A 221992-nucleotide genomic window follows, 5' to 3' on the forward strand; every position below is an offset into this window, starting at 1 on the left:
AGCGAGCCGGCCGTGGTCTTCATGCGGTCCGCGGTGTCGAGGTTGTCCTTGATCAGCACGGGAATACCGTGGAGCGGCCCGCGCACGTTCCCCGCCTTCCGCTCCGCATCCAGCGCCTTGGCGATGGCCAGGGCGTCGGGGTTCAGCTCGATCACGGCGTTCAGCTTCGGCCCGGTCTTGTCCAGGGCCCGGATGCGCGCCTGGTACCGCTTCACCAGCTCCACGGCCGTCCAGCGGCCCGCCGCCATGCCGGCCTGGAGGCCATCCACCGTGGCCTCCTCCAGCACCAGGCCCTTCTGGGTGGAAGCCGCCTTCAGGTCGCCCCCCACCAGCGCCGCCGCGCCCGCAGCCAGCCCCGCGCCCAGGAAGGCACGGCGGTCGAAGGTCATGGAATCGTCTCGATGCGGCATGGGTCATTCCCCGGAGGTATGTGGAGGATCTTAACCCCGGTCGGCCGCCGGTCCCCGCGGCGCGTTCGCCGATCCGCGTCCGCGCCGGGGATCAGGCCGGCCGATCCTGGGATTGTCGGAGGCTTCCATGACCGCGTTCCTGCTCTGGCTCATCCTGCTGGTGGTCTGCTGGCCGCTGGCGCTCCTGGCGCTGGTCCTCTACCCGCTGATCTGGCTGCTGCTCCTGCCCTTCCGGCTCCTGGGCTTCGCCGTGGAGGGGGCCTTCGGGCTGGTGAAGGGGCTGTTCCTGCTGCCGGCCCGGCTCCTGGGTGGCAACAGGCTGGCGTAAGGGCCGACGGGAGCGGATATTGGGCTACGAACGCGGCCCACCGGGGCGCGGCCACGCGAACGGGAGGGACCCATGGAACTCTACCTGGACCCCAAGGAAACCGAACTCCTCATACGGCTCCTGGATCGCAGCCTCGAAGAGATCCAGCGGGAGATCAACCACACCGACCACGCCGCCTTCAAGGCCGGCCTGAAGGTGGACCAGACTCTGATGCACGGCATCCTGGCCAAGCTGAAGGCCCCGGCAGCCATGGGGATCTGAGTCTTCGGACGAGCGTTACTTGGGTACGTTTTCAGGCTCTGGTTTCGGGGCCGGTTCGGGCTTGGGGACAGGCTCGGCCTTGGCTTTCGGTGCCGGTTCGACCTTGGCTTTGGGTGTCGGCTCGGCCTTCGGGGCGGGTTCAGTCTTGGCTGCGGGTGCGGCTTCGGGCTTGGTGGCGGGCTTGGCCGGCTTCGCCTTGGCCCCCTTGAGGCTGGCCACCCGCTGCTGGGCCTCCCGGGCCTTCACGCGGGCCTCGGAGGCCTTTTCGGCGGCCGCCTTCGCTTCGGCCTCTGCGGCCTTGGCCCGGGCCTCCGAAGCCCGGATCTGAAGGTCCGCCGCGCGGGTCTCCGCCTCCTTGGCCTTGGCCGCAGCCGCCTTGGACTGCGCTTCCGCCTTGGCAGCGCCGCTCTTCAGGCGCTCTGCCGAAGCCTTGGCGCGCTTGGCTTCCGCCTCCAGACGGGCGGCCTCGGCCCCCGCGGCCGAGGGCCGTGCCTTCACGGCTTTCGGCGGCACGCCGGTGGCGATGAGCGATGAGGCCAGGAGCAGCAGGATGGGCAGGCGCATGGAACCCTCGGGGGAAGGTCCTCAGAATTTCCGGGCAAATCCCGCCTGTCAACCCAGCGCGCGCTCCAGGGCCCCGGCGTGCAGCTCCTTCACCTCGGCGGCGTCCGCATCCAGCAGGGGCTGGCCATCCACGGCGAGGGTGATCCGGGAACCGCCTGTGGCGCCGATCTTGGCGCAGGGGACGCGGTGGGTGGCGCAGAGGGTGGCCAGGCTGCCTTCGGCCTCGGGGCTCACGCTCACCACGATGCGACCCGCCGTTTCGCCGAAGAGCAGGCTGTCCAGGCGCAGCGCGCCCCGGGTCAGCATGAGCTGGCAGCCCATGCCCTCACCGTCGTTCGCGCCAAACGCACTCTCCAGCGCCGTGACGAGCAGGCCGCCCTCGCTGGTGTCGTGGGCGCTGCGGATGAGGCCCAGGCGGATGCCTTCGCGCACGCAGGCCTGGAGCCGAAGCTCCTCGTCCAGGCGCAGCTCCGGACAGGCGCCCTGGATCTTGCCCGTGCGCAGCTTCAGATACTCGCTGCCACCCAGCTCGTCGCGGGTCTCGCCCAGCAGGAAGATGCCGTCATGCGCGGCCCGGAAGGCCGAGCCGCAGATGCGATTGCCCACCTTGGACAACGCGGTGGCATCCGGCGCGTCCACGGCCACCGGGCCCGCGCAGTCCTCGATGAGGCCCACGGCCGCGATCATGGGCGTGGGGAAGATGCTCTGGCCTTCGGTGTCGTTGTAGAGGCTGACGTTGCCGCTGACGATGGGCACGTCGAGCGCCAGGCAGGCCTGGCGGATGCCCAGGCAGCCCTGCTCGAAGGTCCACATGTTCTCGGGCTTCTCGGGGTTGCCGTAGTTCAGGCAGTCCGTGAGGCCGATGGGCTCGGCGCCCACGCAGGCGAGGTTGCGGCAGGCTTCGGCCACGGCGTGGGCCGCGCCCCAGAAGGGATCCAGGTAGCAGAAGCGGCTGTTGCAGTCGCTGCTCATGGCCACGGCCTTGCCCGTGTCCTGGCCCGCCTCATCCTTCACGCGGATGATCCCCGCATCGCCACGGCCCATGCCCAGCAGCGTGTTGCTGCGCACGGTGCCGTCGTACTGCTCGAAGATCCACCGCTTGCTGGCCACCGTGGGCTGCTGGACGAGCTGGCGCAGGGTGCGCTCCACTTCGGTGGGCTTGAGGTCCGCGGGCAGCGGCGCGGCGTTCACTGCGTCGAGGTAGCCCGGGCGCTGGCGGGGCCGGTCGTACTTCGGCGCCGCGTCCACCAGGGGCTGGATGGGCAGGTTGATGACGGGCTCGCCGTGCCAGCTGCCGATGAAGCGGCCGCTGTCGGTCACCTCGCCCACCACGCAGGCGTCGAGGCCCCACTTGTGCAGCACGGCGATGATCTTGTCCTCGCAACCGGGGCGGGCCACCAGCAGCATGCGCTCCTGGCTCTCGCTGAGCATGAGCTCGAAGGGCGTCATGCCCTCCTCGCGCATGGGCACCTGGTCCAGGCGGATCTCCAGGCCCGTGCCCGCGCGGCTGGCCATCTCGAAGCTGCTGGACGTGAGGCCCGCGGCGCCCATGTCCTGGATGCCGATGACCCAGTCGGTCTGGAAGATCTCGAGGCAGGCCTCGAGCAGCAGCTTCTCCGTGAAGGGATCGCCCACCTGCACCGTGGGGCGCTTCTCCTCGCTGCCCTCGCCGAACTCCGCCGAGGCCATGCTGGCGCCGTGGATGCCGTCGCGCCCGGTCTTCGAGCCGATGTACATCATCTTGTTGCCGATGCCGGAGGCGAAGCCCTTGAAGATCTTGTCGCTGCGCAGCACGCCCAGCGTGAACGCGTTCACGAGGATGTTGCCGTTGTAGCTGGCGTCGAAGGCGCAGTCGCCGCCCAGCATGGGGATGCCCATGCAGTTGCCGTATCCGGCGATGCCCGCCGCCACGCCCTTCACCAGGCCCTTCATGCGGGGAGCGTCGATCTCCCCGAAGCGAAGCGAGTTCAGGTTGGCCAGGGGCCGGGCGCCCATGGTGAACACGTCGCGCAGGATGCCGCCCACGCCGGTGGCCGCGCCCTGGTAGGGCTCGATGAAGCTGGGGTGGTTGTGGCTCTCCATCTTGAAGGCCACGGCCCAGCCGTCGCCGATGTCGACCACGCCCGCGTTCTCGCCTGGGCCCTGGATGACGCGGGGGCCTTCCGTGGGCAGGTTCTTCAGGTGGACGCGGCTGGACTTGTACGAGCAGTGCTCGCTCCACATGGCGCTGAACACGCCCAGCTCGGGATAGGTGGGCATCCGCCCGTCCAGCAGGCGCAGGAGCACCTGCCACTCATCCTTCGAGAGGCCCAGCTCCAGAGCCAGGGATTCAGTGACGGCCGGTTCGTGGGCAACGGACATGGAGGCTCCGGAAGCCTTGATTCTAGCGGTTCCGGGGGCTCCAGACGAGGCTTGACATCCGTACCCGGAATGTCCGCTTCCCTCGGGAATCCCTTTCCGTACACTGGAAAGTCACGCCTTCGGAGCCCATGACCCCTCCCCGCACCCTGCTCACCTACAGCGCCCCCCGCAGCGGCTTCGGGGACGAGTGGATGACCTTCCTGCCCATCGGGCTGGGCTACCTGCAGGCCATGCTCAAGGCCCGGGAGCTGCCCTGCCGGGTGGCGAACCTGAGCGGCAAGGGTCGGAAAGAGGCCCTGGCCTACTTCAAAGCCCAGAACCCGCAGGTGGTGGGCGTGTCCATGTTCACCTTCAACCGGAAGCGCTCCTACGAGCTGCTGGCCTGGGCCCGGGAGGCCTGCCCCGGCGCCGTCCTGCTGGCCGGGGGCCCGCACCCCACGCACCTGGCCGAGGAAGTCTTCGAGGACTGCCCGGCCCTGGATGCCATCGTGCAGGGCGAGGGTGAGGCCGTCCTGCTGGGCATCGCGGAGCGCCTCCAGACCGCTCCCGGTTCGGATCTTTGGAAGCGCACGCCGGGCCTCATCCTCCGCGACGGCCGCACCCTGCCCCAAGCACCGCTGGAGGATCTGGACGCCATCGGCATCCCCGCCGAGCACCTGGAGGCGGACTTCCTGAACGACGTGGGCCAGCTGGCCTACCTCAGCACCAGCCGCGGCTGCCCCGCCACCTGCAACTTCTGCAACACGCCGGAGTTCTGGGGCACGTCCATCCGCTTCCGCAGCGCGCCCTCCGTGCTGCGCGAGATGCGACTGCTGCGCGAGCAGCACGGCCTCACCTACTTCAGCTTCCGGGACGACACCTTCACCGCCAACCGCGACCGGGTGCTGACGCTGATGAAGGGCATCCAGGAGAGCTGCCTCCATCCCCTGTGGAACTGCCAGAGCCGCGTGAACCTCGTGGACGAGGACCGCCTGGTGGCCATGAAGCGCGCCGGCTGCGAGTTCATGCAGTTCGGCGTGGAGCACGGCAGCGAGCGCGTGCTGCAGCTGCTGGACAAGGGCACCAACCTGCGACATGCGCGAAGGGCGCTGGGCCTGGTGCGCAAGGTCGGCATGAACCTGGGCATCTACCTCATCACGGGCATCCCCGGCGAGACCTGGGCCGACGTGGAGGAGACCGCCGCCTTCATCCGCGACACGCGGCCCCAGGACTGCCAGATCAGCCCCCTGGCCCTCTACCCCGGCACCCGCATGTTCGACCAGTACCGCGCCGAGGGCCGCATCCAGAAGGACTTCTACCGGGCCAGCGGCGACGCCGAGATCTTCGCGCGGGTGGACGCCCACACGGAAAAGGCCCTGCGCCACATCGACCACGTCGCCCAGCAGGCCCGCGCGAAGTCGCGGTTCACGCCCGCCGAGTTCGCCGAGCAGAAGGCCTGGCTGGGCTTCTGCGCCGTCACCAACCTGCTCTGCGGCGAGGCCGCCGAGGAGGAGGGCCGCTTCACCGAGGCCGAGGCGGAGTACGCCGAGATCATCGCGAAGGAACCCGCCAACCCCTGGGGCTTCATGAAGCGGGCCCTGCTGCGGGAGAAGCTCGGCCGGGTCGATCAGGCCCGCGCCGACCTCGCCGAGGTGCTGGCCCTCGCCCCCGGCAACCCCGAGGCCACGGAGCTGGCCGCCCTCTGGGGCCTGAAGCAGCACAAGACGCGGGCGAAGAAGCCCGCCCACGGCCCCACGGCCGAGATGAAGGGCGCCGAGGCCTACCTCAGCCGGCCAAAGATGTAGTGGGAAGCCTCCCCAAGAGCTAAACGGAGTCCGGCTGAGCCGGACTCCGTGCGGGGGTCCGGGGGTTCCCCTTGCAACGCATGCGTTGCGAGGGGAACCCCCGGAGAGTATCAATCATCGTGCTTCAGGTTCGGGCTGCGCTCGAGGACGATGAGCACCAGCCGCTCCAGCTGGTCCACCATGAGGAAGCGGAGGGTCGGATCCTTGGGGCCCGTGTGGCCCGGTTCGCCGCCGCCCCGCAGGACGAAGAAGGGGCCCGAGTGTTCGAGGCGCGAGATCCGCTTCCAGAGCAGGCGTCCGGCGCCCAGCTTGCGGGCCAGGGGCGCCGGCAGGGCGTTGTGCTCCACGGCCAGGCCCAGTTCATCCACCAGCACCTGGGAGCCCTCCACCAGCAGCAGGCCGAAGAGCGTGCCCAGGAGGAGCAGGCTCCCGGCCACCACGGCGCCGATGGCGGCGATCACCGCGACCCAGAAGGACCAGGTGGGTTCGCTGGCGGCCTCGGCCACCTTCAGGGAGGCGCGCAGGACGGGCAGGTGCTCCAGGATCTGTGCCAGGGCCCGGACCCCCACCAGCCAGGATCCGGCAAAGAGCAGGACGGCCATGGCCCGCTGGGCGAAGGAGGGGCGGAAGACCAGGGGCGAGCCAACGGACATCAGGCTTCCATTTCCGCGACGATGGCTTCCGCGGCAGCGGCGGGATCCGCCGCGTGGGTGATGGGCCGTCCCACCACCAGCCAGGTGGAGCCCTGCTTCAGGGCCTGGGCGGGCGTCATCACCCGGGCCTGATCCTGGGTGGCGGCGCCGGCAGGGCGGATGCCCGGGGTGAGGCGGTGGAAGGCCCCGCCACAGGCCTCGCGGATGCTGGCGGCCTCCCAGGCCGAGCACACCACGCCATCGCAGCCCGCCTGGTGGGCCAGCTTCGCGTAGGCCAGGGCCAGATCCTCGGCGCGCCCCGCATGGCCCAGGGCCGCCAGGGCCTCCCGGTCCAGGCTGGTGAGCACGGTCACGGCCAGCAGCTCGGTCCGGCCGCCGGCGGCCCGGTGGGCGCGCACGGCCTCCACGGCCGCCTCCAGCATGGCGGGGCCGCCCTGAACATGGACATTGATGAGGCGCGGATCCAGCTTCAGCAGCGATTCCAGGGCCCGGCGCACGGTGGTGGGGATGTCGTGGAGCTTCAGATCCAGGAAGACCGGCGCCTGCTGCTGGAGCTCCCGGACGAACGCGGGCCCCTCGGCGCAGAACAACTCCAAGCCCACCTTCAACATGCCCACCCGGCCCGCCAGGCGCCCGGCCATGGCCAGGGCCTCCTGGGCCGTGGGCAGGTCCAGGGCCACGACAAGGCGCTCCCGGGGCGTGAGGGTTGCTGGAGCTGGGTTCAAGGACGACTCCCGTATGATGCGGAGAATCATTCTGCCACCAAGGGAGTCTCGTGCCGCCACTGACCGCCCCGCCGCCCACACCGCCCGCCGAGATCCGTCCCGCCCCGCCCATGGCCGCCGAGCTGCAGGACCGGCTGCTGGAAGCCTACGACTGGGGCCGGGCCCTGCCGGACGCGCCGAAGGGCCCGGGGGCCACCGCCCACCGGTGGCTCCAGGCAGCGGCCACCTTCGATCCCCGGCAGGGCCCGCCGTCCAATCCCTTTCCGCCCGGAGCCGCCCATCGGGAGGCGGAGACCCTGCGGGCCCTGCTGAAGGCCCCCCGGGTGCGCCCGGCCGCCCGCCTCGCGGCGCTGCCCCTCCGCCAGACGGGCACGGCCCTGGCCTTGTGGCGGTGGGGCCAGACCCAGGTCCGTGACGGCCACTTCACCCCCGCGGTCCGGCGGGCCTGGGAGGACCGCCTGCTGACGGGCGGTCCCGGCCTCACCCGCGGCTACGCCCTCCGCCACGCCCTCTGCTGGGCCCTGGCCGAGCAGGACGAGGCGCGGTTCGCCGCGCTCAAGGGCCGGGCGGACGAGGCGGCCGAACCTGTCGTGGCCCGGTTCCAGCGGCTCTTCGGCCTGCTGGGCGGGCCTTCGCCGGTCCTGCGCCTCTGGACGCTGCCGGGCCTGGACTACCGCGACCTGCGGCTGGATCAGCTGGGCGCGGCCCGGGTCTGGATCCTGCCCGCGGAGGAGGGCCCCCTGCCGGACCTCCCGGCCGATGTGGCCTGGATCATCCCCAGCCTCGACGCGGGCCTGGATGACCGCAGCGCCAGCATCCCGGGGAGCCTGCAGGCCGAGGCGAAGGCCCTGGAGAGCCGCTTCCGGGAGGCCGGGCGGACCGCCCACTTCGTCCCGAGCCGCGCCGCGTTCCAGGACCTGGGCCTGGCCTGGTTCCCCGTCCTTGTCGACCTGGATGCGCAGGGTCGCATCAAGGCCCTGCGCATGGGGGATGCGGCCCCGCTGAAGCCCTAGCCGATCCCGCAGCCCTGCAGCCAGCCGGCCACGGCGCCCCAGACCACCTGGGACCAGTAGTAGAAGCCGCGCTTCACGGGCTTCGGCGTGTAGCTGGCATGGAGCCGGTCCTTGAGCATGGGGTAGTTGCCGTCGGGATCCAGCACCGCCGCGGCGACGGGGGAATCGAACTCGTAGGTGACCCAGCGGTCCTGCCCATCCCAGACGAGGCGCTGCTCCTCCCGGTTCTCCAGGCGCACCCAGAGCGTGATGGGCACCTTCAGGCCGCCCTTCCGCTCCAGGGTGATGGAGCCCACCCGGCCCGGCGCTGCGGGCTGCGGCGCCGCGAAGACCGGCGCCTTCTCCGAGAAGAGCCAGCCGCCCTGGGTGACCTCCCGGGTCTTCACGCCCCGGATGGCGTAGTCGAGGACTTCCGTCCCCTCCACGAAGTCCCGCCAGAAGGCTGACAGATCGTGCCCCGACACCCGTTCGGCAATACGCCTGAAATCGTTCCGGGTCGGGTGGTGGAAGGCCATCTCCTGCGCGTAGGCCCGCACCACCTGCTCCATCACGGGCCGGCCCAGCATGGCCTCGAGCTGGTTCAGGACCAGGGTGGCCTTCCCGTAGTTTGTCGCGAAGTAGCTCTGCATGTTCAGGGTCCTGAACCCGAAGCGCGTGAGGGGATCGGCGGAGGGCAGGGACCAGTAGCCCGCCCACTCCGGGAAGTCCGTAGGCACCTGGAAGCGCCGCCCGCCCAGCAGGCTGTGGTAGCTGCGCTCCATGGCCTTGTGGGTGAACCAGCTGTTGAAGCCCTCGTCCAGCCACGGTTCCTCGAACTCGTTGCTGGCCAGCATCCCGTAGAAGAACTGGTGGCCGTACTCATGGGTGGCCACCACCTCGGGCTCGAAGCGCTGCTGCAGGGGATCGAAGGTGACGGAACTGGCGGTGATCAGCGTCGGATATTCCATGCCGTCGGCCCCCTCGGCCTCCTTCGGCGTATCGATGACCGTGAGCGTGGGGTAGGGATACCGGAAGTACCACTCCTCGCTCCAGCGCAGGGCGTTCTCCACCGCCCGGCGCTGGCGCTGGAAGTTCCCCCGGTTGCGGTCGTTGATGTAGTAGAAGACCTGCACGCCGCGGTACTCGATCATGGCGGGATTGCGCCAGCTCTCCCGGGGCATCACGGCCCAGGCGAAGTCGTGGACGTCCTCCGCGTGCAGGCGCCAGATCACGTTCAGCGGGCGCTTGGGATCCTGTTCCACCTCGGTGATGAAGTTGGTCTGCGTCCCCGTGTGGGCCAGGCCCAGGGCGTTCGGCAGGGACAGGGACACGTCGTAGACGCCGAAATCCGCGAAATACTCCGTGTTCGCGTGGTAGGCGTGGCAGTTCCAGCGATCGCCCTGGTAGACCCCCACCTTGGGGAACCACTGGCCCGACAGGAGGAAGTCATCCGCCCACCCGCTGCGGGCGAAAACTTTCGGGTAGCGGTTCTCCCAGGCGATCTCCACCTGGATGGTCTCGCCCGGCGCCACCGGCCGCGGCAGCTTCAGCCAGTGAACGGTCTCATCCTCGCCCGTGTGGCCCTGCAGGTCCCGGCCCTCCATGCGGGCGCTGACCAGCCGGCAGTAGCCCCAGGAGGCGGCCTCCGAAGGCCGGTCCTGGTGGTCGCTCCGCAGGCGCCCGCCGCTCTCCTTCACGAAGAGGCTCTGGGGGCCCTTGAAGGCATTGAGGTAGAGGTGCAGGGGCAGCTCCTGCGTGGGCGCCGTGCCCGTGTTCCGCCAGGACAGAGTCTCGGTCGCTTCCAGCGTCTTGTGCTCGAAGTCCAGCACCGCATCGATCCGGTAGTTGGCGATCCGTGGCGACTTCGGCTTCTCGAACCACTTCTCCGGCGTCCAGGTCCGCGGCGCCGCGCCCAGTCCCATGGCCGCGAACACCACCAGCGCAGCCACCATGCGGCGTCCCATCAGATCCTCCCAGAGCGTCCGTCGAGTCTACCAACACTCGTCCAGCCTGCGTCCTTGCTACTCCCCAGAACCCTGCTACACTCAAGTTCTACCGCGGGGTGGAGCAGTCCGGTAGCTCGTTGGGCTCATAACCCAAAGGTCGCAGGTTCAAATCCTGCCCCCGCTACCATCGAAACGATGACCGGAGCCAAGTGCTCCGGTTTTCGCGTACGTCCCTAACGGACGGGCAGGATTTGGACCTGCGAGTGGGATCGCGGAGGCCCTCCGGGGGAGGGCCGGGAGCGAGACCGGGGACCGCGCAGCGGGACCAGTTCAAATCGTGACCGCATGGGTCGGCGCGGGAATGGGGAGGATGGGAGGGATTTGGACCTGCGAGTGGCCGGCGCCCGATGAGCGTCCTGCGAAGACAGCCCGGGGGGCTGTCTTCGCAGCGGATACAAGCGCGAATCGCTGGTGGCAACGGTCCAAATCCTGCCCCGCTACCAACCGAATAGGGCCGACTACATGTCGGCCCTATTGAATTAGTTTCGGCGACCCTTATCAGCCAGCCTTACCGGAACCACAGGTTTAAAACGCAGGTCAGGTTGGGCCCGATTAGAACCCGGGCTTGTGGTGAATATGAGTGTCTCCGCCTCCGCGGCACGCAGCCCTTCGTCGTCGAGCACTCCGGTGGCGTGGAGCTTCGCGAGCAGGTCGCCCACCCGCGCTTCCCAGGCGGGCGTGAGTGCACCTCGCCTGCGGTACATTTCATACCGCACTGGGTTCGGGATCACGGTGGCGAGCAGGGCGGCCTCCTTGGTGCTCAGGGTGCGCGCGTCCTTGCCGAACCAGTGCTGGGCGGCCTCGCCGATCCCGTTCACACCGTCGCCCCACTCCGCCAGGTTGAGATAGACCTCGAGGATCCTGCGCTTCCCCACCGCCACCTCGAGCGCGACGGTCGCGAGCGCCTCGCGAACCTTGCGCGAGAGCGTGCGGTCGCGTGACAGGAAGAGGTTCTTCGCGAGCTGCTGGGTGAGGGTGGAAGCGCCGCGCAGTCGGCCTCCATTGGACAGGGCCTCCTGGACCTCAGACAGGTCGAAGCCCTTGTGCCCGTAGAAGCCGGCATCCTCGCTTTCGAGCACCGCGCGCACGAGGTGGTTCGGAAGCTCGCCCAGCGGCACAAACGCCGGGTTCTCCGGGCCGATAGTCACCCGCCGCGTACCGCCACGCGTGAGGTGTGCCTCGTAGACGAAGGGGCGCGCCAGATCAGGTCCGTTGTTGGCCGGTGCTGGCTTGAGGTGGCTCGGGTCCACCTCTCCCTCGAGCCGCCATTCGGCCGGCTGGCCAAGCGGACCGGCAACTGTGAGTGCGCCGGCGAGGATGCCCGTGAGCCCCGGGGCTCCGCGCGGGGGCGCGAGCGTCGGGGGGAGTGCTGCGGTGAGGACCGTCCAGTCCACTGCGGTCGCGCGAAGGGCGAGCTCGAAGTGAGGCTCGGGGCGCGCCGCGACGGAGAGCGCGACCTTCAGCGCGGCCCGGCCCGCGTCGTCCAGGGCCGCCGTTGCCTCCACCAGGGCCACGGTCCGGGCCCCAGCATCCCAGCGCACGAGGCCCGCGACCTTCAGCGAGAGCGAGCCCACCGGCTCGGGAGCGAGCCGCTCGGCGAACACCGCGAGGTTGCGCGTGACGAACGTGAGCTGGCCCTCGCCCTGGGAGAGCGTCTCAAGGTGCGGCGCCTCGAATGAGAGATCGACGGTGCCGGCTCGGATCTCGAGGGGAAGAGTCGCACGCAGGCTTTCCGGGAGCGCCTCGGCGCCCAGCCCGTGGAGCCGGATCTGCAGTGCGCCAGGGCCACCACCCCAGGTGGCCTCGATCGCACCCTCCGCGCGCCCTGGCCCCACGGTCGCGATCGAGGCATGGGTGCGCTCCCCCAGACGATCGAGGTGAATGCGTCCGCCCAGCGGACCGAATACGAGGGGGGGGACAACGCGCGGTTGCCGGGACGACGAGCCCTCGAAGCGCACCTCCAGCCCGGAGAAGGCGACCACCGGCGGGGCAGGCACGTTGCGTCCCGGCCCCGGTCTGGTCATGTGCAGCTTGTCTGGGCGGAGGGTGCGCGCAAGGTCCGCGAAACGCTCCCCCTGCCGACCCGCATGGACGTGCACGCCTTGCAGGGTGACCGCCCCGGCCTCCAGGTGACCGCGGACCAGGCGCCACAGACGCGGTTGAACGGCGATCCGGTCGACCACGAGAAGGGGAGGCCGATCACCGGGTGGGTCGAGCACGACCGGTCCCATCACGAGTCGGAACGCGGCATCGACGGTTACCGTTCCCTCCAGGCGAGCGCCTGGGAGCCGGGCGGCGAGCTCGGCGACGGTGCGTTCGCGGAGAGCGCGCCGAACCGGTGCCGAGCGGAGCAGCGTCAGGACGCCAAGATACAGGAAGGCTCCCAGAGCGAGCCCCGCGCCGAGGGCGATCCACCGTCTCTGGGCGCGGGGCCGGGCGCTCGCCGGTTGCAGCGGCCTCTGAGGTTCAGGCTGAGGCCGGGGCGACTGGAAAGGAGGGGCTTGAGACACGGGGTTTCTGCGGGTGAGAGACCAGGAAAGTTGACAGGCCGGGGCGCGGGAGGGTCTCTTGTGATGATGGCGCCGAAGACTAGGATGCCCCTCCAAGGCCCGATTTCCACATATTCTCCGGCCCCCTTTTCAGGTGACATCAGCCGCACGGAGCATGCCCCAGCGGCGCGGTGTCGGCCACAACCTCAGTGGTTGTCACCAATCTGTGAACCGGACGGCTCCCTGACGGGTGGGGTGGGGAGGACACGACTTGATGTCGCGCCCGGATAGGGCCAGGGACCACTCAGCGGGAGGCAGAGCAGGCCCCGTGTTGGCGCTGGCCCGGCCCGATGGGGGAGAATGCCCTCATGCGCTACGCCGAACCCCTCTTCCGCCCACCCAGCGAGGCGGAGTCCTTCATCCTCCAGGCCACCCTCGGGTGCTCGTGGAATGCCTGCACCTAGTGGGCATATGTTTACCGAACCGGCGTGTTGTGTGTGTGAGTGGCTGTTTTCAATAGAGTTATGAATGTAATAATTGACACATATGCAATCTTTTACTAGTTTCTCCCCACTTCAGAGCCATGAAACTTTACATTTCCTGGTTCTAGCTTGACCAGAGTGGCCGTTACGATCCTCGGGCAACCCTGTGCCTTTGAGCGATGGCCGCCATCGACGCCGCGCTCGGGGGCCGAACCCCGCTGCGGCCCGAGTGGGCGCGGGGGCTCTGAACCCCGCTCGCGCCTCCGGGGTGGCTCTTTCAGCGCCGCTTGGCCGCCGGGCAGCCCCCGGAGCTGCAGTGGGAGCAGGCGCTCCCCGCCTTCAGGTCCTGGTAGGCGCAGCGCAGGAAGTAGAAGGCCGACCAGCTGACGGCGGAGGCGACGAGGAGGACCTGGAGGTTCATGGCCACCTCACGCGAAGCCGAGGGCGCGACCGGCCGCCACGGTGACCCAGGCCAGGCCCCAGCCCAGGACCAGCCCGTAGAGGATGGTGAAGCCCGCCCAGCCCCAGCTGCCCGCCTCGCGGCGGATCATGGCGATGGTGCCCAGGCAGGGCGTGTAGATGAGGGTGAAGACCATGAAGGCCAGGGCCGTGAGGGGGCTCAGGCCCGAACCGTCCCGCAGGGCCACCTGGAGCGGGCTGAGCCGCTCGCCCTCCTTGGGTTCATCGCTGGCCTGATGGATGACCGCCATGGTGGAGACGACGATCTCCTTGGCCACGAAACCGGCGGTGAGGGCGATGACATCCTTCCAGGCCTCGGCGCGCTTGTGGTCCGGATCCAGGATGGGCCGGAGCACGGGCTCGACCTTCTGCCCGAGGCGGGCCGCCAGGCTCGTGTTCACGATGCGGCTCTCGTGGGCCAGCTGGAGGGCCTTCAGGCGGTCCTCCGTCTCCGCCGCGGGCAGCTTCAGGGCCTGCACAGCCTGGCGCTGGTCCTGGTACTGGGCCGTCCATTCGCGGTTGGCGATGCCGGGATAGCGCGAGAGGAACCAGATCAGCGTGGCGCCCGCAAAGATGGTCGTGCCGGCGCGGGTGAGGAAGACCGAGCCCTTCTCCCACATGTGGATGGCCGTGGCCTTCAGGACCGGCAGCCGATAGGGCGGCAGCTCCATCACGAAGGGCGAGCTGGGCCCGCTGAACAGGGCGCTGCGCAGCATGCGGCCCATGAGCACCGCCAGGCCCAGGCCCAGGAAGTGCATGCCGATGATGACCAGGGCCGCCTTGAACGGCGTGAAGAAGGTCCCGGCGATGACGATGAAGACCTGGAGGCGCGCCGAGCAGCTCACGAGGGGCGTCACCAGGATCGTGATGAGGCGGTCCTGCCGGCTCTCGATGGTGCGGGCGGCCTGGATGGCCGGCACGTTGCAGCCGCTGCCCATGATGAGGGGGATGAAGCTCTTCCCGTGGAGGCCCATGACATGCATGAGCCGGTCCATGATGAAGGCCGCCCGGGCCATGTAGCCCGTGTCCTCCAGGAAGGCGATGCAGCCCATGAGGATCATGATCACGGGCACGAAGACGATCACGGCGCTCACGCCGGGGATCACCCCATCCACCAGCAGGCTGGTCAGCTCGCCCGCCGGCAGGCGGGCCTCGGCAAAGCCCGACAGGGCCTTGAAGCCCTCCGCGATCCAGTCCTGGGGGATCTTCCCGAGGACGAAGGACAGCGAATAGACCAGGGCCAGGATGCCCAGGAAGATGGGGATGCCGAGCCACCGGTGGGTGAGAACCGCGTCCAGGCGGGAGGTCGGCGTCTGCCCCTCGTCCGGGGCCGTGGCCACTTCCTTCACCAGCCCGTGGGCGAAGCCGTAGCGGCGCTCGGCGATGAGGGTCGCGCCATCGGCGCCCAGGTGGGGTTCCAGGAAGGCGAAGCTCTTCGCCAACTGCTGCCCGATGGCCTCGCTGGCGTGGCTCTCCGCCACCCGGCGCTTGGCGTCGGCGTTGTTCTCCAGCAGCTGGAGGGCCAGCCAGCGGGGGGGCATGGAGGCCTCGAGCCGCTCGTCCCGGCAGATCTCCGTTTCGAGCTTGGCCAGCTCGCCCTCGATGTCGTGGCCGTAGTCCACGGTGATGCGCCGGCAGCGGTTGGATTCGCCGCGGGCCATGGCCGCCAGGAGGGTCTTGAGCTCGGGAATGCCCTGCTCGCGGTTGCCCACGGTGGGGATCACCGGGCCGCCCAGCAGGGTCTCCAGCGCCGCCACGTCGATGTGGACGCCGCGGTTCCCGGCGTCATCCACCATGTTGAGGACGAAGGCGACGGGCTTGCCCAGCTCCAGCAGCTGGGTGCTGAGGTAGAGGTTGCGCTCCAGGTTCGAGGCGTCGAGGACGTTCAGGACCAGGTCCACGTCGGGCGAGGCCAGGAACCGGGAAGCGACACGCTCATCCTCGCTGCGGGCCGCCAGCGAGTAGGTGCCGGGGAGGTCCACCACCTCCAGGACCGAGCCGTCCTGCTCGAAGGTCCCACTGCGCCGCTCCACCGTGACGCCGGGCCAGTTGCCCACATGGTGGCGGGCCCCGGTGAGGGCGTTGAACAGCGTGGTCTTACCGCAGTTGGGATTGCCTGCCAGGGCGATGGTGAGGGACATCAGGCCACCCGGTGGACGAGGATGCAGGCGCTCTCGTCCCGCCGCAGCGACAGGTGGTAGCCCTTGATCACGAGTTCCATGGGATCGCCCAGGGGCGCCAACTTCTCGACCCGCAGACGCACCCCGCGGATGAAGCCCATCTCCAGCAGGCGCTGCCGGATGGGACCCTGGGCCTGGACCTGGACCACCTCTCCCTGGTCCCCCGGCTGGAGGTCGCTCAGGGGGATTGATAGATTTTGAGTCATAATCTCAACTCCGTGATCCAGTCTAGCCCAACCCCAGGGTGCTACAAGGTCCAAGTCAAAGGATGTGATCTCCGTCTAAACTGGACCAAATGAACGCCACCAGCCCCCTGACCCTGCCCAACGCGCTGACCCTGCTGCGGATCCTGGCGATTCCCTTTTTCGCCATCGCGGTCTGGTACGGGCACCACTGGCAGGCCTTCATCCTGTTCGCCGCGGCGGGGATCACCGACCTGCTGGACGGACTCATCGCCCGGGCCTTCAACCAGGGTTCGGACTTGGGCGCCGTCCTGGATCCTGCGGCGGACAAGTTGCTGATGACCACGGCCTTCATCCTCCTGGCCTGGCGCACCCAGGGCATGACCGCCCCCATCCCCGTCTGGGTGGCCATTCTGGCCATCTCGCGGGATCTGCTGATCTCCTTCTATGCCTTCGCTTCCGTGGACCGCCTCAGCGACAACAAGTTCCACCCGAGCTTCCTGGGCAAGCTGAGCACCGCCGCGCAGCTGGTCGTCGTCGCTCTGTGCCTGATGTTCAACGCCCTCGGGTACCGGTCCTGGATGGACCCGTTCCTGCCGGAGATGTTCTGGGTGGTGGGCGCGCTGGTGCTGGCCTCGGGCATCCACTACTTCGTGCGGGCCACCCGGGCGACCGTGGCCTGATGGAGGGCCGGGGCCGGATCCCCCTGCGCTTCGCCCTGGCCGCGGCGACGGCCCTGCTGGCCCTCTGGCTGCTGCGGCGGGCCCTGGCCCCCTTCTTCCTGGCCATGGTCCTGGCCTACCTGCTGGGTCCCCTCGTGGACGGCCTGGAACGGCGCCTGGGCCGACCCTGGAGCGTGGTGGCGGTGCTGAGCGCCTTCGTGGCCTCGGCCGTGGGCCTCCTGATGGTCCTGGTGCCCTGGCTGGTGGATCAGGGCGAGCGTCTGGCGGCCTCCCTGCCCCGCTGGAGGCAGGCCCTCGAGGCGAAGCTCTTGCCCTGGTTCCAGGCCCACCCGGCCTGGCAGGTCCGCCTGGACCGCGGCCTGGAGGGCCTGGACCCGGGCCTGCTGCTGCGCGGCCTGCGCGCCACCGGCGGCGGGCTGCTGGGCTGCTTCCTGGACCTGCTCGCCCTCATCCTCGTGCCCCTGATCCTCTACTACCTGCTGCTGGAGGGCCCCCGGCTCGTCGCCACCCTCCGGGGCCTGGCGCCCCCGCGCCACCGGGAGCGCCTGGACCGCATGGCCGGGGCCATCCACCAGCGTCTGGGCGGCTACATCCGCGGCCAGGCCGCCGTGGCCGCCGCCATGGCGCTGCTCCAGGGTCTCGCCCTGACGATCCTCGGGGTGCCCTACGCATGGCTGGTGGGTCTGGTGGCCGGTGTGTCGAATGCCGTGCCCTATTCCCCCTACCTGACCGCCCTGCCGCCGGCCCTGGTGCTGGCCTACCTGGACGGCGGACGCACCGCGCACCTCGTGACCATCGCCGTGGTGTTCCTCGCCGTGCAGAAGGCCGAGGCCTTCTATTTCACGCCGGTCTGGGTGGGCCGCGCCAGCCGCCTGCATCCCCTGGAGGTGCTGCTGGCCCTCACGGCGTTCGGCTTCTGGTTCGGGGTGCTGGGGCTCGTCTTCGCCGTGCCCCTGGCCGTGGTCCTGAAGGTGGTGGCCGAGGAGCTGCTGGCGGACTACCGGGCCCATCCCTGGTTCGGCGAGGAAGCCTGATAGACTGGTGCTTCCGCGTCGGGAGACGCCGAAGGAGACGCCATGAGAAAGCCCGCCCCGAAGGGGCCGCGCACCGCGCCCGCCACCCGCAAGCCCGCCACCGGCCGCCCGGCGACCGGAGCGCCCCGGCCCTCGGCTTCAGCCCGTCCGGCCGCAGGCCCGGCCCGGCCAGCCACGGCCTCCCGCCCGTCCTCGGGTGCCGGCGCCCGGTCCACGTTCGGCGCCCCCACCCGGCGGCCGGCCATCGACAAGACCCGGCCCGCGGCCAAGCTGGCCCCGCGCAAGCCAGCCGCGCCCCGCCCCGGTGGCGCCCCGCCCCGGCCTCCCCAGGCCGGCCAGGAGCGCCTCCAGAAGATCCTCGCCGCCGCGGGCATCGACAGCCGCCGGGCCTGCGAGCAGATCATCCTGGACGGCCGCGTGCAGGTGAACGGGAAGACCGTCAGCGAGCTGGGCACCCGCGCGGATCCGCGCCGGGACGAAATCACCGTGGACCTGATCCCCATCCACCGGGAGGCGCCGGTCTACATCCTCATGAACAAGCCCAAGGGCTACGTCACCACGGTGAAGGATGACCAGGGCCGGCCCACCGTCATGGCCCTGCTCAAGGGCGTGCCCGGCCGCCTCTACCCGGTGGGCCGCCTCGACTTCAACTCCGAGGGCCTGCTGCTCATGACCAACGACGGCGCCCTGGCCCAGGTGCTCATGGGCCCCGAGCACGAGATCCCGAAGGTCTACCTGGTGAAGGTGCACCGCAACCTCCGGCCCGAGCTGATGAAGGAGCTGCAGGAGGGCTTCCTCCTCAGCGGACGGCGCCTCAAGCCCTGCCACATCGAGGTCGCCGAGAAGGGCGACAACCCCTGGCTGAAGGTGACGCTCACGGAGGGCAAGAACCAGCAGATCCGACGCATGTTCGCGGCCGTGGGGCACCCGGTCAGCAAGCTGCGCCGTGTGCAGTTCGGCCCCCTGTCGGACCCCATGCTGAAGCCCGGGGCCTGGCGGTTCCTGCACCCCCAGGAGATCGCGGCGATCAAGAGTCTGTAGGTCTCCGCTACAGGAGGGAGGAGATCGCCCCGCCATCCACCGCCAGGGTGGTGCCGGTGATGTAGGAGGCGCCGGGGCCGGCGAGGAAGGCCACGGCCTCGCCGAACTCCCGCGGCTCGCCATAGCGGCCGACCGGGATGCGGGCGCCCTGCTCCGCCTGGATGTCCTCCATGGAGCGGCCGCTGGCCTTGGCGGCTTCGCCGTCCAGGAACCGCACCCGGTCCGTGTAGATGCGCCCCGGCGCCACGCAGTTCACGGTGATGCCGTCCTTCGCCACCTGCCCGGCGAGGGTCTTGGCCATGGCCGTCACGGCGGCCCGCAGCGAGTTGGACAGGACCAGCGCGGGGATGGGCTGCTTGACCGCGCTGGAGGTGATGAAGAGGATCCGACCCCAGTTCCGCTCCGCCATGCCGGGCACCACGGCCCGCGCCAGGCGCACCGCGGGCATCAGCAGGGCGTCGAAGGCCCCCTGCCAGGCGGCGTCATCGAAGGCCATGAAGGGCCCGGGCTGCGGCCCGCCCGTATTGGAAACCAGCACATCCACGCGGCCATAGGCCGTCTTGGCGGCCTCGACCACCCGCTGGACATCCTCGGCGCGGGCCAGGTCCGCGGCCACGGGCAGCACGGCGCGGCCGGTGGCCCGGCGGATCTCCTCCGCCGCCTTCTCCACGGCCGCCTGGTCCCGGCTGCAGATGGCCAGGTCGCAGCCGGCCCGTGCCAGGGCCTCGGCCGAGGCCCGGCCCAGCCCCTTGCTGGCCGCCGTCACGAGCGCCACTTTGCCATCCAGTTCCGGATTCATGGGCAACCTCCTGCTGGGAATTGTGGCACTCCTGGCCCCCATTCGAGTCCCGGATCAGGCCAGGTGGAGGCTCCGCACCGCCAGGAGGATCTCCCGCAGGAAGAACACCAGCGCCGCCACGAAGGCCGCCATGGCCAGGATGAAGAGCAGGGCCACGGGCACGGCCACGCTGGCCTTCAGCACGGCCCCCAGGAACACGGTGGCGATGCTGACGCAGACCAGCAGCGCCGCGGTGGTGCCGGCGGTGATGGCGAAGTTGATGAAGCGCCGCCGCCGGGCCAGCGTCTGCATCTCGTCATGGATGGCCTGATGCCGGCGCTCGGGCGCCATCTCCAGGAGGTCCTTCAGCGCCCGGGCCCGGTCCACGATGCGCGCCAGCCGTGTGGACAGCACCCCGAGGATCGTCCCGATGGACGTAAGGAGGAAGACAGGCGCCACCGACAGCTGGATGACGTGGGAGATGTCGGTGATGGTCTGGGCGGAGACGGGAGGCACGGGGACGGGCATGGCTCTATAGCTATCAGCTGTCGGCTGTCAGCTGTCAGCAAAAAAATGCCGCGCCCCTCTTGAGCTGAGAGCTGACAGCCGACAGCTGACAGCTTCTACAACGCCTCTTCCTCGAAATCCAGCATGTGGCCGCTCTTGCGGGCCTTGGTTTTGAGGTAGCGCAGGTTGTGGGGGTTGGAGGCCAGCTGGTGGCGCTCCCGCTCGACCTCGATGCCGGCGTTCTCGAGGGCCCCGATCTTGCGGGGGTTGTTGGTGAGCAGCTTGACCTTGGTGATGCCGAAGAACTTGAGCATCTCCACGGCGCAGTCGTAGGTGCGCAGGTCGTCGGGGAAGCCCAGCGAGTGGTTGGCCTCGACGGTGTCGAGCCCCTGCTCCTGGAGGGCGTAGGCCTTGAGCTTGTTCAGGAGGCCGATGCCGCGGCCCTCCTGGCGCAGATAGAGGACCATGCCCCCGTGCTCGGCGATGTGGCGCAGCCCTTCCTCCAGCTGCTGGCGGCAGTCGCACCGGAGGCTGCCCAGCACGTCGCCCGTCCAGCACTCGGAGTGGATGCGCACCGGGATGCGGCGCCGGGCGTCGATCTCGCCGGCCACGATGGCCAGGTGCTCCTTGCCCGTGGCATGCTCCAGGAAGCCGTAGACCATGAACTTCCCGAAGATGGACGGCACGTTGGCCTTGGCGATGAAGGGGACCTTCTCCGCCTGGAGCTTGCAGAACAGTTCGAGTTTCGGGGCGCTGCTGGGTTCTTTGGGGGACATGGGGTTCCGGGGAAAGGTGCGGGTCCGTCCTTTGGATGCCGCCCGAGGGGAAAATGAAGTCTGGGACCAGAGCCTTTTCTGGGCAACCCGGCCGGTCCCGCCCTTGACCTAGACCATATCGCGTTCCAGCTGGGCGGCCACGGCCGCCTCCACCTGGGCGATGAAAGCCGCCAGGGGCATGGCGGCCTTCGCCCCCGAGGCCAGACGGTGGCCGCCGCCGCCGAACAGGCGGCAGACCGCGTTCACGTCCACCCGCTCCCGGGACCGGAGGCTCACCTTGGCCCGGCCGTCCGCAGCCTCGGAGAAGAGGGCGGCGACTTCCACGCCCTTCAGCTTGCGGGGCTCCTCCACCAGCTCGTCCAGGTCCTCATGGGTGGCGCCGCAGGCGGCGAGGTCGGCTAGGGTCACGGCCACATAGGCGAAACGGCCGCCGTCCCGCATCTGGAGCCCACCCATGGCCCGGCCGAAGAGCTTGAGCTTGGCCGGCGTGGCGGTCTGGTAGAGGGCATTGAAAGTGCGCGAGGGGTGGACGCCCTGGGCGATGAGGTCGGCCGCGGCGTGGTGGATCTTGGGCGTGCTGTTGGAATGCCTGAAGTTGCCGGTGTCGCTCACCATGCCTGCATAGAGGGCCTGGGCCATCACCGGCGGCAGGTCCCCGCCGACCCGGGGCCGGACGAGGTCGTAGACCAGTTCGGCGCTGGCGCTGGCGGTGGAATCCGTGAACTCGTCGTCGAAGCCCTTCGGCTCGTCCTTCATGTGGTGGTCGAGGCAGGCCCGCTCGGCCGTCGTCGTCTCGAAGGCCGCGTAGAGGAGGCCCATGCGATGGGGTTCCGAGGCGTCGATGAGCAGCCAGGCGTCCGGCCAGGCGGCCAGGTCCCGGTGGACTCCCCCGGGCTCGTAGGCCTCAATCCAGCCATCGGGGTCCAGGAAGCGCAGGTTCTCAGGCAGGGCGGGCGTCACGACGATGCGCGCCTCCTTCCCCAGCCCCTTCAGGTGGGCGGCCAAGGCCACGGCCGCGCCCACGCCATCCCCATCCGGGTTCTCGTGGGTGGTGAGAAGGAGCTTGGCGTGGCCATCCAGAAAATCAGCGAAGCGATCCAACATGAATCTTGACCTCAACAGTCAGGATACCAAAAACACACGCGGAGGGACGCGGAGAAGGCAGAGGAGCGCGGAGAAAAGACCTGTGCAGGCCGTTCCACCATGCCTCTGCGTAACTCAGCTTCCTCCGCGATCTCTGCGTGTGTGGTTTTCTTTCAACAGCCAGCAGCAATGGCAGCAGCTAGAGCTGCTCCCGTTTGCTCTCCAGACTGCCCGGCTTGAAGGCCTTCAATTCGTGGACGACCTCCGCCAGGAGGGCCCGCTTCAGGGCGTAGGGCAGGAAGGCGCTCTTGAAGCCCATGATGATGAGCTCCTTGATCTCTTCGAGGTTGAAGTTCAGCTCATCGTGGATGACCTGGAACTCCTGGCTCACCGTGGTGTTCGTGACCATGCGGTTGTCCGTGTTCACCGTGACCCGCAGGCCCAGGTCGTAGAACAGGCGGATGGGGTGGTCGGCCATCTTCTTCACGGCCTTGGTCTGCACGTTGCTCGACGGGCAGCACTCCAGCGGGATGCGGTGGTCGTTCACGTAGTTCAGCAGGTCGCCGTCCTCGATGAGCCGCACACCGTGGCCGATGCGGTGCGCCCCGCAGAGGTGGATGGCCTGGTGGATGCTCTCGGGGCCGTAGGCCTCGCCGGCGTGCAGCGTGCAGTTGATGTTGTTCTGGAGCACGCGGCCGAAGGCATCCTTGTGGCGCTTGGCGGGGAAGTTCTCCTCGGCCCCCGCCAGGTCGAAGCCCACCACGCCCTTGTTCTTGAAGGCCACGGTGAGATCGGCCAGCCGCAGCGAGATGTCCGGCGAGATGTGGCGCATGCCGCAGAGGATGACGCCGGTCTTGATGTTGTACTTCCGCTCGGCCTGGGCCAGCCCTTCGAGCACCGCCTGCACGATGGCGTGCAGCGTGAGGCCCTTCTGCTGATGCAGGATGGGGCTGTAGCGCACTTCCATGTAGCGGACGTTCTCTTTCGCCGCGTCCTCCGCCAGCTCGAAGGAGGTCCGCACCAGGCTCTCGTAGGTCTGCATCACGGACAGCGTGACGTCGAAGGCCCGGAGGTACTCCACGAGGGACTTGCAGTCCTCGCCCACTTCCACGAAGGGTCGCAGGCCCTCCGGGGTGTCCGCCGGCAGCTTCACCTTCTGCTGTTCGGCCAGATCGAGGATGGTGGGGATGCGGAGGCTGCCATCCAGGTGGACGTGCAGATCCGTCTTCGGAAGGCGCTGGAGGTCCTGAAGCGAGAGTTTCGGCATGGCCTAGCCTAGCGCTTCGCGCGGCTCTCAGCTATCAGCTATCGGCTGTCGGCCAAAGCAGGCCTCGGCCATCTTGAGCTGATAGCTGATGGCTGACAGCTACACATTCAGCTGACTCATGCGGTGCGCCAGCGTGGGCGCATCCGTCTCCCGAGTCTGACACTCCTTGCACAGCCCGAAGATCTGGTGGCTGTGGTGCATGGGCCGGAAGCCGTATTCGTGGCAGATGGCTTCCTGGAGGGCTTCCAGATCCGGGCGGAAGAACTCGATGATGGCGTCGCAGTTGAGGCAGATCAGGTGGTCGTGGTGCTCGTTGCTCCGCACGGCCTCGTAGTGCGCGTGCTGGTCGCCGAAGCTGCTCTTCCGCACCAGGCCGCACTGCACCAGCAGGTCGAGGGTGCGGTACACCGTGGCCCGGCTGATGGCCTTGCCCTTCTGCTTCAGGGCCATGTGCAGCTGGTCCGCGTCGAAGTGGTGGACCTGCCCGAAGACCTCCTCCACCAGCTCAAGGCGCTCCCCCGTCAGTTTCAGCTGACGCGATCGCAGAAAGGTTTCGAAGCGCTGCTGTTCTTCTGGACGTTCGATCTTCGGTTTGCGCATGGCGTCCTCGGTGGGAAGTCTATCCGGTCCACTCGGCAGATCGTATTTTACAGATGAAAAACAAAAGCGTATTATGAATTCACCGTATACATAGTGGAGTCGTCATGGCCATTGTCATTATTCAATCGTCCAATTTCTCAGCGGAGCAAAAGTCCCGCATCGGGGAGCGGGTCATCACGGCCCTCCAGCAGGAAGGCCTCAACCCCGGCTCCGTGGTGGTCCTGTTCCGCCCCGAGCGCGGCGACATCTACCTCGACGGGATGCTCGTGCAGGCCCAGGCCCCCGTGGCGGCCCAGCCGCCGGCGCCGCCTGCGCCCAAGGCCGCCGCCCCCATCCCCGCGGCGGTGGTTCCCGCCTTCAAGACCAAGGCCCGCCGCTCCAAGCCGGAGCTGGAGGACCTGAAGAAAGACCTGATGTTCGCCCTCCAGGACAAGGGCTCCCTCAGCAGCTTCGAAGCCCAGGTCGCCCTGGACCTCAAGGACTGCGACTGGGCCCCGGCCACGCTCCGCCGACTCTTCACCGAGCTGGAGGAGGCCAAGCTGATCTCCAAGAGCGGCCAGAAGCGCGGCACCCGGTACGTCTGGAAGGGCATCGTCAACACGCCCCAGTCCACGCCGATCGTGAAGCTGGTGAAGGCCGACTCGGAGACGGACCAGGCCTGATCCGGCATGGACTGGTTCGCCTGGGATTTTGACCACCCCGCCTATTTCCAGATCTACGCCGACAAGGCCGCGGACGCCGCTTCGGAAGGACCGGCGCTCGCGGCCCTGCTGGGCCTGCCGCCGGGCAGCCGGGTGCTCGACCTGCCCTGCGGCTGGGGGCGCCTCCATCCTCACCTGAAGGCCCGGGGCCTGGAGATCATCGGGGGCGACCTGAGCCGCCTGAACCTGCGACGACATGCCGTAGAACACCCTGCACCCATGGCCCGCCTGGATTTCCGCGACCTGCCCTTCCGCACGGCCTGCGCTGATGGCGTCTTCTGCGCTTACACGAGTTGGGGCTACTTCACCCAGGACGCCGACAACCTCCGGCAGTTGCGGGAATTCGCCCGCGTGCTGCGGCCCGGCGGGGTCCTCCTCCTGGATCTGGCGGGCCGGAACTTCCTCAAGGAGGCCATGACGGGCGTCGCAGGCCAATGGCTGGTGTTCTCCGAGGAGGGCTACGAAGAGCGCGCCACCTGGAGTCGAGACGGCCGGCGCATCCGCACCGAACGCCACTGCCAGGGCGAGACCTTCCGCCACGACATCTGGATCCCCACGAACGCGGAAACCCGGGCCGCCCTCGCGGAGGCGGGATTCGGCGCCGTGGCGGCCTACGGCGGGCTGGACGGACGCCCCTGGACCGCGGAAGCCGAACGGTGGATCTACCGGGCGATCAGGAACGGATGCCCCGGGTAGCCAGCAGGTAGACACCGAAGCCCAACCCCGAAAGCCCCATGGCCACCGGCAGGCCCAGGCCCTGCACCAGGGCGCCGCCCACCAGGGGACCCACCATCAGGCCCACGGAGTAGGCCAGGTTCAGGATGGAGAAGGCCGAGGCGAAGCTCTGGCTGCCCTGGCGCTCCACCTGGTCGGCGACCGCCGGGCTGCAGGGGCTCATGATGAAGCTGGCCGTGGCTCCCAGGCCCATCATGGCCACCACCACCATCCAGGGCCTGGGGAGCAGGACCGGGAGCGGGAGCAGGAAGACCGCCAGCACGAGCCCCATGCGCAGCACCCGCACCCGGCCGATGCGATCCGAGAGGGCCCCCATCAATGGCGAGGTGAAGGTGTGGGCCAGCGCCGCCGCCGCGAAGCAGAGGCCGATCTGGGTCGCCGACTGGCCCAGGCGCCGGTCCAGATCCAGCGGCAGGGTGGATTCCAGCAGGGCCCACAGGCAGGAACCCAGGGCCATGGCACCGGCGAAGGCCCGGATGGTCGCGTTGGACAGCAGCTGTCGGAAAGGCAGCTTCAGGCCCTGGCCGGACCCGGTCTCCGGCAGGAGGAAGGCACGGCCCGCCGCATCCAGGGCCACCAGGCCCGCTCCCAGCACGAAGGGCGCGGTGGGGCCCGCGTGCTGATCGAGGAAGCCGGAGAGCGGCGGTCCGATCAGCACGCCGAGGTTCGCGGCGGCGAAGGCGGTGCCCATGGCCTTGCCCCGGGATTCGCTGGGAAAGGTGTCCGCCAGCAGGGCCATGCCTGGAAGCCAAGTGGCCGCCCCCGCCACGCCCTGGAGGAAGCGGGCCAGCACCAGCAGCCAGTACTGTCTCGACATGGCGAAGACCAGGGTGGTGATCCCCAGTCCCGCCAAGCCCCAGAGCATGGGCGCCCGGCGGCCGAACCGGTCCGTCAGGACGGCCACCGGGAACGTGGCCAGCAGCAGGGCCACGGCATAGCTGCCGAAGAGGATCCCCACCTCCATCTGGTTCAGGTGCAGGTCCCGCGCGTACCGCGGCAGCAGCGGCACCAGCAGGTAGTAGAGGAGCATGTCCACGTGGAAGGCCAGGGCCGTCACGAGGAGCGCGGCGGTGGGGGGAGCGGGGCGGCGCATCCCCCCACTATCGCGTCAGTCCCGCGCCATCTCCACCTTCGGATAGGCCACGTGGAAGCCGCAGCCTTCATAGGACTTCTGGCTGGCGGTGCCCGGAGCAGTGGACGCGCAGGCGAGGGCGCAGCCCCGTTCCCACGCAAAGGCCAGGCGTGCGTGGATGAGCGCCTTCTGCAGGCCCCGGCCCCGGTAGCGGGGGAGCACGCCATCGCCTGACAGCAGCGCCACGCCCTCCACGATCCCCAGCATGCCGCCGCCGGCAGGTTCCCCGTCCACGAAGGCGAGGAAGCCCCAGGCATCCGAGGTATCCAGCGGCACCTCGAACGGCGGCTCCAGCTTGCGCCAGTCGTCACGCCCCAGAAAACCCGCGCAGACGACCCGGTTGTAGAGCAGGGCCTCCGCGGGTTCGGCCCGGCGGACGGCGGCGGAGGGTGGCGCCTCCCCGCCGGCCAGGGCCCGCACCCACAGCTGCTGGAACTGGTGGAGGCGATACCCCCGGCGCGCCAGCAGCGGCCAGAGCGACGGGTCCGCGGCGGGGCTCAGCTCCAGGATGATGGGCGAACCAAGGAAGGCCTCGACGGCCTCCAGCTCCGGTCCGGTGATCGGGTCGATCAGGCCCAGGGCCTGGTTGAGGGGATGGGCCTCGCCGCGGAAGTGCGCGAAGCCGCCGCCCACGGGGAGGCTGCGACCGCCGGCGGCCTGGTTGAAGCGCTCGTTCTGGAGGGCCTGGGCGCGCTCGAGGCGGCGGGCCAGGCAGGTCAAGTCATGGAACATGGGAAGCTCCGAAAAGGGATGGTTCGCCCGCCCGGAGGCGCAGCGGCGATGGGCTCGCGGCACGCCCTTGTCTCAGCCCAGGCGCAGGGCCCCGACGCCAAGTCCAGGCGCGGAACCTACGGAATGACAGAAGCGGGTCAGAGGCCTATCCAGAGAAGCCACCAGCATAGCTGAATCTTCGACGGAGCCCTGGAGGACGTAAACACGGCCCCCTCGCGGGGGCCGTGGTGGATCGGTAAGCCGGGTTCTGTCGTGGGACGTCATTCCTCTGGGATGGATGTCGCCATCCAACTCAAGCGACCTACCCGCCGGCTCGGTCGGGTCAACCCTCGCCGCTTGCGCGGTGCGCCGGCCTATTTGGTCTTGCTCCCTGGGGGGTTTACCGTGCCCGTCCTGTTGCCAGTCCGGCGGTGGGCTCTTACCCCACCGTTTCACCCTTGCCTGTGATCCGAGGATCCATCGGCGGTCTGCTCTCTGTTGCACTTTCCGTCGGGTCGCCCCGCCCTGGTGTTACCAGGCCCAGCACCCTGTGGAGCCCGGACTTTCCTCTGCCCTTGCGAGCAGCGACGCCCTGATCCACAAGGGTCGAGGCTAGCACGATCTAGGAGCTTTCCGGCGTGGCGATCAGGGCGGGCAGCACGTCCGGCCGGCCCGCCTTGACGGCGTCGAGGACGCCCGTGGCCCGGTGGAGCGGGAGCGAGGGGTGGACCCGGAGGACCACCTTCCCGGTCGTCGCGTGGATCCGCGCGGGCAGCTCAGCCAGGGTGATCGTCACGCCGTCCAGGTCGAGGGAGCCGTCCGCCGCGAGGGTGAGGCGGAGGAGCGGTCCCGGAACCCCTGCCCCGACGCCCCCGGGGAGAGAGGCGTCGAGGGCCCGGGGCAGCACCGGCACCAGGACGATGAAGACGATCAGGAGGACGAGCACGATGTCCACCAGGGGCGTGATGTTGATGTCGCTGCGGATCTTCGTAGCCATGCCGTCCTCACTTCAACCGGAAGTTCAGGATGAGCCGGAAGCTTGCGGCCACGGGCCGCCCATCCAGGTGCGCCGGCTCGAAGCGCCACTGCCGGGCGGCCTGCATGGCGGCCTCCTGGAGGGCCGGGTGGCCATCAAGGGCGCGCACCTGCATGGGCACGCCCCGGTCGTCCACGGTCATCATCAGCACCACCGTGCCCTGGATCCGGGCCCGCCGCGCCGGCTCCGGATAGAGAGGATCCACGCGGCTGAGGATGGCCGGTGCGGTCGCGGAGAAGTCGTGGATCACCGGGCCGGTGGCGGGGCCCGAGGCAAACCCGGAGGCTGGAACCACCGGACCCGGAAGCACCGGTCCAGACCCGGGAACCTCGAAACGACGATCCGTGGTGGGCAGGCCGGCGGCGGGTTCCTGAGGATCCGCGCGGCTGGGCGTGGTCGCGGCTGTGGCGACCAGGCTCCCGCCGCCTGAACCGGCGACGGCGGGTGCCGTGCGCTCAATGGGACGCGGCCGTGGCGGCCCGTCGAGCTCCACCGGCCGCCAGGGAGGCGTGGGCTGGAGTACGGGCGGCAGGACCGCCTTGGGCGCGAAGGAAGCGATGGCCATCGCCCCGCCGACGAGGAGGAGGTAGGCCAATCCGGACAGCGAGGCCGCGCGGAGGGTGTCGGAAGGTGGCGCCGAAGCCAGGACGGCGTGCGGCTGGAGGGTGGGTGGGAGGTCCGGGAACGCAGGCCCCCGGCCGCGCCGGAGCGCGAAGTTGGACATGGGATCTCCTGTGGGTGGCGCCTGTGGCCTCCCGCAGATCCCACAGCCGCCATGGGTGGCGGACATCGGTTGGCGGCAATCCCGGGCCCTGGATCACGCACCGTCTGGAGGAGGTCCAAAGATCGCTTGAATCAGGTATCGGCGGCGCGCAACGGCTGTCAAGGCACCTACCTGGATTAAGGACACCTCAGCGGGCTCGACGCTGCCGCGCGAGGATGGCGCGACGTCCTGCCGGGCCTTTCAACAACCCCGCTTCCCTCCATCCATCACGCCGACGGCAGCGGCAGGGCCCAGCCTTTCCGCTGGAGCTCCTCCAGCAGGTTCCAGGCCGCGCGGTAGGGATCTCCAGCGCGCGCCTCCAGCACGTCGTGCTGGAGGCGCGCACGGAGCGGCGCCAAGTCGGGATGGTGAGCATCCGCCAGGCCGGCACCGGCCTGGAAGAGCCGCAGGAGCAGGGCCTCGGGGTGGGCATGGCCCAAGCCGACGGCACAGAGGATGGCGCCGCCGTCCCCCTCCACCGCCCCGGCCCCGAGGAGGCGATCACGGAGCGGCTGGAGGTCCGCGGGATCGGCCCCGAGGCCCACGGAACGCACGGCCGGTCGGCCGTCGAGGCCGTCACCCGCCCCGCCATCGGCCAGCCAGGGACAGGGCGGACGGTACCCCTCGTAGGGAAGCCACGGCAGGAAGCTCTCATGCTGCGGATCGTTGCGGACCCAGGTGTGGACCAGGCGCGTGAGGTCGAGCCTGTGGGCCGGATCCATGTCCGGTCCGCACCAGAGGAGGCGTTGCACCTGAGCTGCCCTGGCCTCCGCTTCCCGGAAGGGGCCGTCCCAGTCCGCGGCATCCACGGGCATCTCGAGCCCGAGCCCAGCCAGGAAGACGGGAAGCCCGGGATAGGGGAAGGGCAGCCGGAGCTCGACGCCTTCGGCCGAGACCCGCACATCGGTGCCTGGCAGGCAGGCCCGCAGGAGGCTCTCCCGGAGAACCTCCTGGAGGGAGAGCCGATGGCCCTCGGTCCTCAGCTTCTCGATCAGCTCCAGCTGCCACACCCGCCCATCCCGGTCGCAGGACCAGTGCTCCACGGCGGAGGGTTCGGGGCGGCCGAGGGGATCCAGGCCCAGCAGAAGCATCCAGACCCCTCCGGCCGGATGGGGGCGGCCGACCGGCAGCTGCCGACCCCCGCCTTCCAGCAGGCGCGCGTGCCGCTGCGCCCGGGCCCAGGCGGCGCGGTTCCACATGGGATCGGCGGCCTGGTCCGGACTGAGCAGGCGGGCCAGGTCCCCGGAGGTGAGCTGGCGGTAGGCTTCGCTCTGGCGCAGCAGCTGGTGGCCCTGGAGGATCTTCCAGATCTCCTCGACGCTCTTCCGGCTGATCTGGGAGAGCCCACGGCCCACTTCAGCCGTGTGCCTTCCGATCCGGAACAGCTGCTCCACCTCCACCGCAGCCCGGGCCTCCAGGCCCCACTGGCTGCCCAGGGCCGACTGGAGGGCCGACGAGCACTCACCCACTTGATAGAGGGACTGCCCGGCCCGCTCCGAGGCTTCCCGCACCTGGCCCACGAGGCCGGCATGGGCTTCCAGCAACCGCTCCATGTCCTGCCCCTGCCGATCCAGGTGGCCCGCCACGTGGAGGAGTTCCTGGATGCCCGCCTTCAGGTTCTGGGTCACCTCCTGGAGTTCCCACAGCCCCGAGCTCTCCCGCTCCATGCCCAGCTGGTGCTCATCCAGGGCGCGGCCCAGTTCCGCCGCCCCCTCGGAGGTCTGGTCGGCCAGGCCCCGGAGGCGCCCCCCGATGGCCTGCATGCCCACCCCGCCGCCGACCTGCTGCGCCAGGATCGCCGCGTTCACCGCCAGCAGCCCGGTCTGCTGGGCCGCCTGGTCGATGGTGTGGATGGCCCCCTGCGCCCCTCCGAAGGAGGCGATGCGGCGCTGCGATTCGACCCGGAAGGCCTCGATGCGCCGGGCCAGGGCCTCGGCCCGGTCCCTCACCCCGTCGGCCGAGGTCCGGAAGCGCCGGAGCTGCTCCGCGCGGGCCTTCGTCTCTTCCAGGAGTCTCGGCGTATGGGCCGCCAGGCCCTTGACCGCCAGGTCCAGGCGCGCGCCCTGGCGGACCCCGGCATCCGCCAGGCGGCCCAGTGCCTCCTCCTCCTTCCGCAGCCGCGGGAAGGTGTCCTGGAACTCCCGCATCAGCGCCTCGACCTGGCGCAGCCGGGCCTGGGCCTGCTCCAGGGCGGCACCGAAGGCCTGGCCCTGGAGGCGATGCTGATCGGCCCTGAGCCGCTGCTCCAGCTCGATCTGGCCGAATTTCAGGGAGCCCTCCATCGCCTCCCGGAGATCCTGGCCGTAGGTTGCCAGCCGTTCCCCAGCCGTGGTCCGCGCGGAGCGGTCCTCGATCGCCTGCTGCTGGACCTGCCCCAGGACGCCATCCAGCTCGGCCCATTCCCGGACCACCGCCTGGTGGAGGGAAGCCAGGTGCCCGCCGATCTGCCGGCTCTCTCCGAGCAGGCTGTTCAGGGCCGCCGCCACCTGGCGGCCCTCCTCCCTCAGGCCCGCCGGGGACGCAAGCGGGGTGCGATCCCCCTGGAGGATCCGACCGGCCCAGTCGGACAGGAACCGCTCCGGGGCCAGGTCCCGCTGCCAGGCGAACCACCGCCGGCCCAGCTGCACCAGCCCCGCGGCCACCATCATCAGGACCGCAGCCTCGCCGGGCCGCAACAGGGCCGAGGCCTGGAACAGGAAGTAGGCCGCGACCCCCAGGAAGGGCAGGATCACCAGATCCCCCATCCAGCGGCGGATCCCACGGTGTTTCATGAAGGAGCCGCCCAGATCCATGCCCAACCTCAAGTCATGGCATAGCATCGGCCTGAAGACCGCTCAGGCCAAATTTAGAGCGTCCGCCACAGGACCTCGTAGCTCCGCAGGCTGCCCCCCAGCTCCTGGAGGAGCCGGGCCCGGAGCAGGGCCGTGAGGACGGCCTGCGCCTCGTCGGCAGGATCCAGGCGGGGAGCCGTCTCGGCGCCGCCGGTCCTGAGCCGGCGCAGATACTCCCGGGCCCCGGGCGGCAGGGCCTCCACGGGGTCCACGGGCGTGCAGGCGGTACAGCACCAGCCGTGGTCGGGGCTGAGCAGGGCCAGGGGCGCACTTTCGTTCCCGCAGCGCCCGCAGACCCGCGGATGGGGCAGCAGGCCCAGGCAGTGCAGCAGCCAGTGCTCGGCATAGGCCAGGATGCCCAGGGCATTGTCCGGATCGGCCTTGAGGGCCCGCCCGCAGGCGCTGAGCAGGCGGTAGAGACGGTCGTCCTCCACGCCCTCCCTGGCCACGCGGTCGAAGAGGTCCGCCAGGCAGGCCATCACCAGGCTGGCTTCGAGGTGCCCCAGCGTGAGGGGGCTGAAGGCCAGCTCGCAGCGCGTGACCCGCTTCAGTTCGGTCTGTTCCTTCCCGAAGAAGCTCACCCGCACCATGCCCAGGGGCTCGAAGGCCGCCACCCACTTCGCCGTGGGCTTCTTCACGCCCTTGGCCAGGCCCGACAGCCGCTCGCCATGCTCGGAGAGGAAGGACACCACGGCCCCGCCCTCCGCGAAGGGCACGGCCTTGAGGACGATGGCGGAGCAGGTGCGGATCACCTTTCCAGTCTGCCCGGAATCAACCGAAGTCCCGGATCCGTGTCTCACATGACGAGGCTCGTGAATGGGCCCGTCAAGGAGGTGGTCATGACACACCTGTTCCGATCCTTCGCCATCCTCGCCCTCGCCGCCCTGCCCAGCCTGGCCCAGCCCGGACCGGGCCCCCGGGAGGGGCGCCACCTGGCCCGGGCCCTGAACCTCACCGAGGCCCAGCAGACCGGCATCCAGGCCATCCACGAAAAGCACCGGCCGGACATGGTCCTCCGCCGGGAGGCCGCGCGCCGGGCCCAGTCCGACCTTCGCCAGGCGCTCCAGGATCCCGCCACGCCCGAAGCCCAGCTCCGCACCCTGCATGACAAGGCCTCCTCGGCCCGCTTCGACCTGCTGCTGGCGGGCCGGGCCATCCACCAGGAAGTGCAGGCCCTGCTCACGCCGGAGCAGCGGGCGAAGGCCGCCGAGCTGCGGGCCACCCGCCGGGCCCATCGCCAGGAGCGCGTCCGCCACTTCCGCATGGCCATGGGGATGGCCGGCTGATCCACCCTCCGCTGGCCGGTAGACTGGGGGGATGCGCGCATCCCCCCTTTTCGTGGCGGCCCTCAGCGGGATCATCCTCCTCGCCCAGGAGGCCCCGACCCGGACCTACCGGCAGTGGGTGGGCGGCCAGGAAGTGGGCGGCGCCTCGCAGGAGACGAAGACCCTGGGCGGGGCCCGGGTGGTGCGGAACCGCGAGTGGATGTCCCTTTCGCGCCTCGGCCAGGAGATCCGCCAGGAGGTGGATCAGACCGCCCGGCGCGCCGCGGACGGCTCCCTGGCCTTCACCTGGCGGCTGCAGCTTTCCAAGGAGCCCTTCGAAGGCAAAGCAGAGTGGTCGCCCGCGGACCCGGGTTCGCTGACCATCCAGCCCCTGAACGGCGCCGCGCTGCGCACCCCGGTGCCCGCCGGGGCCGTGCTCTGGCCCGAGGACCTCGACGCCCGTCTCATCGAGGCCGCCCGGCTGCGCCGCCCCGTGCAGGCCATCACCTTCTCCTTCCCCGTCCAGCAGTGGAGCACCCTCACCCTCGAGCCCGCGGGGCCGGACCCGCTGCCGGGCTTCCCGGACGCGGTGCGCTTCACCGGGCAGGAGACCCAGGGCGCCTCCTCCGCGCCCGTGGAAGCCTGGATCTCCCCGAGCGCGGGCGAGCTGCGCCAGCGGACCGAGCTCGGCGGCCTCGCCATCCTGATGCAGCGCGCCGAGCTCCCGCCGCCCACCGCCCGCGCCGGCGAAGCCGAAGGCTTCTTCGAGCGCACCCTCCAGACGCTGCCGCCCCATCCCTTCCAGGCCTGGCTGCGGGACCTGACGCTGAGGGCCGAGGGGTCCGTCCCCGCGCTGCCCGAGGATGCCCAGCAGATACGGCTCCCCGAGGGCCGGTGGCGCCTGGTGCGCGCGACGGATCCCAGCGCCGCCGAGGCCGCCCAGCTTCCAGTGACGGGAACCCCCAAGGGAGACGAGGTCCGCTACCTGGCCCCCAGCCCCCTGGTGCCCTTCCGCGATCCCGCCTTCGACGGCCTCCTCCGGCGCCTGGCCCTGCCCCCGGGGTTGCCGCGCTGGGAGGTGGCGAAGCGCGTGACCGCCTTCGTCTTCGACTGGATCACCGACAAGGACTTCACCGTGGGCTTCGCCTCGGCCCTGGAGGTCTGCCGCACGCCCCGCGGCGACTGCACCGAGCACGGCGTGCTGGCCGTGGCGCTGCTGCGGCGCCTGGGCGTGCCCGCCCGCGGCGTCACCGGCTGGGTGGGCCTGGGTGACACGCTGGGGCTGCACTTCTGGGTGGAGGTGAAGCTGAGGGACCGCTGGGTGCCCGTGGACCCCACCTTCGACCAGGCGCCCGCCTCCGCCTTCCGCATCAAGCTCGGCGACACGGACCTGGCCGACCTCGGGAGCGTCGGCTGGGAGAGCGCGGCCCTGGCCTTCTCGGGCCTCCGCTGGATCCCCGAGCGCGAAGGCACCGCGCCCTGGGGTGCGGGCACCCGCATCGAAGGCGACCAGGTGACGGTTTCAGGCGGAAGTCGGCTGCGCCTGCCGGGAGGGCGCTGGCAGCTGGAGCGCGGCAGGCTCACCCTGAACCGGACCTGGACCGTGGAGGCGGTCCCCCGTCCCGGGCAGGCCCAGCTGAAGGGGAACCGGCGCCTGGCGGGCCCGCGCACCTTCCGCGAGGGCTGGTGGGATCCAGAGGACCGCCGTCTGTGGATGGACCTGGGCCAGGGACGCTGGCTGCGCCTGGAGGGTGTGTCCGAGGTCGCGGCCTATCAGCTGCTGGATCAGTTGATGGCGCCCACCAGCTCCTCCTGAAGCCCCTCCTGCTGGGCACAGTGCTCCCGCAGGCGCTCCAGCCAGTTCGAGATGTGCAGGCACTCCTGCTCGTCGCAGCAGCTGGTGAGCTGCGTGGCCATGGCCTTCACGGGCTCATCGAGGCGGTCCATGAGGCGGCGCCCCTTGGGGGTGATGACCACGCGACTCACGCGACGGTCCTTGGGGTCTGCCACGCGCTTCAGCAGCCCCTGCGTTTCCAGGCGGTCCACCAGGCGCGTCACGTTGGCGAAGCGGTAGATCATCCGCCGCTCGATCTCGTAGATGGGATGGCCCTTGGCCGGCCCACCGCGGGCGATGCGCAGGACGTTGTACTGCTGGATCGTCAGCCCGTGGGCTTCGAAGAGGCGCTCCTGGACACGGACGACGGCTTCCCGCGTCAGCATCAGCTGGAGCATCAGCTGGACTCCCGGAGCGGGGAGTTTCGACATCTGAAGTTCTTCCTGTAGGGACATGGTGACCTCGCAGATTCTTTGCGGGCAAGCATCGCCCTATCCGTGGGATTCTGGAAGGTCGTAGGAGCCCTTCTTGCCCGCCATCGCCCTGAGTTTGATCAATGTCACGAAACGCTATGGCGCGACAGCCATTCTGGACGGACTGAGCCTCGGTCTCTTTCAGGGCGAGAAGGTCGGTCTCATCGGCCGCAATGGCGCGGGTAAGAGCACACTGTTCCGCCTGCTGACCGGCGACGAGACCCCCGACTCCGGGGAGGTGGTCATCACCCAGGGCCTCCGCGTCGCCCGCCTCAGCCAGGAGCCGCATTTCGCACCGGGCGCCAGCATCCGGCAGGCCCTGGAGGCCGCGCTGGCGGATCATGCCCTCCTCCTGGCCCGGCACCAGGCGATCCACGAAACCCTCCATGGCGCCACGGGCCAGGAGGAGGCCCGGTTGCTTGACGAACTGCAAAGTGTGGAGCATCAGGTCGAGCGGTGGGGCTGGGATCTCGAGCCGCGCCTCAAGGCCGCCGCCACCACCTGGGGCCTGAAGGACCTCGAGGCCGAGGTGGAGTCCCTCTCCGGCGGCTGGCGCAAGCGCGTGGCCCTGGCCCAGGCCTGGCTCAAGGAGCCGGATGTCCTCGTGCTGGACGAGCCCACCAACCACCTGGACCCCGACCAGGTGGAGAAGCTCGAGGCCTGGCTCCAGGCCTATGGCGGCGCCCTCCTGCTCATAACCCACGACCGCCACCTGCTGGACGCGGTGGTGACGCGGATGCTGGAGCTGGATGAGGGCGCGCTCCGCAGCTACGAAGGCGGCTACAGCGACTACCTGCTGGAGAAGTCGGACCGCGAGTTCCGCGAGTCCCGGCTCACGGAGCACATGCAGAACCGCCTGCGCCGGGAGATGGCCTGGCTGCGCCGGGGCGCCAAGGCCCGCACCCGCAAGTCCAAGCTCCGCATCCAGGAGGTGCTGGACCTCAAGGACGACGTGGAGGACCGCACTCGCCTCGAGATCCGGCAGGGCCTGACCTTCGCTGCCGGCGGCAACCGCAGCGACGCCCTGATCCGCGCCGAGGGCCTGCGCTTCGCCTACCCCGGCGGCGAGGAGTTGCTGGGCGGCCTCGACCTCAGCCTCCAGCGCGGCATGCGCATCGCCCTGCTGGGACCCAACGGCTGCGGGAAGTCCACCCTGCTCAAGGTGCTGCTGGGAGAGCTGGAACCCACCGCCGGCGAGGCGGCCCGCCACCCCAAGCTCGCCACCACCACCATCTCGCAGGGTCGCGGTGAGCTCGATGGAGGTCGCAGCATCCTCGACAACCTCGCCGAGCGGGCCTCGGTGGTGGACACCGGGAACGGCACCCTGCTGGCCCACGTCTACCTCACCCGCTTCGGCTTCCCGGTGGACCAGCAGGCGCGCCCGGCCGCCACCCTCAGCGGCGGCGAGCGGAACCGGCTCCTCCTGGCCAAGGCGATGCTGAGCCCCGCGGATCTCCTGGTGCTGGACGAGCCCACCAACGACCTGGACATCCCCACCCTGCAGAACCTGGAGGAGGCGCTGCTGGGCTTCCAGGGCACCCTCCTGCTGGTGAGCCACGACCGCTTCTTCCTCGACCAGGTGGCCACCCACACCCTGGCCTGGAACGCCGCCGGCACTCCGCGCTGGGAGCTTTACGAGGGAGCCCCCTCCACCGTGCGCAGCCTGCGGGAGGCCCGAGCGGCCGCCCAGGAGCCGCCCAGGGCCGAGGCACTCCGTTCCGGCCCGAAGGCCGCCGCGCCCCGCTTGCGCAAGCCGGGGCTCTCCCAGAAGGAGCAGCGTCGGCTCGCCGAAGTGGAACAGGCGATGGAGGCGCTCCACTTGCAGCTGACGGCGCTGGACGCGCGCCTGGCGGACCCCACGGCCTTCCTGCGCTCCGACAGTCCTGGGCACCAGGCCCTGCGGGAGCGGGAGGCAGCCAGGGCCGAGTTGGAGGTCCTTGAGCTGGCCTGGCTCGAGCTCGAAGAGAAGCGCCAGGAAAGCTGAACCCCATCACAACTTGCCCTGGAAGGGGACAGGCCCGGGGCCTTTTCGCTACCCTGGACCCTGGACTTTTGTGGAGTGCCCATGCGCCCGATGCCCTTCCTCCTCTTTCCCGCGGTGGCGTTGGTGGCCCAGAGCCCTGCACCCGCCAACCTGACCCAGCGGTTCAACACGGAACTACCTGGGATCAACCAGATGCTCAAGGCCTTCCAGGCCCAGGAGGCCATGGCGAAGGTGGAGGGGCTTATCCCGGCCGAGCGGCCCGCCTTCAACGGCACCAACCTCCAGACCATCGGCCAGAGCATGGACAACGCCCAGGGCCTCCTGTCCTTATACCGCCTCTGGGCCAACACCGCAGCCGAGGCCGGCCAGTGGGAGAAGGCCGTCGAGATCCAGCAGAAGCGGCTCAAGACTGCCCAGGCCATCAAGGCGGATCTCGAGAAGGCCCAGGCCCCCATCGCCGCCCAGTGGGAGAAGGCCGCCAAGGATTCCCAGGATTTCCTTGCCAAGAACACCGGCCGCCAGCAGGAGCTCCAAACAACGCTGAATGACCTCAAGGAAGAGATCGCGGCGGTGAATGCGAAGACGAAGAAGCCCGATGCCAAAGGCCTGGAAGACCTCAAGGCCCGGGCCGCGAAAGCCCCCGAACAGCAGCAGGAACTCGATCAGATCAATGCCGCCCTTCCGGTCCACAAGCAGAACCTCATCAACGCCCCCAAGGTGACCAAGGTTCTCGCCGACAACCGCAAGGAAGCCGAGGAAATGGTGAAGGCAGCCGAGGCCTCCGTTACCAAAGCGAAGGAAGTCCTGGGCAGCCAAAGCGACGAGATCACCAAGTTCAACACCGACCAGGTGATCAAGAAGGTGAAGATCGTCGGGAAGAAGAACTGGGTGGACGCGGTCCTCCGCAACCACGAGAACGTCACCAAGCTGAGCGGCGCGCAGGCCCAGGCGGCCTTCATCAACCGCCTGCTGGTCCTCGATCCCGGCAACGCGGGTGCCGCGAAGGCCCTGGAGAACCTGAAGCAGGGCAAGGAGCCCTTCGCCAAGGAAGCCAGGCCCGCGAAGAAGGCCGGCAAGAAGAAGTGACCAAGACGCATACGTCCCGGAAGGAGCGACCATGAGCCGCCTCGGATTCCTGCTTGCCTGCGCCCTGGCCACCAGCCTGGGCGCCCAGAGCCTCACGGACCGCTTCAAGGAAGTCCGAGGGCCCTGGGAGCTCCAGCTGGACCGGGGCGACGCCGCCACGGTCCGCCGTGGAGTGGAGGCCCTCCTCGGCCGGGAGGGCCTCACGGTCAATCCCTCCGACTACAACGACATGCATGCCCTGGCCGCCCTCCGGAGCCTGGCGGCCCGCGCCTGCGTGGCCGAAGGCAGCTGGGAGGACGCGGTGGTCCACCTGCAGAAGGCCCAGGCGGCCGCCGAGGAGAACCTGGCCACCGCCGAGCCCCTGCTGGCCAAGACCCGCACCGAGCACGAGGCCAAGCTCCGCGAGTTCCGGGATGCCATGGACAAGCAGGCTCCCCGCCTCCGGGAGCTGGACGAGGCCCCCGGCCTGAACCAGGACCAGATGAAGCTCCGCCAGCAGCTCCGGATCTTCATGGACGAGCAGAAGGCCGCCACCGCCCACAGCGAGCGGGCCCTCAAGGACATTGACAGCATCCTCGAGCGCCTCCGCCAGACCAAGGCCAGCACCACCAAGGCCGCCGCCGACTGGAAGGCCTTCCTCGACCACGAGAAGGCGGAGATCGCCGAAGCCGGTGGCACCACCCGCTTCGTGGCCGGAAAGGTGGAGCAGGTGAAGGCCGACGACGCCCGGCCCCAGCAGGAGCGCCTGGCCTACGCCCGCCGCCTCCAGAAGCTCGACCCCGCCAACAAGGACGTCACCCGGCTGGTGAACGGCCTCCTGGGCAAGGAAGAAGAGGCCGCCCCGACCAAGCCCAAGGCCAGGAAGAAGAAGGCCGCCAAGAAATAGCGCTTCCCGCCCTACGGAAAAGCGGCCCGACCGGGCCGCTTTTCCGTAGGTGGGGAAACCCTAGAACACGAATCCGAACCCCACCTTCACGAAGTCCGTGGCAGGGGGATCGCCCGCATCCACATCGTGGCTGGTGAGGGTCTTGTGGAAGGTGGCCTCCAGGGTGAACCGCGCCCCGGCGTCGTAGCCGAAGCTGTGGCCGAAGCCCAGCGAACCACCCATCCGGCTCTTGCGGGTGGTGTCGGTGTAGTCGTACTGGGGATCGCCGAAGCTGCGGTCGAACTGCTCGAAGTCGGCGGAGAGCCCCGCCACGAAGTAGAACCCCCGGTGGCGGAAGGCTGTGCCCTCGGGGAAGATCTGCAGGTCGCCGCCCAGGTTGAACTGCGAGTGGCGCAGGTTGATGGTGGTCTCGCCGGGGGCCCGGTTGGTGCCGTTCTCCGCCGACCCGCTGAGGTTCAGGCGGATGGCCAGGGTGCGGTCCACGGGGAAGCTGACCGTGAAGCTGCCGCCGAGGCCCACATCGTAGGTCTCCTTCTGGGGCGGGATGGTGTACCCCGCGCTGGGGCTGTAGTAGGCCGGGTAGGTTTTGCTGGAGAACTCGCCGGTGGGGATCAGCAGGTTCAGGCTGAAGCCCACGTGCGGGGTCTGGGCCTGGAGCGCGGCTCCCGAGGCGAGCAGCAGGGGCAGCAGGAGCATCGTGGTTCGTCGCATGGGGCCTCCATTGGGCGGGGTGTGAGAGCTACGGGGCGAAGGGCGTGCCAGCTTATGACAAGTGGCGCCAATCCTCGGACCCAGCGCAGCATACTCCGGTTGAAGCCCCCCCGGCGCCGCGGCGTTTTGCCTCGGCGGGGTGCAGGATTGCAACAGCAGGCTTTGGGCCGGGGCCGCGATGGCCTACTCTGGACAGGACGAGGATGGTTCATGGCGTGGAAGCAGGATCTGGCGAAGTTGAAGCAGCAGCTGGGACCGGAGGAGCCGGCCTCTCCTGCTCCGAAGCCCCCGCCCAAACCCGCACCCAAGCCCCAGGGGCCCACCAGCCTGGCTGACGAGGATGCGGTCTTCCTCTCGGCCATGGGACAGAAGCCCACGGCCCCCCGACCGGCAAAAGCAGAGGCCACGGCGGCCCCAGCCCCCTCCGGGGCAGCGGCCCAGCCGCCCCAGCCTCCGGCTCCGCCCCCCCCGCCCGAGACCTTCGAGGAAGCCCTCAAGGATCTGAAGGGCCTGAAACCCCTGGCCCGGGGACTCGAGGCCCAGACCAGACCAGCGCCGGCTCCCCCCGCGGCCCCGCCACCCCCGGTACCCCCCGCCCCCATCCCGGTCGAGGTGCCCTCCCTTCCACCCGAGAACCCCCCCCTTCCGCCCGAGCCCCCGGCGCCTGAGACCACCTCCGGACCTGCCCCGGGGACGTCCTTGCCCGCCCCGGCGCCCGTCCGGTTCCAGCTGGCGGCCGGCATGGCCCTCGAAGTGGACGGCGTGCTGGACCTGCGGGGACACACACTGCAGGACGCCCTGGACCGCCTGAAGGATCGCCTGGGCGACGGCCTGGTGCTGGGCTGGCGCAGCCTCCAGGTCATCCTGGGGCCGGATCCCCTGCTCCACGAGGGACTCATGGCCCTGCTGGCTTCCGGCGAGACGCCCATGGTGGCGCGCTACGCCCAGGCGCCGGTGCCCATGGGCGGCAGCCAGGCCTGGCTGCTCTATTTCACCCCTTCCCAGCCCCAGTCCTGACCTGAGTGCCTGATCCGAGCGATAGGGAGTACCCCCGATGAGTCTGTTGGTGGTTGGCAGTGTGGCCTTCGATGACCTGGAGACGCCCTTCGGCCGCCGCGAGCGCGCCCTGGGCGGCTCCGCGACCTACTTCTCCCTGAGCGCCAGCCGCTTCCATCCGGTGCGCATCGTCGCCGTGGTGGGCGAGGACTTCGGCCCCGACCAGATGCGCGTCTTCGAGGGCCGGCCCATCGACCTGGCGGGCCTGTCGAAGGTCAAGGGCCTCAGCTTCCACTGGAAGGGCGCCTACGGCTACGACCTGAACGAGGCCAAGACCCTGGCCACGGACCTGAACGTCTTCGCCGACTTCAAGCCGGACCTCCCCGCCAACTACCGCGAGTGCGACTACCTGTTCCTCGGGAACATCGATCCGGTGCTGCAGCTGGACGTGGTGCGCCAGATGGCCCGGCGGCCCAAGTGGATCGCCCTGGACACCATGAACTACTGGATCCGGGGGTCGCGCCCGGCCCTGGACGCGGTGCTCAAGGAGGTGGACATCCTCCTGGTGAATGACGCCGAAGTCCGGGAGCTTACCCAGGAATACAGCCTCATCAAGGCTTACAAGAAGGTCCGGGCCCTGGGCCCCAGCACCCTTGTGGTCAAGCGCGGGGAGTACGGCGTGGCCCTCTTCACGCCCGACGGGATCTTCGCCGCCCCGGCCTACCCGCTGGAGAACGTCTTCGACCCCACCGGGGCCGGGGACACCTTCGCCGGTGGGTTCCTGGGCTACCTGGCCTGGATCGAGCGGACCGATGTCACGGCCCTCAAGCACGCCACCCTGGTCGGATCGGTCATGGCCAGTTTCACCGTGGAACAGTTCTCCACGGAACGACTCGAGCAGATATCCCAGGATGAAGTTCGCAACCGCCTGGCATTATTTTCAGATATGATCCGCGTCGAAGACCTATAATCAGCACCACCTAATCCCCTGGGGGTCCCTGATGCACCAGCCCAATCGTCTGACTGTCGGCCGGCGGCGCGCCCTCGCGATGGCGCCCGGCCTCCTCGTGGCCCTGGCGCTCGCGGTTCCGGCCCTGGACGCCCAGGAGCCCGCTGGGACGATCAAGGTCGAAACCCACAGCTCGAAATGGGATTATCCCAAGGAACTCAAGGTACCCGAAGGCTCCCGCACCCACATCGTCGAGAAGGGCGACACGCTCTGGGATCTGGCCGGGAAGTACCTCGGCAATCCCTACGCCTGGCCCCAGATCTGGGAGCTGAACCAGTGGATCAAGGATCCGCACTGGATCTACCCTGGGGACCCCCTGATCATCGACCTCACCCGGGCCGTGGCCACCGCCGGCTCCGTGCCGGACTCCGTCTCCGGCCTCCAGCCGGATCGGCGCCGGGCCGATCCCGGCGCCCTCCGGCGGCCGGAACTGGGCTTCAGCTTCCAGGACTTCATCCAGCTCCCCTTCTTCGCCGCCGATGGCGCCGAGGCCCACTACAAGAACCAGGGCGCCTTCACCCTGACCTCCAACCGCAACGAGGACCGCCGTTTCCTCGCCGAGGGCGAGACCGTCTACATGAATGGCGGCAGCGAGCAGGGCGTCAAGGTCGGCGACCGGTTCCTCATCCTGAAGACGGTGGCCCGCAAGGTCCACCACCCCACCACCAAGCACAAGATGGGCGATGTGGTGCAGCAGGTGGGCGTGCTCCGCGTCATCACCGCCCAGGCCAAGGGCTCCGTGGCCACCATCGAGCGCTGCCTGGATGGCGTGGAAGTGGGCGATCACCTGGTGCGGTTCACCGAACCCGCCAACCTGCCCCTCCAGCTCCGGACCGACATCACCGACCCGGTGAAGGTGGCTCCGAACTCCGCCGTGGTGGTCTTCGCCCGCGATGAGCACCAGCACACCGCCAACGGCGACATGGTGATCGTGGACAAGGGCGCCAACGACGGGCTGAAGGTGGGCGACGTCCTGCTCGCAGTCCGCATCAAGGTCTTCCCCGTGGGGCCCGACGGCGACCGGAAGGGCGGCACGGAGACCACCACCCACTACATCGGCCAGGCCCTGGTGGTCCGCGCGGACAGTCAGACGGCCACCTGCCGCCTGCTCCGCACCACGGAGGAGATCCGCCTCGGCGATACCCTGACCCACTGAACGGAGTCCTCTCGGCAACTGGGGTCCCGCTGGGGCCTCAGTTTTTTGGGCGCCCCAGCTCCACCACCACGCGCTGCCCCCGGGTGGGCAGGGTGTAGGGATGCGGGGTGGCCTCCCAGCCGGACGGGAGCGGCTCCCTGGACCAGTCCGGCCCCTTGAGGGCAAGGAACGGGGCATCGGCTTTCCCATGGCGGGACCACCATCCCATCAGCTGCTCCAGGGATCCCAGGGCCTTGGCGGTCCCCAGGTCCGCCCCCAGCGGGGCCAGGTCCTCGAGGCGGCCCTGCACGGCTTTCAGATTGGGCACCGGAAGCTCCAGGGCGGCCTGGCGGACGAAGGCCAGCTTCTTGGCGGAAGCGTCCACCGCGAGCACCTCCAGATCCGGGCGGGCCAGGGCCAGGACGACGGCCGGGCAACCCATGCCGGTTCCCAGATCGGCCACCCGGCTCCCCGGGGCCAGGGGCTCCAGGAAGGGCAGGAGCGCGGCCGCATCCAGGATCAACTCCTCCCAGCGCTCGGCTTGAGGCAGGGAGGTCAGGGCGTGGGTGCGGTTCCAGCGGTCCAGCAGCACCAGATAGCGGCGCAGGGGGGCAGACAGGGGGGAAGGCAGGCGGGGCTCCATGCCTCCAGGATGCCAGGGATCTTCCTCGCACATTGAAACCTCTTCACCTCACCCATTTCTTCTTTATATTCAACATTTTTGTGACATTTTGATCTGGATTGTTCAGTGGCCCGGTCTATCATCTGAACCGTGAACAAACGATGTAATTCGTGCACCTAGAATGAAGAGATTGACGAATGGGTCAATAGCACTCATGATGAATCCCCTTTGACTGATCTTCCACAGGAGCCGGCCATGACTGAGACCAAGCTGCCTTTCCAGATCGATTGGTCGAGCCGCAGCAAAATGCGCGGGCCGGGTGAGCAGTCGCTCGGGAAGCTGCTTCACAGCCTTCGCGATCGTCTCGCGCCGGAAGCTCAGGGTGTATCGCTGACTTATGTCGATGATCGAGGCATGAGAAAACTCAATCGCGAGCATCGCGGGAAAAACATGACGACCGACGTCCTGAGTTTCCCCTCAAGTGTGGAGAAGGGTGCTTTTCCGCACCTCGGCGACATCGTGATCAGCCTTCCCACCGCCGAGAAAATGGCGAAGAAGTTTGGCGTCAGCCGTCGGCGTGAAGTGGAGACGCTGGTGATCCATGGCTTCCTGCATCTCTGCGGCCACGACCACGAAAAGGATCATGGCGAGATGATGGCGCTCCAGGCTCAGCTTGAACGCGAGCTGCTCGAGACGGAACCTCTGTCCATGAGCCTCAAGCGGGGGCGCAAGCCCGGCAGCAAGGTCAAGAAGCTCAAGGACGGCTCCCGGGTCGTGGTGACCGGCCGGGCCGCGGCCGCCCTCGTCCGGCGGGAACGCGTGAAAAAGGAGAAGAAGGTCAAGGTGCGCAAGGTGGTCAAGCCCAAGGATGCCGCCGTGAAGCGCGGCCCGGGGCGGCCCCGCAAAGAGGCTGCCGCCGCTCCCGCCAAGCGCGTGCTGCGCCGCCGCCGGCCGGGCCCCTCCCGCAGCGGCGTCATCGCCTAGCCGGGTTCACAACCTCCGCATGGAAAAAGGAGCCGAAGGCCGATAAAATGGCCCTTTGGCCCGGCCCCGGGCCCCATCGGAGCCTCCGTGATCAACCTCCTGCTAGGCCTGGGCACGGCCTTCGCCGTGATCCTGCTGTCCACCCTGCTCAGCATCAAGCTGTGGATCAGCGTGCCCATCGGCCTCCTCGCCGGGGCGGGCCTCTTCATCTGGCAGGGCCGCAAGGTCCAGCAGGAACTCGAGAAGATCTTCACCCGCGCGGGGGAGCTGCTGAAGAAGCAGCAGTTCGAGAAGGCCATCGAGGTGATGAAGGAGGGCTACCGCTTCGCCCCCAAGCAGTTCCTCGTGAAGGGCAGCATCGACGGCCAGATCGGCGTGGTGCAGTACCTCCGCAAGAAGAACGAGGAGGCTGAGCCCCTGCTGGCCTCTGCCTCCATGCAGCACTACATCGCCAAGGCCATGCTGGGCATCCTCCAGTGGAAGCGTGGCGAGAAGAAGAAGGCCAAGGAGACCTTCGCCCTGGCCCTGAAGGCCGGCAAGAAGGAGAGTCTGCTCTACGCCGTCTACGCCTATGTGCTGGTGGAGATGGGCGAGCGTGACAAGGCCATTGAGACGCTCAACCAGGGCCTCGGGATCTGCAAGGGCGACGAGCGCCTCATCACCAACCGCAACCTGCTGCAGAACGGCAAGGCCCTCAAGATGAAGGTCTACGGCGAGCAGTGGTACCAGTTCCTCCTGGAACGCCCCATGATCCGCCAGGAGGCTCCGGCCTTCGCCCGGGTTTCGCGGCGCGCCCTTCGCGGGTGATCTCCCTGCGTTGAAAAGATTCTTTTAACTTTAGGCAGCCGCGAATCGGTTGCCGCGCGGAACGAACGATTGAAGGAGCAACCTCTATGTCCGGCCACAGCAAATGGTCCACCATCAAGCACAAGAAGGGCGCCGCTGACGCCAAGCGCGGCAAGGTCTTCACGAAGATCCTGAAGGAGATCACCGTGGCCGCCCGCCTGGGCGGTGGCGACGTGAACGCCAACCCCCGCCTGCGCCTGGCCGTGGACCAGGCCAAGGGCAGCAACATGCCCAAGGACAACTGGGAGCGCGCCATCAAGAAGGGCACCGGCGAGCTCGAAGGGGTGACCTACGAGGAAGTGGTCTACGAGGCCTATGGCCCGGGCGGCGTGGCCATCATGGTCGAGGCCATGACCGACAACAAGAACCGCACCACCCCCGAGATCCGCAGCTACTTCACCAAGTTCGGCGGCGAGCTGGGCGCCCAGGGCTCCGTGGCCTACCTCTTCGCCAAGCAGGGCCAGATCGTGGTCGAGCCTGAAGTCTCCGAAGACAAGGTCATGGAAGTGGCCCTGGAAGCCGGCGCCGATGATGTGGTCAACGAAGGCGAGGCCTGGGTCATCAAGACCAGCCCCGAGGCCTACCAGGCCGTGAAGGATGCCGTGGACGCCGCCAAGCTCCCCGTCATCGAAGCCAAGATCATCATGGCCCCCAGCACCAGCACCGCCCTCGAGGGCTCCAAGCTCGCCAGCTTCCTCAAGCTCGTGGACCTGCTGGAGGACAACGACGACGTGCAGAACGTGTGGCACAACGGCGACTACGAGGAACCCGAAGATTAGGGTTCCCTTCAAGACTCCGATAGGCTCAGGGCGCCTCTCGGCGCCCTGAGTTATTCCTGCGCCTTGGGCGCAGGCATTGTCGTAATGGCGACGGCATCCGAATCACCACGCCCCACCGCCAGGATGGGGAACCGCGGCGGTTCGCCCCACATGCCGTCGCCGCGGATGAGGGCGCTGTGGAAGACGCCCCAGTAGGCCAGGCTGTCGGTGCTGCGGGGGTCCAGGAGGTAGAAGGCCAGGCGGCCCAGGGGCTGGTCGAGTGGGATGTAGAGGGCGCGGTCCAGGTCTTCCGGCGCCCAGGCCAGCTGCAGCTTCTTCGCAGCGGGATCGGCCCTCCAGGCCCCTTGGAGTTCGAGGGTGAACACGCCCTGGTAGGCGGAAGCGGACAGCTTGCGGCTGGTCTCATGGAAATGCAGGACGGCCAGGCCCCGCTGCCTCGCGCTCCCCTTCAGCACCTTCAGGCCATGGGCCTGGAGCAGCGGCAGCACCGTGGGGGCATAGGCCGGGTCCACCAGGTAGCCCGCCGGAACCGTCACGAAGTCCTGGCCCTCGAAGCCCACGAAGCTGGGCAGTTCCAGGTGCGTGCGGCTCTTCTCGCCCACCAGGCGGCCCTTCTCGTCGCGGATGGGGTCCACCCAGTCGAACGCTGCACGTTCGACCTGTTTCAGCTTCGCTGAAAGCGGAAGGGACACGGGCCCCTTCTTCCAGGCCTCCAGCCATCGGGCCTGGGCCCCCTGGATCTGGCCCCGGATTTCGCCGCGGTGCTCCGCCATCCAGGTCAGGCAGGCCAGCACGAAGCGGCGGGTGTCGGCGATGCGGTCGGGCCAGCTGCGGTAGACGTAGCTCTCGGAGAGCACCGCCAGGCGGTTGCGCAGGGCGGGATAGTTCGTCAGCAGCCGGGGGTGGGCATCGTAAGTCTCCCAGGCCGTGGGCGGCTTCTCCGGTGTGGGCCGGTAGGGCACGAAGTTGCCGTAGTCGTAGGTGGGCATGCCTTCGGCCTTCAGCTGCTCCCGCACCGCCACGAGCATCGCCCGGTTGAAGGCCAGCAGGTCTCCGTCCGCCCCCAGGGTGCAGGCCGGCCCATGGGTGAGGTGGAAACCGTGGGTGCTGCCGTTGGTGGTGTGCAGGTCCAGCACCGCCGCGGGATCGAAGTCGCCCAGCATGGCCAGGAGCCAGCGGGTGTTGGGCGCGGCAGCCTTCATGAGGTCGCGGTTGAGGTCCAGGCCCAGGGCGTTCTCGCGCCGGCCCACGCCGCTTTCCGTCGGGTTGGGCTGCCAGGGCCGGATGGCGGGATCCAGGGCGTCCGTGCCGTCGGCGTTGTAGGCGGGCATTACCACCAGGTCGAGGTCGCGCCGCAGACCCGGGTGCTTCCCCTGGAGCAGCTCGCGGAGGATCTGCTGGATGGCCTCCTTGCCTTCCACCTCCCCGGCATGGATGTTGGCGTTCACGAAGACCCGCAGCGGATCCCGCCCGTTTCCCCGCAGGCGCCAGGCCAGGAGGGGCTTGCCGGTCTCCGTGGTGCGGGGGGCGCCCTTGGGCTGGTAGGGCTCCAGCCCCGGCGCCTGCTTCCGCAGAGCCTCCATGAAGGCCCGGACCTCAGCCACCGTGGAGGTCCGCTTCAGCTGCGTGCGTTCAGGAACGGTCTGGGGCCACCCGGCGAGAAGGCTTGTCCCCGCCAGGGCCCACAGCAGGCGCCGCATGGGATCAGCGCCCGGTGAAGGAACTGTCCGCCGCGGAGGGCATCTCGGGCCCCGCCTTCGCGGGACCGCCGAAGAGGCCCTTGTTGTAGACCGTGAAGCTGGAGGCCAGGAACAGCACCAGGGCCAGCAGGGCGGAGCCGCGCTTCCCCACCGCCAGGGCCTTGGGCGTCATCTCGGACAGGCCCACCAGCACCAGGACCAGCAGCAGCTTGATGTGCATGTAGTGGCCCTGCTTCAGGGGGTTCTGACCGCCCTGGATCATCATCAGCAGCAGGCCGATGCCGGCGAGGAGGGCCAGCCGGAAGGACCAGGCCACCACCTTGGCCCAGACAGTGGCGGCGAGACCGCGGATCTCCTCGCGCCCCTCCTCGAATCCAGACAGGAGCAGGGCCACCACGGCCGCGCCGCCACCTACGGTGAGGGTCACGAAGTGCAGCCAGCGGAGGAGGTTCACAGCTTCGAGCTTGAGGTTCATGGTTGCCTCTGGAGTAGGAATCCCAGGTTAGCAGCCCTGGTAGGCTCATTGGATCTGGAGGATGTCATGGCCAAGCTGCGCGTCGCCGTCGTGGGTGTGGGTCATCTGGGACAGCACCACGCGAGGATCGCGGCCTCGGCTCCTGGGGCCACCCTGGTGGCCGTGGTGGATCCGGATCCCGCCCGGGGCCCGGAGATCGCCTCGAAGTTCGGTGCCCCCTGGGCCGCCTCCCTGGACCAGGTGCTGGCCGAAGTGGATGCAGTGCAGATTGCCGCTCCCACCGGCTTCCACCATGCCCTCGGCCTCCAGGCCCTGAAGGCCGGCAAGCACGTGCTGATGGAGAAGCCCCTGGCCGCCTCGCTCGACGAGGGCGTGGCCCTGCTGAAGGCCCTGGCCGCGGCCCGCGCCACGAATCCGGGAATCGTGGCCCAGGTGGGCCATCTGGAGCGCTTCAATCCGGCCGTGACGGCCCTCCGCGACCGCGGCTTCAAGCCCCGCTTCCTCGAGGCTGTGCGCGTCTCCCCCTTCCCGGCCCGCAGCCTCGAGGTGGACGTGGTGATGGACGTGATGATCCACGACCTGGACCTGCTCCGTGCCCTGGTGGGCCGGCCCGTGCTGGATGTGGAGGCTGTGGGCGTGCCCGTGCTGACGCCCTACGCGGATCTCGTGAATGCCCGCCTGAAGTTCGAGGGCGGCGCCTTCGCCACCGTCACCGCCAGCCGGGTGGCCCGCAAGAAGGAGCGCACTCTCCGCGCCTTCGGAGACAAGGAGTACGCCAGCCTCGACTTTGCCGCCCAGAAGCTGGAGATCCTCCGGCTGGTCATGGGCCCCGACGGCCCGCAGGTCCACCCCGAGACGGCCGACATCGAAGAGGGCGAACCCCTGCGCCTGGAGATCGAGGCCTTCCACGCCGCCTGCCTGGGCCAGGGCACCGAGGGCGTCACCTGGGAGGAGGGCCAGGAGGCCATGCGCGTGGCCGACCAGGTACAGAAGGCCGTGGCGAAGAGCCTGGCAGAGATCCAGAAAGGTTGAATTTCCTTGTAGTCATAGAACCAACCCAAAACACACGCAGAGGGTCGCCGAGATGGCCGAGAACGCGGAGAAAGAGAAAAAGAACAGGACCATCCCTCTGTGCCCTCCGCTTCCTCTGCGACCCTCTGCGTGAGTGGTTTCCCGCCGTGCATCGGTCATCGAGCGTACCTGGTATGAGCCGCTTCTACGACCTCGCCTCCCTGGCCAAGCCCCTGGTGACGGCACCGCTGGCGCTGGCCTACCTGGACCTGGATGCAGACCGGCGCTGGGCCCTGGGGTTCCATGATCGGGAGACCCCTCTCACAGTGCGGCAGCTGCTGTCCCACAGCTCGGGCCTGCCACCCTGGCGGCCCTTCACCGGTGAACCTCTGGCCGCGCAGCTCCGTCGCCCGGTCCCGGACCACCCCCTGCTCCGTCCCGCCACGCCCGGGCTGGCCACCTATTCGGACCTGAACTACCGCCTGCTGGCGGAGCTGCTGGTTGCCGAGACTGGTGTGCCCTTCGCGCGGCTGGGCGCGGCTTCGGGCCTGAGTCCCGCGCCCTGGCGGGAGGTCCCGGAGGTGCTTCCGGATGCGCCGGATGCGGAGGCCTGGCGGCTGGCCACGGAACGGCCCCTGCCGCCGCGCGGCGCGCATCTGCCCCAGGATGCCAACGCGCGCGCCGGCATGCCCGGCCACGCCGGCTACGGCACCACAGCCCCCCAGCTGGAAGCGGCCCTCACGTGCTGGGTGGCCGCCGGCTGGCCGGACCGCATGGCGGTGGAGGCCGCGGCCGGCGAGAATGCCGCCCGCTGGGGCCTGGGCCTCCAGGTGCTCTTGGGGGGCAGCGGACATTTTGGACAGCTGCTGTCGCGACTCCCTCAGGGCCCCGGCATCCATGTCCTCGAAGACCCCACGCAGGCGGTGCCCACTGTGATACCCGCTCCCGACCCCGATGCCGGCGTGCCCTCCGGCTGGTGGTTCCACCTGGGCTACACCGGTCCCGCCCTCTTCTACCGGCCTGGGGATCGCAGCTGCGTCGCCCTGCTCCTCCACCGGGGAGGGCCGGGTGGCCTGATGCTCGACGCCGAGGCGCTGCGGGCCCGGCGCTGGGAGGCCCTCGCCCGATTCGTGGGACAATGGGGCGGATGAAGCCCCTCCTCGTTCCCGCCCTGATCCTGTCGGTCGCTTCCGCCCCTGCCGCCCAGCCCCCGCTGAGGATCGGCCTCGACACCCAGGCCACGGAATGGATCGTGTCACTGGAAGGCGGCGGCCAGGTCTGCGACCGCGCCGGGAAACCCCTGCTGAAGCTGGCCCCGGACGAAAAGCTGCGCATCTGGTGGGACAGCCGCGGCGCCTCGGATCCCACCAGCGAGTACCGCATCCAGGTGGGCCGCCCCCTGGCCGCCGGCGAGGCGGAGGCCCTGATGAAGCGCCTGAAGACGCTCGGTGAGCCGGCGGACCGCGTGAGGGTGCCCGATGCGGATACCTGGCGCGTGCTGACCGGCCACTTCCCCGAGGCGCCCAAGGCCGAGCCCCTGCTCCAGAAGCTCCAGGACCTGGGGTACGACGAGCTGTGGGTGGCCACCGAGCCCCGCGACAGCCAGCCCCGCAAGGGCCGCGCCCTCTACGCCGTCAGCGATCGCTATGAGCGGCGCGCCCTGCCCCTCGGCGGCGTGTGGCTGAGACCCGCGGGCGAGCTGACCAGCCTCCAGGGCAAGGGCCGCTACCGGGGCAAGGTGGAGATCTTCCCCAACGCCCAGGGCCGCCTGACGGTGGTGAACACCCTGGATCTGGAGACCTACCTCCGTGGCGTGGTGCCCAAGGAGATGGGCGCCTGGGAGTTCCCCTCCCTCGAGGCGCTGAAGGCCCAGGCCGTGGCGGCCCGCACCTACGCCGTGGCCAACCGCGGCAAGCGTGCGGCCGACGGTTTCGACATGGGCGACACCGTGGCCGACCAGGTCTACGGCGGGCGCGACGGCGAGCAGCTCCTCACCGACCGGGCCATCCAGGAGACGGAAGGCCTGTTCGCCACCTACGGCGGCAAGCCCATCCTGGCCCTCTTCATGGCGAACTGCGGCGGCCACACGGTGGACGTGTCCCAGGTCTTCGGCGGCGATGCCCCCTACCTGAAGGCCGCCCCATGCTATCCCGCCAAGCCCCTCACCCTGCCCTTCACGTCCGGCGCGCCCATCACGGCGGAGGCCCAGCAGTCCTGGCTCAGCTGGGAGCTGCTGAGGCTGGCGGCCGGCATCGTGCCCGTGGAGTGGCTCAGCGGCGACCGCCTGGCCCGCCCCGCCACGACGGAGGACCTGGCCGCCCCGGTGCTGGCCCTCCAGCAGCGCCTCGGCCTCGATCCGGCGCCCCTGTCCCGGAACGGCCATCTGGTGCTCGCCCTGGCCCGGGCCCTGGGCCTCCACACTGTGGTGGAAGGCCAGGAGCGCCCCCAGGACGCCGCGTACTTCCTGCCGCCCGAGGTGCCTGCCGGCGATCGCCTGCTGGCCGCCTTCCTCACCCGGAGGGGCATCGTCCCCGCGGCCCTCTGGACCGCCAAGGAGCCCCCCGCCCTTCGCCAGGCCCTCCTGGCCCTGGGCCGGATGTGGCAGGACCTGGATCCCCTGACCCCCGGGGAAGGCGCCCTGCTGATGGACCGGCAGGTGCGCCGGAAGCGGGGCGGCCCTGAGCCCCTGGCCCTCTCCCCGAGGCTGATTCTCGCGGAGGAGGCGCCGGATGGCAGCCTGCGCCTGCTGCCGAAGGCCGACATCCAGGTGGGCGACCGCCTGAAGTGGATCTCCGCCGAGGACGGCTCCGCCGCGGTGCTGGTGCGGCGGCTCGATCCCGATGGCGCCGCCTGGGACCGCTACAACCCCACCGCCCACTGGCGCGTGGAATATACCGAGGCCGACCTACTGGCCCTGGTGAGGAAGCGCATCAAGGTCTCCGGCATCCGCGAGCTCAGGGCCCAGCACAACGAGGAGGGCCGGGTGCTGGACCTGGCGCTGATCGACAGCCAGGGGGCCGCCCACCGGGTGCGCGGCATGCACATCCGCGGCCTCCTGGGTCTCAAGGACAACGTGTTCCGCTTCCTCACCCTGGGCCAGGGCGCCCGGCGCCGCTGGGTGTTCTACGGGCGGGGCTGGGGCCATGGGGTGGGCATGTGCCAGACCGGCGCCTATGGCATGGCGCTGGAGGGGGCCACCTTCCAGCAGATCCTTTCGCACTACTACCCCGGGACCGATCTGCGTAAGGTCGATTGATTTTCAACCTCAGGGTCTGTTTTCAAAGTGGATGCGAGCCGCGACGCCGTCCAGCCGCGCACATGGCAAGGCGGAGACCGAAGGGCGATGCGGGACATCGTTCGAGGTCGCCAACGCAGCCAGGGGTGCGGCTGGGCGACGTCCCGGAGGGCAAGGGGCGGCGCCCGGCGCGATGCTGCGTCAAGCTCCTCGTCGATAGTGCCGCTATCGCCTTCGTCGCTTTCCTGGCCTCGCTTGGGCGGCGCCCCTTGCGCGGCCACACCCCACTTTGAAAACAGACCCTAAAATCTCTTTCAGGGATTGACGAACCCCCGGCATCGCCCCAGGTTTGCCTTCCTGGGGGAGGTATGTCTCTGGATGCCTGGATTCTCGGCGCGCCGCTGAAGGTGCTGCGGCAGGAGGACCATCCGTACCGCGAGACCACCCTGGCCACCCTGGGGCGGCATGAGCTGGGCATGAGCCGGCGGCAGACCCCGGCGGCCCAGCCGGGCTGCGAGATCTTCCTGGATGGCCGGTCCATCTACCTACCCGGGGATCCCGCGCCGGACCGGGCCTGGTTCGACCTCTGCCGCGAGCTGGGCTACGAGCCCGCCCACCACTGGGACTGGGACCCGGCCCTGATCCTCTTCCAGCAGGTGCTGCCGGCCCTGGCGGCGGACTGGCACGAACCGCCCCTCCCCCTGGACGCCCAGGGCCTCCCGGAGGGTGTCCTGAGCCTGGCCAGCCTCCGGCAGACCTTCGCGGAGGCCGTCTCCGAGCTGCGCCAGGACAGCCTCGGTCCCGTGGGCGCCAAGGTGGCCGAGACCTTCGAGTGGCTCCCCCTCCGTGCCGTGGTCTTCCACGACGATGCCCAGCTGCCTCTCGATTTCGAGGGCGCCGGCTCCTGCGGGCGGGTGTCCCTCTGGCTCGGCATCCACCGGGACCGGGCCGTGGCGCTGGATGGACCGGCCCCCTTCGGGTCCGGGCTGCGGCGCTGGGTGGCCGGAGGTTCCGGAGACCTCACACCCGCAGAATCCTTCCTCCGGGCCGCCGGGCTGGACCCGGAGCCCCCCAAGGGCTTCGACACCGCCTTCGAGGCCGCCCTCCACCGCCTCTGCTCTCGGCTGGAAGGCCCCTTGGACGCCTACCGCCGCACCTACCCTGTGGGCATCCCCTGGCACCGGGACCGCCGCGAGCGCCTCCTGGGCCGCACGATCGTGGATGTCCGGCCTGGGACGCCCCCCATGCTCGTGCTGGATGACGGCACCGAGGTGGCCTTGGAAAACACGCCCGTGCCCACCTGGGAGCACGGCGGCATCTGAGGTCAGGACCCGGGCTCGGTCTCCCCCTCGGGCATCCGGTTCATCCGCCGCACCAGGGCCACCATGAACATGGTGAGGGCGGCTCCGACCGCCGCGGCGGTCATGTCCTTCTGCGCGTCCCAGATGTCCCCCTGGGTGCCGAGGAAGGCATCGCCCAGCTCCGGCGCGCTGAGGCGGGCCGTGATGCTCTCGATGATCTCGTAGACGGCGGAGGCCGCCAGCACCACGTCCAGGGGCAGGTAGTAGTTCCAGAACCCGCGGGTGCGCGCCACCCGCATGAACACCTCGCGCACGGGGTAGGCCAGCAGGAGGCCGAAGCTGAAGTGGACGATGCGGTCGAAGGGGTTTCGCGCCAGTCCCCAGTGCGCCTTCATCCAGAAGCCGAGCGGCACGTTGGCATAGGTGTAGTGGGCGCCCACCGCATGCAGCGCCAGAAAGATGGTGATCAGCAGATAGCTGAGGTCGGAGAGCGGGAAGCGGCGGTAGGTCCCGGCCAGACCGGCCACGGCCAGCACCACCAGCAGGTTCTCCATCCGCCAGTCCCCGGGATAGAGGGGCCGGATGGCCGTCACGATCCAGACGAGGGCGTAGGCGACGCAGAGGACCTGGAGGAACCGGTTCTCGCGGAAGGGGCGCGGGTTCGGGTGGGCGGCGTGGCTGAGCATGCCCCAGATTACATGACCTTCGCATCCCCGGTGGCGCGCAGGTTCACGGCCGTGACCTTGTATTCGGGCGTGCCCGTGACCGTGTCCCGGCCGGGGCCCGTGGCCAGGTTCACGTAGGCGGCCACGGCGTGGAACGTGGCGAAGGGCTCGCCCCGCCGGACCCGGTCCGTGGGGCGGGTGCGGAGGGTGAAGGCCCCGTGGCGGCTCTGCACATGGACCGGATCTCCGGCGGAGAGGCCCAGCTCCGCCGCGTCGTCGGGGTGGAGCTCCAGCTCGTCATCCGCCCGCAGCTCGCGGTTGCGGGTCCGGCCCGTCATCGTCGCAGCATTGAAATGGAAGAGGCTGCGCCCCGTGTTCAGCAGGAAGGGGAACTCGCCATTCGTCACCTCCAGGCTGGGCGTCCAACCGAGCGGGCGGAAGGCCGCCCGGCCCCCCGGGAAACCGCCGGCGTGGAGCACCGGGGTGCCCGGGTGGTCCTCGGCCGGGCAGGGCCACTGGAGGCCCCCCTCCTGGTCCAGCCGCCCGTGGCTGATGCCGGCGATGGCCGGCCAGACCTGGCGCGCCTCGTCCCACACGGCGGCGGCGTCCGGGTGCCGGAAGGGCTGCCCGGCGCCCAGCCGCTCCGCCAGGGCTGCGAGGATCGCCATGTCCGTGCGGCTGCCCCCCTTTGGCGGCACCACCTGGCGCACACGCTGGACGCGACGCTCGCCGTTCATGTAGGTGCCCTCCTTCTCGAAGGGGCTGGCGGCGGGCAGGAAGACCGTGCCGAACGCTTTCGCCGTCTCCGTGAGGAACAGATCCACCACGATCAGGGCCTCCAGCCCGTTCAGGTTCTCCGCGGTCTCCCGCGCCCCAGGATGGCTGAGGAGGGGGTCGTAGCCGATCACCAGCAGCGCCTTCAGCCGCCCTTCGCCGGCGGCGTCAATCATCTCCAGGGCGTTGAGGCCAGGCTCCTCCGGCAGCTCGGCGCCCCACACCTGCGCGTGGATCTCCCGGGACTGCGCCAGCTTCTGGTAGCCCGTGAGCCGCGACGGTTCGCAGCCCATCTGGGCGCTGCCCTGGACGTTGTTCTGGCCCCGCAGGGGATTCACGCCGGCGCCGGGAATGCCCACGTTCCCCGTGAGCAGCGCGAGGTGGGCCAGGGCCGCCACGCCATCCGTGCCCTGGCGTTGCTCCGTGACGCCGAGGCCATGGAAGATCATGGCCGGGCCCGTGGTGGCGTAGAGCCGGGCCGCGCGCCGGATGGCCTCCGGCTCGATCCCGCAGAGAGCGCCCACCCGCTCGGGGGTCCACTCGCGCAGGGAGGCCGCGTAGGCCTCCAGACCCTCCGTGCGGGCCGCGAGGAAGGCCGGGTCCGTGAGCCCCTCACCGAGGATCAGGCTCGCCATGGCCTGCAGGAGAGGAAGGTTCGTGCCGGGCCGGGGGGCGAGGTGGATCGTGGCCAGGTCCGCCAGTTCCGTGCGCCGGGGATCGATCACGATGAGCGGGACGCCGGCCCGGGCCCGCTGGCGGATGCGGGCCCCCACGATGGGATGGTTCTCGGTGGGGTTCGCGCCCACGACCATGAGCAGTCCGGCCCGCTCGATATCGGCGTAGCTGTTGGTGGCCGCCCCGGTGCCGAAGGTCTGGCCCAGGCCCGCGGCGCTGGGCGCATGGCAGACCCGGGCGCAGCAGTCCACGTTGTTCGTGCCCAGGGCCAGGCGCGCGAACTTCTGCGTCAGGTAGTTCTCTTCGTTGGTGGAACGGCTGGAGGCCAGCACGCCCACAGCACTGGGGCCTCCAGCCCGGCGGGCCTGCTGGAGGGCGGAGGCCGCGGCCGCCAGCGCCTCATCCCAGGTCGCGGGCTCCCACACCCCGTTCCGCCGGATCAGGGGCTCCGTGATCCGGTCCGGCGCATCGCTGAAGCCCCACCCATAGCGGCCCTTCACGCAGAGGTGGCCGCGGCTCACAGGCGAAGCGAACACGGGGCGCGCTTCGGTGATGCGCCCACCCTTCACGCCCACCTCCATCTCGCAGCCCGTGCCGCAGTAGGGGCAGGTGGTGCGCACCCAGCGCTCCGGCAGTCCCGCCGCCAGGCGGGAGACGTCCTCGATGGCGCCCGTGGGACAGGTGTCGGCGCAGGCGCCGCAGCTCACGCAGGCGCTCTCGCGCAGACCCGGCGACAGGCCCGGCGCCAGGGCCAGGTCCGCTCCGCGGCCCGTGAAGGTCCAGATGTTCTGCCCCTGCACCTCGTCGCAGATGCGCACGCAGCGGCCGCAGGCCACGCACCAGGAGAGGTCCACATCCAGGTACGGATGCTCGGGCTGCTTCGCCTCCGGCTTCCTCGTGCCTGACGGTTCCACGCCATAGGCGTCCAGCAGCTTCCGGAAGGGCTTCCCCGCCAGCCGCGCCGGGTCCTCCCCGGGGATGCGCTCCGCCAGGTGGGTCAGCATGGCCCGGCGGAAGTCCTCCAGGGCCGGCGTGTGGGTCGCCACCTCCATGCCCTCCTCCACGGGCGTGGCGCAGGCGCAGGGGGAGCGCTCGCGGCCCGCCACCTCGACCTCGCACAACCGGCAGCTGGAGGCCGGCTTCAGCCGCGGATCCGAGCAGAGGGTGGGGATGTCGATGCCGTTCTCCCGGCAGGCCTGCAGCAGCATGGTTCCCGGCCGCGCCGCGACGTCGCGGCCATTCACCCGCAGGCGGATGAGGGTTCCGATCACCAGTTTGTCTCCTGAAGGAAGGGGCGCTCAGCAGTATGCGCCGCATGCCCTGGAGTTCAAGGCTGGCCGTGCTGCTCCCACTTCACCCCGAAGTGATCCAGGATGTGCTGGCGCTCCACGCGCTCCTGCTCCGCGATGCTCGCGTAGGGATGGCGGAACACCACGCGCCGGACCCCCCGGCGCACCAGGGCGCGGCAGCAGGTGAGGCAGGGCTCGTGGGTGACGTAGGCGATGGCCACGGGGCCGTCACAGAAGCCCAGGGCGTTCTCCTCCGCGTGGCTCGTGTGCAGGCAGCGCTGGCCGGGCTTGCAGGTCTCCGGCGTGCAGTGCGGCATGCCCGGCAGCGCCCCGTTGAATCCCGCCGCCGCGATGCCGCCGTCGCCCCGCAGCAGCACAGCGCCCACCTGGAGGCGGCAGCAGGTCCCCAGGCGGCTCAGCTCCAGCGCCATGTTCATGAAGACTTCGTCCTTCAGCTGGGATCGCGTCACGGTGGGCCCCTCGGGAAACCTCCATCATCGCAAGATGCGCTCCGCCGCGGACCCACCCTCCACCACTCAATGGATCTGGGTGTCCTTGGAAGAAATCGTGCGTTTCGTCACAGCCTCAGGGGTTCAACCAAAGTCGCTCATAGGCATAATAAAATATAGGCAGGTAATATATGAGACCCAGTCTTCTGACCCCCCTCCTTGCCATCCTGGCCCTCTGCGGGCCGGTTTCCCTGCACGCCCAGGCCCGCGCCCAGGCCCGCCTCCAGGACTGGGACCCCGCGCGCGCGACCGGGGGCTGGGCCTTCCAGGAAGTGGACGGCTCGCTGGTGTTCTTCGATCCGGGCACGCGGTCACTCCGCGCCTGGATGAAGGGCAGCGGCCTCCTGTCCACCCTGCCGGTGTTCCTGCCCGAGGTCCGGAAGCCCGCCCCGGCTTCGAAGCCGGCCGCCGCACCGCCCCGGGCCACCACCACGGACTACGACGCCGCCGGTGCCCTTCTGTACGGCATCCCGCGCCACCAGCGGCCTCAGCCAGCGGCGCCCAGACCCGCATCCCAGCAAGCCCCCGAGGCCCCCGCCAGCGAGGCGGTCCCCGAGCGCTGGGTGGTCGACTCCTACAGCCGGACCTGGATGGTCTGCGACGGGCGGCTGGTCATCCTCACCAAGGACGGGCAGCTCGAGACCGCATCGGCGCTTCCCGCCCCCGTCCAGGACATGGCCGTGGGCCGTGAGGGCATCCTCATCCTCTATCGCACCCTGAAGCCCTGCCTGGAGAAGCGCGACCTCCGGACCGGCGCGGTGCTCTGGTCCTACGGCGACCGCTCCCAGCTGAAGGACGCCGCGGCCCAGCCCCTGCTCGTCCCCCTCAACCGCATGGCTCTGGGCGCGGACGGGACGGTGTACCTGGCCGAAGGCCCCAGCCTGGCCTTCACGGTGCTCGATCCCGTCAAGGGGCCCAAGGAGCCCGGCCAGACCTTCTTCACCTGCCATGATGCCCTCCCGGGCCGCGCGGCCCTGGGCCGGGTGGGGCGCGGTCCCATGCTCTCCTGGGCGGGCCGGGACGTCATCTTCTGCGTCTTCCAGTCCAGTCAGGTCCGATCCTGCGGCGCGCCGGAATCCACGGGCCTGATGCTCGCCCGCTTCGACCTCCTCAACGGCGCCCTGGAGTGGATCCCCACCACGCTCGCCGAAGGGCATCAGCTGGTGGGTCTCCTCGACCACGAAGCCGTCTTCCTCGCGCCCAGCGGCGGCCTGGCCTACGCGCCCATCCGCTGAGGCGGGCGGCCGGTCCGCCGGGCCCTCAGATCCTCCGACATCCCGGCCATCCGATCATCCGAACTGGTGGCCCCGATGCGATTCGAACGCACGACCTGCTCCTTAGGAGGGAGCTGCTCTATCCAGCTGAGCTACGGGACCCACGCGGGTTTGCGCGGTTTCAGTCTAGCAGTTGTGCCTGTGTTGTGGCGCCCCGCTCCTCATGAGGCCCCGGGCCCGCGGCTTCCGGGAAGGCGCAGCGCGCGTGCAGGAGGCCGAGCGCCCGGAGTCCGGGAAACAGGAACCCACGCATCGATGACCGAGCAATTTTGACCCGTTTTTGACAATCGATATTCAACCTGGACGCATGGATGCGGTGATATCCTTCCGTTCATGATGCACGAACCCGGCCTATCATTGGAGCGGGAGCGGGGGTCGCCCGATCCCCTCCATCGCGTGAGTTCCATGCCCCCTCTCTTTGACGCCCACAGCCACCTGCCGAGGGTCGGTGCGCTGGAGGATCCGGTGCTCCGCAGGGACCACCGCCGGGTCGTCTGCGGGACCTGTGAGGCGGACTGGATGGCCGTCGTGGCCCATGCGGCTTCCCACGACCAGGTCATCCCCATGCTGGGCCTCCATCCCTGGTTCATGGAGGGGGCCGCCCTGGGCTGGGCTTCGCGGCTGGAGGCCCTGCTCCGCTCCAACCGCGCCGGCCTGGGGGAGTGCGGCCTGGACTTCGCCCGGAAGGAAGCGGACCGGGGCACCCAGGAATCGGCCCTGCGCGTCCAGCTTCGCCTGGCCCACGCCCTGGGCCGGCCCATCGCGCTGCATGTGGTCCACGCCTGGGGCCGTTTACTGGATCTCCTCCGCGAAGAGGGCGTTCCACCCGCAGGCGCCCTCGTCCACGCCTACTCCGGCAGCCCGGAGACGGCCCGGCAGCTTCAGGCCATGGGCGTCTTCCTGTCCTTCTCCGGGGACCTCCTGAAGCCGGACCGGGCGGGAGCGCGGGAAGCCCTGAGGGCCGTGGCCCCTGGGCACCTGCTCCTGGAGACCGACGGCGCCGGGGAACTGGAGCGCCTGTTCGAGGCGGTGGCGGGCCTCCGTGGCATCCCCGTGGCGGAATTGGAACTCCTGACCTGGGAGAATGGCAGCCGGTGTTTCCGGGAGCTGATGGCATGAGGTGGTATTCCCGCAGTGAGCTGCTGCTTGGAGAAGCGGCACTGGAGCGGTTGCGCGCCTCCCGCGTCACCATTTTCGGCCTGGGCGGCGTGGGCTCCTTCGCCGTGGAGGCCCTGGCCCGCGCCGGCGTGGGGCACCTGCGCCTGGTGGATCACGATGTCGTCGGCCCCAGCAACCTCAACCGCCAGCTCTTCGCCCTGCGCTCCACCATCGGCCTGCCCAAGGCCGAGGTGGCCGCCGCCCGGGTGCGGGACATCAACCCCGACTGCGACGTGGAGCCCCACATCACCTTCATCCACACCGACACGCTGCCGGAGCTGCTCACGCCGCGGCCTGATGTGATGATCGACGCCATCGACTCCATGACCTGCAAGGTGGCCCTCATGCGCACGGCGCACGAGCAGGGCCTGCCGATCATCTCGGCCATGGGCGCCGGGGGCCGCACGGACAGCAGCCAGCTCCGCGTCGGTGATCTGAGCGACACGCGCCTGTGCCCCCTGGCCGCCCGCGTCCGGAAGGAGCTGCGCAAGGCGGGCATCACCCGGGGCATCCGTTGCGTCTATTCGCTGGAGCCCGCCGACAACAAGCGCCCCGCGAACCCCGTCGACATCGAACCCCATCGCGGCCCCGGGCGCCAGCGCCGGCCCGTGGGCACCATCTCGTACATGCCCGCCATCGTGGGACTGAAGGTGGCCGAAGAAGTCCTCCGCCTGCTGCTGGAGCCTCCCGCCTAGGCCCCTTCCACGGCCTGCCGCAGCACGGCCTGGAACTGCCCGCTCTGGTAGGGCTTCGCGAGGAACCCGGCCAGGCCCCGGCCCAGGAAGTCCGCGAGGACATCCTGTTCGCTGTAGCCGCTGGTGAGGATCACCGGCACGTTCGGATTCACCGCGTGCATGCGGAGGAAGGCCTGGCGCCCGTCCAGGTGGGGCATGGTCAGGTCCATCAGCACCGCAGTGATCTCTCCGTGGCGGAGCTCGAACAGCCCCACCGCCTCCTGCCCGTCTGCCGCTTCCAGCACCTGGAAACCCAGGTTCTCGGCCAGGGTCCGGGCCACGGCCCGCGCCCCGGGTTCATCGTCCACCACCAGGAGCACACCGCGCCCCTGCCAGCCGGCCTCCCGGGGGGGTGGAGCGGCCGATTCGGGCGTGCGGACCAGGGCCGGGAGGAACAGCTTGAAGACCGAACCGCGGCCCGGCTCGCTGTAGACCTTGAGGCTGCCGTGGTGGCTGCGGAGGATGCCCAGCATGGCGGAGAGCCCCAGCCCGCGCCCCGTGAACTTGGTGGTGAAGAAGGGATCGAAGATCCGCTCCCGCACCTCCGGCGCCATGCCGCAGCCGGTGTCGCTCACCTCCAGCGTCACGTAGCTCCCCGCGGCCAGGGGCAGCGCGGGCAGCAGTCCGCCGTTGTAGGCCTCGTCCACCGCCTGGAGGCCGGTCCGGATGGTGATGAGCCCGCTGGTCTCCTCCCCGATGGCCTCGGAGGCGTTGGTGACGAGGTTCATGACGAGCTGCTGCATCTGGGAGGGGTCGGCGGAAATGCGCGGCAGCCCGGGGGAGAGGTCATATCGCACCATCGCCTTCTTGGAGATGGACACGGTGAGGAGCTGGGTCATCTCCACCACCAGGCGGTTCAGGTCCACCTCGATGACCTGCAGGCGGCCCTTCCCGGCGTAGGCCAGCAGCTGCCGGGTCAGGTCCGCGGCCCGCAGCGTGGCCTGCTCAATCTGGTGGAGGTAGGGCAGGGCCGGGCTCTCCGGCGAGAGCTTCATCGCCCCCAGGTTCGCGTTGCCCAGGATGGTGGTGAGCAGGTTGTTGAAGTCGTGGGCGATGCCGCCGGACAGGACGCCGAGGCTCTCCAGCTTCTGGGACTGCCGCAGGGCCTCCTCGGCTTCCTTGCGCTGGGTGATGTCGGCCCGGATGGCCACGAACTGCACGGGTCGTCCGTTCTCGTCCAGGAAGGGCACGATGGTGGTGTCCACCCAGTAGTGGGTGCCGTCCTTCGCGCGGTTCTTGATCTCGCCCTTCCAGACCTTCCCCACCAGGATCGTCGCCCACAGCCGCGTCATGAAGGCCTTGGGGTGGTGGCCCGAGTTGATGATCCGGTGGTCCTGGCCCAGCAGCTCCTCGCGGGAGTACTTGGAGATGGCGCAGAACTTCTCGTTCACGTAGGTGATCCGCCCCCGGGCGTCCGTGACCGCCACGATGGCGTGTTCGTCGAGGGCCCGCTTGAAGTCCTCCAGCTCGCGGAGCAGCCGGGCCAGGCGCGTGCCCGGCCTCCCCGGCCCGCCGGATCCACTGCTGTCCTCGGGGGACGAACCCTTGGTTCCCTGCCGAAGCGTCACGAATGGTCCTTTTCCGGTTGCGAGGGCGCACAGAACAAGACTCAGTATAGGTAGCTCTCATCACTAGGCAAGTTAGGCCCAAAGCACTAGTGGGTAGACCTCTGGAGGGCCCCGGCGGGCCCCTCCAGGTCCGGATCAGGCCTGGCTCAGTGCCCGATCGGGGCGTTGTATTCCGCGTAGGTTCCCTGGAAATCCTCGATGCCGTCATCGGTAAGATGCCAGATGCGGGTGGCCACCTCGTCGATGATGTCCTCGTCGTGGGTCACGAAGAGGAGGGTGCCCTCGTAGCGCTGGAGCGCGTCGTTCAATGCGATGACCGCTTCCAGGTCCAGGTGGTTGGTGGGCTCGTCCATGACCAGGATGTTGGGCTTCTGCAGCATGAGCTTGCAGAAGAGCAGGCGGCAGGACTCGCCGCCGCTCAGCACATCCGTCATCTTGTTGCCTTCCTCGCCCCGGAAGAGCATCTGGCCCATGACGCCGCGGATCTGCTCCTTGGTGGCGTCCGGGTCGAACTGGTGCAGCCAGGTGACGAGCTCGTAGCCCTTGGGGATGCTCTCGGCGAAGTCCTGGGAGAAGTAGCCCACATTGGCCTCGTGGCCCCACTTCACCTCGCCCCCGTCGAGCTTCAGGCCCAGTTCAGTTACCTGCGGCGCGTTGGCCAGCAGGGCGTTCAGCAGGGTGGTCTTGCCGATGCCGTTGCGGCCCATGAGGGCGATCTTCTCGCCCCGCTGCACCATGGCCGTGAAGCCCTTGATGACCTCGTGGCGGCCCCCCGTCCCGTCCTTGTCGGTGTCGTAGCCCTTCTTCACGCCCTCGAACTCCAGGGCGTAGCGGCCGCCGGGCTTGCCGATGTTGAACTTGATGAAGGGGCGCTGGATGTTGCTGCGGGCCAGGTCGCTGGGCTGGAGGCGCTCCACTTCCTTGCGCCGGCTGTTCACCTGGCTGCTGCGGGTGCCCGCCGCGAAGCGCTGGATGAACTCGTTGAGCTGGGCGATCTTCTTCTCGCGCTGGGCGTTCTCGGACTCGATGCGGCTGCGCACCTGCATCTTGGCCATGACCATGTCGTCGTAGCCGCCGGTGTACTGGATGATCGTCTGGTAGTCGATGTCGGCGATGTGGGTGCAGACGTTGTTCAGGAAGTGGCGGTCGTGGGAGATCACCACCACCGTGCCCTTGTAGCGGTCCAGGAACTCCTCCAACCAGTGGATGGAGTCCAGGTCCAGGTGGTTGGTCGGCTCGTCCAGCAGCAGGGCCTGGGGGTTGCCGAAGAGGGCCTGGGACAGCAGCACGCGCACCTTCTGGCCGCCCTGCAGCTCACCCATCCTGCGCTCATGCAGGGCCTCCGGGATGCCCAGGCCGTCCAGCAGGACGGCGGCGTCGCTCTCGGCGGTGTAGCCGTCCTCGTCGGCCACGATGCCCTCGAGCTCGGCCACGCGCATGCCGTCCTCGTCGGTCATCTCCGCCTTCTCGTAGATGGCGTCCCGCTCCTGCAGCGCCTTCCAGAGCCCGGCATTGCCCATGATCACCGTGTCGATGACCCGGTACTGGTCGAAGGCGAACTGGTCCTGGCGCAGGATGCCCATCTTGCGGGGCCGGATCACATTCCCCATCTGCTGTTCCAGCTCGCCCGACAGGATCTTCATGAACGTGGACTTCCCCGCCCCGTTCGGCCCCGTCAGGCCGTAGCGCCGCCCGGGGTTGAAGGTCGTGGTGACGTCCTCGAAGAGGATCTTCGCGCCGTAGCGCATGGTGACGTTCTGCACTGCAAGCATGGAAACTCCCGAACCGACCATTGTACGGGAGAAACCTTCATTATCCGAGAGCCCTGCTCCAAACGGTGCCCTGCGGGCCCCGTTTGGAGATTCGGCGGCTTCGCCGCCGGACCATTTTCTCTATCTGAAAAACGGCGCCCGCATGGGCGCCGTTTTTCAATCTGCCGGGATCTCCGGCGAGGCACCACCCCTCAGAACGGGATGTCGTCATCCGGGAAGCTGCCGCCACCGGCCGGGCTGGGGGCGCCGTGGTCCTCGAAGTCCTGGGAGCCGGTGCCGGAGGCGCGGCCGCCGTAGCCGCCGCTGTCACGGCTGCCGCCGCCGTCCTCCATGCGGCCCAGCATGACGAAGTTGTCGCAGCGGATGTCGCAGGCGGTCTTCTTCACGCCGGCCTGGTCGGTGTATTCCCGATACTGGATGCGGCCCTCGATCATCACCTGCTTGCCCTTGCGCAGGTACTTCTCGGCGATCTCGGCCTGCTTGCCCCACACCACGATGTTGTGCCATTCGGTCTTGCTCTGCTTCTCGCCGGCCTGGTTCTTCCAAGTCTCGGTGGTGGCCACGGAGAAGCGGGCGACACTCTGGCCCGAGGGCGTGGACTTCAGCTCGGGGTCGCGCCCGAGGTTGCCGATGAGCAGAACTTTGTTCAATGAACCGGACATGATGTCCTCCTTATGTACCGGCGGAGCTCTCCGCCTCACCGTCGACTCAGACCATCTGAGGGGGTGGTAGGGTGAGAGGATTTCCTCGGGGAAGGACCATGTCAAGCGGCAACTCAAGTCTCCTTGTGAGCTGTAAAAACAAGTCCGGCGCCGAGAAGCATTACCTCCCCGCCCTCAGGGCCGCCGGCTGGGCCGGACTCATCCAGCTGGTGGCCCCCGGCGACCCCCTTCCCGACCTGGCCGGCGTCACCGGCTTCCTGCTCACGGGCGGGGACGACATCCACCCCCGCCACTGGGACGAGGCCGAGGCCGTCCACCCGAAGGCCGAGGTGGACGCCGACCGCGATGCCTTCGAGATCCCCCTCATCCGCGCGGCCTGGGACCGGAAGCTGCCCATCCTCGGCATCTGCCGCGGCGAGCAGATCCTCAACGTGGCCCTGGGCGGCAGCATGGTCCAGGACGTGCCCGACCACTACGGCTGCGAGCCCACTCGCCACCAGCACGGCACGCCGGACATCCCGGACATGCGGCACCGCGTGCAGCTCGCCCCGGGCTCGCGCCTGCGGGCCCTGCTGGGCGAGGACGTCTTCCTCGTGAACAGCCGCCACCACCAGGCCGTGAAGCGCGTGGCCCCGCCGCTGGCCGCCGTGGGCTGGCATCTGGACACGATCCATGCCGGCACCGGCCCCCTCGTCGAGGCCGTGGAGGCCGTGGATCCCTCGCGCTGGGTCTTCGGTGTCCAGTGGCACCCCGAGAACCTCGTCGGCCTCAAGGGCCCCGCCGGCGACGCCGCCCGCGACCTGTTCGCGGCGTTCGTGCAGGCCCTCGGCTCGCGCGCCCGGACTCCTTCGAATTGACCTCCGGGCACATCATTTTGATCAGCCTCCACCCTTCCCGCCCAGCACAAGCGGATCATAAGCATTCGTTGTGTTGCGCTTAACAATTGGACTGCGACTTGCACTGATAGATCTGTCCTAAGGAGACAGATCATGAAGACACAAGGGTTTCCCATTCGTCCCATCCTTCTTCTGACCGCCGTCACGGCCCTGGTGGGCGCGCAGCTAGCCTGCGAGAAGGTCATGTTCTGGCGTTCCAAACCCCAGGAAATGCACTCGACTGAAGCGGGTCTCGCCAGCGAGGGGACGGTTCGCGTCTCGGAGGGGGACAACGGAAACACGAAGGTCTCCATCCGGGTCAAACACCTGGCCCCCCCATCCAAAGTCGCGGTGGATTCGACGGTCTATGTCGTCTGGATCCAGCCACGGGAAGGCGACCGGCAGAACGTCGGAGCCCTGACCCTGAACAAGGACCTCGAAGGCAGCCTCGAGACCCTGACCCCGCACCGCCGCTTCATGGTCTCGGTCACGCCGGAACCCAACGGGCAGGTCACGGAACCTTCCCATGAGCCAGTCTTCACCTACAACGTGGAGAGCAACAAATAGGCTCATCGCCCATCCCGGCCCTGGAGCCATCCGGGGCACCCAAAGGGTCCACAGCGCCTTCCCGGAAGGACGTTGTGCCTCCGATTCCTGGAACCACTCGAAAGAGCCGATGGCCACTGATCCGATGACGCCGACACCCAGAAGCACCAGGCTCGCAAAGCCTCTGGATCATGCGCTCGGACAGAACGAGCACGTGGAGGGATTGATGGCAGCCAGTGCCGAGGACCTGGCCTCGGTCAACCTGGCCCTCAAGCAGGAACTCGCCGACGGCAACCCCGGCCCTGGGATCGGGTCCGCCCTCGGGAAAAGCGAAGCCGTCGAAGAGAAAGTGCAGGAGGCCTCCGAGAAATTGTCGGATGTGAACCAGGCCCTGAAAGATGAAGTCAAGGAGCGGAGCGACCTCGAAGAGGAATTGGCGGCCGTCAAGGAACAGGGGGAGGCGGATCGCCAGGCATCCCTCCACGACCTGCTGACGGGCCTGCCCAACCGTGCCTTGTTCAACGATCGGCTGGAGCATGGCCTGGCCCAGGCCCACCGGCATGGCTGGACCCTGGCGGTGATGTTCATGGACCTGGACGACTTCAAGACCATCAACGATTCGTATGGGCACGATGCCGGCGATGCCGTGTTGCGGACCATCGCGGACCGCCTGCTGCGAAGCACGCGCAACGACGACACCGTCAGCCGGCATGGCGGCGATGAATTCCTGTACCTGCTGATGGAGCTCAAGGACGAGGGGGATGTCACCGTCATCGCGGACAAGCTGATCGAGGCGATCCGCGCGCCATGCCAATTGGTGGTGGGCGGACGCAGCATCAGCCAGAGCATCCATGCCAGCATCGGGATCTCACTGTTCCCGAAACATGGCGTCACTGCCGAGGCCTTGATCAACCAGGCCGACAGCGCCATGTATGAAGCGAAACGGACCAGGTCCGGGTATGCCTTCGCGAAATAGGCTGTGCAGGGCCCGGGCTTTCCGGGTTCCCGAAAGCCCCGTAGAGCTGGCCGCCGACCCTGGGCACTATGGATGATCCCCGTGTTGCCACCCGGAGCGTTCATGCCCACCCCCATCCTCTTCGACGTGCACGACCGGATCGCGACCTTGACCCTGAACCGGCCGGACAAGCTCAACGCGCTGATTCCCGAAATGAAGGAGGGCTTCGAGGAGGCCCTGGCGAAGGCGGCGGAACCCGGTGTGAAGGCGCTGTTCCTGCGCGGCGCGGGACGGGCCTTCTGTGCCGGCGGCGACCTCGGCTGGATCTCGGCGGCAATTGCCGAGGACCGCTGGCCGGAGCTGGAATCCCTGCTCGACCTGGGCGCCGCCGTGGCCCAGGGGCTCGCCACCCTGCCCAAGCCCGTGGTGGCTGTGGTGCAGGGACCCGCCGCCGGCGCGGGCATGAGCCTGGCCCTGTGCGCGGACCTGCGCCTCGCCACGCCAGAGGCCGCCTTCGGCATGGCCTTCGTGAAGATCGGCCTGCATCCGGACTGGGGCGGCAGCGTCATGCTCGCCCGGCTGGTGAATCCCTCCGTGGCGGCGGAGCTGATGCTGACCGGCGACACCCTGAACGCGGACCGGGCCCTGGCCCTGGGCCTCGTGAACCGCGTCGTGCCCGCAGACCAGCTCGAAGATGCCGCTGCGGCCCTGGCCCTGCGCCTGGCCGCGGGTCCGGGCGAGACCTTCGCCCGCATCAAGGCCAGCCTCCTGCGCAACCAGGGCCTCGAGGCCGAGACGCTGCGGGCCCGCCTCCAGGCCGAGGGCGCCCAGATGAAGGCCGCCATGCGCCACCCGGACGCCAGGGAGGGCCTGGCCGCCTTCCTGGCGAAGCGGGCACCGAAATTCGCCTGACCGGCTTAGCGGCCCTCTGCCAGGAAGGACGCCCGCACGGCGTCGAGTTCCGCCCGGATCTCCGGGGCCTGGCGGCTGGGGTCCTGGGCGGCGCGAACCAGCTCCGCCAGGGCCGCCTCGCGCTGGCCCGACCGGAAGGCCAGCCACGCCCGGGCCCGGTGGACGTAGGGGGAATCGGCGGTCCCGGCGGGGATCGCCTGGAGCTTCTGTTCGGCCTCCTTCAGCTCGGGCCTGGATCTGCGGAGCAGGCACTCCGCGGCGGCAGCCTGGGCGTTGGCGCGGACCTCGGGCGTCACCCCCTCCGGCAGGAGCTCGAGGACCTTCTGGTAGCCCGCCAGGGCCTGGGGGAACCGCTGCTGGAGCCGGTCCAGCTCGGCCCCGTAGAACCGGCACTCGGCTTCGATGGTCCGCAGCCCTGAGGCCTCCGCGAGCTCCAGGGCCCGGCTGTGGTAGGAGGTGGAGGCGGCCACGTCTCCCTTCATCAGGGCCAGGATGCCGAGGTTCCTCAGGCAGGTGATCCGCCCGCCCCGATCCCCCACGGATTCCCGGATGGCCAGGGCCGCGGTGATCCGTCCTTCCGCGGCCGGCAGATCGCGGGCCATGAGGGCGACCACCCCCAGGTTGTTCAGGGCGAGGGCCTCGCCCCACCGGTTCCCCAGGCCCTGCTGCAGGCTCAGGTTGTTCCGGTAGAAGGCCTCGGCCATGCCGAGGTCCCCACGCTTCAGGGCGAGGTTGGCCAGGTTGTTCTGGGCCAGGGACAGGTACACCTTGTCCCCGGTCTGCTGGCTGAGCCGGAGCGAGCGCTCATAGAACTCGCCGGCCTCCTGGTACTTTCCCCGCTCGGCGGCGATGAGGCCCAGGTGGTTGTAGGCGATGGTCTCCCCGTCCCGGTCGCCGATGGTCTGGGCCAGGGCCAGGGTGGCCTCCCGCAGGTGCTGGGACTCGTCGAGGTGCCCCAGATCCTTGGCCAGATAGGCCTTGAGGGCCAGGGCGCGCCCTTCCGCCCAGCGGTCCCCCGTGGCCTTGGCGGACATGAGCGCCCAGTTGGCAACCGCCGGCGCCTGGTCCCGGCCAAGGCGGCGGAGGCACGCGGCATAGGCCGATACGGCGCTGGAGAAGGCGGGGGCCTTCATGGCCGCCTCCCGGAGCTGGGCCTCGCTGCCCTTGAAGTCTCCCTTCAGGAACAGGGCCTTGCCTTCGGCGTAGGCCGCGAAGACCTCCGGCGGGACCGCTGCGTTCTGGGGGGCGCTCGACCGCAGGGGATCCACCTTGTGGAGCAGGTCGTGGGCCGCCGGATCCACCAGCTCGTAGGGGGCGAAGGATCCCTGGCGGGACGCCTTCGTGGTCCCCGAGAAGCGGGTCCGGCCGGAGGCGTCCACCAGCTCATAGCGGAGCACATTCGCCTGTCCGGCCGGATCCCGGCTCAGGGCTCCCCGCAGGAGCAGCCGGGCGCCGAGGGCGTTCGCGATCCGGAGCTGGCTGGCGGGTTCCATCGCTTCCGCCGGGGAAATCCTCAGGTTGGAGAGCACCCGGCTGACGGACTCGGGCTCCACCACATCCATGTGGGGCGAACCCTGCAGGGCCGTGGAGAAGAGCTCGGCCATGCCCACGCCCACCTGCGCGTCCAGGGCCGGCTCCCCCGTGTCGTTGCGGATGGGCATGACCGCCATCCGGGGCGGGTGTTCCCTGCCGAGATCCGCGATGATGCTCCGGCCGAACAGGTAGTAGCCCCCGCCGGACACCACGCCGAGGACCACCAGGGCCGCCCCGGCCCACCGGGCCCCCGGGTTCCCCGCCAGGTGGCGGCCGATGGCGTCGGCCACCTGGCGGCTCGTGGGCCGCTTCGCGGCGTCCCGGTGGAGCATCGCCCGCAGCAGGACCCCCAGCCGCCGGGGAAGCCCGCGGCCCCGCAGGGGCTTGAGCTCGCCCTTGATGGTGGCCGCCATCCGCTCGCGGCCCTCACCCGGAAACGGGTAGTCCCCCAGCAGCAGCTCCCAGCCGACCACCCCCAGGGAGAACACGTCGCTCGGCGGGCCGACGCGCTTGCCGCGCATCTGCTCAGGGGAAGCGTAGGTGGGGCTGCCCATGAAGACGCCCGCCTCCGTCATTTCCCCCCAGCTGGAGGGCCCCGGGGAGGGCGATCCCGAGCCCACGCTGGTGCGCTCCTCCGCGACCGGCGGAACGGACTCCGCCACGGTCAGCCCGGCCCCGGCCGGTTCAGGCATGCCCGCCAGGTTGGGCGCGTTCCCGGTGGGATCATCCCCCGCGGCCATGGTCGCATCCACCAGCCTGGCGAGACCGAAGTCCAGGACCTTGATCTGTCCGGAGGCGTCCACCATCACGTTGCTGGGTTTCAGGTCCCGGTGGACGATGCCCTTGGCGTGGGCCGCCTCCAGGGCGTGGGCGATGGACCGGAGGACCTGGAGCTTCCGGCGCAGGTCCAACGTCTTCGCCACCTCGGACAGGGTCGCCCCTTCGATGAATTCCATGGCGATGTAGGCGCTCCCCTCCGCCTCCACCCAGTCGTGCACCTGGCAGACATTCCGGTGGTTGAGCTGGGCCAGCGCCTTGGCCTCCCGGCGGAACCGCACCTTGGCGGCCGCCTTCCCATCCTCGCCCAGGTGGATCGCCTTGAGGGCGACCTGCCGCTCCAGTACCGGGTCCCAGGCCAGGTACACCGCCCCCATGCCCCCCTGCCCGAGGAGCGCCTGCACCTGGAAGCGGCCGATCCGGGTGCCGGCCGCGAGCACACCCGCCCCGGAAGGCCCTGGAGATCCCGGATCCGGGGACGCTGGCGCGGCTGGCTGCATGGTCGTCCCCGCCTAGCGCATGCCCCGGCTCTGGGCGGCCTCGATGAGTTCCTTGATGCGGCGGGCATCGGCCTTGGTGTGGCCGTGGCTGGTCAGCGGATCACTGCCGCCGGTGCTCTCGACGGTGAGATCGGACCAGAGCAGGCCGGTCTCGATGCGGACACTGGCCACCTTCGACAGGTGGATGCTGATCTCGTTCACCGTGAACCAGGACCGCTTGCGGCGGATCACGGCGGTGTCCGTCACCTCGACCACGGTGACGAACAGGTGATTGCCCTTGGTCCAGCGGCTGGCGTGGAAGGTCTCGGTGGCCATCAGAGGGCCTCCTTCGCGGCGGCGGCCACAGCCTGGGGTGTGACGCCGTAGGCCTCCAGCAGCTTCTCCGGCTTGCCGCTCTGGCCGAACTGGTCCTGCACGCCCACCCGGCGCAGGGGCATGGGATGGGCCTCGGAGAGGATCTCCGCCACCACGCCGCCCAGGCCGCCGTGGGCCTGGTGCTCCTCACAGGTGACGACCGCCCGGTGGGCCCTCGCCAGCTTCAGCAGCGTCTCGCGGTCGAAGGGCTTAATCGTGGGGCTGTGCAGCACCGTGGCCTCGATGCCCTCGGCGGCCAGCAGCTCCGCCGCCGCGAGGCAGATGGAGGTACCCAGGCCGCAGCCCACCAGCAGCACGTCCGTGCCCGGGCGCATCATCACGGCCTTGCCGATCTGGAACCGGTAGTCCTCGGCGTGGATGCGGGGGAACTTGTCGCGGGTGAGGCGGACATAAACAGGGCCTTTATAGGCATAGGCAGCACGGATCACCTGCTTCGTCTCGATGGCATCGGCGGGCGAGATCACCGTCATGCCCGGGATCATGCGCATGAGGGCCAGGTCCTCCAGGCACTGGTGGGTGCCGCCGTCCTCGCCCACGGTGAGGCCCGCGTGAGTGGCCACGATCTTCACGTTCTGGTGGCCCACGCCCACGGCCTGCCGCACGAACTCGTAGGCCCGGCCCGTGGCGAACATGGCGAAGGTGCTCACGAAGGGCACCACGCCGGTGGTGCTGGCTCCGGCGGCGGCGGCCACCATGCCCTGCTCGGCGGCACCCATGTTGAAGAAGCGGTCCGGAAACGCCTTGGCGAACTTGCTGGTGCGGGTGGACCCCGCCAGATCCGCGTCGAAGACGACGATGTTGGCGCCTTCGTTGCCCAGCTCCACCAGGGTGTCCCCGTAGGCGTCCCGCAGGCTGTCCATCACGACACCCGCCTTGCCGCCCACACCCGCCGTTTCCATGCCTGCCATGCCCGCTCCCGTCGAAGGTTCCATTCTACGCGAGGCGGCGCGGAGGCCGTAGGCTGGAGGGGTGCGCCCGCCCTTCCGACCCTCCGCCCTGCTCTGGGGCCTCCTTGCCGTCCTGGGCGGATGGGGCCTGGTGCTGCGCCTGCGGGCCCCAGGGCACCGGGCCCTGCCCTGGATCACGGCTGCGTTCCTGATCCTGGTGGCGCTGCGGGTGATCGCCCTGATCCAGGACTGGCGGCGGGGGCGGATCCCCGGCACCCGGATCCTGCTGCCGGCCCTGATCCTCGTGGAGGGCCTGGGCCTGGCCCTGGCCGGCGCCTCGCCCTTGGTGCCCGGTCTGCGCCTGGGAATCGCCTTGGCCCTGGAGGGACTGCTCCTCGTCCTCGCGGTGCGCGCCTGGCGGAGTGTGGGCGGCCGGCCTGGGAAGTGGCCGGAGCAGCGCATCGCGGCGGCCTTCGAGGCCTTCGTGCCCCCCCGGGCCGCCCGGCTCATGGCCCTGGAGCTGGTGATGCTGGGGGGCGCCTTGCGCTTTCTCTCCGGCGGCTTCCGGGAGCCCGCCCCCGGGGGCCACAGCCTGCACCGGGAGGCCGCCCTGGGCAGCTTCCTGCCCGCCCTGCCCCTGCTCATCCCAGGCGACCTGCTGCTGATCCGCGTCCTGTTTGCAGGAGCGCCGGCCTGGCTGCGCTGGGGCCTGCATCTGTCCACGGTCTATGCGGTGCTTTGGCTGTTCGGCCTCTACGCGGGCCTGAAGGGGCGCCCCCATCAGGTGATGGGGGACGAGGTGGCCCTGAACCTCGGGCCCACGAAATCCATCCACCTTCGGCGCGAGCAGATCCTGGAGGCGGCGCCCCTGCCGGACTTCGAGGATGACTGGGCCCGGCACCGCCACATGAAGGGCCTCCACAAGCTCATCACGCCGGGGCCGGCCATCCTGGAGCTGCGCCTGCGGGAGCCGGTCCCGGCCCTGAGTCTCGTCGGCCCCACGGCCCCACGGGACCGCGTGGCGGTCTCGGTGGACGATCCCGCCGCCTTCCTGGCCGCCCTGGGGGCGCCGTGCGCCTGAGCCTCCCCATCGATCCCCTGCTGCCGCAGCTCGTGGAGAGCCTGCGGGGGAATCCGAACCTGGTGCTGCAGGCCGACCCGGGCGCCGGCAAGACCACCCGCGTGCCCCCGGCCCTGCTGGACGCGGGACTCCTTGGAGATGGCGAGTGCTGGATCCTGGAGCCCCGCCGCCTCGCCGCGCGCCTCGCCGCCACCCGCGTGGCGGACGAACTGGGCGAGGCCCTGGGTCAGCGGGCGGGCTACGCCGTGCGCTTCGAGCAGAAGGTGTCGAAGGCCACGCGCCTGCGCTTCGTCACCGAGGGCCTGCTGCTGCGGCGCCTGCACGGCGATCCGCACCTCCGCGGCATCGCCGCCGTGGTGCTGGACGAGTTCCATGAGCGGCACCTGCACACGGACCTGGGCATCACCCTGCTGCGGCGCCTCCAGCGCAGTTCCCGGTCCGATCTGAAGCTGCTGGTCATGTCGGCCACCCTGGATCCCGGCCCCGTGGCGGCCTACCTCGACGCCCCAGTCATCCGGAGCGAGGGCCGCGCCTTCCCCGTGGACACCACATTCCTGCCTCGCCCCGACGACCGACCCATCGACCAGCAGGTGGCCGATGCCCTGGACCGCCTCTATGGCGAGGGCCTGAAGAACCACACGCTCGTCTTCCTGCCCGGCGCGGCCGAGATCCGCGCCTGCCTCAAGGGTTGCGAGGCCGTGGCGGCGCGGCGCGGCCTGAGCCTGCGTCCCCTGCACGGCGAGCTGTCGCCGGACGCCCAGGCCCATGCCCTGGAAGCCAGCGACATCCCCAAGGTGATCCTCAGCACCAACGTGGCGGAAAGCTCCGTGACGCTGGATGGCATCGGCGCCGTGGTGGACTCTGGCCTGGGCCGCGAGGCCTCGCACTCGCCCTGGTCGGGCCTGTCGGGCCTGCGCACGGTGCGCATCAGCCAGGCCCGCTGCACCCAGCGCACGGGCCGCGCGGGCCGCACCGGGCCAGGCCGCTGCCTGCGCCTCTACACCGAAGCCGACTTCGGCGCCCGCCCCGCCTTCGACACGCCCGAGCTGCAGCGCTCGGACCTGGCGGAGCCGATGCTCTCGCTGCACGGCATGGGCATCGCGGAGCCCTCCGCCCTGGACTGGTTCGAGGCGCCGCCCGCAGCCGCCACGACAGCCGCGGAAACCCTGCTCACGCGCCTGGGCGCGCTGGCGGACGGCGCCCTCACGCCCGTGGGCCGGCGCATGGCCGACCTGCCCCTGCACCCGCGCCTGGCCCGCCTGGCCATCGCGGGCCAGGACCTCGGCATCCCGCAGCTATCGCTGCGAGCCGCCGCCCTGCTGGAGACCGGCAGCCTCACCGCCCGCCAGGGCCTGGACCGGACGCCGGTGAAGACGGGCCACGGCGCGGACTCGGACCTGCTGCTGCGCCTGGACCAGTTCGAGGAGGCCGAGGCCGCGGGCTTCAGCGCCGGGGCCTGCCGGGCCGCGGGCCTGGATGCCGCCGCCATTCATCGCGCCAGGCGCGCCGTGCAGTCCCTGTCACGCCTCCTGCCCTCGCCTGCCGAACCGGCGGATGCTGAAACGCGCCTGCTGAAAGCTCTGCTCCAGGCCTACCCGGATCGCGTGGGGCAGCTCTCGGCCAACGGCACCTGCGCCTTCGCAGGCGGCGGGGGCGCCAAGCTGGATCCCGCCAGCCGGGTGCGGCGGCCGGGCCTGATCCTGGCCCTGGAAGCGGAGGCCGTGAAACAGGGCACGGGCGGTCAGACACTCATCCGCCTCGCCTCCCGCTGTGAGGCCGACTGGCTGCTGGAGGCCTTCGCCCAGCGTCTGGAAGACGTGGACGAAGTGCTGTTCAACGCCTCGGCGGGGCGCGTGGAGCGGCGCTCCGAGATCCGTTACGAGGGGTTGAGCCTCGATGTCAGTCGTGGGCCCGCGGATCCTGCGGATCCGCGCGTGGCGGGCCTGCTGGCGCAGGCCCTGAAGGAAAGGCCTTTGGACGAAGTGCCCGCTCGGACCTTGGCCCGCCTGGCCTTCCTGCGGAAGCACCGGCCGGACCTGGGCCTGCCGGAAGATCTGCTGGGTCCGCTGCTCGCGGGCGCCTGCACGGGCCGCACGACCCTGCGCGAGGTGCAGGATGTGGATTGGCCCGGCGCCCTCCGCCAGGCCTTCCCCGCCGAGACCTTGCGCCTGCTGGACGCCTGGGCGCCGGAATCCATCCAGCTCCCCAAGGGCCGGCCCACCAAGGTCCACTACGAGGACGACCCGCCCTGGATCGCCTCGCGGCTCCAAGATTTCTGGGGTCTGAAGAAAACCCCCGCCGTAGCCGGCGGCGCCGTGCCGCTGGTGCTCCACCTGCTGGCCCCCAACATGCGGGCCCTCCAGGTCACCACCGACCTCGCCGGCTTCTGGCAGCGGGTCTACAAAGAGTTGCGGCCGGGCCTGTCGCGGCGGTATCCGAAGCACCACTGGCCGGAGTAGTCGGGGATTCAGTCCGGACCTCTGCCCGCTTTTCAGCTCCGCAGTCCCCCCAGCAGCGCCCGCGCCCCGGCTTCCAGCAGGGTGCCATCCAGCCCGGTGGCCAGCAGGGTGAAGCCGTCCTCCTCGTGGGTCCGGATCTCCTCGGCGGTCATGCGGAAGATGCCGAGGGGCATCGAAGCCTCGCGACAGGTCCGGGCGATGGCGGCCACGGCATCCAGGAGGGCCGGGTGGCTGAACTGCTCAGAGATCCCCAGGCTGGCACTCAGGTCGTAGGGGCCCACAAAGACGGCGTCCACGCCAGGCACCCGGGCGATGGCCGCGATGTTCCGGGCGGCCTCGGCGGATTCCGCCTGCACCACAACCAGGCCCCGGCCCCGGACCGCGCGCACGGCCGCCTCCGCCTGGGCCGCCGTGTCCACGTGGGGCACGATGAGGCCCGCCGCGCCGCAGGCGGCTGCATCATCAAGGACCGCGGGATCCTGGAAGGGCACCCGCAATAGGCAGGGCACGGCCCCCTTCAGCGCAGCCAGGGTCCGCGACGTTTCCGCCGGGCCGAAGCCGCCGTGCTCGCCGTCCAGGAAGAGCCAGTCGAAGCCCTGGCCCGCCAGGCGGACGGCCACCTCGGGCCGGGGGATCTGCACCAGGGTGCCCAACAGGCGCTCCCCGGCGCGGAGACGGTCGCGGAAGGGAGTCTGGGACATGGGCACCTCCACCCCAAGCTTGGACCAGATCGGATCCGGAAGGCCCGGTTTGGGTAACCTGGAATCCATGCTGACCTTCCGCCCCATCCAGCCCGAGGACGACGCCGCCGTGGCCGCCATCATCCGCGCGGTCATGCCGGAATTCGGGGCGGACGGCCCGGGCTTCGCCCTCCACGATGCCGAGGTGGACCACATGAGCCGGGCCTATGCCGCACCGGGCGCAGCCTATTTCGTGGTGGTGGACGAGGCCGGGCGCCTCGTCGGCGGCGGCGGTGTCGCGGCCCTGGAGGGCGGCGAGCCCGGCGTCTGCGAGCTGCGGAAGATGTACTTCCTCCCCGAGGCCCGGGGCCGGGGCATGGGCGAGGCCCTGCTGCGCCACTGCCTCGCGGTGGCGAAGGACCTGGGCTACCGCACCTGCTACCTGGAGACCCTCACCGGCATGGACCAGGCCCTGAAGCTCTACGGCAAGCTGGGCTTCCAGCCCCTCTGCGCGCCCCTGGGCCGCACGGGGCATGGCGGCTGCGACCACTGGTTCGCGCGGGAGCTGGCGTGACAGTCCTCAGCCTCCAGTCTTCAGTCCTCAGGCGGCAGCCCAGCCGGACCTTCCCGGCTGACAGCCGACAGCTGACAGCTGACAGCCTGGACATGCCATGATCCTCGGCCTCGGCACCGACCTCTGTCCCCCCAGCCGCTGGCGGCACCTGGTCGCGCGCTTCGGGGCCGGGAAGTGCGCGGGGCGCATCCTGCATCCGGACGAGGCGGCCTACCTGCTGGCGGGCAACCGGGAGCGGCTGCCGGAGCGGCTGGCGGGGCGCTGGGCCCTGCGGGAAGCCTTCGGCAAGGCCCTGGGCACAGGCCTGGACGGCTGGTCCTGGAAGGAGCTGCGCTACGTGAACGGGCGCCTGTGGCCCGTGGGCGCCCTGGCGGACCTGCTCGCGGCCCGGGGCGTCCGCAAGCTCCACGGCAGCGTGAGCCATGACGGAGATCTGGCCATGGCCGTGGTCATCCTGGAGGATTGAGGGGCGGAAGCGGGCGAGGGCACCCCTGGCGGGTCGATCCTCGGAACTGGACCAGAGCGGCGGAGCGGACCATGTCCATCACCCCCCAGGAGCTCACCACGAACCTCGGCGACCTCCCGCCCCTTCCGCAGGTCGCGGCCCAGGTGCTGCGGCTGGCCCTGGACCCGGAGACCACCGCCGGGGATTTCCAGCGGGTGATCTCCCTGGATCCGGCCCTGGCCGGCCAGGTCCTCAGGATCTCCAACTCCACGTCCTTCGGCATGATGCGCGAGGTGACCACCCTGACCCAGGCAGTCACGACCCTGGGCGTGTCCGCCCTCAAGAGCGTGGTGATCGCCAGCTCGGCCAGGAACCTCTACCACCGCGGCTCCGTGGGCCCCGAGGAGCAGCTGCTGTGGGAGCACGCCCGGGTGGCGGCCATGGCGAGCCGCGCCTTCGCGGCGAGGCTCGGCCTTCCGCAGACGGAGGAGGCCTTCGTGGGCGGCCTGCTGCATGACATCGGGAAATCGGTCCTGGCGATGAAGTTCCCGGAGCGCTACGGACTCCTGCTGCGCGCGGTCCACGGACAGAAGGGCGCCTGCCTCGACCTGGAGCGGGAGGCCTTCGGCTTCGATCACGCCATGGTCGGCGAGGCCCTGGCCGGCCAGTGGAACCTGGCGCACAGCCTCCAGGCCGCCGTGCGCTGGCATCACGACCCCCTCCGCGCGGCCGAGGACCACCGCCCGCTGACCGCCGTGGTGGCCCTGGGCAACCACCTGGCCCTGGACCAGAGGGCCGGCCTCGGAGACCCCGCGCGCCTGGAGGAGGCCTCCCGGCAGGCCCGGGAGATCCTTGGCCTCGAGCCCGGAGCCCTGGCCCGCCTCAGGGCGGAGGTCCGCGCCGCTGTCGAGCGGGAGCAGGCGGCGCTCACCGAGTTCTGAAGGTCAGCCCTTCCGCAGCTGCCGCATGAGCCGGGGCAGGCGGTTCAGGGCGGCCTGGGCTTCGGTCCATTCGCGATGGGGACGGGCGGGAAACCCCGTGACGAAGCTGCCTTCGGGCAGGCTCTTGGCCACCACGCTGTTGCCGCCCACCACGCTGCGGCTGCCGATCTCGATGTGGCCCACCACGCCGACCTTGCCAGCCAGGGTCACATAGTCGCCCAGCTTCGTGGAGCCGCTGATGCCCGTCTGGCTCACCAGCAGGCAGTGGTTCCCCACGTGCACGTTGTGGCCCACCTGCACCTGGTTGTCGATCTTGGTGCCCAGGCCGATGCGGGTCGCCCCCAGCACGCCCCGGTCGATGCAGACGCAGGCGCCGATCTCGACATCATCACCCACCTCCACCCAGCCCACCTGGGGGATCTTGGCGTGGCGGCCCTCCACCAGCACATAGCCGTAGCCGTCACTGCCCACCACGGAGTTGGCGTGGATGGCCACCCGGTTTCCCAGCCGCGTGCGGCGATAGAGCACGGCCCCGGAGAAGAGCTCACAGCCCTCGCCCAGGACGCAGTCATCCCCCACGTGGACGCCTGGATGCAGGACGCACCCCTTCCCCAGCACGGTCCGGGCCCCCACGGTGGCGCCCGGGGCGATGCGGCAGCCCGCGCCGATCACCGCCGAGGGATGCACGGGGACGTCGCCCCACTCGGGCGCGGGCTCGGGGTGGAGCCAGCCGATGGCCTGGGCGAAGGCCCAGTAGGGATGCTTCACCCGCAGCACTGGCCTGTCGCCCAGATCCACCGTCGCATCCGCGAAGATCAGGCCCGCGGCACTGTCCTTCGCCTTGGCGGCATATTTCGGGTTGGCCAGGAAGGATACGGAGCCCGCTCCCGCCTCTTCCAGGGGCCTCACTTCGGAAATCAGACGATCCGGGGGACAATGGTCGAGCGTGCCCTCCAGCCGCGTCGCCAGTTCCTGGGCCGTCAGGGTCATCGTGGTCCGCGTCATGGGGTCTCCTCGCCAGTCTTCAGTCTTCAGTCTTCAGTCTTCAGTTTCCAGTCATCCGTGCGGAATCCACCATGCACCCAGTTCTTTTCGAGATCGGCTCCTTCCCCCTCGGCACCTACGGGCTGCTGCTGGCCATCGCCTTCTTTGCGGGCACGGCCCTGGCCAAGCGGCAGGCGAAGCTGGACGGCCTGAACCCGGCCGGCATCACGGACCTGGCCATCGCCGTGCTGATCGCCGCCATCGTAGGGGCCAAGCTCCTGATGATCCTGGTGGGCCTCTTCACGCCCGCTGGCCAGGAAGGCGCCATGGCCCTCCGGGACGTCTTCACCCTCTCGACCTTGCGGGCCGGCGGTGCCATCCACGGGGGCATCATCGCCGCCACGGCGGTGTTCTTCTGGAAGCTCCGCAAGGGTCAGGGCCTGCCGCTGCGCCTCACGGGTGACGCCCTGGTGCCCGGCGTGGCCCTGGGCCAGGCCATCGGCCGCCTGGGCTGCTTCTCCGCCGGCTGCTGCTATGGCACCGAGACCCATGTCTCCTGGGCCGCCACGTTCACCAACCCGCTGGCCCAGGCCTTCAGCGGCACGCCCCTGGGGATCCCCCTGCACCCCGTGCAGCTCTACAATTCCCTCGCCAACCTCACCGTGATGGCCATCCTGCTGCTGGCCCGCGGCAAGCGCTCCTTCCAGGGGCAGATCTTCGCCCTCTATTTCCTGGTGGAGGGCCTGGGCCGCGTCATCACCGAGACCTGGCGGGGCGATGTGGACCGCGGCACCGGCTGGCTGGGCTGGGCCTGGCTCAGTACGGGTCGCCTCACCGGCCTCGCCTTCATGATGCTGGGCCTGGGTCTGTGGCTGTTCTGGAACCGTCAGAAGGAGTCGAAGTGATACAGCTTCTCGCCGAGGACGGCGCCCCCCGCCTGGACCGCTTCCTGGCCGACCGGTTCCCCGACATCCCCCGGGCCCGCTGGGATGCCCACGTCCGCACGGGCGAGGTGAAGGTGAACGGCGAGCCGGTGACCAAGGGCGGCGTGAAGCTGCGTCCCGGCGACCAGGTGGAGACCGAGCTCCCGGTGATCGCGGCCCCGGCCGCCCACCTGGAGGCCGAGGCCATCGACCTGCCGACGCTGTTCGAGGACACCCAGCTGTGGATCGTGGACAAGCCCGCGGGCATGGTGGTGCATCCGGGCCCCGGCCACGCCAGCGGCACCGTCGTGAACGCCCTGCTGCACCGCCTCAAGGCGCCCGTGATCCTCGAGCCCAATGACGAGGAAGCGGAGGATGCCGAGGAGCTGGCTTCCGGCTGGCCGGGCCTGGTGCATCGCCTGGACCGCTACACCACCGGCTGCCTCTGCCTCGCCAAGACCGCCGAGGCCCAGCGGGCCATCCAGGACCAGTTCAAGGCCCGCACCGTGGAGAAGCGCTACCTGGCCCTGGTGCGCCATTCCCCCAAGCTGCCCCAGCTGGGCAGCCTGCTCATCGACGAGCCCATCGCCCGCCACAAGCGGGACCGCCTGCGCATGGTGGTCGCCGATGGCGGACGCCCCGCCCAGACGCGCATCCGCGTGCTGGCCCGCACCACGAGCGTGGCCCTGGTGGAGTGCGAGCTGCTCACGGGCCGCACCCACCAGATCCGCGTGCATCTGGCCCACCTCCGCGCCCCGCTCATGGGCGATCCGCTCTATGGTGGACCGGGCCGCTGGAAGGATGTGGATGGCGGCGCCCTGCTGCTGCCGCACCCGGCTCTCCACGCGTGGAAGCTGTCCGTGGACCACCCGGTGACGGGCGCCCGGATCGATGCGGTGGCCCCCATCCCCGAGACCTTCCTGGCCCTGGCCCGAGCCCTGGGCTTGCCCGAGGCCTGAGGCGGGCGCATCATCCCCGTACCGGGGGAACCATGTCCGCTTTCGCCCAGGACCTGACGACGCTGAAAGGCTGGATGGAAGCCTATCCCTTCCTGCCCGGCCTGGTTTTCGCGACGCTCTGCCTCGTGCTGCTGTTCGCGGTGGCCCTGCCGCGGCTCCGATCCTGGTTCCGCGGGAAGGGGCGGCCCGTGCTGGATCCCCTCCAGGTCGAGGAGCTGCTGCAGGGCCCCGGCGTGCTGCTGGTGGACCTGCGGGACGAGGAGGCCTTCCGCCGGGGCCACATCCGGGGCTGCCTCCACGTTCCCTTCGGGGAACTCACCCGGCGCTTCGCGGCCCCGGATCCCCAGGCCAAGCGCGCCCTGGTGCTGGTGGACGAGACCGACGCCCTCTCCCACCGCGCCCTGCGCCTGCTCGTGGCCCGGGGCTTCGAGTGGGTCTATGTCCTCCAGGGCGGCATGCGGGCCTGGCGCGGCGAGAGCCGCCCGGTGGTGAAGTAGGTCAGGCCCCCTCCTCCGGCAGCCCCCAGCGGTCCCAGAGCAGCAGCAGCAGCAGGCCCGGAATGGCTGCCGCGGCGCAGACGGGGAAGTAGAGCTTCCAGCCGTACCAGTCGGCCATGAAGCCCGTGAGCCCGGCGAACACCGTGCGCGGGAGGGCCATGAGGGCGCTGAAGAGGGCGTACTGGGTGCCGGTGTAGCTGCGGTTGCAGGCGCCCATGAGCAGCGCGGCGAAGGCGCTGCCGCCCATGCCGTAGGCCAGGTTCTCCAGCGTGTTCGCCGCCACCAGCAGGGGCAGGTGCCGGCCCAGCAGCGAGATGGCCCAGAAACCCAGGATGCTGCCCGCCTGCACGAAGCCACAGATCCACAGCGCCTTGCGCAGGTTCATGCGCGTGAGCATCCAGCCACCGATCAGGCCGCCCAGGATGATGGCCACCATGGCGGTGGTCTTCTGCACGGTGCCGATCTCCATCTTCGTGAAGCCCATGCCCCGCAGCAGGAACGGGATGGTCATGGATTCCGCCAGCCAATCACCGAGTTTGTAGAACACGGCGAAGGCCAGCAGGTAGCCGATGCCCTTGCGCTGGAGCAGGTCCTTCAGTGGCCCCGAGATGGCCTCCTGCATGGACCGCGGCGCCCGGGCCACGCTGTCCGTGTCCATGGCCAGCCAGGTGCCGGCCAGGCCGAGCAGGGTGAGAACCGCCATGCCCAGGTAGGTGGCCCGCCAGCCGAAGGCCTGGGCCAGGATGAGCGCCAGCCCGCCGCTCACCAGCATGGCCACGCGGTAGGTGGCGATGTGGAGGCTGTTGCCAAGGCCCAGGTGCTTCTGATCCAGGGCCTCGGCCCGCCAGGCGTCCACGGCGATGTCGAAGGTGGCGCTGGTGACGGCCACCGCCAGGGCCAGGACCACCACCCGGGTGAGATCCAGGTGCGGCTGGGTGAAGGCCAGCAGCCCCAGGGCCAACGCCATGCCCAGCTGCATGAGCGCCATCCAGCCCCGGCGGCGCCCCAGCCCCGGCAGCGCGAAGCGGTCCAGGAAGGGCGCCCAGAACACCTTCAGGCTGTAGGGCAGCGTCACGAAGCTGAAGAGCCCGATGGTGGCCAGGCTCAGCTTCTCGTCCACCAGCCAGGCCTTCAGCGTGGAGCCTGTGAGGAAGAGCGGCAGCCCCGAAGCGAAGCCGAGGAGCAGGAGGACGGTGTACTGGCGGGGCTTCATCCCACCAGCCTAACCGGAGTCACCTGCAGCTCAGGGCTCGCCCCCGTGGGTGTGCAGGTCATGGACCATGTGGCCGCCCAGGTGCCCCGTGCGGAGCAGCGCGGCGACGCCCAGGCCGCTCCCCAGCAGCCAGAGGAGGAAGAGGGCCCGGGCCAGGCGCGGCGGGAGCTCCCGATGTAGGAAGCGGGACACGCCCAACCGGACGAACCACGCCACCGTCAAGAGGCCGAAGATGGCCATGGTCCACTGGGCGGACAGCTCATGGGCGTTCAAGGCGAGCCTCAACTCCGGCGTCCGGTGGGCGAGGTTCTCCGCGGCATCCCCCGTGGCCAGGGCCAGCAGCCCGCCCAGGAGCCCCAGGACCAGCAGGAGCAGCGCCACGGCATGGATTCCCCGGCGCTGGGAGGGCCAGAGGGCCCCCAGCAGGAAGAGGAGGGGCGCGGTCGCCAGCAGGGCGATGGGGAAGTGCACGATGGCCGGGTGGAGGTGGTTGAAGGGGGGCACGGCGGGCTCCGGGAAGGGGTGCGGACGGGTTCTGCCCACGAGGATGCGCCTGCCGACGGGGAGAGCGCCAGACCGGAGGGGTCGGTTTCTGGTATCCGGATCTGGGGCCTTCCCGGGGAGGACCGCATCCTCACCCCCAAGCCACTCCGCCATCGCTGCGGCCCAACCCGGGCCCCAAGCCCGGCCCAACCAAGGGAGGTCCCATGTCCCAGCCCGAACCATCCGTGCCGACCTGTGCCCCGGGCGGCCTCGACCGCCGGGAATTCTGCGCCTGCGCTCTCGCCGTGGCCGCAGCCGCCGCGGCCGTCTCCTGCGGCGGAGGCGGGGGCGGGGGTTACTCCAGTGCGCCGCCACCGCCGCCCCCGCCTCCCCCCAGCCCGATCACCACCTCCGAGACGAAGACCAGCCTGCTGGGCCAGCCCTCGGGCACCGTGCGCGACTACACGACCACCGCCTCCGGCGCCTGCCCGCTGATCCTGGGGGCCGCGCAGGGCTACTACCTCGTCCGCGACAGCGCCGGGATCTATGCCTTCAACGCCAGCTGCCTGCACCAGGGCGGGCGCCTCAACACCACCCAGACGGGCTTCGGCTGCCCCTGCCACGGCAGCCAGTACGACCTCAACGGCACGGTGACCGTGGGACCGGCCCCGGTGGGGGCCGTCCTGCAGCACTACCAGGTCAGCGAATCCACCCCGGGCGGGGTGCTCCTGATCGATCCCTCCAAGCCCGTCGCCGCCACCACGCGGCTCACCTGACCCGGCCCGGACCACCCATGCCCCGCCGATCCCCCGCCCCGTCCCTCCTCCTGCCCCTCCTCCTGTCCGCCCCCCTGCTGGGCCAGGACTCGGAACTGCCCCTGGGGCTCAACCTGCCCACGGCGGATCACCTCCAGGGCTGGCAGCCCGCCATCCGCTTCACCCACCGCTTCGCCGAGCCGGCCCGCGGGAACTCGAAGGACTTCTACGGCCTGGACGGCGGCAACTTCGCCGGCCTGGGCTTCGACCTCGGCATCGCCGCGGTGCCGGGACTCAACGCCCAGGTCTACCGCACCTCGGATGGCAAGACCGTGGTCCTCGCCCTCCAGGAGCAGCTCCTGGACCGGCCGCATGTTCGCCTGGCGATCCGCGGCGAGCGCTTCGACGAGACGATCAAGCGCGCCACCTACACCTTCGGGACCGTGGGCGTGACCGGGGCAGCCTTGCAGCTCCCGGCGGAGTTCGTGGCGGGGCCGGTCACCTTCAGCCTCGTGCCCACCTGGCTCTCCCGCACCACCACCCAGGATCGGGCCCTCTTCACGGCCGGCGCCGGCCTCCGGTGGCGCATCGTCGAAGGCCAATCCATCCTCGCCGAGTACTACCCCCGCCCCGCCCGCCTGGACAGCACGGCCTACGAGCAGGGCTTCGCCCTGGGCTACCGCTTCCAGACCAAGGGCCACCGCTTCACCCTCCTGGCCACCAACGTCCAGGGCACCACCGCCCACCAGGTGCTGGGCGGCGACTCCGCCGGCGGGCCCAGGTCCCCCGGGCAGTGGGCCCTGGGCTTCAACCTGGTGCGGATCTTCTGATGGCTAATCGGCCAAGGTGCTCAAGTCTCCCGGATCCTGCCCGAGGGCCTGGGCCTTGAGGGCGCGGCGGACGATCTTGCCGGAGCGGGTCTTGGGGAGGCTGGGCCGGATCTCGATCTCGCTGGGCATCGCGATGCCGCCCAGGTCCTCTCGGACATGGTCCTTGAGGCTGGCGATGAGCCCCGGGCCCGTGGAGATGCCGGCCTTGACCACCACGAAGGCCATGATGCGCTCGCCCTTGATGGGATCCGGCAGACCCACCACGGCGCTTTCGGCCACGGCCGGGTGGCGGATGAGCGAGCCCTCCACATCGGAGGTCCCGATACGGTGGCCCGCCACATTCAGCACGTCGTCCGAGCGCCCCAGCACGGCGAAGTAGCCATCGGCGTCCTTCACGGCCACGTCGCCCACCGTGTAGTAGCCCGGGATCTCCTTCCAGTAGTCCTCGTAGCGCTTGTGGTCGTTCCACACGGTCCGCAGCATGTAGGGCAGCGGGAACTTGATGACGAGCAGGCCGCCCTGGCCGTCGGGAACCGGCGAGCCATCGTGGTTCACCACGGCCAGCCGGGCCCCGGGCATGGCCTTGCCGGCCTTGCCGGGCCGGACCTCGAAGGTGGGCAGCGTGCCGATCACCGGTCCGGCGATCTCGGTCTGCCACCAGTTGTCCACCACCTGGCCGTTGCCCTGGCCCACCAGGTGCTGCTGGGCCCAGCGGTGGGCCTCGGGGTTCAGGGGCTCGCCCGCGCAGGCCATGAGGCGCAGCTTGCTGAGGTCGAACTTGCCCGGGGCCTCAGCGCCGTGGCTCATCCACATGCGGACGGCGGTGGGGGCCGTGAACATCACGTTCACGCCGAAGCGCTCGCAGATCTCCCAGGTGACCTCCGGGCTCGGGTAGTCCGGCGCGCCCTCGCGGCAGAGCACCGTGGCGCCGATGCTGAGGGGGCCGTAGACGATGAAGCTGTGCCCCACGATCCAGCCGATGTCGGAGGTGCTCCAGTAGATGTCCCGCTCCTGGATCTGGTAGAAGGCCTTGCTCAGGTAGTTCACGCCCACCAGGTAGCCGCCCGTGGCGTGCACCACGCCCTTCGGCTTTCCGGTCGTTCCGCTGGTGTAGAGGATGAACAGCGGGTGCTCGGCATCCACCATCTCCGGCTCGCAGTGGATCTCCCGGCCCTGCTGGATGTCGTAGAAGTCCTTCTCGCGCTCGCTGGCGAAGGTCACTGGCGCGTCGCCAGGGCGGGAGCCCCGCCGGTGGACGATGACATGGTCCACGGAGGCCAGGTCGCGCACGGCCTCGTCCACGATGGGCTTCAGGGGGATGGCCTTCCCGCGCCGGTAGGTGAAGTCGGAACACACCACCACCTTGGCCCCGGCGTCCTCGATGCGGGTGCGCAGCGCGGCCTGGCCCATGCCCGCGTAGACCACGCTGTGGATGGCGCCGATGCGGGCGCAGGCCAGCATCGAGATGATGCCCTCTGGCGTGAGCGGCATGTAGAGGATGACGCGGTCGCCCTTCTTCACCCCCAGGCGCTTGAGGGTGTTGGCGAAGCGGTTCATCTCGCGGTAGAGCCGGTTGTAGGTGTAGGAGCGCTCGTCGCCGTCCTCACCCACCCACAGCAGGGCGGCCTTGTTGCGGCGGTCGCTGTGCACGTGGCGGTCGATGCAGTTCACGGTGGCGTTCAGTTTGCCGCCCACGAACCAGGCATGGTCGGTGGCGTTGAACTCGAAGACCTTGGTCCAGGGCTCCGCCCAGTCCAGGGCCCTGGCCTTGTCACCCCAGAAGGCGGCAGGGTCATCCTCGGCCAGGGAACGCTCTACCTCGTAGTTGATGGCCGCCTGCTTGGCCAGCCACCCGCGCATGGGAATGGGGGCCTCCCCCTTCTGCAGCGCCTCGATGGTCTTCTGCTGGGTAATGCTGATTTCCACGTCGCTCATGGAAGACTCCGAGAACGGGGTGAGGTGGATCGGGTTGGATGGGTTGGGAGGGAAGGTAGCACGGGACCACCGCCCGCGGCCGGGAAAGGATGACGGGGGTCACAGCTACACTTTCCCGGGAGCAGCCCATGTCCAAGCCCCTCAGCCCCTCCAGTTCCTACGACCTCCACCCCAGCGTCGCCTATGTCCAGAGCATCCTGGCCAACCTCGAGGCCCGGACCGGTCGCACGCTGGAAGCATGGGTGGCTCTGGCGAGAGCGGAAGGCCCCTCTGACGGCAAGGCGCGCGTGGTCTGGCTGAAGGCCCAGGGGCTGGGTGCCAGCCAGGCCGGGCTCGTGGCCCAGCGGGCCGCGGCCGGGCCCGGCCATGCCTTCGACGACACGCCGGCAGGCTACCTGGCGGCGGCGCCCGGCTATGTGGAGGCGCAGTACGGCGGGAAGAAGGCCGCCCTGCACCCCCTCTTCGAACGCATCGTCGAGCTGGCCCGGAGCCTGGGTCCCGAGGTGAAGATCTGTCCCTGCGAGACCATCGTCCCCTTCTACCGGAACCATGTCTTCGCCGAGGTGAAGCCCTTCGCCTCGCGGCTCGACCTGGGCTTGGCCCTGGGCGATCCCGCCGCCGTCGCGGACCTCTCCGGCCGCCTGAAGGACACCGGCGGCTTCCGGAAGAAGGACCGGATCACCCACAAGCTCGAACTCACCGGCGTGGCGGACCTGGACCTCGCCCTGGCCTGGCTCCGGCGGGCCTACGGGCGGGACTTGAAGGCCTGAAGAGAAGGGGCGGCCCTCAGTTCCGGCTGGCGTCTTCCAGGGCGGCCATGTCCTCGGCGGCCAGGGTCAGGGAGGCCGCCCGGAGCAGGCTTCCGAGCTGATTCAGCGAAGTCGCGCTGGCGATGGGCGCGGTGACGCCGGGCCGGGCCATCAGCCAGGCCAGGGCGACCTCGGCGGGCTTCGCCCCGTGCCGGGCGGCTACGTCGTCGAGCGCCCGGAGGATGCGGAAGCCGCGTTCGTTGAGGTAGCCCTTGACCCCGCCGCCGCGCGGGCTCTGCCTCAGGTCGGCCTCGCTGCGGTACTTGCCGCTGAGGAAGCCCTTGGCCAGGCTGAAGTAGGTAATGACGCCGAGGCCCTCGGCCATGGCCAGGTCGCGCAGAGCGCCATCGTAGCTTTTGCGGTCGTACAGGTTGTACTCGGGCTGCAGCACCTCGTAGCGCGGGAGGCCCTTGGCTCCGGCCGCATCCAGGGCCGCGCGCAGCTGGCCCGCGTCGAAGTTCGAAGCCCCGATGGCCCGCACCTTCCCGGCGGCGATCAGCTTCTGGTAGGCGCCGAGGGTCTCCTCGTTCGAGGCGTCGGGGTCGTACTTGTGGGACAGGTAGACATCGATGCGATCGGTCTGCAGGCGCCGCAGCGAGTCCTCCACCGCACGCTCGATCCAGGCCGCGGACAGGCCCTTCCCGTCCGGCGTCATCGGCATGCCGACCTTGGTGATCAGGGTGATCCGGTCGCGGCAACCGCGGGCATGCATCCACTCGCCGAGGATGGTCTCCGACTCGCCGCCCACGTTGCCGGGCTTCCAGGTCGAGTACACATCGGCCGTGTCCACCGTCTCGAAGCCGGCCCCAGTGAAGCGGTCGAGGATATCGAACGAGGTCTGCTTGTCGATGGTCCAGCCGAATACGTTGCCACCGAAGACCAGTGGCGAGATCGCGAGGCCGGTGCCGCCCAGCGGGCGCTTGGGGATCATGGGAGCCTCCTCCTTCAGTCGGTCGGAATCAGGGAATCGCCACGTTCACGCGCTGGATCTTCAGCACCCGGTCCAGGTCCTTCGGATCCAACCCCACGAGGAAGCCGCGGCTGCCGCCGTTGAGGTAGATGCGGCCCAGGTCGAAGAGGCTGGCCTCGGCATGCACGGGCATGGCCTTCCGGGTGCCCAGGGGGCTGGTGCCCCCCACCAGGTAGCCGCTGTGGCGGTTGGCCACCTCGGGCTTGCAGGGCTGCACGGCCTTCGCGCCGATCTGGCGCGCCAGCTCCTTGGTGCTCACCTCGCGGTCCCCGTGCATGAGGATGATCAGGGGCGCGCCCTTCTCGTCCTCCATCACCAGGGTCTTGATGACGGCGTGCTCATCCACGCCCAGCTCCCGGGCGCTCACGGCCGTGCCGCCGTGCTCCTCGTAGCGGTAGGGGTGTTCGGTGTAGGGCACGCCCGCCTGCCTCAACAGCCGGGTGGCATTCGTTGACGGGGACTTGGCCATGGCACCATGATTCCACGACTCGGCAGGAGGCCCCGTGTCCATGTCGCCACCCGACCCCCTCCTTGCGATCGCCCTCGCCTTCGTGGCCCTGGGGCTGCTGGACCGGCTGGGGCTGTGGATGGAGAGCCGCGGGTGGATCTATTGGCGGAGGCGGAGGGCTCGGGGGTCCGTCCTGGGAACCACCTTCCTGGAGCTGCAGAAGATCTTCGAATCGGGCAAGACCGAGCACGTCATCGAGGCGAAGCAGGACGGGGGGAAGGAATCGCCCGGTCCCTCCGCGGGCCGCCTGGCGGCGGATCACGCCGAGATCGACCTCCTCTTCCGGGAAGCCCGGGCGGCGGTGGCAGCCCGGCGCCAGGCCGAGGCCCATCGGGCCGTGGACCGCCTCTGGATGCGCCTGGCCGTCCACATCCGCGCCGAGCACACCGTGCTCTTCCCCGCGCTGGCCGAGACCCGGCCCGAGCTGAAGGCCACCCTCCAGACCCTCAGGGAGGACCACGATGTCTTCATGGCCACCCTGGCCACGGCCGTGAACACCTTGAAGGGTCCCGAGGTGGACTGGGCGGCGGCGCAAGCCGCCCTGGTGGCGGTCAGCAGCCGCCTGGGCCCCCACAACGCCCTCGAGGAGGAAAGCGTCTATCCCCTGGCCGACCAGTTTCCCGACGCGCAGCGGCGACGGCTGGTGGGGGACCTGTCCCGGGAGCTGGCCGCCCTCCCCAGGCGCTACGAAGAGGGCTAGCCCTCGAAGGCGCGGAACCGCGCCCCTGCGGGCACCTCGAGACCGAAGACGTCGCGCAGGATCGGGATCACCTCCTCCGGCGCCAGCTCGCGGCCGGCCACCTCGGCCCCGCGGAGTTCGGCGTAGGCGCGGTTCCGCAGGATGCGGCGCACCTCGGGGCCGGGCAGCTGGGCCGTGAGCGTCCGGATGAACCGCGACTCCGGATGGGTGCTCGTGTAGTGGTTGGCCATCTCGAAATCGACAGGGAAGCGCGCTTCAGGCTGGAAGGCGTAGAGGTCCTCCCAGCCCTCCTCGCGGCGGGATTGCAGCACGCACAGGCCGCCTTCCCCGCTGACCCGGTAGAGGTTCTGGAACTGGGCGTGGGCCTGGCCGTCCAGCGGGACTGGATGGAGCAGCCCCTCGCCGCCGAAGCCCACGTCGCACAGCCAGGAGCCGCCTGCCAGCCGCGCGATCAGCAGCATGTGGGTGCGGGGCAGGACCTCCGGCGCCCCGAGCCGGACCCGGGCCTCGCAGGGGATGGCCTCGAAGCCGGCCGCCCTCAGCACGGCCAGGAACAGGGTGTTCTGCTCAAAGCAATAGCCCCCGCGCCGCCGCCGCACCAGCTTGTCCTGGAGCGAGGCCAGGTCCAGCCGGATGGGCAGGCCCAGCTGGATGTCCAGGTTCTCGAAGGGGATCGTCGTGGCATGGGCGAAGTGGAGGGCGCGGAGGGTCTCCAGGCCCGGTTCCAGCGCGCCCGCGAAGCCGATGCGCCGCAGGTACGCGGCCAGGTCCAGGTCAGCGGACATGCAGGCCCATCCAGGCTTCCCGGTTCCGGCGGATCTGGGCTGCGTGGATCTCCAGGTGGGCGGCGTAGCTGCGCAGCCAGTCGTCCGTGCCGTAGGGGCCGCTGTGGGTGTGGCGCCCCAGGCGCCCCCAGGCCGGCTCCGGAAGCCGGGAGAGCGTGGCCACCGTGTGGGCGCGCAGGGCCACGATCAGCTCCAGGGCCAGGTCCGGATCCGAGGCGTGGTAGTCGAAGCGCCGGGCCCACTCGTTCTCGTCGTAGCCCACGATAAGCGGCTCGGGATCGGCCAGCAGCAGGCGGATGCGGGTGGCCGCATAGGTCTCCGAATCCGCGCAGTGGATCACCACCTCATGGGCGCTCCACCGGCCCTCGCCGGGGCGCCAGGCGCGGGCCTCCGCGGGAACGTCCTCCCAGGCCCGGCGCAGCAGGTCGGGGCCCTGGCGGTAGCGGAGGAGGTGGGCCTCCCGGATGGCGGCATCGAAGGACATGGGCACCTCGGGGCCAGTGTCCCATTCTTCCTGGCCCCTCAGGAATGGTGCAGCGGGCGGCTCGATCATAAGCCTCGAATTGCGATGCAAGGCTGTCTATCATGGGCCAGATCCCCCCTTCGGAGTCCCCATGTCCTCCCGATGCCTGACCAGCCTCGCCTTGGCCCTCGCGGCCAGCCTGCTCCACGCCCAGCGCCCCACGATCCAGGCCCCGCCCGCCAACGGCGGCACTTCCGCGCCGCGGCCCGTGGCCGCGCCAGATGCGGCCGAGCCCAAGCCCTACGACAAGGTGATCACGGCCGAGGCGAAGTCCCAGGACGGCCTGATCAAGGTGCATCAGCTGAAGGGCAAGCTCTACTTCGAGATCCCCAAGGCGCGACTGGACCGGGAGCTGCTGCTGGTGGTGTCCGCCAACCGCACCCCGGCCAACATCGACCATGCGGGGAGGGTGCTGGATTCGGACACCGTGCGCTGGGTGCTGAAGGAGCACCGGGTGCTGCTGCAGCAGGTCTCCCATTCGGTGGTGGCCGATCCGTCCAAGCCCATCGCCAAGGCCGTGGAGGCTTCCACCAGCGCCACCATCCTCATGAGCTTCCCTGTGGAAGCCTTCGCCAGGGATGGTTCCCCCGTCATCGAGGCGAGCCGCCTGTTCACCACGGAGATCCCCGAGTACAGCGCCCGCCAGTTGCTGGGCGCCCAGCTGTTCGACCCCTCCCGCAGCTTCGTGGACAAGGTGAAGGCCTTCCCGGCCAACCTCAACATCGAGGCCCTGCAGACCTACAGCGTGCCCTTCAGCCCCGCGGGCGCCGCAGCCCTTCCCGCGCCCTCGCCCTTCGGCACGCCCACGCTGCGTCCCGGCACCAGCGGCACCGTGGCGATGTTCTACTCCTTCGTCGAGCTGCCCGAGAAGCCCATGCTGCCCCGGGTCTCCGACGAGCGCCTGGGCTTCTTCAGCGTGCGGAACACGGACTACGGACGGCCCGAGCATGAGGCCGCCCGCCGCACCTACATCACTCGCTGGCGCCTGGAGAAGAAGGATCCCGCCGCCGCCGTGAGCGAGCCCGTCAAGCCCATCACGTTCTACATCGACCGTGCCACGCCGGCCCAGTGGGTGCCCTTCGTGAAGAAGGGCGTGGAGGCCTGGCAGCCCGCTTTCGAGGGCGCGGGCTTCAAGGGGGCCATCGTCGCGAAGCTGGCGCCCACCAAGGAGGAGGATCCGGACTTCGACGCCGGGGATGCCCGCTACTCCGTGATCCGCTGGGTGCCCTCCCCGGTCGCCAACGCCTACGGGCCGCACATCAGCGACCCGCGCACCGGTGAGATCCTGGAAGCCGACATCGTCATCTACCACAACATCCTCCAGCTCCAGCGCGACTGGTACTTCACCCAGGTGGCGCCCCTGGACAAGCGGGCCCAGACCCTGCCCCTGCCCGATGACCTCATGGGCGAGCTGCTGGCCTACGTGGTGACCCACGAGGTGGGCCACTCCCTGGGCTTCCCCCACAACTTCAAAGCCAGCTCCCAGTACCCCTTCGAGAAGATCCGCGACAAGGCCTGGGTCAGGCAGATGGGCCATGTGTCCACCCTCATGGACTACAGCCGCTTCAACTACGTGGCCCAGCCCGAGGATGGCTTCGATCCCGCGGACCTCATCCCGAAGCTCGGTCCCTACGACAAGTTCGCGGTGAAGTGGGGCTACACGCCGATTCCCGCGGCAAAGACCGCCGATGACGAGAAGGCCACCCTCAACGAGTGGCTGAAGGTCCAGGAGACAGAGCCCTGGTTGCGCTTCTCCACCGCCGGCGGCGCGGGCGTGGACCCGGGCGAGCAGACCGAGGCCGTGGGCGATGCGGACGCCGTGAGGGCCACGACACTCGGCACGAAGAACCTCCAGAGGATCATGGGGTTCCTGCCGAAGGCGGCCCTGAAGCCCGGTGAGGACTTCAAGGACTTCGCCCACCTCTACGAGGCCATCTGGGGCCAGTGGCGACGGGAGCTTGGCCACGTGGCCGTACTCGTGGGCGGCTTCGACACCGAGAACAAGCATGCCGGGCAGGACGGCGGCCGGTTCACGCCCGTGCCGCGGGCCCGCCAGGCCGAGGCCGTGAAGTACCTCAACGGGGCCGTCTTCAAGACGCCCACCTGGCTGATGGACCCCGCCCTGCTGGCCAAGCTGGAGCCTGACGCAGGGCAGGTCCGGCTGCTGGCCGCACAGCGCGGCGTGCTGACCGCCCTGCTGGACCGCGCCCGCCTCACCCGCCTGGAAGAGCAGGAGGCCCTGCTGGGGGACAAGGCCTACACCACCGCCCAACTGCTGACCGACCTGCGCGGGGGCGTCTTCACGGAGCTGCAGGCCCCCGGGGCCAAGGTCGCCCCCGCCCGGCGGAACCTCCAGCGCGCCTACCTGGAGCTCCTGGGCAACCTGCTGAACCAGGCCCCGGCCCCCAGCCTGGCCATGGGCGGGCTCGGCATGTCCCAGCTGCCCGTGAACACCAGCGACGACACCCGCGGCGTGGTCCGCGCCGAGCTGAAGGCCCTCCAGACCCTGGTGGCCCGGCCCGGCGGCGACAAGTCCCTCCGAGCCCACCTGGATGACCTGAAGGACCAGATCGCCCGGATCCTCGATCCCAAGTTCGCGGCGCCCTCCGCGTCCACCGGTGTCACGATCACCACCCGCCGCGTCAGCGAGACCTGCTGGCCCGGCCTGGAAGACCTTCAGGATTGAAAGAAGGAGATTCCATGCGCCCCACGCCGCTCCGCTCCCTGGCTCCCTTCGCTGTCGGCCTGATGATCCTGTCTCCTCTGCGTGGCGGAGATCGGGTCACGGGCCGGGCCTTCGCCACCCGCTCCGAGGTGGCGGCCCAGCACGGCATGGCCTGCACCAGCCAGGCCCTGGTGACCCAGATCGCCCTGGATGTGCTTAAGCAGGGTGGCTCCGCCGTGGACGCGGCCATCGCCGCGGACGCGGCCCTGGGCTTGATGGAGCCCACGGGCAGCGGCATGGGCGGCGACCTCTACGCCATCGTGTGGGACGCGAAGACGAAGAAGCTCCACGGCCTCAACGGCAGCGGCCGCTCGCCGAAGTCGCTCACCCTCGATCACTTCAAGAAACTGGGCCTCAAGCACATCCCGCCCCAGGGGCCGCTCCCTGTGAGCGTGCCGGGCTGCGTGGACGGCTGGTTCGAGCTGCACAGGAAGTTCGGCAAGCTGCCCATGGCCCAGGTGCTGGCCCCGGCCATCCGCTACGCCAAGGAGGGCTTTCCCGTCAGCGAGCTCATCGCCTACTACTGGGGGCGGAGCGTGCCGGTGCTGGGCAAGTACCCGGGCTTCCTGGAGACCTTCACAGTGGACGGCAAGCGGGGCCCCGTGAGCGGCGAAGTCTTCCGCAACCCGCGCCTGGCGAAGACGCTGGAGCTCCTGGCCAGGGACGGCCGCGATGCCTTCTACAAGGGCGAGATCGCCCGGAAGATCGACGCCTACATGAAGGCCAACGGCGGCTTCCTCAGCTACGAGGACCTGGCGGCCCACCACTCGGACTGGGTGGAACCCGTCAGCGTCAACTACCGCGGCTACGACGTGTGGGAGCTGCCCCCCAACGGCCAGGGCATCGCGGCGCTCCAGATGCTGAACATCCTCGAGGGCTACGACTTCTCGAAGATCCCCTTCGGCAGCCCGCAGCACGTGCACCTGTTCACGGAGGCCAAGAAGCTGGCCTTCGAGGATCGGGCCAAGTTCTACGCTGACGCCGCCTTCATGAAGGTGCCGTTGTCCTGGCTGCTCTCGAAGGACTACGCCGCCCAGCGCCGGGCCCTCATCGGCGATCGCGCCTCGCGCCGCCTGGAGGCGGGCCACCCGCCCCTGAAGGAAGGCGACACCGTCTACCTGACCACCGCCGACGGCGAGGGCAACATGGTGAGCCTCATCCAGAGCAACTACCGCGGCATGGGCAGCGGCATGACGCCCGGCGACCTGGGCTTCTGCCTCCAGGATCGCGGCGAACTGTTCAACCTCGAAGAAGGCAACGCCAACACCTACGCCCCCGGCAAGCGCCCCTTCCACACCATCATCCCGGGCTTCATCACCAGGGACGGCCAGCCCTTCCTCAGCTACGGCGTCATGGGCGGCGAGTTCCAGCCCATCGGCCACGTCCAGATCGTCATGGACCTCATCGACTTCGGCATGAATGCCCAGGAGGCCGGGGACGCCCCCCGCATGAGCCACGACGGCTCCCCCGAGCCCACGGGCGAGAAGGGGAAGCTACCGGGTACCATTCAACTGGAGAGTGGCTTCCCCTACGAGACCGTCCGCGAGCTGATGAACCGCGGCCATGGCGTGGGCTGGATGTTCGGCGGCTACGGTGGCTACCAGGCCATCCGCTGGGATCCCAGGCAGAAGGTCTACTTCGGGGCCAGCGAGTCGCGGAAGGACGGCCAGGCGGCAGGCTACTAGGAATTAGCCCCGAAGACGGCGCCGGTGGGCGACCCTTCCGAATCGCCCATGTAGAATGGACGCGGCGGGAGTCTATGCCTGCCCTCTGCGGGGGATGGTGCCCCGCCAAAGTCATATCGTTCGCGCCCAGCGGCGTTCTCAGGGGAGTTGACCGTGCTGCAAGCCTATCGCCAACATGTTGCCGAGCGTGCCGCCCTCGGAATTCCGCCCCTGCCGCTCACCGAGGCCCAGACCGACGAGCTCACCCGCCTGCTGGCCCAGCCCCCCGCGGGCGAAGAGGCCTTCCTCCTCGACCTGCTGACCCACCGCGTCCCCGCCGGCGTGGATGACGCCGCGCGCGTGAAGGCGGCCTTCCTGGCGGCCGTGGCCAGCGGCAAAGAGAAGGTGGCCCTGGTCTCCCGTGAGAAGGCCACCGAGCTGCTGGGCACCATGCTGGGCGGCTTCAACGTGAAGCCCCTCATCGACCTGCTGGACGACGCCACCGTGGGCGGCCTCGCCGCCGAGGGCCTCAAGAAGACCCTGCTGGTCTTCGACGCCTTCGCGGACGTGAAGGCCAAGGCCGACCAGGGCAATGCGAATGCGAAGGCCGTGCTGAAGAGCTGGGCCGAGGCCGAGTGGTTCACCAGCCGCCCCGAAGTGCCCCAGAGCCTCACCCTGACCGTGTTCAAGGTGACCGGCGAGACCAACACCGATGACCTCTCCCCCGCCCCCGACGCGTGGAGCCGGCCCGACATCCCGCTCCACGCCCTGGCCATGCTGAAGAACGCCCGCCCGGGCATCAACCCGGATGATCCGGGCAAGGTGGGCCCCCTCAAGCAGCTGGAGGCCCTCCAGGCCAAGGGCAACCTCATCGCCTACGTGGGTGACGTGGTGGGCACGGGCTCCTCCCGCAAGTCCGCCACCAACTCCGTGCTGTGGTTCACCGGCGAAGACATCCCCTTCGTGCCCAACAAGCGCTTCGGCGGCGTCTGCCTCGGCTCCAAGATCGCCCCCATCTTCTACAACACCATGGAGGATGCCGGCGCCCTGCCCATCGAACTGGACGTCAACAGCATGGACATGGGCGACGTCATCGAGCTGCGCCCCTACGAGGGCAAGGCCCTGAAGAACGGGAAGGTCATCGCCGAATTCAAGGTGAAGTCGGACGTCATCTTCGATGAAGTCCGCGCCGGGGGCCGCATTCCCCTCATCGTGGGCCGGGGCCTCACGGCCAAGGCCCGCGCGGCCCTGGGCCTGCCCGCCTCCACCGCCTTCCGCCTGCCCGCGATCCCCAAGGACACCGGCAAGGGCTTCTCCCTGGCCCAGAAGATGGTCGGCAAGGCCTGCGGCGTGGCCGGCATCCGCCCCGGGACCTACTGCGAGCCCCGGATGACCACCGTGGGCTCCCAGGACACCACGGGCCCCATGACCCGCGACGAGCTGAAGGATCTGGCCTGCCTCCAGTTCTCCGCCGACATGGTGATGCAGTCCTTCTGCCACACCGCGCCCTACCCCAAGCCCGTGGACGTGAAGACCCACCGCGAGCTGCCGCCCTTCATCACCAACCGCGGCGGCGTGTCGCTGAAGCCCGGCGACGGCGTCATCCACTCCTGGCTGAACCGCCTGCTGCTGCCCGATACCGTGGGCACCGGCGGCGACTCCCACACCCGCTTCCCCATCGGCATCTCCTTCCCCGCGGGCTCGGGCCTGGTGGCCTTCGCGGCCGCCACGGGCGTCATGCCCCTGGACATGCCGGAATCCGTGCTGGTGCGCTTCAAGGGTGAGCTGCAGCCCGGCGTCACCCTGCGCGATCTCGTCAACGCCATCCCCTACTACGCCATCCAGCAGGGGCTGCTCACCGTGGAGAAGAAGGGCAAGAAGAACATCTTCAGCGGCCGCATCCTCGAGATCGAGGGCCTGCCCAAGCTCAAGGTGGAACAGGCCTTCGAGCTGTCCGACGCCTCCGCCGAGCGCTCCGCCGCGGGCTGCACTGTGCGCCTGGACCAGGAACCGATCATCGAGTACATGACCTCGAACATCACGCTCATGAAGTGGATGATCGCCAACGGCTACGAGCACCGCGAAACCCTGGAGAACCGCATCAAGGCGATGCAGGCCTGGATCGCCAAGCCCGAGTTGATGGCCCCCGATGCGGACGCGGAATACGCCGCCGTCATCGAGATCAACCTCGCGGACGTGAAGGAACCCATCGTGGCCTGTCCCAACGATCCGGACGACGTGAAGCTGCTGTCCACCGTGGCCGGGGACACCATCGACGAGGTGTTCATCGGCTCCTGCATGACCAACATCGGCCACTTCCGCGCCGCCGGGAAGCTGCTGGACGGCAAGACCGACCTCTCCACGCGGCTCTGGATCGCCCCGCCCACCAAGATGGACGCCTACATCCTCACCCAGGAGGGCTACTACGGCATCCTCGGCCGCACCGGCGCCCGCATGGAGATGCCCGGCTGCTCCCTGTGCATGGGCAACCAGGCCCAGGTCCGCAAGGGCAGCACGGCCATGTCCACCTCCACCCGCAACTTCCCGAACCGCCTGGGCCTCGACACGCGGGTGTACCTCGGCTCCGCCGAGCTGGCCGCCATCTGCGCCCTGCTCGGGAAGATCCCCACGGTGGCGGAGTACCAGGCCCAGATCGGCGTGGTGGACGCCAAGGCGAAGGACATCTACCGCTACATGAACTTCGACCAGATCGCCGATTTCCGCGAGGTGGCGGACACCATCCAGGTCTAGCTTTTCCCGACTCGGAAAATGGCCCGGGGGCACCGCCCCTGGGCCATTTTCCGAGATGGCGATCCGGCCATGTGTGCTAACCTCATCGTTCTTGACCACCTTTCGGGGGGTTCCCATGGGGATCTTTGAGGGCCACATCCGCGTCCACGACGGCGATCGCTTCGCGCTGGTGGCCTCGCGCTGGAACGATTTCATCGTCGACCGCCTCATCGAGGGCGCGAAGGACTGCATCCTCCGCCACGGCGGTCACGAGGAACAGATGGACCTCATCCGCGTCCCGGGGAGCTTCGAGCTGCCCCAGGCGGCCAAGCTGGCGGCTCAGAGCGGCCGCTATGCCGGCGTCATCGTGCTGGGCTCGGTGATCCGGGGGGGCACACCCCACTTCGACATGATCGCCGCCGAGGTCACCAAGGGCGCGGCCCAGGTGGCCCTGGATACCGGTCTGCCGCTCTCCTTCGGCGTGCTGACCACGGACAGCGTGGAACAGGCCATCGACCGGGCCGGCGCCAAGATGGGCAACAAGGGCTGGGAGGCCGCCCAGAGCGTCCTCGAGATGGCCGATCTCGCCCACACCCTCAAGGCCGGGACGAAGGGACGCAAGTAGATGGGAGTTCGCCGCCGGGGGCGCGAGTACGCCCTTCAAATGTTGTACGCCATGGACCTTACCGGCTACACGCCGGACCAGGTCTTTGCGGGGTTCTATGCCATCCAGGACCTGAACCGGGATGCCTTCTACTACGCCCGCCGGCTGGTGGACGGCGTGCACGGCCACATGGAAGAGATCGACGAGGTGCTGACGAAGTACGCCGAGCACTGGAAGATCCACCGCATGGCCGCCGTGGACCGCAACCTGCTGCGGCTGGGGCTCTTCGAGCTGATGTACGTGAAGGAGGTACCCTTTCCCATCGTCATCAACGAGGCCCTGGAGATCGTGAAGGAATTCAGCGACCAGGAAGGCACGCAATTCCTCAACGGCATCCTCGACGCGGCCCGCAAAGAGTTCCGCCCCGAAGAAACCGGCCCCCGGCTCCGCAAGAAGGCCGTGGCCGCAGACCCCCCGGAAGAATCGTGACCTGACCCTCTCTGGCTGGTTTGGTATGCTCGTTCCCTTCCCCAGCCCGATCCGACCGTTGGAGCCTTGATGAGCACCTCCCGCAAGAAGTCCGCTGCCCCAAAGAAACCCGCCCCGGCCCCCAAGGGCGCCGCCGCACCCAAGGCCGCCACCAAGACCGCGGCCCCCCGCGCCACGCCGGGCACCTCCCTGGGCCTGGACGAGATCAAGGCCCTCATCGCCCTGGTGGGCCGCGAGCCCTTCCAGGAGTTCGAGTTCGAGGCCGGCGACATGCGCTTCCGCATCCGCAAGGATGGCCCGGCCCCCGTGGTGCATGCCGCCCCCGTGATGGTGGCCGCCCCCGCCATCCAGCCATCCTTCGCTGCCGCCGCGATCCCCGCCGCCGCAGCCGCCGTTCCCGCGGACGAGCCGGGCATCCACTATGTCACCAGCCCCATCGTCGGGACCTTCTACCGGGCCTCCAATCCCACGGCGGCCCCCTACGCCTCCCCCGGCGACTTCGTTAAGCCCGGCCAGACCCTCTGCATCGTCGAGGCCATGAAGCTCATGAACGAGATCGAGTGCGACGTGGCCGGCGAGATCGTGAAGGTCCTGGTGGAGAACGGCACCCCCGTCGAATACGGCGAGCGCCTCTTCGCGGTCCGGATCGGCTAGCCATGGCCGCAGCCATCAAGCGCAAAGCCTCCCCCGCCGCGGTCGCCTCCGACGCCCCGCCCTTCAAGAAGGTGCTCATCGCCAATCGCGGTGAGATCGCGCTCCGCGTGATCCTGGCCTGCAAGGAGATGGGGATCCAGACCGTGGCCGTCTATTCCGAGGCCGACCGCAACGCCCTCCACGTGCGCTTCGCCGACGAAGAGGTGTGCATCGGCCCCGCGCCGTCATCCAAGTCGTACCTCAACATCCCCCAGGTCATCGCCGCTGCGGAAGTCACGGGAGCGGAGGCCATCCACCCCGGCTACGGCTTCCTCAGCGAGAACGCGCACTTCGTGGAAGTCTGCCAGGCCTGCGGCATCACCTTCATCGGGCCCAGCCCCGAGATCATCCGCAAGATGGGCAACAAGGCCCAGGCCAAGGCCACCATGCTGGAAGCGGGCGTGCCGCTCATGCCCGGCAGCGACGGCATCATCGAAACGGTCGAAGAGGCCCTGGTGGTGGCGGAGCAGATCGGCTATCCCGTCATCGTCAAGGCCAGCGCCGGCGGCGGTGGGCGCGGGATGCGCATCTGCAACAACGCCGAGGAGCTGCCAGATCTCTACAACACGGCCCGCAGCGAGGCCAAGGGCGCCTTTGGCGACGACAGCGTCTACATGGAGAAGTACCTCCTCGAGCCGCGCCACATCGAAGTCCAGATCATGGGCGACCTCTTCGGCAACGTGGTGCACCTGGGCGAGCGCGAGTGCTCCATCCAGCGCCGCCACCAGAAGCTCATCGAGGAGAGCCCCAGCGCCGTCCTCGACCCCGCCCTGCGCCAGCGCATCTGCGACACCGCCGTGAAGGCCGCCCGGGCCGTGGGCTACTACAACGCCGGCACCATCGAGTTCCTCCTCGACAAGCGCGGCGACTTCTTCTTCATGGAGATGAACACCCGCGTCCAGGTGGAGCACCCCGTCACCGAGCTGGTCACGGGCATCGACATCGTGAAGGAACAGCTCCGCATCGCGGCCGGCCAGAAGCTGAGCTTCCGCCAGGAGGACGTGGTCCAGAAGGGCCATGCCATCGAGTGCCGCATCAACGCCGAGGATCCCTTCAAGTTCACGCCCTGCCCCGGCCGCATCACGGCCCTGCACTTCCCCGGCGGCCCCGGCATCCGCGTGGACACCGCCATGCACCAGGACGCGGTCATCCCGCCCCACTACGACTCCATGGTGGCGAAGCTCATCGCCTACGGCGCCAACCGCACGGAAGCCATCGCCCGCATGCGCCGCGCCCTGGACACCCTGGTGATCGAAGGCATCAAGACCACGGCCCCGCTCCACCGCCGCATCATGGACCACCCCGACTTCATCGCCGGCACCTTCTCCACCAAGTGGATGGAGGGCTTCCTCGAAGAGCTGAAGCGGGATCCGTCCGGGGATCCGCGTTGACGGGTCGCTCATCAGGCGACTGAATGTCGCCTGATGAGCGGGGACCCGCCCGCGGATCCAGAGCAACCAGATCGGCCTCCCCCTTCCCCGGCATCATTCAGGAATGCCGCAGAATCCGATAGACTGAATCTCGTGCCGCTATAGCTCAGTTGGTAGAGCGCCCGCCTTGTAAGCGGATGGTCGTTGGTTCAATTCCGACTAGCGGCTCCAATCCCGGGAGCCTCATGGACCACTCAGCCCAGCGCCGACCGTGAGCGACCCCACCCCCGCCCGCCCCAGCCTGCTCCGCTCCGCGGGGGTCGTGGGCTTCATGACCCTGCTGAGCCGGCTCACGGGCCTGCTCCAGACCTTCTTCCTCAGCCACGTGCTGGGCGCGGGGGCGGCGGCCGACGCCTATGCCGTCGCTTTCCGGCTGCCCAACATGCTGCGCCGGTTCACCGCCGAAGGCACCATGACCGCCGCCTTCCTGCCGACCCTGGCGGAGGCGGAGGCCACCGAGGGCCAGACCGCCGTGAAGGCCGTGGCGGCACGCTTCCTCGGCACCCTGCTGGCCCTGCTGTTGGCGGGGGTCGTCCTGGTGCTGCTGTTCATGGGGCCCCTGGCGGGACTGCTGATGATGGGGCGCCCGGAATCCCAGGGCGAGCTCACGACCCTGCTGGGCCGCATCATGTTCCCCTACCTGGCCCTGGTGAGCCTCACGGCGGGCTTCACCGGCCTGCTCAACCTGCGCCACCGCTTCGCCCTGGCCGCCTCCGTCTCCGTGTTCTGGAACCTGGCCTTCATCGCCTTCGGGTGGACCGCGCTGCGGGTGCTGGAGCAGAAGGGGCGCCTCCCCCTCGAGACCGTGGCCGTGATCTGTGCCATCGCCGTCCTGGCGGGCGGCGTCCTCCAGCTCCTGGTGGTGCTGCCTGCGGTGCGGCAGGAGGGTTTCAGCCTCTCCTTCGGCCTGCACTTCCGGGATCCCTGGGTGGCGAAGGCCCTCAAGCGCATGGGTCCGGGCCTGCTGGCGGCGGGCATCTACCCCATCAACGCCCTCATCAGCGCCATGCTGGCCTCCCTGCTGCCCAACGGCGCCCAGATGGTGCTCTACAACAGCGGAATGATGGGCGAGATGGTGCTCGGGCTCTTCGCCATGAGCCTCGCCACCGCCAGCCTGCCCACGCTCTCGCGTCAGGCGGGCGCCCAGGACTGGCCGGGGATGAACCGCAGCCTCACCCAGTCCATCTCCGCCTCGGCCCTGCTGGTGCTGCCGGCCTCCGTGGGGCTGGCCGTGCTGGCGCGGCCCATCTGCGCCCTGCTCTTCCGCACCGGCGCCTATACGCCCGCCGCCTCGGACTGGACGGCCCTCACCCTGGTGTTCCAGTCCGTGGGGCTGGTCTTCGTGGCGGCCCAGCGGCTGGGCAACCAGGCCCTCTACGCCCTCAAGGACTACCGCGGCCCTGCGGCCTTGGCCGGCGGCACCCTGCTGCTGAATGTGGCCCTCAGCCTCGCCCTGCTCAAGCCCCTGGGCACCGGCGGCCTGGCCCTGGCCAACGGCCTCGCCAGCCTCGCGGGCCTCATGGGCCTGCTGCTGCGCCTGCGCCCCCGCCTGCCGGGCCTGGACCTGCGCCCGCTCCTGAGCGCCACCGCCCGCGTCCTGGGGGCCTGCGCCCTCATGGGCGTGCTGGCCTGGGGCGGCGCCCGGTTCCTCGCCCTGGACGCACCCCACGCCTTCACCCGGGCCCTGCTCGCCTTCCGCCTGCTCCCCCTGGTGGCCCTGTGCGCGCTGGTCTACGGCGGGACCGCCGCGGGGCTCGGACATCCCGAAGCGAAGGCATTGGCCAAGAAGATCCAGCAGAAACTGCGGCTATAAACGGAAGGGCCGGGCAAAGCCCGGCCCTTCCTCCCTGCGTCCAGTCTTCAGTTCTGCAGCTCCACCGTAACCACGGCGCCGCCCATCTGGGGGCCCGTCGCCACGGTCTTGAGCACCTTGCGGGAAGCCGTGTCCACCCACAGAGTCGTGGTCCCGGGATCGCCCTCGGCGGAAGTGAGCTCCACCTTCCAGGCCTTGAAGGTGCCTGCGGGGACTTTCAGCTCCTCCTGGCCCAGCACCTTGGCCTGCTTGAGCTGCACCTTCTGGCGCTGCAGGTCCACGTTGCGGAAGGTGACCGCATAGCCCTCCGCCAGGGGCAGGCAGGCCAGGGCATCCTCGGCACCGGAACCATCGGCGTAGATCCCACCGCCCAGGTCAATGCTGAAGGGCTTGGCGTTGCCGCCCATGGCCATGGTCCCGGTGGCCTTGCCGCCATCGAAGGCCATCTCGATGACCACGGGACCCTGCTTCACCTGGCGCTTCAGGGGCGCCAGCGTGTCCTTGGCCATGGTGGTGGTGTCCACCGCTTCGCCGCCAGGCAGCTTGGCGGTATCCGTCACCACCCAGGTGCCACCCTCCTCTTTCACCGTCCGGACCATGGAGATGGCCATGGAGCGGGGGCCCATGGCCATGGTTCCCGCGTAGGTGAAGGTGCCGGCCGTGGGCTTGGCCACGGGCTTGGGGACGCTCACGGACGCCGCGTCGGCCTTCTTCGCCAGCACCACGGTCTTGGGATCGACGGTGATCTCGGGCAGCCGCTTCATGACGTCGGGCTTGCCGCCCTCCTGATGGCGGGCCTTGAGGTACTTGGCCAGGAACGTCTCCGCGGCCGCGAACATGGCCTGGTTGTTGACGGGACGGGCGAAGCCGTGGCCCTCGTCCGGCGCGCAGAGGTACTCCACCGGGAAGCCGCGATCGCGCAGGGCGATGACGATCTGGTCGCTCTCAGCCTTCTTCACACGGGGATCGTTGGCGCCCTGGATCACCATGAGCGGCGTGTGGATCTTCGCCGCGGAGTTCAGGGGCGACTGGCGCTCCAGCTGCTTCTTGCCCTCGGGCGTGTTGGGGTTGCCCATGCGCTCGTGGAAGATGATGCGGCCGGCTTCCCAGTAGGGGGGAATGGTCTCGAGCAGCGTCAGCAGGTTGGACGGTCCCACGATGGACACGGCGGCCGCGTAGAGGTCGGGCGTGAAGGTCACGCCTGCGAGGGTGGCGTAGCCGCCATAGGAGCCGCCCATGATGCCCACCCGCTTCGGGTCCACGATGCCCTTCGCCACCAGGTGCTTCACGCCCCAGGTGATGTCGTCCTGCATGAGGTCGCCCCACTGCTTGTTGCCCGCATTGAGGAACTTCTTCCCGTAGCCGGTGGAGCCGCGGAAATTGGGCTGCAGCACGGCGTAGCCACGGTTGGCCAGGAACTGGGCCAGGCTGTTGAAGCCCCAGCCGTCCCGGGCCCAGGGACCGCCGTGGGGCACCACCACCAGGGGCAGGCTCTTGGCGGGCACGCCCTTGGGCAGGCTCAGGTAGGCGGGGATCTCCAGGCCATCGCTGGACTTGTACCGGATGGGCTGCATGGCGACCATGTGCTGCCGGGGCAGATCCTCCCGGGACACGTATTCCAGGCTCAGCTTCTTGGTGCGGCGGTCGAAGAGGTAGCGGCTGCCCGGGTCGCGGTCGCTGTAGCTCGTGACCATCACCAGCTGCTCGTCGGCGGTCATGGAGGCCAGGCCGATCTCCCCGCCCGGCAGCTTCTTCTGGATCAGCTTGTAGTCCGCCTCCCAGGCCTTGTCCTTCCAGTAGATCCTCGTGCGGTCGTCCTGATAGACGGTGGCGATGAGGTCATCGGTGAGGTCGGAGAAGATGGCGGAACCGAAGTCCACCCGGCCCTTGGGGTCGGATTCCAGCTTCGCCTCCTGGCCGGTGGCGGGGTCGAAGAGCACCAGCTCCGTGAGGTCCCGGGCGCCCTTGTTCGTCTCCAGGTAGACCCGCTTGCCATCCTTGTGGAAATTCACCGGCGCGGCGGACTCGAAGACCGAGCACTCGTAGACCTTGGTGAAGCCTTCGGGATCCACGCGGAGGATCTCGGTGTCGCCCTTTTCCGTGGTGCGGAGGGCGAGGCGCAGGTTCGCCTGCTTGTCGAACATCCAGCCGGCGATGCGCTCGGTGTTCTTCCGCAGCAGCGTCCGCTCGCCCGTGGAGATCTTCACCTTGTACACGTCATGCCAGGCGGCGTCCCGGTCGTTGAGGCCCACGTAGATCGTGTCGGGATCCGCCTTGGGCACGGCGTAGATCATGGCCCGGGCGCCCTTGGCGGCCGTCAGGTTGCGGGCCTCGGGCACGTCCTTGCCGGGCGCGGCGGGGGCCGCCGGATCCACGGCATAGACATTGAAGTTCTCGTCGCCGTCCTTGTCCTGCACGAAGAGGATCTGCTTGCCGTCCCGGCTCCAGAAGAAGGCGGGGATGGGGCGCTTGGGATCCGCGGTGATCAGGTGCCCCTTGGCGTAGGGCTCGCCCACCTTCTTCACCCAGATGTTGCGAGTCTCCTTGTAGGGCTTGAGGAAGGCGATCCACTTCCCATCGGGGGAAAGCTGGGCCGCGGCGATCTCGGGATTGCCGAAGAACTTGTCCCGGTCGATGAGGGGCGGGAGCTGGCTCTTCTTCGCCTGGGCGGCCGGGGCCTTGGTTTCCGCGGCCGCCAGAGGCAGTGCCAGGGCCAAGGCCAAGCCAGACCACAGGAGGCTGGACATGGTCAGATGACGTTTCATGGTCTGGGGCTCCTTGGAAAGAATGGATGAGGATCCCAGGTTACGCCGAAAGGGACATAGAGGTTGAGCATGAACCTCTGGAAGGTGCTCCCTTATGGCACAGTTCGGAGGGGGGCCTCCGATGAAGGCAGTCATCCAGCGCGTGAAGCGGGCCTCGGTGCGGTGCGGGGAGCTGGAAGCCGCCATCGGGCCCGGCCTGCTCGTGCTGGCGGGCCTGGAGGTCGGGGATACGGAGGAGACCTGCGCCTGGGCCGCCGCCAAGATCGCCTCGCTGCGGGTCTTCGAGGATGGCGACGGAAAGCTGAACCTCGGCCTCCAGGAGGTGGGCGGGGAAATCCTGGCCATCAGCCAGTTCACCCTGGCCGGCAGCATCGCCCGGGGCCGGCGGCCCTCCTTCGATCAGGCCATGGCCCCCGACGCGGCCCGGGTCCTGTTCCGCCGGTTCCTCGACCTGCTGAAGGCCCAGTACCCCCGCGTGAAATCCGGTTTCTTCCAGGAGCACATGGAGGTCGAGTTGATCAACGACGGCCCGGTGACCTTCATCCTCGAGCGCTGAGCCAGCGGGACAGCGGCGGTGCCAGCGCCATCCCCAGCCCCGCCAGCAGGAGGCCCGCGGCCACATCCGCCACGTAGTGGACGCCGATGTAGACGGTGGCGAACACGACGGCGGCGGCCCAGGCCCAGAGCAGCGGCGCCAGGCGGGGAAAGGGCCGCGTGGCCAGTATCGCGGGCAGCACGGACAGGGCGGTGTGCCCACTGGGGAAGGCATCCAGCGTGGTGGTTTCGGCGCCGTGGAGGAAGGCCCGGACCGCCTGGGAGACCGCGCCGCCGCCCAGCTGCGCAGCGGCCAGGGCCTCGGGCACCCGGGGCCCTTCCGCGGGCCACAGGAAGTAGCCCAGGAAGGACAGGTAGAACCCGAGGAGGATGGCGAACACCACCCGCTCGAAGAGCTCCGGCCCCCGCCGGACCCGCGCCAGCACGCCCACGGCGATGGGCAGCAGGTAGAAGCTCGCGTAGGCGAGGTAGACCAGATCCGTGACGGCCGCGGGCCGCCCGAAGGCGCCGTGCCAGGCCCGGGCGAGCGGGCCGAACCAGCGCCCATCGAAGGCGATCAGCGCCGCATCGCACCGGTGGGGGTTCACCGCCACCACCAGCGGCTGCAGGAGCAGGAACACGAGGAGCACCACCCCCACCGGGAGGAAGTCCCGCAGGAGCAGGAGCCCCTTCCCCCGGACCCGGCCCAGCCAAAGGACCGCCAGGAGCAGCCCCGCGAAGACGGCGGCGCGCAGCGCCCAGCCTTCGGGCCGCGCCAGGAAGACGAGCGCCAGAAGCCCCGCCAGGACCAGCGCCGTCAGCCGCTCGGAGGGCCGCAGAGCCGCGATCGTCCCCCTGATCATGATTCCCGCACGTCCGCCTCCACGCCCCGCCAGGCGGGCGTCCCCTCCGGCGGCCCCAGCCAGCGGCCCGGATTCTCCAGAATCTTCTGCACGAGCACCAGGGAGCGGGCGCAGGAGAAGGCATCGTCGATGCGCTCGTCGAAGGTCCAGCGCACGGACAGGGCCTCCTCCACGGTCACGCCGTCCCGGGACGCGAAGGCGGCGCGCCGGGGGGAGGAGACCGCCCCGAAGATCGAGACCGTGCCGTATTCGTAGAGGTGGTGGTAGACATCGGACACGCCCACGGAACCGAGGTTGGCGAGGAAGATGCTCGCGTACATGGGATCGTCGCGGATCATGAAGCCCGGATAGAGGTTCCAGTGGTCCAGGCCTCGCGCCAGGGCCATCAGCAGGCGCACCAGGGGGCCGGGCAGCCGCATGACCAGGGCCACCTCCCGGTCCACAGCCCGCTCCGTCTCCCGCGCCTCGTCCACCTGGGTCGAGAGGCGCCGGGAGAAATCCTGGAAGCTCTCGCCCCCGACGGCCGCGAGCTTCACGGTGGCGTCCTCGCCCTCCTCCGTGAACTCCTTCTTGGCGACGAAGGAGAAGGACACACCGCGCCGCTGGTAGATCCGCCCCCCGGACACGAAGCGGTTCAGCCGCGGCCGGGCATCGAGGGTCACGGCCACGGCGTAGGCCACCAGGTGGAAGAGCGTGGCCCTGGGGTGGTGGGCGCGGTTGTAGGCCTTGAGCCACACCCGCGCAGCGGCCATGCGGTAGACGGATTCCTGGTAGACGCAGCTCTCGTTCCGGCCCCGCATGAGGTACGGCATGATGCGCCGCACCGGCGTCTCATCGCGGACCAGGTCGCCATCAGGACGGGAGAAGAGGGGCATGGACCAGGGTTGTCAGCTGGACCGGCGCTGTCAAGAACACCCGGATATCACCTTTTCGCATTGACACCCCTGGCCCGCAGGACTATCCCTGTGGCAATCCTTCCGGTGATGCCATGACGACGCGCTCGGTCCGTCTCCAGCCATTCGCCTCCGGCCTGCTGGCCGCAGGCCTCCTCCTGGGGGGTGCCGCCGCCCGGGCCCAGGAGGTACCGAATCCCTGGACCATGACGGTCTATCTCCAGCAGAGCTGGCCCAAGCAGACGGAGACGAACCGCCAGATCAAGGACATCAATGCCGCCCTGGGTTCGTCCTTCAAGACCTGGGACGACGTGGCGAACCTGAACCTCGGCCTCCAGGCCTACCGGGACCTGGACCCGCGCTGGAAGGTGGGCCTCGAGCTGGACTACTCCCGGGGGAAGATCGATGGCAAGGCCACGGTGGACACCCCCGCCGGCCCCGCCACCCTCGCCTTCGAGCAGAAGTACACGATCTACGCCGACCTCCTGGCCCTGGTCCAGTTCCGGCCCCTGGGGACGAGCCACCGCTGGACCCCCTTCCTCCAGGCGGGGCTCGGCCTGGCCTACGAGAAGGACCGGACCCTCCTGACCCTCCGCAACGACCTCCTCGACGAGACCCTGGTCCACGTGGACAACGACGGCTGGTTCCCCATGGCCACCGTCGGCGCTGGGGTGGATGTTTACTTCTCCGACCAGCGCACCTGGTACGCCGAGGCCGGCGTCAGCTACTCCTGGGCCCGCCTCAAGCACGATGTGCCGGCCAGCGGTTCCCTGGTCCCGCCCACGGTCACCGCCGACACCGATTCCACAGGACCCAACGTGTGGCTGGGCATCGGACGGCGGTTCTAGCTCGAGGAGGTGGCTGATGGCCCGGCTCTCCCGCCTGCAGCCGGTGATGCTGCTCCTAGGGTCCGCCCTCCTCCAGGCGCAGGACTTCAGGGTGGGAGCGGGGGTGTTCCTCCTGGCCGATCAGGGCCAGGACTTCCAGGTCAGCTTCCGTCCAGCTTCGAGCCACTGGCAGTTCAGCTACCGCCACGTCCAGTGGCGGGACCACTTCAATGATCCGTTCACCGGCCGCAGGCTGACGGAGACGACGGAGACGCGAACCGGCCCCCTCGTGGACTACCTCTTCAGCCCCCAGTCGCCGGGCAGCTGGTACCTCGGGGGCGCGGTGTTCCGCTGGTCCAAGCGGGAGGAATCCCTGCTGACCGGCGAGGTGGACCGGGTCACCACCACCGCGCCCTTCATCGGTGGGGGCTATACCCGGACCCTGGGCCGGCACGTCTACTTCAACCTCGGCCTCTACCTCAGCCCCGGCACCCGGCTCTCCACCCGGACCAGCGTCAGCTCCGAGGACGACAGCGGCGCCTTCGACATCCAGATCCAGCTCGGGGCCCGGTTCTAGCAGACTGATCCGATCGCGACGCCGCGATCACGCCGCCCCGGAGAGCCCCCCGATCCAGGCCAGGACATCGGCCCGCATCTCGGGATTCAGGGTGTGGCCGGCGGGATAGACGCGGGTGACGTGGGGGATGCCCAGGTCATCCAGCAGACTGTCGGCCCGCTGGGCCCAGGCCAGGGGCAGGGTGCGATCCTGCTCGCCATGGCCGATGAAGCCGCGCAGGTGGGCGAGCCACTCGCGGCCGGCGACGCGGGGTTCGAGTTCCGGCAGGATGCGGCCCGAGAGGATGGCGAAGCCGCCCACGCGTTCGGGCGCGGTCAGGGCCACGCTGGCGCTCAGGATGCCGCCCTGGCTGAACCCGGCAAGGACCGTCCGCCGGGCTTCGATGCTGTACTGGGACTGCAGGTGGTCGACGAGGCGGATGAGCGCGTGGCGGCTGGCCTCGGCCTCATTTTCCTCGATCTTCGGCCCCTCCGCCGTGAACGCCACGCGGAACCAGCCGAACTGCTGGGGACCGAGCTCAAGCCGGCTGCGGACGAGCACCACCAGGACACCCGGAGCCACGCCGGCCGCCAGCTCGGCCAGGTCTGTCTCCTGCCCGCCAACGCCGTGGAGAAGGACCACCAGCGCCCTGGGCTGGGTTGGGGGTGGCTGCATCACGCGGTAGGACAGGCCCGATGACGCGTCCTGCTGCAGGACGCCAGGGAATGGGGCCGGGGATGCCATGGCAAGCCTCCAGGAAAGAAGGGCAGAAAGACCCACCTCCAGCCGCTCCAGGGGAACGGCCGGAGGCGGATGGGTATGGCGTGATCGGAAGCGGCTTAATTCTTCGCGGCGGGGGCGACCTTGCCGGCCTCGGCGTTCAGGCTGACGGCCACGGTCTCGCCGATGACGCCGGGGAAGGTCTTGATGCCGAATTCGTTGCGGTTGAGGGTGAGGACGCCGTCGATGAAGCCCGCGATCACGGTGCCGGGCGCCATGCCGGGCTGGGTCCCCGCGTTGGTGATGGGGAAGGTGATGCGCTTGGTCACGCCGTGCAGGGTGAAGTCGCCGGTGATCTCCAGCTTGCCCTTGGCCACTTCCTTCACGGCCGTGCTCTTGAAGGTGATGACGGGGAACTTGGCCACGTCGAAGAAGTCGGGGGACTTCAGGTGCTTGTCCCGGGCCTCGTTGTCGGTGGTGAGGCTGGTGGCGTCGATGGTGACGTCCACGCTGGACTTGCTCATGTCGGCGGTGTCCACCTTGATGAGCCCCTCGAACTTCGTGAAGCGGCCGCTGACCTTGGCCAGCAGGTGGCTGACCTTGAAGCTCACTTCGCTGTGGACGGGGTCGATCTTGTAGGTGTCCTCGCCGGCCAGGGCGGGCAGGGCCGCCAGGGCGAGGGACGCGAGCAGAGCACGGAAGGGGTGGCGCATGGGACCTCCAGGGAATAGGTGTTTCACCATGTAATTCAGTCTAGGCTCTTCTTAGTGTGTTGCAACACCTTTTTGGACTATTTTTGGCCGTTTCCATCTAACGCTGTTTATTCAGAACACATAAAAAATCAAGCACCGAACGCCGGGATCAGCCTTCCCCCTTCACGCACAGGCAGGAGGTCTCCGCCTTCACCTCGGCGCGGGCCTGGGCCCGCTTGAGGGCGCCGGCGGCCCGGGCGGCTTCGGTCTTGCGGCCCTGGGCCTCCAGCGCCTTCTGCAGGCCGAGCAGGGACCAGTAGTTGGCGGGATAGGCCCTGAGATCCGCGCGATAGACGGCTTCGGCCTCCCTGGCCCGCTGGGCGGACAGCAGCACGGCCCCCAGCGCATGCCGCGCGGGGATGATGCAGGCGGGGGGCTCGTCGTACTTGAGGGCATCCTCCAGGCGGACGGCCTCCGTCAGCTGCTGGATCGCCTCATCCACCCGCCCCTGGCCGAAGGCGATCTCGCCGGCAAGGAAGGCCCTGGAGACCTGCAGCACCTGGCGGGCGTTGTTGGAACCCCAGGTGTGGCTGTCGGGCACCTTGGGCAGTGCGGCCTCGAAGGCCGCCTGCTCCTTCAGGGCCTCCTCCCCCTTGCCGGTGGCGGCGAAGGCCGTGCCCCGCAGGGCATGCCAGCAGGCCTTGGCCAGCGGCAGCCGGGTGTCCGGCGCGGGCTCCGCCAGCAGCTCCTCCCACATCCCGAACCGCTTCAGCACGTCCCAGCGCCGGGTGGAGAAGGCCTCGGCAAAGGGCGCGTTCTCCACCACCCAGGCCAGGGGGAAGGCGCTCACCACGGCCTGGCTCTGGGCGAGGGCGACCTCCTTCCGGCCTTCCATGACCGCGGTGTAGGCCAGGAAATCCGCGTTGTGCACCATGTAGATCCCGTAGAAGCCGATCTCGGGCTGGCGGGCCCGGTAGCGGCCATCGGCCTCCATGGCCCGCTCGTTGGCCCGGGCCGCGCCGCTCCAGTCCCCGATGCGGGCATAGATGTGGCCCGGCATGTGGACCAGGTGGCCCGCATCGGGAGCCAGGCCGCGCAACCGGTCCGCCGCCGCCCTGCCCCGCTCGGGATGGGGAGAGCCTTCATAGGCGTGGGTGGTGAGGTGGAGGGCCAGCGGGTGGTTCGGGGCCAGGGCCAGGGCCCGGCGGAGGGAGGCGAGAATCTCCTTCGTGCCGGGCTGGGGCTCGCCGGCCCGGGTCCACTGGTCCCAGGGCCGGACATCCATCAGGGCCTCGGCGTAGAGCGCGGCCACGTCCGCATCCTTGGGGAAGCGGCCCGCCACCTCGCCCATGGCCTGGGCGTAGGCCGCGTCCAGGGCCTTCCGATCCGCGGGGTTGGGCAGCGCGTAGCGTGCACCGAGAGCGGCGATGAGGGCCTGCTCCACCGGGCTGGCGGAAGCGGCACGTTGCTGCGCGGCCCCGAGCGCCTCCCAGGCGGCCTTGGCCTGGGCCTCGTCCATGACGGGGTTGTTGATGTGGGGACCATTCACCAGGGCCAGGCCCCACCAGGCCATGGCGGAGGAGGGGTCCAGGCGGATCGCCTCATGGAAGGCCCGCGCGGCAGCCTCATGGTTGAAGGCGTAGGCCCAGATGAGCCCCTGGTCGAAGGCCGCCTGGGCCGCGGGAACCCGGGTGGAGATGCGCCGGTGGTGGGTGCCGAGGTCGAACGGCCTCCAGGGGGCCGCCTCCGCCGGGCCCGCGGGGGGTGCTCCCGCGAGCAGCGTGCAGGCGACAGCGAGCAGCGGGGAAAGGAGGCCCATGGGTCACCTCTTGGAGATGTCGGATCCGACTCTACTCCTCTGAGTCGATAAAATGAATTGGAGTCTCAAATGCATTAAATTGCATGACCCCTGATGGAGCGCGGGTTCTCACGGGAGCTACATTGGAGGCCATGGATCCGGGCCGCCTGGCGCCTCCGCCCCCCCTCCGGCCCCTGGACGGGACCGCCACCGAGCTGTTCCTCCGGGCCGAATACTTCCTGGGCCAGATCGACTTCCGGGCCTTCTGCGCCCGTCATCCCCACTACCGGGTGCTGTCCACCAATCCCCTGGTGCTCGAACCCGAGGCCGGGGCCTGGGTCTACCTTTCGCGGTTCGGGGCCGTGGTGTTCTGGAATGCCCCTCCGGCGGTCGTGGAAGCGGTGCTCCACGATCTGGAGGACCTCCCGGGAACGGGCGCCCGGGCCGAGGGCGCCCGGGACGACCTGCGGGTCCACCTGCGCGCCGAGACGGATCGCGTGGACTTCTCCGAAGTCTGGCTGCGCGACCTCACCCTGGACAAGCTGAAGATCATCTCCCTGGCTCTGGCGCAGAGCGTCGCGCTGGATGAGGTGGAGGGGGAGGTGAGCCTGGCCATGGCCCGCTTCGGCCCCGTGGTGACGGCGCTGCGCGATGAGGGGCGGCTGTTGTTCGGGCAGAAGGATCTGCTGCGGACGGTGGGTTTCGCCATGGCGGTGCGGGCGGCGGTGCTGGACACCCTCACCCTCTTCGACGATCCGCCGGAGACCTGGGAGAGCGAGGCCCTGGCCCACCTCGACGGCGCCCTCTTCGATCAGTTCGACCTGGAGGAGCGGCTGTCCGCCGTGAACCAGAAGGTGGCCTACCTCCAGGATGCCGGCGCCACGGTGCTGGACGTGCTGGCCCACCGCAAGGACCAGCGGCTGGAGTGGATCATCATCATCCTCATCCTGGTGGAGGTGGTCCTGTTCATCTGGAAGGAGTTCCCTCTGAAGTGAACGGACTCAGACCTTCGGCGCCTCCAGCCCGAACGCCGCCCAGCCTTCCTTGGTGGGGCCATAGAGGCTGGGGACATGCAGGCCCGCCTGCCGCATGAGGACGGTCATCTGGCCGCGGTGGTGGGTCTGGTGGTTCACGAGGACATAGAGCGCGAAGGCGCCGGTCCAGGTCTCGCCGTAGAGGGTGAAGTTCCGCCCCAGCTCGGTGTTGCTCCAGCTGCTGATGTGGTCCAGCAGGGACTCGCTGACCGCACGGTAGGCGGCGGCGGTCTCGGCCATGGTGGGCGGCGGCGGGGTGGCGATGAAGCCGTCGGGCCCCAGGCCCACAGGTCCCTTCACCCTCAGCCCCAGGTTCTGGGGCAGCTCCAGGATGGTCTCCACCAGGTGCCAGGCCATGCGCCGCAGGTCCCGGTGGTGCTCATCCACGGCCTGGTGGGCCGCCGCGTCGGGGATGGCCGCGAGGACCGCCAGGGTCTTCTCCGCCTCCTGCTGCCAGATGGTCTTGAAGTCATCCACGCGACGGAACATGCCAGCCTCCGGAAAGGTCCCCGGAAGCATAGCGCAACGACCTATGGGAGGGAGGGAAGAGCGTCTGGATCGGAGCGGAGCCCGAACCGAACTCAACCTTGCCGGCTGCAGACCGATAGCGAGTCGGTATCACACCTGGATTGCCATCCTACACTTCCCCGTTTAGCCCAAGCATGTCCTCAAAGCAGAGCGTGTGATCATGCTTGCTCCTGGCACGCCCCTCTTGGATCTCCATACGCAGATGGAACAAGCCAACCCCAGAGCCTCGAAGTTCTACCGGCAAGGTCTCCTCGCCCTGGCCTACTTTGCAACGGGGTGGCTGGGCCTGAAGACACCTTATGCGGGAACGCACATCACCCTCATCTGGCTTCCCACGGGCATCGCGGTGGCCGCGCTCCTCCAATGGGGCCGTGGGGTCTGGCCCGGCATCGCCATGGGTGCCTTTCTGGTCAACCTCGCCATCGGTTCGACCTGGCACCTCGCCGCTGCCATCGCAGTGGGCAACACCTTCGCACCGATCCTCTGCCTGGCCTACCTCACCCGGTTCCAATTCGACACCGCCTTCTCCAGGCAGAAGGATGTCGGCCTATTCATTGTCGGGGCCGCCCTCGGCATGACCGTATCGGCCACGTTCGGCGTCGCAAGCCTCTCCCTGGCGGGGGCGATGCCGCTGAAAGCCGCCGGGCCCGCCTGGCTCTCCTGGTGGATGGGAGATACCGTGGGCGTGTTCCTGGCCGCCCCGCTCTTCCTGTCCCTCAACCGGAAAAACCTCGATCAGCTGAGGCAAGCCCAGAAGGAATACGCCCTCTGGCTCATGATCGCCGGCACAGTCGTGTGGCTGGCCTTCATCCATCCGCCTTCGCAGGCAGGCCGATCTCTGCCCATCGCCTTGCTGACCCTTCCCTTGCTCACCTGGGCTGGCCTGCGCTTTGGGAGAACCGGTACGGCCCTGGCCGGGCTGGCATTCTCCCTCGCCGCGGCGTGGGCCGTGCTCATGGGCCATGGGCTTTCCCGCTTCCTCAATCCCCAGCTCAGCCAATTGATCCTGTGGAGCTACATGACCGCCCTGGTCCTGACGGGTCTCCTGATCACGGCCCTGCAGGCCGAACGGGTGCGGATGGAGGACCGCCTCCGCGACCGGGAGGCGAAGCTCCGGGGGCTGTACGAGATGTCACCGCTGGGCATCGTGCTGACGGACATGCAGGGTCGCTACATCGAGTTCAACGACGCCTTCCAGGCCATGAGCGGCTACTCCGCGGAGGAACTCACCCGCCTCGACTACTGGGCCTTGACCCCTAAATCCTATGAAGCGGAGGAGGCCCGCCAGCTGGAATCCCTGAAGCGCACCGGGCGCTACGGGCCTTACGAAAAGGAATACGTGCGCAAGGATGGCAGCCACATCTCCATCCAGCTCAACGGCATGCTGATGAAGCTGCCGGATGGCCAGCCGTCCATCTGGTCCATCATCGAAGACATCACCGCCCGCAAACGGATCGAGACGGACCTAAGGGTGGCGGCAACCGCCTTCGATTCCAGGGAGGCCATGATCGTCACAGACGCCCAGGAGACCATCCTGCGGGTCAACCGGGCCTTCACCGAGATCACCGGCTACACCGCAGAGGAGGTCGTGGGACGAACGCCGCGCATGTTCAAGTCGGGCCGCCACAATCAGGACTTCTACAAAGCGATGTGGGAGGCCATCGGGCAGGCCGGTGGTTGGCAGGGTGAGGTGTGGGACCAGCGCAAGAACGGTGAAGAGTACCCCAAATGGCTCACCATCTCCGCCGTCGCGGGGGAGGATGGGGTGGTCACCCACTACATCGGCACCCACTTCGATATCACGGCACAGAAAAGGACCGAAGAGAAGATCCAGGCACTGGCCTTCTTCGATCAGCTAACGGGACTGCCCAACCGGACCCTCCTCCTGGATCGGCTGAAACAGACCATGACCGCCACTGCGCGGAATGAGGGCCACGGCGCCCTGCTCTTCATCGACCTCGATCACTTCAAGAGGCTCAACGACACCTTGGGCCACGACCAGGGTGACCTCCTCCTGAAGCAGGTCGCTCAGCGGCTGACGGCTTGCATCCGGGAAGGCGACACCGTCGCGCGGATCGGAGGCGACGAATTCGTGGTGGTCCTGCCAGGACTGAGTCCGGTCCTGGGGGAAGCCGCCCGGGCGACAGAGTTGGTAGGGGAGAAGATCATCCAAGCACTCAACGCCGACTACCAGCTGGGCGGACATCCCTACAGGAACACGGCGAGCGTGGGGGCCACCCTGTTCATGGGCAAGGACACCACCATTGACGACCTGATGAAACAGGCCGACCTGGCCATGTACCGCGCGAAGGAATCCGGGCGCAATGCCTTGCGGTTCTTCGACCCGGACATGGAAAGCGCCGTAATCAGTCGCGTTGCCCAGGAAAGGAGCCTGCGCGAGGCCATCGAGCAGCAGCAATTTTGTATCCATTACCAGGCTCAGGTCCAGGAGGATGGGGCCCTGACAGGTGCAGAAGCCCTGGTGCGTTGGCAGCATCCCGAACGGGGAACAGTGCTCCCTGCCGAGTTCATCCATCTGGCCGAGGAGACCGGCCTGATCCTGCCCTTGGGTCTGTGGGTCCTGAGGGCAGCCTGCGTTCAGCTGGCAGCGTGGAGCCAAGATCCCGGCATGGCCCATGTGACGATCGCCGTGAACGTCAGTCCCCGCCAATTCCGGCAGGCAGGCTTCGTGGACCAGTTGATCGAGGTGATCGGAAGCACGGGTGTGAACCCGGAACGGCTGAAGCTGGAACTGACCGAAGGCCTGCTGGTCGAGAATCCCGAAGAAGTCGCCGGCAAGATGACTCTCCTGAGGGCCAGGGGCGTGGGCTTCGCCCTGGATGATTTCGGAACGGGCTACTCCTCCCTGTCCTACTTGAAACGGATGCCATTCGACCTGCTGAAGATCGACCAGTCTTTCGTCCAGGATGTGTTGACCGATCCCAATGATGCCGAAATCGCCCGCACCATCGTGGCGCTGGCCGAGAGCCTCAGCCTGGGTGTCATCGCCGAGGGCGTAGAGACCGTCGAGCAGCGGGACTTCCTGGCCAGCATCGGGTGCCATGCCTTCCAGGGGTACCTTTTCAGCCGGCCTCTTCCTGTCAACGAGTTCGAGGCGCTCGTCAGACGGGGGTGACAGCCCGCCGCTTGGCGGGCCAGACCTCGCGGCGGCGGGCGCGGGCGAGGCGGGTGATGAGCTCGCGGCGGAGATCGGCGGGGTCCACGATGGCGTCCACGTGGAGGTCGGCGCCGAGCTTCTTGAGGTTGATGTCCTCGTTGTACTCGTCGCGGAGCTGCTGGACGAAGGCCGCGCGCTCCGCTTCCGGCTTCTCGGCGATCTTGTTGGCGAAGACGGCGTTCACCGCGGCCTCGGCCCCCATGACGGCGATGCTGGCCGTGGGCAGGGCCAGGGTGGCGTCGGGATCGAACCCCGGCCCGCTCATGGCATAGAGCCCCGCACCATAAGCCTTGCGCACCACCACGCAGATGCGGGGCGTGCTGCAGCTGGCCATGGCGCTGATCATCTTCGCGCCGTGGCGGATGATGCCCTGCTTCTCCACGGCGCTGCCGATCATGAAGCCCGGCACGTCGCTGAGGAACACCAGGGGGATGCCGAAGGCATCGCAGAGCGTCATGAACCGCGTGGCCTTGTCGGCGCTGTCCACGAACAGCACGCCGCCCTTCACCCGAGGCTGGTTGGCCAGGATGCCCACGGGCTTGCCGTCGAGGCGCGCCAGGCCCGTGATGATCTCGCCCGCGAAGAGCTTCTTCACCTCCAGGAAGCTGCCCTCGTCGACCAGGCCCTCGATGAAGTCCTTCATCTGGAAGGGGCTGTTGATGTCCTTGGGGACGAGGCCTCCCAGAGCCTTCGCCTTGGGAGAGACCGCCTTCGGCGGAACGGCGGGAAGTGTGTCTTCGCAGTGCTGGGGGAAGTAGGAGAGATACTGGCGGCAGAGGGCGATGGCCTCCGGCTCGGTCTTGCAGAGGAAGTCGCCGCAGCCGCTCACGGAGCAGTGCATGCGCGCACCGCCGAGATCCTCGAGGCTGATCTTCTCTCCGATGACCATCTCGGCCATGCGGGGCGAGCCCAGATACATGCTGGCGTTGCCCTCCACCATCATCACCACGTCGCAGAAGGCGGGGATGTAGGCGCCGCCGGCCGCCGAGGGTCCGAAGAGCAGGCAGACCTGGGGCACCAGGCCCGAGAGTGCCACCTCCATGTGGAAGATGGTACCGGCGTGGCGCCGGCCCGGGAACATGTCGAGCTGGTCCGTGATGCGCGCCCCGGCGCTGTCCACCAGATAGAGCATGGGCACCTTCAGGCGCATCGCCACCTCCTGGATGCGGATGATCTTCTCCACCGTGCGGGCGCCCCAGCTGCCGGCCTTGATGGTGCTGTCGTTGGCCATGAGCGCCACCGGGCGGCCGTCCACCGTGGCCGTGCCCGTGATCACGCCATCGGCGGGCAGGTCCTTGTGCAGCGCGTTGGCGAAGAGGCCGTCCTCCACGAAGCTGCCCTCGTCCACCAGCAGGTGGATGCGCTCACGGGCGAAGAGCTTGCCCACTTCCGTGTTCTTCTCGTGGGCCTTGGACGAGCCGCCCTTCTTGATGCGCTCAACTTCCGAATGGAACTGATCCAGCTGCATGGGTACCTCGGGATGGATCCTTCAGCATAGCGGCCCGGCATGCCATTCTGGAGGGATGCTGGACGCAGACGGATCGAGGCGGACCGGGTTCCTGACGGTGCCTTTCTTCGTGGTCTGCGTTTTCTACTTCCTGGTGTTCGCGGCCGGATACCAGCTGTTCCCCGTGGTGCCGCTGCGCCTGCGGGAGCTGGGTGCGAACCTGGCGGAGAGTGGCCGCTTCCAGACGGCCTTCATGCTCGGATCAGGATTCGGCGCGCTGTTCACGGGGCCCCTGGGCGACCGCCTGGGGCCGCGCCGCGTGCTGCGCGTGGCCTCCCTGGCGGTGGTGGGGATCCTCGTGGTCTACGCGCTGCTGAAGGTGCGCTGGGTGTTCTACCTGCTGGCGCCGCTGCACGGCCTGCTGTGGTCCGCCCTGCGCACGGCCTCTGTGGCCAAGGTCGGCGGCATCCTGCCCCTGGAGCACCGGGCCCAGGGGCTGTCCATCTTCGGCCTCACGGGCCCCGGCGGCGTGGCGGTGGGCCCCCTGGTGGGCCTCTGGTTGATGCCCCACCTGGGCTTCACCTGGATGCTGGTGCTGCTGGCGGGCGTGTTCGCGCTGCTGTATGCCCTCATCGGCGCTCTGCCCCGGGAGGCCACCCGCGAGATCGAGGGCCCGGTCTTCCAGTGGCCGGACCGCTCCGTCTGGGGAGGCGTGGCCGTGATGGGCCTGGTGGGCCTCAGCTTCCGCCCCATGACGCCTTACAGTGCCCAAGAAGCCAAGGCCCTGGGCATGGCCTGGCCAGCGGCGTTCCTGACCTGCTTCGCCCTGGGCATGATGGCCATGCGCGGCCTGCTGGCGCTGACCGGCATGGGCCGGCGGCCCGTGGCGCTGATGCCGGGCATGGCCGCCCTGACTGCCGTGGGCTACGCCATGCTGGCCTTCCTGCCCGGGGGCCTGGCCCGGCACCTGTCCTCAGGCCTCGTCTACGGCGCCGGCTACGGCATGGTGCACACCCTGATGCTCACCCACCTCATGGAGACCACGCCGCCCCAGCGCCGGGGCGCGGCCACGGGGGCCTTCTTCTTCGCCTTCGATGCCGCCACGGCCCTGGGCTCCCTGGGCCTCGGCTGGGTCATGCAGCACGGCGGTTTCCGCTGGGGCTGGGCCATCGGCGCGGGCCTGATGACCCTCTCCATCCCCGTGGCCCACCGCGTCGTCGGCAGGCGCCCGACCCTGGCCAGCGGTCCGGATCCCTCTGTCATCCTTGAGGCATGAAGGATCTTTCAAGCTCCCGGCCCCGCCTGATGACCCGGCAGTTCGCCCTGGTCTGGGCCATCACCTTCGTGACCTTCTTTGCGGCCTTCCAGCTCTTCCCCACGGTGCCGCTGCGCCTGCGGGAATTGGGGGCGAGCCTGGCGGAGAGCGGCCGGTTCATGAGCCTCTTCACGGCCGGCAGCGCCCTGGGCGCCCTGTTCACGGGGCCCCTGGGTGACCGCGTGGGGCACCGCCGCCTGGTGGTCCTCTCCGCCTCGCTCTACGCATTCTTCCTGGCCGCCTATGCCCTGATGCCCGTGCGCTGGGGCTTCTACCTGCTGGCCTTCCCCCACGGCATCGTGTGGTCGGGCCTGCTGACGGCCACCATGGCCTCGCTCTCCCATGTGCTGCCGGAAGACCGCCGGGCCGACGGGCTCAGCCTCTACGGGCTGGCCAGTCCGGGCGGCGTCATCGTGGGCCCTCTCCTCGGATTGTGGATCCAGCAGCACTGGGGCTTTGCACCCATCGGCTGGTACTTGGCCGTCCTGTTCCTCGCCCTCGGGGCCCTGGGCACCACCCTGCCCAAGGACCACCCGCACGGCCGGGCCGAGGGCTTCCAGTGGCCCGATCCCTCGGCGCTGGGCCCCAGCCTCGTGCTCTTCTGCGTGGCGCTCGGCTACGGCGCCCTGGGCAGCTACACAGCCCAGGAGGCGCTGGCCCTGGGGATGCCGCTGCCCTCGGCCTTCCTCTCCTTCATGGCCGTGGGCATGGTGCTCATGCGGATCGTCATGCTGCGACGGGGCTTCGGGAAGCGTCCCATCCGCAAGCTGCCGGGCATGCTTGCCGGCGCCCTGGTGGGCATGGTCCTGCTGGCCGCGCTGCCCGGCGGCACCGCGCGCCACGTGGCCTCCGCCATCATCTACGGCGCGGGGTACAGCATGGTGCACACGCTGCTCAACGCGAAGCTCCTGGAGACCGCGGATCCCAAGCGGCGGGGATCGGCCTTCGGCGCCCTGCTCTTCGCCTTCGACTCGGGCATCGGCCTCGGCAGCTTCGGCCTGGGCTGGGTCATCGGCAGCTACGGCTACCGCCTGGGCTGGGCGCTGGGCGCCCTGGCCATCCTGGCCGCCCTGCCCATCGCCTCGCGGCTCGCCCGGGACTGAGCCCTCAGAGCGTCTGCTTGAAGGCCTCCTGGAGCTTCGCCCGCACCGCCTCGGCATGGTGTTTGAGGCCTGGGTTGTCGATGGCCGCCATGGAGGCAACCGGATCCACAAACGAGAGCTCGATGCCACCCTCGACACCCCGCAGGATCACGTTGCAGGGCAGCATAACGCCCACGCGCGGTTCCAGTTCCAGGGCCCCCTTGGCAAAGGCGGGGTTGCAGGCCCCCAGGATCCGGTAGAGGCCCACTTCCGCGCCGAGCTTGGCGCGCAGGGTCGCCTCCACGTCGATCTCGGAGAGGATGCCGAAGCCCTGGTCCGCCAGGGCCTTCCTCACCTTCGCGTCCACCTCCGCCGGATCGCCCTTCAGGATCTTGGTCATGCAGTAGCTCATCGCCCCTCCTCCCCGGTCAAGGCCCAGCCCCGTGGCATGCACGCTACCGCCCGCCGGCCTCGCCCGCAAGCAGGTTCCAATCCAGGGTTGGGGTGGGCCTACGCTCGCCGGTGCAGCTTGTGGACGGCGGCCTGGTCGACGCACTTCACGAGGATCTCGTCGATGTTCACATGATCCGGGAGCATGAGGCACCAGCGCACGCACTCGGCCACATCCATGGCGGTGAGGGGCTTCACGCCCTGGTAGACGGCCTTGGCCTTGTCGCCGTCCTTGAGACGCACGTTGGAGAACTCGGTCTCGGCCATGCCCGGGTCCACAGAGGTGACGCGGATCTGCTCGCCGTTCACTTCCAGGCGCAGGCTCTGCGCCATGGCCTTCACGCCGAACTTCGATGCGCAGTAGACGCTGCCGCCCTCGTAGGGCTGGTGGCCGGCCGTGGAGCCGATGAAGAACACATGGCCCCAGCCCGCCTGGCGAATGTGCGGCAGGCCCGCACGGATCGTCTTCACCACGCCCTCGACGTTGGTCCGCATCATGGCTTCCAGGTCCTCGTCCGGCGTCTCCCACAGCTTGTAGGTGCCGCTGGCCAGGCCTGCATTGGCGACCAGCACATGCAGCCCACCCAGCGCCGCCGCGGCCTCGGCCACGAAGGTGTCCACGCTGGCGGTGTGGCGGGTATCCACGGCCCCGGCGAAGACCTTCACGCCGTGGGCCTTGCTGAGCTCGCTCGCCAGGGCCTGCACGCGCTCCACGCGGCGGGCGCCCAGGGCCAGGTGGCAGCCCTGGGCGGCCAGCAGCCGCGCCATGGCTTCGCCGAAGCCGCTGGAGGCGCCGGTGATGAGGACGATGGGATGCTCGGGACGCATGGGGACTCCTGGATGGGCTAGCGGAAGGTGCGGTGGAACTCGCCGAGAGCCTGCACCACCTTCTGGAGTTTGTCCGTGGGCGGCAGGATGGTGGTGCGGAAGTGCGCGGTGCCCTCGGCCTGGCCGAAGCCGGAGCCCGGCACCACGCAGATGCCCGTCTGTTCCAGCAGGGCCATGGCGTAGTCGAAGTCCGTGCGGCCGGGGGGCAGGGAGATGCTGGGGAAGGCGTACATGGCCCCCGCGATCACGTTGCAGGTGATCCCCTCGATGCGGTTCAGGCCCTCGGCCAGCAGGATGGCGCGCTGCTTCAGCGTGTCCAGGATGGCCGTCTTCTCCGCCGCGTACTGGCCGTGGGAGGGCATGCCGGGCTTCGGGGGGCGCACCATGGCGTAGGTGGCCGCCTGGCCGGCGAGGTTGGCGCAGAGGCTCACGCTCTGCAGCTTCAGGATCTGCGCGGCCACGTCCTCGGGCACATTCCGGAACTCGAAGTAGCCGCCCCGCACCCCGCACTCGCCCAGGAAGCCCTTGGAGCAGGAGTGGAAGCTGAAGAGGGAGACGTCCCTCGCCTCCAGCTGGTGGAGCACCTTGGCGAAGGACACGAACTCGTCGCCCGGGAGGTAGATGTTCTCCTGGTAGACCTCGTCGGCCAGGATCGTCAGCCCGTGGTCCCTGGCGAAGCCGATGACCATCTCGATGTTGGCCTCGTCCAGCACCGCGCCCGTGGGGTTGCCGGGATTGATGACGCAGATGGCCTTCACGTGGGTGCCCTCGGCCTTCGCCTGGGCCAGGGAGGCTTCCAGCATGGTGCGGCTCAGCTTCCAGCCGTTGGCCTCATCCAGGAAGTAGGGCACCATGCGCCCCTCGTAGAGCGTAATGGTGGCCGAATAGAGCGGGTACTGGGGGATGGGGACCATGATGCCGTCCTGCGGACCGCTGATGAGCAGGCGCAGGGCGGTCTGCACGCCCTTGCTGGCGCCATCCGTGAGGAAGATGGCATCGGGGTCCACGCCGATATGGTCGCGCTCCAGGATGAACTCGGCCACGGCCTCGCGGATGAAGCGCACGCCCCGGCTTTCGCTGTAGGCCCCGAGGCCATGCTTCGTGCCGGCCAGGATGGCCCGGGCGGCTTCGATCACGTCCGCCGGGAAGGCGGTGGGCGCCAGCTCCATGAGCGCCGGGTACTCGCAGAGGGCCAGGATCTGCCGGTTCCAGGTGAGGGGCTTCTGGCCCAGGGACTGGGGGTTGCCGATGTTGCAGTAGATGACCTCGCGGCCCTGCTTCTCCAGCTCCGCCGCCCGGGCCACGATGGGCCCCCGCACAGCGTATTCGGTCTCGAGGACGGCCTTGCCCAAGTCGGTCAATCGGATGGTCATGGGTACTCCAACCCTCGAGTTTAACCCGGGCCCATGGTGTGACCGCCGTCATCCTACTTCGCGTCAGGACCTCCAGCCTTGGGGAGCCGGGGACGGGCAGATAGACTGGGGCTTCCGGATCCTTCCAGCCACGCCACCCTCCCTTCATCACCCATAGAGGTCTTCATGCTCGGTTTCTCCCTTTCCCCTGAACAGCTGGCCGAAAAAGAGCGGGCCCACACCTTCGCCGAGAAGATCATGCGGCCCGTGGCGCGCAAGTACGACGAGACCGGCGAGTGGGCCGTGGATGTCTACAAGGCGGCCTGGGACCAGGGCTACCTCCAGGCCCTGGTGCCTGAGGACTGCGGCGGCCCCGGCGCCAAGCAGGTCGAGGAGGCCATCGTCTGCGAGGAGCTGGCGTGGGGTTGCGCCGGCCTCTACACCTCCATCATGGCCAACGGCCTCGCCATGACGCCCCTGCTCGTCGCGGCTTCCCCCGAGCAGAAGAAGAAGTGGCTGGGCATGCTCGCGGAAGAGCCCAAGTTTGCGGCCTTCTCTCTGTCCGAGCCCAATGCCGGTTCTGACGCCGGCGGCATGAGCTGCCGCGCCGAGAAGAAGGGCGACAAGTACATCATCAACGGCACCAAGTGCTACTGCACCAATGGCGGCTACGCCGACTGGTACGCCCTCTTCTGCAGCACCGATCCCAGCAAGGGCGCCCGCGGCACCAGCTGCATCGTGGTGCCCCGGGACACGCCGGGCCTGGTGGTGGGCCGGGCCATGGACAAGATGGGCCAGCGCGCCTCCAACCAGGTGGAGCTCTACTTCAACGATGCCGAAGTGCCCGTGGAGAACCTCCTGGGCAAGGAGGGCATGGGCTTCGTCATCGCCATGAAGACCCTGGACCAGACCCGCGCCGCCGTGGCCGCCGGGGGCGTGGGCGTGGCCCGGGCCGCCTTCGAGATCGCGCTGGACTACGCCAAGACCCGCATCCAGTTCGGCCAGCCCATCTTCGCCAACCAGGCCATCAGCTTCATGCTGGCGGACATGGCCAAGAAGATCGAGGCCAGCCGCCTGCTCACCTGGCAGGCCGCCTGGATGACCGACCACGGCATCAAGAACTCCAAGCAGAGCGCCATCGCCAAGACCTTCGCCACCGACACCGCCATGGAGGTCAGCACCGACGCCGTGCAGATCCTCGGCGGCAACGGCTACAGCCGCGACTACCTGGTGGAGAAGTGCATGCGCGACGCCAAGCTGCTCCAGATCTATGAAGGGACGAACCAGATCCAGCGGCTGGTTATCGCCAAGGAAATCCAGCAGGGCAACTAGGCCGCTGGATCGTCCGGGTCGCGAGCGGACAGCGCACCAGCGCTGTTCCGAGCGGGGCCCCGGCGTTCGTCCATAACCAGATCCAGCGGCTGGTTATCGCCAAGGAAATCCAGCAGGGCAATTAGGCCGCTGGATCGTCCGGGTCGCGAGCGGACAGCGCACCAGCGCTGTTCCGAGCGGGGCCCCGGCGTTCGTCCATAACCAGATCTAGCGGCTCGTCATCGCCAAGGAAATCCAGCAGGGCAACTAAAGGGGCGGAGCCCCCGTACACAGAAGGCGGCCCTTGGCCGCCTTCTGTGTTTTTGGGTCTTGAAGACCGCAACACCCGACCCTAGAATCCCTCTCAACCATCCATCTTTACCAGCTCAACAGCCGTGAAAGTGGGGAGGGACTCCCGCCGGGGATCCCGGTTTCACTCGGGCGCAAGCCCCCGCGATCCGCACGCCTGGTGCGTATCGCGCGATCAACCTCCAGGCGTGAGGGGCCTGGTCCCCGGGAAGAAAGTCATGTCCGAAGGCACCGTCAAGTGGTTCAACGCCGAGAAGGGATTCGGCTTCATCACCCCGGATGAGGGTGGCGCCGACATTTTCGTCCACTACTCCGCGCTCCAGTCCAAGGGCTTCCGCACCCTGGATGAGAAACAGCGCGTCAGTTTCGATGTGGTGCAGGGCCCCAAGGGTCCCCAGGCCGCGAACGTCATCAAGATCTGACCACCCCGTTTTCCCCGAGCCCCGGTCCCGGCCGGGGCTCGTCGCGTACCCTGGAACCATGAAGAAGGTCTCCCTGCGCCCCACGGCGGACATCCTGCTGATCGTGCTGATGGTCCTCCTGTCCCTGGAAGGATTCCGCCGCGACCCGGCCTTCGGCTGGATCCTGCCCCTCACCGCGGCGGCCGGGACCTGGCTGGGCTGGGCGATCCGGCAGGCCTGGGTCTACCCTGCGCGGCTGGCCCGGGCCGAGACCCTGTGGGCTGCGGGCGGGCCCGCCTCCGCCGTGGCGGAGCGCCTGTCCCGCACGCCCCTCGCCACCGGGGAGCTGGGCTACCGGATCGGCCTGTTGCGGAGCGCCGCCAACCAGGCCCTGGGCTATCGGGACCGGGCCTGGCTGGATGCCCTGGATGCGCAGCTCTCCCGCCTGCCCCTCTGGAAGCGCCTGGTGGTGTCCCGGGCCTTCCGCCGGCTCCCGGACCTGCCCTCGGCCCGCCGCCTGGCCTGGGGGGAGCGCCTGATTCGCCTGGCCCCTCGCCTGGCCCGGCTGCGCCACCTCCAGGGCCTCCTCCTGCTGCGCTCCGGCCGCGGGGACGCCCTGCACGAAGCCTGGGGCCACTTCGAGGCGGCCCTGCCCCTGGCCTGGGATGACCCGCTGGTGCTCGAGGACCTGATGCTGGCCGGACTCCAGCACGGACGGGAGGACATGGCGGAACGCGCCCTGGCCGTGCTGGTCTCCCGGCATGGCGATCCCCGCCTGCCCTGGGACCGGGGGGCCGCCGCCATGCACCTGCTGCGCAACGGCCGGCCGGCAGAGGCCCTGGCCCTCATCGCGGGTCTTCCCCACGACCATCGCCGCGACCAGCCTCTGCTCTGGCTCGCGGAAAGCGTGTCCCGCCGGCGCCTGGGGGATCTCGAGGGCGCCTGGCAGGTGGCGGAAGCGGCGGTCGAGCACCTCCCGGAGGCCTTCCGGCTCTGGATGGAGCGGTACCAGATCGCCCTGGAGCTGCGGCGGGACGCGGAGGCCCTCGGCAGCCTGGAACGGGCCCGGGGCGCCTTGCCGGCCGATGCGGAAGGCGCGGCCCTCCGTGACGAGTGGCTGCTCCGCCGGGCTGAGTTCGCCTTCTGGTGGGAGGACGATCCCGCGGCCGCCAGGGCGCTGCTGGAACAGGTCCCTCCCGAAGGCCAGGGCGACCACCACCCGCCCCTCCTCCTGCAGGTCCGGGTGGCCCTGGGGGAGTACGAGGCCGCCTACGGGGAAGTCGCCGCCCTGCTCCGGGAGGGCCCCCGCGACCCGGACCTCCTCATGCTCCAGGCCGACTGCCTCGCCGGCATGGAGGCCTGGGAGGCCCTGCTGCCCTACCTGGACAGCCTGGGCGAGGCCTGCCGGGAACAGGGGGATTTCTGGCACCTGCGGGGCCTGGCCCGCGCCAACCTGGGTGAACACGTGCCCGCGCGCCTGGATCTGGAGCGCGCCGTGCGCATGGACCCCCGGAACCTCCGCTACCTGCTGGACGCGGGCCATGGCTGCGCCGAAGTGGGCGACTGGGACCGGGCCGAGAGCTACTGGCGGCAGGCCCTCCAGGTCGATGGCGAGGCTGAGGAGGCCCTGATCCACCTCGCCGAGGCCCGGCGGGAACTGGACGATCTCGAAGGAGCCCGCCGCTACCTCCGCGAATGTCTCCTGCACCATCCCGACAGCGCGGAGGCCCAGGCCCGGCTCGCGGAACTGGAGGCCAACTGACCGGCGGCCCGCGGGCGATCAGTCCGGCCGGATGTTCCTCAGCAGCGTGAGCTTGCTGTCGAAGCGGGCCTGCGCTTCCGGCTGGGCCCACTTCCGGGCCTTCTCCAGGGACTTGATGGCATCCTTCGTCCGTCCCTGGGCCAGGGCCACCCGGGCCTGGATCCAGTAGAACTCGGGTTCCATGGGAAGGAGCTTGATGGCCTGCTTGACGCGCCGGGCCGCCTCGTCCCACTGCTGGTCGCCAAGAGCCTCCTCGGCCAGGAAGGCGTTGAAGAACGGATCGCGCTTCCGGATCTCCAGTCCGCGCTCCCGATAGCCCTGCGCCTCCTCCACCCGGCCCTGGGCCCGCAGGAGGTTCTCCAGGTTCCCGCAGGGGGCGCCGTCCTTGGGATCCACCGCCAGGGCCTTCCGGAAGGAGGCTTCGGCCTCGACATCCAGCCCCTGGGCCCGCTGGACCACCCCTAGGATGTTCCAACCCACGCCCAGGCCCGGATCCACCTGGATGGACTGGTGGGCCGAGGCCAGGGCATCCTCGATGCGGTTTTCCGCCATCAGCTCGACGGCCCGGTTGCTGTGGAAGAGGGCGAGCACCCGCGTGGGTTCCAGCGGCGCGATGAGGAGGCTGACCCGCCGCACCTCCGGCAGGAAGTCGGCCACCAGCTCCTGGCCCGGGGTTCCACACTGCACCACGGCCACCACGTGCCGTTCGAACCGGACCGTCGCCCCCACCCGCCGCCAGCGGCTGATCCGCAGAGGTTCGCCGTACCGCACCGGGAGACCGATGGATTTGCAGGCACCAACACAGAGCGCGGTGAGACTGAGGCAGTTGGCTTTGCGATCCCGCCACACTTCCTTGGGGGTTCTGGTGTAGGCGTTGTCATAGGCGATCCCCAGCCCGCCCTCCTCGGGGGGCGAGAAGAAGGCCTTGAGCAGAGCCGAGACCTTGGCTGGAACGCCTTCTTTGGCCATGGTCTGCTGTCGAGCAAAGGCCTGGAGTTCGGGCGGGGCCTCAAAAGGGTCCTCCCCGGCCAGCAACAGCGCAGCGCCAAACAACAGGGGCAGGACGCGCACACGCATGGATCGGCTCCGGGCACAACATAGGGCTACGGTGGGGAAGGTCAACGGGTTATGAGATGCTGGATCTGGAGGGATTATGCCGAGCCCAAGCGCCGTCGTGTGCGCCTATTCCAGCGTGGGGACCGCGGCCCTGGAGGGGCTGCTGGAGGCCGGAGTCGCGGTGAAGGCCCTGTACACCTACGCCCAGGGGGCCGACGAGCGGTGGTTCACGCCTCCCGCCGCCGTGGCCGAGGCCCATGGCATCCCGGTCCGCCTGGCGCCCAGCTTCAATACCGATGAGGTCTTCGAGGCCATCCGCGCCCACCAGCCGGACTTCCTCTTCAGCTTCTACTTCCGGGAGATGATCCAGGCGCGATTCCTGGAGCTCCCGCGGCTCGGCGCCTACAACCTGCACGGCAGCCTGCTGCCGAAGTACCGGGGACGGGCCCCCCTCAACTGGGTGCTGGTGAAGGGCGAGACCGAGACAGGCGTCACCCTCCACGCCATGACCCCCAAGCCGGATGATGGCCACATCGTGGCCCAGGCCCGCCTGCCCATCGACTGGGACGAGACGGCGCTGAGCCTCACCCTCAAGGCGGCGGACGCCGGCCGGGGGCTGGTGCGCGAAGCGGCTCCCGGCCTGGCGGACGGCAGCCTGCCCCGCATCGACCAGAAGACCCTCGGTCCCTCCACCTACTTCGGCGGCCGGAAGCCCGCCGACTCCCGCCTCGACTTCGCCATGACCGCCGGAGAGGCCTTCAACCAGATCCGCGCCGTGGCCGACCCCTGGCCCAACGCCTTCCTTGAGACCGCCGAAGGATCCGTGAAGGTGGCCTGGGCGCTGCCCACGGAGCTGCCCTGCCCCGCAGGCTGTTTCCGAAGTTCGCGGGAGGGCGTGCTGCTGGGGTTCGCCGATGGCGCCCTGCGGATCCACACCTTGAAAGTGGATGGCGCCCGCCTGGAGCGCCCCAGCGAGCAGGCCATGGCCCTCCGGCTTCTGGGTGTGCCCCAGAGTTGAATCCGGATATGCTGACGCGCTCCCCTTGAAAGGACTGCCATGCGAAGCGTCATCACCGGAACCGGCATCGGCGTGCCTCCGCATATCGTGACCAACGAGGCCCTGTCCCGGCTCATGGACACGTCGGATGAATGGATCCGGGTCCGCAGCGGCATCCAGGAGCGGCGCTATGCGGAAACGGGCCAGGGTTCCACGGATCTCGGCGTCATCGCGGCCCGGGCCGCCATCGCCAAGGCGGGCCTCGGCATGGGCGACATCGACGCGGTGGTCTTCGCCACCATGACGCCGGACCATGTGCTGCCAGGCAACGGGCCGCTGCTCCAGGCCGCCCTGGGGCTCCGCACCGATCTCCCGACGTTCGACCTCCGCCAGCAGTGCAGCGGCTTCCTCTACGGATTGGAGCTGGCCGACCTCCTCATCCAGAGCGGCCGCTACCGGCGGGTCCTGCTCGTCGGCGCCGAGGTGCACACGGCCTTCATGCCCTGGCACCTGGGCTGGAATACCCTCATCGGCCAGTCCACCCGGGAGATCACCGAGGCCGAACGCGCGGAGAACACCCTCAGCCGCGACCGGACGGTGCTCTTCGGGGACGGCGCCGGCGCCGTGGTGATCGAGGCGCGGGACGGCGAGGCGGGCATCCTGAAGACCCGGCTCTTCACGGACGGCACCGGCGCCGGCGTACTGACGATGACCGGCGCCAGCTTCAAGCGGCGGCCCTTCGTGACCGCTGAGCAGATCCAGGCCGGCGAGACCATCCCCGTCATGTCCGGCAAGGAAGTCTTCAAGTCCGCCGTGACCCTCATGCCCCAGGCGGTGCGCGAGGTCTGCGCCGAGGCCGGCGTAGCCGTGGAGGACCTGGACCTGGTGCTGATCCACCAGGCCAACCTGCGCATCATCGAGGGCGTGCAGAAGGCCCTGGGGCTGACGCCGGAGAAGGTCCCCCACAACATCGAACGCTACGGCAACACCACCGCCGCCACGCTGCCCATCCTCCTCCATGAATGCCTGGAGGACGGGCGGATCCAGCCCGGCATGCTCGTGGCCTTCACCGCGCTCGGCTCCGGCCTGCACTGGGGCGCCGCCCTCTACCGGGCCTGATTGCAGACCGGCCCCGCGCGGGGCTAGAATCCAGCCAAACCCCGGAGTCCCCATGCGTTCCATGATCCTCGGCGCCACCCTGGCGCTGATCCCGGCCCTGGTCCTGTCCGCCGGCACCCCGAAATCCCGCAGGCATTCCAGGCATTCGGGCGGCCCCGTGAAGACCGCCGGGGAAGCCAAGGCCATCGCCGAGCGCGAGACCGGCGGCCGGGCCGTCAGCGCCCGGCGCATCCCCCTGAACGGCGCCTCCGGCGGCTGGGAAGTGGATCTGCGGGTACCGAACGAGGACCGCGGCTGGCGCTGCATCATCGACTCGGACACTCACATGGTCCACAGCAAGGCGCGCATCGACCAGCCGGGCGCCAAGGGCAAGGCCGACGGTCCGGTGCGCGTGGTCAAGGGAAGCCGCTGAAGGGGACTCCCCGGCATGTGCCGACCGTTCGCCGGTTTTTCCCACCGCGCAGCCTGCCCGGCTTGACAGCCCGGCCTAGAATCGTACCTGCGGCCAGTGCCGCAAGGAGAACGACACATGGGTCTGATGGACTGGGGCAAAGCCCAATTCCTCGACATCCTCGAATGGCTGGATGATTCCAACGACACCCTGGCCTGGCGCTTCCCCATGCGGGGCCAGGAGATCCAGAACGGCGGCAAGCTGGTCGTGCGGGAAAGCCAGGAGGCCGTCTTCGTCAACGAGGGCCAGCTGGCGGACGTGTTCAAGCCCGGCACGCACAACCTGACCACCCAGAACCTGCCCATCCTCGCCACGCTGAAGGGCTGGAAATACGGCTTCGAGAGCCCCTTCAAGAGCGATGTCTACTTCATCTCCACCAAGCTCTACAACGACCTGAAGTGGGGCACCTCGAACCCCATCATGATGCGCGACGCCGACTTCGGCATGCTGCGCATCCGGGCCTTCGGCATCTATACCATCAAGGTCGTGGACAGCGGCACCTTCCTCAAGCAGCTGGTGGGCACCAACGGCGTCTACACCGTGCCCGACATCAGTGAGCAGCTCCGCAAGACCATCATGAGCCGCTTCACCGACACTCTGGGCGAGGCCAAGATCCCCGCCCTCGACTTGGCCGCGAAGTACGACGAGATCTCCGACCTGGTGAAGCAGAAGCTCCAGGACGAGTTCAAGACCATGGGCCTGGAGCTGTCCAAGTTCTTCGTGGAGAACATCAGCCTCCCCGAGGAAGTGGAGGCCATGATGGACAAGCGCACCGGCGTGGGCATGATGGCCCCGGTCATGGGCGCCTACACGCAGATGCAGGTGGCCGACAGCATCCCCCTGGCCGCCCAGAACCCCGGCGGCGTGGCCGGCATGGGCATGGGCGTGGGCCTGGGCTTCGGCATGGGCAACATGATGGGCCAGCAGATGACCGGCGCCGCCCAGCAGATGGGCCAGCAGGGCTTCCCCGCCGGCAACGCCCCCGCCCCCGCGGCGCCTGCGGCCCCCGCGAAATCCCTCAAGGATGAGCTCACGGACCTCAAGGAGCTCTTCGACGGCCAGCTCATCACCCAGGCCGAGTTCGACGCCCAGCGCGCCGCCATCCTGAAGAAGCACGGAATGGGCAGCTGAGTTCCATTCTTCCCACCTGCAAAATCAAGGGCGGCGCTGGCCGCCCTTGATTTTGCAGTGGGTGAGAAGCGGCCTAGTGGTGATGGTCTGCCTCCGCCTCGTGCCGATGATCGAACCGGTGGTGGTGGCGGTCCGCCATCTCCCGGGTCTCGAAGTGCACCGTGAGGTGGCGGACGCCGTGGCGCTCCCAGAGCAGGTGCTCGATCCGCTCCAGGTGGGCCTCGGTGTCCCCCAGCCGGTCGCCCTCCACGATGATGTGGGCCGTGGCGATGGTGAGGTGGCTGCACATCTTCCAGCTGCGGAAGTCCTCCACGCCCAGCACACCCGGCAGGCCCATCAGCTCCGCCTTCACGGCCTCGTGCTCGAAGGCGGCGCGGTGCATGAGGATGCCCACGGCATCCCGCAGCAGCAGCACGGCCCCACGCAGGATGACCAGCAGGATCACGAGCGCGATGGCCGGATCCACCCAGCGCCAGCCCGTGAGCCGGATGAGGACCATGCTCCCCACCAGGGAGATGCTGGTGAGGCTGTCTGCGAAGGCATGCAGGTAGGCGGCCTTCAGGTTGGCATCCCGCTCCAGCAGGCTGCGGTCCCGGGGCACCAGCACCACCGTGGCCAGGATGTTCAGGAGCAGGCCGAGGCTGGAGAACACCAGCACCCAGCCCGTCTGGATGGGCACGGGATGGCGGAACCGGGCCAGGGCCTCCCAGCCCACGGCCCCGGCGAGGAACAGCAGGAACCCCACGCCCACCAGGCTGTTGAACACCTCCAGGCGGTGCCAGCCGAAGGTCCAACGGTCGTCGGGGTCGCGCCGGTTGGCCAGCCAGAGGCTCAGGATGCCCAGGCTGTTCACCAGGACATCGTTCAGGTTCTCCAGGCTGTCACTGACCAGGCCGATGGAACCCGTCCACCAGCCACCGAGCCCCTGGAGGACGAAGCTGACGAAGAAGATCCCGGCGCTCCAGGCGAGGCGCCCGGTGGTGCTGGGCCCGTGATGGTGAGGATGGTCGGCCATCACTCGCCCCGGTACCGGGGCTTCCGCTTCTCCCGGAAGGCAGCCAGTCCCTCCAGGCGATCCTTCGTGGGGATCACCTGGGCGTAGCAGGCCCGTTCGAAGGCGAGGCCGGAGGCCTGGTCCATCTCGAGGCCCCGGTTCACCGCCTGCTTGGCCATCCGCAGGGCCAGCGGCCCGTTGGGGAGGATCTCCCGGGCCAGGTTCAGGGCCGCGTCCAGGGCCCCGCCCGCGGGGGCCACGCGGTCCACCAGGCCCAGGCGCTCCGCCTCGGAGGCGCCGATGCGCCGGGCCGTGAAGATCAGCTCCTTGGCCCGGGCGGCCCCGATGAGCCGCGGCAGGCGCTGGGTGCCCCCGGCGCCCGGAATGATGGCGAGGGCCGTCTCCACCAGGCCCATCTTCGCGTCCGCCCCCGCCACGCGGAGGTCCGCGGCCAGGGCCAGCTCCAGGCCCCCACCGAAGGCCGCGCCCTCGAGCACGGCGAGCACGGGCTGGGGCAGGTCCTCCAGCTCGGTGAAGGCGCTCCGCAAGCCGTGGACGAAGACGGCGGTGTCGGCCTGGGACATGCCAGCCCGCTCCTTCAGGTCGGCCCCGGCGCAGAAGACGCCGGGCACCAGACTATGCACCACCACCACCCGGACGGCCGGATCGGAGCGCAGCTCCGCCAGGGCCTGCCGGAATTCGGCCAGGAGCTGGCGACCCAGGGCGTTCTTGGCGGCAGGCCGGTCCAGCCCGAGCAGGGCGATGCCGGCATCGTCCCCCGCGAGGCGTTCGAGCCGGACCTCCATCAACCCAGCTCGACGATGGCATCCCCTTCGTTGAGGAACTGGTCGGGGGTCACAAAGACCTTCTTGACCGTCCCCTCCTCAGGGCTGCCCACGGGAATCTGCATCTTCATGGACTCGATGATCACCAGATCCTGGTCCTCGCCCACAGCATCGCCTTCGGCCACGCAGACTTCCAGAACCTTCCCCGCCATCTCGGCTCGCACCAGGGCCATCCCTCACCTCGTAGAAGATGGCTTCAGTCTAGCTCGCTATTCGTCCTTGTCGGAGTCGCCGATCACCACCAGGTCATCGTCCTCGTAGGCGAAGTCGCCCTCCTCCATGAGGACCTCGCGGACCTTCCCGCATTCGGGGGCGTTGATGTAGAAGGCCGTGCGGGAGGAATCCGTGCCCTCGAGGATCATCAGGGGCTCGTCCTCTTCCACCTCCTGGCCGGGGCGGACGAGGACGTCCACCACATAGCCCGGCCATTCCGCCCGCACGATCATGCTGCCTCCCCTGGCCCATCTGTGACCTTGGCCGGGAGAGTATGGCGCCCGGGGCCCCCGCGCAAGTCCTGGAAGCCGTTCTTTTCGTCACATGTCCAGTAGGCGATACTGGAGGGCTTGGAGGATGGAATGGCTGTCGCCTGTGGCATCGTGGGTCTCCCCAACGTGGGAAAGTCCACCCTTTTCAACGCCCTCACCCGTGCGGGCGCGGCTTCGGCCAACTATCCCTTCTGCACCATCGAGCCCAATACGGGCGTGGTGGACGTGCCGGACCCCCGCCTGGCGCTCCTGGCGGAGATCGTGAAGCCCCAGCGCATCCTGCCGGCGGCCCAGGAGTTCGTGGACATCGCGGGCCTGGTCCGCGGGGCCAGCAAGGGCGAGGGCCTGGGCAACGCCTTCCTGGGCCACATCCGGGAGACGGATGCCATCGTGCAGGTGGTCCGCTGCTTCGAGGATACGAACGTCACCCATGTGGAGGGCGGGGTGAACCCAGAGCGTGACCTCAGCATCATCGAGACCGAGCTGGTCATCAAGGACCTGGACGCCGTGGAGAAGGGCCTGGAGCGCCACCGCAAGGTCGCCAAGACCGGCAACAAGGAGTCCCTGGCCCTGGTGGCCGTGCTGGAGCGGGTCTTCGCGGCCCTGGACGCCGGCCAGTGGGCCCGCACCGCCGGCCTTTCGCCTGAGGACAAGGCCCTCATCAAGTCCTACGGCCTGCTCACCCTCAAGCCCACTCTCTTCGTGGGCAACATCGGGGAGGAGGACATCCGCAACCCCGAGGGCAACGTCCACTACCGGAAGCTGCAGGAGCTGGCCGCGGCGCGCCAGGCCCCCTGCATCCCCATCTGCTCCAAGCTGGAGGCCGAAATCCAGGACCTGCCAGAAGAGGACCGCCCCCTGTTCCTGGAGGAGGCGGGCCTGACCGAGCCGGGCCTGAACGTGCTCATCCACGCCAGCTACGACCTGCTGGGCCTCCAGACCTACTTCACCGCCGGGGTGAAGGAGGTCCGCGCCTGGACCATCCACAAGGGCGACACGGCCCCCCAGGCCGCGGGCGTCATCCACACGGACTTCGAGAAGGGCTTCATCCGGGCCCAGGTCATCGCGTATGAGGACTTCATCCAGTTCAAGGGCGAGCAGGGCGCCAAGGATGCGGGGAAGATGCGCACGGAAGGCAAGGACTACGTCGTCAAGGACGGCGACCTGATGAACTTCCTCTTCAACGTCTAGGGCCTAGCGGGCCTCGATGGGCATGCGCCGCAGCCGCTCCACCCGCGCCTCCATGGGGGGGTGGGTGGAGAAGAGGTTCATGAGGCCGCCCGCGCTCAGGGGGTTCACGATCATCATGTGGGCCGTGGCGGGCTGGGCGGACTGCATGGGCGCCTGCTGGTTGTAGTTCTGCAGGCGCTCCAGGGCGGAGGCCAGCATGTCCGGACGGCCCGTGAGGTGGGCGCTGTAGTCGTCGGCCAGATACTCCCGGGAGCGGCTCACGGCCATCTGGAGCATGATCGCGGCCAGAGGGCCCAGGATCATGATGGCGATGCCCGCCAGGGGGTTGGAGCGGCCCTCCTCGTCCCGGGGACTGACCCACATGGCCATGCGGGAGAGGAACATGATGGCCTGGGCCAGCACCGCCGCCATGCTGCCGATGAGGATGTCCCGGTGCTTCACGTGGCCCAGCTCGTGGCCGATGACAGCCTCCAGTTCAGGCCGACTGAGGATCCGCATGATGCCCTCGGTGACCGCCACCACGGCGTGCTCGGGGTTCCGGCCCGTGGCGAAGGCGTTGGGCGTGTCCTCGGGGATGATGGCGATGCGGGCCATGGGCAGGCCGGCCCGCTGAGTCAGGTTCGCCACGATGGCGTAGAGCTCGGGGGCCTCGGCCTGCGTCACCACCCGGGCGCCGTAGCTGGCCAGCACGATCTTGTCGGAAAAGAAGTAGCTGACCCCGTTCATCACGAGGCCGATGGCGAGGGCCATCACCATACCGGACTGGCCCCCGAAGTAATCGCCGATCCACACCAGCAGCCCGGTCATGGCCACGATGATGAGAAGGGTTTTCGCCTGGTTCATGAAGTTGCCTCCAGGTACCAGGATACGGAGGGGATCAAGCGCCCATCCGCTTGACCACCACCAGGGTCACGTCATCCCGGAAGCGGCCCCCCTCCAGGTGCTGGAAGGCCTCCACCAGCAGGGCCTCGAACAGCTCGTCCGCCCCGGCCCGGGGGCGGCGGCGGATGACCTCGGCCAGGCGGCCGTCCCCCAGCTCCTCGCCCGCGGCGTTCTCCGCCTCCACCAGGCCGTCGGTGAAGATCACCAGGACGTCCCCGGGTTCCATGGCGGCATGCCCCTCGGCGAAGACGACTCCGGGCAGCAGGCCCACCATGGGCCCCGTGGGCGCGAGCCGGACGACCTCGCCGCCGGACCGCACGAGCAGGGGCGGGTTGTGGCCGCCGTTCACGAACCGGAGATCGCCGTTGAGGGGATGCAGGCTCGCGGCGAACAGGGTGGTGTAGCGGTTGCCATCGCGCACGTCGTTCATGCGGCGGTTCAGGCGCTCCGCCAGCTTCCCCCAGTCCTGCACGCGGCGGCCGCCCAGGGCCCGGAGGAAGGCGGAGAGCTGCGTCATCATCAGAGAGGCGGGCAGGCCCTTGCCGGAGATGTCGCCCACGGCGATGTGGAGCCGGTCGCCCAGCTCCTCGTCGCGGGCCATCCACACGTCGTAGAGATCACCGCCCACGGCCTGGTAGGGCAGGTTCGCCGCGGCGCACTGCCAGCCGCTGGGCTCCGGCAGCGTCTTGGGGAGCAGGCTGCGCTGGATGTCCCGGGCCAGGTCCAGGTCCTTCTCCATGCGCTCGGCCTGAAGGCGGGCCTCGCGGAACTCCAGACTCGACAGCTGGGAGGACGTGAGGTTCAGCAGGGTGTGCAGGAAGACTTCGTCATCGTCAGACAGCTTCCCCACGGCCGGGTCGGCCGCGTAGGCGAAGCCGTGGCTGTGGTTCTGGTCCAGCAGCTCCACGGCGTGGACCAGCCCCTTCGCCTCGACCAGCTCGTGCAGGGCATCGCCCTCCAGGAGCTCCGGGACCTGCCCGAGGCCCTTGGCGTGCAGCACGGCCCCCTGGGCGTCCACCACCAGGAGGCGCATGATCCGGAACTCGCCCATGAGCGTGTTGGCCATGAGCCGGACCAGATCCTGCCGGGTCTCCACCAGGCCCAGGTTGCGGGTGAGCTCGAAGACTGTGTTCAGGCGGGACAGCTGCAGGGCCAGGGCCTGGTTCTGGGTGCTGCGCACCGCCTCGGCCCGGCGCCAGGCCAGCAGGGGCGCGCTGATGGACAGCAGCAGCGGCACCGCGCCCGGCATTTCCTCCGTCCGGAGGACCAGGTGGCCGTAGACCTCCTCGCCGTAGGCCCAGGGCAGCACCTGCCAGCCCTCGCCGGGGTGGGTGGGGAAGGCCGGGGCCGCCCCCCGGAGGAAGAGCCACTTGCCGCCATCCCAGAGCCCGCCCTGGCCCGTCCGGGCGATGCCCATGACCGTGACGCCCACCAGATGGACGAGGTCCTCCTCGGTGCCCTGGTCCGGGAAGGTCTCCAGGAAGTCAATGAGCGGAAGCAGCTCCTGGGCCCCTTCCGGGATCTTCAGCGCCAGCTGGCGGAGGCGGTCGAAGGGATTGGTCGGCATGGTGGGCGGACCTGGGGCTTCAATCCAGCTTCTTGATCAGGCAGCACTCGTTCCGGCCCGAGGCCTCGTCCGCCTTGAACCGCACCTCGTCCATGAACCGGCTCATGAGCAGCAGGCCCAGCCCCCCCTTCCGGGGATGCTTGATGTATTCCTTCGGATCGGGCAGCACGATCTGGTCGCCGCGGAGCCCCTGGCCGGAGTGGAGGATGTGGATCTCCAGGGCCTGCTCGGTGAAGCGCAGCTCCAGCTCGACGCTGTGCTCGCCCTCGCCGTGGTAGGCATGGAGGATCACGTTGGTCACCGCCTCGTCCACCGCGATGCTCACCTTGGCGGCGGTGGCATCATCGAGACCGGCGACCAGGGAGGCCCGCTTGGCCAGCCCCGTCACCAGGTTCAGGTAGCGGGTCTGGCTCGGGATCACGAGTCGGAACTCGGCTGGTTCCATGGTGGCCGCCACGCTCACCCCTTCCGTTCCGGCGTGACCGCGGCCAGGGCCTGGTCCTCCGCGCCGAAGACCCGGTAGAGCTGGGTGAAGCCCAGGGTATCGAAGATGGCGAAGACGTTCGGTTGGAGGTCGGACAGCAGGATGTCGCCCTGGTGTTCCCGGACCGTCTCGATAAGGCCCATGATGGCCCCCAGGCCGGCCGAGCTGATGTAGTTGAGGTTCTTGCAGTTGAGGAGGATGGTGTAGCGTCCGTCGCGGACCAGCCCTTCCAGGGCCTCCTCGAACTCGCGCACGGTGTGGGCGTTGATGAAACCAGCGGGCAGGAGCACCGCCACGTCGCCAGCCTGCCTCACCGCAATGGAAAGATCCGCCATCCGCCATCTCCAAGGAACCTGGGCCATCCTATCGGTTCCACGGGGCAATTGCCAGTGAGCGCCCCGAACTGGGATACCCTGGATCCGAACCTTTCACTCGAGTCCCCCCATGAGCGCCGCCCGCCCTGAGGACCAGCCCACCCACGACGCCCTCCGCGGGCCCCTGGAATCGTGGCTGAATCAGAAGAACCAGAGCCTGCTCGAGGAGGTGATCGCCACCTGGCAGCTGGCCATGGAGCGCTTCCAGCCCGACGAGGCCCTGCTGGAGCGCCTCCGCCAGGCGCTTCCGGCCCAGGCACCCGCTGAGCCGGAAACAGGCGGCGCCATGGCGGCCTTCGCGGGAGCCCTCGATCTCGTGGAGGGGGCCCCCTCCCAGGGCGACCTCCTCAAGCGCCTCCTGGACGGCCTGGAGCCCCTCGTCGAGCGCAGCGCCCTCTTCATCCTCAAGCAGGGGCTGGCCTCCCTGTATGCCCACCGCGGCTTCGAGGCGCATGCCCCCCTGAAGCCCGGCGCCGTCGTGCCCCCCCCCGACCTGGAGGCCGTGATCCAGGGCCTGGGGCGCTCCCTGCGGAAGAAGGGGGCCGGCTACTCGGCCCTGCTCGCGGTGCTGAGCCCCTACGAGGCCGCCGACCTGGTCATCCTCCCCATCCGCCACAAGCGCAAGGCCGTGGCCCTGCTGCTGGTGGACAGCGGGCTGCGCCAGAAGCTGGACCACCCCGAGCTGGTGCGTGCGCTGGTGCTGGCGGCTTCCGCCTCGCTGGGCAGCCTGGCCGCCGGGAAGGACGAGCCCGCCCACCCTCTGCCCCAACCCATGGCGCACGCCCTGCCCGTTCCCAGCGCCGCCAGCCAGTCCAGCGCCCCCACGCAGATGGTGCCCGATACCATCGAGGCCCCTCCATCGATGGACCTGGACCCCAAGACCCGCGCCGCCGCCGAACGGCTGGCCCGCGTCCTGGTAGGCGACGTGGAGCTGTACTTCCCGGGGAAGGTCGCCCAGGCCCGCAGCCAGGGCAACCTCTACGGCCTGCTCCGGGACGAGCTCGAGCGGAGCCGCGCCACCTTCGTGGAGCGCTTCGGGGAGGACGTGGAAGTGCAGCACCGGATTTTCACCAGCACAGTCATTCACCAGCTGTGCGATGACGACGCTTCCAAGCTGAGCGGAGCCCCCTGGGCCTGAGATCCCCATCCAGAAGGGGTGACAACCGGAGCCGACTCTGGTAGAACCTTGTTCCTTTGGGCATGGGCGAGGAACAAGTCAATGGCGGATCTCGGCAAGAAGTTTTCGTGTTTCCAGTGCGCGACGAAGTTCTATGACTTCGGCAAGCCGGAGGCGGTGTGTCCCAAGTGCGGTGCCAACCAGAAGGCGGCCCCCGCCAAGCCTCGCGCCGTGAAGAAGGAGAAGAGCGTCCACGTCATCGAGGACGACTTCACGCCTGAGCCCGAGGCCGAGAACCTCGAGGAGGCCTTCAGCGAAAGCGGCGTTCCCATCGAGCGCGGCCGCGGCGAGGGCTTCGATCCCGGCGACCTCCGCATGGACGACTACGACGAGTAGCGAATGAGCTGCGCTCATTCGCTGTGAGGAAGAAAAGCCTTTCCGGGAGGGGCCGGGGATGAACGACCCGTCGATCCACCCTCTCGTTGACCGGCACACCCACCTCGAGGGCTCCCTTGATCCGGCCTGGGTCCGGAGCGAGGCCGAGCGCCGCGGGCTGACGCTGCCCGGCCCGCTGGAAGCCCTGTGGTCTGGCGCCGCCGTGCCCTTCGAGGGCTTCATCGAGGCCTTCCTCTTCGGGGCGGCCCTGCTGGACAGCCGCGAGGCCGTGCGCGAGGCGGTCCGGGCCGTGACCCGGCGCACGCAGCTGGCGGGGGGCGTGGGCTTCGACCTCTGGGCCTCTCCCCACTTCCTGGTGGTCCATCGCGGCCAGATCACCCTCGACGCCTTCTGGCGGGGCCTGGAGGAGGGCCTCACTGAGGCGCGGGCCCAGGGGCTCCGGGGCTGCGTCGTGGTGGATGCCGTGAACCACTTCGGCCCCAAGCATGGCCACGCGGTCCTCGACTTGGTGCTGCCGGACCTGTCCCCCTTCGTGAGGGGCTTTTCCACCGGCGGGCTGGAGGGCCGCCCCTTCCGGGACTGGGCCCCGGTCTTCGACCGCGCCCGGGCCGCGGGCCTGCGCATCGCCGCCCACGCGGGCGAGAACGGACCGGGTTCGAACGTCCGCGAGGCCGTGCTGGAGGGTGGCGTGGCCCGCATCGTCCACGGCATCCGGGCCGATGACGCCACCCTGGAGCTGCTGGCCGGGCGCCGCATCCCGGTCGACATCTGCCCCACCTCCAACGGGGCCCTGGCCGCCGACATGACCCCCCACCCGCTGCCCCGCATGCTCCGCGCCGGGGTGCGCTGCGCCCTGGGCACGGACGATCCGGGCGTCATCCCCTGCGACCTGGCCACCGAAGCGGCCGGAGCCCGGTCCATGGGCCTGGACGATACCGCCCTGGCCGCCCTGAGGCGGCACGGAGCCGAAGATGCCTGGTGTCTCCTGCCCTGACGCTTCCGGGGTCGAAGCCAGGGGGTCTTCCCGGTAGACTAGGGGATTCGGTGCGCGCCCATAGCTCAGCTGGATAGAGCATCAGGCTTCGAACCTGAGGGTCGGGCGTTCGAGTCGCTCTGGGCGCACCACCGGACAGACAATTTGGCATCCCTGCGAGCGTGGCGGAACTGGTAGACGCACTGGATTTAGGTTCCAGCGGTTCACACCATGTCGGTTCGAGTCCGACCGTTCGCACCATTTCGCACGTCCCTCGCATCACACGGAGCATCCATGTCCGCCACCCTGCATCACCAGTCCCCCACCCGCAAGGCCGTCGAAGTGACGGTGCCCGCCGCCGAGGTGAGCGCCACCTTCAACGAGGTGGTGGCGAAGATCGCGCCGAAGGTCCGCATCCCCGGCTTCCGCCCCGGCAAGGCCCCCCGGCCGGTCCTGATGCAGCGCTACGCCCGGGAGATCCAGTCCGACGTGGCCCAGCAGCTGGTGGAGAAGCACTTCTGGAAGGCGGCCCAGGAGGCGGGCGCCATGCCCATCTCCCACCCCTCCCTCGAGAAGCTGGACCTGAAGGAGGGCGCCGATGCCGTCTTCCGCGCCCAGTTCGACGTGGCCCCCGAGGTGGTGCTGCCGGACTACAAGACCATGGTCCTCACCAAGAAGAAGCGGGCCATCGACGAGGCCACCGTGGCCGAGCACCTCGAGGGCCTCCGCCAGCGCGCCACCAAGCTCCTCCCCATCGAGGACGGCGCTGTGGCCCAGGACCTGGTGGTCACCTGCGACATCCGCGTGAAGCCCCAGGGCCTCAAGGCCCAGACCTACCAGGACCAGGTGCTGAAGATCGACGGGACGCGCCCCTTCGACGCCCAGCTCCTCGGGATGAAGATCGACGAGAAGAAGGCCTTCAACCTCACCCACCCCGCGGACGACACCAACCAGGTGCTCGCCGGCAAGACGCTGGCCTACGAGGTGCAGGTCAAGGACATCCGCCGCCAGGAAGTGCCTGTCCTGGGCGACGACTTCGCCAAGGACATGGGCACCTTCGAGAATCTCGAGGCCCTGAAGACCGCCGTGCAGAAGGATCTGGAGGAGGCCGCCGACCGCGACGCCGTGGCCCGCCTCCACGCCACCATGCTCGACACCCTGCTGGATGCCGCCCCCTTCGAGGTGCCCCGCTCCATGGTGGCCCTGCAGCTCGATGACTACTGCCAGGAGTTCGCCCAGCACGTGGCCCGCCAGGGCATGGATCCCAAGAAGGTGAACTGGCAGGCCTACCGCCAGTACCGCATGAACGATGCCGAGCGCGCCGTCCGCAGCGGCTACCTGCTCCAGGCCATCGGCAACACCGAGGCCATCGAGGTGCCCGAGGCCGACATCGACGCCGAGATCCGGACCTTCATGGCCGAGAACCAGGTCCAGCAGCCCTTCGAGGCCTTCAAGGCCGAACTGGAGCGCCGCGGCAACACCACCGAGATCAAGGGCCGCCTCCGCACGGACCGCATCTTCACCCACCTGCTCGCCACCGCCACCGTCACCGAGGAGCTGCTGGACAAGGCCGCCTTCGAGGCCCTGGTGGAGCTGGAGCGCAAGCGCGAGGCCGGCATCCCGGTGAACCGCTTCGACGCGGGCGGCCTGGAGGGTGGCGACCTGGAGGGCCAGGAGGGCGGCGAGCCCGCCGCCGTGGCCCCCGCCGGCCACGTCCACGGCCCCGACTGCGACCACGACCATGATCACGAGGCCGAGGCCAAGCCCGCGAAGAAGGCCCCGAAGGCCAAGCCGGAGGCGGAACCCGCCAAGGACGCCGTGAAGAAGGCCGAGCCGGTGGCCGAGGAAAAGCCAAAGAAGGCCGCCGCCAAGAAGGAAGAGCCGGCCGCGGAGAAGCCGAAGAAGGCCCCGGCGAAGAAGGAAGAACCCGCCGCCGAGGAAAAGCCCAAGGCGAAAAAGCCCGCTGCCAAGAAGTAGTGGTCTGTCCTGGCCCCGCGAAGAAGGCGCCCCAAGGCGCCTTCTTGCTATTCTGATCGACCAGCCGGAGGGCCCATGCCCAGCAGCTACTATCCCCCCATCGTCATCGAGCAGACGCCCCGCGGCGAGCGCAGCTACGACATCTACTCGCGCCTGCTCAAGGACAACATCATCTTCCTGGGCACGGCCATCGACGACAACGTGGCCAACGCCATCGTGGCCCAGATGCTCTTCCTCGAGAGCGAGGACCCGGACAAGGACATCCAGATCTACATCAACAGCCCCGGCGGCAGCGTCACCGCGGGCCTGGCCATCTACGACACCATGCAGTTCGTGAAGAACGACATCGTCACCTACTGCATCGGCCAGTGCGCCTCCATGGGCGCCCACCTCCTGGCGGCCGGTACCCGGGGCAAGCGCTTCGCCCTGCCCAATGCGCGGATCATGATCCACCAGCCCTCGGGCGGCGCCCAGGGCCAGGCCACGGAGATCGAGATCACCTTCAAGGAGATCCAGCGCCTGAAGGACAACCTGGCCGCCACCTTCGCCAAGCACACGGGCCAGCCCTTGAAGAAGGTCGTCAAGGACATGGACCGCGACTTCTTCATGAGCGCCGAGGAAGCCCTGGAATACGGCATCGTCGACAAGGTCCTCTCGGAGCGCCCGGCCTGATGAACGCGAGCCTTTCTGCCGTCCCCGCCTTCGAGCACCTGTCGCACATCCCGCTCTACGTGCCGGGCAAGCCCATCCAGGAGGTCCAGCGGGAGCTGGGTCTCAGCTCCATCGTCAAGCTGGCCTCCAACGAGAACCCCTGGGGGCCCACCGAAGCCGTGAAGGCCCGCGTGGCCTCGGTCATCTCGGGCTCGGAGTTCGAGGGTCTGGGTCTCTACCCGGTCAGCGACGGCTACTACCTCCGCCAGCGCATCGCCGAGCGCAAGGGGATCACCCCCGACCGCGTGGTGCTGGGCAACGGCAGCAGCGAGATCCTCGAGATGGTGGCCAAGGCCGCCCTCCTGGACGGGGGCAGCGCCGTCATCCCGAAGCACAGCTTCGCCATCTACGGCATCGCCACCCAGACGGCGGGCGGGCGGGTCATCGAGTCCCGGGCCACGGCCACGGAGCTCGACGCCGATGACATCCTCCGCTCCGTCGCGGCCGACACGCGCCTCGTCTACCTCGGCCATCCCAACAACCCCACGGGCATCCACCTCGAGAAGGCCGCCCTCGAGCGCCTGGTGCGCACCCTCCGCGACGACATCATCCTCGTGGTGGACCAGGCCTATGCCGAGTACGAGGACCCCGCGAGCTATCCGGACGCCGCCGCCTACCTGGACGAGCGCCCGAACCTGCTGGTGCTCCACACCTTCTCGAAGATCCACGCCCTGGCTGCCCTGCGCATCGGCTACGGCCTGGGCTCGAAGGAGCTGATGGGCTTCCTGGAGCGGGTCCGCAGCCCCTTCAACACCAACCACCTGGCCCAGGCCGCGGCGGAAGTCTCGGTGCAGGACCTGGCCTTCGAGGCCTTCTCCCGCCAGAAGAACACCGAGGCGCGGGCGGCCTTCGTGATGGAAGCCGCCCGGCACCGCTGCCGGCTCTCGGGCACCTCCGGCAACTTCATCCTCATGGAGACCGCCTTCCCGGCCGCCGATCTGTTCAAGGAGCTGCTCAAGCGCGGCGTGATCGTACGGCCCATGCAGGGCTACGGCCTGCCCAACCACATCCGCGTGACCTTCGGGAAGCCCGAGGAGATGCAGGCCTTCTGGGCCGCCGCCGGCCCCCTGCTCGACGGCGGCTGCTGATTGGGCCAGGTTCCCGACGAGATCGAGCGGCTGCGCGCCTTGCTGGCGCAAGGTGCGCGTGTGGAATGCCGGGATGGCCTGGCCCGCCTGCGTGATCGCTACAGAACCGAGCCCCAGGCCTTCGATGCGGCCGGCATCGCGGCCCTGAAGGCCCTGGCCGTCGGGCTGGAGGCTCCGCCGGACCTGGAATCAGCCCTCAAGGCCACCTTCGGCTACGGGACCTTCCGCCCTGGCCAGCGGGCCATCATCGAGGCCGTCATGGCGGGCCGCGACGTGGTGGGCATCATGCCCACGGGCGCCGGGAAGTCCCTCACGTACCAGCTGCCGGCGCGGCTGCTGGGCGGGGTGACGCTGGTGGTCTCGCCCCTCATCGCCCTCATGAAGGATCAGGTGGATGCCCTGACGGAGGCCGGCCTCCGGGCCACCTTCCTCAATTCCAGCCTCAGCGCGGAGGCCCGCCGGGAGCGCATCCGCGCCCTCAAGAGCGGCGAGCTGGAGCTGGTCTACGCCGCCCCGGAGGGCCTCGAGCTCTACCTGGCCGACCTGCTGCGCGAGGTGGACCTGCGCCTCATCGCCGTGGACGAGGCCCACTGCATCAGCCACTGGGGCCATGATTTCCGGCCCGCCTACCGCACCCTGGCGGGCCTGAAGCAGCGCTTCCCCGGCGTGCCCGTCCTGGCTCTCACCGCCACGGCCACACCCGAGGTCCGCCGGGACATCGCCGGCCAGCTGGAGATGCGGAGCCCCCTCGAGGTGCAGGGATCCTTCTTCCGCTCCAACCTGCGCATCAGCGCCTACCGGAAGGGCGTCGAAGGCCTGCCGCCCGTGCGCGAGGCCCTGCTGCGCCTGGTGCTGGCCCGGCGCGGGGAGAGCGGCATCATCTACTGCCTCTCGCGCAAGGCCGTGGAGGCCACGGCGGCCTTCCTGGCGGGCGAGGGGGTGCGCGCGGCGGCCTACCATGCGGGCATGGACGCGGCCGCCCGCTCGGCCGCCCAGGAGGCCTTCCAGCGGGACGATGTGGACGTGATCGTGGCCACGGTGGCCTTCGGCATGGGCATCGACAAGAGCAATATCCGCTACGTCATCCACCGCGACATGCCCAAGAGCGTGGAGGGTTGGTACCAGGAGATCGGCCGCGCGGGCCGCGACGGCGCGGATGCCGACTGCGTGATGTTCTACAGCTGGGGCGACGTGCTCAGCTACGACCGCTTCACCGATGGCCTCGATGCCGGCTTGGCCCAGGCGCAACAGCGGCAGACCCGCGACCTCTTCCGCCTCGCCGACTCCCTCCGCTGCCGCCACCAGGCCCTGCTGGCCCACTTCGGCGAGCGCATGGAACCCTGCGGCGCCTCCTGCGACATCTGCTCCGGCGCCGATCCGCTGGAAGCCGCCCCGAAGCCCGGCAAGGCCAAGAAGGGCTCGCCCCGCGGCACCCGCCCCGCCCTGCCTGAGGGGCCGGTGGATGGGGAGGAGGCGCTCTACCGCGACCTGAAGACCCTCCGGAAACGGCTGGCCGACGCCAAGGGCGTGCCCGCCTACGTGATCTTCAGCGATGCCACCCTCCAGCAGATGGCCCGTTTCCAGCCGGCCACCGAAGCCGAATTCTTAGCCTTGAGCGGCGTGGGGCCGAAAAAGCTCCAGCAGTACGGCGAGGCCTTCCTCCAGCTCCTGCGCGGAGTCTCGAGCTAGGGCCCCCGCCACGCCCGGGACCTCTGTCACAACCTGGAACGGCCCCTATTGATACCAAAGGAGATAGGCCCTCGCCATCCCCAGGACCGTCTTGCCTCGGCACGCTGGGGAATTTAGGGTGGAAAGGGACATTACACACTCGGTTGTCATTTGTCTTTTGCCCCACGTCGCGGAGGTGGATACATGAGCTTCAAAGAACGCATCAGGGATCTCGTGAGGCTCGCCTTCCAGATGGGCAACAACTGGATGACCCTGCTGGGCGTGGCCCTGACCACCAGCTCGGCGTTCACGCTCGTCTGGTTCTGGTTCATGGAGCTGACCAGCCCGAGGGCCGTCCACCCCTACTTCGGGATCGTCCTGTTCCTGGCCCTGCCCGCCCTCTTCCTGGTGGGCCTGGTGCTCATCCCCGTCGGCATCCTCCGCACGCGCCGCAAGCGCCGGCTGGCGGGCGAGCCCATCACGCCGCTCCAGAAAGTGGACTTCACCCAGCCCGGCATCCGCCGCCTGCTGCTGGTGGTGGGGGCGCTCACCTTCATCAACGTCGGCATCCTGGGCACCGCGGGCCTCAAGGGCGTGGAGTACATGGACTCCAACCGCTTCTGCGGCCTCACCTGCCACACCGTGATGGCCCCCGAGTACACGGCCTTCCTGAACTCCCCCCACTCCCGCGTGGGCTGCGCCCAGTGCCACATCGGCCACGGCGCCCCCGCCCTGGTGCGGGCCAAGATCTCCGGCACCCGGCAGCTCTTCGCCGTGGCCTTCGGCACCTACTCCCGCCCCATCCCCAGCCCCGTCGAGCACCTGCGCCCGGCCCGCGAGACCTGCGAACAGTGCCACTGGCCCCAGAAGTTCACCGACGACAAGCTGCTCATCCGGACCAAGTACGCCGATGACGAGGGCAACACCCCCTCCACCAGCATCCTCCTGCTGAAGATCGGCGGACACACCGCCAACGGCACCACGGGCATCCACGGCCGGCACCTCGATGCCATGGAGCGCATCAGCTACATCACCACCGACCACCGCCGCCAGGAGATCCCCAAGGTCACCTACCGTGACGACAATGGCCAGCTCGTGGAGTACGTCACCGACGACTACAAGAAGCTGAAGCCCGAGCAGATCGCCAAGGCCACCGAGCGCAAGATGGACTGCGTGGACTGCCACAACCGGCCCACCCACGCCTTCGAGCTGCCCGACCGCGCCGTCGACAAGGCCCTGAACCAGAAGCGCATGAGCGCCGAGCTGCCCTACATCAAGAAGAAGGCGGTGGAGCTCCTGAAGGTCGAGTACGCCAGCCAGCAGGAGGCGGCCTCGAAGATCGTCCTGGGCATCAACGAGTTCTACCGGACGAGCTACCCCGAGGTGTTCAAGCACAAGCGGGCCCAGGTGGATGCCGCCGCGGAAGCGGTGAAGGCCATCTACCTGCGCAACGTGTTCCCCGAGATGAAGCTGCTCTGGGGCACGCACCCCAACAACATCGGGCACGAGGAGGCCGTGGGCTGCTTCCGCTGCCACGACGGCAGCCACACCGCCGCCGACGGCCGGACCATCAAGGGCGACTGCGACACCTGCCACACGATCCTGGCCCAGGATGAGAAGGATCCCAAGGTCCTCAAGGACCTCGGCATGAAGTAATGGCAAGGGTGGGAGCGGTCCCCCAGAATGAAGGCATGACCGCTTCCGCCCTTTCCCTGATCGCGATCGACGGCCCGTCGGGGGTGGGGAAGTCCACCACAGCCCGGCGGGTCGCTTCGCGTCTGGGCTGGCAGTACCTCGATACCGGCGCCATGTACCGCACCGCAGCCCTGGCGGTGCATCGCGCGGGACTGGACCTCGCGGATCGCGCCGGGCTGGAGCGCCTGCTGGCCGGTCTGGACCTCGCCCAGGAGGGCACCCGCATCTTCCTCGCCGGTGAGGACGTCAGCGAGGCCATCCGCAGCCAGGATGTCACCCGCGGCGTGACGCCCGTGAGCGCCGATGCCCGGGTGCGCGAGGTGCTGGTGGAGCAGCAGCGCCGCATCGGCGCCAGCGGGCGCTGGGTGGTGGACGGCCGCGACATCGGCACGGTGGTCTTCCCCACCGCCTGCTGCAAGATCTTCCTCACGGCCAGCCCCGAGGCGCGGGCCCGGCGCCGCCTGCTCGAGCTGGAAGCCAAGGGCCAGTCCCCGGTGTTCGCAGAGGTGCTCGCCGACCAGCGGCGTCGCGACGAGGCCGACAGCACCCGCGCGGTGGCCCCCCTCCGGCCCGCCGAGGACGCCACCACCCTGGATTCCAGCGACCTCACCCTCGACGAGGTGGTGGACTGGATCGTGGCCCGGCACCAGGCCCATCCGTGATGCCCCTTCTGGAACCGCTGGCTGAAGCCTGGGAGGCCGGGTGGCAACCGGTGGGGACTGCGGCCCTGGTCGGCGTGAGTGTCGCCCTGGTCCTGCTGGGCGGCGCGGCCCTGGCCTCGGAGTCCGGATGGATCCCACTGCTGGACGGCGTGAACCTGGTGTTCCACGAAGCCGGGCACCCGCTCTTCGGCCTCCTCGGCTGGGAGCCCCTCACCATCCTCGGGGGCACCCTCATGCAGCTGCTGGTCCCCATGCTGGCCGCGGGCTCCTTCTGGCTCCGCCGGGAGGCCCCGGGCACCGCCTTCGCGGGGATCTGGTGCTTCGAGAACCTGCTGAACATCGCCCGCTATGTGGGCGATGCCCGCTCCCAGGTGCTGCCGCTGGTGGGTGGCGGCGAACACGACTGGGCCAACCTCCTCGGGCGCTGGGGGCTGCTGGCCCAGGACACCTCGCTGGCCCAGGGGCTCCGGGTCCTGGGTTGGCTGGGCATGGCCGCCTGCTGGGCCTGGCTGGCCTGGCGGTGGCGCAGGAGCTCTTCGCAGGCATGAATACGGCCCGGCAGACCCGGGCCGTATCGCAGGATCCGACCGGCCTCAGTAGCCCTCGCCCTCCGCCGCCGCCGTCACCTTCCCCCGGTTGAAGCGGAAGAGGAACGCCAGGTAGCCGATGGCGATGGGGAAGCCGATGAGCCACCACACCAGGCCCGTCCGCAGGCCATGCTGGCCCACGGCCGCATTGACCGCCGTCAGGTCGAACTGCGGGTCCAGGGTGGACTTCAGCATCACCGGATAGACGCAGGCCGCGCTGGCGGCGAGGAGGCCGAGGATGAAGGCCCCCGACCCGAGGAAGGCCAGTAGGAAGCGCTCTCGCTGGATGCCCACGAACACCAGGCCCAGGCCCGCCAGGAAGATCAGGGAGGCCACCCAGCCCAGGGGCGCCTGGGGAAGGCGGTGGAAGATGTCCGGGTTCACCACGGAGGTGGCGTAGCTCGCCACGATCCAGAGCACCAGCACGCCCCCCCAGAGCTTCATGGCCAGGCCCCGGGAGCGCTCATGCACCGCGCCGCCGGTCTTCCAGGCCAGGAACAGGGCGCCGTGGGCGGCCACCGTCACGAGCGCGAACACCCCGATCAGCACGGTGTACCAATCCAGGATCCCGGGCCGGGCGCCCATCCGGAAATCCGTCCAGAGGGCCATCTCGAAGTAGCCGCTGCCATCGACGGGCACGCCCCGGAGCACGTTGCCCAGCGCCGCCCCGAAGAGGACCGGCAGCAGCACGCTGGAGATGGCGAAGGTGCCATCCCAGAAGCGGCGCCAGAGACCATCGTCGAGGTGGGACCGGAACTCGATGGAGATGCCGCGGAGCATCAGGCACCAGACCACCAGCCAGATGGCGAGGTAGAAGCCTGAAAAGCCCGAAGCCAGAACTTTCGGGAAGGCCAGGAACATCGAGCCACCGCCGGCCAGCAGCCAGACCTCGTTGCCGTCCCACAGCGGGCCGATGGCGCCCAGCACTTGGCGGCGCTCCTCGTTGGTCTTGGCCACCACCAGGTGCAGGATGCCGGCGCCGAAGTCGAAGCCGTCCATGACCACATAGATCGCGACCATCACGGAAACCAGCCAGAACCAGAGCATTTCCATGGCAGCCTCCTAGGCCTTCGCGGAGTGGGAGACGGGGCCGTGGGCGATCTCCCGGCCGATGAGGAAGAGCCACAGGACGCTCAGCACCACGAAGATCCCGGCGAAGCCGAGGGTGGTGAAGGCCGTGTGGCCCGCATTCACGGTCGGCGACCCGCCATGGATGGTCCGCAGCAGGCCGTAGATGAGCCAGGGCTGGCGGCCGAACTCAGCCACCGCCCAGCCTGCGGCCGTGGCGATGTAGGGGAAGGGAAAGGCCAGCATCAGCACCCACAGGACCGGGCGGTTCTGGTCCAGCCGTCCCTTCCAGAGCAGCAGGGCGGCCAGGGCCATCACCGCGATCATGATCGTCCCGAGCCCCGCCATGATGTGGAAGGCGTAGTAGAGCAGCTCGATGTTCTGGGGCCACTGGTCCTCGGGGAATTCCAGCAGGCCCTTCACATTGCTGGAGAAGCTGCCGTAGGCGATGAAGCTCAACACAGCGGGGAGCTGGATGGGATTCTCGATCCGCCGCCTGGCGACGTCGGGCTGGCCGATGAGGGTCAGGTTCGCGCGGGGACCGCTCTCGAACCGCCCCTCCATGGCCGCCAGGGTGATGGGCTGGTACTTGGCCACGAGCTTGCCGGAGATGTCCCCCGTGGGGAAGGCCACGAAGACGCTGAAGATCAGGCCCATGATCGTGCCCGTCCGCAGGTTCAACCTCGCCTGCACCGGGTGGATGCCCTTGAGGGTCCAGAAGGCGCCCATGGCCGCCACCACGAAGGAGGCCGTCACCACCGCGGCGATCATGTTGTGGGCGTACTGGCCCAGGGCCCAGGGATTGAGGAGGAAGGCCCAGAAGCTCGCCAGCTGGAGGCTGCCATCCTTGGCCACGGCGTAGCCCACGGGGTGCTGCATGAACGCGTTGGTGGCGATGATGAAGTACCCGGAGAGCCAGCTGCCGATCCACAGCGCCAGCGCCGCCCCGAAGTGGCCCTTCGGCGAGAGCTTCTTCTCGCCCCAGATCAGCATTCCCAGGAAGCTGCTCTCGAGGAAGAAGGCGAACATGCCCTCCATGCCCAGCGTCTGCCCGATGATGCCGCCGGAGAAGCGCGAGAAGGCCGCCCAGTTGGTGCCGAACTGGAACTCCAGCGGGATGCCGGTCACCACGCCGATCGCGAAGTTGATGCCGAAGATCTTGATCCAGAACCGGGCTGCGTCGTTGTAGCGGGCCTCGCTGGTCCTGAGGCCCATGGCCTTCAGCACCACGATGACCAGGGCGAGTCCCATCGTGAGCTGCGGGAACAGGTAGTGGTACGTCGCCGTGAATCCGAACTGCAGCCTGTGCCAGAAAAGCGGATCACCCATGGTCTCTCCCGGAATGAATGCCTGCGGTGTCTCTGGTGCCCTGATGCGCCGCCAGTATCCCACGACCGGAGGGGGGCGACCCACCGGAAGAGCTGACACCAAAGGAGAATACGTGGAGTGACGAAGGTCACATTGTTTTCTATAGTATTAAATCACTATTTAGTCATATCATATTTTTCATCCCAGCACCGGATCCCCCGCGGATCCGCAAGGCTCAGGGGTAGGGGAGGCGGGCCCGGGGTGGGCCCGCCGTTTTTCTGGGTGGGCCGGAGTGCGCCGCCGCTCACTCGAAGAAGGAGTGGATGCGGCGCCAGGAGCCCAGGTTGTGGACCTCCTTGAAGCCCTGGCGCTTGAGGAAGGCCACCGCGAAACCGCTGCGGCTGCCCGTCTCGCAGCAGACCAGCACCGGGCGGGCCGGGTCCAGCTCCCGGGCCCGCTGCTCAAGCTGGTCGGCGGGGATGTTGATGGCCTTGGGATGGGCCGCCGAACGGAACTCGGCCCGGGTCCGCACATCGACGATCTGGGCGCCCCGCGCAATCAGGGCCTTCACGTCCGTCGCAGAGGCGGAACGCCGACTCCAGAGCAGGTAGCCGATGGCGGCCACCGGGATGAGGTAGATCCAGTACTCGGCCATCAGAGCTCTGCCTGCTGAAGCGCGTCCAGCAGGACGTGGACGGGCTGGACGCCCACCAGGCGCCGCAGGATGCGGCCGTCCTTGAGGACCACGAGGGTGGGGATGTTCTGCACATTGAACTGGCTGGCCAGGAGGGGCTCCTCGTCGACGTTCACCTTCGCGACGATGGCCCCGGCCTCATTGGTCCTGGCGACCTCATCGAGGATGGGTCCCTGCATGCGGCAGGGTCCGCACCAGGGCGCCCAGAAGTCGAGCAGGATGGGAGTGCCGTGGGAGGAGACCTTGTGGAAGGCCTCGGTGGTGAGGTGGATGACCTCGGACATGGGGACTCCAGTGCAGATCCGGCCTGGGCCGGCCGATAGAGGGGTCGGGCGGCCTAGCGCGCCAGGGCCCAGAGCAGGCCCATGACGGCGCCAAAGCTGATGCCCCGGAGGGGCGTCGCGGTCAGGGGGCAGGTGCCCGTGCTGCACCCCACCAGGCGGTGCCAGCCGTAGCCCAGGAGGCCGCCGACCACGAGTCCCAGGGTGATGCGGAGGGCGGTGGCCTTCATCGGCAACATCCCACACCGGGGCCTTCCGGCACGCCCAGCTTGCGCAGGATGGTGGACATCAGGCACCAGTTGGTGAGGCCGCTCTGGAGCAGGTTGGCGCCCACGAAGACCGTGAACCAGATCCAGTTGGGGTTGTGGAACCGGGCGAGCGCCAGGCTCAGCAGGATGAAGGTGCCCGCGACGGTGTGCACGATGCGGTCGACATTCATGGATTACTCCTCAGGTGGGGCGGCGACGGCCGACTGGCGTTGCAGGTGGGCGGCGTGGCCCCGGCGGGCCACGAGGTAGTAGAGGACGGGCACGGCGATGCGGGACAGCAGGGTGGCGGCCACTTCGCCGGCCATGAGGCTGATGGCCAGTCCCTGGAAGATGGGATCCGCCAGCATGACGGCGCTGCCCACCAGCACGGCGGCGGCCGTCAGCAGCATGGGACGGAAGCGCACCACGCCCGCCTCCTCCACGGCGGACTCCAGCGACATGCCCTCCCTCAGCTTCAGCTCGATGAAATCCACGAGGATGATGCTGTTGCGGACGATGATGCCCGCCCCGGCGATGAAGCCGATCATGCTGGTGGCCGTGAAGAAGGCACCCATCAGACCGTGCGCGGGGATGATGCCGATGAGCGACAGCGGGATCGGCACCAGGATCACCCAGGGGATCTCGAAGCTCTCGAACCAGCCCACCACCAGTACGAAGATCAGCACCAGCACCGCCGCGAAGGCCATGCCCAGGTCCCGGAAGACTTCGAGGGTGATGTGCCACTCGCCGTCCCACTTCATGACCAGGTTCTCGGTGTTCTCGGGGTGGGCCAGCCCCAGGCGCACGACCTTGGCGCCGCCGGTGCCCTTCAGGGCATCGATCTCCCTGTTGAGGGCCGCCAGGGCGTAGACCGGGCTTTCGATGCTGCCCGCCAGGTCCGAGAAGACGTAGGCGACGGGCATCAGGTTCTTGTGGTGGATGGTCGCCTCTTCGCGGCCCTCCTGCACCGTCACCAACTCCCGGATGGGAACCATGCCCCGGGCACCGGAAACGGTGAGCTGGAGGAGCTGGTCCAGCCGCTGGCGCTTCTCCGAAGCGAGCTGCAGCACCACGGGGACCTGGCTGGAGCCCCGCAGCACGTGGAAGGCCCCGGCCGTGTGACCATGGCCCGCCGTGTAGAGCGTCTGGATCACGCTCGCCGGGGCCACGCCATGCAGCGCCGCCTTCTCCCGGTCGAGCACCAGGCTGATCTTGGGCGTCGTCGCATTCAGGGAGGAATCCACGTCCACGATGCCATCCACACGCTGGAAGGCCTGGAGCACCTCGCCCCCGAGACGGGTGCGTTCCGCTTCCGAGGGGCCGTAGACCTCGGCCACGATGGTGTCCATGACCGGCGGGCCGGGCGGGATCTCCACGAGCTTCATCCGGGCCCCCGTCGACCTTGAGATCTTCTCCAGCTCGGGGCGCAGGCGGACGACAATGGCGTGGCTCTGCTCCTTCCGGTCGCCCTTGGGCACCAGGTTCACCTGGACATCCACCATCTCCGCCTCCTGGCGGAGGAAGCTGTGGCGCACCATGCCCACGAAGGTGAAGGGCGCGGCCTCGCCGGCGTAGACCTGCACGTCCTTGACGGTGGGCTCCCTCAGCAGGCGCCGGGCGATGTCCTGGCCCACGGCGAGGGCATCCTCCCGCGGGGTGCCAGCCGGCAGGTCGAGCTGGACCATGAACTCCGACTTGTTGTCGAAGGGGAGCATCTTCACCTTGACCACCCCGAAGCCCACCAGGGACATGGCCCCCAGGAGCAGGACGAAGACGCCCGCGAAGAAGGCCCAGCGAACCGGGGGCCGGGTCAACAGCGCGTGCATGACCTTGCGGTAGAGGCGGGTGAAGCGGGTCTCCGGAACCTCGTCGGGGCCGCGGTGATGGGGGGCCGGTTCCGGGGCCACGCGATCCGGGCTGGCGGGATGGAGGCCGGAGGTATCGGTCTCGGGAAGGTGGGCCTCCTTCCGGAACACGATGAGGCTGGCCCAGGGGCTGATGACGAAGGCGATGACCAGGCTGAACAGCATGGCCAGGCTGGCGCCGATGGGGATCGGGCGCATGTAGGGGCCCATGAGGCCGCGCACGAAGGCCATGGGCAGGATGGCGGCGATGACCGCGAAGGTGGCCAGGATGGTGGGATTGCCGACCTCGTCCACGGCCTCCACCACCATGCGGGCGAAGCTCTTCTTCGGGCCCGGCAGATGCAGGTGGCGGTGGATGTTCTCCACCACCACGATGGCGTCGTCCACCAGGATGCCGATGGAGAAGATGAGGGCGAAAAGGGTCACCCGGTTCAGCGTGTAGCCGAACAGGTACGTGATCAGCAGGGTGAGGGCCAGGGTGACGGGCACGGCGATGCCCACCACCACGGCGCTGCGCCAGCCCATGGCCAGGAGGATCAGGGCGATGACGCTGAGGGTGGCGATGAGCAGGTGCTCGATCAGCTCGTTGGACTTGTCGCCGGCGGTCTCACCGTAGTTGCGGGTGACCGCAACCTTCACATCGCGGGGGATGAGGTTGCCCCGCAGGGCCTCCACCTTGGCCAGCACCTGGTCCGCCAGGGCCGTGGCATTGGCGCCGGCGCGCTTGGAGAGGGTGACGCTCACCGCGGGCTCGAAGCCGGCCCGGGCGGCCTCCGCGAAGAGAACGATGGGCGGTTCGACTTCCGGCGCATCCACCACCCTGGCCACATCGGCCAGGTAGACGGGTTTCTGGTTCCGCACACCCACCACCAGGCGGCGCAGCTCGGCGGCCTGGAGCACGAAGCCCGTGGCCTCGAGCTCCGTGCGCTTGCCGCCGTCCACGAGGGCACCAGCGGGCAGCTGGGCCTCGGCGGACTGCAGGGCGGGCTGGAGCTCGCCGATGGACATGCCGAGGGCCCGCAGCCGATCAGGGTCGGGCTCGATGCGGACCATGCGGCGCGCGCCGCCGATGACCTTCACCTGGGCGGTGCTGGGCACCCCCGACAGCTCCCGGGCCAGAACCTCGCCCACTTGGCGGAGCTGGCCGGGCGTCTGGCCCGCGGCGGCTTCCGCCCCGTGGAGGTTCAGCACAAGGAAGGGCACGTCATCGATGGTCTGGAGCTTGATGATGGGCTTCATGGCCCCGGGGGGCAGCAGGTCGGGGTGGGCTGCCAGCTCCTGGTAGATCTTCACCAGGCTGGGCTCCTGGGGCTCGTTCACCTTGAAGCGCACGGTGATGAGCGCCAGACCGGGCCGGCTCATGCTGTAGAGGTACTCGACGCCCGGGATGCCCCAGAGGCGGCGCTCCATGGGCGTGGCGACCTGACTCTCCACTTCCCTGGGGCTGGCCCCCGGGTAGGGAATGTAGAGGTCCACCATCGGCACGACGATCTGGGGTTCCTCTTCGCGGGGCGTGAGCACCACGGCAAGCACCCCCAGCAGCAGCGAGGCGAGGACGATGAGGGGCGTCAGCTTGTTGCGGAGGAAGCTCTGGGCGAGCTTTCCGGCCAAGCCCAGCCTGGGCTCACTTGCCATGGGGCACCCCGCCGGAGAGGTCGATGGGCTGGCCATCCTGGAGCGCGCCGGGATGGTCGATGACCTGCTCGCCCGCCCTCAGGCCCGAGCGGACCGGCAGGAAGCTGCCCTCGCCTTCGCCCAGGGAGAGCCAGCGCAGCTCGGCATGGCCGTCCTTGGCCACGAAGACGCCGGTGAGCTCGCCCCTCTGCACGAGGGCGCTGCGGGGGACGGAGAGGCCCGGGGCCGCCTTGGCGCCCGGCACGAGGATGCGTGCGAAGGAGCCCTGGCGCAGGCCCTTGGGCTGGAGCACCTTGGCGCGCAGGGTGCCCTTGTGGGTGGTGGAATCGCCGCCGGGCGCCAGGCCCGTGATCTGGGCTTCACCCTGGACGCCTTCGGCGTCGAACACCACCCTGGCCCCGCTCTTCAGCCCGCGGGCCTCCTCTTCCGATACCGTGGCGACCAGCTCCTGCTCGCCCTCACCGACGAGTTCCAGGAGGGGCGTCCCAGGACCGACGAAGTCGCCTTCGGTCACCTTGCGGGACTGCACCACCCCTGCAAAGGGCGCGCGGATCTGGGTATAGGCGATGTTGGCCCGGAGGGCCGACACGCCGGCCTGGGCCTGGGCGACCTGGGCCTGCACCTGCTCCAGTTCCGAGGGGGTGGCGGCCTTCTGGGCCTGGAGGGCCTGGATGCGCCGGTGGTGGGCCTCAACAGTGGCAAGCCCGGTCTCGGCGGCCCGGAGCTGGCTCTGCAGGTCCTCGTCGCCGAGGGAGATCAGGAGGGTGCCGGCGGCCACGCGCTGGCCCTCCTGGGCCAGCACGCGCCGGACCTGGGCGGCCATGCGGGTGGACAGCATGGCCGTGCGGGTGGACTGGAGCGTGGCGGCCACCCAGGCGCCGCCTTCCGGCGTGCCCTGGGCCACCAATGAGACGGCCACCTTCGGCAGCTCTTTTTCAACTCGGGAATCCTGCTTGCTCCCGCAAGCGAGATTCACGAGCAGCGCCGCGCCCAACGTGACGAGCACACCTGCGTACTTCATGGCTTCACTCCTTCGATGGGATGGCCGGTGGCCAGGTCGAGGCCGGCGCGACTCACGCGCAGCTCGAACAGGCTCTGAAGGAGGAGGGTGCGGGCGCCCTGGACGGCAGCCTCCGCATCGAGCACCTCGATGAGCGGCGCGAGGCCGGCCCTGTGGCGAGCCTCGCGGAGGCGCTTGGCCTCCGTCGCGGCTGCCAGGGATTCCTTCGCGGCCGCATGGCGGGCCTGGGCGGCCAGGACGCCTTCCCGGGCCACGCGGATCTCGTGTTCCGCCTGCTGCTGCCTGAAGTCGCGCAAGTCGCGGGCGGCGCGCTCCTGGGCCCGGGCCGCCTTGGCCTTGGCCCGATCCGGGGCGGAGAACACCTTCCACTTCACCCCGACGGCGGCCCAGGTCCAGTTGCCCTTGTCGGACCAGGAGTGATGGAGGGTGCCCGCACCGAGTTCCAGACCCACCTCGGGCAGCAGGTTGCCGCGGGCGGCCTTGGCGCCCTCCCCGGCGGCCTTCGCTTGCAGATCCGCCGCCAGCAGGTCGCCTCGTGCTCCGGAGGGCAGAGGGGCTGCTGGATCGGTGGGCTCCAATGGGGTGGCCAGGGGCCCTTCCACCGGCCCGGTGCCCGTGAGCAGGCCCAGGCCGGAGCGGGCGGAGCGCACCTGCTTGGTGACCTCCGCCTTCTGGGCCTCGATCTGCGCGTGGAAGGCCTTCAGGCGCTGAAGCTCGGATTCCAGCATCAGGCCCTGCTCGACGCGGGCCCCCACGAAGTCCTCCAGGCCCTGGATCCAGGCGCGGGAGTCCTCCACCCACAGAAGGGCCTGCTCGGCCACCTGGGTGCCGAAGTAGGCCTCCACCACGGCCTGGGCCGTCTCCTGCTTCCGGCGCTCCTGGCTCGCGGCCTCCGCCAGGGCCAGGTAGTCGCCGGCGCGCCGGGCGGCGGTGATGCGCCCGCCGGCATAGAGGGGCTGCTGGAGCACGGCGGAACCCCCGTAGGCGCCGATGGGATCCGGGTGGTTCAGGACCAGCGGGTTGAAGTCCGCCGCCCCGATGCGGGCCTGGTTCAGCTTGATGCCGAAGGCCATCATGGGCTCGCTGGTGCGGATCCCCTGGGCCTGGAGGGTGAGGCTCGGCAACCGGAGGTCGCGATAGCCTTCGGCCTCCGCCTGCCTCGACTCCACCATGGCCTGGCCCGCCCGGAGCCCGGCCTGGTCGGTCCAGGCCTTCCGGATGCTTTCAGCCACGGTCAGGCCCCCCTGCCCCAGGAGGCTTCCCCCCGAAAGCAATGCCAAGCCCAATCCCGTTATGGCTTTAATGTTCATAAAGGAATACTCCTAGGCAAAAAAAAGCAACTACATATACAAGCATTCGTTCATTTAAGCGCCTTGTAAGTCATCTTTGCACGATCGCTCACATGGCCGCAGACCAGGTCGCACAGCTCACCCACCAGGGGCATCACGGGCGTGAAGTAGACCGCATTGCCCTCGGGCTCCCGGCTCACGAGGCCCACCCGGACCAGGCAGGCCAGGTGCTTGGAGGCATTGGCCTGGGACAGGCCCGCGGCCTCGGCCACGGCACCCTGGCTCAGGGGCCCCTTGCTGTCGAGGAGCGAGCGCAGGATCTTCAGCCGCGAGGCATCGCCCAGGGCGCTGAAGAGGCCGCTCACTTCGTCGATCATCGGGTTGCTGAGCTGGTGGTTCACGGAATCAACTCCATGCGACTATGATCATCCGGTTTCCATCGTTGTCAACCGGAAAAGAACCAGTCACAGGAAAACTGTATACCCATCGGATCATCCGGCAACCCAACATTCCATGTTCCTGCAGGTTTCGGGGAGGGATCGTGACCACCGTCATGGCCCGGGGTAGGCTGGTCCTGGAGATTCCCGTGGACGACCTGGACCTGCGCGCCGCCAAGATCCGCCTGCTCTGCACCGACATCGACGGGGTCCTCACCACCGGCGCCCTGCTCTACGGCCCGGAGCCCGGCCACACCAAGGCCTTCCACGTGCGGGACGGGGCCGCCATCAAGCACCTGCAGCGGGCCGGCATCCCCGTGGCCTTCATCTCGGGCCTGGAGGCCGGGGCCACCGTGAACCGGGCCAAGGATCTCGGCGTGGAGGACTGCTTCGCCGGCCACCTGGACAAGCTGCCCATCCTCGATCAGCTCTGCGCCAAGTACGGCCTGGCCTACGACCAGGTGGCCCACCTGGGCGACGACCTGCCGGATCTGCCCCTGCTGCGACGGGTGGGCCTGGCCTGCTGCCCCATTGACGCGGTGGACGAGGTGAAGGCGGCCTGCCAGTGGACCGTGCCCGTCCAGGGCGGGCACGGCGTGCTGCGCCAGGTGGCCGAACGGATCCTGAAGGCCCAGGGGCGCTGGGCCGAGGTCGTGGGCCGGTACTGACCTACTTCAGCCCGCGCTTCTCCAGCAGGGGCCCCACCTTGGGATCGCGGCCGCGGAAGCGCCGGTAGAGCAGCGCGGGATCCTCGGTGCCGCCCTTGGAAAGCACCTCGGCGCGGAACTTGGCGGCGGTGGCGGGGTCGAAGAGGTTGCCCTTCTCCTTGAAGGCCTGGAAGGCGTCGCTGTCCAGCACGGCGCTCCAGATGTAGCTGTAGTAGCCCGCGGCGTAGCCGCCCATGATGTGGTTGAAGTAGGGGCTCCGGTAGCGGGGCGGGATCTCGGCGATGAGGCCCCACTTGGCCAGGGAGGCCTTCTCGAAGGCGGCGGTGTCCTGGGGCTTCGTGGTCGTCAGCGTGTGCCAGTCCATGTCCAGCAGGGAGGCCGCCATGTATTCCACGGTGGCGAAGCCCTGGCCGAAGGTGGCGGCCTTCTTCATCTTGGCCACCAGGGCATCGGGGATGACCACGCCGGTCTTGTAGTGCTTGGCATAGAGCTTCAGCATCTCCGGCTCCATGGACCAGTTCTCCATGACCTGGCTGGGCAGCTCCACGAAATCCCGCGGTGTGCCGGCGGTGCCGCGGTAGCGGCCCTTGTAGAAGAGGCCGTGCAGGCCGTGGCCGAACTCGTGGAAGAGCGTGCGCACCTCGTCCGAGGTCAGCAGCGCAGGCCTATCCCCGGCGGGCGCCGTGAAGTTGCAGACGTTCACCACCACGGGATCCACCTGCTTGCCGTCCTTGACCCAGGCCTGGCGGTAGCTGCTCATCCAGGCACCGCCCCGCTTGCCGGGCCGGGGGTGGTAGTCCACGTAGATGAGGCCCAGGTGCCGGCCGTCCTGCTCCTTCACCTCGAAGCACCGCACGTCCTTCTGGTAGACGGGCATGTCCTTCAGCTCCGTGAAGGTTATGCCGTAGAGCCGGCCGGCCAGCGTGAAGGCGCCCTGGCGCACAGCGTCGATGGCGAAGTAGGGCTTCACCGATTCCTCGTCGAAGTCGTACTTGGCCTGCTTCACCTTCTCGGCGTAGTAGCGCCAGTCCCAGGGCTCCAGCTTCTGCCCGGGCAGGTCCTTGGCCATCATGGCCTGCAGCTCGGCGCGCTCCTTCCTGGCGACCTCCAGCGCGGGCTTCCAGATCTGCTCCAGCAGGCCGTAGACGCCCTTGGGGTCCTTGGCCATGTTCTCTTCGAGCACATAGTCGGCCCAGGTCTTGTAGCCCAGCAGCTGGGCCTTCTCGACGCGCAGGGCCGCGACCTTGGCCACAATGGCGTTGGTGTCGGTGTCGCCGCCCTGATTGCAGCGCTCCAGGTAGCCCGTGAGGATCCGCTTCCGCAGCTCGCGGTTCTGGGCGTATTCCAGGAAGGGCCAGATGCTGGGGCCGTCCAGGGTGAACAGCCACTGGCCGTCCTTGCCCGCCTTCTTCGCCGCGGCGGCCGCAGCCATGCGCGTGCCCTCGGGCAGTCCGGCGAGGTCGGTGGGCTTCTCCACCACCAGCTGGAAGGCCTTGGTGGCCTTGAGGAGGCGGTCGCCGAAGTCCACGCCCAGCTTCGACTGTTCGGCGTTGATGGCGCGCATGCGGGTCTGCTGATCCGCCGTGAGCGCGGCGCCCGAGCGGACGAAGCCCTTGTAGGTGCGCTCCAGCAGGCGGGCCTGATCCGGGGCGAGCTTCAGCGTGGCGCGGGCATCCCACACCGCCTTGACGCGCTGGAACAGCTTCGCGTTCAGGTTGATGTCGTCCCGATGCGCCGCCAGGAGGGGCATCACCTCGCGGTTCACGGCCTGGAGCCTGGGGTTCGTCTCGGCGCCGGTGAGGTTGAAGAAGACGGAGCCGATGCGGTCCATGAACTGACCCGACTGGTCCAGGGCCAGGATGGTGTTGGCGAAGGTCGGGGGCTCCTGGGCGTCGGCGATGGCCGCGACCTCGGCCTTCTGCCGGGCCATGCCCTCCCGGAAGGCGGGAAGGAAGTGGTCTTCCCGGATCTCCGCGAAGGGGGGCACGCCGAAGGGCGTCTTCCACTCGGCGAAGAAGGGGTTGGAGGCGGTGGCCGGATCGGCGGCGAGGGCGGGCAGGGTCATGAGGGCAGCCAGAGCGGAAGCGGGGCGCATGGGGACTCCTGGGAGGTCTTTGACGACCATACCATCATGTTATGAGGCAGGCGGCATCCAGGGGTCGGGGCCTCGGGTATTCTCAGGGCATGATCAGGACTCTTGCAATCCGCATGACCCAGGTCGGCGCCCTGCTCGGCCTCACCTTGCTGCTGGCCTGCCAGCAGCCGGCGGTCGTGGTGCCGCCCCCGGTCGTCGTGGCGCCGCCCCAGGCCCGGCCCCAGGGCCCCCCGCCGAAGCCGAAGATCGCCCTGGTCCTGGGCGGCGGCGCCGCCCGCGGGTTCGCGCACATCGGCGTCATCCGCACCCTGGAGCAGGAGAAGATCCCCGTGGATCTCGTGGTGGGCACCAGCGTGGGCAGCCTGATCGGGGCCATCTACGCCGCCGACCGCAACAGCTTCGAGCTGGAGTGGACCGCCTTCCAGCTCCAGAAGGAGGATCTCTTCGACTTCGGCGTCATCTCCACCGTGGCGGGCATGGGCTTCGCCAAGGGCGACAAGCTCGAGACCTGGGTCAAGGGACACATCAAGCCAGCCAACATCGAACAGCTGAAGATCCCCTTTGCCGCCGTGGCCACGGACCTCAACTGGGGCCAGAAGGTGGTGCTGGACCGCGGCTCCGTCGCCCGCGCCGTGCGCGCCAGCTCGGCCATCCCCGGCGTGTTCCAGCCCGTGCAGCACCAGGGGAAGATCCTGGTGGACGGCGGCGTGGTGGACAACATCCCCATCTCTGTGGCCCGGGCCAGGGGCGCCGACCTCGTCATCGCCGTGGACATCAGCGCCAACGTGGGGAACACGGACATCACCAACCTGCTGGGCGTGAGCCTCCAGGCCGCCAACATCATGTTCGCCCTCAACGTGGAGCACTCGAAGAGGGACGCGGACGTGCTCATCTCGCCGGCCATCGGCGACGTGGGCACCCTGGACTTCACCCAGAAGAAGCGCTGCATGGAGGCGGGCATCGTGGCCGCCCAGCAGTCCATGCCCGCCATCCGCCGGGCCATCGACAAGTGGGTGGCCGCGCGGCTGGCCGCCCAGCAGCCCTGAGGTCAGGCCGTCCCCGGCGAGAGCGGCCTGATGAAGCGGGCCGGCGCCTGCTACTTCACGAACACCATGTCGCCCATGGGGTTGAGGTAGAAGCGCTCGCCGCGGGCGTTCTCCTGGATCACGCGGCCCTGGGCATCCACGCCCGCCACGGACACCCGCTGCTCGCCCTTGATGCCGTCGAACTTGATGTAGCCCGCCCGGCCCGGCGTCATGGCCCGGCCCGTGGCGGGGGCGAGCTTGATGTAGCCGAGGGACTCGGCGCTGTGGAACTGCAGGTCGCCGGTGTTCGGCTCCACCTGGAAGTATTCGCCCTGGGGCGTCTTGAAGACCGGCCGGCCGTTCAGCATGCCCGCCACGGACAGGCCGCCCCGCCACTTGATGAAGGTGCCAGCGAACTTGATGGTGAACGCGGCCGCATCACGGCTGGCGGCGGGACCCTGGACCCCCGGCAGCGCCTGGGCCGTGCCGGGAGCCTTCGGGGCCATGGGCTTGGTCTGAGGGGCCTGGGCCGAGGCGCCCGAGGCCAGGAACACGCCGGCGGAGAGCATCGCGACCGCCGGAGACTGCGCCTTGCTGCTGGGTTTCCGCTTCATGGGTCCTCCATGGGGGGTGAGGCCGCGTCAACGCTGCGGCGGGGCAATCGGAGCGGGGTTGGCGCGTCCGCTCCCGGCGCGCCGTTTCGGCAGGGCCACCAGTGTGCCCCGGCAACCCGGGGCCCCGCAGTGGCAGGGGAACAGCTCGCGGCTGAGGGACCGGGAGATGCGGAGGGCGCTGGCGGACTGCAGCTGGTAGTCGAAGGTCAGCTCCGTTCCGGCGGCGATCTCCTGCATGGCGTAGAGGTAGGGCGTCCCGTCGAAGATGTAGACCTCGCAGTTGGGCTCGCAGCTGTGATTGACGAACCGGGCGTCGTTGCCCTGCTCCGCGCCGTCGATGGCCGTGTCCTCGTCCAGGTTCAGCACGTAGGTCAGCTTCCGCTCGCCCCGCCCCGCCGCCGCCAGCAGCTCAGCCTTGGCCAGGCGCCGGCCGGCATACTCGAGGATCCGCGTCCCCTTCGGGATCGGGCGCTTGGCGAAGACCCCGGTCCCGTGGATGCCCGAGGCCTGGACCCGGATGAAGTCCCTGTCCTGTCCTGGGCCTTGGGGGAACGGCATGCCACCTCCTGGGAGGCGTGGTGGGGAGCGGGTGGAAGCGACCCCCATCATGACCACCCTGCACCTGTGTGAACAGGGAATTCAGCCTCCCCGATCGGACCGCACAAACCTGGTCCAAGACGGAGCCCAGGTCGTAGAATCCGGTCATCCCCAGAAAGTCTGGAGTTCCATCCCCTGCTGTCAGAGCGTTCCGCGCCGAGGGTGCCATGCCCATTCCCCAGCCCCGACCGATGTCTTTCCGGAGCCTGTGGCCCGCGTTGCTCACGGCGCTCCTGGTGGCCTGCGCCACCCGCCCACCGGCAGCCCACCCGGCGCCACCGCCACCACCCCCGCCAGCCCCGGCGTCGGCGGCATCCGTGCCTCCCGCACCCGCCCCACCCCAACGACCGCCGGTGGACCTGGATGCACCCCGGGACCGCGAGGCGCAACGGATGGAGGAAAGGGCCGAGCTGCCCCGCCGGGAGGCCTCCACCCGCCCCCCCCTGCCGCCGCCACGCCCCACGCCCGTGGGTGCCAACCCCAATGTGGAGCGCGATGAGGCCTATGCCCGTGTGACGGTGCTGTTCGGCACCGACCGGAAGCTGGATCCCCGCACGGGCACCTTCGGCGGCGGCCGGGGAGAGCGGATCGCCTACGGCGAGGTGGCCGTCAGCGTCCCCCACGGGCACAAGACCGGCGAGCTCGAGGCCCCGTCCATCTGGAAGCTGGAGTTCCGCGAGGATCCCCGCAGGCACATGGCCATCCTGGACTGGACCCCGCACACCCGCATGGGATTCCTGAACCGCGTGAAGGCCAAGGTCCAGGCCCAGGGTTCGTCCGGTTCCAGCTTCGTGTTCGTCCACGGCTACAACGTGTCCTTCAGCGATGCGGCCCGGCGCACGGCGCAGATCACCTACGACCTGGACTACCGCGGCGTGCCCGTGTTCTACAGCTGGCCTTCCCAGGGCACCCTCCAGGGCTACACCACGGACGAGAACAACGTGCAGTGGAGCGAGGCGAACCTGAAGCGGTTCCTGGTGGACTTCGCCCAGAAGAGCGGCGTGAAGGACATCTACCTCATCGCCCACTCCATGGGCAACCGCGCCCTCACCGGCGCCCTCCGGCAGGTGTTCGCGGAACAGCCGAAACTCAGGGGGCGCTTCAAGGAGATCATCCTCACGGCCCCGGACATCGACGCGGAGATCTTCAAGCGCGACATCGCCCCCGCCCTCGCCGCGGGCTGCGACCGCATCACCCTCTACGCCTCCAACGGTGACAACGCCCTCCTGGCCTCCAAGAAGGTCCACGGCTACCCCCGGGCCGGCGACACGGCGGAGGGCATCGTGGTGGTGCCAGGCATCGAGACCATCGACGCCTCGGGCCTGGATACCAGCTTCCTGGAGCACTCCTACTTCGCCACCGCCCCGCCCGTGATCAGCGACATCCGCCGGGTGCTCCTGGACGGCCTCCGCGCCGCCCGCCGGGGCCTGGAGCCGCACGTCGCCGGAACGGGAAGCTACTGGAAGCTGAAGGGCCCGAAACCCTGACGAAAATAATCCAATGGATTCCCGGCTTTGCGCCCATGCTCGCGGCGGGCCCCGGCTCCATCTGCCCGGGGCCCCGAAGCGAGGCTGTATGTCCAACGACAAGAAACCCAAGAAAGCCAAAACCCCCGTCGTGCATGGGGCCACCTCCCGAGGTTCGGAATTGTCCAGCCGCCTGACCGCGCCCGTGGCTCCGCCTGCCCTCACTCCGGCCAAGAAGAAGAAATAGGCGGTCTTGCAAGGCCCCCTAGGCCTTGTGCGCGTGCACCCGGGCGAAGAGGGCCGCGTCAGCCTTGGCCCCGTGGCACTTCCGGCAGAAATCGAGGGTGGGCAGGACCAGGCCCGCGGCCTTCGCCGCAGCGGGGTTCTTCATGACGCCCATGGCCTTGTAGTCGGCACCATTGCCATGGCAGGCCTCGCAGTCGAGGCCCTTCTTGGCATGGGCCGTGGCCGACCAGGAGTCGTGCTGGAGGCGGTGGCACATCTTGCAGGCGCCAGCCCCCACGGCGGTGTGGCCGTTGGCCGCCAGGGAGGGCATGGGGCCCGCAGCAGGCGTGGGCGCGGGCTTGGGGGCAGGTGCCTGAGCAGGCGCGGGAGCGGGCTTGGGGTCCGGCGTTGGAGCTGCCGCGGGTGCAGGCGCCACCGCAGGGGCCGGAGCCGGGGCAGCCGCCGCGGGTGCGGCGGCCGGCTTGGCGGTCATGGTCTCCACGGCCTTGGGTGCCTGGGCAGGTGCGGGAGTGGTGGCGGGTGTTACTGCCGGGGCAGGGGCGGGCTCGGCCTTGGTTCCGGCAGCGGCCGGCTGGGCCGCGGGCGCACCGGCGGCCGGGGTCGTGGCCGGCGCGGTGGCCGGAGCTGGCGCCTCCTTCTCGGCGCAAGCCAGCAGGCAGGCGAGCATCAGGGCAGGTACGGCCAATCGACGCATGGGATCTCCTGGGGTCGACCTGATGCTACTTCCCGGCGGATCCGAACGCCAGATTCCGCACCATGTCCTCGGTCTTCCAGGGGGCGGCGCCGCCGCCCAGGTACTTCTGGAACCACTCGAGATGGGCGTTGTAGTAGACGGGCATGGACTTCAGGCCATCGGGCCAGTGGCCGTCATTCCTGAAGACGAGGAGGCGGCTGGGCACACCCATCTCCTGGAGCCCGGTGAAGAACTGCAGGCTCTGGGTGTAGGGCACGCGATAGTCCCGCTCGCCGGTGATGACGAGGCAGGGCGTCTTGAAGGCCTTCACGTGGCTGCTGGGGTTCATGCGGTCGTAGGCGGCGGCCTTGTCCCAGGGCGTGCCCGTCAGGTCGTGTTCGGGGAACCACAGCTCCTCGGTGGCGCCGTGCATGGACCGCAGGTCGTACACGCCCATCATGGCGGCGATGGCCTTGAAGCGCGTGGTGTGACCCTCCAGCCACATCATGGCGTAGCCGCCCCAGCTCCAGCCCATGGCGCCCATGCGGCCCTTGTCCACATAGGGCAGCCCGGCGAGATGGTCCGCCACCTTCTCGATGTCCGTCATCACCTTGCCGTCCCAGTCGCCGCTGATGGCGTCGGTGAAGGCCTGGCCGTAGCCCGTGGAGCCGTGCGGGTTCGGGAAGGCCACGATGTAGCCCGCGCCGGGATAGACCTGCCAGTCGCCCCGCAGGGTGTCGGACCACATCATCTGCGGGCCGCCGTGGACGTTGAGGATGAGCGGATACTTCTTCGCGGGATCGAAGTCGTGGGGCTTCACCAGGAACACATGGATGTCCTTGCCGTCGGCGCCCTTCACCCACTGCTCTTCGGCGGGACGGATGTCCACTTCGTCGGCCAGGGCCTGATTGAAGGAGGTGAGCCGCTTCAGCTCTTTGGTGCCGAAGGTGTAGCGCCAGACCTCCACCGGCTCGCCGACGCGGGTCTTGCTGAGGAGCACCGCCTTCTGGTCCGGGCTCACCACGAACTCCCGGATGCTCTGGCCATCGAGCATGCGGGTGGTCTTCCCGGAGGCCACGTCCACGCGGAACAGCGGCCAGCGGCCCTTCTCCTGCACCGTGAACCAGAGGGCCTTGCCGTCCGCCGACCACTGGAAGGCGTCCACCCAGTTGTCGATGGCCTCGGTCAGCACCTTCCGCATCTTCGTCTGCCGATCGTAGATGGCGAGCCGGAAGCGATCGGATTCCACCGCGGGGCGGGTCTGGAACTTGTAGGCGATGTAGCGGCCGTCCGGCGAGTACTTGGGATCGCCGTCGTAGGCGGGATTGTCCGTGATGCGGCGGGGTGTGCGGTCGCCGTCCAGCGAGATCAGGAACAGATCCTGGTTGGTCGAGCGGGCCGGCACGGGATCCGTGTTGGTGACCACGCAGATTTCCCTGCCATCCGGGCTGAGGTCGAAGCTCTGGGAGCTCGGCGTCGTTGCATCCGCCGGGTAGTCCTGCTTCCCGGAGGTGAGCGCCTCCACCTTGCCTTCAAAGGTGGCGGTGAAGAGGTGGCTGTACTGGAAGTCCCGCCACTCGGTCCAGTGGCGGTAGAGCAGCGTCTCCGCCAGGTGGGCCTGCACGGGGCCCTTCTCCAGCTTCTCGGCCAGTTCCTTCTGCTTCGCGCCGTCCGCCATGGCCTCAGGGAAGACCGTGGCCTGGAAGACCACCTGATTCCCCCCCGGCAGCACCTTGGGGGACCCGACGCCCGCCTCGAAGGCCGTCACCTTCCGGGCCTCGCCGCCCGCCAGGTCGAGCGCCCAGAGCTGGCTGCCCTCCGTCCGGCTGGAGAGGAAATAGAGCGTCTTCCCATCCTTCGACCACTCGGGCGCCGTGTCGGACTTGCCCGAGAAGGTGAGCTGCCGCGTGGCGCCCGTGGCGGTTTCCAGCAGCCAGAGCTGCGTGTTGCGCGTCGAGGCCTTCAGGTCCTGGCTGGACACCTCGAAGGCCAGCTTCGATCCGTCCGGACTCAGAGCCAGGTGCTGCACACCCTTCAGGCGATAGAGATCCTCGATGGTGAAGGACCGCTTCTCCGCGGCCCTCAGGGGCAACGCAAGCAGCAGGGCGGTGGCTGGGACAAGGCAAAAAAGACGCACAAACCCTCCGAAGGAGCCCTTCAGCATCGCATGGAAGAAACTGATGACCTTGTGATCATGTTCGATTCGCGCGGGGCTACCATGGGGCACTCATCTTTCCAGCCGACCCATCCGCCGTGCCGGAGGCACCATGCTGATCCCTGCGCTCCTTCTAGGTCTGCTGCAGGCCCAACTGCCCCCCGCACAGTCAGGCCCCCGCGCGTACGAGCCCTCCGCGCCAGCCCTGGCGGCCAAGGCACCAGGCGCTCCCGGTTATGGCCTCCAGACCACCATCCGCTCGGGCAAGATCCTGCTCACCAACCTCCGGTTCCACCCCGTCACCCGCAAGGTGCAGGCGCAGCTCTACCGGGTTCGCGGGCCAGCGGGCATGGGGCCCTACCGGCTCGGAGTCCAGTTGCAGTTCCATCCGCAGCAACAAGCCCCGAACGATGTCCTTCATCCGATCTGGTATGCCAACTATTTCGCCATCACGAGTGCCCAGGACGGCTTCCCGGCGAAGGAAGCCGGTCTGGAGGGGCGCTGGGTCATTGAACGCATCGATGGAAGCAACTTCGGATGGGATCTGGGAGCCCTCATCTTCCACATCTCCAACAGCCCCGTCATCAACGTGGACGCCGCGAAGTTGCCGATGTTCGGAGGTCCGTCGCGGAAGACCTTCCGGATCACCATGCGCAAGGTGGACGGGCCCGTGGATCCTGGCGATGGGACCCTCGAACCCGTCCAGGCCAATAGTGAGATCCAGGAATGGTTGAACGGCAGGCAGACTTGGCGCGACCTGCTCATCCTGCGGTCGCGGCAGGCACGATTCGCGCCCCTTCCCATCGATCTGGCTGGCCACAGGATCTGGGTGGTTCGCAACCTCGGGCAGCCGTCCCCGGATTCCTCCCGAATGCTCGAGTTCTGGCGGGAGGATCCGCTCAACGGCGCTTGGGATACCGGACTCGTCGACCTCTGGCCCGAGCCCGCGGATGGCCTTCGGCCTGGCAGGGCCATCCGGATCGAGGATCACTGGTACCGGATCCTTGCCAACGGCCAGGATCCGGTGACCGGACGCCTTGATCGTCTGGAGCTCCGTCCCTGGGAGCCTGATATCGCCGCGCTGCTGGGTGGCGCCACCCTGGCGAAAGACCTGGGCGGACTGAACGCCCCTCCCCTCCAGGAATCCATCGAACAGCTGGCCAACGAGTCCCTGGTGGAATGGAAGACGCGCACCCTGCCGGGCCTGCTGGCCGCACAGAACCTCGGACCGGCGGAAGATCTCGTGATCCGGATCGAGAAGGGTGTCCTCGCGCTCGATCTCGAGACCAAGGGCATCCGCGCCCGCCTGGACGCGGCGGCCCGCGCCGAAGCCGAACGCAAGGCCCAGGCGGAGCTCGCCGCCAAGAGCGGGCAGCCTGTGCCTCAGGCTCAGACAACTCCCGCCACGGAGAGCGAGCGCCTCGCGGATCTGCTGGAGCAGCGCAAGGCCATCCTCATGGCCATCCTCGGAAGCGCCAAGCAGTCGCTCGCCAACCTGCGGAGGTGATCCATGCACCGACCAGTCATCTCGGTCCTTGCTCTCTTGGTCTCTACCCTTCTCCGGGCCCAGATCGGCCTCCACAATGAAGCACCCCCACCCAAACCCCAGAGCAGCCAGAGTGGGGATGCCCTCAGCCAGCTGGAGGCGATCACCAAAACCAAGGTGGACCGCAGCAAGGTCGGGACCTCCTTCAAGGTCCAGAAGACCGTCATCCCAAAGCTGAAACCCGTTCCGTGGATCAATACGACCAGTGGCCAGAACGCCACGATGCTGGTGGGCATCTTTGGCAACCTCCTGAGCCAGGCCCTGACACCCACTTCCCCCACTGGCCCCAGTCCCGCCGAGCTCGCCCGCATCGAGGCAGAGCGGCAGGCCGCGCTTCAGCGGGAGCAAGCCGAGCTACAGGCCTGGACCAACAGTTATGCCACCCGGATGAACGGGCTCATCGAGCACCAGCGACAGGAGCGCATGGCCCAGAACAAGGAGAGCCTGGAGGGACTTCGGGCCTCCCTTTCGGACGGTTTCGATTCCGCCGCCGGGGGTGGCCTGGCTGGAGCCCTCAGCGATCCTGCACCCGTGGTGGACCTGAGCCAGAGCCAGACCTTTACGCCCAGCCTCCTCCGGGAGGCCAATGGCACCAAGCGCACCAAGCCCATCACGGCGGACGATCTGCTGAAGCGCCGGGAGGCCGCCCAGGCCAGGCTCAAGAGGATGATGGCCGAGAACAAGGACCTGCGCGTGCTGGGCCAGCGCTTCTACGAGCTGGAAGCCCAACTGGAACGGCTGAAGCGCCAGGCCGCCAGCCTCGGCGCCGAGGGCCGCGCCATCCAGCGGGACATGGACTTCTGGGGCTGGAGAATCGATCAGGCGACCCAGGCCTGCATGGAGCGGGGCACCAGCCTCCTCACTGACATCATCATTCCGGAAGGCAACAGCGCTGGGCTGGCCCGCCTCAAGAAGAATCCCAAGACCTTCAACCGGCTCGTCCAGGCCTGCTCGCAGCTCAACGACTACACCGAGTTCACGACCACCCTGGGGGATCGCTACGATGCCGCGGAGCAGGCCCTGGACTGGCCCAAGGCCAAACACACCCTCATGGAGCATGTCGACTTCATCGCGTCCAACCTCCAGAATGTGTCGCCAGTCTTCAAGCCCGTGAGCACGACCTGGAGCCTGGGCAAGACCATCATCGGCACCAGCGTGGACTTGGCGGCGGAGCTGGATGGCTGGGGCGCCATCCTGGAACGCCAGGGCGATGTATCGCTGATCCTCCAGAAGCAGAAGGCCCTCAAGCGACCCCTCGATGCCATGATCCGCGATCTCCAGGCCTCCCGCGCCCAGATCGCCGCCCAGCTGGGCGTGAAACCCGAGGACCTGATCCCCGTCCAGGCCCGGCCCAAGGGGCTGGGTTCCAATGTGGCTCCCCTTTGAGGCAGACATGATCCGCACCTCCGCCCTCCTGCTCGTCGCCGGCTTCTCCCTCCCGCTCCTGGCGGGGTGGAAGCAGCCCATCCCGCGCTTCCCCGCTGTGGTGAAAGCAGATGACCTCCGCGAGGAACCCATGCCAGCCCACTGGGGGCCTCAACTCCCGGAGGCGCCCCTCGCCGGGGCCATGCTCACCACCTACCTCGGTCGCTTCGTCGTCTATCCCACGCGCTTCGATGTCCAGGGACGCCTGCGGTGGCGGGCACAGCGCGTGGAAGGTCCCGCCGGCATGGGTCCCTACGAACACGGCCTGTCTCTGGAGATGGTCTCCGAGCCGGGAGACACACAGGGCATGGCCCGGATCACGGCCATCCGGGACGAGCTGGGCATTGACCGAGGTCATTCATGGGGCGTCGGGGACTTCATCGAAGACCCTGCCAAATTCCATTACCCTGCGGTCTTCCACGATCTGACTCTTGGGCTCTTCCTGTTCCAGTACCGGATGTCAAACCTGCCTGGCTCCATGTTCCCTGTGTACAGGCCGAACAAGCTCTTCGAAAAACGAGGTACCGGTGGGGTCCAGAGCGTGGCGCGCGCTGGGACGCCAGCCCAGCTGCCAGCCACCTTCAACCCGGACGGACCGATCCCCGTCGAGGCTGGCGCGTGGTTCAAACAAGCCTCTGCGCGTCTCCTCGTCCTCCGCGCAGCCCACCCGGCCTACCAGCCCCTCGTCGTCGACTGGGCTGGCCGGAAGTGGGTGGTGGTGGGCCCATCCCGTTCCGGACGCTCCCTCCAGCTCGAATTCTGGGCCGATGCCCCCGGTCCTGACGCGAGGGGTTCGAGACCAGAGGCCACCTGCGATCTTCCGGGGGCCTCCAGCGCCATCGGTGCGGTCCTCTCCCCCGGGGGCCAGGCGGCCCGCATCCGCGACGCGGTCTGGGATCCCGGCACAGGACGCCTGACCCGCCTCGAACTGGAGCCCTGGAAGCCCGATGCCCTACCCTTCCTCTTGACGGGCAAGTCCGAAGCCAACACCCAGGAAGGCCTGGCCCTCGCCTTCAACGATGCGCTGGTGGACTGGAAGGTGAAGGCGCTCACCTCCTATGTTCGGGGCATCGATGAGGCTGCGGCCGCGGACTTCCTGGCCCGGCTGGAGAAGACCCTGCTGAGGATGGACATGGACATCCGTCGCCGGCGGCAGGCCCGGGAATCCCAGGAGCAGGACGCCTTGAGCCGTCAGGCGGCGGATGGCGTCCAGCGGCTGCAGCAGGAAGCCTCCCGCCGCCGGTTCCTCCTGCCAGCGGAGTTGAGGGAGATGGGCGAGGACGATGGCCGTACCACCACCTCCGCCAGTCCCGAGCTGATGGATCTGCTGGACCAGCGCAAGGCCATCGTGTCGGCCATCCTCGCCAACGCCAAGCAGCTTCTGGCGGCGGCACGCCGCTGATGCCGCACCTTGGTATCCTGCCCTGGACATGGAAACCCTGGACAGCCTCCGCAACCCACCCCCCGGCCGCGGGATCTTCTGCAATCGCACCCTGAACCTGCGCTCCGTGCGGGCCATCGGCTACGACATGGACTACACCCTGGTGGACTACCGGGTGGCGGCCTTTGAGCAGATGGTCTACGCCCAGGCCCGGGAGCGGCTGGCTTCCGAGGGCTGGCCTGTCGAGGACATGGCATTTGACCCGCGGATGGTGGCCCGCGGCCTGGTGATCGACACGGAGCTGGGCAACCTCGTGAAGGCCAACCGGTTCGGCTTCGTGAAGCGGGCCATGCACGGCACGCGCATGCTCGAGCACACCGAGCAGCGGGACGCCTACGCCCAGACCCTGGTGGACCTGAGCGATCCGCGCTGGGTGTTCCTCAACACGCTGTTCTCGCTGTCCGAGGGCTGCCTCTTCGCCCAGGCCGTGGATCTGCTGGATCGGGGCGCCCTGCCCCACCCCTTCGAATACGCGAGCCTCTACCGCCACGTGCGGGCCCGGGTGGATGCCCAGCACATCGAAGGGCACCTGAAGGCCGAGATCGCCGCCGCGCCGGAGCGCTACGTGGTTCAGGATCCCGAGGCCGCCCTGGCGCTGCTGGACCAGAAGGCCGCGGGCAAGAAGCTGCTGCTCATCACCAACTCGGAGTGGAGCTTCAGCGCGAAGATGATGGCCCATGCCTACGACCGGCACCTGCCGGAGGGCATGACCTGGCGCCAGCTCTTCGACGTGGTGATTGTCGCCGCCCGCAAGCCCGCCTTCTTCACGGAGCACGGTCCCTTCTTCGAAGTGGTGGACGAGACGGGCCTGCTGCGCCCTCTCGCGGGGCCCCTGCGCGCGGGCGGCCTCTATCTCGGCGGGTGCGCCGCCCAGGTGGAGCGCGACCTGGGCATCTCCGGCGACGAGATCCTCTACGTGGGCGACCACATGTTCGGCGACGTGCATGTGAGCAAGCGTTCCCTGCGCTGGCGCACGGCCCTGGTGCTGCGGGAGCTGGATGCCGAGGCGGCGGCCCTGGAGGCCTTCCGGGGGACCGAGCTTCGCCTCATGGCCCTGATGCGCGAGAAGGAGGCGCTGGAGAACCAGCTGTCCCAGGCGCGCCTCGCCCTCCAGCGCCTCCACGCGGGCTATGGCCCCGCCCCGTCGCTGGACGCGGCGGGCCTGGAAGCCCGCGTCCAAGGCCTCCGCGGCCAGCTGGTGGCCCTCGACATCGAGATCGCCCCCCTGGCCAAGGCCGGTACGGAGCTGGTCAACGCGCGGTGGGGCCTGCTCACCCGCGCCGGCAACGACAAGAGCCACCTCACCCGCCAGATCGAGCGCTACGCCGACATCTACACCAGCCGGGTGTCGAACTTCCTGCACGCCACGCCCTTCGCCTACTTCCGCTCGCCCCGGGGCAGCCTGCCGCACGATCCCGGGGATCACCGGCCCGCGTAGACCGTGATGCCGTAGTGCTCCGGATCCCAGGGGGCATCGCTGTTCCAGTGGCCGTAGGCGTGGCTGTCGTCGGTGCGGAAGCGCAGGGTGTAGGTGCCCCGGGGCAGGCTGATCACCTCGTCGGCCAGCCGGTTCTTGGTGGTCCCGCCAGCGAACTGGGTGTGATCGTAGACCATGACCCAGACCCGCTTCCCTGCAGCGTCCTCGATCCAGGCCTCGTCGGCCATCTCATCGCCGCTGCCCTCGGCGATGGCATAGACCCGCACGGAATGCGCCGCCGTCAAGGTGAACGCCACGCTGCGGTCCTGATCGTTCCCGACCCGCACCAGCTCCGCCAGGGGTACCCAGGCCATGGGCTTCGCCAGTGAGACCGCCGCCAGGTCGGTGTCCGACGGCACGGCGAGTGTGAGGCCGTACATCCACGGGTCGCAGGGGGGCGCGGCGTTCCAGTCCGCCGGGGAATGGGAGTCATCCGTGACGAAGGTCGCTTCGTAGTCGCCGGCGGGGAGGGTGACCGTCTCCACCTGGCGGCGGTTCTTCCGGGCGCCGCCTGCGAACTGGGCCTTGTCCATGCTCATCTCCCACACCCGGGCGCGGGTGCGGGCCTCGATGATCCAGCCGTAATCGTGCATGCGCCGGCCGCTGCCCTCGCCCTCGGCGTAGATGTGGAGGGTCACCGGCTTCCGGACATGGAAGGCCTGGGTCCAGTGGCCACTGTCCGCGGTGGCGGCGAGGGCCACGAGGACGTTCTTCCAGCGCAGTGGCGCCTCGAAGGTGGGCACCTCGGACGGATTGCCGCCGGGCAGGTAGATCTCCAGGCCGTAGTTCCCCACCTGCTCCCGCCAGTGGCGCAGCAGGCTGGTCCGATCCGCGCCGAAGGCCGCCAGGAAACCCCGGGGCCGCTCGGCCTGCTCCGCCTGCAGGGAGCGCCGGTCGATGTTGCGGGTCCACTGGGCGAACAGCAGGCTCTGGCCGAAGCCATGGTTGGAGAAGTAGGCCTCGTAGCTTCCCGCGGGCAGCTCCAGATACTGGTCTGCCACGCGGTACTCCCAGTCCCGCCGGGTGTTGGTCCCATCCATCTGCCAGACCACCTCGCGGGTGGCGGCGTTGAGGATCCAGCCGTAGGCGAAGAAGGGCTCATCGGTGCGGGCATGGACCAGGCGCCGCAGCCCGCCGCCCTTGGCGTAGATGTGGACCTTCATGGGCCTCGGCAGGCTGAAGCCCTGGCTCCGCACCTCCGCGGCCTCGAAGCCCTTCAGCGACACGATGCGGGGCTCCGGCCGCGGGTCCGCCGCCCCGCGCAGGGCCAGGGGCGCGAAGGCCGTGAAGAGGATGAAGGCGGCCACGGCCTGGACCGTGCGGACCAGCGCCACAGCTTCGGACATCAGGAAGGACGACATGGAAACTCTCCCGGGACCCTCCCAAGGTAGGCCCTTCCCCTCCGCCCCTGCCCGCGGATCGGTGAACGGTGGTTCCGGACCGGCCACCGGTCCCCAGCCCTGGTTCACGCCTCGGCCCCGGTTCCGACGGACGCCACGGAGCGCAGGTAGAACGCCAGCATCGCGGTGAGCGAGGCGGGGTCCCGTCGCAGGCGGCTCCGCAGGGCCGCGCCCTCCCAGCAGTCCACCAGCAGGTCCGCCAGCTCCCGCGCGTCGCACTCGGCGGGCAGCTCGCGCCGCTGCCTCGCCTCTTCGAGGCAGGTGGCCATGCGCCCGGCGATGGCGGCAAAGCAGGCCTCGATCTTGCGGCGGAAGGCCTCGCTCACGCCCGACAGCTCCTGGCCGAGGCCCCCCAGGAGGCAGCCCATGTAGCCCTGCTCCCGGTAGGCCTGCTGTGTGAGCTCGAAGAACAACCTCACCCGCGCGAGGGGCGGCCGTTCCAGGTCCTGGAGGCAGGCGTCGAGGCCCGCATGGACCTGCGCCATGTAGGCGTCGACGACCTGCAGCGCGAAGTCCTCCTTGTCCTTGAAGTGGTGATAGAAGGAGCCCTTGGGAATCCCCGTTTCCGTGAGCAGGGCTTCGATGCCCAGGCCGTTGTAGCCGCGCTCCAGCAGCATCCGGAGCCCCGCCTCGATCAGGTGCTGCTTGGTGGAATGGGTCATCCCCTCGTCTTCTCGATCAGGTGGTCGATGACGCAGGTGTGTTCATGCTGGGGGCTGAACAGGATCAGGTCCGCATCCGCGTCCACCCGCACATTGTGCCCGGGCGGCCAGTAGAACAGGTCGTCGGCGGCCACGGTCTCCTGGCGGCCCGCAGCGTCGGTGGTGGTGATCCGCCCCTTCAACACGAACCCCCAGTGCGGGCACTGGCACAGGTCGCCCTCCAGCCCCTTGAACAGCGGTGTGGTGTCCACCCCCGCCGCCAGGCTGAAGTATTCTCCGCTGAGCTTCCCGTAGCCGTTCGTGTCTCCGAAATCCCGCTGCTGGCGCATGGTGACCCCGGGAACCTGCAGCGCGGTCGGAACCGCGTCCTTGGCTATCTTCATGGCGTCCTCCTTGGTTTTTTCATGCATTAGACCGATCAGTCCAGAGACACGATAGGCCGCCACCAGGCTCCGTCAAGCATGGGGAGACAAAAAAATAAATACAGCATTAATGATGTTTTTATCCAAATACATCGATTGTCCCACCCACTCCCCGGACATGGCTCCCTGAGGGGTCCTTGGGGGCTCCCGCCTCTCTTTTCGGAAAAACGCAACCAATGAATTGCATCATTCCCCAACCCGCCTAATATGCAACCAGGAGGTTACCCATGACGACATCGAGCACCGACTGCATCAGGAAGGAGATCCAGCTCCGGGCGCCCCAGGCACGGGTCTGGAAGGCGCTGTCGGACGCCGAGGAGTTCGGCACCTGGTTCGGCATGAAGCTGGAGGGGGGCTTCGTTCCCGGCCAGTCGGTCTTCGGACGGATCACCCATCCCAACTACGAGCACATCCACCTGGAGATGCGGGTTGAACGCATGGAAGCCGAGCGCCTCTTCTCCTACCGCTGGCACCCCTACCCCATGGACATGAAGCGGGACTACTCGGCCGAGCCCATGACCCTCGTGGAGTTCCACCTCGAGGCAACCGGGGATGGCACCCTGCTCAAGGTGGTGGAGTCCGGCTTCGACCAGCTGCCCGCGGACCGGCGCGACGAGGCCTTCCGTATGAACGACGGGGGCTGGACGAGCCAGATGGCCCGCATCGAACGCCATGTCGCGGGCTGATGCCATCTCCCCCGCGCGGCTGAAGGACGCGGCGCCGCTCTTCGCCGCCCTGGGGGATGCCACGCGCCTGGGCCTGCTCGTGAGCCTCTGCTCCGGCGGGCCCGTCACAGTCACGCACCTGAGCGGCCAGTTTGCCGTCTCCCGGCAGGCCATCACCAAGCATCTCGAAGTGCTGTCCGAAGCGGGGCTCGTCAAGAGCAGCCGCCAGGGCCGGGAGCGCATCTGGGCCTTCGAGCCCAAGCGCCTTGAAGATGCCCACCAGTACCTGGAGCGCCTGTCCAGACAGTGGGACGTCGCCCTCGGCCGCCTCAAAGCTTTCGTCGAAACCTGAACGTGCCCGCTCGTCCGCGCTGGCCTTGGGAGTGCCTAAGGCGGGCGAAGCCCTCTCTCCATTCGGCCATCACTCGGGCCACCGCGCCCTTCCCAAGGAGCACCCCATGACCCAATCCTGGGCCGCCCTCTTCAGCATCAATCGGGATTTCCTGCTTGAGAAGAACCTGGCTGACGTCACCCAGAGCCAAGCCGATCAGCCCCCTGCCGACGACGTGAACAGCATCACGTGGAACCTCAGCCACATTCTGGAATACCGCCACGAACTCCTCAGGGATGTTCTCAAGTCCGCCTACCGGCCGACGGTGACTGTGCCCAGGACCTTGGCGCACTTCAAAGCTGCCATGGCGGACACGCAGGCGGCCCTGGACGCGACCTTCAGCTCCGCCGATTGGGATGAGCCGCAATTCCATCCCGGGTTCCAGGCCACCCTGCCGCTGGCCCAGATCGTAGGCATGTATTTCATGCATGAGACCTACCATCTGGGCCAGCTCGGCACGGCCCGCAAGCTCCTGGGCTTGCCCGGCGTGATCAAACCGCCTGCAGCGGCGAAGGCCTAGCTGGACGGCCAGCACCCCTGGCTTGAAGGCTCCGGATCAACCTCCGAGCCATCCCGCCCACTCCGCCAGCACCCGCTGGGCCTGGATCACGGGACCGTCCTGGGTGCCCTGCAGAGGCAGGCGCACGGCACCGTCGGGACTGAGGCTGGCGCCCTTCTGGCCGCCCACCCAGGCCAGGAGCCGGGCGGGGTCCACCGATGTTTGGGGGCTCAGGCGCAGCCTGAGCTGGCCCTTGTCGACCGCCACCTCGGAGACGGCCAGGGCCTGGGCCCGCAGCTTCACCTTGAGCACCTCGAAGAAGCGGAACGTGTCCGGATCGTCCTCGGAGATGCGACCGAAGCGGTCCTCCAGGTCCAGCTTGTAGAGCTCCAGGTCCTTCTCCTCGCGGAGCCGCGAGATGCGCTTGTAGGCCACCAGGCGCTCGGCGGCCTGGTCGATCCAGCGGCGGCTGAGCTGGGCGCCTGGCGCCAGGCCGTCCACCTTCACTTCGAAGGCGGTGGTGGGCTGGCCCTGCAGTTCCGAGAGCGTCTCCTCCAGCAACTTCACGTAGAGCTCAAAGCCGATGTCGTGGATGTGGCCGGACTGCTCGCCGCCCAGCAGGTTGCCCGCGCCGCGCAGCTCCAGGTCCATGGCCGCCACGCGGAAGCCCGAGCCCAGCTCCGAGAAGTCCTCCAGGGCCTGGAGGCGCTTGCGGGCGTCCTCGCTGATCTCGTGCCTGGGCGGGATCATCAGGTAGGCGTAGGCAGGCACATCGCTGCGCCCCACCCGGCCCCGCAGCTGGTAGAGCTGGCTGAGGCCGAAGGCGTCCGCCCGGTGGACGATGAGCGTATTGGCGTTGGGCACATCGAGGCCGTTCTCCACGATGGTGGTGGCCACCAGCACGTCGACGCGGCCTTCCATGAAGCCGAGCATGGCCTGCTCGAGGCCCTCGTCGGTCATCTGGCCGTGGCCCACGGCCACCCGGGCATCGGGAACCAGCTCGCGCACCCGCGCGGCGATGCTGACAATGGACTCCACGCGGTTGTGCACGAGGTAGACCTGGCCGCCGCGGCGCAGCTCGAACTGGATGGCCGTCTGCACCAGTTCGTCGCTCCAGGGCGCCACCACGGTCTCGATGGCCAGGCGATCCTTCGGCGGCGTCTCGATGAGGCTGATCTCGCGCAGGCCCGTGAGGCTCATGTGCAGGGTGCGGGGGATGGGCGTGGCGCTGAGGGCCAGCTGATCCACGTTGAGGCGCAGCTTCTTCAGTTTCTCCTTGTGGCCCACGCCGAAGCGCTGCTCCTCGTCGATCACCACCAGGCCCAGGTCCGCGAACTTCACGCGGGCGCCCAGCAGCTGGTGGGTGCCGATGACGATCTCCACCTTGCCGTCGGCCACCTCCTGGAGGATGCGCTTCTGGTCCGCCGGATCCACGAAGCGGTTGAGCATCTCGATGCGGATGGGGAAGCCCGCGAAGCGCTCCTTGAAGGTTCGGAAGTGCTGGAAGCAGAGCACGGTGGTGGGACACAGCACCGCCACCTGGCGGCCTTCCAGCGCCACCTTGGCCGCGGCCCGCATGGCCACTTCCGTCTTGCCGAAGCCCACGTCGCCCACCAGCAGGCGGTCCATGGGGCGCGGCGATTCGAGGTCGGCCTTCACCGCCTCGATGGCCTCGATCTGGTCCGGCGTGGGCGTGAAGGGGAAGCTGGCATCGAAGGCCGCCATGTCGGGCCCGTCCGGTGGATAGGCGTGGCCCTTCTCCAGCTTGCGCAGCGCGTAGAGCTTCAGCAGCTCGTCGGCCATGTCGCGGATGGCCTTCTTGGCCTTGCGCTTGACCTTGGCCCAGCTGGCGCCGCCCAGCTTGTCCAGGGGCGGCAGGTGGCCCTCGGCGCCGGTGTAGCGCTGGACGAGGTCCGCGCGCTCCAGGCTCACGTTGAGCTGGCCGCCATCCGCGTAGCGCAGCTGGAGCACCTCCTGCTCCTCGCCGCCGGCCACGAGCGTGGCGAACCCGACGAACTCGCCGATGCCATGGTCCAGGTGCACCACACGGTCGCCGGGTTTGAGGTCCCGCAGGTCCGACAGGAAGGCCGCGCTGCGGGACTTCTTGGGCGCGGCCTGGATGGCCTTGCGGCCGAAGACCTCCCGCTCGGTGAAGAGGGCGAGGCGGAACTCCCTGATGAGCACGCCGGCGCTGAGGTTCAGCCGGAGGGCCCGGCAGCCCGCCTCGGTGCCATAGGCCTGGGGCAGGTCGTAGTCCCGCAGGAACTCGGCGAAGCGGTCGCGCATGCCGGGCGTGGAGCCCGCCAGCACCACCCGGAAGCCCGTGAGCGCCAGCTCCTGCACCTGCTCGGCCAGGTCTGGCAGGCGCCCCTGGAACTCCCGCAGGGGCTGGGCCACGACGGGCACGGTGGCCTCGCTCTGCCACTCCGTGAGGGTGAGCGAGGTCCGGCTGGGGTCCGAGGGCAGGAAGCGATCCGTGAAATCGGGGCACACGACGCCGCCCCGGCGGAGGGCGGCCAGCCCCTCCTCGATGCGGGCCCGCTCGGCCTCCCGCAGGGCCTCCTCCCAGGCGGCATCCAGACGTACCCGCAGGCAGGGCGGCACCCAGTGGACCAGCTGGCCCTTGGGTTGCGCCAGCAGCGGGTGGAACAGCTCCTCGCCGGGGAAGTGGCCGTGGGTGGCCAGCCGCGCCCGGCGGAAGGCCAGATCATCCTCGGGCTCGGCGGTGCGATCCGCCCGGGAGGCCACGGCCGCCAGCAGGGCCTGGCCGTCGCCGCGGTCACCCTCGAAGCGAGGGTAGAGCGTGAGGGCCTCCAGCGCCTCACCGGTCCGGCGCTGCGTATCAGGATCGAAGGGGGAGAGCCGCTCCAACTCGTCGCCAAAGGTCTCCAGGCGGAGGGGCTGCTCCAGGTGGTCGGGCCAGAGGTCCACCACCATGCCGCGGGAACTGAACTCGCCCGGCGCCGCCGCCATCTCCGTGCGGCGGTAGCCCAGGGCCACCAGCGTCTCGAGCAGCAGCTCCCGGGGCACCTCGGCTCCCAGGCGCAGCTCCAGCTTCTGCTTCTGGAACCAGGTGGGATGGGGCAGCCGCTCGCAGGCCGTGAGGGGCCCCGTCACCAGCACCTGCACGCGACGCTCCAGCAGGCCCACCAGGGTGGAGAGCCGGTCGCGCAGCACCATGCCCGGCGGGCTGCTCTCGCCACCGGCGTAGGCCGCGAAACCCGGGAAATGCGCCACGCCCACGCCAGGCAGCAGGGCCTGGAGGTCCTGGGCCAGGGTGCGGGCCTCGGCCTCGCTCGGGGCGTCCACCCAGAGCGACTGGACGCGGCCCTCGCGGGTGATCCAGCCTGCCAGCACCAGGGCCAGGGCCGGCGGTGAGGTCCAGCGCAGGCGGGCGCCCGGGGTCGCGAGGGCCTCGGCGGGTACCTCGGCCAGGCGCAGCAGATCCCTCAGGTCATGGCCGACAGCATTCATAGCGCCCTTCAGAATGCCTCAAGCCGGGCCCCGAGACGAGTCTTCATGTCTCGGGGCCCGGCTTGAGAGAGGGGTTGAACGTAGCTCAGGCGTCCGGAGCCTCCACCACCGGGCGCGGGGCCCGGGGCTCAGCCTCCAGGGCGCCCATACGCCGGCGGATCCGGTTCCAGACCTTGGCCAGGGTGAAGTCCTCGATGATCTCGAAGAACACCGGCACCACGATGAGCGTGAGCAGGGTGGAGGTGATCAGCCCGCCCACCACGGCCCGGGCCATGGGGGCGCGCATCTCGGCCCCGGCGCCCAGCGCCAGGAAGAGCGGCAGCATGCCGCCGATCATGGCGAAGCTGGTCATGAGGATGGGCCGCAGCCGGACGGTGCCTGCACGGATGATGGCCTGGCGGCGGGAGATACCCTCCTCCCGCTCCAGGTGCAGGGCGTGATCCACCAGCAGGATGGCGTTCTTGGTCACCAGGCCCATCAGCAGGATCATGCCGATGCTCGTCATCATGGACATCGAGTCGCCCGTCACCAGCAGCATCAGCACCATGCCCACCATGGAGAGCGGGAGGCTGGCCATGATGGCGATGGGCAGCTTGAAGCTCTCGAACTGGCTGGCCAGCACGAAGTAGATGAAGAAGACCGCCAGCAGGAGGGAGGTGCCCATGTAGCCGGCCGTCTCCTTGCTGTCGCGGGTCTGCCCCAGGAACTCCACGCGGACACCCTCGGGCAGCTTGCCGCCGGCCTTCAGCTCGGCCACCTTCTTCGCCGCGCCGGCGCTGACTTCGCCCAGGGTGGAGCCATCGAAATTGGCGTCCACTTCCACCTCCTCCATCAGGTCGTGGCGCTGGAGCTTGGCGGGGGCGATGCCCTCCTCGAAGCGCACCACCTGGTTGAGACGGACGAGGGGATGCTTGCCGCCCCCGATGTCCTTGGTGCTCTGCACGGTCATGTTGGCCAGCTGGGCCGTGAAGCGGCGCTCCTGGTCGGCGAGCCGCACGCGCACATCGCGCTGCTCGCCCTTCTCGTCCTCGTACTTCGCGACCTTCTCGCCGTCCACCAGGGGCCGCACCATCTGGGACACCAGCGCCGGGCTCACGCCCAGGTCCGAGGCGGCCTTGCGGTCCACCACGAGCCTCAGCTCGGGCTTGCCGCTGTCCAGGCTGGTGGTGACGTCCACGGCCCCGGGCACACTGCGCAGGGCCTCCTTCACCAGGGGCACGGCCTGGATGACCGCCTCACGGTCCGGGGCCTGCACGGCCACCATGATGGGGAACGCCATGCCCCAGTCGTTCGCGGCGCCGATGGCGGCGTCCACCCCGGGGACGGAGCGGAAGGCCTCGCGGATCTGCCGGCGGATCGTCACCTGGTCCGGCCGCTTGCCCTCCTTGAGCTTGATGTAGATGCCGCCGGAATCCACGGTGCCGTTCAGGCCCGTGCCGATGGTGGTGTAGGCGAAGTCCACCCCGGGGACGGACTGGATGGCCTTCTCCAGGGCCAGGGCCTTCTCGCGGGTGGCCCCGAGGCTGGAGCCGGGTTCAGCCTTGAAGGTGGCCTGGAGGTCGCCGCGGTCGTAGTCGGGCATGAAGTTGTTGCCCAGCAGGCCGGACAGGGCCATGGCCAGCACGAAGCTGCCCAGCCCCGCGAGCATCACGGTCCAGCGATGGCCCATGGCCCACTCGATGGCCGACTTGTAGAGGAGTTCCCAGCGGTCCAGCATGCGGCTGAAGGCTTCGACGCTCCGCATGATGGGGTTCCGTCCCTTGTAGTGGACATGGCCGTCCGCGCTCTTCTCGTGCTCGGGATCCGGCCAGACGGCGCTGAGCATGGGATCGAGCGTGAAGCTCACGAACAGCGAGATCGCCACGGCGAAGGCCACCACGATGCCGAAGGGGAAGAAGAACTTGCCGACGATGCCGCCCATGAAGGCCACGGGCACGAACACCGCCAGGATGGACAGGGTGGTCGCGATGACGGCGGGCCCGATCTCAGCCGTGCCCTCGCGGGCGGCGGTGACATGGTCCTTGCCCATCTCCGCGTGCCGCGTGATGTTCTCGCGGACCACGATGGCGTCGTCGATGAGGATGCCGATGGCCAGGCTGAGGCCCATCAGCGTCATGGTGTTCAGGGTGAAGTCCAGGACCCGCATGATGATGAAGGTGGAGATCACGGACACGGGCAGCGTGAGGCTGGTGATGAGCGTGGACCGCCAGCTCTTGAGGAAGAAGAACACGATGATCACCGTGAGCAGGCCGCCCACGTAGATCGAGGTGTTCACATCCTCCACGTTGTTGATGATGAAGCGGGCATTGTCCTTGGCCGTGACCACTTCGACGCCCTGCTTGGCGAGCTCCGGCTTGAGCTCCTCCAGCGCCTTCTCCACCGCGGTCACCATGGCCACGGTGTTGCCGCCGGTCTGCCGCTGGATCTCGAGCGCCACCACGTCCTTGCCGCCCAGGCGGGCGATGCTGCGCTTCTCCTTGATGCCATCCACCACCGTCGCCACCTCGCGGAGCTCGATGGGGCGGCCCTCCTTGTTGCCCACGATCACGTGCTCGAAGTCGCCCACGGACCGGGCCTTGGCGTCCACCTTCACGGACATCTCGCGGTTGCCCTGGAGCAGGTTGCCGCTGGGAATGGCCATGGTGTCGCCCGCCAGGGCGTTCTTCACCGCCAGGAGCGCGAGGCCCTGGGACTCCAGCTTCTGGGGGTCCACCTGGACGAGGATCTCCCGGGTGCTGCCGCCCACGGGATCCACCTTGCCCACGCCGGGGATGTTCTCGATGCGCCGCTTGAGGAAGTCCTCGGCGATGCGGGTCAGCTCGCGGTCGTTCATGGCCGGGTGCTTGGCGTCCGGCTTCACCACCAGGGAGAGCACCGGCAGCTGGGCCGGGTCGAACTTGGAGATGACGGGCTCCTCGATGTTGCTGGGAAGGTCGCGCCGGATCTGGCCCAGCTTGGTGCGCACATCGTTGAGGGCGTTGTCCACGTTGCGGCCCAGGTGGAACTGGATCACCAGCGTGCCCAGGCCTTCCTGGCTGGTGGAGCTGATCTCCTTGATCTTCTCGATGGGGTTGACGGCCTCCTCGATCTTCCGGACGACGTCCTGCTTGACGGACTCGGGGCTGGCGCCGGGGTAGATGACGGAGACGGTGACCGTGGGGATGTCGGTGTTGGGGTACTGGTCGATGCCCAGGGTCTTCACCGAGAAGAGGCCCAGCACCACCAGCGCCAGCATGATGCAGACCGTGAAGACGGGCCTGCGGATGGAGAAATCGGACAGGAACATGGTTCACTTCCCTCCTGCGGCGGAGCCGCCATTCGCGCTGGTTGGGGCGGCGCCACTGATCACGCGGAGGCGACTGCCTTCGCCCACGAGGTCCTTGCCGTTGTCCACGACCTGGGCGCCGAGGCCCAGCCCGCTCACCGGCCGGTAGCCGTCCTGTTCGGGGCCCAGCACCACCTTGTGGCGGCGGGCGACACCCTGCTCCGCGACGAAGACTTCCGCGTCCCGGTCCTGGGCCTTCACCAGCGTGGCGGGCAGGGACGGTGCCTTGGTCTCGCCCTCGCCGAGGATGACGCCCTCGACGAAGAGGCCCCCCTTCAGCGTCCCGTCCGGGTTGGGAACCTCCACGCGCACACGCAGGGTGCGACCGTCCTGGGAGAGGCTGGGGCTCACCTGCGCCACGCGGCCCTCCACGAGCCGATCCACGCCGATGCTGTGGAAGGTGGCCCGCTGGCCCACCTTCACCTGGGCCATGGCCTCGGCGGGCAGGTCGGCGCGGATCTCCAGCTTGCGGTTGTCCACGACCTCGAAGGCGGTCTGGCCGGGATTCAGCATCTCACCGGGCTGCACGGCCCGGCGGGCCACCTGCCCCGCGAAGGGCGCCACAAGGCGCGCCTTCTTCAGCCGCAGCCGGGCCAGGCCCAGGTTGCTCTGGGCGGCCTGGGCCGCGGCCTTCGTGGCGTTGTAGGCCGTCTCGGCCTGCTGGGCGGCCTGGCGGGTGATGCTGCGCTTCTCCAGCAGCGTCACGGAGCGGTCGTTGTCGCGCTGGGCCTGGAGCGCCTGGGCCTGGGCCTGGGCCACCTGGGCCTCGGCGGCCTGGACGCCGAGCAGGTAGTCGTCCTCATCCTGGGCCCCCAGCAGGGCCCCGGCGGCGACGGTGTCACCTTCCTGCACAGCCACCCGGGTCACGCGGCCAGTGACTTCCGCCTTCAGCTCGGCGCGGTTCACCGCCAGCAGCGTGCCGGTGAAGGCCACGGCTGGACGGAAGCTGCGCTCCTGCACGGGCACCAGGGTGACGGCCACCTCGCCGGAGGTTTTCACCGTGGCCTGGTGGTCGAGCTCGGTGTTCCGCTTGCCGCGGTGGTAGGTGGCGGCCCCGGCGATCACGACGACGGGCACGGCGATGTAGAGGAGAAGGGCTTTGCGGTTCATGGTCGACTCCGGAATATCGTCAGGATCAGAGGGGGGCGAGACCGAGGGCGCGGCGCTGGTCGAAGCGGGCGGACCAGAGGCCCAGCGCGGCCCGGCGGCGCTGGCTCTCGGCCTGGCGCTCGGCGCGCTCCGCCTGGAGGAGGTCGAGCGAGGTGATGAGCCCCTGGTCGAAGGACTCCCGGCTCATGCGCAGGGCCTCCATCGTGGCGTCATGCGCCTTGCGGGCGGCCTCGTCCAGGGCGACGGCCTTCTCCAGCTCGCGGTCCGCCGTGCTCTGCTCGATGGCGATGGACCGCTCGCGGTCGATGCGCGTCTGCTTCACCTGCTCGAGCTGGGCCGTGTTCTGGGCCCGCTTGCCGGAGCTGCGCAGGCCGTCGAAGACGGGAAACTTCATGGTGACGCTCACCTTCCAGGTGTCGTAGGGCTCCTTGAAGAGGTTGTCGCTCTTCCCCGCCTGGTAGCCGTAGCTGGCGCTCAGGTCGAACTTGGGGCGCAGGTCCGAGGTGATGATCTTCTCGTTGGCGCGGTACATGGCCTCCTGCTGGCGGAGCTGGGCCAACTCGCTGCGCTCCGCGCCGGCAGGCCTGGACGCGGGTTCCAGCTGTCCCAGCTCTGCCAGTGCCAGGGGTGTCTTGGGATCCAGGCCCAGCTGCCCGTTCAGCACCTCGAGCGCCCGCTTCACATTGGCGTCAGCCTGGAGCGCCTCGGGGATCACCGCCAGCAGCTCGCTCTCGGCCCGCAGACGGTCCAGCTCGGTGGCGGTCTGGGCCTCCAGCTTCGCCTTCACGTCCGACACGAACTGCTCGGCGGTCTTCCGACGGGTCTCCACCACCTCCTGCTCCGCCTGAGCGGCCAGCACCGCCAGGTAGGCCTTTGCCACCCCGTGCAGGACATCCAGCTCCGAGGTGCTGAAGCCGTAGGCCGCCTCCTTCTCGCCCATCCTAGCGATGTCGATGGCCGTGCCGAGCTTGCCCCAGTAGAAGAGGGGCTGCGTCAGGTTGGCCTGGGTGGTGTAGATGCTCCGGGCGCCCACCAGCGAGGAGGGCGACAGGCCGAACTGGGCGGCGCTGTCCGCGAAGCCGCTGTTGAGGATGGAGACATCCCGCGCGCGGGTGAAGTCGCCGATGAGGGTGAGCTGCGGCAGGGCATCGGCCCGAGTGCTGGTGATGAGGCCGCGGCGCTCGTCCACGCGGGCCTTGGCGGCCCGGAGCATGGGGTTCTCGTGGCGGGCGCGGGCCAGGGCCCCCGCGAGATCCAGGGTGAGCGGCGCGCGCGGAGCCTCGGCGGGCGCCGGGGCCTGGAGGGCGGGAGGGGCGAACAGGAGCATGTCAGTGCCTCGGCTGGGGGAAGGCTTCGGGGACGCCGAGTCCCCGCAGGCTGAAGTCGGTGAAGTGCTGGGTGAGCTCGGAGAGGTCTTCGGGGTAGTCGGGGTTCCCGCGGATGAGCCGGACGATGCCCAGGGAATTGCGGAAATAGAGCATCTGCCCCTGGATGCTCAGGCCCATGTTCATCAGCTCTCCCGTGGAAAGATCGGGCCGGAGGACCTGGAGGCAGTGCATCAGGTGCTCGACATGGGGCCGGATCTGCTCCATGAGCAGAGCCGAGGACACGGGGCGGGGCGCCTGCATCTCGCGGGCCATGAGCGCCATGGCCGCCTCGTCCAGCGGGTCGGGCCCGCGGTTGCAGGCCATCAGGTCCTCCATGAAGGCCTGGATGTGCCTCTTCAGCCCCTGGAGCGCGGCTTCCCGGGCCCCGGGCCCCTCGAAGCGGGGCATCGCGGCCAGCTCGGCCACATGGCAGGCTTTGCGGGCGAAGATGTACCGGAGGGCCTCCAGGTAGAGCCCCTCCTTGCCGCCGAAGTGGTAGGTCACCAGGGCCGAGTTGGCGTTGGCCCGCTTGGCGATCTCGCGGATGCCGGCCCCGTCGAACCCCTTTTCGGCGAAGGTCAGGATGGCCGCCTCGATGAGACGCTGCCGGGTATCAAGGGATGAATCGGTGGACTGTGCGTTCATAACCCCTCGTCTACGGAAAACCAATCAAACGGTTGAGCAACAAGTCCCAAGAATTAATCAATCGTTTGAACCAGTCAAGGGCAAAAAAGGGCCCCAGGGTGATCTGATTCTTGACTTGACCGTCGTAATTAAAATTCTAAATTCGGAATATGGATTCGGAGTCTCCGGTGGCCATGGATCGGAAGAACTTGGAAAAACAGCAAAGAAAGAACCTATTACTGGAAGCGGCCGGCCGGGTGTTCGGTCGGAAGCCCTTCGACGAGGCCACGATGCAGGAGGTCGCCGCGGAGGCCCAGATCGGGATGCAGGGACTCTACGAGCACTTCCCCTCCAAGCAGGAACTCTATGAGCAGGTGATGCTCCACCGGGCGGAGCACTTCTTCGCCCAGGCCGAGGCTGCCCTCCAGGCGGACCATCCCCCCCTGGAGCAGCTGCGGGCCATGTTCCTGACCTATGCGGACCACTTCCGGGGCCGGGCCATCTGGCTCCCCATGTTCATCCATGACCGAGTCCACTACGACTGGGGCTTCGAGTCCCGGTTCCTGCCCCGCCTGAAGGACATCTACGAAGCCGAACGGGATCGCCTGAAGGACATCCTCCGCCGGGCGGTGCAGGCGGGCCAGCTGCGGGATCTGGACGTGGAGTTCCTCACCCAGCTCTGCTTCGGCGTGCTGGAGGCCTCCCTCCACCACAGCCACCGGCACGGGACCGATGAGGATCCCCGCGCCTGCGTGGACCGCGCCCTGGCCTGCTTCCTCCAGGGAACCGGAGCACGGGCATGAACCCAGCAGTCATCCCAGGGGCTCACGGCACCAGCCTGGCCCGACCGGAGCGGCGGCGGCGCCGTTCCGCCCCCCTCCCAACAAAGGAGCCATCATGACCATCCGGAGCAGAACCGCACAGCTGGACGATGCCTCAGGAGAGCTCACGCTCGCCTTGGCCAAGCTCGAGCTGGAGGCGGCTCACGGGACCCCGAACAAGGATGAGCAGATCGATTTCGTCCGGGATCTCTCCCGGACCGCCCTCAGGACTCGGATCCATCCCTGGCGTGTGCGGACCATCCAGGCCGGGATCCTCGGCCTGGCCAGCCTCGCCGGGGCCGCCTTCCTCTCCGATCAGGTCCCCGGGGGCACGCAAGTGGGCCAACCCGTCCTCCTGGGCCTCGCCCTCCTCTTCTTCCTCCTGGCCGGCACCTGCCTGGCCATCTATCTCCGGCGGCGCCGGCGGGAACGCGGATGGCAGCGGCGGGAGGAGGAGGCTGTCCTGGCGGGCCAGAACATCCTGGACGAGCCGTGAAACCCAGCGGCCCGCGGGTTCCCGGGGGCGGGCCAGGTTGTGACCCATGCACCGAATTCCGCCCGGGGGCCCGGGAATCGTGATACGAAGAGAGGTGAGGGTCCATTCATGCTCTTCCTGGTCTTCTATTTCATCCTCTTCCTGGTCCTGATCTTCCAGGGCACCCATGTGGCCGGGGAGGTGAAGAGTCCCCTCGGCACCGTGCCCGAAGAGGTGGGACAGGGTTCCCTGGCCTCGGCCCGCTGGGGCCTCCTGCTCATCGGAACCGGCTTCCTGGGCGGAATCATCGGCCTGCTGGGCTTCCGCTGGACCGGCCTGGTGGCCCTCCGCCATCCCCTCATGGCCCTGGGCCTGGCCGTCCTGGCCCTCTTCGGCCTGTGGGTGATCTTCGTGGGCCGCAAGGCCGAGTTCATCGGGAAGCCCACGGCCACGGACGGGCACGGACACCACTGAACCATCGAGGTTGAATGCGAAAAGGCGGCCCGATGGGCCGCCTTTTCTTTGGAACGGTAGGGGGACTAGATCTTCTGGACGTTGGTGGCCTGGGGGCCCTTCTGGCCCTGCGCGACTTCGAAGCTGACGCGCTGGTTCTCGTCCAGCGTGCGGAAGCCGCCGCCCTGGATGGCGGTGTGGTGGACGAAGAGATCAGCGCCGCCCTCATCGGGGGTGATGAAGCCGAAGCCCTTCTCAGCGTTGAACCACTTGACGGTGCCTTGTGCCATGACTGTTTCCTGCATGATGTCTGGTGATGATGTAGCGATGACTTTCCCCAGACAAGGCCGTCATTGCGTTGATGTGAATTCCGCCCCTGGCGGGTCACGCCAAACAGGATGACAGGATTGCCGCCGTCCACCGCTTTTTTCTGCGGGCAGCTTTTCCCGGGGCGCCCTGGAGGGCGCCCCCGGCCGTTCAGAACCTGATCACCAGGCCCAGGCCCGTGATCCGCCGGTCGGCCCGGAGGTCCAGGTCCCCCTCCACGGAGCCGCCGGGGACGCGCACGCGGCCATCCTCGAAGAAGGCCCTCAACCCGAATTTCGGATAGAGGTAGGCCCGGGCATCCACCCCGTACCGGAAGGACGTGGCCCCCCGGTAGGTGACATACCGGGCATAGACCCGGGATTCCAGCAGGCCATCGACCCCCGAGGACCAGCCGGTGAGACCCACCTGGGGGACGACCCCGGTGTGCTGGATCGACTGGGTGCTGGGGGTTGTCGTGACGGCGAGTTCCCGGAGGTCCATCCGGAAGACCTGGACGCCGAGGTTGAAACCCAGCCAGGCATCCGGGCGCCGGACGAACTTGTAGGTCCAGAGGCCCTCCAGGGTCTCGAGCTTCGCGCGGGTCTGGAGGGGGGTCCCCGCGGAGTAGGACGTCCCGTCGAGGAGGATGTCGCGCGGCAACGCCCGGTCCCCGCGATAGCGCGCGGAGTCATAGGTGAACTGGAGGCCGTGGATCTCGCCCTGGTATTCCAGGAGCACGCCGAGAGGGTTGCCGTCCCGCGCCAGCCCGAGGTCCGCGTCCGTGTCCACCAGCGAGGCCTTCCCGTGCCGGCTGCCCTGGAGGCTGGCGGACACCGAGGGCTGCACCCTCTGGAACCCCAGCGTCCAGCCCGACAGAGGCTCCGGTCCTCCGCCCGGACCGCGTCCCAGCTGGGCGAAGGCCGGGATGCCCACGAGGAAGAACAGGATTGGAGCCAGGCGCATGGGCCCTCCGGTCATGGGCCCATCCTATCGGTCTCTGGGGGGAATGGCGTTCTTAGATCGCCGCTATTTTCCGGTAGGCCTCTAGGAAATCCTTAGGCTGGGGGAGGATCTCATCTTCCAGGGCCGGATAGTAGGCCACCCAGGTGTCCTTGGCTGCCACCCGGCGCACGGGGGCATCCAGGTGGAAGAACAGCTCGTCGGCGATGCGGGCCGCGATCTCGCTGCCGTAGCCCCAGCTGAGCGTGTCCTCGTGGGCCACGATCACGCGGTGGGTCTTCTTCACCGTGCGCTCGATGGCGGCCCAGTCGTAGGGATTGAGCGTGCGGAGGTCGAGGATCTCGACGGAGATGCCCTCCTTCTCCGCCTCCCGGGCCGCCTGCACGGCGCGGTGGACGGTGTTCCCATAGGTGATGACGGACAGGCTCGTGCCCTCACGCACCAGGCGGGCCTTGCCGAAGGGGATCGTGAAGTCCGGTCCGGGATCATTGCCCTTGTTGTGGGTCTGCCGGTAGAGGTGCTTGGGCTCCAGGAAGAGCACGGGATCGTCGCAGCGGATGGCCGTGCGCAGCAGGCCCGCGGCATCCAGGGCGGTGCTGGGGCAGACGACCCTCAAACCGGGGATGTGGGTGAAGGTGCTCTCGCCGCACTGGCTGTGGTACGTGGCCCCGCCCATGAGGTAGCCGGCGATGGGCACCCGCACCACCATGGGTGCCTTGAACGCGCCGTTGGAGCGCCAGCGGATGGTGGCCAGCTCGTCCCGGAGCTGCTGCATGGCGGGCCAGATGTAGTCGAAGAACTGGATCTCCACCACGGGCTTGAAGCCGCGCGCGGCGAGGCCGATGGCCCGGCCGATGATGGTGGCCTCGGCCAGGGGCGAGTTGTAGACCCGGTGACTGCCGAACTGCTTCTGGAGGCCGTGGGTGGCCTTGAAGACGCCGCCCTTGCCCTTCACCTCGCCGAGGATCTCCTCCCGGCTGGCGTCCGCCACGTCCTCGCCGAAGAGGAGGATGCGCGGATCCCGGGCCATCTCGTGTTTCAGCGTGGCGTTGATGAGATCGATCATCGTCTTCGTGCCGGTGGCCTGGTCGCCCGCCGCCTGCTCGGTGTCGAAGGCGGCCGACGTGGGATCCACCTCTTCGCTGTACAGGTGCTGATAGAAGCTCCCGGGCTCGGGCCGCGGGGCAGCTTCGGCCTCCTCCCAGGCGAAGTCGATCTCGGCCTGGATCTCCTCCTTCAGCATCTGGAGCTGCTCAGGGCTCAGGTCGCCCCAGGCCACGAGCTGGTTCGCGTAGGCGGTGACGGGATCCCGCAGGGCCTCGGCCTCCCGCTGGGCCTTGGACTTGTAGAGCTGCTCGTCATCGGAAAGGGAGTGGCTGTAGGGGCGTATCACCTTGGCCCGCACCAGGGCCGGGCCCTTGCGGGCGCGGGCATGGTCCACGGCGGCCTTCATGGCCGCGTAGCTGGCGAGGGGATCACAGCCGTCCACCTCATCCAGGATCAGCAGGCCGTGCGCCTCGTAGCCCTTGAGGAGGGCCGCGACGTTCCCACCGGGGTACTGCACCTCGCTGGGGGTGCTGATGGCGTAGCCGTTGTCCTCCACCAGGAAGACCACAGGCACTTTCAGATTCACGGCATTGCTGACGGCCTCCCAGAACTCGCCCTGGCTGCAGGTCCCATCGCCCGTGGTGGTCAGGGCCACCTGGTCGGAGGCAATGCCCAGCACCTCCTGCAGGCCCCCCTGCTCGGCGCGCAGCACCGCCTCCGCCGCGCCCACGGCATGAAGAAACTGGCTGCCGGTGGGGCTGGAGGTGGTGAAGATGTTCAGGCCTTTGTGGCCCCAGTGGCTGGGCATCTGCCGTCCCCCGCTGGCGGGATCCTCCACAGCGCCCACCGAGCCCAGGAACATCTCCTTCGCGGTGTAACCCAGGCCGTAGGCCAGAGCCCGGTCGCGGTAGTAGAAGAAGAACCAGTCGTGGCCGGGCCGGAGGCACATGGCCGCCGCCGCCTGGATGGCCTCGTGGCCCACGCCGTTGATCTGGAAGAAGACCTTGTTCTGGCGCTTGCCCATGATCTCTTTGTCGTCGATGCGGCGCGCCGCATAGATCGTGCGGAAGAGCCGGACGCGCTGCTCGCGGGTCAGGGTCGTGGCGGGCGCGGACACGTCAGAGCGGGCGGCCAAAGGCACTCCTGGCTTGGGATGGGCTTCCAGATCCATTGCGAAATCTAGCACGGGCCCGGGTGGCCCCGATTTATCCGCTTATTTTCCACAGACCTTCCGCTTTTTCGAATCATTTCGTACATGCGACACAGACCGCCGCAGATCAATTCATGACGAAAGGGTCTAGAAACTAGCCCCCAGGCTCACGGTGCCGGATACGCCGTCTCGGAATACCGCCCCCTGGGCGTCCTTCAGGTCCCGGTTGAGGCGATCCCTTCGGAGTTCGATTCGGGCGAAGGCCGCCCCGTGCTTCTTTTCCACGCCAAGGCTGAGGGACTGGGCACGGAGACCGGCCCCGAGGCGACCCGCGTAGCCCGTGCCTCCGAGCCCAAGGCTCTCCCGGATCGAAGGGTCTGCGGACAAGCGCACGCCTTCGTCATCGGTCAGCCATTCCGACCGGGCGAAGAGGCTGACGGACGGCGCCACCTGATGCTTGTAGATGAGCCCATACCCCCGGAAAGCGGTCGTGACTGGGGCCGTGGCGCCGAGAATGCTGCCCTCCGCGAAGGTCTCCCGTCCCAGGGAGACCTCCCCTTGAAGGGTGGAAGGACCGCCGACCCACTGGCCCATGAGGCAGACGCGCTCGCGTTTCCGCCCTTCGGCACCGCTGTTGGCGCTGGATCCGAGGCCCTCCTGCTCCGGCCCAGAGTAGACATGAAGCGACAGGTAATTGTCCTGCGATCCCCCGTGGTTGTAGGTGATCCCGAGCCCCACGGTCTTCCCGTGGTTGTTGTCCTTGAGGCGATCCTCCCCGTTGAACGCCCAGAGATCCGAACTCCAGACCGGACTGAAGGCGTGGTGCCAGTGGATCCCCACCTGGCCGAAGGGATCCACGAAGCTGAAGAGCAGGCCCCGGCTGGCGGTCACATTCTGCGAGCCATCGAGGAATTCCATGCCGATGAAGGTGATCATCCGCCCGGCGCGGAAGGTGTCGCGTTCGCCCGTCCACACCAGCATGGCCTCCACGGCGGCGGTGCTGCCCGTCTCTCCGGTGGCGGTCTGAACGGCCCGGCCCGCCTGCCCCGCGAGCAGGGTGGCCTTGGCGGACCAGCCCTCGGCGAAGGCCGCATCCGCCCCGAGCATGAGGCCATCGAGAGAGAACTGGCTCTGGCCCGCTTCAAGGGGCCGGAAAACCAGGGAGCCATCCGGCGTCTCGCGGTTCTGCGTCACCGCGGAAGCCCACAGGGAGCCGCGCCATTTGAGCGTGGGGGCCGCAGGCGCCTGGGCCTGCAGGACGGCCCCCAGAGCCGTGAACAGGAACAACTTGGAATGGGTCCGCATGCATGTCTCCGTGACACAAGGGAGGGGCGGCCCCAGAGAGCCGCCCAACCCATGATCCTTAAAACGCCTGCCTTAGCGCCGGGGCGGCGCAGCGTTCATAACCCCTGGGGGTAGGCCTCTTCACCGTGCAGTTCGGTATCGAGCCCCTTCTCTTCCGCCGTGGCCCCCACGCGGACCGGCGTGATGCGATCGATGATCCAAAGCATTCCGTAGGTGAAGCCGAAAGCCCACACGGAAGATATCGCCACGGCCGCCATCTGCTTGCCGAAGAAGCCCACGTTGCCCAGGAGCAGCCCGTCGGTGCCGGCGGGGTTCCAGGCCCTGGAGGCGAAAATGCCGAGGAAGATCACGCCGATGAGGCCGCCCACGCCATGCACGCCCCAGACATCCAGCGCGTCGTCCCAGCCCAGCTTGTTCTTCAGGGCCACAGCGTAGTAGCAGATCACGCCCGCCAGGATGCCGATGAGGGCGGCTGTGCTGAGGGAGACATAGCCCGCCGCGGGGGTGATGGTGGCGAGGCCCGCCACGGCACCCGTGAGCAGGCCCACGAACTTGGGCTGCTTGGCGTTCATCCACTCCACCAGCATCCAGGTGGCGGCCGCAAAGGAGGCCGCCACATCGGTGTTCAGGAAGGCGCTTGCGGTGACGGAATCGACGCGCAATTCCGAACCCGCATTGAAGCCATACCAGCCGAACCACAGAAGGCCGGTGCCCAGGGCGATCAGGGGGATGTTGTGCGGCACGTTCTCCACCACCTTGCGGCGGCCCACGTAGAGGATGGAGGCCAGGGCGGCAAATCCCGCGGTGTTATGCACCACGATGCCCCCGGCGAAATCAAGGACGCCCCACTTGGCCAGAATGCCCTCAGGGCTCCACACCATGTGGACGAAGGGGAAGTAGACGAAGACCAGCCAGCCCGTCAGGAAGAGGAAGTAGGCCTTGAAGGTCACGCGGTTCGCGAAGGCCCCCGTGATCAGCGCCGGCGTGATGATGGCGAACATCATCTGGTAGGCCACGTGGACGATCAGTGGGATGCCCGCGTCATTGCCCGTGAACATGGTGGTCAGGGTGATGCCCTTCAGGAAGGCGTAGTGGGTGGGATCGCCCACGATGCCGTGCCAGGTCGGACCGAAGCACATCGAATACCCGAAGGCGAACCACAGCACCGTGGTCCAGCCCAGGGAGACGAAGCTCTGGGTCATGATCGTCAGCACGTTCTTGCGGCCTACCAGCCCGCCGTAGAAGAAGGCCAAACCCGGCGTCATGAGCATGACGAGGCTCGCGCATAGAAGCATGAACGCTGTATTCCCGACATTCAGTGGCATGGGCGCCATAAAAGGAACCTCCTCATCCGGATTCGCCAGATGCCGGAAGTATGCAGAGAAGGGCTTGTGACGCGGGTCCACCGGTTCAACTTTTTACGCGCTTTTTATGCGGCTCCACCGTTTACCCTGGATCTTCCATGGAAGCCGCGCCTCGCCCCATCCTGGTGGCCCTCGGAGCCGAGGCGCGCGCCCTCCGCCTCATCCAGGCCGGGTTCCGCCTGGCCCGGAAACGATCCGCCCCGTGGATCGCGGTCCACGTGGAAACCGGGGGCGCCCAGTTGGTGGAGGATGGCGAACAGGTCCAGGTGTGGCTGCAGGAGGCCCAGCGCCTGGGCGCCGAGATCCGGATCGTCCAGGCACCCACCCTGGCCCAGGGACTGTCGGAAGTAACCCGCAGCTCCCACGCGCAGGCCCTGCTGCTGGGACGCTCGCGGGACCGGTGGCCATGGGCCCGGGTGGGCCATTCCACCGCCGACGAACTCCAGCGCCGTGGCCTCGACACGTGCATCGAGGTCCTGGACGACCGAAGCGAGTCAGCGGGCCCAGAACACCGGGGCACCGGCTTCGGGGCCATGGTGGGCACCCTCAGTGTCCTGGCGGCCTGCTCGGGGCTGGCCTGGCTGGTACCGCGGGAGGGGAACATCGCCCTGGTGCTGCCGGTCTACCTGGCCGCGGTGGCCTTCATCGCCCACCGCTGGGGCCAGGGGCTCGCCGTGCTGGCCTCGGTCCTGGCTGCGTTGCTCTACAGCTTCCTGCTGGAGACGCCCCGCTTCAGCGACGCCGCGGCTCACTGGCCGAACCTGCTCTTCTTCCTGGCCATGCTGCTTGCCGCACAGGCCGTGGTGGGGCTCCTCCACCGGCTGCGGGACCAGGCCCGCGAGGTGCAGCGCCGGGAGGTGCACACCGCCTCGCTGTACCTGCTGGGCCGGGCCCTGGCACGCAGCCTCACCCCGAGGCAAGTGGCCGACACCGCGGTGGAACACCTTCGCCGCGTGTTCAAGGCGGAGGCCTGCCTGCTGTTTCCCGAAGGTTCCGGATGGCGGGCTCTGCCTCCCCCCTCTCTGGATCTGGGCCTGCCCCCGCCTGAAGAACTGCTGCCCCGGCTGGACGTCGGGGAGCGACTCGGGGATCCACTGGAGCCGCTCTCCATCGGCCGGGCCTACTGCCTTTCCCTCACGGGCACGGACCGGAGCGAAGGCGTCCTCCAGGTGCGGCCTCGGGAGACGGCCGACCTGCCACCGGGCACCTGGGAGCTGCTGAAGGCCTTTGCCGTCCAGATCGCCCTGGCCCTTGAGCGCCTGCGCTGGCTGGAGGAAGCGCGCAAGGCCCAGGTGGAGAGCGAGACAGAACGCATGCGGAGCACCCTTCTGGGGGCCATCGGGCATGATCTCCGGACGCCCCTCGCCGCCATTCATGGGGCGGCCGGCAGCCTCCTGCTGCCCGGCCAGATCCCAGAATCCACCCGGCGCGACCTGCTCACCATGATCCAGGACGAAAGCGAACGGCTGGCCCAGCTGCTGGGGAACCTCCTCGATCTCACTCGGCTGGAGAGCGGAAACATCCAGGTCCAGAAGGAATGGCAGCCCATTGAAGAGGTCGTCGGTTCGGCCCTGGGCCGGATGGAGCGCCGCCAGGGCGCGCTGCCTGTGCATGTGGACCTGCCACAGGACCTGACCCTGGCCCCTTTCGATGCGGTTCTCATCGAGCAGGTGCTCGTCAACCTCCTGACGAACGCCCAGCGCCATGCACCAGGGCTGGAAACAGATCTGAGGGCCTGGGACGAGCCGGGCTGGGTTCACCTGGAAGTGGCCGATCGGGGGCCGGGCATCCCGAGCGGGTTCGAGGATCGGATCTTCGACAAGTTCTTCCGCCTGCCGGAGGCGCGTGAAGGCGGCGTGGGCCTGGGGCTCGCCATCTGCCGAGCCATCGTCCAGGCCCATGGGGGAAGGATCTATGTGGAGGAGCGATCAGGCGGCGGTTCCAGCTTCCGCTTCGCCCTGCCCCTCGATGGCACCCCGCCCCAGCCCCCGGAAGGTGCCCGGTGAGCCAACCGCTGATTCTCATCATCGAGGATGAAGAGGCCCTCCGCCGCTTCCTGATCCCCACCCTCTCCGGCCAGAAATACCAGGTGCTGAGCGCGGCCACCGCCGTCGAGGGCCTGGCCCTGGCGCGCAGCCACAACCCGGACCTGGTGCTGCTGGACCTGGGCCTGCCCGACCGGGATGGCATGGACGTGCTGAAGGAGATCCGGAGCTGGAGCCGCAAACCGGTGGTGATCCTGAGCGCCCGCAACCAGGAACGCGACAAGGTGCGGGCCCTCGACCAGGGCGCCGACGACTACCTCGCCAAACCCTTCGGCGCCGCGGAACTGCTGGCCCGGATCCGCGTGGCGCTGCGCCACACCCTCCTGACCGAAGTGGCCGAACTCGTGGTCAGCAGCGGCGGCTTCCGGATCGACCTCGAGCGGCGGGAGGTCAGCCTGGGAGGCCGGATCGTGAAGCTGACCGCTCTGGAATACCGTCTGCTGGAGGCTCTGGTGCGCCGCAACGGAAAGGTGGCCACCCACAGCCAGCTGCTGGCGGAAGTCTGGGGTCCCGGGGGTGAGGGCAACACCCACTACCTCCGCATCTACATGGCCATGCTCCGCCGCAAGCTCGAGGCTGACCCCACCCGGCCCCGGCATTTCATCACTGAACCGAACGTCGGCTACCGCCTGAATCTGGACGCCCCCACGCCATGATCCAGGATCCAGGCATTGATCCAGAATTCCGGTACAATCGCCTCTTTGCGAGCCCGCCGATGTCTTTGTCCCCTGCCGAGATCCGCGCCATCCACGATCTGCCTGTGCCCGAACTGCTCTACCGGGCGGCCACGGCCCATCGGCAGCATTGGAACGCGGAGGAAATCCAGTTCTGCACCCTGGATTCCATCAAGACCGGCGCGTGTCCCGAGGACTGCGCCTACTGCCCCCAGAGCGCCCGCTATCAGACCGATCTGAAGGTGGAACCCCTCAAGGATGTGGACAAGGTGCTGGCTGGTGCCGCCGAGGCGAAGGCCAACGGCTCGACCCGCTACTGCATGGGCGCGGCCTGGCGCGAGGTGAAGGACGATGCCAACTTCGATGCCGTGCTCGACATGGTGCAGGGCGTCTCCGGCATGGGCATGGAGGTCTGCGTCACCCTCGGCATGCTCAATGAGGCCCAGGCCAAGCGCCTGAAGGCGGCGGGCTGCCAAGTCTACAACCACAACATCGACTCCAGCCGCGACTTCTACGAGACCATCATCCACACGCGGAAATTCGATGAGCGGCTGGAGACCATCGCCGCCGTGCGTGCTGCGGGCCTGGAGGTCTGCTCCGGCGGCATCGTGGGCATGGGCGAGACGGTGGATCAGCGCATCCACTTCCTCCAGGAGCTGACGGAGCTGGAGCCGGCACCCGAGAGCATCCCCATCAACCAGTTCGTGGCCGTGGACGGCACGCCGCTGGCGAACGTGGATCCCCTGCCTCCGCTGGAGCTGGTCCGCATGATCGCCACGGCCCGCATCCTCTTCCCCAAGAGCCGCATCCGCCTCAGCGCCGGCCGCACGCAGATGAGCGACGAGCTGCAGGCCCTCTGCTTCTTCGCGGGCGCCAATTCCATCTTCACGGGCGAGAAGCTCCTCACCACCCCCAACCCCGGCGGCAACCACGACCACTGGCTGCTGAGCGCCCTGGGCATGCGGGTGGAGGGCGCCCCCGTTAAGAGTGCCTAACCAAACCCCCACGGGGCCGCGCGAGGGCCGCCGGGCGAGCGAGGCGAGGAACGCGAGGAGACGCGTAGCGGGTACTACGCGCGACGAGCGTGACGCGGCATCGCGACGCCCGCCGGTCCTCGCCCGGAGGGAGAAAGCCAGGTGGGCGCCCCGCGGTGTCAGCGCCCTTGAACGATGAACCACATCGCCCTGCGGGCCCTTCCTTGCGGTGCATCCCACCTGGCTTTCTCGCAGCCCTGTCGGGGTTTTGTTAGGCACTCTATGCTGTAGGCATCATGCAGCTCATCGAAGACCTCCGCGCGGAACACGAGCTCATCGAGCAGGTGCTGGGCTCTCTGCGGACCTTCGTGAAGGTGCGGCTGGAGGGCCAGGGCGATCCGGCCGACGGTCCCCGTTTCATGGCCTTCTTCCGTCGCTATGCCGGCGACTTCCACCACCACAAGGAGGAGGAGGTCCTGTTCAGGGCCCTGGCGGAGCGGGCCGAGCTGCCCGCCCACCGCGGCCCCATCGCCGCCCTCACCGGGGAGCACCAGCGCATGGCCGGCCTGCTGGACGGCCTGGAGGATCTGCTCGGCTCCGACCTCGCCACCGCGGAGGCCCGCCAGCAGATGGAGGCGCTGGCCGTGGACTACAGCCGCTCCTTGTGGCGGCACATCGATGCCGAGAACTCGGTACTCTACCCCCAGGGTGAGGAGCGCCTCCGCCGCTTCCATGTGCGGGAGCTGCCTTCCCGCCCCATGACCGGAGCCGAGGCCGCCGCCCGCGAAGGCGCCCTCGCCTTGATCCAGGTCTACCCGCCCATGCACGATGCCGAGGTTCACCGCGGTGATGGCTGCGTGGCCTGCCCCTCCTTCGGCACCACCTGCGAGGGTCTCGAATACGAGTGGTGGACCGAGCTGGAATGGGAGGAGGCGGAGGAGCGCCGGGACGATTAAGAGTGCCCAACAAAATCCCCTCGACGGCGGCGCTATAGTGGACTCCCATCCACAGGCACCCCGACAGGAGGCACGCCATGACGGATCCCACGCCCCACATCGCCCAGAAGGGCCCGTACCAGGTGGAGGTCGAAGCGGGCAAGACCTACCACTGGTGCGCCTGCGGCAACAGCAAGAAGCAGCCGTTCTGCGACGGCTCCCACAAGGGCGGTCCGTTCGTGCCCCTGGCCTATACGGCCGACATCACCGGCACCAAGTGGTTCTGCGGCTGCAAGCAGAGCGGCACCAAGCCCATGTGCGACGGCACCCACAAGAAGCTCTGATTCCGGAAGGGACCGGAGGCTGCGCCCGCCAGAGATCGTTCAGGGCCCCTCGGGGACCAGCACCTGGGCTCGGAGCCCGGCGCGGATCCGGCCCTCGGGGTTGGGCACCACCACCTTCACGCGGACCTTGCCCGCGGCATCCGCACAAGGATCCACCAGGACGACCTCCCCCTCGACGCTCGCGGTGCCACCGGGTTCGGCGAGGAGCACCCGCACCTTCCGGCCCGGGACGAGCGCAGCCAGAGCGACCGGGCCCGCGGCGCACTGGACCAGCACCCGGCTCAGATCCATGAGGCGGAACATCGGCTGGGCCCCGGCCACCGCCTCGCCTTCCTCGTGATAGCGGGTCACCACCACGCCGTCCATGGGGGCGAGGATGGTGCGGAGGCGCACCTGCTCCACCGCCGTCTCGTACTGGAGCCGCGCCAGCTCCAGGTCGATGCGCGACTCCAACGCCCGGGCCTCGGGGATGATCTTGTTGTCGTAGAGGCGCTTGGCGCCCTTGGCCTCGAACTCCCGGCGCTCCAGCAGCGCCTTGGCCCGCTGCATCTCCAGCTCCTCCAGCTTCCCGTAGAGCAGGGCCAGGGGCTGGCCCGCCTTCACGGCCTGCCCTTCCTGCACGCGCACTTCCATGATGCGGCTCGACACCGGCGCGCTGACCTCCACCTGCCGGTACGGCAGGACGCGCCCCTCGAGCGGAATTCCCGCGGGGGCCGGGAGCGACCCCAGGATCAGGGCTGAAGCGAGGAGGCGGGCGGGAACATACATGGGGCACTCGCGGAGACCCCTCCATCCTGTCATCCCCGGGCCGTCATTTGATCTGGAACGTGAACTTCCCCTCGTGGCATTCCAGGCATTTCACCACCGGCGGCTTGTGCTGGCGGTGGCATTCCGTGCAGGGGATGGGATCGTGCGGCGAGGCATGGGGGTTGGGCTTGGCGTCCTTCGTCAGCGCCTTCATGGCCGGGTAGTCCCCGTGACAGACCATGCAGGCCTCGTCCGGTACCGCCGCCGTGGTGGGCTTCTCCTTCTGGTGGCAGTCGTGGCAGATCAGCTTCGCCTTGATGTGGGGCGCCGGCAGCGGTTTCTCCTGAGCCAGGCCGGTCCCGGTGGCCAGCAGCCCGGCCAGCCCCAGAGTCCCCATCCGAAGAAGCCGCATGTGCCCTCCCATCCTTCCTGCAAAGGCAATGATGACCATCATATCTTATTACATTCAAGGCGCACCCGGCCGGGTGTCCCTGCCTGGAAGGCCTCTCCTTCCACAGGTAGACTGATCCATTGGGTTGGCCGCTCCAGATGCAGGTCCGTTCACATCCCTCCTGATCGGGAAAGCCGGTTTGGAGTTGGGAAAGGCAAGACAAAGATGGCAATGCGCGAGATGGACAAGGCTTTCGACTTCAGGACGGCGCAGACACGCTGGTATTCGGTGTGGGAGGAAGGCAGGGCCTTCGAGGCCGCCCCCGCCAGCGGCAAGGAGCCCTGGTCCATCGTCATCCCGCCGCCCAACATCACAGGCAACCTGCACATGGGCCATGCCCTGGTGAACACGCTGCATGACGTGCTCACGCGCTTCAAGCGGGCCCAGGGCTTCGACGCGCTCTGGGTGCCCGGCACGGACCACGCCGGCATCGCCACCCAGATGATGGTGGAGCGCCAGCTCAAGGCCGAGGGCACGGACCGCCACCAGCTGGGCCGGGATGCCTTCGAGCAGCGCATCTGGGACTGGAAAGAGAAGAACCAGGGCGCCATCGAGCACCAGCTCAAGCGCCTGGGCTGCTCCGTGGACTGGACCCGCAACCGCTTCACCCTGGATCCGGCCCTCAACAAGGCCGTGCGCAAGGTCTTCGTGGAGAGCTACAAGGCCGGGCGCATCTACCGCGGGCCCCGCATGATCCAGTGGGACCCGGCCCTCCAGACGGCGCTGAGCGACCTGGAAGTGAAATACGAGGAGCGCAAGGGCAAGCTCTGGTACCTCCGCTACCCCCTGGCGGACGGTAGCGGTGAGGTGGTGGTGGCCACCACGCGGCCCGAGACCATGCTGGGCGATACGGCCGTGGCGGTGCATCCGGACGATGAGCGCTACCAGGGCATGATCGGCAAGCTCATGGACCACCCGCTGACGGGCCGCCAGATCCCCGTGGTGGCCGACAGCTTCGTGGATCCCGCCTTCGGCACCGGCTGCGTGAAGGTGACGCCGGCCCATGACCCCAACGACTTCGCCGCAGGCCAGCGTCTGAAGCTGGAGTCCATCACCATCATCGGCTTCGACGCCAAGATGACCGCCGCCGCCGGGGCCTACGCCGGCCTGGACCGCTTCGAAGCCCGCAAGCGCGTGGTGGCCGACCTCGAAGAACAGGGCTTTCTCGTGAAGGTGGAGGACTACACCAACAAGATCAGCCTCAGCGATCGCAGCGGCGCCGTTCTGGAGCCGCTCGTCAGCGAGCAGTGGTTCATGGACGTGAAGGACGCCGCCGTCCAGGCCCTGGACGCGGTCCGCGACGGGCGCATCCAGTTCACGCCCTCGCACCACGCCGCCGTATGGGAGCACTGGCTCACCAACATCCAGGACTGGTGCATCAGCCGCCAGCTGGTCTGGGGGCATCGCATCCCGGCCTGGACCTGCGCGACGTGCGGAGAACTCCACGTCGAGATGGAGCAACCCTCCGCATGCTGCGCATGCGGAGCACAGGAGCTGAAACAGGACCCTGACACGCTGGACACGTGGTTCTCGTCGGCGCTGTGGCCGTTCAGTGTGTTCGGCTGGCCCGACCAGACCGAGGATCTCAAGCGCTACTACCCCACCAGCGTGCTCATCACGGGCTACGACATCCTGTTCTTCTGGGTGGCGCGCATGGCCATGGCAGGCCTCACCTGGATGGGTGACGTGCCCTTCCGCAAGGTCTACTTCAACAGCCTGGTGCGCGATGCCAGCGGCCAGAAGATGTCGAAGACCAAGGGCAACGTCATCGATCCCCTCGAGGTGATGGAGGAGTTCGGCACGGACGCCCTGCGCTTCGCCCTGGCCATCATGGCCGCGCCCGGCACCGACATCGCCATGAGCCCCGCGCGGCTCGAGGCCAGCCGCAATTTCTGCAACAAGCTCTGGAACGCCTCCCGATTCGTCCAGATGAATCTGGATGAATCCGTCACGCTGGCGACGGCGCCAGAATTCGGCGAGGCCGAATTCTGGTTGATCAAGGAAATGCGCGACACCTTGACGGCTGTGACCAAGGCCCTGGAGGAATTCCGCTTCCACGAGGCCTCAGATCTGCTCTACCACCTGGTGTGGGATGATTTCTGCGCCACCTACATCGAGCTGGCGAAGGTTCAACTGCTGAGTGGCACACCGGGCCAGAAGGCCGCCATCCTGCGATTCCTCGACATCCTGCTCCGCGCCCTGCATCCCTTCGTGCCCTTCCTCACCGAGGAAATCCACGAGGCGGTCATCGCTCCGCGGTTACCGGACTCAGAGCCGGCTCTGCTGGCTCTGAGAAGCTGGCCCGTGGACGAGAAGATCCTCCACCTCCAAGGTGGCGACGCCACGATCATCCCCCGGTTCCAGGAAGTGCTCTCGGCCTTCCTCCGCCTCAAGGCCGAGCAGGGCGTGGATCCCGCCAAGCGGGTGCCTGCCTTCTGCTCCATCACCGAGTTGGAGCCCTTCACCGAGGCCCTGAAGTCCATCGCCCGGTTGGAGTCGGTCACCTTCACGAAAGAGGACCTCGCCTCGCCCACCCGCACGGTGGCCGTGGTGGCGGGTGGCGCCGTGGCCCTGGAGCTGGCCGGCCTCAAGGATCCTGTCGCCGAGAAGGCCAAGCTGGAAAAGGAGCTGGCCAAGCTGGAGAAGGAGCTGGAGCCCCTTCGCGCCCGCCTCGCCGACGAGAGCTTCGTCACCAAGGCCCCCGAAGCCGCCGTAGCCAAGCTGCGCGGCCAGGCCGAAGAGAAAGAGCAGCGCCTCCAGCAGGTGAAGGCGCTGCTCGGTTGATGGATGGGCGGATCAGCGGATGAGGCGAAGGGTGCGGGAGCTCCCGTCGCCCAGGACGACCCCGTCGTACATGGGCACGAGGGCGTAGGGATTCTCGATCTTGGGTTCGGTGTCCACCGTGGTGGGCCGGAAGGGCCCCAGTTCCCGAACGACCGCCTGCCCTGCCCTGGGGTCGACTTCGAGGATCCGGCCGCTACCGAACTCAGACACGATCACCCGGCCGCAGGCGTCCACGGCCATCCCCTTGATGTCTCCCTGGGAGGCCGGGTTCGTTCCAGGGCCCAGCAGCAGACGGACGTCCATGGTGGCGGGCGAGAGGGCCACCACCTCACGATCCGAGGCCAGGATGAGTTCATTCGTCCACGCATTCCACGCCAGCAGCCGGGGAGACAGCGGGTAGGAGTAGCTTCCGTCTTGGCTGGGAATCAGCACCTTGGTGCTCAGCGTGCTCAGGTTCCCCGAGAGGAGGTCCAGGACGCGGATGGTCCAATTGTCCAGGATGAAGAGCCGGTCCTGGGCGGAATCCGAAGCCAGCGCCTGGACCCAGGTGACGCTGGCCGTTCCTGCGCCCCAGATCGACCCATCCTGGCTCCCATACCTCGCCTCCACACAGCTCGCAAGGGCGGTGCCGTACAAGGACCGGATTCCCTCGTTGCCCATCCCGATATGCACAGCCCGCCGGCGTTCATCGTAGGCCATGGCCGTCACCGCGCCGGGGAGGATAGCGCCTCCCGACGGCCCCGTGACCCAGTACGGATAGGCGACCGTGTGGATCCCGCCAGTGGTGGCCATGCGGACGGTGTAATCGAAGTCCTCCACGAACCACACCCTTGAACTGCCATCCGAAGCCATGGCCGAGGGCCAACCCAGGGTGGCGAAGTATGGATGCGATCCGTCCATGGGGCGTTCAGCCAGATCGAAGGTGGCCTTGGATCCCACCCAGCGGGTGATGTCCTCATTGGGGGCGCAGGCTGGCTGGTAGATGGTTATAGGGATGGGGTTTCCTTCCGGGCTGAACACGCCCGGCTTGATCGGCATGAAGGGGCGTTCCAGCAGGGGGTAGGGTTTGGGCGGTTCGAGGTAGGGATCCACCTGGGCGGTGAGGGAAACGGTGAGAAGGGCGAGCAGCAGCCTCGTGCGTGTCATGGATGACTCCTTGATAGGTCAAAAGGGGTGCTCAGAGCCGGGTCACTCCAAGGCCCTCGCTCCTGGGAGGGGGGACGGGAACGCCCGTGGGGATGGGCCCCAGGGAGAGGCCGGGGATCGTCGTGGGTGAGGGGCGGTCGGTGGCGGTGCCGTCGCCCAGCCGGCCATTGTTGTTGTAGCCCCAGGCCTTGACCGTAAGATCCGGCAGCAGGGCATAGGAGGAGCAGTAGCCCGAGCTCGCCTGGAGGGCCGTGAGCCCGGCGATGGCCTGGGAGGCGGTGGTGGACGTGGTCGTGGCAGACCCGAGCCCCAGCTGGCCGTACCAGTTGTAGCCCACCGAGGCGACGGCTCCCTGCCCACCCAGAAAGAGCGTGTGGTACTGCCCCGGTACGACACGGTCGAGGGTGGTCCCGGAAGGCAGCCCCGCCGTGCTCATGGGCACCCAGCCATACCGGGTCACCTGGCTGCCATCCCCCAGCTGGCCATAGCCGTTCTCGCCGCTGCCGTAGGGCAGGCCATCCGTGCCGAGGAGGACGGAATACAGCGAGAAAGCCCGGGCCGCCTTCACGCCCCCGCTCTGGAGCTGGGTGATGGTCAGGTATTCGGCCGTGGGTGAGTAGGGGAGGCCCAGCTGGCCGTAGCCATTGTCGCCGAAGCCATAGAGGTTGTTGGAGGTGTCCACCATCAGCGTGTGCAGCTCACCCAGGGCCACATCGGCCACCTGGGAGGCGGCAACCGGAATCGAGACCGGGCTCAGGCGGTTGGTCTTGTCCCCCTGGCCCAGCTGGCCGTGGGAGTTGTAGCCCCACATCCAGACGGACTGGTCCGCCTTGGCAGCAAGGTTGTGGTTGTACCCGCAGGTGATGTAGACGACGCTGGCCAACCCGGGCACCGCGGCCGGGCTGTTGCTCATGGTCGTGGTGCCGTTCCCGAGCTGGCCTGAGGTGTTGGCCCCCCACGAGAAGACGCGGCCATCGGCCAGCAGCGCCACGGAGTGCCCCCAGCCCGCCGCCACCTGCACCGCAGGTCCGGGCAGAGGCACGGCCGTCGGCGCCATGCGGGCCTGGTAGTCCCCAAGGCCCAACTGGCCGTTGCCCCCCACGCCCCAGGCATACACGCGCCCCTTGGTGGTGATCGCCAGCGCGTGGTCATGGCCCGCCACCACCGCCGGGTCGGCGTAGAGCACATCCAGCAGGACCTCGGGGCTGGTGGTGACCCCTCCGGTGGAAGCCGTCACCCGCACGCTGTAGCGGGCCTGGTCATCCGCCGCCTGGACCGGCAGGGCGTAGGAATCCGTGGCAGCCCCGGCGATGGCGGTGCCGTTGCGGAACCACTGATAGCTGTGGCCCGTTCCTTCCGCCGCCACCCGGAAGGTCACCACATCACCTCGGTAGCCCGCCTGGGCGGAGGGTGGCGTGGTCAGGCGGGGGCCGGCGATGCTGGTGGGCGGCGGTGTGCTGGAGCCGGAACCGCCCCCACAGGCAAGGGCGAGGGCAAGGGCTGCGCTGGCAAAGCAGAGGCGGAGGGAGGCTGGCACGGATCGGATCATTCGGGGCTCCTGGGACAGTCGGAAGATGGCGGGAAGGAAGGCCATGCGGAGGGATCGGAGGGCCATGGGACCTCTCATCACAAACCTCGGGGAATGGCCCAGCGTGCGGCCCGACTGCGGACCGCCCCAGGCACACTTCCAGGAAAGGGGTTGGGCCACCCCGCTGGGCTCACTTCCAGAGCGCAGTACGGAACAACAGGACGCGGTCGCCCACCTCCACCCATCCCGCCAGGAGGCCCATGGGGCCTGGGACGGCGAACAGGCTCTGGATGGTCTTCCCGGCCGTTCCCGGAAGAATCGCGGGAGCCGTCCAGGCGGCGCCATCCCACCGGGAGAAGCCGACGCCCTCATGGACGCCGCCAGCGCCGCGCTGGATCCACAACAGCGCCGGGCGGCCCGCAGCGTCCCGGGTGCCCACCATGACCTCGGTCGTGGTGGGCAGCGGCAGGAGTGTCCGGGGCGTGCCGGGCGCCGCGCCGGACAGGGGCGCCACCCACAGACCCTCGGATCCCAGCCCCGCCAGCCAGCCCGCGTCCCCCGCCGAGCGGAAGGCGACCAGGCTGCGGGCGGGCAGGGGCAGGCTCACCTTGTCCCCCACGGTCCAGGTGCCCGATGTGGCGCGGCTGCGGGGCCAGGCCTGGCGCTGAGCGTCCCCCTCGCCGGCCACCCCATAGAGAAGCCAGGTCTCCAGGCGGCCCTCCGCATCCAGGGACCAGACGGAAGGATGGCCCGTGGGAAGGGCCAGCTGGGAGAGGGGCCCCCACCCCGCAATGCCGACCGCGGTGCTGGCGCCCAGTGCGTAATCCACCGCCACGTTCTCCACCGAGGCATCGTCGCCCGTGGAGAAGTCGAGCGTGTAGGCCCCCCGGCCATCGCCCGCCAGGTCATGGAGGAACTGGCTCGAGTACATGTTCAGGCGATGGGACTGGGGGGTGCCCCAGGCTCCGCCCGCCTCGAGCCGGGACACCTGGACGGTGGGGAAGTCCACCCCCAGCGCGGGGTCCGTGCGGAGGCCCGACCAAGCCGCGAGGGCGCTGCCATCGGACCCGGTAGCCAGGTGGAGGTTCGCGGGGGCCTTCAGATCGACCGTCAGGGCGGTGGCCCGTGCGCCGAAGGGCGCGGGGGAGCCCAGGTCCACCGGCACTGTCCGGAGGCGCGTGGTGGTGCTGCGGGGCACGGCATCGAACCACGCGATGAGTCCCTTCCCCCGGGCATCCATGGCGGCCACGGGAAACTGGAGGCCGTTGATGCCGCTGGCCCCATCCAGCGCCTGGGGGGCCTCCCAGGTGCCGTCGGCGCGCAGGCGGGCCGCCACCTGTTCCCAGTAGGGCGTGCCCCCGGAATCGACGCCCGTCCGCATCCAGGCGGCGAGGACGGCGCCCTTCCCATCTCCCGCCAGCAGGGCGCCGCCCATGTAGCTGGAAGCGGCGAGCTCCACGGGCGCATGCCAGGCCGGAACTGGGGGAGGGGCCGGGACCTGGGCCTGAGTGGTGGCGTCACCGCCTCCGCCGCAGGCGGCGAGGAGGCCGAGCAGCGTTCCGGCGATCAGGTGCTGGCGCATGGATCCCCCACCCTCTCAGAGGTAGTAGCCGTGCAGGACGATGCGGGCCATGGACATGAGGCTCAGGGGGTAGAACTGCTGGACCCAGATCTTCACGCTCATGCCCTCGGGCACCATGAAGCCGCTGGTCCAGGTCTGGCGCTTCACGCCCATGGCGTTGGCGGGGATGTCCGCGAAGGTGAAGAGGGCCATGCTGCCCGAATAGCCGGCCGCGGGGTGTTCCAGCATCAATTCCAGAGAGGCCGGCGTGCCGGTCCCCGGCTCGTGCAGCACCCAGGCCTGGGCATCAGTGATGATGAGGGTGCGGCCCTTGGGGACTTCGAAGCCTTTCACCCCGAATTGCCAGGTCCAGACCCCATTTTCAAGGGTTCCCACATCCGTCGTCACTGCGCCGGTGGAAAGATCCGAGCGCGTGCTGATATCCACGGCGACGAGGTTGGCGGCGGGAACGCCCAGGTGTGTCACCGGCTGGGCCCGGGCCCAGGTCGGTGAGGCGATCAACATGATGGCGATGGCGAGCGGTTTGAACATGGGAACTCCAGGAGAAAAGGAGGGTGGAATGGGCTCAGGTGCGGCTTACTGAAAGCGGTTCGACCAGATGTTGCTGCGCGTGCCGTCGGACTGGTACCACACCGCCAGCGCCTGGCCGTTGCCACCGATGGCGATCTGGGGCTCGTTGGCATCACCCGCGTTGTCGGTCTCGAGGAGTGCGGCCGTGCCCCAGCCACTGCCAGCGGTATACCGGTTGGTCCAGATGTTGATGCGCGTGCCGTCCGATTGACCCCACACCGCCAGGGCATTGCCGCTGGCGTCGCAGGCGATCTGGGGGCTACCGGCATCACCCGCATTGTCGGTCTCGATGAGCGCCGCCGTGCCCCAGCCGGTGCCGGCGATGTAGCGGCTGGACCAGATGCTATACCTTGCGCCGTCCGATTGAACCCACACGGCCAGGGCATTGCCGCTGGGGTCAAAAGCGATCTGGGGGGTACCGACGTTACTCGCCCCTGCGAGGATGGTCGCCGTGCCCCACCCGCTGCCGGCGGCGTAGCGGTTGGCCACGATATTGTTCCGCGTGCCATCGAACTGGGACCACACCACCTCGCCATTGCCGTTGGCATCAAGGGCGATCCGAGGGCTATATGCATCACCTGCGTTGTCGGTTTCGATCAGCCCTGCCGTGCCCCAGCCGGAGCCAACCGTGTAGCGATTGGCCCAGACATTGAGGCGCGTGCCGTCGGACTGGACCCACACCGCCAGGGCATTGCCGTTGGCGCCGATGGCGATCCTGGGTTCGAACGCATCCCCCACGATGCCAGTCTCGATGGTCGCGGCGGTGCCCCAGCCGCTGCCCGCCGTGTAGCGGTTGGCCATGACGGTCTGGTACGTGCCATCATCCTGAGTCCATACCGCCAGGCCATTGCCGTTGGCGTCCATCACGACTTGGGGTTGGTTGGCGTTGCCGGCGTTGTCGGTTTCAATGAGCACGGCGGTACCCCACCCGGTGCCGACCGTGTAGCGGTTGGCCACGATGTTGCGGTGTGCACCGTCGTGTTGAGCCCATACCGCCAGGCCGTTGCCGCTGGCGTTGACGGCGATCTGTGGGTCAGAGGCATCACTGATGTTGTCGGTCTCGATGAGGGTGGCCACCCCCCAACCAGCACCGACCGTGTAGCGGTTGGACCACAGGTTGAAGCGCATGCCATCGTGCTGTTGCCATACCGCCAGTGCATTGCCGTTGCCATCCATGGCGACCTGCGGGAGATAGGCAGGGCCAGCATTGTCGGTCTCGATGAGCGCGGCCACCCCCCAGGCCTTCGCCGTGGGCGGTGGCGGGACGGCGGCACTCCCGCCACCCCCGCTACCTCCGCCGCAGGCGGTGAGCCATCCCAGGACGAGTGCGGCCGACAGGGCCAGCGCGAGGAGGCGAGGAACGGGATGGGCGGCCATGGGGGCTCCAGAGAGGTCGGCCCAGGTTGGCGCCCCCCTCCGGTCCAGCCCAGGCACGCTTTGCAGAAAGGGGCTGGGCCACCTCTTACCGGGATCGGCCAAGGGGCCCATGCGTTTGTTTGAAAGCGGGATGCTGGGAACGGAGGGGTTTCCCATCGGTTGAAGCATCAGGGTCCCCGGAGCTCCCGCTGAATGGACGGCGGGCGTCCACACCAGGCACCTGCAGGACCAGGGGCAAGGGCCAGGCTTCAACCGGCTGTTGCAGCCCCTGGAGGGTCTGTCACCCCCGTCGGACGGTGTGGCGGCGGAGGTCGATCATGGGGCGGGGGTGGTGGCCAGACGAGTTCCCAAGGACAGGGCCACGTGCTGGGCGAATACCGGGTGGGCCACCTGAGTCTCTGTGGCGAGGCGATCCGCTTCTGCGTCACGCCCGAGGGCACGCAGGGTCCGAACCTTCAGGCATTGGACCTCTGGCTTCTTGGCAAGGGCCGGTTCCATGGACTCAAGGACGCGCAGCGCCGAAGAGGGCCTTCCCAGGCCGCATTGGGCTCTCACCAAGCCTTCGATCACGCCCAGGTCGGTGGGATGGCGATGAACCGCGGAGGTGAAGTAAGCCAGGGCCGCCTTCGCCTCCGCCTGCCGTCCTGGCCCAGGCGACGCCGAGGCGGCGAGAGCCAACCAGCCTTCTAGGTCGGCCGACTCGGTGGGCGTGATATGTGCCCGGGCCCCCTTGAGTGCCACCCTTGCCGCCCGGAGCCTGTCGGCATCAACGCCTCGGGGGAGGTCCAGAGAGGCCCTGACACCAAAGCCGAGGATCTTGGCAAGATGGATCCTCAACTGAGGTTCCTTCGGCCAGCGTTCATGGGCAGCCACCACCACCGGTAGGGCACGGTCCAGTACATCCTCCACTGGTCGTCCAAGGAGGATCCGCCCTTCCATCCAACGGATCGCAGTCCAGCCAGTGAAGAACACCGGATTCGTCTGGTCAGGCTCAAGGCGTCGGAGGGCCTCACTTGCTTCGTAGGAACGGTGGAAATGCGCCTCGGGATCCTTGCCCCTGGCCTGGGCATCCAGGGCCAGGAGCAGTTCCAGGGTTTTGATATTCTCCTGGAGGTTGGCTGCAGTGACCCCGGGTTTGCCCTGCATTTGCTCCGCCAGGGACTGGGTCATGGCGAGGGGTTCAGAGGCATCCCGTCCGTGGTCCAGAAGAATGCGGGCCTCCATTTCGGAACAGGCGAAGGCCCATCTCAACCCCGAAGGGTCCCAGGGTTCCATCGCGTCCAGGCGGATCGCCACGGCGCGCCCCTCCCGAAGGGCGGGACCCGGGTCCTGTCCCACATCCTCCTGAGCACCTCCGAGGTCGTAGAGCGCGTAGGCAAAGCGGGCGAGCGGCCGGGCTGAATCAGGTGCCAGGCGGGCCGCCGTCCGACAGGCCTCCACTCCGGCCAGGCAATACTCCAATCGGGAGGGATCCCCCGGAGCCTTGGGAGCCCGGCTGAGATTCGCCAGGATCAGGGCCTTGTTCAACCAGGGGCGTGGCGAATCGGCATCCAGGATCAGGGCGTGTTCCACGTCCCGGAAACCCGCCTCGGCATCGGCCCTCAGGGGCAGGCCGCGTCGTTGGGCCAGACTCGTGAGAAAGGCGTGAAATCGGCCCGCCAGGTGATGCACCGCTGGGTCGCTTCGCACCACGCGGGCCAGTGCCTGTGTGATGGCCAGCCCCTCCCGCGCGCAGCGCTCACTTTCTTCAAAATGCTGAAGGTCATAGGCCTTCACCATGAGGTTCATCCAGGCTTGCGCTTCGATCAGACCTGCTTCCGTTCGTTCCGGATCGGCCCGGCGAGCCGCCTGGGCGAGATCCCGCGCCTTCTCGTCGTGCTGCTCCAGCATGGCGAGCCGCGCCTGCAGGACCCGATCTGATCCAGCTCCCTGGAAGTGACGGAGGGCCGGCTGGTGAAAACGGAGATCCGCTTCCGCCAGTCGCCGCGTCCGGTAGGCCGGGTCCTTCAGCCCCTCCGCCTCCTGGCGGGCCTGCTCGTAGAGTTGGCTGTAGACAGTCGCCATGGCTTCTTCCAGATCGGGACCCCTGAACCCCAGAACCCACGCGCGTTCCAGGGACACTCGAGCCGGCTCCAGTTCCTCAAGGATCAGGTGGATGCGCCCCTGCGCATAGGCAGATGGGGCCTCGGCGGCCCCCTTGCGCGCCTGCAATCGGGCGAGTGCCAGTCGAAGCTCCGCCTTCACTGGCCGGATGTCGTGGGCCGGGGCCAGGTGGGCCATGCGCATGCGCAGCTCCAGGGCCTTGGCCTCCCCTCCCATCTGGGCCGCCTCCAGGGCGGCCAGGGTGCTGCGGCGGCTGTTCCAAGTGGCGAAGGCGCCTGTGGCCAGCATCACCGTGAGACTCGCGCCGAGGGCCTTCGCGGCCGCAGGGTTGCGTTTGGACCAGCGCAGGCCGCGTTCCAGCCACCCCATGGGCCGGGCCAGGATGGCCTGGCCCTTCAGCACCCGCTCCAGGTCGTCGGCCAGCGCTTCGGCAGTGGCATAGCGCCGTTCCGGCGCCTTCTCCATGGCCTTGGCCACGACGGTCGCCAGGTCCCTCGGCAGGCCGGGGACCGCTGTGGTGAGCGGAAGCGGATCCTTCTCCAGCACCCGGCGCAACAGGTCGCCCGGGTGCAGATCTCCCGCGGCGGTGGCGCCATGGAGGTCCAGGGTGCCCGGCGCCTTCGCCGTGGATCCGACGGGATTCCGGAACGGCGGGCGGCCAGCGAGGACAGCATAGAGGGTGGCGCCGAGACCGTAGATGTCGGCCCGGAAATCCACCGGGGCGGCGCCCGAGACCTGCTCCGGGGCCATGAAATCCACCGTGCCCATCAGCAGGCCCGAGCGGGTGAGACCGCCCTCTTCATCCCGCGCCAGGCCGAAATCCGTCAGGCGCGCCTGCGGACCCTCCTCCGTATCCTCCACGAGGATGTTGGCCGGCTTCACATCGCGGTGGACGAGGCCCATCCGGTGGGCTGCCCCCAGGCCGCGGGCGGCCTGGGCGGCGAGGGTGACCTCGACCCGCCAATCCCCTTCGGTGCGGGGGTCTGCGAAGGTCCGCCCCTCCACCAGCTGGAGGAGGATGCAGGGACGCCCTTCCAGGGTGCCCGTGTCATGCACGCGGACCACGTTCGGGTGCTCCACGCGGGCCTGGAGGCGCGCTTCCAGCAGGAGGCGATCCGCCTCCTGCGGATCCTGGCTCCGGACGAACTTCACCGCCACCGGGCGCTCCAGCCCGGCGTCCCAGGCCCGGTGGACCTCGCCCATGCCGCCGATGCCCAGGACGCCCTTCAGGGTGATCCGGCCATCGAAGGAGGTCAGCAGCAGGCTCATCGATCCCCGTCCAGCGCCGCGCGCATGCGGAGGGCCACCTCTTCCAGATCCGATTCCGGGTAGTTCGAGAACCCCAGGCGCAAGCCCTGCACGGGGCTGCCATCGAAGGCAAAGCGCCGCCCGGGCTGGAAGGCCACGCCATGCTCCAGCGCCCGAGCCGACCAGCGGTCCACATCCACGCCAGCCGCCACCTGGGCCCACAGGGCCAGACCGCCCTCCGGCACCTGGAAGCGCAGGCGATCGCCCAGGGCCCGCTCCAGCGCCCGGCAGAGGACATCGCGGCGGGTCCGGTAGGCCAGCTGCATGCGGTTGAGGTGGCGGTGGATGGCCCCATCGTCCAGCAGCTCGGCGAAGGCCCGCTCCAGCACCATGTCCCCCTGGCGGTCCAGAGCCTGCCGCAGGGCGCGCATGCGGGCGATGAGAGGGGCCGGTCCATGCACGTAGCCCAGGCGCAGGTTGGGGCTGAAGATCTTGCTGAGGGTACCCACGTGGACGACCACCCCGGAGCGGTCCTCCGCCGCCAGGGGAGCCCGGGGGCGGCCCTCGAACAGGAACTCGCTGTCCTGGTCGTTCTCGATGAGGGCGAACCGGTGGGACTGGGCCAGGGCCATCAGCCGGTGGCGCCGGTCACTGGTAAGAGGCACCAGGGTGGGGTACTGGCGCAGTGGCGTGACGTAGACGGCCCGCAGCCGCTCAGATTCCGCCAGCTGGGCCAGGGCTCCGACGCGCATGCCTTCCGCGTCCACGGGGACGGGCAGGCAGCGGGCGCCAGCCCGGGCGAAGGCCTCCCATACCCCCGGGTGGCCCAGGGCCTCGACCGCCACGGCCTCTCCCGCCGAAAGCAGTGCCTGGCCCACCAGGAAGAGGGCCATCTGGCTGCCCCGGGTGACGAGGATGTTCTCGGGCGAGGCGGCAATGCCCCGGGCCTCGCCCAGCATCCGGGCCAGCGACTGGCGGAGCATGGGATGGCCCTGCGGATCCTCCAGCTCGAGGTTCTGCTGGCGGTTCAGCACCAGGGCCCGGCGGTAGGCCCGGGCCAGTTCCGCGCCAGGGAGGAGACGGGGATCCGGCAGGCCGCTCCCCACCTTCAGGAGGCCGGGCGCCCCCTTGGGCGCCGCTTCGTGCAGCCCCGAAGCCAGGTCGAACCCCATGGTGGTCGCCTCGGAGGCCCCGCCAGCGGTCGGGGACTGCCCATGCATCCGCGTGGGCGGGTCGGGCGCCACGACGCTGCCCTCCCCCGGGGTGGAGACGACCCAACCCTCGGCCTGCAATTCCCGATAGGCCGCCATCACGGTGTTGCGGCTCACGCCCAGCCGTTCGCCGAGGGTCCGGTACCCGGGCAGCGAATCCCCGGGGTGAAGGCGGCCCCGATGGATCTCCTGCATGAGAGAGTGCGCGATCTGGAGATAGACCGGCTCCCGGCTCTGGGGATCGAGAAAGACGGTGGGCGTCCGTGCGCTCAGGGTTGGCTCCGGGGAGGGGGTTCCAGTCTAAGGGATCCACCCGACCAAAGGAATGTTGTTGGAACCTGGAGCATCGGACCGGGGCCCGGCCCCCCAGGGGGGTGGCCCACCCCCTATCACCAAAGTGGTCCTGCCAGCCCTTCAACGTCGTGGCCAACCTGAAGGCGATTCTCTGGAGGTCACCATGCCCGACATGCACGCCTACTCCCCATCGCCCGCCCTTCGCCGGAACCGGCCCCTCCGGGCCGTGGGTGCCTGCCTCGCGGCTGCCCTGATGCTGGCCTGCGGTGGAAGCGGCGGAGGCAGCTCCGCCCCGTCCTCGCCTCCGCCAGCAGCCACGGCGACTCTGACCTCCATCACCCTCGCCCCCGCGGGCCCCACCCTCAATGTGGGCGCTTCGGCAGATCTCCAGGCCACAGGCCACTTTTCCGATGGCACCACGGTCACGCCCTACGACAGCTCGGTGACCTGGACCTCCAGCGCCCCGGGGACGGCTTCCGTGTCCGCCAGCGGCCTGGTGAGCGGAGTGGCGGCCGGGACCGCCACCATCACCGCGACCAAGGGTGCCATCCAGGGCTCCGCCGTCGTGACCGTCAATGCCTCCGCCGCGGTCCTCACCTCCATCACCCTCACCCCCGCCACCGGCGTCACCCTGAACGTGGGGCAGACGGCGGACTTCACCGCCACCGCCCACTGGTCCAATGGCACCAGTACTGTCCCTTACGATTCCAGCGTGACCTGGACCACCAACCTTCCCAGCGTGGCTACGGTGAATTCGGCGGGCGTTGTCACAGCCGTCGCCGCCGGATCCGCCACCCTCACGGCCACCGCCAATGGCCTCAACACCACGGCTGCCATCACCGTGAGCGCCTCAAGCCCCACCCTCACGGCCATCACCCTCACCCCGGCGAGCAGCACCCTGAGCGTTGGGCAGACCGTGGACATCACCTCGGCCGCGATTTGGTCCAACGGCACCGGCACCACACCTTACGATTCCTATCTGACCTGGATCAGTTCCGCGCCCTCCGTGGCCACCGTGAATGCAGGTGGCGTGGTGACCGCTGTCGCCGCTGGAACCGCGACCATCACCGCGAGCCTGGGCGGCGTGTCCCGCACGGCTGCCATCACCGTCACTGCCGGCCCCGCGGCCGCCCTGACTGGCCTCACCATGCTCCAGTCGACCAGCTCGCTGCAGGTGGGTCAGACAACCGGAGTTGTCGTGATGGCCAACTGGTCCAATGGCACCACGACCAGCCCCTACACCACGGGAGTCACCTGGGCTTCCTCCAACTCCGCAGTCGCCACCGCGACCCCTAACGCCACCGGATGCACCGTCACAGCGGTTTCAGCCGGTACCGTCAACATCACGGCCACCGCCAGCGGGTACACTGCCACCGCCAACTTCGGGATCTCTGGCTCGACGCCCACCGTTGACGCCCGTCTTGTAGGAAGTTGGAGCTTTGTCGACACCATCGGCGAGTACGGCAGCTTCTATACCTTCAACGCCAACGGCACCTTCACCTATTCCCTCGTCTACATCAACCGGAGCAGTTGCATCTCCTTCTCCCAAATTGTGGCCTCTCACCAGGGCACGTTCAGCACCCAGGGATCCCTCGACAACCCCTCCTCCGCAGGCCAGATCATCTTCAACTGCACATCCCATTTCACCGATTACACCAATTGCGCAGGCAGCCTCAGCCGCGCTCCCTGGAACGGGGCCAACCCGCATTTCCATTGGGCGGCTTTCATCAACGCCACCACTCTGGCTACCAACCACTCGGATGATTTCCAGGCGACGGGCACCCTGAACCATACCAAGCAGTGACCCTTCGGCCGAGTGGAGGCGGGGGGCCCCTCGGCCCCCGCCTTCCTGTACATCTGGGCTACTTCGGGCCTGCTAACCTGAAGCGATGACGATGAAGACCTACTACGCTGGCCAGGATGTGGATGCGCCTTGCGGTCGCTGCGGCGGCGAGACGCGCCACCAGGTCCTGACCGTGACCAATGGCGTGCCCGACCGGCTCATCTGCGGAAATTGCCGCTCCGTTCATAAATTCCGCGTGGCCAAGCCCGAGCCCCTGCCCCGCTCGCCTCGCATCCCGGCGGCGGCCAAGGCTGGCGGTCCGCGGCCCGGCTCCCTGGTGGCACAGTTCCAGGAGGCCGTGACCCGCGAGCAGGGCGGCGCCCGGGCCCGGCCCTACTCCGTGGCCGAGCGCTGGGAGGAAGGCGCCTGGATGGACCACCCCGCCTTCGGCTTGGGCCGCGTGCAGCGGCGCATGGGCCGCAAGGTCGATGTGCTCTTCAAGGACGGCCTGAAGACCCTGGTCAGCGCATGACCCAGGAGCCCCTCCTCGAACCCGGCTCCCCCGCACTGCGGGAGCTGCGCTTCGCGGTGCTGGACCTGGAGACCACCGGCGGCAGTCCCAAGGCCCGCTGGGGCAAGGATGGGCGGTTCATCCAGCCCTCCGAGATCACCGAAGTGGGCATGGTGCGCCTTGCGGGTCCCGTGGTGGAGGACCGCTGGTCGAGCCTGGCCGCCATCCAGGGCTTCCTGCCCGAAGAGATCCAGCGCCTGACCGGCATCAGCCTGCCCATGCTGGCGGGCGCGCCGCCCTGGGAGCAGGTGGCCCTGAAGCTGGTGCCGAAGCTGGAGGGCCGCATCTGGGTGGCCCACCACGCGCCCTATGACGGCAGCTTCCTCAAGGCCTGGCTGCCCGAAGGCGTCTGGCGCCGCCACCGCCTCATCTGCACCCGGCTGCTGGCCAAGAAGCTCATCCCGGAGCTGCCACGGCGGAGCCTGGCCGAGCTCTGTGAGTTCCTCGGCATCACCAACACCCGCGCCCACCGCGCCCTCCAGGACGCCGAGGCCACCGCCGAGGCTCTCCAGCACCTGATCCAGCGCGCCGAGGACCGGGGCATGGACGGCGAGGCCTTCCTCGCCGCCGGCGAAGTGGCCTGGAACAAGCTCTGATGCACTACTTGATGGCCTTCTTCGCCTTCTCGGCGGAGGCCTGGGCGTAGTAGGCGCACACCCCCTTCTTGGCGTCGGGCTCGATGCCCGCGGCCTTGAAGGCATCCTTGAGCTTCTTCTCGGGAACGCCCAGTTCCTTGGCCCAGTTCGCCGCCGTCTTCATGCCTTCAGCCACCATGGCACCCTCCGTTGGGGCAAGCCTACACCCCAATTCGACGACGCGCGCTTCGGCAGACTCTGCTGCTAGCCAAGGGCAAGCTCGCGCACCATGGCCCGGTGCAACCGCAACCTGCCTAGCGGCTCATCGTCAGATCGCCGGGCCGGTATCGAAGGTGCGATTGCGGTGGAGCCAGCGCTTCCGGAAGCGGCTTCAGGATCGCACGGGCTCAATGTCAACGCGCGAACAGGCGGTGTTGCTTGATCTTCTATGCCCCCATCTAGGCCCTACTGGTTGAATTCGTTCGAATGTTGACCTGTTTATCGATGTCAAGACATCAATACCGAACTATCAATGAGGTCATTGCATGCAGCCCTATTCGAATGCTTCGACGGCGGCCTCGACCAACGCAACCCAACGCAAATTGATGCTTGGCGTCGCCATTGCGACGCTGCTGGCATTTGCCATCGTGATCGCCGACCTGGCGAGCGGCGGCCGCCCTGATCCGCCGGAGCTGCGCGCCGCGGCGACCCTGCTCGACGGCTCCTGGCGATTCCGTACCGGCGATGACCCCCGCTGGGCGGAGGCCGCCACGGACGATAGCGGTTGGGAGACGGTCGACATGACCGCCGCGCCGGGCAGCCACGATGGCGACGTAGGTCTGCCCGATTATGTCGGCGGATGGATGGCGCACGGTCATCCCGGCTATCACGGCTACGCCTGGTACCGGCGCGCGGTGACGGTGCCGGCCGGACCGGCGTCGTGGGACATCCTCGGACCGACCCTCGTCGAGAATGGCTACGAGCTCTATTGGAACGGTCAACTGTTGGGCGGGTCGGGCAGGCTCGGTGCGGCCCCGCGGGTCGTCGGCACGCGGCCGCTGCAGTTCGCCCTGCCTGCCGGTGTGGCGGGCACCCGTGGCGTGCTCGCTGTCCGCGCGTATATGCCTCCCGTTTCCGGCGTCAGCGCAGACGGTGGCGGCATGCACAGCGTTCCCATACTGGCTCCGCGGCCGGCGAGCGATGCGCTCCACCGCGTGCAATGGCAGCGAACCATCGCCGGTTACATCGTCGATGTGATCGAGCCGTTAACGATGTTTGCACTCATTGGCTTGGCACTCTGGTGCCGGCCTCGAAGCAGCCACGGGCGTTTCCT

General features: G+C 68.9%; 202 protein-coding genes, 5 tRNA genes and 1 other RNA gene (2 of these 208 cut by a window edge). 103 read left to right on the top strand and 105 right to left on the bottom strand.

Annotation, left to right across the window (positions count from 1 at the left end; all coding sequences use genetic code 11):
- A protein-coding gene (locus tag QSJ30_RS11545; RefSeq protein ID WP_285609374.1) for an amidase crosses the window boundary here: on the bottom strand, positions 1–410 show its beginning. It extends 1201 nt beyond the left edge of the window; the window shows 410 of its 1611 coding nt (coding positions 1–410); it begins with the start codon at positions 408–410; its stop codon lies off the left edge, out of view.
- A gap of 127 nt (positions 411–537) precedes the next feature.
- Here QSJ30_RS11545 and QSJ30_RS11550 point away from each other — a divergent pair, with 127 nt between their 5' ends.
- Both QSJ30_RS11550 and QSJ30_RS11555 read left to right on the top strand, forming a co-directional pair.
- Positions 538–738, top strand: a complete 201-nt coding sequence (locus QSJ30_RS11550; RefSeq protein ID WP_285609376.1) for a hypothetical protein — start codon at positions 538–540, stop codon at positions 736–738.
- Positions 739–810: 72 nt separating this feature from the next.
- Entirely contained in the window at positions 811–999 is a 189-nt protein-coding gene (locus QSJ30_RS11555) for a P-loop NTPase family protein (protein WP_285609378.1), read from the top strand.
- A 15-nt stretch (positions 1000–1014) separates the two neighbouring features.
- Here QSJ30_RS11555 and QSJ30_RS11560 read toward each other — a convergent pair whose 3' ends face one another.
- A complete protein-coding gene (locus tag QSJ30_RS11560; RefSeq protein ID WP_285609380.1) occupies positions 1015–1563 on the bottom strand; it encodes a hypothetical protein in 549 nt (182 codons plus the stop codon).
- Between the two features lie 48 nt (positions 1564–1611).
- Positions 1612–3924, bottom strand: a complete 2313-nt coding sequence (purL, locus tag QSJ30_RS11565; RefSeq protein ID WP_285609382.1) for a phosphoribosylformylglycinamidine synthase subunit PurL — start codon at positions 3922–3924, stop codon at positions 1612–1614.
- 128 nt (positions 3925–4052) lie between these two features.
- Here purL and QSJ30_RS11570 point away from each other — a divergent pair, with 128 nt between their 5' ends.
- Positions 4053–5708 carry a B12-binding domain-containing radical SAM protein gene (locus QSJ30_RS11570; RefSeq protein WP_285609384.1) on the top strand — a complete coding sequence of 552 codons (1656 nt, stop codon included), beginning with the start codon at positions 4053–4055 and terminating at the stop codon, positions 5706–5708.
- Positions 5709–5818: 110 nt separating this feature from the next.
- Here the strand turns inward: QSJ30_RS11570 and QSJ30_RS11575 are convergent, their stop codons facing one another.
- The gene (locus tag QSJ30_RS11575; RefSeq protein WP_285609386.1) at positions 5819–6361 is read right to left on the bottom strand and encodes a hypothetical protein; all 543 of its coding nucleotides are present in this window, start codon (positions 6359–6361) and stop codon (positions 5819–5821) included.
- Positions 6361–7086, bottom strand: a complete 726-nt coding sequence (gene pyrF, locus QSJ30_RS11580; RefSeq protein ID WP_285609388.1) for an orotidine-5'-phosphate decarboxylase — start codon at positions 7084–7086, stop codon at positions 6361–6363. The genes QSJ30_RS11575 and pyrF overlap by 1 nt, the downstream gene beginning before the upstream one ends.
- Positions 7087–7136: 50 nt before the next feature.
- On the opposite strand from pyrF, the gene QSJ30_RS11585 reads away from it, so the two are divergent.
- Positions 7137–8099: a hypothetical protein gene (locus QSJ30_RS11585; RefSeq protein WP_285609390.1), complete on the top strand. Its 963-nt coding sequence runs from the start codon at positions 7137–7139 to the stop codon at positions 8097–8099.
- Here QSJ30_RS11585 and QSJ30_RS11590 read toward each other — a convergent pair.
- Positions 8096–10042, bottom strand: a complete 1947-nt coding sequence (locus QSJ30_RS11590) for a M1 family metallopeptidase (protein ID WP_285609392.1) — start codon at positions 10040–10042, stop codon at positions 8096–8098. The genes QSJ30_RS11585 and QSJ30_RS11590 overlap by 4 nt on opposite strands.
- Positions 10043–10134: 92 nt before the next feature.
- Between QSJ30_RS11590 and QSJ30_RS11595 the strand changes: the two genes are divergently transcribed.
- A tRNA-Met gene (locus QSJ30_RS11595) sits at positions 10135–10211 on the top strand.
- Positions 10212–10563: 352 nt separating this feature from the next.
- On the opposite strand, the gene QSJ30_RS11600 is transcribed toward QSJ30_RS11595, so the two are convergent.
- From QSJ30_RS11600 to QSJ30_RS11615, 4 genes are all read right to left on the bottom strand, one after another.
- The gene (locus QSJ30_RS11600) at positions 10564–12315 is read right to left on the bottom strand and encodes a transglycosylase domain-containing protein (RefSeq protein ID WP_285609394.1); all 1752 of its coding nucleotides are present in this window, start codon (positions 12313–12315) and stop codon (positions 10564–10566) included.
- Between the two features lie 1017 nt (positions 12316–13332).
- Positions 13333–13476, bottom strand: a complete 144-nt coding sequence (locus QSJ30_RS11605) for a hypothetical protein (protein WP_285609396.1) — start codon at positions 13474–13476, stop codon at positions 13333–13335.
- Between the two features lie 7 nt (positions 13477–13483).
- Positions 13484–15655, bottom strand: coding sequence for a ferrous iron transport protein B (gene feoB / locus QSJ30_RS11610; RefSeq protein WP_285609398.1), 2172 nt, complete (start codon positions 15653–15655; stop codon positions 13484–13486).
- A complete protein-coding gene (locus QSJ30_RS11615; RefSeq protein ID WP_285609399.1) occupies positions 15655–15900 on the bottom strand; it encodes a FeoA family protein in 246 nt (81 codons plus the stop codon). The genes feoB and QSJ30_RS11615 overlap by 1 nt, the downstream gene beginning before the upstream one ends.
- A gap of 89 nt (positions 15901–15989) precedes the next feature.
- Here QSJ30_RS11615 and QSJ30_RS11620 point away from each other — a divergent pair, with 89 nt between their 5' ends.
- The 3 genes from QSJ30_RS11620 to QSJ30_RS11630 are packed head-to-tail and all read left to right on the top strand — an operon-like array spanning position 15990 to position 18634.
- Positions 15990–16559 carry a CDP-alcohol phosphatidyltransferase family protein gene (locus tag QSJ30_RS11620; RefSeq protein WP_285609406.1) on the top strand — a complete coding sequence of 190 codons (570 nt, stop codon included), beginning with the start codon at positions 15990–15992 and terminating at the stop codon, positions 16557–16559.
- Complete coding sequence (locus QSJ30_RS11625) at positions 16559–17593, top strand: AI-2E family transporter (RefSeq protein WP_285609408.1); 1035 nt, start codon at positions 16559–16561, stop codon at positions 17591–17593. Before QSJ30_RS11620 ends, QSJ30_RS11625 begins: the two co-directional genes overlap by 1 nt.
- Before the next feature lie 42 nt (positions 17594–17635).
- A complete protein-coding gene (locus tag QSJ30_RS11630) occupies positions 17636–18634 on the top strand; it encodes a pseudouridine synthase (protein ID WP_285609410.1) in 999 nt (332 codons plus the stop codon).
- A 7-nt stretch (positions 18635–18641) separates the two neighbouring features.
- On the opposite strand, the gene QSJ30_RS11635 is transcribed toward QSJ30_RS11630, so the two are convergent.
- From QSJ30_RS11635 to QSJ30_RS11660, 6 genes are all read right to left on the bottom strand, one after another.
- Positions 18642–19433, bottom strand: coding sequence for an SDR family oxidoreductase (locus QSJ30_RS11635; protein ID WP_285609412.1), 792 nt, complete (start codon positions 19431–19433; stop codon positions 18642–18644).
- Between the two features lie 54 nt (positions 19434–19487).
- Positions 19488–19940, bottom strand: a complete 453-nt coding sequence (locus QSJ30_RS11640) for a DUF2721 domain-containing protein (protein WP_285609414.1) — start codon at positions 19938–19940, stop codon at positions 19488–19490.
- 95 nt (positions 19941–20035) lie between these two features.
- Positions 20036–20695, bottom strand: a complete 660-nt coding sequence (gene ribA / locus QSJ30_RS11645) for a GTP cyclohydrolase II (RefSeq protein WP_285609416.1) — start codon at positions 20693–20695, stop codon at positions 20036–20038.
- A 108-nt stretch (positions 20696–20803) separates the two neighbouring features.
- Complete coding sequence (locus tag QSJ30_RS11650) at positions 20804–21799, bottom strand: DHH family phosphoesterase (protein WP_285609418.1); 996 nt, start codon at positions 21797–21799, stop codon at positions 20804–20806.
- 178 nt (positions 21800–21977) lie between these two features.
- On the bottom strand, positions 21978–23045 hold the full coding sequence (gene add, locus QSJ30_RS11655) for an adenosine deaminase (protein WP_285609419.1): 1068 nt from the start codon (positions 23043–23045) through the stop codon (positions 21978–21980).
- A 99-nt stretch (positions 23046–23144) separates the two neighbouring features.
- The gene (locus tag QSJ30_RS11660; RefSeq protein ID WP_285609422.1) at positions 23145–23645 is read right to left on the bottom strand and encodes a Fur family transcriptional regulator; all 501 of its coding nucleotides are present in this window, start codon (positions 23643–23645) and stop codon (positions 23145–23147) included.
- Positions 23646–23749: 104 nt separating this feature from the next.
- On the opposite strand from QSJ30_RS11660, the gene QSJ30_RS11665 reads away from it, so the two are divergent.
- The gene (locus QSJ30_RS11665) at positions 23750–24307 is read left to right on the top strand and encodes a hypothetical protein (protein WP_285609424.1); all 558 of its coding nucleotides are present in this window, start codon (positions 23750–23752) and stop codon (positions 24305–24307) included.
- 6 nt (positions 24308–24313) lie between these two features.
- Entirely contained in the window at positions 24314–25042 is a 729-nt protein-coding gene (locus QSJ30_RS11670) for a class I SAM-dependent methyltransferase (protein WP_285609426.1), read from the top strand.
- Here QSJ30_RS11670 and QSJ30_RS11675 read toward each other — a convergent pair.
- The 7 genes from QSJ30_RS11675 to recO all read right to left on the bottom strand — a co-directional run bounded on the left by QSJ30_RS11675 (position 25020) and on the right by recO (position 32306).
- Positions 25020–26174, bottom strand: coding sequence for an MFS transporter (locus QSJ30_RS11675; RefSeq protein WP_285609428.1), 1155 nt, complete (start codon positions 26172–26174; stop codon positions 25020–25022). The genes QSJ30_RS11670 and QSJ30_RS11675 overlap by 23 nt on opposite strands.
- Before the next feature lie 15 nt (positions 26175–26189).
- A complete protein-coding gene (locus QSJ30_RS11680; RefSeq protein ID WP_285609430.1) occupies positions 26190–26945 on the bottom strand; it encodes a GNAT family N-acetyltransferase in 756 nt (251 codons plus the stop codon).
- Positions 26946–27165: 220 nt separating this feature from the next.
- An RNA gene (rnpB, locus tag QSJ30_RS11685) (RNase P RNA component class A) lies at positions 27166–27528 on the bottom strand.
- An 18-nt stretch (positions 27529–27546) separates the two neighbouring features.
- Positions 27547–27921 (bottom strand): ExbD/TolR family protein, encoded by a 375-nt coding sequence (locus QSJ30_RS11690; RefSeq protein WP_285609432.1) that lies wholly within the window; start codon positions 27919–27921, stop codon positions 27547–27549.
- Positions 27922–27928: 7 nt separating this feature from the next.
- On the bottom strand, positions 27929–28684 hold the full coding sequence (locus QSJ30_RS11695) for an energy transducer TonB (protein ID WP_285609434.1): 756 nt from the start codon (positions 28682–28684) through the stop codon (positions 27929–27931).
- Positions 28685–28950: 266 nt separating this feature from the next.
- Complete coding sequence (locus tag QSJ30_RS11700) at positions 28951–31494, bottom strand: methyl-accepting chemotaxis protein (RefSeq protein WP_285609436.1); 2544 nt, start codon at positions 31492–31494, stop codon at positions 28951–28953.
- A 74-nt stretch (positions 31495–31568) separates the two neighbouring features.
- Positions 31569–32306: a DNA repair protein RecO gene (gene recO / locus QSJ30_RS11705; protein WP_285609439.1), complete on the bottom strand. Its 738-nt coding sequence runs from the start codon at positions 32304–32306 to the stop codon at positions 31569–31571.
- A gap of 87 nt (positions 32307–32393) precedes the next feature.
- On the opposite strand from recO, the gene QSJ30_RS11710 reads away from it, so the two are divergent.
- Entirely contained in the window at positions 32394–32840 is a 447-nt protein-coding gene (locus QSJ30_RS11710) for a Spy/CpxP family protein refolding chaperone (RefSeq protein WP_285609441.1), read from the top strand.
- A gap of 31 nt (positions 32841–32871) precedes the next feature.
- Positions 32872–34635, top strand: a complete 1764-nt coding sequence (locus tag QSJ30_RS11715; protein WP_285609443.1) for a transglutaminase family protein — start codon at positions 32872–32874, stop codon at positions 34633–34635.
- Here QSJ30_RS11715 and QSJ30_RS11720 read toward each other — a convergent pair.
- A complete protein-coding gene (locus QSJ30_RS11720) occupies positions 34605–35084 on the bottom strand; it encodes a MarR family winged helix-turn-helix transcriptional regulator (RefSeq protein ID WP_285609445.1) in 480 nt (159 codons plus the stop codon). The two genes, QSJ30_RS11715 and QSJ30_RS11720, sit on opposite strands and share 31 nt — an antisense overlap.
- Positions 35085–35181: 97 nt before the next feature.
- On the opposite strand from QSJ30_RS11720, the gene QSJ30_RS11725 reads away from it, so the two are divergent.
- From QSJ30_RS11725 to QSJ30_RS11735, 3 genes are all read left to right on the top strand, one after another.
- Complete coding sequence (locus QSJ30_RS11725; RefSeq protein WP_285609447.1) at positions 35182–37110, top strand: ABC-F family ATP-binding cassette domain-containing protein; 1929 nt, start codon at positions 35182–35184, stop codon at positions 37108–37110.
- An 81-nt stretch (positions 37111–37191) separates the two neighbouring features.
- The gene (locus QSJ30_RS11730) at positions 37192–38196 is read left to right on the top strand and encodes a hypothetical protein (protein ID WP_285609449.1); all 1005 of its coding nucleotides are present in this window, start codon (positions 37192–37194) and stop codon (positions 38194–38196) included.
- A 31-nt stretch (positions 38197–38227) separates the two neighbouring features.
- A complete protein-coding gene (locus tag QSJ30_RS11735) occupies positions 38228–39082 on the top strand; it encodes a hypothetical protein (RefSeq protein ID WP_285609451.1) in 855 nt (284 codons plus the stop codon).
- A gap of 60 nt (positions 39083–39142) precedes the next feature.
- On the opposite strand, the gene QSJ30_RS11740 is transcribed toward QSJ30_RS11735, so the two are convergent.
- Positions 39143–39793, bottom strand: a complete 651-nt coding sequence (locus tag QSJ30_RS11740; protein ID WP_285609453.1) for an outer membrane beta-barrel protein — start codon at positions 39791–39793, stop codon at positions 39143–39145.
- A gap of 210 nt (positions 39794–40003) precedes the next feature.
- On the opposite strand from QSJ30_RS11740, the gene QSJ30_RS11745 reads away from it, so the two are divergent.
- The 3 genes from QSJ30_RS11745 to QSJ30_RS11755 are packed head-to-tail and all read left to right on the top strand — an operon-like array spanning position 40004 to position 42954.
- Positions 40004–40810, top strand: a complete 807-nt coding sequence (locus tag QSJ30_RS11745; protein WP_285609454.1) for a Smr/MutS family protein — start codon at positions 40004–40006, stop codon at positions 40808–40810.
- Positions 40811–40847: 37 nt separating this feature from the next.
- Complete coding sequence (locus QSJ30_RS11750) at positions 40848–41759, top strand: PfkB family carbohydrate kinase (protein WP_285609456.1); 912 nt, start codon at positions 40848–40850, stop codon at positions 41757–41759.
- A gap of 31 nt (positions 41760–41790) precedes the next feature.
- Positions 41791–42954: a LysM peptidoglycan-binding domain-containing protein gene (locus QSJ30_RS11755; RefSeq protein ID WP_285609458.1), complete on the top strand. Its 1164-nt coding sequence runs from the start codon at positions 41791–41793 to the stop codon at positions 42952–42954.
- A gap of 37 nt (positions 42955–42991) precedes the next feature.
- Here the strand turns inward: QSJ30_RS11755 and QSJ30_RS11760 are convergent, their stop codons facing one another.
- Positions 42992–43576, bottom strand: a complete 585-nt coding sequence (locus QSJ30_RS11760; protein WP_285609459.1) for a 16S rRNA (guanine(527)-N(7))-methyltransferase RsmG — start codon at positions 43574–43576, stop codon at positions 42992–42994.
- Positions 43577–43810: 234 nt separating this feature from the next.
- Here QSJ30_RS11760 and ybeY point away from each other — a divergent pair, with 234 nt between their 5' ends.
- The 3 genes from ybeY to QSJ30_RS11775 all read left to right on the top strand — a co-directional run bounded on the left by ybeY (position 43811) and on the right by QSJ30_RS11775 (position 46164).
- Positions 43811–44539, top strand: coding sequence for an rRNA maturation RNase YbeY (gene ybeY / locus QSJ30_RS11765; RefSeq protein ID WP_285609465.1), 729 nt, complete (start codon positions 43811–43813; stop codon positions 44537–44539).
- A gap of 87 nt (positions 44540–44626) precedes the next feature.
- Positions 44627–45346, top strand: coding sequence for a tetratricopeptide repeat protein (locus tag QSJ30_RS11770; protein WP_285609468.1), 720 nt, complete (start codon positions 44627–44629; stop codon positions 45344–45346).
- Positions 45347–45432: 86 nt separating this feature from the next.
- Positions 45433–46164 carry a YebC/PmpR family DNA-binding transcriptional regulator gene (locus tag QSJ30_RS11775; protein ID WP_285609470.1) on the top strand — a complete coding sequence of 244 codons (732 nt, stop codon included), beginning with the start codon at positions 45433–45435 and terminating at the stop codon, positions 46162–46164.
- A gap of 50 nt (positions 46165–46214) precedes the next feature.
- Here the strand turns inward: QSJ30_RS11775 and QSJ30_RS11780 are convergent, their stop codons facing one another.
- Complete coding sequence (locus tag QSJ30_RS11780; protein WP_285609472.1) at positions 46215–47864, bottom strand: M14 family zinc carboxypeptidase; 1650 nt, start codon at positions 47862–47864, stop codon at positions 46215–46217.
- Positions 47865–47868: 4 nt separating this feature from the next.
- Complete coding sequence (locus QSJ30_RS11785) at positions 47869–48339, bottom strand: hypothetical protein (protein WP_285609474.1); 471 nt, start codon at positions 48337–48339, stop codon at positions 47869–47871.
- A 66-nt stretch (positions 48340–48405) separates the two neighbouring features.
- On the opposite strand from QSJ30_RS11785, the gene QSJ30_RS11790 reads away from it, so the two are divergent.
- The 4 genes from QSJ30_RS11790 to QSJ30_RS11805 all read left to right on the top strand — a co-directional run bounded on the left by QSJ30_RS11790 (position 48406) and on the right by QSJ30_RS11805 (position 53907).
- Complete coding sequence (locus tag QSJ30_RS11790; protein ID WP_285609476.1) at positions 48406–49371, top strand: Gfo/Idh/MocA family protein; 966 nt, start codon at positions 48406–48408, stop codon at positions 49369–49371.
- A gap of 173 nt (positions 49372–49544) precedes the next feature.
- Complete coding sequence (locus QSJ30_RS11795; protein ID WP_285609478.1) at positions 49545–50501, top strand: serine hydrolase domain-containing protein; 957 nt, start codon at positions 49545–49547, stop codon at positions 50499–50501.
- On the top strand, positions 50498–52606 hold the full coding sequence (locus QSJ30_RS11800; RefSeq protein WP_285609480.1) for a SpoIID/LytB domain-containing protein: 2109 nt from the start codon (positions 50498–50500) through the stop codon (positions 52604–52606). Before QSJ30_RS11795 ends, QSJ30_RS11800 begins: the two co-directional genes overlap by 4 nt.
- A 347-nt stretch (positions 52607–52953) precedes the next feature.
- Positions 52954–53907: a hypothetical protein gene (locus QSJ30_RS11805; RefSeq protein WP_285609482.1), complete on the top strand. Its 954-nt coding sequence runs from the start codon at positions 52954–52956 to the stop codon at positions 53905–53907.
- A gap of 2 nt (positions 53908–53909) precedes the next feature.
- On the opposite strand, the gene QSJ30_RS11810 is transcribed toward QSJ30_RS11805, so the two are convergent.
- From QSJ30_RS11810 to QSJ30_RS11820, 3 genes are read right to left on the bottom strand one after another with little or no spacing between them, the layout of a single operon-like run.
- Complete coding sequence (locus QSJ30_RS11810) at positions 53910–54572, bottom strand: DUF2238 domain-containing protein (protein WP_285609484.1); 663 nt, start codon at positions 54570–54572, stop codon at positions 53910–53912.
- 8 nt (positions 54573–54580) lie between these two features.
- On the bottom strand, positions 54581–57271 hold the full coding sequence (gene fdhF / locus QSJ30_RS11815; RefSeq protein WP_285609486.1) for a formate dehydrogenase subunit alpha: 2691 nt from the start codon (positions 57269–57271) through the stop codon (positions 54581–54583).
- Between the two features lie 56 nt (positions 57272–57327).
- Positions 57328–57759 (bottom strand): deoxycytidylate deaminase, encoded by a 432-nt coding sequence (locus QSJ30_RS11820; protein ID WP_285609488.1) that lies wholly within the window; start codon positions 57757–57759, stop codon positions 57328–57330.
- 170 nt (positions 57760–57929) lie between these two features.
- On the opposite strand from QSJ30_RS11820, the gene QSJ30_RS11825 reads away from it, so the two are divergent.
- Positions 57930–59033, top strand: coding sequence for a hypothetical protein (locus QSJ30_RS11825; RefSeq protein WP_285609490.1), 1104 nt, complete (start codon positions 57930–57932; stop codon positions 59031–59033).
- A 64-nt stretch (positions 59034–59097) separates the two neighbouring features.
- On the opposite strand, the gene QSJ30_RS11830 is transcribed toward QSJ30_RS11825, so the two are convergent.
- Positions 59098–59174, bottom strand: a tRNA-Arg gene (locus tag QSJ30_RS11830).
- Between the two features lie 303 nt (positions 59175–59477).
- Here QSJ30_RS11830 and QSJ30_RS11835 point away from each other — a divergent pair.
- The gene (locus QSJ30_RS11835) at positions 59478–60191 is read left to right on the top strand and encodes a TatD family hydrolase (RefSeq protein WP_285609492.1); all 714 of its coding nucleotides are present in this window, start codon (positions 59478–59480) and stop codon (positions 60189–60191) included.
- The gene (locus QSJ30_RS11840; RefSeq protein WP_285609494.1) at positions 60188–60925 is read left to right on the top strand and encodes a tRNA threonylcarbamoyladenosine dehydratase; all 738 of its coding nucleotides are present in this window, start codon (positions 60188–60190) and stop codon (positions 60923–60925) included. Before QSJ30_RS11835 ends, QSJ30_RS11840 begins: the two co-directional genes overlap by 4 nt.
- Here the strand turns inward: QSJ30_RS11840 and QSJ30_RS11845 are convergent.
- The 3 genes from QSJ30_RS11845 to QSJ30_RS11855 all read right to left on the bottom strand — a co-directional run bounded on the left by QSJ30_RS11845 (position 60922) and on the right by QSJ30_RS11855 (position 64966).
- On the bottom strand, positions 60922–62532 hold the full coding sequence (locus QSJ30_RS11845) for a hybrid sensor histidine kinase/response regulator (RefSeq protein ID WP_285609496.1): 1611 nt from the start codon (positions 62530–62532) through the stop codon (positions 60922–60924). The two genes, QSJ30_RS11840 and QSJ30_RS11845, sit on opposite strands and share 4 nt — an antisense overlap.
- A gap of 146 nt (positions 62533–62678) precedes the next feature.
- A complete protein-coding gene (locus QSJ30_RS11850; RefSeq protein WP_285609499.1) occupies positions 62679–64304 on the bottom strand; it encodes an ATP-binding cassette domain-containing protein in 1626 nt (541 codons plus the stop codon).
- Positions 64305–64495: 191 nt separating this feature from the next.
- Positions 64496–64966, bottom strand: coding sequence for a single-stranded DNA-binding protein (locus tag QSJ30_RS11855; protein WP_243304371.1), 471 nt, complete (start codon positions 64964–64966; stop codon positions 64496–64498).
- A gap of 125 nt (positions 64967–65091) precedes the next feature.
- Between QSJ30_RS11855 and QSJ30_RS11860 the strand changes: the two genes are divergently transcribed.
- The 4 genes from QSJ30_RS11860 (at position 65092) to QSJ30_RS11875 (ending at position 68254) form a co-directional block, all read left to right on the top strand.
- Positions 65092–65823, top strand: coding sequence for a gamma-glutamyl-gamma-aminobutyrate hydrolase family protein (locus QSJ30_RS11860; protein ID WP_285609504.1), 732 nt, complete (start codon positions 65092–65094; stop codon positions 65821–65823).
- A 132-nt stretch (positions 65824–65955) separates the two neighbouring features.
- On the top strand, positions 65956–66408 hold the full coding sequence (locus QSJ30_RS11865) for a hypothetical protein (RefSeq protein WP_285609506.1): 453 nt from the start codon (positions 65956–65958) through the stop codon (positions 66406–66408).
- A gap of 109 nt (positions 66409–66517) precedes the next feature.
- Positions 66518–67363 carry a GGDEF domain-containing protein gene (locus QSJ30_RS11870; protein WP_285609508.1) on the top strand — a complete coding sequence of 282 codons (846 nt, stop codon included), beginning with the start codon at positions 66518–66520 and terminating at the stop codon, positions 67361–67363.
- Between the two features lie 102 nt (positions 67364–67465).
- Positions 67466–68254: an enoyl-CoA hydratase/isomerase family protein gene (locus tag QSJ30_RS11875; protein WP_285609509.1), complete on the top strand. Its 789-nt coding sequence runs from the start codon at positions 67466–67468 to the stop codon at positions 68252–68254.
- A 5-nt stretch (positions 68255–68259) separates the two neighbouring features.
- Here QSJ30_RS11875 and QSJ30_RS11880 read toward each other — a convergent pair whose 3' ends face one another.
- From QSJ30_RS11880 to QSJ30_RS11890, 3 genes are all read right to left on the bottom strand, one after another.
- On the bottom strand, positions 68260–71004 hold the full coding sequence (locus QSJ30_RS11880; RefSeq protein ID WP_285609511.1) for a protein kinase domain-containing protein: 2745 nt from the start codon (positions 71002–71004) through the stop codon (positions 68260–68262).
- 72 nt (positions 71005–71076) lie between these two features.
- Positions 71077–71379: a hypothetical protein gene (locus QSJ30_RS11885; RefSeq protein ID WP_285609513.1), complete on the bottom strand. Its 303-nt coding sequence runs from the start codon at positions 71377–71379 to the stop codon at positions 71077–71079.
- Complete coding sequence (locus QSJ30_RS11890) at positions 71379–72347, bottom strand: transketolase family protein (protein ID WP_285609515.1); 969 nt, start codon at positions 72345–72347, stop codon at positions 71379–71381. Before QSJ30_RS11890 ends, QSJ30_RS11885 begins: the two co-directional genes overlap by 1 nt.
- 61 nt (positions 72348–72408) lie before the next feature.
- Between QSJ30_RS11890 and QSJ30_RS11895 the strand changes: the two genes are divergently transcribed.
- Entirely contained in the window at positions 72409–73407 is a 999-nt protein-coding gene (locus QSJ30_RS11895; protein ID WP_285609517.1) for a hypothetical protein, read from the top strand.
- The gene (hrpB, locus tag QSJ30_RS11900; RefSeq protein WP_285609519.1) at positions 73398–75866 is read left to right on the top strand and encodes an ATP-dependent helicase HrpB; all 2469 of its coding nucleotides are present in this window, start codon (positions 73398–73400) and stop codon (positions 75864–75866) included. Before QSJ30_RS11895 ends, hrpB begins: the two co-directional genes overlap by 10 nt.
- A gap of 32 nt (positions 75867–75898) precedes the next feature.
- Here the strand turns inward: hrpB and QSJ30_RS11905 are convergent, their stop codons facing one another.
- Positions 75899–76567 (bottom strand): aldolase/citrate lyase family protein, encoded by a 669-nt coding sequence (locus QSJ30_RS11905; protein ID WP_285609521.1) that lies wholly within the window; start codon positions 76565–76567, stop codon positions 75899–75901.
- A 67-nt stretch (positions 76568–76634) separates the two neighbouring features.
- On the opposite strand from QSJ30_RS11905, the gene QSJ30_RS11910 reads away from it, so the two are divergent.
- From QSJ30_RS11910 to QSJ30_RS11920, 3 genes are all read left to right on the top strand, one after another.
- On the top strand, positions 76635–77120 hold the full coding sequence (locus tag QSJ30_RS11910) for a GNAT family N-acetyltransferase (RefSeq protein ID WP_285609523.1): 486 nt from the start codon (positions 76635–76637) through the stop codon (positions 77118–77120).
- Between the two features lie 97 nt (positions 77121–77217).
- Positions 77218–77586 carry a holo-ACP synthase gene (locus QSJ30_RS11915; RefSeq protein WP_285609525.1) on the top strand — a complete coding sequence of 123 codons (369 nt, stop codon included), beginning with the start codon at positions 77218–77220 and terminating at the stop codon, positions 77584–77586.
- A gap of 71 nt (positions 77587–77657) precedes the next feature.
- Positions 77658–78506 carry an HDOD domain-containing protein gene (locus tag QSJ30_RS11920; protein WP_285609527.1) on the top strand — a complete coding sequence of 283 codons (849 nt, stop codon included), beginning with the start codon at positions 77658–77660 and terminating at the stop codon, positions 78504–78506.
- A 3-nt stretch (positions 78507–78509) separates the two neighbouring features.
- Here the strand turns inward: QSJ30_RS11920 and lpxD are convergent, their stop codons facing one another.
- Positions 78510–79511: a UDP-3-O-(3-hydroxymyristoyl)glucosamine N-acyltransferase gene (gene lpxD / locus QSJ30_RS11925; protein ID WP_285609528.1), complete on the bottom strand. Its 1002-nt coding sequence runs from the start codon at positions 79509–79511 to the stop codon at positions 78510–78512.
- A 71-nt stretch (positions 79512–79582) separates the two neighbouring features.
- On the opposite strand from lpxD, the gene QSJ30_RS11930 reads away from it, so the two are divergent.
- From QSJ30_RS11930 to QSJ30_RS11940, 3 genes are read left to right on the top strand one after another with little or no spacing between them, the layout of a single operon-like run.
- Positions 79583–80395 (top strand): prolipoprotein diacylglyceryl transferase, encoded by an 813-nt coding sequence (locus QSJ30_RS11930; RefSeq protein ID WP_285609535.1) that lies wholly within the window; start codon positions 79583–79585, stop codon positions 80393–80395.
- Positions 80392–81372 (top strand): RluA family pseudouridine synthase, encoded by a 981-nt coding sequence (locus QSJ30_RS11935; protein WP_285609537.1) that lies wholly within the window; start codon positions 80392–80394, stop codon positions 81370–81372. Before QSJ30_RS11930 ends, QSJ30_RS11935 begins: the two co-directional genes overlap by 4 nt.
- A gap of 32 nt (positions 81373–81404) precedes the next feature.
- Positions 81405–81869 (top strand): rhodanese-like domain-containing protein, encoded by a 465-nt coding sequence (locus QSJ30_RS11940; protein ID WP_285609539.1) that lies wholly within the window; start codon positions 81405–81407, stop codon positions 81867–81869.
- A 1-nt stretch (position 81870) separates the two neighbouring features.
- Here QSJ30_RS11940 and QSJ30_RS11945 read toward each other — a convergent pair whose 3' ends face one another.
- Positions 81871–83082 carry an AmpG family muropeptide MFS transporter gene (locus QSJ30_RS11945; protein WP_285609541.1) on the bottom strand — a complete coding sequence of 404 codons (1212 nt, stop codon included), beginning with the start codon at positions 83080–83082 and terminating at the stop codon, positions 81871–81873.
- Between the two features lie 30 nt (positions 83083–83112).
- On the bottom strand, positions 83113–83586 hold the full coding sequence (locus tag QSJ30_RS11950) for a DUF2231 domain-containing protein (RefSeq protein ID WP_285609543.1): 474 nt from the start codon (positions 83584–83586) through the stop codon (positions 83113–83115).
- A gap of 203 nt (positions 83587–83789) precedes the next feature.
- Here QSJ30_RS11950 and QSJ30_RS11955 point away from each other — a divergent pair, with 203 nt between their 5' ends.
- Together QSJ30_RS11955 and QSJ30_RS11960 are read left to right on the top strand one after the other, a co-directional pair.
- Positions 83790–84341: a QcrA and Rieske domain-containing protein gene (locus QSJ30_RS11955; RefSeq protein ID WP_285609544.1), complete on the top strand. Its 552-nt coding sequence runs from the start codon at positions 83790–83792 to the stop codon at positions 84339–84341.
- A 17-nt stretch (positions 84342–84358) separates the two neighbouring features.
- Complete coding sequence (locus tag QSJ30_RS11960; protein ID WP_285609546.1) at positions 84359–85150, top strand: DUF5777 family beta-barrel protein; 792 nt, start codon at positions 84359–84361, stop codon at positions 85148–85150.
- Positions 85151–85153: 3 nt separating this feature from the next.
- Here QSJ30_RS11960 and acs read toward each other — a convergent pair whose 3' ends face one another.
- The gene (gene acs, locus QSJ30_RS11965; protein ID WP_285609548.1) at positions 85154–87085 is read right to left on the bottom strand and encodes an acetate--CoA ligase; all 1932 of its coding nucleotides are present in this window, start codon (positions 87083–87085) and stop codon (positions 85154–85156) included.
- A gap of 128 nt (positions 87086–87213) precedes the next feature.
- On the opposite strand from acs, the gene QSJ30_RS11970 reads away from it, so the two are divergent.
- Positions 87214–87855, top strand: coding sequence for a DUF5655 domain-containing protein (locus QSJ30_RS11970; RefSeq protein ID WP_285609550.1), 642 nt, complete (start codon positions 87214–87216; stop codon positions 87853–87855).
- A 16-nt stretch (positions 87856–87871) separates the two neighbouring features.
- On the opposite strand, the gene QSJ30_RS11975 is transcribed toward QSJ30_RS11970, so the two are convergent.
- Entirely contained in the window at positions 87872–88822 is a 951-nt protein-coding gene (locus QSJ30_RS11975; RefSeq protein WP_420798793.1) for an aldo/keto reductase, read from the bottom strand.
- A gap of 31 nt (positions 88823–88853) precedes the next feature.
- Complete coding sequence (gene ybaK / locus QSJ30_RS11980) at positions 88854–89333, bottom strand: Cys-tRNA(Pro) deacylase (RefSeq protein ID WP_285609554.1); 480 nt, start codon at positions 89331–89333, stop codon at positions 88854–88856.
- Positions 89334–89373: 40 nt separating this feature from the next.
- Here ybaK and QSJ30_RS11985 point away from each other — a divergent pair, with 40 nt between their 5' ends.
- Positions 89374–90072, top strand: coding sequence for a hemerythrin domain-containing protein (locus tag QSJ30_RS11985; protein ID WP_285610036.1), 699 nt, complete (start codon positions 89374–89376; stop codon positions 90070–90072).
- Here QSJ30_RS11985 and QSJ30_RS11990 read toward each other — a convergent pair.
- Together QSJ30_RS11990 and QSJ30_RS11995 are read right to left on the bottom strand one after the other, a co-directional pair.
- On the bottom strand, positions 90069–90857 hold the full coding sequence (locus tag QSJ30_RS11990) for an arylamine N-acetyltransferase family protein (protein WP_285609556.1): 789 nt from the start codon (positions 90855–90857) through the stop codon (positions 90069–90071). The genes QSJ30_RS11985 and QSJ30_RS11990 overlap by 4 nt on opposite strands.
- Positions 90847–91341 (bottom strand): DinB family protein, encoded by a 495-nt coding sequence (locus tag QSJ30_RS11995; protein ID WP_285609558.1) that lies wholly within the window; start codon positions 91339–91341, stop codon positions 90847–90849. The genes QSJ30_RS11990 and QSJ30_RS11995 overlap by 11 nt, the downstream gene beginning before the upstream one ends.
- 130 nt (positions 91342–91471) lie before the next feature.
- On the opposite strand from QSJ30_RS11995, the gene QSJ30_RS12000 reads away from it, so the two are divergent.
- From QSJ30_RS12000 to murJ, 9 genes are all read left to right on the top strand, one after another.
- A complete protein-coding gene (locus QSJ30_RS12000) occupies positions 91472–94066 on the top strand; it encodes a zinc-dependent metalloprotease (RefSeq protein WP_285609560.1) in 2595 nt (864 codons plus the stop codon).
- Between the two features lie 14 nt (positions 94067–94080).
- Positions 94081–95790: a gamma-glutamyltransferase gene (ggt, locus tag QSJ30_RS12005; protein ID WP_285609562.1), complete on the top strand. Its 1710-nt coding sequence runs from the start codon at positions 94081–94083 to the stop codon at positions 95788–95790.
- A gap of 153 nt (positions 95791–95943) precedes the next feature.
- On the top strand, positions 95944–98520 hold the full coding sequence (gene acnB, locus QSJ30_RS12010; RefSeq protein ID WP_285609564.1) for a bifunctional aconitate hydratase 2/2-methylisocitrate dehydratase: 2577 nt from the start codon (positions 95944–95946) through the stop codon (positions 98518–98520).
- 115 nt (positions 98521–98635) lie between these two features.
- On the top strand, positions 98636–99124 hold the full coding sequence (gene ribH / locus QSJ30_RS12015; protein WP_285609566.1) for a 6,7-dimethyl-8-ribityllumazine synthase: 489 nt from the start codon (positions 98636–98638) through the stop codon (positions 99122–99124).
- Entirely contained in the window at positions 99125–99592 is a 468-nt protein-coding gene (gene nusB, locus QSJ30_RS12020; RefSeq protein ID WP_285609568.1) for a transcription antitermination factor NusB, read from the top strand.
- Positions 99593–99661: 69 nt separating this feature from the next.
- Positions 99662–100246, top strand: coding sequence for an acetyl-CoA carboxylase biotin carboxyl carrier protein (gene accB / locus QSJ30_RS12025; RefSeq protein ID WP_285609570.1), 585 nt, complete (start codon positions 99662–99664; stop codon positions 100244–100246).
- Positions 100247–100248: 2 nt separating this feature from the next.
- A complete protein-coding gene (accC, locus tag QSJ30_RS12030) occupies positions 100249–101676 on the top strand; it encodes an acetyl-CoA carboxylase biotin carboxylase subunit (protein ID WP_285609576.1) in 1428 nt (475 codons plus the stop codon).
- Positions 101677–101810: 134 nt separating this feature from the next.
- A tRNA-Thr gene (locus tag QSJ30_RS12035) sits at positions 101811–101886 on the top strand.
- A 40-nt stretch (positions 101887–101926) separates the two neighbouring features.
- Positions 101927–103528: a murein biosynthesis integral membrane protein MurJ gene (gene murJ / locus QSJ30_RS12040; RefSeq protein WP_285609578.1), complete on the top strand. Its 1602-nt coding sequence runs from the start codon at positions 101927–101929 to the stop codon at positions 103526–103528.
- A gap of 47 nt (positions 103529–103575) precedes the next feature.
- Here murJ and QSJ30_RS12045 read toward each other — a convergent pair whose 3' ends face one another.
- A complete protein-coding gene (locus QSJ30_RS12045) occupies positions 103576–106293 on the bottom strand; it encodes a S9 family peptidase (RefSeq protein WP_285609580.1) in 2718 nt (905 codons plus the stop codon).
- A 121-nt stretch (positions 106294–106414) separates the two neighbouring features.
- Between QSJ30_RS12045 and dtd the strand changes: the two genes are divergently transcribed.
- Positions 106415–106849 (top strand): D-aminoacyl-tRNA deacylase, encoded by a 435-nt coding sequence (gene dtd / locus QSJ30_RS12050; RefSeq protein WP_285609581.1) that lies wholly within the window; start codon positions 106415–106417, stop codon positions 106847–106849.
- Here dtd and QSJ30_RS12055 read toward each other — a convergent pair.
- Complete coding sequence (locus tag QSJ30_RS12055; protein WP_285609583.1) at positions 106833–107690, bottom strand: phosphatase PAP2 family protein; 858 nt, start codon at positions 107688–107690, stop codon at positions 106833–106835. The two genes, dtd and QSJ30_RS12055, sit on opposite strands and share 17 nt — an antisense overlap.
- On the bottom strand, positions 107687–108565 hold the full coding sequence (locus tag QSJ30_RS12060; RefSeq protein ID WP_285609585.1) for a 2-oxo acid dehydrogenase subunit E2: 879 nt from the start codon (positions 108563–108565) through the stop codon (positions 107687–107689). Before QSJ30_RS12060 ends, QSJ30_RS12055 begins: the two co-directional genes overlap by 4 nt.
- A gap of 113 nt (positions 108566–108678) precedes the next feature.
- Here QSJ30_RS12060 and QSJ30_RS12065 point away from each other — a divergent pair, with 113 nt between their 5' ends.
- Both QSJ30_RS12065 and QSJ30_RS12070 read left to right on the top strand, forming a co-directional pair.
- Positions 108679–109431, top strand: a complete 753-nt coding sequence (locus tag QSJ30_RS12065) for an outer membrane protein (RefSeq protein WP_285609586.1) — start codon at positions 108679–108681, stop codon at positions 109429–109431.
- Between the two features lie 16 nt (positions 109432–109447).
- The gene (locus QSJ30_RS12070; RefSeq protein WP_285609588.1) at positions 109448–109987 is read left to right on the top strand and encodes a hypothetical protein; all 540 of its coding nucleotides are present in this window, start codon (positions 109448–109450) and stop codon (positions 109985–109987) included.
- A gap of 27 nt (positions 109988–110014) precedes the next feature.
- Here QSJ30_RS12070 and QSJ30_RS12075 read toward each other — a convergent pair whose 3' ends face one another.
- The 3 genes from QSJ30_RS12075 to QSJ30_RS12085 all read right to left on the bottom strand — a co-directional run bounded on the left by QSJ30_RS12075 (position 110015) and on the right by QSJ30_RS12085 (position 113197).
- Positions 110015–110710, bottom strand: a complete 696-nt coding sequence (locus QSJ30_RS12075; RefSeq protein WP_285609590.1) for an alpha/beta hydrolase — start codon at positions 110708–110710, stop codon at positions 110015–110017.
- A gap of 95 nt (positions 110711–110805) precedes the next feature.
- Positions 110806–111399, bottom strand: a complete 594-nt coding sequence (locus QSJ30_RS12080; protein WP_285609592.1) for a YceI family protein — start codon at positions 111397–111399, stop codon at positions 110806–110808.
- A 148-nt stretch (positions 111400–111547) separates the two neighbouring features.
- Positions 111548–113197, bottom strand: coding sequence for a tetratricopeptide repeat protein (locus QSJ30_RS12085; protein ID WP_285609594.1), 1650 nt, complete (start codon positions 113195–113197; stop codon positions 111548–111550).
- 131 nt (positions 113198–113328) lie between these two features.
- Between QSJ30_RS12085 and QSJ30_RS12090 the strand changes: the two genes are divergently transcribed.
- The gene (locus QSJ30_RS12090) at positions 113329–114171 is read left to right on the top strand and encodes an RMD1 family protein (protein ID WP_285609596.1); all 843 of its coding nucleotides are present in this window, start codon (positions 113329–113331) and stop codon (positions 114169–114171) included.
- A gap of 6 nt (positions 114172–114177) precedes the next feature.
- Here QSJ30_RS12090 and QSJ30_RS12095 read toward each other — a convergent pair whose 3' ends face one another.
- Positions 114178–114699: a DinB family protein gene (locus tag QSJ30_RS12095; protein ID WP_285609598.1), complete on the bottom strand. Its 522-nt coding sequence runs from the start codon at positions 114697–114699 to the stop codon at positions 114178–114180.
- 241 nt (positions 114700–114940) lie between these two features.
- On the opposite strand from QSJ30_RS12095, the gene QSJ30_RS12100 reads away from it, so the two are divergent.
- Positions 114941–117874: a bifunctional diguanylate cyclase/phosphodiesterase gene (locus QSJ30_RS12100; RefSeq protein WP_285609599.1), complete on the top strand. Its 2934-nt coding sequence runs from the start codon at positions 114941–114943 to the stop codon at positions 117872–117874.
- Here the strand turns inward: QSJ30_RS12100 and QSJ30_RS12105 are convergent.
- Positions 117861–119384 carry an acyl-CoA carboxylase subunit beta gene (locus QSJ30_RS12105; protein ID WP_285609601.1) on the bottom strand — a complete coding sequence of 508 codons (1524 nt, stop codon included), beginning with the start codon at positions 119382–119384 and terminating at the stop codon, positions 117861–117863. The genes QSJ30_RS12100 and QSJ30_RS12105 overlap by 14 nt on opposite strands.
- Positions 119385–119439: 55 nt before the next feature.
- On the opposite strand from QSJ30_RS12105, the gene QSJ30_RS12110 reads away from it, so the two are divergent.
- Both QSJ30_RS12110 and QSJ30_RS12115 read left to right on the top strand, forming a co-directional pair.
- Positions 119440–120639, top strand: coding sequence for an MFS transporter (locus QSJ30_RS12110; RefSeq protein WP_285609603.1), 1200 nt, complete (start codon positions 119440–119442; stop codon positions 120637–120639).
- Positions 120636–121781: an MFS transporter gene (locus QSJ30_RS12115; RefSeq protein WP_285609604.1), complete on the top strand. Its 1146-nt coding sequence runs from the start codon at positions 120636–120638 to the stop codon at positions 121779–121781. The genes QSJ30_RS12110 and QSJ30_RS12115 overlap by 4 nt, the downstream gene beginning before the upstream one ends.
- Before the next feature lie 4 nt (positions 121782–121785).
- Here the strand turns inward: QSJ30_RS12115 and QSJ30_RS12120 are convergent, their stop codons facing one another.
- The 3 genes from QSJ30_RS12120 to QSJ30_RS12130 form a co-directional block, all read right to left on the bottom strand.
- Positions 121786–122172, bottom strand: a complete 387-nt coding sequence (locus QSJ30_RS12120) for a DUF302 domain-containing protein (protein WP_285609606.1) — start codon at positions 122170–122172, stop codon at positions 121786–121788.
- Positions 122173–122270: 98 nt separating this feature from the next.
- On the bottom strand, positions 122271–123038 hold the full coding sequence (locus QSJ30_RS12125) for an SDR family NAD(P)-dependent oxidoreductase (protein WP_285609608.1): 768 nt from the start codon (positions 123036–123038) through the stop codon (positions 122271–122273).
- 17 nt (positions 123039–123055) lie between these two features.
- On the bottom strand, positions 123056–124411 hold the full coding sequence (locus QSJ30_RS12130) for an aminotransferase class I/II-fold pyridoxal phosphate-dependent enzyme (protein WP_285609610.1): 1356 nt from the start codon (positions 124409–124411) through the stop codon (positions 123056–123058).
- Positions 124412–124576: 165 nt separating this feature from the next.
- On the opposite strand from QSJ30_RS12130, the gene QSJ30_RS12135 reads away from it, so the two are divergent.
- From QSJ30_RS12135 to QSJ30_RS12145, 3 genes are all read left to right on the top strand, one after another.
- Complete coding sequence (locus QSJ30_RS12135; RefSeq protein ID WP_285609612.1) at positions 124577–125722, top strand: acyl-CoA dehydrogenase family protein; 1146 nt, start codon at positions 124577–124579, stop codon at positions 125720–125722.
- 506 nt (positions 125723–126228) lie between these two features.
- Positions 126229–126432 carry a cold-shock protein gene (locus tag QSJ30_RS12140; protein WP_285609615.1) on the top strand — a complete coding sequence of 68 codons (204 nt, stop codon included), beginning with the start codon at positions 126229–126231 and terminating at the stop codon, positions 126430–126432.
- A 58-nt stretch (positions 126433–126490) separates the two neighbouring features.
- Entirely contained in the window at positions 126491–128173 is a 1683-nt protein-coding gene (locus tag QSJ30_RS12145; protein ID WP_285609617.1) for a tetratricopeptide repeat protein, read from the top strand.
- A gap of 18 nt (positions 128174–128191) precedes the next feature.
- Here QSJ30_RS12145 and QSJ30_RS12150 read toward each other — a convergent pair whose 3' ends face one another.
- Positions 128192–129250 (bottom strand): tetratricopeptide repeat protein, encoded by a 1059-nt coding sequence (locus tag QSJ30_RS12150; RefSeq protein WP_285609619.1) that lies wholly within the window; start codon positions 129248–129250, stop codon positions 128192–128194.
- A gap of 76 nt (positions 129251–129326) precedes the next feature.
- Between QSJ30_RS12150 and QSJ30_RS12155 the strand changes: the two genes are divergently transcribed.
- The 4 genes from QSJ30_RS12155 to QSJ30_RS12170 all read left to right on the top strand — a co-directional run bounded on the left by QSJ30_RS12155 (position 129327) and on the right by QSJ30_RS12170 (position 132927).
- A complete protein-coding gene (locus tag QSJ30_RS12155) occupies positions 129327–130247 on the top strand; it encodes a formyltransferase family protein (RefSeq protein WP_285609621.1) in 921 nt (306 codons plus the stop codon).
- Between the two features lie 39 nt (positions 130248–130286).
- Positions 130287–131345: a 3-oxoacyl-ACP synthase III family protein gene (locus QSJ30_RS12160; RefSeq protein WP_285609623.1), complete on the top strand. Its 1059-nt coding sequence runs from the start codon at positions 130287–130289 to the stop codon at positions 131343–131345.
- Positions 131346–131397: 52 nt separating this feature from the next.
- Positions 131398–131757 (top strand): hypothetical protein, encoded by a 360-nt coding sequence (locus tag QSJ30_RS12165; protein WP_285609624.1) that lies wholly within the window; start codon positions 131398–131400, stop codon positions 131755–131757.
- A gap of 117 nt (positions 131758–131874) precedes the next feature.
- On the top strand, positions 131875–132927 hold the full coding sequence (locus tag QSJ30_RS12170) for an SPFH domain-containing protein (RefSeq protein WP_285609626.1): 1053 nt from the start codon (positions 131875–131877) through the stop codon (positions 132925–132927).
- A gap of 73 nt (positions 132928–133000) precedes the next feature.
- Here the strand turns inward: QSJ30_RS12170 and QSJ30_RS12175 are convergent, their stop codons facing one another.
- From QSJ30_RS12175 to QSJ30_RS12190, 4 genes are read right to left on the bottom strand one after another with little or no spacing between them, the layout of a single operon-like run.
- A complete protein-coding gene (locus QSJ30_RS12175; RefSeq protein WP_285609627.1) occupies positions 133001–133942 on the bottom strand; it encodes a cation diffusion facilitator family transporter in 942 nt (313 codons plus the stop codon).
- Positions 133942–134727: an enoyl-CoA hydratase-related protein gene (locus QSJ30_RS12180; RefSeq protein WP_285609628.1), complete on the bottom strand. Its 786-nt coding sequence runs from the start codon at positions 134725–134727 to the stop codon at positions 133942–133944. Before QSJ30_RS12180 ends, QSJ30_RS12175 begins: the two co-directional genes overlap by 1 nt.
- The gene (locus QSJ30_RS12185; RefSeq protein WP_285609630.1) at positions 134727–134939 is read right to left on the bottom strand and encodes an acyl-CoA carboxylase biotin carboxyl carrier protein subunit; all 213 of its coding nucleotides are present in this window, start codon (positions 134937–134939) and stop codon (positions 134727–134729) included. The genes QSJ30_RS12180 and QSJ30_RS12185 overlap by 1 nt, the downstream gene beginning before the upstream one ends.
- A 36-nt stretch (positions 134940–134975) precedes the next feature.
- A complete protein-coding gene (locus tag QSJ30_RS12190; protein WP_243317027.1) occupies positions 134976–135212 on the bottom strand; it encodes an acyl-CoA carboxylase biotin carboxyl carrier protein subunit in 237 nt (78 codons plus the stop codon).
- Between the two features lie 129 nt (positions 135213–135341).
- On the opposite strand from QSJ30_RS12190, the gene ychF reads away from it, so the two are divergent.
- Positions 135342–136442 carry a redox-regulated ATPase YchF gene (gene ychF / locus QSJ30_RS12195; protein WP_285609637.1) on the top strand — a complete coding sequence of 367 codons (1101 nt, stop codon included), beginning with the start codon at positions 135342–135344 and terminating at the stop codon, positions 136440–136442.
- A 3-nt stretch (positions 136443–136445) separates the two neighbouring features.
- Here ychF and QSJ30_RS12200 read toward each other — a convergent pair whose 3' ends face one another.
- The 4 genes from QSJ30_RS12200 to QSJ30_RS12215 are packed head-to-tail and all read right to left on the bottom strand — an operon-like array spanning position 136446 to position 139710.
- A complete protein-coding gene (locus QSJ30_RS12200; protein ID WP_285609639.1) occupies positions 136446–137285 on the bottom strand; it encodes a zinc metalloprotease HtpX in 840 nt (279 codons plus the stop codon).
- Positions 137286–137319: 34 nt separating this feature from the next.
- A complete protein-coding gene (locus QSJ30_RS12205) occupies positions 137320–138891 on the bottom strand; it encodes a PP2C family protein-serine/threonine phosphatase (RefSeq protein ID WP_285609640.1) in 1572 nt (523 codons plus the stop codon).
- 19 nt (positions 138892–138910) lie between these two features.
- Positions 138911–139336, bottom strand: coding sequence for an ATP-binding protein (locus QSJ30_RS12210; RefSeq protein ID WP_285609642.1), 426 nt, complete (start codon positions 139334–139336; stop codon positions 138911–138913).
- Positions 139337–139350: 14 nt separating this feature from the next.
- Positions 139351–139710, bottom strand: a complete 360-nt coding sequence (locus QSJ30_RS12215) for an STAS domain-containing protein (protein ID WP_285609644.1) — start codon at positions 139708–139710, stop codon at positions 139351–139353.
- Between the two features lie 109 nt (positions 139711–139819).
- Between QSJ30_RS12215 and QSJ30_RS12220 the strand changes: the two genes are divergently transcribed.
- The 12 genes from QSJ30_RS12220 to QSJ30_RS12275 all read left to right on the top strand — a co-directional run bounded on the left by QSJ30_RS12220 (position 139820) and on the right by QSJ30_RS12275 (position 150584).
- A complete protein-coding gene (locus QSJ30_RS12220; RefSeq protein WP_285609646.1) occupies positions 139820–140887 on the top strand; it encodes a hypothetical protein in 1068 nt (355 codons plus the stop codon).
- Between the two features lie 81 nt (positions 140888–140968).
- Complete coding sequence (locus QSJ30_RS12225; protein ID WP_285609648.1) at positions 140969–141262, top strand: FYDLN acid domain-containing protein; 294 nt, start codon at positions 140969–140971, stop codon at positions 141260–141262.
- Between the two features lie 58 nt (positions 141263–141320).
- Positions 141321–142256, top strand: coding sequence for an adenosine deaminase family protein (locus QSJ30_RS12230; RefSeq protein WP_285609650.1), 936 nt, complete (start codon positions 141321–141323; stop codon positions 142254–142256).
- Positions 142257–142310: 54 nt separating this feature from the next.
- A tRNA-Arg gene (locus QSJ30_RS12235) sits at positions 142311–142387 on the top strand.
- Positions 142388–142411: 24 nt separating this feature from the next.
- Positions 142412–142496, top strand: a tRNA-Leu gene (locus QSJ30_RS12240).
- Between the two features lie 33 nt (positions 142497–142529).
- Complete coding sequence (gene tig / locus QSJ30_RS12245) at positions 142530–144212, top strand: trigger factor (protein WP_285609652.1); 1683 nt, start codon at positions 142530–142532, stop codon at positions 144210–144212.
- Positions 144213–144287: 75 nt separating this feature from the next.
- Positions 144288–144884, top strand: a complete 597-nt coding sequence (clpP, locus tag QSJ30_RS12250) for an ATP-dependent Clp endopeptidase proteolytic subunit ClpP (protein ID WP_285609654.1) — start codon at positions 144288–144290, stop codon at positions 144882–144884.
- Positions 144884–146011 carry a histidinol-phosphate transaminase gene (gene hisC, locus QSJ30_RS12255; protein ID WP_285609655.1) on the top strand — a complete coding sequence of 376 codons (1128 nt, stop codon included), beginning with the start codon at positions 144884–144886 and terminating at the stop codon, positions 146009–146011. The genes clpP and hisC overlap by 1 nt, the downstream gene beginning before the upstream one ends.
- Positions 146012–147700, top strand: a complete 1689-nt coding sequence (locus QSJ30_RS12260; protein WP_285609657.1) for a RecQ family ATP-dependent DNA helicase — start codon at positions 146012–146014, stop codon at positions 147698–147700.
- A 183-nt stretch (positions 147701–147883) separates the two neighbouring features.
- Positions 147884–149335, top strand: a complete 1452-nt coding sequence (locus QSJ30_RS12265; RefSeq protein ID WP_285609659.1) for a NapC/NirT family cytochrome c — start codon at positions 147884–147886, stop codon at positions 149333–149335.
- A 35-nt stretch (positions 149336–149370) separates the two neighbouring features.
- A complete protein-coding gene (cmk, locus tag QSJ30_RS12270) occupies positions 149371–150036 on the top strand; it encodes a (d)CMP kinase (protein WP_285609661.1) in 666 nt (221 codons plus the stop codon).
- Positions 150036–150584 carry a hypothetical protein gene (locus QSJ30_RS12275; protein WP_285609664.1) on the top strand — a complete coding sequence of 183 codons (549 nt, stop codon included), beginning with the start codon at positions 150036–150038 and terminating at the stop codon, positions 150582–150584. Before cmk ends, QSJ30_RS12275 begins: the two co-directional genes overlap by 1 nt.
- A 45-nt stretch (positions 150585–150629) precedes the next feature.
- Here QSJ30_RS12275 and cydB read toward each other — a convergent pair whose 3' ends face one another.
- From cydB to QSJ30_RS12325, 10 genes are all read right to left on the bottom strand, one after another.
- Positions 150630–151676 carry a cytochrome d ubiquinol oxidase subunit II gene (gene cydB, locus QSJ30_RS12280; RefSeq protein ID WP_285609665.1) on the bottom strand — a complete coding sequence of 349 codons (1047 nt, stop codon included), beginning with the start codon at positions 151674–151676 and terminating at the stop codon, positions 150630–150632.
- A gap of 9 nt (positions 151677–151685) precedes the next feature.
- Positions 151686–153020: a cytochrome ubiquinol oxidase subunit I gene (locus tag QSJ30_RS12285; protein WP_285609668.1), complete on the bottom strand. Its 1335-nt coding sequence runs from the start codon at positions 153018–153020 to the stop codon at positions 151686–151688.
- Between the two features lie 283 nt (positions 153021–153303).
- Positions 153304–153654: a rhodanese-like domain-containing protein gene (locus tag QSJ30_RS12290; RefSeq protein ID WP_285609670.1), complete on the bottom strand. Its 351-nt coding sequence runs from the start codon at positions 153652–153654 to the stop codon at positions 153304–153306.
- Positions 153654–153977 carry a thioredoxin gene (gene trxA, locus QSJ30_RS12295; RefSeq protein ID WP_285609672.1) on the bottom strand — a complete coding sequence of 108 codons (324 nt, stop codon included), beginning with the start codon at positions 153975–153977 and terminating at the stop codon, positions 153654–153656. Before trxA ends, QSJ30_RS12290 begins: the two co-directional genes overlap by 1 nt.
- Positions 153978–154030: 53 nt before the next feature.
- On the bottom strand, positions 154031–154204 hold the full coding sequence (locus QSJ30_RS12300; RefSeq protein WP_285609674.1) for a DUF6132 family protein: 174 nt from the start codon (positions 154202–154204) through the stop codon (positions 154031–154033).
- Complete coding sequence (locus QSJ30_RS12305) at positions 154201–154413, bottom strand: YgaP family membrane protein (RefSeq protein ID WP_285609676.1); 213 nt, start codon at positions 154411–154413, stop codon at positions 154201–154203. Before QSJ30_RS12305 ends, QSJ30_RS12300 begins: the two co-directional genes overlap by 4 nt.
- Positions 154414–154416: 3 nt before the next feature.
- Positions 154417–157722: an efflux RND transporter permease subunit gene (locus QSJ30_RS12310; RefSeq protein WP_285609678.1), complete on the bottom strand. Its 3306-nt coding sequence runs from the start codon at positions 157720–157722 to the stop codon at positions 154417–154419.
- On the bottom strand, positions 157712–158743 hold the full coding sequence (locus QSJ30_RS12315; protein WP_285609680.1) for an efflux RND transporter periplasmic adaptor subunit: 1032 nt from the start codon (positions 158741–158743) through the stop codon (positions 157712–157714). Before QSJ30_RS12315 ends, QSJ30_RS12310 begins: the two co-directional genes overlap by 11 nt.
- On the bottom strand, positions 158740–159975 hold the full coding sequence (locus QSJ30_RS12320; protein WP_285609683.1) for a TolC family protein: 1236 nt from the start codon (positions 159973–159975) through the stop codon (positions 158740–158742). Before QSJ30_RS12320 ends, QSJ30_RS12315 begins: the two co-directional genes overlap by 4 nt.
- Positions 159976–160103: 128 nt before the next feature.
- Positions 160104–160433, bottom strand: coding sequence for an ArsR/SmtB family transcription factor (locus tag QSJ30_RS12325; RefSeq protein WP_285609685.1), 330 nt, complete (start codon positions 160431–160433; stop codon positions 160104–160106).
- 140 nt (positions 160434–160573) lie between these two features.
- Here QSJ30_RS12325 and QSJ30_RS12330 point away from each other — a divergent pair, with 140 nt between their 5' ends.
- Entirely contained in the window at positions 160574–161137 is a 564-nt protein-coding gene (locus QSJ30_RS12330) for a KdsC family phosphatase (RefSeq protein ID WP_285609687.1), read from the top strand.
- A gap of 1 nt (position 161138) precedes the next feature.
- On the opposite strand, the gene QSJ30_RS12335 is transcribed toward QSJ30_RS12330, so the two are convergent.
- Positions 161139–163232 carry a M3 family metallopeptidase gene (locus tag QSJ30_RS12335; RefSeq protein ID WP_285609688.1) on the bottom strand — a complete coding sequence of 698 codons (2094 nt, stop codon included), beginning with the start codon at positions 163230–163232 and terminating at the stop codon, positions 161139–161141.
- Positions 163233–163345: 113 nt separating this feature from the next.
- Here QSJ30_RS12335 and QSJ30_RS12340 point away from each other — a divergent pair, with 113 nt between their 5' ends.
- Positions 163346–164278 (top strand): patatin-like phospholipase family protein, encoded by a 933-nt coding sequence (locus tag QSJ30_RS12340; protein ID WP_285609690.1) that lies wholly within the window; start codon positions 163346–163348, stop codon positions 164276–164278.
- A 50-nt stretch (positions 164279–164328) separates the two neighbouring features.
- Here the strand turns inward: QSJ30_RS12340 and QSJ30_RS12345 are convergent, their stop codons facing one another.
- Both QSJ30_RS12345 and QSJ30_RS12350 read right to left on the bottom strand, forming a co-directional pair.
- Positions 164329–164871: a hypothetical protein gene (locus QSJ30_RS12345; protein ID WP_285609692.1), complete on the bottom strand. Its 543-nt coding sequence runs from the start codon at positions 164869–164871 to the stop codon at positions 164329–164331.
- Between the two features lie 27 nt (positions 164872–164898).
- Positions 164899–165429, bottom strand: coding sequence for an SET domain-containing protein (locus QSJ30_RS12350; RefSeq protein WP_285609694.1), 531 nt, complete (start codon positions 165427–165429; stop codon positions 164899–164901).
- 206 nt (positions 165430–165635) lie between these two features.
- Between QSJ30_RS12350 and QSJ30_RS12355 the strand changes: the two genes are divergently transcribed.
- Positions 165636–166955 (top strand): alpha/beta hydrolase, encoded by a 1320-nt coding sequence (locus tag QSJ30_RS12355; RefSeq protein ID WP_285609697.1) that lies wholly within the window; start codon positions 165636–165638, stop codon positions 166953–166955.
- Positions 166956–167199: 244 nt separating this feature from the next.
- Here QSJ30_RS12355 and QSJ30_RS12360 read toward each other — a convergent pair whose 3' ends face one another.
- Both QSJ30_RS12360 and QSJ30_RS12365 read right to left on the bottom strand, forming a co-directional pair.
- Entirely contained in the window at positions 167200–167874 is a 675-nt protein-coding gene (locus QSJ30_RS12360; RefSeq protein WP_285609699.1) for a hypothetical protein, read from the bottom strand.
- A 25-nt stretch (positions 167875–167899) separates the two neighbouring features.
- Complete coding sequence (locus tag QSJ30_RS12365; protein WP_285609701.1) at positions 167900–169990, bottom strand: S9 family peptidase; 2091 nt, start codon at positions 169988–169990, stop codon at positions 167900–167902.
- 130 nt (positions 169991–170120) lie between these two features.
- Between QSJ30_RS12365 and QSJ30_RS12370 the strand changes: the two genes are divergently transcribed.
- From QSJ30_RS12370 to QSJ30_RS12385, 4 genes are read left to right on the top strand one after another with little or no spacing between them, the layout of a single operon-like run.
- Positions 170121–171515, top strand: coding sequence for a hypothetical protein (locus tag QSJ30_RS12370; RefSeq protein ID WP_285609703.1), 1395 nt, complete (start codon positions 170121–170123; stop codon positions 171513–171515).
- Positions 171516–171518: 3 nt separating this feature from the next.
- Positions 171519–172940, top strand: a complete 1422-nt coding sequence (locus tag QSJ30_RS12375; protein ID WP_285609705.1) for a hypothetical protein — start codon at positions 171519–171521, stop codon at positions 172938–172940.
- A 7-nt stretch (positions 172941–172947) separates the two neighbouring features.
- Positions 172948–174381, top strand: coding sequence for a hypothetical protein (locus tag QSJ30_RS12380; RefSeq protein ID WP_285609707.1), 1434 nt, complete (start codon positions 172948–172950; stop codon positions 174379–174381).
- 28 nt (positions 174382–174409) lie between these two features.
- Positions 174410–175858: an HAD-IG family 5'-nucleotidase gene (locus QSJ30_RS12385; protein ID WP_285609709.1), complete on the top strand. Its 1449-nt coding sequence runs from the start codon at positions 174410–174412 to the stop codon at positions 175856–175858.
- Here QSJ30_RS12385 and QSJ30_RS12390 read toward each other — a convergent pair.
- The 3 genes from QSJ30_RS12390 to QSJ30_RS12400 all read right to left on the bottom strand — a co-directional run bounded on the left by QSJ30_RS12390 (position 175843) and on the right by QSJ30_RS12400 (position 178342).
- Positions 175843–177258 carry a hypothetical protein gene (locus QSJ30_RS12390; RefSeq protein WP_285609711.1) on the bottom strand — a complete coding sequence of 472 codons (1416 nt, stop codon included), beginning with the start codon at positions 177256–177258 and terminating at the stop codon, positions 175843–175845. The two genes, QSJ30_RS12385 and QSJ30_RS12390, sit on opposite strands and share 16 nt — an antisense overlap.
- 104 nt (positions 177259–177362) lie before the next feature.
- Positions 177363–177959, bottom strand: coding sequence for a TetR/AcrR family transcriptional regulator (locus tag QSJ30_RS12395; protein WP_285609713.1), 597 nt, complete (start codon positions 177957–177959; stop codon positions 177363–177365).
- Positions 177956–178342, bottom strand: coding sequence for a cupin domain-containing protein (locus QSJ30_RS12400; protein WP_285609715.1), 387 nt, complete (start codon positions 178340–178342; stop codon positions 177956–177958). Before QSJ30_RS12400 ends, QSJ30_RS12395 begins: the two co-directional genes overlap by 4 nt.
- Positions 178343–178608: 266 nt before the next feature.
- On the opposite strand from QSJ30_RS12400, the gene QSJ30_RS12405 reads away from it, so the two are divergent.
- The 3 genes from QSJ30_RS12405 (at position 178609) to QSJ30_RS12415 (ending at position 179957) form a co-directional block, all read left to right on the top strand.
- Entirely contained in the window at positions 178609–179067 is a 459-nt protein-coding gene (locus QSJ30_RS12405; RefSeq protein WP_285609717.1) for an SRPBCC family protein, read from the top strand.
- Positions 179054–179398, top strand: a complete 345-nt coding sequence (locus QSJ30_RS12410; RefSeq protein WP_285609719.1) for an ArsR/SmtB family transcription factor — start codon at positions 179054–179056, stop codon at positions 179396–179398. The genes QSJ30_RS12405 and QSJ30_RS12410 overlap by 14 nt, the downstream gene beginning before the upstream one ends.
- A 106-nt stretch (positions 179399–179504) precedes the next feature.
- A complete protein-coding gene (locus QSJ30_RS12415) occupies positions 179505–179957 on the top strand; it encodes a DinB family protein (RefSeq protein WP_285609721.1) in 453 nt (150 codons plus the stop codon).
- Positions 179958–179993: 36 nt separating this feature from the next.
- Here the strand turns inward: QSJ30_RS12415 and mfd are convergent, their stop codons facing one another.
- The 5 genes from mfd to QSJ30_RS12440 form a co-directional block, all read right to left on the bottom strand.
- A complete protein-coding gene (gene mfd / locus QSJ30_RS12420) occupies positions 179994–183410 on the bottom strand; it encodes a transcription-repair coupling factor (RefSeq protein ID WP_285609723.1) in 3417 nt (1138 codons plus the stop codon).
- A gap of 85 nt (positions 183411–183495) precedes the next feature.
- Positions 183496–186696, bottom strand: coding sequence for an efflux RND transporter permease subunit (locus tag QSJ30_RS12425; protein WP_285609726.1), 3201 nt, complete (start codon positions 186694–186696; stop codon positions 183496–183498).
- A 3-nt stretch (positions 186697–186699) separates the two neighbouring features.
- Complete coding sequence (locus QSJ30_RS12430) at positions 186700–187845, bottom strand: efflux RND transporter periplasmic adaptor subunit (RefSeq protein ID WP_285609728.1); 1146 nt, start codon at positions 187843–187845, stop codon at positions 186700–186702.
- 25 nt (positions 187846–187870) lie between these two features.
- Entirely contained in the window at positions 187871–189172 is a 1302-nt protein-coding gene (locus tag QSJ30_RS12435) for a TolC family protein (protein WP_285609730.1), read from the bottom strand.
- 1 nt (position 189173) lies between these two features.
- Positions 189174–189857 carry a TetR/AcrR family transcriptional regulator gene (locus QSJ30_RS12440; RefSeq protein ID WP_285609732.1) on the bottom strand — a complete coding sequence of 228 codons (684 nt, stop codon included), beginning with the start codon at positions 189855–189857 and terminating at the stop codon, positions 189174–189176.
- Positions 189858–190030: 173 nt separating this feature from the next.
- Between QSJ30_RS12440 and QSJ30_RS12445 the strand changes: the two genes are divergently transcribed.
- The 3 genes from QSJ30_RS12445 (at position 190031) to QSJ30_RS12455 (ending at position 191606) form a co-directional block, all read left to right on the top strand.
- On the top strand, positions 190031–190639 hold the full coding sequence (locus tag QSJ30_RS12445; RefSeq protein ID WP_285609734.1) for a TetR/AcrR family transcriptional regulator: 609 nt from the start codon (positions 190031–190033) through the stop codon (positions 190637–190639).
- Between the two features lie 94 nt (positions 190640–190733).
- Positions 190734–191153 carry a hypothetical protein gene (locus QSJ30_RS12450; RefSeq protein ID WP_285609735.1) on the top strand — a complete coding sequence of 140 codons (420 nt, stop codon included), beginning with the start codon at positions 190734–190736 and terminating at the stop codon, positions 191151–191153.
- Positions 191154–191261: 108 nt separating this feature from the next.
- Entirely contained in the window at positions 191262–191606 is a 345-nt protein-coding gene (locus QSJ30_RS12455; protein ID WP_285609737.1) for a hypothetical protein, read from the top strand.
- A gap of 65 nt (positions 191607–191671) precedes the next feature.
- Here the strand turns inward: QSJ30_RS12455 and QSJ30_RS12460 are convergent, their stop codons facing one another.
- The 5 genes from QSJ30_RS12460 to QSJ30_RS12480 form a co-directional block, all read right to left on the bottom strand.
- The gene (locus QSJ30_RS12460; RefSeq protein WP_257306334.1) at positions 191672–191875 is read right to left on the bottom strand and encodes a cold-shock protein; all 204 of its coding nucleotides are present in this window, start codon (positions 191873–191875) and stop codon (positions 191672–191674) included.
- A gap of 187 nt (positions 191876–192062) precedes the next feature.
- A complete protein-coding gene (locus tag QSJ30_RS12465; protein ID WP_285609744.1) occupies positions 192063–192854 on the bottom strand; it encodes a hypothetical protein in 792 nt (263 codons plus the stop codon).
- A gap of 52 nt (positions 192855–192906) precedes the next feature.
- Positions 192907–195039, bottom strand: a complete 2133-nt coding sequence (locus tag QSJ30_RS12470; protein WP_420798794.1) for an alpha-ketoacid dehydrogenase subunit alpha/beta — start codon at positions 195037–195039, stop codon at positions 192907–192909.
- 156 nt (positions 195040–195195) lie between these two features.
- Positions 195196–196353, bottom strand: coding sequence for an outer membrane beta-barrel protein (locus QSJ30_RS12475; protein WP_285609748.1), 1158 nt, complete (start codon positions 196351–196353; stop codon positions 195196–195198).
- Positions 196354–196448: 95 nt separating this feature from the next.
- The gene (locus tag QSJ30_RS12480; RefSeq protein ID WP_420798795.1) at positions 196449–197678 is read right to left on the bottom strand and encodes an ammonium transporter; all 1230 of its coding nucleotides are present in this window, start codon (positions 197676–197678) and stop codon (positions 196449–196451) included.
- Positions 197679–197815: 137 nt separating this feature from the next.
- Here QSJ30_RS12480 and QSJ30_RS12485 point away from each other — a divergent pair, with 137 nt between their 5' ends.
- The 5 genes from QSJ30_RS12485 (at position 197816) to QSJ30_RS12505 (ending at position 202689) form a co-directional block, all read left to right on the top strand.
- Entirely contained in the window at positions 197816–199723 is a 1908-nt protein-coding gene (locus QSJ30_RS12485; protein WP_285609752.1) for an ATP-binding protein, read from the top strand.
- On the top strand, positions 199720–200418 hold the full coding sequence (locus QSJ30_RS12490; protein WP_285609754.1) for a response regulator: 699 nt from the start codon (positions 199720–199722) through the stop codon (positions 200416–200418). Before QSJ30_RS12485 ends, QSJ30_RS12490 begins: the two co-directional genes overlap by 4 nt.
- 59 nt (positions 200419–200477) lie before the next feature.
- The gene (gene bioB / locus QSJ30_RS12495; RefSeq protein WP_285609755.1) at positions 200478–201431 is read left to right on the top strand and encodes a biotin synthase BioB; all 954 of its coding nucleotides are present in this window, start codon (positions 200478–200480) and stop codon (positions 201429–201431) included.
- Between the two features lie 275 nt (positions 201432–201706).
- Positions 201707–202366 carry a hemerythrin domain-containing protein gene (locus tag QSJ30_RS12500; RefSeq protein WP_285609756.1) on the top strand — a complete coding sequence of 220 codons (660 nt, stop codon included), beginning with the start codon at positions 201707–201709 and terminating at the stop codon, positions 202364–202366.
- Between the two features lie 77 nt (positions 202367–202443).
- Positions 202444–202689: a CDGSH iron-sulfur domain-containing protein gene (locus tag QSJ30_RS12505; RefSeq protein ID WP_285609757.1), complete on the top strand. Its 246-nt coding sequence runs from the start codon at positions 202444–202446 to the stop codon at positions 202687–202689.
- Positions 202690–202728: 39 nt separating this feature from the next.
- Here QSJ30_RS12505 and QSJ30_RS12510 read toward each other — a convergent pair whose 3' ends face one another.
- Complete coding sequence (locus tag QSJ30_RS12510; RefSeq protein ID WP_285609758.1) at positions 202729–203457, bottom strand: efflux RND transporter periplasmic adaptor subunit; 729 nt, start codon at positions 203455–203457, stop codon at positions 202729–202731.
- Positions 203458–203500: 43 nt separating this feature from the next.
- Positions 203501–203848: a cytochrome c3 family protein gene (locus tag QSJ30_RS12515; protein ID WP_285609759.1), complete on the bottom strand. Its 348-nt coding sequence runs from the start codon at positions 203846–203848 to the stop codon at positions 203501–203503.
- A 204-nt stretch (positions 203849–204052) separates the two neighbouring features.
- Here QSJ30_RS12515 and QSJ30_RS12520 point away from each other — a divergent pair, with 204 nt between their 5' ends.
- Complete coding sequence (locus tag QSJ30_RS12520) at positions 204053–206671, top strand: valine--tRNA ligase (RefSeq protein ID WP_285609760.1); 2619 nt, start codon at positions 204053–204055, stop codon at positions 206669–206671.
- Positions 206672–206683: 12 nt separating this feature from the next.
- On the opposite strand, the gene QSJ30_RS12525 is transcribed toward QSJ30_RS12520, so the two are convergent.
- The 7 genes from QSJ30_RS12525 to pdxR form a co-directional block, all read right to left on the bottom strand.
- On the bottom strand, positions 206684–207817 hold the full coding sequence (locus QSJ30_RS12525) for an NHL repeat-containing protein (RefSeq protein WP_285609761.1): 1134 nt from the start codon (positions 207815–207817) through the stop codon (positions 206684–206686).
- A 31-nt stretch (positions 207818–207848) separates the two neighbouring features.
- Positions 207849–209366 (bottom strand): hypothetical protein, encoded by a 1518-nt coding sequence (locus tag QSJ30_RS12530; RefSeq protein WP_285609762.1) that lies wholly within the window; start codon positions 209364–209366, stop codon positions 207849–207851.
- A 169-nt stretch (positions 209367–209535) separates the two neighbouring features.
- Positions 209536–210927, bottom strand: a complete 1392-nt coding sequence (locus tag QSJ30_RS12535; RefSeq protein ID WP_285609763.1) for a hypothetical protein — start codon at positions 210925–210927, stop codon at positions 209536–209538.
- A 15-nt stretch (positions 210928–210942) separates the two neighbouring features.
- Entirely contained in the window at positions 210943–211458 is a 516-nt protein-coding gene (locus QSJ30_RS12540; protein ID WP_285609764.1) for a hypothetical protein, read from the bottom strand.
- 45 nt (positions 211459–211503) lie between these two features.
- Entirely contained in the window at positions 211504–212874 is a 1371-nt protein-coding gene (locus tag QSJ30_RS12545; protein WP_285609765.1) for a hypothetical protein, read from the bottom strand.
- Positions 212875–213189: 315 nt separating this feature from the next.
- The gene (locus QSJ30_RS12550) at positions 213190–216246 is read right to left on the bottom strand and encodes a serine/threonine-protein kinase (protein WP_285609766.1); all 3057 of its coding nucleotides are present in this window, start codon (positions 216244–216246) and stop codon (positions 213190–213192) included.
- Entirely contained in the window at positions 216243–217709 is a 1467-nt protein-coding gene (gene pdxR / locus QSJ30_RS12555; RefSeq protein ID WP_309559878.1) for a MocR-like pyridoxine biosynthesis transcription factor PdxR, read from the bottom strand. Before pdxR ends, QSJ30_RS12550 begins: the two co-directional genes overlap by 4 nt.
- Positions 217710–217893: 184 nt before the next feature.
- Between pdxR and QSJ30_RS12560 the strand changes: the two genes are divergently transcribed.
- The 3 genes from QSJ30_RS12560 (at position 217894) to QSJ30_RS12570 (ending at position 220680) form a co-directional block, all read left to right on the top strand.
- Positions 217894–219534 (top strand): Ig-like domain-containing protein, encoded by a 1641-nt coding sequence (locus QSJ30_RS12560; RefSeq protein WP_285609767.1) that lies wholly within the window; start codon positions 217894–217896, stop codon positions 219532–219534.
- 85 nt (positions 219535–219619) lie between these two features.
- On the top strand, positions 219620–220045 hold the full coding sequence (locus tag QSJ30_RS12565; protein WP_285609768.1) for a hypothetical protein: 426 nt from the start codon (positions 219620–219622) through the stop codon (positions 220043–220045).
- Complete coding sequence (locus QSJ30_RS12570; protein WP_285609769.1) at positions 220042–220680, top strand: 3'-5' exonuclease; 639 nt, start codon at positions 220042–220044, stop codon at positions 220678–220680. Before QSJ30_RS12565 ends, QSJ30_RS12570 begins: the two co-directional genes overlap by 4 nt.
- A 4-nt stretch (positions 220681–220684) precedes the next feature.
- Here QSJ30_RS12570 and QSJ30_RS12575 read toward each other — a convergent pair whose 3' ends face one another.
- Positions 220685–220858, bottom strand: a complete 174-nt coding sequence (locus tag QSJ30_RS12575) for a hypothetical protein (RefSeq protein ID WP_285609771.1) — start codon at positions 220856–220858, stop codon at positions 220685–220687.
- Between the two features lie 346 nt (positions 220859–221204).
- Between QSJ30_RS12575 and QSJ30_RS12580 the strand changes: the two genes are divergently transcribed.
- Positions 221205–221992 carry the 5' portion of a hypothetical protein gene (locus QSJ30_RS12580; RefSeq protein ID WP_285609772.1) on the top strand. It continues 526 nt past the right edge of the window, so only the first 788 of its 1314 coding nucleotides appear in the window; the start codon lies at positions 221205–221207; its stop codon lies off the right edge, out of view.

Source organism: Geothrix edaphica, from assembly GCF_030268045.1.
Lineage (GTDB): Bacteria > Acidobacteriota > Holophagae > Holophagales > Holophagaceae > Geothrix > Geothrix edaphica.

Bases quoted from the DNA above. Each gene is read 5' to 3' on its own strand.
- QSJ30_RS11550 (WP_285609376.1), top strand. From the start codon at position 538: ATGACCGCGTTCCTGCTCTGGCTCATCCTGCTGGTGGTCTGCTGGCCG.
- QSJ30_RS11555 (WP_285609378.1), top strand. From the start codon at position 811: ATGGAACTCTACCTGGACCCCAAGGAAACCGAACTCCTCATACGGCTC.
- QSJ30_RS11560 (WP_285609380.1), bottom strand. From the start codon at position 1,563: ATGCGCCTGCCCATCCTGCTGCTCCTGGCCTCATCGCTCATCGCCACC.
- purL (WP_285609382.1), bottom strand. From the start codon at position 3,924: ATGTCCGTTGCCCACGAACCGGCCGTCACTGAATCCCTGGCTCTGGAG.
- QSJ30_RS11570 (WP_285609384.1), top strand. From the start codon at position 4,053: ATGACCCCTCCCCGCACCCTGCTCACCTACAGCGCCCCCCGCAGCGGC.
- QSJ30_RS11575 (WP_285609386.1), bottom strand. From the start codon at position 6,361: ATGTCCGTTGGCTCGCCCCTGGTCTTCCGCCCCTCCTTCGCCCAGCGG.
- QSJ30_RS11590 (WP_285609392.1), bottom strand. From the start codon at position 10,042: ATGGGACGCCGCATGGTGGCTGCGCTGGTGGTGTTCGCGGCCATGGGA.
- QSJ30_RS11600 (WP_285609394.1), bottom strand. From the start codon at position 12,315: ATGGGACCGGTCGTGCTCGACCCACCCGGTGATCGGCCTCCCCTTCTC.
- QSJ30_RS11605 (WP_285609396.1), bottom strand. From the start codon at position 13,476: ATGAACCTCCAGGTCCTCCTCGTCGCCTCCGCCGTCAGCTGGTCGGCC.
- feoB (WP_285609398.1), bottom strand. From the start codon at position 15,655: ATGTCCCTCACCATCGCCCTGGCAGGCAATCCCAACTGCGGTAAGACC.
- QSJ30_RS11615 (WP_285609399.1), bottom strand. From the start codon at position 15,900: ATGACTCAAAATCTATCAATCCCCCTGAGCGACCTCCAGCCGGGGGAC.
- QSJ30_RS11620 (WP_285609406.1), top strand. From the start codon at position 15,990: ATGAACGCCACCAGCCCCCTGACCCTGCCCAACGCGCTGACCCTGCTG.
- QSJ30_RS11625 (WP_285609408.1), top strand. From the start codon at position 16,559: ATGGAGGGCCGGGGCCGGATCCCCCTGCGCTTCGCCCTGGCCGCGGCG.
- QSJ30_RS11630 (WP_285609410.1), top strand. From the start codon at position 17,636: ATGAGAAAGCCCGCCCCGAAGGGGCCGCGCACCGCGCCCGCCACCCGC.
- QSJ30_RS11635 (WP_285609412.1), bottom strand. From the start codon at position 19,433: ATGAATCCGGAACTGGATGGCAAAGTGGCGCTCGTGACGGCGGCCAGC.
- QSJ30_RS11640 (WP_285609414.1), bottom strand. From the start codon at position 19,940: ATGCCCGTCCCCGTGCCTCCCGTCTCCGCCCAGACCATCACCGACATC.
- ribA (WP_285609416.1), bottom strand. From the start codon at position 20,695: ATGTCCCCCAAAGAACCCAGCAGCGCCCCGAAACTCGAACTGTTCTGC.
- QSJ30_RS11650 (WP_285609418.1), bottom strand. From the start codon at position 21,799: ATGTTGGATCGCTTCGCTGATTTTCTGGATGGCCACGCCAAGCTCCTT.
- add (WP_285609419.1), bottom strand. From the start codon at position 23,045: ATGCCGAAACTCTCGCTTCAGGACCTCCAGCGCCTTCCGAAGACGGAT.
- QSJ30_RS11660 (WP_285609422.1), bottom strand. From the start codon at position 23,645: ATGCGCAAACCGAAGATCGAACGTCCAGAAGAACAGCAGCGCTTCGAA.
- QSJ30_RS11665 (WP_285609424.1), top strand. From the start codon at position 23,750: ATGGCCATTGTCATTATTCAATCGTCCAATTTCTCAGCGGAGCAAAAG.
- QSJ30_RS11670 (WP_285609426.1), top strand. From the start codon at position 24,314: ATGGACTGGTTCGCCTGGGATTTTGACCACCCCGCCTATTTCCAGATC.
- QSJ30_RS11675 (WP_285609428.1), bottom strand. From the start codon at position 26,174: ATGCGCCGCCCCGCTCCCCCCACCGCCGCGCTCCTCGTGACGGCCCTG.
- QSJ30_RS11680 (WP_285609430.1), bottom strand. From the start codon at position 26,945: ATGTTCCATGACTTGACCTGCCTGGCCCGCCGCCTCGAGCGCGCCCAG.
- QSJ30_RS11690 (WP_285609432.1), bottom strand. From the start codon at position 27,921: ATGGCTACGAAGATCCGCAGCGACATCAACATCACGCCCCTGGTGGAC.
- QSJ30_RS11695 (WP_285609434.1), bottom strand. From the start codon at position 28,684: ATGTCCAACTTCGCGCTCCGGCGCGGCCGGGGGCCTGCGTTCCCGGAC.
- QSJ30_RS11700 (WP_285609436.1), bottom strand. From the start codon at position 31,494: ATGAAACACCGTGGGATCCGCCGCTGGATGGGGGATCTGGTGATCCTG.
- QSJ30_RS11710 (WP_285609441.1), top strand. From the start codon at position 32,394: ATGACACACCTGTTCCGATCCTTCGCCATCCTCGCCCTCGCCGCCCTG.
- QSJ30_RS11715 (WP_285609443.1), top strand. From the start codon at position 32,872: ATGCGCGCATCCCCCCTTTTCGTGGCGGCCCTCAGCGGGATCATCCTC.
- QSJ30_RS11720 (WP_285609445.1), bottom strand. From the start codon at position 35,084: ATGTCGAAACTCCCCGCTCCGGGAGTCCAGCTGATGCTCCAGCTGATG.
- QSJ30_RS11730 (WP_285609449.1), top strand. From the start codon at position 37,192: ATGCGCCCGATGCCCTTCCTCCTCTTTCCCGCGGTGGCGTTGGTGGCC.
- QSJ30_RS11735 (WP_285609451.1), top strand. From the start codon at position 38,228: ATGAGCCGCCTCGGATTCCTGCTTGCCTGCGCCCTGGCCACCAGCCTG.
- QSJ30_RS11740 (WP_285609453.1), bottom strand. From the start codon at position 39,793: ATGCGACGAACCACGATGCTCCTGCTGCCCCTGCTGCTCGCCTCGGGA.
- QSJ30_RS11745 (WP_285609454.1), top strand. From the start codon at position 40,004: ATGGCGTGGAAGCAGGATCTGGCGAAGTTGAAGCAGCAGCTGGGACCG.
- QSJ30_RS11750 (WP_285609456.1), top strand. From the start codon at position 40,848: ATGAGTCTGTTGGTGGTTGGCAGTGTGGCCTTCGATGACCTGGAGACG.
- QSJ30_RS11755 (WP_285609458.1), top strand. From the start codon at position 41,791: ATGCACCAGCCCAATCGTCTGACTGTCGGCCGGCGGCGCGCCCTCGCG.
- QSJ30_RS11760 (WP_285609459.1), bottom strand. From the start codon at position 43,576: ATGGAGCCCCGCCTGCCTTCCCCCCTGTCTGCCCCCCTGCGCCGCTAT.
- ybeY (WP_285609465.1), top strand. From the start codon at position 43,811: ATGACTGAGACCAAGCTGCCTTTCCAGATCGATTGGTCGAGCCGCAGC.
- QSJ30_RS11775 (WP_285609470.1), top strand. From the start codon at position 45,433: ATGTCCGGCCACAGCAAATGGTCCACCATCAAGCACAAGAAGGGCGCC.
- QSJ30_RS11780 (WP_285609472.1), bottom strand. From the start codon at position 47,864: ATGCGGCGCCTGCTGTGGGCCCTGGCGGGGACAAGCCTTCTCGCCGGG.
- QSJ30_RS11785 (WP_285609474.1), bottom strand. From the start codon at position 48,339: ATGAACCTCAAGCTCGAAGCTGTGAACCTCCTCCGCTGGCTGCACTTC.
- QSJ30_RS11790 (WP_285609476.1), top strand. From the start codon at position 48,406: ATGGCCAAGCTGCGCGTCGCCGTCGTGGGTGTGGGTCATCTGGGACAG.
- QSJ30_RS11795 (WP_285609478.1), top strand. From the start codon at position 49,545: ATGAGCCGCTTCTACGACCTCGCCTCCCTGGCCAAGCCCCTGGTGACG.
- QSJ30_RS11800 (WP_285609480.1), top strand. From the start codon at position 50,498: ATGAAGCCCCTCCTCGTTCCCGCCCTGATCCTGTCGGTCGCTTCCGCC.
- QSJ30_RS11805 (WP_285609482.1), top strand. From the start codon at position 52,954: ATGTCTCTGGATGCCTGGATTCTCGGCGCGCCGCTGAAGGTGCTGCGG.
- QSJ30_RS11810 (WP_285609484.1), bottom strand. From the start codon at position 54,572: ATGCTCAGCCACGCCGCCCACCCGAACCCGCGCCCCTTCCGCGAGAAC.
- QSJ30_RS11825 (WP_285609490.1), top strand. From the start codon at position 57,930: ATGAGACCCAGTCTTCTGACCCCCCTCCTTGCCATCCTGGCCCTCTGC.
- QSJ30_RS11835 (WP_285609492.1), top strand. From the start codon at position 59,478: ATGCCCCCTCTCTTTGACGCCCACAGCCACCTGCCGAGGGTCGGTGCG.
- QSJ30_RS11840 (WP_285609494.1), top strand. From the start codon at position 60,188: ATGAGGTGGTATTCCCGCAGTGAGCTGCTGCTTGGAGAAGCGGCACTG.
- QSJ30_RS11850 (WP_285609499.1), bottom strand. From the start codon at position 64,304: ATGCTTGCAGTGCAGAACGTCACCATGCGCTACGGCGCGAAGATCCTC.
- QSJ30_RS11855 (WP_243304371.1), bottom strand. From the start codon at position 64,966: ATGTCCGGTTCATTGAACAAAGTTCTGCTCATCGGCAACCTCGGGCGC.
- QSJ30_RS11865 (WP_285609506.1), top strand. From the start codon at position 65,956: ATGAAGACACAAGGGTTTCCCATTCGTCCCATCCTTCTTCTGACCGCC.
- QSJ30_RS11870 (WP_285609508.1), top strand. From the start codon at position 66,518: ATGGCCACTGATCCGATGACGCCGACACCCAGAAGCACCAGGCTCGCA.
- QSJ30_RS11875 (WP_285609509.1), top strand. From the start codon at position 67,466: ATGCCCACCCCCATCCTCTTCGACGTGCACGACCGGATCGCGACCTTG.
- QSJ30_RS11885 (WP_285609513.1), bottom strand. From the start codon at position 71,379: ATGGCCACCGAGACCTTCCACGCCAGCCGCTGGACCAAGGGCAATCAC.
- QSJ30_RS11890 (WP_285609515.1), bottom strand. From the start codon at position 72,347: ATGGCAGGCATGGAAACGGCGGGTGTGGGCGGCAAGGCGGGTGTCGTG.
- QSJ30_RS11905 (WP_285609521.1), bottom strand. From the start codon at position 76,567: ATGTCCCAGACTCCCTTCCGCGACCGTCTCCGCGCCGGGGAGCGCCTG.
- QSJ30_RS11910 (WP_285609523.1), top strand. From the start codon at position 76,635: ATGCTGACCTTCCGCCCCATCCAGCCCGAGGACGACGCCGCCGTGGCC.
- QSJ30_RS11915 (WP_285609525.1), top strand. From the start codon at position 77,218: ATGATCCTCGGCCTCGGCACCGACCTCTGTCCCCCCAGCCGCTGGCGG.
- QSJ30_RS11920 (WP_285609527.1), top strand. From the start codon at position 77,658: ATGTCCATCACCCCCCAGGAGCTCACCACGAACCTCGGCGACCTCCCG.
- lpxD (WP_285609528.1), bottom strand. From the start codon at position 79,511: ATGACGCGGACCACGATGACCCTGACGGCCCAGGAACTGGCGACGCGG.
- QSJ30_RS11930 (WP_285609535.1), top strand. From the start codon at position 79,583: ATGCACCCAGTTCTTTTCGAGATCGGCTCCTTCCCCCTCGGCACCTAC.
- QSJ30_RS11940 (WP_285609539.1), top strand. From the start codon at position 81,405: ATGTCCGCTTTCGCCCAGGACCTGACGACGCTGAAAGGCTGGATGGAA.
- QSJ30_RS11945 (WP_285609541.1), bottom strand. From the start codon at position 83,082: ATGAAGCCCCGCCAGTACACCGTCCTCCTGCTCCTCGGCTTCGCTTCG.
- QSJ30_RS11955 (WP_285609544.1), top strand. From the start codon at position 83,790: ATGTCCCAGCCCGAACCATCCGTGCCGACCTGTGCCCCGGGCGGCCTC.
- QSJ30_RS11960 (WP_285609546.1), top strand. From the start codon at position 84,359: ATGCCCCGCCGATCCCCCGCCCCGTCCCTCCTCCTGCCCCTCCTCCTG.
- acs (WP_285609548.1), bottom strand. From the start codon at position 87,085: ATGAGCGACGTGGAAATCAGCATTACCCAGCAGAAGACCATCGAGGCG.
- QSJ30_RS11970 (WP_285609550.1), top strand. From the start codon at position 87,214: ATGTCCAAGCCCCTCAGCCCCTCCAGTTCCTACGACCTCCACCCCAGC.
- ybaK (WP_285609554.1), bottom strand. From the start codon at position 89,333: ATGGCCAAGTCCCCGTCAACGAATGCCACCCGGCTGTTGAGGCAGGCG.
- QSJ30_RS11985 (WP_285610036.1), top strand. From the start codon at position 89,374: ATGTCGCCACCCGACCCCCTCCTTGCGATCGCCCTCGCCTTCGTGGCC.
- QSJ30_RS11990 (WP_285609556.1), bottom strand. From the start codon at position 90,857: ATGTCCGCTGACCTGGACCTGGCCGCGTACCTGCGGCGCATCGGCTTC.
- QSJ30_RS11995 (WP_285609558.1), bottom strand. From the start codon at position 91,341: ATGTCCTTCGATGCCGCCATCCGGGAGGCCCACCTCCTCCGCTACCGC.
- QSJ30_RS12000 (WP_285609560.1), top strand. From the start codon at position 91,472: ATGTCCTCCCGATGCCTGACCAGCCTCGCCTTGGCCCTCGCGGCCAGC.
- ggt (WP_285609562.1), top strand. From the start codon at position 94,081: ATGCGCCCCACGCCGCTCCGCTCCCTGGCTCCCTTCGCTGTCGGCCTG.
- ribH (WP_285609566.1), top strand. From the start codon at position 98,636: ATGGGGATCTTTGAGGGCCACATCCGCGTCCACGACGGCGATCGCTTC.
- nusB (WP_285609568.1), top strand. From the start codon at position 99,125: ATGGGAGTTCGCCGCCGGGGGCGCGAGTACGCCCTTCAAATGTTGTAC.
- accB (WP_285609570.1), top strand. From the start codon at position 99,662: ATGAGCACCTCCCGCAAGAAGTCCGCTGCCCCAAAGAAACCCGCCCCG.
- accC (WP_285609576.1), top strand. From the start codon at position 100,249: ATGGCCGCAGCCATCAAGCGCAAAGCCTCCCCCGCCGCGGTCGCCTCC.
- QSJ30_RS12045 (WP_285609580.1), bottom strand. From the start codon at position 106,293: ATGAAACGTCATCTGACCATGTCCAGCCTCCTGTGGTCTGGCTTGGCC.
- dtd (WP_285609581.1), top strand. From the start codon at position 106,415: ATGAAGGCAGTCATCCAGCGCGTGAAGCGGGCCTCGGTGCGGTGCGGG.
- QSJ30_RS12055 (WP_285609583.1), bottom strand. From the start codon at position 107,690: ATGATCAGGGGGACGATCGCGGCTCTGCGGCCCTCCGAGCGGCTGACG.
- QSJ30_RS12060 (WP_285609585.1), bottom strand. From the start codon at position 108,565: ATGCCCCTCTTCTCCCGTCCTGATGGCGACCTGGTCCGCGATGAGACG.
- QSJ30_RS12065 (WP_285609586.1), top strand. From the start codon at position 108,679: ATGACGACGCGCTCGGTCCGTCTCCAGCCATTCGCCTCCGGCCTGCTG.
- QSJ30_RS12070 (WP_285609588.1), top strand. From the start codon at position 109,448: ATGGCCCGGCTCTCCCGCCTGCAGCCGGTGATGCTGCTCCTAGGGTCC.
- QSJ30_RS12075 (WP_285609590.1), bottom strand. From the start codon at position 110,710: ATGGCATCCCCGGCCCCATTCCCTGGCGTCCTGCAGCAGGACGCGTCA.
- QSJ30_RS12080 (WP_285609592.1), bottom strand. From the start codon at position 111,399: ATGCGCCACCCCTTCCGTGCTCTGCTCGCGTCCCTCGCCCTGGCGGCC.
- QSJ30_RS12085 (WP_285609594.1), bottom strand. From the start codon at position 113,197: ATGGGCCTCCTTTCCCCGCTGCTCGCTGTCGCCTGCACGCTGCTCGCG.
- QSJ30_RS12090 (WP_285609596.1), top strand. From the start codon at position 113,329: ATGGATCCGGGCCGCCTGGCGCCTCCGCCCCCCCTCCGGCCCCTGGAC.
- QSJ30_RS12095 (WP_285609598.1), bottom strand. From the start codon at position 114,699: ATGTTCCGTCGCGTGGATGACTTCAAGACCATCTGGCAGCAGGAGGCG.
- QSJ30_RS12100 (WP_285609599.1), top strand. From the start codon at position 114,941: ATGGAACAAGCCAACCCCAGAGCCTCGAAGTTCTACCGGCAAGGTCTC.
- QSJ30_RS12105 (WP_285609601.1), bottom strand. From the start codon at position 119,384: ATGCAGCTGGATCAGTTCCATTCGGAAGTTGAGCGCATCAAGAAGGGC.
- QSJ30_RS12110 (WP_285609603.1), top strand. From the start codon at position 119,440: ATGCTGGACGCAGACGGATCGAGGCGGACCGGGTTCCTGACGGTGCCT.
- QSJ30_RS12115 (WP_285609604.1), top strand. From the start codon at position 120,636: ATGAAGGATCTTTCAAGCTCCCGGCCCCGCCTGATGACCCGGCAGTTC.
- QSJ30_RS12120 (WP_285609606.1), bottom strand. From the start codon at position 122,172: ATGAGCTACTGCATGACCAAGATCCTGAAGGGCGATCCGGCGGAGGTG.
- QSJ30_RS12125 (WP_285609608.1), bottom strand. From the start codon at position 123,038: ATGCGTCCCGAGCATCCCATCGTCCTCATCACCGGCGCCTCCAGCGGC.
- QSJ30_RS12130 (WP_285609610.1), bottom strand. From the start codon at position 124,411: ATGACCATCCGATTGACCGACTTGGGCAAGGCCGTCCTCGAGACCGAA.
- QSJ30_RS12135 (WP_285609612.1), top strand. From the start codon at position 124,577: ATGCTCGGTTTCTCCCTTTCCCCTGAACAGCTGGCCGAAAAAGAGCGG.
- QSJ30_RS12140 (WP_285609615.1), top strand. From the start codon at position 126,229: ATGTCCGAAGGCACCGTCAAGTGGTTCAACGCCGAGAAGGGATTCGGC.
- QSJ30_RS12145 (WP_285609617.1), top strand. From the start codon at position 126,491: ATGAAGAAGGTCTCCCTGCGCCCCACGGCGGACATCCTGCTGATCGTG.
- QSJ30_RS12150 (WP_285609619.1), bottom strand. From the start codon at position 129,250: ATGCGTGTGCGCGTCCTGCCCCTGTTGTTTGGCGCTGCGCTGTTGCTG.
- QSJ30_RS12155 (WP_285609621.1), top strand. From the start codon at position 129,327: ATGCCGAGCCCAAGCGCCGTCGTGTGCGCCTATTCCAGCGTGGGGACC.
- QSJ30_RS12160 (WP_285609623.1), top strand. From the start codon at position 130,287: ATGCGAAGCGTCATCACCGGAACCGGCATCGGCGTGCCTCCGCATATC.
- QSJ30_RS12165 (WP_285609624.1), top strand. From the start codon at position 131,398: ATGCGTTCCATGATCCTCGGCGCCACCCTGGCGCTGATCCCGGCCCTG.
- QSJ30_RS12170 (WP_285609626.1), top strand. From the start codon at position 131,875: ATGGGTCTGATGGACTGGGGCAAAGCCCAATTCCTCGACATCCTCGAA.
- QSJ30_RS12175 (WP_285609627.1), bottom strand. From the start codon at position 133,942: ATGGCCGACCATCCTCACCATCACGGGCCCAGCACCACCGGGCGCCTC.
- QSJ30_RS12180 (WP_285609628.1), bottom strand. From the start codon at position 134,727: ATGGAGGTCCGGCTCGAACGCCTCGCGGGGGACGATGCCGGCATCGCC.
- QSJ30_RS12185 (WP_285609630.1), bottom strand. From the start codon at position 134,939: ATGGCCCTGGTGCGAGCCGAGATGGCGGGGAAGGTTCTGGAAGTCTGC.
- QSJ30_RS12190 (WP_243317027.1), bottom strand. From the start codon at position 135,212: ATGATCGTGCGGGCGGAATGGCCGGGCTATGTGGTGGACGTCCTCGTC.
- ychF (WP_285609637.1), top strand. From the start codon at position 135,342: ATGGCTGTCGCCTGTGGCATCGTGGGTCTCCCCAACGTGGGAAAGTCC.
- QSJ30_RS12200 (WP_285609639.1), bottom strand. From the start codon at position 137,285: ATGAACCAGGCGAAAACCCTTCTCATCATCGTGGCCATGACCGGGCTG.
- QSJ30_RS12205 (WP_285609640.1), bottom strand. From the start codon at position 138,891: ATGCCGACCAATCCCTTCGACCGCCTCCGCCAGCTGGCGCTGAAGATC.
- QSJ30_RS12210 (WP_285609642.1), bottom strand. From the start codon at position 139,336: ATGGAACCAGCCGAGTTCCGACTCGTGATCCCGAGCCAGACCCGCTAC.
- QSJ30_RS12215 (WP_285609644.1), bottom strand. From the start codon at position 139,710: ATGGCGGATCTTTCCATTGCGGTGAGGCAGGCTGGCGACGTGGCGGTG.
- QSJ30_RS12220 (WP_285609646.1), top strand. From the start codon at position 139,820: ATGAGCGCCGCCCGCCCTGAGGACCAGCCCACCCACGACGCCCTCCGC.
- QSJ30_RS12225 (WP_285609648.1), top strand. From the start codon at position 140,969: ATGGCGGATCTCGGCAAGAAGTTTTCGTGTTTCCAGTGCGCGACGAAG.
- QSJ30_RS12230 (WP_285609650.1), top strand. From the start codon at position 141,321: ATGAACGACCCGTCGATCCACCCTCTCGTTGACCGGCACACCCACCTC.
- tig (WP_285609652.1), top strand. From the start codon at position 142,530: ATGTCCGCCACCCTGCATCACCAGTCCCCCACCCGCAAGGCCGTCGAA.
- clpP (WP_285609654.1), top strand. From the start codon at position 144,288: ATGCCCAGCAGCTACTATCCCCCCATCGTCATCGAGCAGACGCCCCGC.
- hisC (WP_285609655.1), top strand. From the start codon at position 144,884: ATGAACGCGAGCCTTTCTGCCGTCCCCGCCTTCGAGCACCTGTCGCAC.
- QSJ30_RS12265 (WP_285609659.1), top strand. From the start codon at position 147,884: ATGAGCTTCAAAGAACGCATCAGGGATCTCGTGAGGCTCGCCTTCCAG.
- cmk (WP_285609661.1), top strand. From the start codon at position 149,371: ATGACCGCTTCCGCCCTTTCCCTGATCGCGATCGACGGCCCGTCGGGG.
- QSJ30_RS12275 (WP_285609664.1), top strand. From the start codon at position 150,036: ATGCCCCTTCTGGAACCGCTGGCTGAAGCCTGGGAGGCCGGGTGGCAA.
- cydB (WP_285609665.1), bottom strand. From the start codon at position 151,676: ATGGAAATGCTCTGGTTCTGGCTGGTTTCCGTGATGGTCGCGATCTAT.
- QSJ30_RS12285 (WP_285609668.1), bottom strand. From the start codon at position 153,020: ATGGGTGATCCGCTTTTCTGGCACAGGCTGCAGTTCGGATTCACGGCG.
- QSJ30_RS12290 (WP_285609670.1), bottom strand. From the start codon at position 153,654: ATGGCCGAGTACTGGATCTACCTCATCCCGGTGGCCGCCATCGGCTAC.
- trxA (WP_285609672.1), bottom strand. From the start codon at position 153,977: ATGTCCGAGGTCATCCACCTCACCACCGAGGCCTTCCACAAGGTCTCC.
- QSJ30_RS12300 (WP_285609674.1), bottom strand. From the start codon at position 154,204: ATGAAGGCCACCGCCCTCCGCATCACCCTGGGACTCGTGGTCGGCGGC.
- QSJ30_RS12305 (WP_285609676.1), bottom strand. From the start codon at position 154,413: ATGAATGTCGACCGCATCGTGCACACCGTCGCGGGCACCTTCATCCTG.
- QSJ30_RS12310 (WP_285609678.1), bottom strand. From the start codon at position 157,722: ATGGCAAGTGAGCCCAGGCTGGGCTTGGCCGGAAAGCTCGCCCAGAGC.
- QSJ30_RS12315 (WP_285609680.1), bottom strand. From the start codon at position 158,743: ATGAAGTACGCAGGTGTGCTCGTCACGTTGGGCGCGGCGCTGCTCGTG.
- QSJ30_RS12335 (WP_285609688.1), bottom strand. From the start codon at position 163,232: ATGCGCCCCGCTTCCGCTCTGGCTGCCCTCATGACCCTGCCCGCCCTC.
- QSJ30_RS12340 (WP_285609690.1), top strand. From the start codon at position 163,346: ATGACCCAGGTCGGCGCCCTGCTCGGCCTCACCTTGCTGCTGGCCTGC.
- QSJ30_RS12345 (WP_285609692.1), bottom strand. From the start codon at position 164,871: ATGAAGCGGAAACCCAGCAGCAAGGCGCAGTCTCCGGCGGTCGCGATG.
- QSJ30_RS12350 (WP_285609694.1), bottom strand. From the start codon at position 165,429: ATGCCGTTCCCCCAAGGCCCAGGACAGGACAGGGACTTCATCCGGGTC.
- QSJ30_RS12355 (WP_285609697.1), top strand. From the start codon at position 165,636: ATGCCCATTCCCCAGCCCCGACCGATGTCTTTCCGGAGCCTGTGGCCC.
- QSJ30_RS12360 (WP_285609699.1), bottom strand. From the start codon at position 167,874: ATGCGTCGATTGGCCGTACCTGCCCTGATGCTCGCCTGCCTGCTGGCT.
- QSJ30_RS12370 (WP_285609703.1), top strand. From the start codon at position 170,121: ATGCTGATCCCTGCGCTCCTTCTAGGTCTGCTGCAGGCCCAACTGCCC.
- QSJ30_RS12375 (WP_285609705.1), top strand. From the start codon at position 171,519: ATGCACCGACCAGTCATCTCGGTCCTTGCTCTCTTGGTCTCTACCCTT.
- QSJ30_RS12380 (WP_285609707.1), top strand. From the start codon at position 172,948: ATGATCCGCACCTCCGCCCTCCTGCTCGTCGCCGGCTTCTCCCTCCCG.
- QSJ30_RS12385 (WP_285609709.1), top strand. From the start codon at position 174,410: ATGGAAACCCTGGACAGCCTCCGCAACCCACCCCCCGGCCGCGGGATC.
- QSJ30_RS12390 (WP_285609711.1), bottom strand. From the start codon at position 177,258: ATGTCGTCCTTCCTGATGTCCGAAGCTGTGGCGCTGGTCCGCACGGTC.
- QSJ30_RS12395 (WP_285609713.1), bottom strand. From the start codon at position 177,959: ATGACCCATTCCACCAAGCAGCACCTGATCGAGGCGGGGCTCCGGATG.
- QSJ30_RS12400 (WP_285609715.1), bottom strand. From the start codon at position 178,342: ATGAAGATAGCCAAGGACGCGGTTCCGACCGCGCTGCAGGTTCCCGGG.
- QSJ30_RS12405 (WP_285609717.1), top strand. From the start codon at position 178,609: ATGACGACATCGAGCACCGACTGCATCAGGAAGGAGATCCAGCTCCGG.
- QSJ30_RS12410 (WP_285609719.1), top strand. From the start codon at position 179,054: ATGTCGCGGGCTGATGCCATCTCCCCCGCGCGGCTGAAGGACGCGGCG.
- QSJ30_RS12415 (WP_285609721.1), top strand. From the start codon at position 179,505: ATGACCCAATCCTGGGCCGCCCTCTTCAGCATCAATCGGGATTTCCTG.
- mfd (WP_285609723.1), bottom strand. From the start codon at position 183,410: ATGAATGCTGTCGGCCATGACCTGAGGGATCTGCTGCGCCTGGCCGAG.
- QSJ30_RS12425 (WP_285609726.1), bottom strand. From the start codon at position 186,696: ATGTTCCTGTCCGATTTCTCCATCCGCAGGCCCGTCTTCACGGTCTGC.
- QSJ30_RS12430 (WP_285609728.1), bottom strand. From the start codon at position 187,845: ATGAACCGCAAAGCCCTTCTCCTCTACATCGCCGTGCCCGTCGTCGTG.
- QSJ30_RS12435 (WP_285609730.1), bottom strand. From the start codon at position 189,172: ATGCTCCTGTTCGCCCCTCCCGCCCTCCAGGCCCCGGCGCCCGCCGAG.
- QSJ30_RS12440 (WP_285609732.1), bottom strand. From the start codon at position 189,857: ATGAACGCACAGTCCACCGATTCATCCCTTGATACCCGGCAGCGTCTC.
- QSJ30_RS12445 (WP_285609734.1), top strand. From the start codon at position 190,031: ATGGATCGGAAGAACTTGGAAAAACAGCAAAGAAAGAACCTATTACTG.
- QSJ30_RS12450 (WP_285609735.1), top strand. From the start codon at position 190,734: ATGACCATCCGGAGCAGAACCGCACAGCTGGACGATGCCTCAGGAGAG.
- QSJ30_RS12455 (WP_285609737.1), top strand. From the start codon at position 191,262: ATGCTCTTCCTGGTCTTCTATTTCATCCTCTTCCTGGTCCTGATCTTC.
- QSJ30_RS12460 (WP_257306334.1), bottom strand. From the start codon at position 191,875: ATGGCACAAGGCACCGTCAAGTGGTTCAACGCTGAGAAGGGCTTCGGC.
- QSJ30_RS12465 (WP_285609744.1), bottom strand. From the start codon at position 192,854: ATGCGCCTGGCTCCAATCCTGTTCTTCCTCGTGGGCATCCCGGCCTTC.
- QSJ30_RS12475 (WP_285609748.1), bottom strand. From the start codon at position 196,353: ATGCGGACCCATTCCAAGTTGTTCCTGTTCACGGCTCTGGGGGCCGTC.
- QSJ30_RS12480 (WP_420798795.1), bottom strand. From the start codon at position 197,678: ATGCCACTGAATGTCGGGAATACAGCGTTCATGCTTCTATGCGCGAGC.
- QSJ30_RS12485 (WP_285609752.1), top strand. From the start codon at position 197,816: ATGGAAGCCGCGCCTCGCCCCATCCTGGTGGCCCTCGGAGCCGAGGCG.
- bioB (WP_285609755.1), top strand. From the start codon at position 200,478: ATGTCTTTGTCCCCTGCCGAGATCCGCGCCATCCACGATCTGCCTGTG.
- QSJ30_RS12500 (WP_285609756.1), top strand. From the start codon at position 201,707: ATGCAGCTCATCGAAGACCTCCGCGCGGAACACGAGCTCATCGAGCAG.
- QSJ30_RS12505 (WP_285609757.1), top strand. From the start codon at position 202,444: ATGACGGATCCCACGCCCCACATCGCCCAGAAGGGCCCGTACCAGGTG.
- QSJ30_RS12510 (WP_285609758.1), bottom strand. From the start codon at position 203,457: ATGTATGTTCCCGCCCGCCTCCTCGCTTCAGCCCTGATCCTGGGGTCG.
- QSJ30_RS12515 (WP_285609759.1), bottom strand. From the start codon at position 203,848: ATGCGGCTTCTTCGGATGGGGACTCTGGGGCTGGCCGGGCTGCTGGCC.
- QSJ30_RS12520 (WP_285609760.1), top strand. From the start codon at position 204,053: ATGGCAATGCGCGAGATGGACAAGGCTTTCGACTTCAGGACGGCGCAG.
- QSJ30_RS12525 (WP_285609761.1), bottom strand. From the start codon at position 207,817: ATGACACGCACGAGGCTGCTGCTCGCCCTTCTCACCGTTTCCCTCACC.
- QSJ30_RS12530 (WP_285609762.1), bottom strand. From the start codon at position 209,366: ATGATCCGATCCGTGCCAGCCTCCCTCCGCCTCTGCTTTGCCAGCGCA.
- QSJ30_RS12535 (WP_285609763.1), bottom strand. From the start codon at position 210,927: ATGCGCCAGCACCTGATCGCCGGAACGCTGCTCGGCCTCCTCGCCGCC.
- QSJ30_RS12540 (WP_285609764.1), bottom strand. From the start codon at position 211,458: ATGTTCAAACCGCTCGCCATCGCCATCATGTTGATCGCCTCACCGACC.
- QSJ30_RS12545 (WP_285609765.1), bottom strand. From the start codon at position 212,874: ATGGCCGCCCATCCCGTTCCTCGCCTCCTCGCGCTGGCCCTGTCGGCC.
- QSJ30_RS12550 (WP_285609766.1), bottom strand. From the start codon at position 216,246: ATGAGCCTGCTGCTGACCTCCTTCGATGGCCGGATCACCCTGAAGGGC.
- QSJ30_RS12560 (WP_285609767.1), top strand. From the start codon at position 217,894: ATGCCCGACATGCACGCCTACTCCCCATCGCCCGCCCTTCGCCGGAAC.
- QSJ30_RS12565 (WP_285609768.1), top strand. From the start codon at position 219,620: ATGACGATGAAGACCTACTACGCTGGCCAGGATGTGGATGCGCCTTGC.
- QSJ30_RS12570 (WP_285609769.1), top strand. From the start codon at position 220,042: ATGACCCAGGAGCCCCTCCTCGAACCCGGCTCCCCCGCACTGCGGGAG.
- QSJ30_RS12575 (WP_285609771.1), bottom strand. From the start codon at position 220,858: ATGGTGGCTGAAGGCATGAAGACGGCGGCGAACTGGGCCAAGGAACTG.